This is a genomic window from Actinomadura sp. NTSP31, from assembly GCF_041951385.1.
GTDB classification, from domain to species: Bacteria; Actinomycetota; Actinomycetes; order Streptosporangiales; family Streptosporangiaceae; genus Spirillospora; species Spirillospora napierensis.
In genome coordinates, this window is the sequence record NZ_JBGNUT010000018.1 from 1 (window position 1) to 205,338 (window position 205,338).

Below are 205,338 nucleotides of genomic sequence, written 5' to 3' on the forward strand. Positions count from 1 at the left end.
ACGAGGCGGCGGTCGGGGCCTACCTCGTGCGACGGGTCGGCCGGGAGGCGGCCGAGGACCTGCTCGGTGAGGTGTGGGTGGCGGCGCTCGGGTCCCGCGCGAGCTACGACCGCTCGTTCCCCGACGCGCGCCCGTGGCTGTTCGGCGTGGCGCACAACATGCTCCGGCGGCACTGGCGGTCCCGCCCGGCCGAGGAGCCGCGGGCGGACGTGCCCGACATCTCGTCCGGGTGGGACCCGTGGGCCGCCGTGGACGACCGCGTCGACGTCGAGTCGGTGCTGCTGGAGGCCCTGGCGCTGCTCCGGCCGCAGCAGCGGGAGATCTTGGCCCTGGTCGCCTGGGAGGACCTGACCGTCGCCGACGCCGGGCGGGCGATCGGCGTACCGCCGGGAACGGCGCGCCGCTACCTGCACGAGGCGCGCATGGCGCTGCGGAACGCGCCGGGGATGGCCGCGCTCCTGACCGAGCACAACGCGATTACGGAGGCCCGCTGATGGTGGACGAGATGGACCTGCTGAGGGACCTGAAGGAAGTCGAGCCGATGCGGTCGGGCGCATTCGAGGAGGCCAGGGCCGCGCTGCGGACGGCGATGGCCGTGGACGAGGCGCCGGAGGCGAAGCCCGCTCCCCGCCGGCGGGCCCGGTGGAGCAGGCGCCGCACGGTGGGCGCCGGCGCCGCCGCCCTGGTCGCCGCCGCCGCGGCGGCGGGGGTGCTGGTCGTCACGTCCGGGTCGTCGCCCGGCAAGGCCCCCGTGAAGGCGGCGCCGCCGGCGACGGCGAACCCGATCCTGGCCGAGCTGGCCGCGGACATCACGCCCCTCCAGGCCAAGGCGACGGGCGACGCGACGCTGGAGATCCGCAACCAGTCGCCCACCAGCAGCAGGCTGCGCTTCAACGGCATCGGCCTGTACACCGACGACGGCACCTACTACTGGGGCAACGACAAGCGTTCCCTGCGGCGGGCCGTCCTGGAGAGCACGGGTGACGAGACGTTCAAACGCGGTGTAACGGTGGCCCTCTACGCCGCGAAGGGCGACATCGCGACCGCGCGCGCGCGGATGGAGAAGGCCAACCTCGCGCCGGGCACGGACCCCGCCGAGCCGAACCGGGCGATGATCGAGAAGCTCAAGGCCGTCGCCAAGGCGCGCGGCGAGAAGTACGTGCCGCCGAAGCCGCCGACCGTTGCGCGGCAGAAGGAGATCGCCGACAACCACATCTGGAGCAACTCCATCGGCGCGCTGCTGGCGTCGCCGGAGAACCCGCAGGTCCGGGCCGGTGTTCTCCGAATCCTGGCGACGATGCCGAAGGTCGGGGTCACCAAGACCACCACGGCGGGACAGCCCACGCTCACGCTGGTGGACAGCTGGTCCGACGGCAGGGAAACGCTGATCATCAAGGCCGCCACGGGCCAGCCCGTCGCGCTGCTCAGCGAGGCCGAGGGCACCAAGCCCGCGACGACCTATTACCACAACTCCCGGGTGAGGATCGCCGACGTCAAGGCCGGCAAGTTCTGAACCGGAGAGACGGTGCGGGCCGCCCGGTCGCCGGGCGGCCCGCACCCGTTCGCCCGTCCCCGTGGAGGCGTCATTTCGGGGCGGAACCCAGCATGTCGATCGCCGACGCGATCACTTCGGGCAGTGTGGACGATCGAGCATCCAGCAGCAGTGTCCTGGCGACCGCGCGCACCGCGCCCTGCCGGTCCGCGTCGAGGTACTCGACGGGGGACAGGCCGTCGACGCGGGCGAGGAGCAGTGCCGGCAGCAACGCGGCGGCCCTGGCGAGGGTCGAGCCGGCGGGCTCCCATGTCACCTGCCGCACGTAGGCGTCGACCAGGGCGCGGGCCGATGCGGTGAGGGCTTCGCGTCGTCCGGGTACGACGAGTGTCTTGAGCACCAGGTGGTTGACCACGAACGCCAGGTCGAACGCCGGGTCCCCGTACCAGGCGCACTCGGCGTCGAGCAGGACCGGGCCGGACGGGCCGATGAGGATGTTCTTGGGGCTGACGTCGCCGTGCACCACGGCCAGGCGGGTGGTCGTGGTGCGCTGGACGATCCGCTCGAACTCGCCGGACAGGTCGGGGTGCCGGGCGGCGGTGGCCACCAGGTAGGGGTCGATCCGCAGGCTCGCGAAGTTGCCGTCGGTGGCGAAGCGGCGCGCGAGGTCCGGGTCGCCGGCGCTCGCGGCGTGCAACCGGCCGATCAGCGAGCCGACCGCGGCGGCCTCGTCCCGATGGACGGCTCCGTCCAGCAGGCGCGCCTTCCAGACGGGATGGTCCCGCGCCGGGACGTAGCTCATCGCGAACAGGCCGCGGGCCTGGTCGTGGGCCAGCGGTTCGGGCACCCGGCCCGGCACGACGGTGGCGGCGAAGGTGAGCCAGTCCCACTCGACGGTGTTCCGGCTGACCGGGGCGCGCCAGTCCCCTTCGACCTTCAGCCTCTCCAGCGCGCCCTTGACGCAGATGGTCCGGTCGGCGAGATCGACGCGCCACAGCTCGGACGAGACGCCGCCGGTCAGCGGCGTCCAGACGGGCGTCTGGCCGGCGGCGACCAGCCCGTGCTCCAGCAGGAAGCTCCGCGCGACCTCCGGGACGGCCGCGCCGGCGGTCTCTCCCGCGGTCCCGCTCACGGGGTCGGCCCGGCGGTCGGCCCGGCGGTGAGGCGGGGGTAGCCGGTCATCCCGGCGAAGCCGAGCGCGGGGTCCTCGGCGATGCGGACGAGCTGGTTGTACTTGGCCATCCGGTCCGAGGTCCGGACGGACCCGATCTTGATCTGGCCGGCGCCGGTGCCGGCCGCGAGGTCGCTGATGAAGGAGTCCTCGGTCTCGCCCGACCGCGCCGACACCACGGGCACGTACCCGGCGGCGCGCGCCGCGGCGATCACGTCGAGCGTGCCGCTCAGGGTGCCGTTCTGGTTGACCTTGACCAGGACGCCGTTGGCCGCGCCGACCCGGACGCCCTGCTCCAGCCGCCGGCGGTTGGTGGTGAACAGGTCGTCGCCGATGAGGTTGAGCCGGTCGCCGAGCCGCTGGGTCAGCAGCGTCCAGCCCTGCCAGTCCTCCTCGTCGAGGGCGTCCTCGACCGAGGCGACCGGGAAGTCCTCGGCCCAGCCGGCGATCATCTCGATCATCTCCGCCCGGTCGGCGTATCTGCCCTCGCGCGCCAGGTGGTAGCGACCCTCGGCGGCGTCCCACAGCGAGTGCGCGGCGACGTCGATCGCCACCACGACGTCCCGTCCCGGGGTGAGCCCGGCGCGTTCGATCGCCTCGACCATCAGCTCCAGCGCGGCCCGGCCCGTCTCCAGGCCCGGGCTCAGCCCGCCCTCGTCGGCCAGCAGGGTCGGCAGGCCCCGCGCGGCGAGGGCCTCGGCGGCGGCCGAGCGGACGCGGCTGGCCATCTCGATGGCCTCGGCCATCGAGGCGGCGGAGGCCGGGACGGCCAGGAAGTCCTGGACGTCCATGCCGCGTCCGGCGTGCAGGCCGCCGCTGAGGATGTTGACCATGGGCATCGGGAGGCCTGGCGCGGTGCCCGCGAGTTCGGCCACCCACCGGTACAGCGGGGTGCGCAGGCTGTCCGCGGCGGCCCGGCACGCCGCGAGCGAGACCCCGAGGACCGCGTTGGCGCCGAGCCGCGACAGGTGCTCGGTCCCGTCCAGCTCGACGAGGAGCTTGTCGAGCGCGGCCTGCTCGCGGACGTCGTGGCCGGTCACCGCCCGCGCTATCTCGCCGTTGACGTGGCCGGCCGCCGTGCGCACGCCGAGCCCGCCGTACTCGCCGGTGCCGTCGCGCATCTCCCAGGCCTCGCTGCTGCCCGTCGACGCCCCCGAAGGCACCGCCGCGCGGCCCAGCACACCGTCGCCGGTCAGGACGTCGACCTCGACGGTGGGACGGCCGCGCGAGTCGAAGATCTGGCGGGCGTGCACTCGGGCTATCCGTGTCATCGGGCATGCTCCTCAGCGGTATGCGTGGGTGGTCAGCGGCGTGCGGCCGGCGGTGCGGTGCTTCCCCGCTCGCGCAGGTAGCCGCCCGTGCTCGAGATGAAGGGCGCCGGCCGGTCGCCGTCGCGCAGCCGCTGCAGCAGCCACAGGGAACAGGCCGTGGCGACCTCGTGCACGGGGAGCGCCATGGTCGTCAGCCCGGGGCCCCACCAGCCGAAGCCCGGCTCGTCGCCGAAGCCGACCACCGACAGATCCCTTGGCACCGCGACGCGGCGCGCGGCGAGCTCCTCCAGCACGCCTTCGGTGATGCGGACCGACGCGGCGACCACGGCGGACGGCGGACCGGGACCGTCCAGCAGCCGCGCCAGCTCCCTGCGCGTGTCCTCGACCGAACCGGGCGGCACGTGGACGACCAGCCCGTGGTCGCGGTCGCCGACCACGTCGAGGTAACCCGCGAGGCGCCGCTCACCGGTCGACAGCCCCGCGGGGCCGCCCAGGTAGGCGATCCGCGTGTGCCCGAGGTCGCGCAGGTGGCGCGTCGCGTCGCGCAGCACCTGGCGGTCGTCGATCCCGAACGACTGCCGGGCCAGGTCCGGATGCGTGCGCAGCAACTGCACGTGGGGCACCTGGCGCAGCAGCCGGACCGTCTCGCCGCGCGGGCTCGGCGTCGGCACCACGATCACGCCCGCGACCTGCCCGGCGATCATTCCCCGCACCTGGGCGAGCTCGTTGTCGCGATCGTCGCCGGTCTCGCAGAGCATCACCTGGTGGCCCTGCCGGCTCATGCACTGCGCCAGCGCGTGCGCCGCCGTGCTGTAGAACGTGTTGCCGACGTCCGGGACCATCAACCCGATCACCCTGCTGGACGCGCCCCGCATCATCCGGGCCGCCTGGTTGCCGACGTACCCGAGCTCGGCCGCCTTCCGCTCGACGCGGTGCCGCGTCCCGGTGCTGATCCGCGGGTCGCCGGCGAGCGCGCGGCCCACGGTCGAGACCGACAGGCCCAGCTGCTCGGCGATGTCCCGCGTGGTGACCCGCTTGCCCTCCTGCATGTGCTAACGATAGCACCAGTCGTTCCGGGTGGCCTGCCTCACAGTCGTCACGACGATCGCGAAGCGCGCGTATAGTTATCTGCATAGACAACTAGATTGCAGCTGGAAGGGGCTCTGACCATGGCACGGCTACTCCACATCGACTCGAGCGTCCAGGGCGACGGCTCGGTCAGCCGGCGGCTCACCGCGCGCGCCGCCGATGTCTGGCGCGCGGCCCACCCCGGAGGCGCCGTCGTGTACCGCGACCTCGGCGCCGACCCGGTTCCCCATCTCGACGCCGTCGCCGGCATCAGCAGGCTCGTGCCGCCCGACCGGCACACCGAGGCGCAGGCCGCGTCCTGGGCCCTGACCGAGGAGCTCGTCGGCGAGGTGGCCGAAGCCGACGCGATCCTGCTCGGGCTGCCGCTGTACAACTACGGCGTTCCCAGCTCCGTGAAGGCCTGGGTCGACCATCTCATCGCGCCCGGCCTTGCCTACCACCCGGAGAGCATGGAGGGCCTGCTCGGCGGCCGCGACTTCGTCGCGATCGTCTCGCGGGGCGGCGGCTACGGCGTCGGCACCCCGAAGGAGGGCTGGGACCACGCGACCGCCTGGCTGCCGCACGGTCTCTCGCTGACGGGACTGGAGCCGCGGTTCATCACCGCCGAGCTCACGCTCGCTTCGCAGAAGCCCGCGATGTCGCCCCTCGTCCCGCTGGCCGAGGAGAGCCGCCGCCAGGCCGAGGCCGCCATCGACAAGCTCTGGCCGCCCGCGGTGACCGGGATCTGATCCGGCGCGGGGAAGCGTCCCCGCCGCCGGAGCCGACCGTACCGGAATAGCTGCCTGCGCAGACAGGTTAGAGAACGGCGACGGGGACGCGCGAAGCCGCGGACCGGAAGAAAGGGGAACAGCATGCCATTCGAGATCGGCATCATGACATTCGGAGAGCGCACCGAGGACCCGGCCACCGGGGCCCTCCCGTCCCCGCGGCGGCGCGTCCGGGAGACGATCGAACAGGCGCGGGTCGCCGACCAGGCCGGCCTGGACGTCTTCGGCGTCGGCGAGCACCACCGCACCGACTTCGTCGGATCGGCGCCGGCCATCCTGCTGGCCGCCGCCGCGGAGAGGACCGAGAACATCAGGCTGACGAGCTCGGTCACCGTCCTCGGCTCGGAGGACCCCGTGCGCGTCTGGGAGCAGTTCGCCACGATCGACCTGCTGTCGGCCGGACGCGCCGAGATCATCGCCGGCCGCGGCTCCTACACCGAGTCCTTCCCGCTGTTCGGGTACGACCTGAAGGACTACGCCGAGCTGTTCCGCGAGAAGCTCGACCTGCTGCTGAAGATCCGCGACCAGAACCCGCTGACCTGGCAGGGCCGCTTCCGCGCCCCGCTGGTCGACGCCGACATCGCGCCCCGCGCCGACGGCGGCACGATCCCGGTCTGGGTCGGGGTCGGCGGATCGCCCGCGTCGGCCGTCAGCACCGGCCGCCTCGGCCTGCCCATGGCGCTGGCGCTGCTCCTCGGGCCGATGACCTTCCACGAGGAGACCGTCGAGCTGTACCGGGCGGCCGCGGCGGAGGCCGGGCACGACCCGGCCGCGCTGCCGGTCAGCATCAACGCGCACGGGTTCGTCGGACGCACCAGCCAGGGCGCGCGGGACGTCATGTACCCCTACTTCGCCAAGGGGATGATGGACAACAACCACCAGCGCGGCCGCGGCTTCCGGATGCCCCGGGCCGCGTTCGACGCGCAGTCCTCGCCGCGGGCCGGGCTGCTCGTCGGCAGCCCGCAGGAGATCATCGACAAGCTGCTCGGCTACCACGAGCTGTACGGCCTCGACCGCGCCGTCCTCCAGATGGGCTTCGGCGGGGTGCCGCAGAAGGAGCACCTCGAAGCGATCGAACTGCTCGCCACCGAGGTCGCGCCGGTCGTGCGCCGCGAGGTCGCGCTGCGCCAGAGGAGCGTGGCATGACCATCGTCGCGCAGAACCGCGGCACTGACCCGGACACGCGGACTCCCGCCCCGCGCCTGCGGGTCGTCGTCGTCAACGGCAGCCCCAGCCGACCGTCCAAGACCATGGGGCTGGTCGACGTCGTCCTCGACACCCTGAAGGACATGCTCCCCATCGAGGTGTCCCGGGTCGACGTCTACCGCCTGGGCGGGGGGTTCACCGGAGCGATCGAGCGCGAGGACGTCACACCGGAGGTCGAGGACGCGCTCCGGCTCGCCGAGAACGCGGACCTGCTCATCGCCGCCGCGCCCGTGTTCCGCGGCTCGTACCCCGGCATGTTCAAGCACTTCTTCGACCTCGTCGAGCAGTACGCGCTCGCGAACAAGCCCGTCCTGCTCGCCGCGACGGGCGGAGGCGACCACCACGCGCTCGTCCTGGAGCACGCCATGCGGCCGCTGTTCGCCTTCTTCCAGGCGCTGACGGTCCCGGTCGCGTTCTTCGCGTCCGCCGGGGACTTCGACGGCACGACCCTGCTCAACCCCCGCGTCCACGGACGCATCGAGGTCGGGCTCACCGACGTCGCGGACCTCCTCCGAGCCCGCGCGACGGGCTGCCCCGGCGCCGATCCGGCCGGCGCGGAAGAGGCCTTCCGCAAGGCCGTGAGCTGACACCCGCCACGGTGCGCCGGCGCCTGCTCCCAGGCGCCGGCCGCCTCTCTTTCTCGATTTCCCCTTGGAGGACTGCATGGGCGAGTTCGGCGTCGGCATCATCGGTGCCAGCCCCGACAGCGGCTGGGCGTTCGGCGCGCACGTCCCGGCGATCGCGGCGACCCCGGGGCTCCGGGTCGCCGCGGTGGCGACCACCCGGGAGGAGTCGGCCCGGCGGGCCGCCGACCTCCTCGGCGGCGCCGAGTGGTTCACCGACCCCGCCGCGCTGGCGGCGGGCGCGACGGTCGACCTGGTCGTGGTCTCGGTCCGGGTCCCGCGGCACCGGGAGCTGATCATGGCCGCGCTGCCGGCCGGCAAGCCGGTCCTGTCGGAATGGCCGCTCGGCGCGTCGACGGCCGAGGCGGAGGAGATCACCGAAGCCGCCCGGTTCGCGCGGGTGCGCGGATTCACCGTGCTGCAGGGCCGGTACGACCCGGTGATCGCCGAGGCCCGGAGCCTCGTCGCGTCCGGTGCGCTGGGCGAGCTGCAGGCGCTGTCGGTCCGCTCGTCCCGGACGCCGGGCACCGTCTTCCCGGCGGAACTGGCCTACACCCTCGACGCGGCCAACGCCGCCGGGACGCTCGAAGTCCACGGCGGGCACCTGCTCGACCTGCTCGATCACCTCGTCCCCGGCCTGGAGGTGATCGACGGGACGTCGTCGCCGGTCCGCACCGCCTACCCGGTCACCGGAAGCGACGAGCCGGCGGCCGTCACCGCACCGGACACCCTCTCCGCGACGCTGCGCGTCGGACGGTCGGGCATCGGCGCCCTCACCGCTTGGGACGGTGATCCGGCGGGATCGACGGTGATCGTCCTGCAGGGCCTGGACGGACGCCTCGAACTGCGGACGGCGGACCCCGGCACGCCGGCGCTGCGCCAGCCGCAGATGGCGCCGTTCCGGGGAACGCTGGTCACCGCCGGCGGTACCCGGGAGCTGGCCCCGGCCGCGAGCGACCTGCCGGTCGCGGCCCGGAACCCGGCCGCCCTCTACCGGCAGGTGGCCGAAGACCTGGCGAACGGGACCACCACCGCACCGACGTTCGAGGAGGCCGTCACCCTGCACAGGCGGCTCGACCGATTCCGCTAGGACCTCCCACCGTGCTCGTGCACCTCGAAAGGCTCACAACGGGACGTCCACCAGGACCTTGCCTACCGTGCCGTTCTCCACCGCCCGGTGCGCGTCGGCGGTGCGGTCGAGCGGGAAGCGGACGAGCGGCAGGCCGTGCTCCGCGCCGACCGGCAGGGCGCCGTCGCGGACCGCGGCGGCGACGTCCTCGACCGCCGCGGCGCGCGCCTCCGGGCCGGCCGTATAGAGCACCAGGAACTGGAAGCGCGTGTTCAGCACCATGTTCTGCGGCACGTTCAGTTCGACCGGGCGGCCGCCGTCGTTGGCGTAGGTCGAGATCGTGCCGCGCGGCCGCAGGACGGACAGGTCCAGGGCGAGGTTCGCGCCGAGCGCCACCTCGGCGACGATGTCGACACCGTCCGGGGCGACCGCGCGGATGGCGGCGGCCGGGTCGCCCTCGCGGTAGTTGATCACGTGGTGGGCGCCGGCGGCGGTGGCCAGCCGGGCCTTCTCCGGGCCGCTGACCGTGCCGATCACGGTGGCGCCAGCCCACCGGGCGAGCTGGACGACCGCGTGCCCGACCGCCCCGGCTCCGCCCGCCGCGAGCACCACCCTGCCGTCGAGCGCGCCGGGCCGAAGGCGGCGCGGCCCGTCCTCGGCGAGGGTGAGCGCGCGGTGCGCGGTGAGGGCGGGGACGCCGAGCGAGGCGCCGGCCTCGAAACCGACGTCGTCGGGCAGCGGCACGGCCCGCTCGGCGGGCACGACGGTGAACTCGGCGGCGGTGCCGGTGGGCCGCCCGGCGGCGGCCATGAACAGCCAGACCCGCTGGCCGGTCCGGTCCCGGTCGACCCCCTCGCCGACGGCGTCGATCACGCCGGCGCCGTCCAGGTGCGGGGTGACCTCGGGGAACGCCATGGCGGCGCCGGAGCGGGCCTGCCCGTCGGCCGGGTTGACGCCGGACACCGCGACCCGGACGCGGACCTCGCCGGGGCCGGGCGCGGGCAGGTCGCGGTCGGCGAGCTCGAGCACGTCGGGGCCGCCGTTGGCGCGGTAGATGATGGCCTTCATGATCCGTTCCTGTCGGTGCTGATGTGATGGCGGAGGCGTGCGTGCATCCCGGCTAGCCGATCGGGACCGCGCTGGAGCGGGACTCGACGGCGTCGAGGGCGGCCCGCGTCGCGGCGTCGAAGGCGATCTCGCCGACCGCCATGTTCGCCTCCAGGTGGGCGGCGTCGGCGGTGCCGGGGATGAGCAGCGCGTTCGGGGCGTGGTGTAGCAGCCAGGCGAGGCCGACCTGGGACGGCGTGACGCCCAGCGACGCCGCCGCGGCGTGGACGGCCGGCTCCTCGGTGACCTTGGGCAGGCCGGGGAAGGCGCCGCCGAGCGGGAAGAACGGCACCCAGGCGATGTCCTCGGCCGCGCACAGCCGCAGCATGTCCTCGTCGTCGCGGGAGACGAGGCTGTAGGCGTTCTGCACGCAGGCGATGCCGGCCGGCAGGGCGCGGCGCAGGCCGTCGAGGGTGACGCTGCTCAGCCCGATCGCGCCGATCTTGCCCTCGTCGCGCAGGGCGGTCATCACCGCGAGCTGGTCGTCGAGGTCGACCGCCTGGTCGCCCTCGGGACGCAGGCCGGGGCCGGAGTCGAGGCGGCGGAGGTTGACCACCGGCAGCTGGTCGACGCCGAGGCTGCGCAGGTTGTCCTCGACGCTGGCGCGCAGCTGCTCGGGCCGTTGCGCGGGACGCAGCGGCAGCCGCCCGCCCGGGTCGGGGTCGGCGCCGACCTTGGTGACGACCAGGACGCCGTCCTCGGGACGCAGCGCTTCGCGGATCACGGCGTTCGCGAAGCCGAAGCCGTAGAACTCGGCGGTGTCCACATGGTCGGCGCCCAGTTCGACCGCGCGGCGCAGCAGCGCGACGGCGTCGCCGCGGCGGTCGTCCAGGCGGGGGAGCTGGGCCGCGCCGTAGCCGATCCGGGCCACGGTGCGGCCGGCGAACGCGGCGGTTGAGGTGCTGATGGGGGTGCCTCCTCGGTCGGTGACGCGTCCTCGTCCGGGCGCGTCGACGGCCCCACCGTACAAGCGCTGGATGACAGATTTCAATATTTGTCAGTCGATATCCAGTCGGTGACCTGACATACTGGGGCGATGCGCGGGGAGCCGCTCGACGCGGAGATGATCGTGTCGGCCACCGAAGAGGTGCTGCGCCGGCACGGTCCGGAGAAGACCACGGTGCTCGATGTCGCGCGGCTGCTCGGAGTGAGCCACGGCAGCGTGTACCGGCATTTCCCGTCCAAGGCGGCGCTGCGCGAGGCCGTGATACGGCGCTGGCTCGACCGGGTGCGGGACGACTTCGCCGCGGCGGCCCAGGACTCCGGGCTCGCCCCGCCCGACCGGTTGCGCGGCCTGCTCACCACGATGTTCGCCGCGAAGTGGGCGAAGGCGCGGGAGGACCCGGAGCTGTTCGCGACCTTCCGGGTGCTGGCGGCCGAGCACAGCAGCGTGTCGTCCGCCCATGTGGCGTTCCTGCTCGCCCAGATTCGCGCCATCGTCGCCGACGGCATCGCCGGTGGCGACTTCGCGGCCGGCGAGCCGGACGTGATCGCGCGAGCCGTCTTCGACGCGACCAGCCGTTTCCACGATCCGATGCACGCGGCCGAGTGGAGTTCCCCCGCGGCCGCAGCGGAGGCCGAGGGCGTCATCTCGCTCATCCTCGACGGCATCCGGGCACGGTGACGACGGCCGGACGAAACCCTTCCCGGTCAGGGCCTCGCGGCCGCCGGGCCGCGCCGGCTCAGGGGAGGTCGTTCGGGGGCGGGCCCCACGGGGCTTCGAGGGCCGAGCGCAGTGCCTCGACCGTCTCCGCGCCGATCCGTTCGGCGAGCGTCCGTTCGAGGCGTTCCAGGACGTCCAGCGCGCGGCGATGGACGCGCTCGCCCTCGGCGGTGCGGCGGATCAGCCGCTGCCGCGCCGAGCCGGGGTCCGGGGTCTGCTCCAGGAGTCCCGCGCCGACCAGGCCGTGCACCGCCTGGTGGACGGTCTGCCGGGTCACCCCCATCCGGCGGGCCAGTTCCGAGACCGTCGTGCCGTCGTCGTCGAGCACGGCGAACAGGCCGAACTGCGTCGGGGACACGGGCTGCTCCCCGGTCTCCCGCATGGCCGCGGTCAGCCCTTCGTCGAACCAGCGGCGGGCGTTCCCGAGGAGCCGCGGCAGGTCATGGCCGGTGGACGTCATCGGCCGGAGCCTATCGGCGCCGCCCGAGACTCCGGGTAATGTCAGGTAACCTGACAATCGTGATGCTCTTCCGAGGACTTCCATGACCATCGAGTACTCCACGCCGTACCGCCGCACCTCCCGGATCCCGGCCGAACCGGGCACGCCCTACTTCATCGAGAAGGGCCTGGGCGACCGCGCGCACCTCTTCGGTGACCTGGTCACCGTGTACGCGGGCGGCGAGCAGACCGGGAACGCCTTCAACTTCTTCACCGTCGAGGGGCCCAAGGGCGACCTGATCCCGGCGCACCGCCACGACGACACCCACGAGGTCTTCTACGTCACCGAGGGGGCCGTCCGGGTGTTCGTCGAGGACGCCCAAGGCCGCCAGCAGGAGAGGCTGCTGACCTCCGGCGACTTCGGCTTCGTGCCCAGGGGCTGCGCGCACGCCTACCGGATCGAACGCCACCACAGCCGGATCGTCGGCGTCGCCGCCGGACCGGGCGGCACCTTCGAGCGGTTCTTCGAGAACCTCGGCACGCCCACCGACCAGGTCGGGCTTCCGCCCCGGCCGTACGTCCCGGCGCCGGAGAAGTTCGGCATCGTGCCGCAGCGGTTCGACGTCACGTTCCTGCCCGACCACCGGTGGCGGACGCGATGAGCGGCCTCCGGGACCTCATCGCCGCCCCGCACCCGGACGTCGCGCCCCTCCCGGCCCCCTCCCCGCCGGGCGTGCGCGTCATGCGCGGCATCCCGTACGCCGAACTCGACGGGGCCCGCCCGCTGGAACTGGACCTGTGGCTCCCCGACACCGCCGGCGCGCCGCTCGTGCTCTTCCTGCACGGCGGCGCCTGGCGGCGCGGGCGCCGCGACGACATGGGCCTGCGCACCCGCGCGTGGTCGCCCGGCCCGTTCGCGCGGCTCGCCGCCGCCGGGTTCGCGGTGGCCTGCGCCGACTACCGGCTCAGCGGCGAGGCGCCGTTCCCCGCCCAGCTCGACGACGTCCGCGCCGCCCTGCGCTGGCTCGCCCTCCGCTCCGCCGACCTCGGCGTCGACCCCGGCCGCGTCGTGGTGTGGGGCGAGTCGGCGGGCGGCCACCTGGCCTCCCTCCTCGCCCTCACCTCCGACCGGCCCCGCCTCGCCGCGGCCGTCGTCTGGTACGGGCCCGCCGACCTTTCCCTGTCGCCCGGACCGCCGGAATCGCTCCTGCTCGGCGCCGACCCCGCGGCCGACCCCGCGAAGGCCCGCGCAGCCAGCCCGGTCGCGCACGCCCACCCGGGGGCGCCGCCGTTCCTGCTCGTCCACGGCGAGGACGACACCCTGGTCCCCTGCGCGCACTCGCGGGCCCTCGCGGCCCGGCTGCGCGACGCGGGCGCCTCGGCCGACCTGCGCCTCGTCCCGTCCGCCGACCACGGCTGGCACGGCGTCCCCGACGGCGACGTCGAGTCGATCTTCGACGCCTCGCTGCGGTTCGCGCTGGACGCCGTCCGCCCCCTATCGCCGGGTCACTGAACGGATCCAGGCGAGTTCTTGCGCGACCTCCCCGGCCTGGGCGAACCTCTCCCGGTCGGAGCCGTCGAAGACGCCGAGAAGCGTCTCCGTGCCGCGCGGGCCGATGCTCATCACCGGGCCGCCGGAGTCGCCGCCGGCGGGAATCCCGGACACCTTCGGCATGCAGAAGTCCGAGCCGCCCGGTGCGGTGTAGCCGGCGCATCGCGGGTCGCCGGCCGCACGACCCGCAGGGTCGACTGCAGGGCCGGAAAGTTCTGGAGCACGTCGATCGCCGTACTGGAAGGAGTCTTGACAGTAAGGGTGCGATCCGGGAACTTGAGGACCGTAGACGTCTCTTCCTGATGCGCGCGTGTCACGGCAACGGCAACCGAACCGACCCCCGCAGGAGGGTTTCCGTTGGTCACCCGCAGATCGTTCCTCGCCGCGGCCGGAACGGCCGCGCTCGCCGTCCCGTTCGGACGCGGCCTGCTCGGCACGCCGGCGTCCGCGGCACCGTCGACGTGCGGGCTCACGCTCGCCAACCACGGCTCCGCTCCCGTGAACGCCTACATCACCGGCCGCGAGCAGGGCACCGACCGGCTGATGCTGCTCCGCGCCGACAGCACGCCGTACTATCCCCCGTCGCCCTCGGCGCCGCAGACCCCGCTGCCCGTGGACTGCGCGATCCCGGTCGGCGCCGGCGGCGAGGCGAACCTCGCCCTCGGGCAGATGTACGCCGCCCGCATCTACTTCGTGAAGAACGACCGGCTCGACTTCTTCGTCAATCCCGGGCCGGCGCTCGTCGAACCGGCGTTCGCCAATCCGTCCGACTCCAACTACCTGAAGACCTGGTCGTTCTGCGAATTCACCTTCAATCCGGCGCAGCTGTTCGCGAACATCTCCTACGTCGACCTGCTCACCGCGCTCCCGATCGGGCTCGACCTCGCCGGCGACGCCGCGCACACGGTCCCGCCCGCGCCCGCCGGAGCCGTCGAAGCGGTCGCGGACGCCCTCGTCGCCCAGAAGAACACGGACGGGCAGCCGTGGGACCAGCTCGTCATCCGCAACAACGGCGGCGTCCTGCGGGTCGTCGCACCGCAGGACCACATGGCGAGCAACCCCGGCGCCTTCTCCTCGTACTGGGACGGCTACGTCGGCCAGGTGTGGAACAAGTACGCCGGAACCGACCTCCGCGTGGACGTCCAGGGCGGACGCGGCGTCTACACCGGGCGCGTCACCAACGGCGTCCTGACCTTCAACGACGGGAGCACGTTCGCCCGGCCCGCCTCCAAGGACATCTTCACCTGCAACGACGGGCCGTTCGCCAACAACCCCGGTGACACCGACATCAAGAAGGGCCTGCTCGCGCGCATCGCCGCCGCGTTCGACCGCAGCACGATCCTGAGCAGCGCCGACCAGCCGAACGGCACCCGGGAATCGGACTACTACCAGGATCCGACCACCAACCACTGGGCGCGGATCCTGCACGCCCACACCCCGATCGGCTACGCCTTCCCGTACGACGACGTCTGCCCCGACGGGCAGCCGGACGTCTCCGGCGCGGCCAGCGACGCCAACCCGCGACACCTCACCGTCACCGTCGGCTAGGACCCGTCCCGGCCGGGCGCGCTCCTTGCGGGGCGCGCCCGGCCGGCGCCGGTCCGCTCAGCCGTTGACCGGGCGGTAGGTGAGGACGACGACCCCGCTCGGGAAGGTGACGGAGCCGGCCAGCTCGACGGTTCCGGCGCTCTCCGGGCGGAACAGCGGCTCGCCGGAGCCCTTGATGACCGGGTAGATCCAGATCTTGTACTCGTCGAGGAGCCCGGCGGCGGCCAGGCCGTCGGTCAGGCGGCCGTTGCCCCAGATGAGGATGTCGCCGCCGTCCTGCTTCTTGAGGTCGGTCACCGCCCCGGCGAGATCGGCCCCGTCGATGACCGTGGTCGGGTTCCAGGCGGAGGTGTCCACCGGCTGGGAGGCGACGACGTACTTGGCCATGGAGTTGACGTGGTCCGCGTACGGGTTGCCGCCCATGTTCGGCCAGGCCTGTGCCATGCCCTCGTAGGTGACGCGCCCGAGCAGGAGCGCGTCGGCGGCCGTGGTCATGGTGAAGGCGTGGGTCTGGGCCTTCTCCTCGTTGTACTGAAGCGACCATTCGTGCGGGTTGTCGATGAAGCCGTCGAGGGTGGCGTACGTCGAGGCGATGAGCTTGCGCATGGTTTCCTCCGATTCGAGTCCGTGGCGCCGGGGCCGGCGTGATTAGACTCGCAATCCGGAGAATTCGCCGGTAGTGGCCCTGTTCAGCACTTCGATGTGAAGGAATCACATGATCCGTGTGATGGTCGCCGAGGACGTCCGCATCCTGCGGGAGACGTTGGCCACCGTCCTCGGACTGGAGGACGACATCGAGGTGGTGGCCCTGGTGGAGCGCGGCGACCAGATCGTCGCCACGGCCGAGCGGACCCGTCCCGACGTGGCGGTGCTCGACATCGACCTGCCCGGCATGGACGGCCTGGACGCCGCCGCCGAACTCCGCGCGAAGCTCCCGGACTGCCGGACGGTCGTCCTGACCGGTCTGGGCAAACCCGGATACCTGCGCCGCGGCCTGGCCGCCGGGATCTCGGCGTTCCTTCTCAAGCACGCGCCGGCCGACGACCTCATCGACGCGATCCGCAAGGCCGTCGCGGGCGAACGGGTGGTCGACCCCCAGCTCGCCCTCGCCGAGCTCGAACGGGCGGACAACCCGCTCACCGCACGCGAGGCCGACGTGCTCCGGTTGTCGGCGACCGGCGCGGAGGCCGACGACATCGCCCGGTCCCTCGCGCTGAGCCGGGGCACCGTCCGCAACTACCTGTCATCGGCCGTCATGAAGCTGGACGCCAGGAACCGCATCGACGCGATCCGCATCGCGACCGACCAGGGCTGGCTGTAGCGGCACCTCCGCCGCCAGCCGGAAGCCGTCGCCGTCCCTGCCGGCGGTCAGCGTCCCGCCCTGCTCCCGCACCCTTCGCGCCAGGTTCTTCAGCCCCTGGCCCGAGGCGGCGGGCCGACCCGGGGCACCGTCGTTGACCAGGCGCAACCGGACGCTCCGCCCGACCACCTCGACGACCAGTTCACAGCGGCCGGCCTCGCTGTGCCGCAGCACATTGGTGACGCCTTCGCGCAGGACGGTGGCGAGGAGCGCGTCGGTCTCCGCGGGCAGCGGCACCCGCTGGACCGACCCGGACACCTCGATGCCGGCGGCCGAGAGCGCCGCGCGGGTGGACTCGGCCTCGGCCGCCAGCGCGATCTCGCCGCGCCCGGCCACGACGGCCTCCATGTCCGACAGGGCCCGGCGAGCCGCCGCCAGCCCCTCGGACAGCTCGGCGCGGGCCCGGTCGGGGTCCCTGTCCAGCAGCCGCAGCGCCAGCTCGCTCTTGAGCACGAGCACCGACAGGCCCAGACCGAGCAGATCGTGCAGATCGGTCGCGAACCGGAGCCGCTCCCGGGCCACCGCCGCCCGGGCCAGCTCCGCCCGCGCCTCCCTGAAGCGCACGGTCAGCTCGCCCATGCGGACCAAACCGCACACGACCAGCGTCCGCTCGCCGGACCACACGACCTCGTAGGCCATCCCCAGCGCGGTCGGGTCGCCGAGCTGCGCGTCCCAGATCATGAGCAGCGGATCCAGGCAGATCAACGGGACCGCCGCGACCCACCGCGCCCACCCGCGCACCACGACCAGCACGACGCCCGGCAGGAAGTAGACCACGTGCCACAGCGCCAGATCGAAGACGAACAGCGGAGCCAGCGCGGGCACGACGATGAGCAGCGTCCACCACGGACGGCTGGACGGGGCGCAAGCACGGAGGAACAGCAGGACGAACGTGATGAGCGCCGCGAAGAACACCGCCGTCTCCACGGCGCTCATGTCCACTTGCAGGAACCGCCGCAGCTCGACCGGCACGATCATGAGGCAGATCGTCGCGGCCCCGAGGACCGCCACCGACGTGGACGTCAGGTCGTCCGCCACCGGCGCGCCCGCGAGGTGCTCGCGCCCGTACCCGTGCGCCACCGACCGTGTCTCGTTCAGCGCCGCCCGCGCCACGTCCAGCCGCCGCCGGACCGCCGGCGCCGCCCCGGCCTCCCCGTCCCGGATGACCCGCCGGAGGCTCACGCCCACCCGTTCGTTCAGTTGCTGCGCGAACACCAGCCGTTCGCGCGACACCTCGGCCAGCGCGAGCCCGTCCCTGGTCCGCCGCAGGTCGCTGACCAGGTCGGCCAGCCGCGCGACCCCGTACAGCGCGATCCCGACGAACGCCGTGTGCCCGATCGCCAGGTAGGCCGCCTCCGCGACCGTCGGCCGGACCGGCAGCGCGGCGGCGAACTGCGCCGCGACCACCGCCGCGAACCCGCCCCATGCCGCCCACCGCCGCCGGATGAGCAGCAGGAACGCCGCCGCCAGGAACCCGGAGTTCCCGTACCAGGTGGTCGGGTACCAGACCATGCCGGCGGCCGTGAGGGCCGCCTGGGCGGCCAGCGTCCACGGCCAGCCCCGCACCCGCACGTCGTCCGACCAGCGGATGCAGTTCCGCAGGTGAAGGAGCAGCAGCAGGGTGAGCAGGGCGAACGCCGCCGGTTCGCCTCCCGGCTCCGCGTTGACGATCCCGACATACCCGCCGAAGGCGAACCCGCAGCTCACCCCCACCGCGACAAGGCGAGCCCAGCGAACCGCCGCCACCGGAGACGCGATGTCCATACAGGCCCCCGAAAATAGGGAATCCCGCGCATCGTATAGACGACCGGAAACATCGAGAGAGAGGTTCGGCTGGAAAACCGCCCGGACGGGGAGCGTGCCCGGTCCGTCCGGTTGGAATGGGTATGCGACGACCTCGGTCTTTCGGCAGGATGGCCGGGTGGCCGGAGAATCGTCCTACGTGGAGCGAGCGCCGACGCCGGCACTCGCGGCGGTGGCGTCGCTGGTATGGATCCAGCAGGTCGGGGACCGGCCCCTAGCGCAGCGGCACGTGCCACACGGTGGAGCCGAACTGCGGTGCGTACTCGGTGAGACGCCGCGATTGCTCGGACCCCTGACCACGGCGATGTACAAGGACATCCCGGCGGGAGGCACGGTCGTCGGAGTGCGCCTGCGGCCGGGTGTGCTCGGCGGCCTCGCCGGAATGCCGGCCGACGAACTGGTCGACGAGGACGTCGCCTGTACCGACATCTGGCGCGGTTCGAGCCGCCTGACGGATCTGCTCGGGGACGCCGCGACACCGCGGGCCGCGCTCGGTCATCTCCAGTCGTTCGTCGCGCGATCCGCCCCCGCGCACGACCCGCTGGTGGGCGATGCCGTCCGGCACCTCATGCCGTGGCACGGCGGAACGCCGGCCGCGCTGCCCGCGCTGCTGTCCATCTCCGAGCGCCAGTTGCGGCGCCGATGCCGGGCCGCGGTCGGCGTCGGCGCGAAGGAACTGCACCGCATCCTGCGCCTGCAGGGCTTCATCGCCCGCGTGCAGGCGTCGATCGACCAGCAGGACGCCCTGGGCGTCGACCTCGCGCGGTGGGCGGTCGAGACGGGCTACACCGACCAGGCGCACCTCGGCCGCGAGTGCCGCCGGCTCGTCGGCGTGACGCCCGGCGTCCTTCTCTCGCAGACGGGCGCCGCGTGCGGTTGCGGGCACGATCACGCCGCGTCCTACGTCCCGATGCTCCGGCCGGGGTATGGCCGTTCTGTACAAGAGCGGCGGCTGATCCCCGCCTAGCGTCGTATCCGTCGGGCGAGGCCCGCGAGGTGGTCCTCGTGCGGCCGCAGCACGTGCGCGTCCCGACTTCCGGATGAGCCAAGGAGCTATGGAAATGGCCAGAGTCATCATGCAGGCCGTGGTCTCGGTGGACGGTTACATCGCCTATCCCGACGACACGGTCGGGCCGCTGTTCGACTGGTACGGCAACGGCGACGTGACGGTCCGCGCCAACGACGAATGGCAGTTCAACGTCGGCCGCGCCTCCGCGGATTACGTCCAGCCCTTCTGGGACGCCGTCAAGGTCACGGTGATCGGCCGCCACCTGTTCGACACCACCGACGGCTGGTCGGGCGTGCCCGCCGCCGGCGAGGAACTCGTCGTCGTCACCCACCGGCCGCTGCCCGAGGAATGGCTCGCCAGGTTCCCCGACGCGCCCTTCCACACGGCCGACTCCGTCGAGGCCGCCATCACGCTCGCCAAGGAACTCGCCGGGGACGGCCTGGTCTGCGTGTGCGCGGGCGACGTCGGCGGGCAGGCGTTCTCGGCGGGACTCGTCGACGAGGTGGCGATGGACGTCGCCCCGGTCGTCCTCGGCGAAGGAGTGCGGTTCTTCGGCGGCCACACCGGAACCGTCCTCCTCGACGACCCGGACGCGGTGGTCCAGGGCGACCGCGTCCTGCACCTGCACTACACCGTCAAGCACTGACCGGCCCGACACGCAAAAGGAAGCACGAATGATCCTCGTCACCGGCGGCCTGGGCTCCATCGGGTCGCACACCGCACGGGCACTGCTCGACCTGGGCGAATCGGTCGTCCTCACCGCGCACCGGTCCACCCGGGTGCCGGACCACCTCGCCGGCGAGCCCGACGGCCGGGTCGTCGTCGAGCCGCTGGACACCACGGACGAGGCCGCGTTCCTCGCCATCGGGAAGCGGCACGAGATCACCGGCATCGTCCACCTCGCCGCGGGCCGGTACGACCTGCCCGACCCGGTCGAGTACCTCCGCGCCGAAACCCTCGCCCTGCTCAACGCGCTGAAGGCGGCGCGGGAATGGGGCGTGCGGCGGTTCTCCGTCGCCAGCTCCATCGGCGTGTACGCGGGAGTGGACGAGGTCCCGTGGCGCGAGGACGCCCCGCTGCCGGCGGTGGCGCCGCACCAGATCCATGCCTTCAAGAAGACCGCGGAGCTGTTCACCGCGCTGACCGGCGACAGCGCCGGGTTCGAGACGGTGAGCCTGCGGATCGGCACCATCTGGGGACCCCTCGGCCTGCCCGACTCGCCCTTCTTCGCGCTTCCGCGCCTGCTCAGCGCGGCGGTCCTGGGCGAGGACCCCGACCTCACCCCGCCCCGTCCGCCCGCGTACGCCGACGACGCCACGGACCTCTGCTACGTGAAGGACTGCGGCCGGGCCATCGCGCTGCTCATGCTCACCGACCGGCTGAACCACCGCGTCTACAACGTCTCGTCCGGACGCCTCGTGCGGTACGGCGAGGTGGTCACCGCGATCAACGCCGCCGTTCCGGGCGCGAACATCACCCTTCCCGAGGGCCGTAATCCCGACCGCCCCCCGGACAACTACCTCGACATCACCCGGCTCCAAGAGGACACCGGCTTCCAGCCGGAGTACGACGTCGAACGGGCCGTACCGGACTACGTCGACTGGTTGAGAAAACACACCGCGTAATGGGGCTCGGCCGTGTGGGCCGTCCCCCGTCCGAGCTACCCGTGAATGTCCACCGTGCGGTGATGATGCCCCGGGGGTCGAATCCATAGCGTTCTCCATGTGGCCGGGCCATTCCGGGCCGGCGCGAATTCCGCACTGGAGGACATCGTGATTCGCATGCTCAAGAAGACCGCTGTGATCGCCGCCTGCTTCGCGATGGCGGGCGCGGGACTCACCGGCTGCGACGACGACGACTCCGGCACCTTCCACGAGGGCCTGCTCGCGGGGACCAAGAAGATCGATGCCGCGGGGCAGCCGGTGAACGTGTCCTGCACGGGCGACGCGATGGACGGCAAGCCGGTCATCGTCCTGATGCCCGGCCTGGGCGACGGGATGGACAAGATGGCCGCCCTCCAGAAGACCCTGAGCGAGAACAACTGGGTCTGCCTCTACGACCGGCCGGGCGAGGGGAAGAGCGACAAGCCGGCGGGGCCGCAGGACTTCACCAGCGCGGGGAAGGTCCTGACCGCGGTGCTCGGCCGGGTCACCGGCGGACGTCCGGTCGTCCTGGCCGCCCACTCGCTCGGCGGGCTGATCGCCGCCCGGTACGCCCCCGACCACCAGGACAAGGTCAAGGGCCTGGTCCTGATGGACGCGACGTCCCCGACCTCGGTCGCCGACCTCACGAAGGCGATCCCCGCGTCCGCGACCGGCCCGGCGGCCCAGCTGCGCGCGCAGACGCTGGCGGTCAACGCGGGCAACAACCCGGAGAAGCTCGTCATCACCGACGGGAAGGTCCGCTCCGCCGGGAACATTCCGGTAGAGGTGATCGAGCATGGGAAGAAGTACCTCGCGGCCGTTCCCGGAGTCGGGCCGCGCCTGGAGCGCGACTGGGCGGCAGGGCAGCGCAAGTGGCTCGCGATCTCCAGCAACAGCAAGCTGAGCACCGCCGCGAACAGCCAGCACTACATCTACGTCGACCAGCCGGCCATCGCCGTCCAGGCCATCCAGAGCGTCGCCTCGCGCGTCGCCTCGGGCGCCAAGTGACCGGGAGGGCGGCGTGGGCCCACGGATCGGAGGACGGAATAACGCCGCCGCGCCGCCCGCTGTAGTGAAGGACGTAGGACACGAGGGGGAGAACATGGCAACCGAGAGGGCGCTGCTCGCGGGCGGCTGTTTCTGGGGAATGGAAGAGCTGTTCCGCAGGCAGCCCGGAGTGGTCTCCACGCGGGTCGGCTACAGCGGTGGCGACGTGCCCAACGCCACCTACCGGAACCACGGGTCCCACGCCGAGACCATCGAGGTCGTGTACGACCCCGACCAGACCGACTTCCGGGCGCTGCTGGAGTTCTTCTTCCAGATCCACGACCCCACGACCGTGGACCGGCAGGGCAACGACATCGGCATCAGCTACCGCTCCGCGATCTTCTACACCTCGGACGAGCAGCGGAAGGTCGCCGAGGACACCATCGCCGACGTCGACGCCTCCGGCCTGTGGCCGGGCAAGGTCGTCACCGAGGTGACCGCCGCCGGCGACTTCTGGGAAGCCGAGCCGGAGCACCAGGACTACCTGCAGAAGTACCCGAACGGCTACACGTGCCACTTCCCCCGCCCCGGGTGGAAGCTGCCCAAGCGGACCGCCTGAACCTGACATCGCAGGACGGCGTGGGCGCCGGCGTGCGCCGTTCCCGGCGATGCGCCGGGCGTCCTTCTGCGCCATGAAGGCGGATTGAGACCGGAAGCGAACGAGATCGTCTCCGCGTGCGTCAAAGCGGGTGCCGGGGCTCCCCTTGCGCGAAGGACACTCATGTCACAGCGGAGATCGAGCCCTGCCGGCGCCGTCGTCACGATCGCGGTCTGGCTCGCCGTCGCCCTCCTGCCCCTGCTCTACGGCCTCTCGGACGCCCGCCTGGCGTTCGGTCTCACCGGCGCGCCCGGCACGGCGACGGTGGAGAGCTGCGTCGACCACGGCTCGGGAGAGGACGCGGAGACCGAGTGCCGCGGACGCTTCGTCCCCGACGACCGCGGGACGGCCGCCCGCACCGTCGGGCTGCCTCCCGAGTCGGACGAAGGCGAGAGCTTCCGGGCCCGGCTCCAGCCCGATGGCGAGCGGGCGCGGCCCGCGGACCTCAAGGGCCGGCTGTCCGCGCTCGTCCTGCCCGCCCTGGGCCTGCTCTTGCTCGTCCCCCTGCCCCTGGGGCTGAACTACCTGCTCACCGACCGCCGGCCGGGGCGGATCCTGCGCTACCTGACGGCGGGCTCGGCGGCGGTGCTGGGCGCCGCCTGCCTCGCGGGCCTCGTCGCCGCCAACCTCTGAAGGCGAATATGTGACCATCCGATGGGATGGCACGCGTTTTCGTCATGATCGGACTTGCCTGTCGCCATAAGTAAGGCAATATGCGGCTTCCTGGGCGAATTCGTGATCATATGGCTGTGGCGAACGGCGGCGGGAACTCGCGCGGGGGAGTCGGCGATATGAGAAATGGGACGCTTCGCGTCGTCGCGGCGATCGCGGTCGCCGTGGCCACGACGGCCGCCGCGTCGCCCGGGGACGGCTCGGGGCCGCACCGGGAGCCGGGATCGCTGCTGCTGAGCGAGCCGTTCACCGGCGCGGCCGCCGGCTCGCGTTTCATCGGGTACGGGTCGGCCTGCCTGACGGGCGCGCCCCGCGGAGCGGGCCCGGCGGAGGCCACGAACCATCCCCTGGGTGGCTGCCGACGGGATCCGGTCGGCCCGGTGCCCCCGGGCAACGCGGCGATGCACGGGTATCTGCAGCTCACCGATGCCCATGTCGAAGAGACCGGCGCCGTGCTGCTCGACTCGCCGATCCCGGCCGGGGAAGGGCTGGAGGTGACCTTCGAGCAGTGGCAGTACGGGAACACCACGCCTGCGCCCGCGGACGGAATCTCCTTCTTCCTCACCGACGGCGCCGCGCGGCTCACGACGCCGGGCGCCTTCGGCGGAAGCCTCGGCTACGCCCAGAAACTGCCGGACGGCAGCACCGAAGGCCGGCTCATCCCGGGCGTCAGCGGTGGATATCTCGGTATCGGACTCGACGTGCTGGGAGACTACTTCGGCGACGGGGAAAGGCGCGGAAACGGCTGCGAGCGGGGTTCTCCGGCCGGAACGGTTCTCCGCCGGCCCGCTCCGGGACCCAATGTCGTGAGCGCCCGGGGCCCTGGCGACGGGAACGACGGCTACTGCCTGCTCGCCGCCACGACCGGGAACGCGACGACCAAGGGCCCCTGGCCGTCGACGCTTCCCGGCCGGCTGCACGGCGATGTGAAGAGGACGCCTTCCGACGCGACGCCCGAACGGGCCGAAGAATTGCTGGAACCGGCGAAGAGGACCGTCCGCGTCACGGTGACGTCACCGCCGAAGCCGATGGCGACGGTCGACATCGACTTCCAGGACGGACGCGGCTTCCGGCAGGTGCTCCGATTCCCCGCGCCCGAACCGGTCCCGGACACCGTCAAGCTCGGCTTCGCCGCGTCCACGGGAGCGCTCACCGACGTCCAGCTCGTCCGCCACCTCACCGTGCGGGCGGGCCGCCCGCACCCGCCGGGTCCGGGTGCGCTCCGGCAGCAACCCCGCACGAACTGACCAGCTGAGTTCAGGCCCGCTGCTCAGAAGGGCGGCGGGCCGCTTCCGACCAGCGTGATGACGTCGGACCAGGCTTCCGAACCGCCGAGCGTGACCTGCGCCTCGCGGCCGTCGGGAAGTCTCAACGTCTGGTCGTGCGGGTCGTCGGTGTCGAAGTCGGAGATGGTGGCGGTCCCCGACCACTCCCGCTGCTTGGAGCGCAGGTCGACATAGACCTCGACCTCGGCCCCGCCGCTGCTGATCAGGGTGGCGGGTCCCCGGTACCGGCTCACGCCCGGATCTTCTCATCGAGGCTGGTCTGGACTGTGTTCATAAGGACGCACCCTAGCGTCGAGGTCGGACGTTCCGTCCCGTGGCAGGTTGAGCCGCGGTTGTGGACGCCCCGCGCGCCGACCATGTCCGCGCAGGTGAGGGCTGGACGAAGGCCCCGGCCACCCACGAAAACGTCGGTGACCGGGGCCGTTTCGCGTCGATCAGGCCGTGTCAGCCGAGCCCGCGGAAGAAGGTGCGCACGTCCTCGACGAGGAGGGCGGGCTGTTCGAGCGACAGGAAGTTGCCGCCGCGTTCGACCTCGGTCCAGTGGGTGACGTTGTGGTCGCGGTCGGCGAAGCGGCGGATGGCGACGTCGGTGGTGGAGGTGGCGATGACGCCGGTGGGGACGGTCCCGCGGGGCTTGGGGGCGTAGGCGGTGGGGTCGTGCGCCATCTCGTAGTAGAGGTTGGCCGAGGAACCGGCGGTGCCGGTGAACCAGTAGAGGCTGACGTTGGTGAGCAGGTGGTCGCGATCGACGGCGTCCTCGGGCAGGTCGGCGGCCGCGTCGGTCCATTCCTTGAACTTCTCCACGATCCAGGCGAGTTGCCCGACGGGTGAGTCGTGCAGGCCGTGGGCGAGGGTCTGCGGCCGGGTGGACTGGATGTGGTTGAAGCCCATCTTGTCGTCGCGGAACTCCTGCAGCCGGGCGAGGCGCTGCTGCTCCAGTTCGGTCAGGTCGGCGAAGTCGGCGGGGTCGTCGGAGGGGAAGGTGATCAGGCCGTTGAGGTGGACGCCGATGATGCGGTCGGGCGCCTTGCGGCCCATCTCGGCGGCGATCCAGGCGCCGCCTCCGTTGCCCTGGACGCCGTAGCGTTCGTAGCCGAGGCGCGCCATCAGCTCGACGAACGCCGCGGCGATCTTGCCGGTGTCCCAGCCCGGTGCGGTCAGCGGCCCGGAGAACCCGACGCCCGGGGTGTCGGTGACCACCACGTGGAAGTCGGCCGCGAGCGGCTCGATGACGTCGACGAACTGGACGAACGACCCCGGCCAGTCGTGGATCAGCAGCAGCGGGGTGGCGTCGGGGTTCTCGGAGCGCACGTGGGCGAAGTGGACGTCCTGCCCGTCGATGCCGGTCAGGAACTGCGGGATCTCGTTCAGCCGGGCCTCGGCCTTCCGCCAGTCGTACGCGCCGGCCCAGTAGTCCGCCAGGCCCTTCAGATAGTCGACGGGGACGCCGCGGCTCCAGCCCTGGCCGGGGATCTCCGCGGACCAGCGGGTGCGCCGGAGCCGGTCGCGCAGGTCGTCCAGCTCGTCCTCGGAGATCTCGATGCGGAACGGCCTGATCTCGGTGCTGCCCATGGTTGCCTCCGACGATGAGTGGTGGATCGAACGCCCAGCGAGTCCCGTGCCCTCGGTGTTGACCTCAGCTTACCAGAACAGAGCATTCCGTTCCAAGTCGTACCCCGCGCTGAGGTAGAGCACAGCGATCCGGTGGCCGTCCTCGCGAAGCCTCAAGGACCGGTTGCCGTTCGCGGCCGGTAATGGGCGTGTCGTCCGGCCGGTCGGTGCGGTCACACCTGCGTAGGGTGTGTGTTCAGGGTGTGGCCACACCCTTGCAGCGAGAGGTACCGGCCCCATGAGGCTCGAACTCACCAACTACGAGGCCCTGCACGGTTGGGGCGTCGTCAACAACAGTGCCGCTTGGCATGCCCAGCACAACCGCAAGCCTCCTGTGACCGAACAGGCGGTCGGAGACATCCTCTTCAGGGCTTACGACTGCCGGACCAGCACCACGACCACGGTAGAGCTCAGCGACGACGAGCGTGCGAGCTTCGCCGAGCTGGTCAGCGAGCACATCGCGGCGTGGGTGAAGCGCGGCCAGGAGAACGCCGCGACACCTCACCTGCGTTCACTGGTCGTGAAGCTGGGCGGCTGACATGCCTACCCCGGGCAGCCCGCAACGAAAGTTCCGCCTCGCCGACGACGCCCTTTGGGCCGAGTACGACCAGGCATGCCGCGACGTCAACGGCAGCGCGGACCGCAGTGACGACATCCGCAAACACGTCGAGGCCGTCGTCGCCGAATGGAAGAAGCGGCGCGAGGCGAGCTGATCCTCCAAGGGGCAGAGCGGCCCCTCAACGAGGCTCGGCCTCGAATGCCTGGGCGACGGCAAGGCTGTCCTCGTAGACGTGGTGCCGTGTGACGAGGCCGCCTTCGACGGTGAGGTGCAGGGCGAATCGCGAGCGATACGCACGTCCGGTCGGCCGGGCGGTCTGGCGGATCTCACCGATTACCACGGCATCGTTTCCGTCGATGAGGATGCGCTCGACCTCGGTCGCCGCGTGTTCCGGGACGTGGTGTTCGGCGAGCTCCCGGTAGTGCGCGGCCGCGTCGGCCCGGGTGGACCGGTGACGGATCCAGGGTGTGGCGGTGCGGCCGTGCTCGGCCTCCGGCCAGTCCAGCTTCCAGTCTCCCTGCTCGGCGTACAGTTCGGCGATGCGCTCGGGTTCGCCCTCGCCGATCCTGCGCAGCAGCTCCTCGACCACGGTGCGGGTGTTCGCGGGCGTGGTTACGGACATGGCCGACCTCTTCCCCTCGGGCCGCGTCCCGTCAACGCGGAGAGATCACCAACCCTGCCAGCGCCGACAGGTCAAGCCGATTACCCCTGGGGTAATGCCGGATCATCAGCAAGATCTGCTGCTCAAGCACAGGTGTTACCGGTGGACGGAATTGAAGAAAGGGGGGCGCTCTGTGAAAGGGGGAAGGGCCGACGAGAGAACGTCGGCCCTTCCCATGCGGGCCGGAGCCCGCGAGCACGTCGAATCGGATCAGTGACCCGAGACCACCGAGCTGCCGGCGCAGGTGAAGGACGTGGTGGGGTTCTCGGAGCTGAGGCCCAGCGCGCCCACGAGCCCGCCCTGCGAGTGGTTGATGTTGCTCTGGCAGTTCGGGACGACCGCGGTGGTGCCGTCGTTGTGGCCGCCGCCGTCGTGGTTGAGGTTGAGGTTGTCGTTGTCGCTGTCGCCGCCGCCGACGAGAAGGGTGGACAGCACGGCGCGCTCCGGCAGAACCTCGCCGGCCAGCTTGTCCAGCTCGGTGTAGCTGAAGGAGTTCATGTGATTCCTTTTCTTCTTGTCACGCCCGGATCCCCCGATGAGGACACCGGATGTCCCCTCCCCACCTCGAATCAGGTGAGGTCGCTATACGTATAGCAGACGTGACTGAGAGTGGCCAAGCAGTGGGTGTGACGGCGATTCCGATCGAATTGTCCGGACGCATCATGCCGTTCCCGTGCTGGGCGGTACCGGGGTATCTCCGCCGACAAGGATGGGTTCATTTGGAGGAACGGGAATGGCCGACAAAAGCCTCAGCGGCGACGCAGTTGATATGACCCGGTTTCACCGACCCGGCTTGATCATCTAGCCGATCGCGGCGAAGTATGCGGCTTTGTCCCGCGCGCTCATCCCCACCTCAATGGCCATCGGCCACTATCCTCAATCTGGCAGTGGGATCCGATCCACTTGTCTGTCCCTTGTGGGTGCCCGGCACGGCTGCCGGGCACCCACACCCCATTTGTCGCCCCCGCCGGCCGGCGTCGACGCCGAGTACGCCGAGCTGATCGGCGTCGACCTGTACTGCCCCCGCCCCGCCACCCGGATGGAGTTCTCGATCAGTGCAGGTTGCACGTCCCGAAAGTTAGACTGTACTGTAAAGTCTAAGTTCGGGCCGGGGAGGGGACCTGCATGAACACCCACACGGGGAACCGGATAGGGCACGAGCTGTCCCGGGAGCTCGACCTGGACATCGCGCCGTGAACGAACAGTCGAGCGCGGGCGGGCCGTCGGCGCGGCGGAAGGAGCCCGGACGCCGCAGGTCGGCCTCCGATGAGAAGATCCTCGCAGCGGCGAAGGAACTCTTCCTGGCCGACCGCTACGACGGGGTCACCCTGGAGCGGATCGCCGAGCGCGCCGGAGTGTCACGGCAGACCGTCTACAACCGCTTCGGTTCAAAGGAGACGGTCTTCCGGGAGATGGTCCGCTACCACTGGTCGGCGTTCGCCGGCCCGGACCGGGGCCTCGTCGAGTGCGACGCCGGCGCGAGCGCCGAGGAGGTTCTTCGCGCCTTCGCCCGGTCGCTCCAACGCTTCGCCACCGAGATCGACCAGATCCGTTTCGCGCGGCTCGTGGTGGCCGAATCCGGGCGCCTGCCGTGGATCGCGGACGACTTCTACCGGGTGGGCAAGGGGCCGGTCGTGGCCGCGTTCGTCGGCTGCCTCGACGGCCTGGTCAGCAGCGGCCGTCTGCGATGCCCGGACACCTACCTCGCCGCGCGCCAGTTCATGGGCCTCGTCCAGGAGTTCCTCGTCTGGCCGGGGGTCATGGCCTTCGAGGAGGAGGTCGCCGGTCAGCCCTCCGCGGAGGTGGTGATCGAGGAAGCCGTGCTGACCTTCCTGGCCCGCTACGCCCCCGCGTCCCCCGGCCCGGCGCGGCGGCCTGCCTGATCCGCTCACCGCATCTGTATCCGATCCACCCTCGGCTCTCTCCGGAGTAACCGTCATGCCCGCAGACACGATTTCCCTCGGCGATGTCGAGATCACGCGCGTCGTCGAGTGGTCCGGCCCCATCCGTACCGCCCGCTTCATCGTCCCCGACAGCGATGAGAAGACCTGGCGGGACAACCAGGAGTGGCTGGCGCCGGACTTCTGGACCCCGTCCGATGACGCCTACCGCTGCCACATCCAGACCTGGGTCCTGCGCAGCGAGGGAAGAACGATCCTGGTGGACACCGGGGTCGGCAACGACCGGGAGCGCCCGCAGGTCCCGCAGTTCGCCGGGCTGAAGACCGGCTACCTCGCCCGCCTGCGCGAGGCCGGCGTCGCGCCCGAGGACGTCGACGTGGTCGTCAACACCCACATCCATTACGACCACGTCGGCTGGAACACCGAACTGCGCGACGGGCAATGGCTGCCCACCTTCCCCAACGCCACCTACCTGATCCCGCGCGCCGACAATCTCTACTTCGACCCGGAGAACCCCCGCCGCAGCCGGCCGCCGCGCGACGAGCACGAGCGCATCCGCTGGGAGGGCAGCAAGCTGGTGTTCAACGACAGCATCGCCCCCGTCCACCAAGCCGGACAGGTCGTCCTGTGGGAGGACGCCCACCGCATCGACGGCAACCTGCTGCTGGAAGCCGCACCGGGTCACACCCCCGGTTCGTCCGTCCTCACCCTCCGCTCGGGCACCGACCGCGCCGTCTTCGTCGGGGACATGGTGCACAGCCCCGTCCAGGTCCTCGAACCCGGATGGAACAGCTGCTTCTGCGACGACCTCCAGCTCGCGGCCAAGACCCGCCGCGCCTATCTCTCCCGCGCCGCCGAGCTGCGGGAGCTCGTCATCCCCGCCCACTGGCCGGGGCACGGAGCCGCCGAGATCCGCAAGGACGGTGATGGCTTCGGCATCACCGCATGGGCCGCCTTCCCCCGGGCAGCCTGACGCCGCTGCCCAAGGACGCGGGGAAACCTCAGTCAGCCTGCCGCCGGCTCCTTCACGTCTTCCCACAGGTCCCGGAGCAGGCCTTCGAGACGGAGTTCGCCTTCAGGCGTCTGGGCGCCGCGCTCCAGGCCGCCCTGGATGAGCTTTGCGGCCGCGGGGCGCGCGATCAGGCCCGCCCATGCGTCGTGTTCGCGCAGGAAGCCCTCGGCGAGATCCTTCGGCGGTACGGCCAGCTTGGCGGCCTCGATGACACCGTCCGGAAGTGCCGCGATGTTGCGGGAGACCCGGTCGACGAAGGCGTCGATCTCGGCGGCGGGCAGGGCCCGGTTGATCCAGCCGTAGCGTTCAGCGGTCGGTGCGTCGAGGAGGTCCGCGCCGAGCAGGACTTCGAGCGCGCGGTTCCGGCCCAGGCGGTGCGTGAGGTACTGCGTGCCGGAGCCACCGGGGGTCAAGCCCATCAGTGCTTCGCACTGGGCGAGTCCCGCCGTCTCGGTCGCCGCGAAGGTCATGTCGGCCGCCGTGACGAACTCGGCTCCGCCGCCGCGGGCGATGCCCGCGAGCTTCACGATGGTGACCTGAGGCTGGTTCCGCACGGCCTCGGAGACCGACTGGAAGACGTTGAGACCTTTCGGCGCAGCCTCCATCAGCTCGGCGAACGCCGCCGACTGCGGATCCAGCGTCATGTCGACATGGGCGATGAAGAAATCCGGGATGGCACTGCTGAATATGATGACCTTTACCGAAGGGACGTCGCGGACCGTTTTGAGGAAGTGCAGCACCTCGGTCATGAGTTCGACGCCGAGTACATTGACCGGCGGGTTGTCGATGACCACGTTCGCGACCCCCTGGTCGACCGAGACCCGCAGAGTCGAGTACTCCTCCGCCGGCAGAGAATATTCGGTCACGCCCACTCCTTGCTTGCATCGCACTCCCGCCCGCGCATGTCGAGGCAGGCGGTTGAGTGTCGCAGGTTCCTGATGTATACCTAAGCTATGGCGAGCCGAAATGCAGCGTCAATTACGCACTTTCACCATCCCAGGTATGCTCGGGGATACCACCATGAACGATGAGGTCGTCTTCCGGACCGACTGCCCGAGCCGCGCGATCATCGACCAGATCGCGAACAAGTGGTCGATCCTGATCCTGGCGGTGCTGCTCGACGAACCGCGCCGGTTCAACGACATCAAACGGCGTCTCGAAGGCATCACCCAGCGGGTGCTGACCCAGAACCTGCGCCGCCTCGAACGCAGCGGGATGATCACACGCCGGGTGCTGTCCGGGCGAACGCTCGGAGTGGAATACGCCCTGACGCCGTTGGGTCGTTCCCTGCAGGAGCCACTCGGCCAGTTCTACGAATGGACGGTCCGGAACATGGACGTCATCCAGTCGCGACAGCGCGCCTACGACGCGTCCTCGATGAGCGGGTGATCGGTCACCGTGCCGTCACCGGCTCCGGTGCGTGGTGGGCGCGGCGGTAGGCCAGTGGTGACAGGCCCAGGTACGTGTGGAAGTGCTTGCGCAGGGCGACGGGGTCGCCGAAGCCGCAGGCGGTGGCGATCCGTGCGACGGTCAGGTCGGTGGACTCCAGCAGCGTCCGCGCGTGCGCCAGCCGCCGCTGCGCCAGCCACTTCAGCGGGCTGCTGCCCACCTCGCTCCGGAACCGCCGGGTGAAGGTGCGCACGCTCATGTGCGCGTGCCGGGCCATGTCCTCCAGCGTGATCGGCTCGGCCAGCCGGTCCAGCGCCCACTGCCGGGTCGCCGATGTGGAACGGCCGGTGTCCTGCGGGACCGGGTGCTCGATGAACTGCGCCTGCCCGCCCTCGCGCCACGGCGCCACCACGCAGCGCCGCGCGGCGGCCGACGCCACCGCCGCCCCGTGGTCCAGGCGGACCAGGTGCAGGCACAGGTCGATGCCGGCCGCTCCGCCGGCGGACGTCAGGATGCGCCCGTTGTCGACGAACAGCACGTCCGGATCGACCTCGACGCCGGGGAACAGCCGCGCCATCGCGTCGCACAGCGCCCAGTGCGTGGTGGCCCGCAGACCGTCCAGCAGACCGGCCGCCGCGAGCAGGAAGGCCGAGGTGCACAGGCTGACGATCCGGGTCCGCGGCCCTATCCGGTCCAGCGCAGCGGCGAGTTCCTCGGGGAGCACGCCGGTCGCGAGCAGGTGCTCGCCGGGCTCCTGAGTGGCGAGCACGACGGTGTCCGCGGTGTCCAGCACCGACTCGTCGTGGTCGACGACGATCCGGTAGTCCTCGTGCGTGCGCACCGGCCGGCCGCCGAGGGAGCAGGTGCTGACGGAGTACAGGCGGGTCCCGTCCGGTTCGCAGGCCTCGTTGAACACCCGCGCCGGGATGCCCAGGTCCAGCGGCAGGACTCCGTCAAGGGCGAGAACGACGACACGATGCGGCATGGCCGGAATGGTACGACAGATGGCTCCCCGGCCACTCACCCGCCTCCACGCGCACGCGCCACTCTTTCTTCGGCCGGGCCACGGTCCCGGCCGAAGAAGGAATGAGACGGACATGAGCGAGGACGACATGAACGAGCACACCATGCGGGCCGTCACCATCAGGGAGTTCGGCGGACCGGAGGTGCTGACCGTCGAGGAGGTCGCGCGCCCCGAGCCGCTGCCGACCGAGGTGCTGGTGCGCGTGCACGCCGCCGGCGTCAACCCGGTGGACTGGAAGACCCGCGAGGGTCAGGGCATGGCGGGACTGCAGACGTTCCCGCTGATCCTGGGCTGGGACGTCTCCGGCGTCGTCGAAGAGGTCGGCTTCGGCGTCACCACGCTCGCGCCCGGCGACGAGGTGTACGGCATGCCCTGGTTTCCGCGCGCCGTCGGCGGCTACGCCGAATACGTGACCGCACCGGCCCGCCAGTGGGCCCGCAAGCCGGCCACCCTCGACCACGTGCACGCGGCCGCCGTGCCGCTGGCGGCGCTGACCGCCTGGCAGATCGTGGTCGACACCGCCCGCGTGCGGGCCGGGCAACGCGTCCTGATCACGGCCGCCGCCGGCGGGGTGGGCCACTTCGCGGTCCAGTTCGCCCGGTACCTGGGCGCCCACGTGGTCGCCACCGCCAGTGCCGCCCGCCATCTGTGGCTCAAGGAGCTCGGCGCCGACGAGGCCATCGACTACACCACCACCCGCTTCGAGGACGCCGCCGACGATGTCGACGTCGTCATCGACCTGGTGGGCGACGCGCACGACCGGACCAGCACCCGCTCGCTCGAGGTCCTGCGTCCCGGCGGCCTGCTGGTCGCCGTCCCGGCCGGGGTCTCCCCGGAACTGGCCCGGGCCGCCGCGGCGGCCGGCGTGCACACCACTCCGTACCTGGTCGAGCCGGACGGTGCCGCGCTGACCACGATCGCACGCCTGATCGACGCCGGTGACGTCGCCGTCGAGGTGCAGGAGACCTTCCCGCTCGACCAGGCCGGCGCGGCCCACGTCCGCGGCGAGGCCGGCCGCACCCGCGGCAAGCTCGTCCTCACCGTGACCGCCTGACCACCCCCGCGACCAGTTCGGAGGAGCACCGTCGTCACCCGCGTGACCCCCACCCCGGCCTCACCCTTGCGGTGACCCGGCTCCGGGCGGGGAGTCGTCACCGTCACGGCCTGCCTCTGAGGCATACGGTATTGCCCATGACGCAAGGAGACGGAGAGCTGGACGGCCTCGTACGCAAACGCATCCGCGCGTTGCGGGTGGCGCAGGGCTGGTCACTGGAGGAGTTGGCCACCCGCGCCCACCTCAGCCAGTCCTCGCTGAGCCGCATCGAGAACGGCCAGCGCCGTCTCGCACTGGACCAGCTGGTCACCCTCGCTCGCGCCCTGGACACCACGCTGGATCAGCTCGTGGAGACCGCCACCGACGACGTCGTCATCAGCCCGACGATCGACAGCGCCCGCGGTCAGATGCGCTGGACCGTCAAGGCCGACCCCGGGATGAGCGTGGTGCGCCAGCGCATGACCGAACCGCCCCCCGAGAACCCGGCGCGCATGCGCGCCCACCCGGGGCACGAATGGCTCGTCGTCCTGTCCGGCACGGCGATCCTCATGCTCGGCCACAACCGCATCCGTCTCGAGACCAACCAGGCGGCCGAGTTTCCCACGATGATGCCGCACGCCATCGGAGCGGACTCGGGCCCGTGCGAGGTCCTGGGCATCTTCGACCGCGACGCCCGCCGCAGCCACCAGCGCGACGGCGCTCAGGACGCCCCCGAATGATGGGGTAGGCCGCGCAACGGCGACCTCTTGCGCCTCGGGCAACGCCCCCGACCATCCTCTTGCGTAAACTGGAAGATCTTATGCCGTTCCGGCATAGCTGTCTTAGCGTGAAGAGCATGCACCAACCGCACACGCACACCACCCATCACGACGCTTCGTCCGGTCACCACCACGGTCAGGGACCCGCCAGCCAGGCGGACATCCTCGATCTGGACGCCGAGGTCCTCGCCGAACACACCGCCTCCATCACCGCATGGCTGCCGCTGCATACCGGCCCACGCCACATCGTGGACCTGGGGTGCGGCACGGGCGCGGGCACCTTCGCCCTCCTCGACCGCTTCCCCGACGCGCACGTCACCGCCGTCGACGCGTCCGCCGAACACCTACAGCGCCTGCGCACCAAGGCGTGCGCCCGCGGCGTCCAGGAGCGTGTGCGCACCGCGCAGGCCGACCTCGACGAAGCCGCCTGGCCCGACCTCGGCTCACCGGACCTCGTATGGGCGTCGGCCTCGATGCACCACATGGCCAACCCCGACCACGCACTGCGCAACGTCCACGACGCGCTCGCGCCCGGCGGCCTGTTCGCCGTCGTCGAACTGGCCGGCCACCCCCGCTTCCTGCCCGAAAACGCCCCCAAGGACCGGCCCGGCCTGGAAGGACGCGTCCACGCCGCTGCCGACCGCCTCCAGGCCGAACACATGCCCCACCGCGGCGCCGACTGGGGCCCGATGCTGACCGCCGCCGGCTTCACGGTCGAAGGCGAACGCACCATCGCCGTGAACATCGAAGGCTCGCGTAGCGAGGCGATCGGCCTCTACGCCCTCGGCGTCCTGCAGCGCATCCGCAGCGTCATCGCCGAAAGGATCTCCCCCGAGGACCTCACCGCGCTAGACCAGCTCCTCGACACCAGCGGCCCGCACAGCATCCTGCGCCGCGACGACCTGACGGTACGCACCGAGCGCACCGTCTGGGCAGCCCGCCGCACCGCCCCGCAACAAGGCTGAGAGCGGTAGACCACCGAGCAACCCCACCCACTACCCGCTCACCCACGTGCAGCCGTGACGCGCCACCAACCAGCAGGCACAACCTGTTGCGCGCCATCGAAGAGGTCACCTGGGCCAACGGCCGCCCCCCGAAGGTGCCTTTCCGTAGATGTTCAGCGCACGTCCACGTAGTCGGTGGGCTTGTTGGAGGCGAGGTAGGCGGAGCTTCCTTTGTAGGCGGCCATCCAGGTGCCGTCCTGGGAAGCCTTGAACGTCTTGCTGAACCACCCGCTGCTTGCGGTCTTCACCACGGCCACCTGCGTCCAGATGCTGGAGCCCTTCGGCTGGAAGTACAGGTAAACGGACGCGCCCGGCCCCGGCAGCTTCTTGTCCAAGTACCGGAACAGCTGCCCCTTGACCGTGATGGTCTTCCCCTTCGCCACCGGCTCCGGAGAAGCGTTGAAACTGGCGATGGACGTCCCGTACCGCACGTCGACATAAACCGGATTGCTGGTGAGCGCCATGTAGGCGGAGTTGCCCGCGTACCGGACCCGCCAGTACCCGTCCTGCTTGGCCGCGCCGGAGTTCAAACTGAAAAGTCCATTGGAAGTCGTCTTGCCGCTCCCTGCCGCGGCCCACCCGGTCTTTCCGTTCGTGGAGAACTCCGCGACAAGGGGTGCGCTCTCGATCGCCAGCGCGCCCGGAAGGGCGCCCAGCCTGCCGCTGATGGAGAGCGGCTGACCGTAACGGCCGGGGTTCGGCGTCAGTTTCAGGCCGGTGATGACGGTGGGACGCCGGACGTCCAGCGTGCCCGCCGCGGCCCGGGCGTCCTCAAGGAAGGGGTCGCCGCTCGCGACGACCGCGAGCGGCCCCGGCCTGTCGGCTGCGAACTGGGAGGTGAACGTCCCGTCCGCTGCCGTCGGTCCCAGGGGGATGTTCTCCATGGTGGCGCCCGAACCGACGACCGCCGTGAGTTGCACACCCGGTGCGGGTACGAGGCCCGTCGCGCCGTGCCTCAGCAACTTCCCCTGCACCTCCACGTCGGTGCCGGTCGCCACCGGTTGCGCCGTCGTCACGCGCGCGGACAGCTCCGTCGCCTGTTTCGCGACGGTGACTCCGGTGACCTGGCCGGTAGCGCAGTTGGGCCCGTCCGCCGTGTAAGAAGCGGTCACCGGGAACTGGCCTTGCGAAGTGAACGTGAAGGATCCGTCCGGGCCGGCCTGCGTGGTGGAGGTACCGCCGCCGTAGATCTTGGCGTTGGGCACCGGTTCGGGCGTGGCCTCGCGCGACTTCTGCGCCATGAGGCGACCGTGGACGGTGACGTCCGAGTGGTCCGCGTCGATGACCGAGGGTTGGGTGACGAGGTCGGTGATGCTGGTCTCGTAGCAGTCGTTGAACTTGGCCAACGTGCTCGCGGTCGCCCCGTCCGCCGTCTTGACCTGTGCGTTCACGTAGTTGGCGCGCGGATGCCGCACGATGTCGGTGCGGTATTCGGCCTGCCAGGTGCCGTCCTGGTCCGTCCCGGCGACCCGCGTGAACCGGACCGTGTCGTAGGTCGCGCTCGCGGTGTTCGGATAGTGCAGGCTCGCCGTGACATCGGTGACGCCGCTGGCCGACTTCGCGGTGAGGGTGAGCACGACGACCCGGTCAGGGGCGAGGCGATCGAGGGACGCGGTCAGCTTGATGTCCGTCGCGTCCGCGCGGGCGGCGGCCGGGACGAACGCGGTCGACGCCACCAGCACGGCGGCGACCAGGAAGGACGACTTTCGGCGCACGGAAGGTACCTCTCACCTGAGCGATCAAGAAATGACCGGCGAGGAGGAGACGCCCAAGATCCTCTACCGGTTGCCCGGCACGCCATCTACACCGACGTCACCGCCGAAGCTGTTGCTCCGCGCTCGCTGCCAAGACCCCGGCCGCCGTCATTGCTGACGAGACGAAGAGCCGCAGGTCAGACCCATACCTGCTGGATTTCGCCGATTGCTGCCGGGGCCTTGGCCGCGTCAGTGACTTGTGGTGTTCTCGTGGACGCGCGGGGCCGGGCTCGTCGAGCGTGACGATTCGGTGCTCTTGATCAGCCACAGGCCGGTGAGCAGGGCTGTGGCCAAGGTGACGATGCCGGCCACGACGAAGGCGCTGTTGAGCCCGTCCTCGAAGGAGGCGCCACCGGACTGCCGGGTGCGGACGACGGCTCCGAGCACGGCCACGCCGAGGACCGCGCCGATCTGCCGGGTGGTGCTGCTGACGCCCGACGCCAGGCCGCCCTCCTGCGGGCTGACCGACTGGATGGCGGCGCCGGTCAGCGGGGACATCGTCAGGGCGAAACCGATCCCGACGACGGCCAGCCGCCACCACACGTTGGTGTAGCCGGTGTCGGCGTGCACGAAGCCCAGGGCCAGCAGTCCCAGCCCGGCCAGCGTCAGGCCGATGGTGACCACGATCCGGAAGCCGTACCGGGCGGCCAGCCGGCCCGCGAACGGGCTGACGACGACCATCGCGAGCGTGGCGGGCAGGGTCTGCACCCCGGCTCGCAGGATCGAGCTGCCCTGGACGTAGACGAAGAACTGGGAGAAGAAGAACGACGAGCCCATGAGCGCGAAACCGACCACGATCATCGCCGTGTTGGAGACCGTGAACAGCCGTTGCCTGAAGAGCCGCAATGGCAGCATCGGTGCCGGAACCCGTCCTTCGACGACCACGAAGACGGCGAGGATCACGACCGCGGCGGCGAAGCTGCTCAGGATCAGCGGCGAGGTCCAGCCACGGGAGCCGCCCTCGATCAGCCCGTAGGTGAGCGTCCCCACGCCCAGGACGGACAGGACCGTTCCCGGGACGTCGATCGCCGGCGCGTTCGGGTTGCGGGATTCGTCCAGCGTGCGCAGGCCGGCGACCAGCAGGACCGCGCCGACGGGCACGTTGACGAGGAAGATCGCGGGCCAGCCGAAGGCCTCGACCAGAACGCCGCCGGCCAGTGGTCCGGCGGCCAGTCCGATTCCGCTGAACCCGGCCCACAGCCCGATCGCCCTGACCCGCTCCTGCGGGACCGGATACGCGGCGGCGAGCAGGGCCAGCGAGGCGGGGCTCAGCGCCGCGGCCCCGATGCCCTGCAGCACCCGCCCGGTGATCAGCCAGCCGATCGAGGGCGCGGCGGAGCACACGACGGACGCGGCGGTGAACACCACGACGCCGGCCAGGAACATCCTCTTGCGGCCGAAGCGGTCGGCGAAGACGCCGCCGGACAGCAGCAGCATGGCGACCAGCAGCACATACGCGTCGACGATCCACTGCAGCCCGGTCAACTGGGTGTGCAGCCGCTCCTGCATGTCGGGCAGCGCCGCGCCGACGATCGTGTTGTCGAGCAGCACCATGAACTGCCCCAGGCAGGTCACCGTGAGCAACGCCGTCCGGTTCGGCACGGCCACCGGCGGTGCAGACGCCATCGTTCCTCCTAAAGCAGTTGGCTACTGCTTTAGGAACCTAGACCATGGAACCCGTAAACGCAACTGCGAGCTGCGCTAAGGTGGGGGCATGGAGGAGCGAGGACCGGCCCGGCGGCCCGGCGGACGCAGCGCCCGCGTCCGGGCGGCGGTGCACCAGGCCGTCACGGACCTGGTCGGCGAGCGCGGCTACGGCGAATTCACGGTCGGTGACGTCGCGGCCCGCGCGGGCGTGGCCGATACCAGCATCTACCGCAGGTGGGGCACCCTGGAGGCCCTGCTCACCGACGTGGTGCTCACGCGCCTGAACGCGCAGTCGCCGATGCCCGACACCGGGAGCCTGGCCGGTGACCTGCACGCCTACGCGGCCCAGGTGGCGCGCGAGATCACCGGACCCGACGGCCTGGCGGTGCTGCGCCTGACCGTCGCCCTGTCGAACAAGGGCGAGCGGGGCCTGCGGGCGCGTGACGACTTTCTCGCCGAACGCACCAGGTTCGTGCAGGTCATGCTCGACCGCGCCGCCGAACGCGGCGAGCATCCACCGGACGTGCTGGGCGTGCTCGACCACATCATGGCCCCGATGTACATCCGCGTCCTGTTCGGTGCGGGCCCGCTCACCCCGGACTACATCGCCGGGCTGGTCGACCGGTTGCTGGGGCAGGCCTGACCGTCGCAGGGAACAGGCCGCGGCGAGGCGGCCGCCGCTTGACGATCTTCCGTCGCAGGAGGAGCGTGGTGCGGTGATCAGGGCCCTGCGGGCGGCGGACGCTGAAGAACTCCCTTACCGGATGGCGCGCGGCATGCTGTGGACCGCGCTGATCCTGCTGTTCGCCATGCGGGCCATACATGGGCTGGAACTCGACCAGTCGAGGGCGGCGTTGGTGCTGGCCGCGGCCTCCTATCCGCCGCTGGTCGCGATCTTGCTGCGGCGCTGGAGGGCGCGGCGGCGCGTCCGGTACGGCCTGCTGGGCGCGGTGACGGTGCTGGCCCTGCTGCCGTTCGCCGTGGTCGGGACGGACTGGGCCTGGTTGCCGTGGACGGTCGCCGCGGCGGTGCTGTGCGTGCTCCCCCAGCGGGTCGCGTGGCCGCTGTTCGCCCTGATCGTCGCAGCCGCCTTCGGCGGCAAGGCGCTCAGCGGGGCGCCCTTCCCCGACTGCCTCTGGCAGGCGACGGCCACCGCGACCGACGGGCTGATCGTCTTCAGCCTGTACGCGCTCGCCGAGATGGTCCACGACCTGCACGAGGCCCGCGGCGAACAGGCCCGGCTGGCGCTGGTCCGGGAGCGGCTGCGGCTGGACGGCGAGCTGCGCGGCGACCTCGACCGGGAGCTGGCGGCCATCGCCGGCCGACTGCGCGGCGCGGTCGGTGCGGCGCCCCGCGCCGCGCTCGCCGAGATCGCGGAGGCGACCGCGGCCGCGCGGCGCGCGCTGGCGGGCATGCGGGCCACGGCGAGCCGGTACCGCGCCCGCGAGGAGCCGGCCGCGGTGCCCATGATCGGCTCTCCCCGGCCGGCCCTCGGCGTCCTGCTGGCGGTGATCGTCCTGCAGATGACGAAGAACCTGGTGTACATGGTGAGCGAACCAGGCGGCGATGCGCGCTGGCTGGTCGCGGCGGTCCCGGTGCTGGCCTGCGTGGTGCCGCTGCTGATGCGGCGGACCCCGGCCCGGTGGGCGGCGGCCTGGGCGCTGCTCGTCCCGCCGGTGTGGGCGCTCTCCTTCTCCGCACCGTCGGTGGCCTATCTGACGTACCTCTGGGGTTTCGTCATGGGCGCGGCGCTGGTGACGTTCCGGCCGCCGCGCTCGTGGGCGGTCGCCGCGGGCCTCCTGGTGATGCGCGTCGTGTTGTTCCATGTCCCCCCACCCGTCCCGTCCTTGGTCGAACAGGTGGGCGACCTCGTCTCGGACGTCATCCTGGCGTGGCTGTTCGCCAGCCTGGTCCGGCTCGCCGACCTCGTCGTGGTGCTGGAGCGGGCGCGGCACGAGGTGGCGGGCGCCGTCTCCGCCGCCGAGCGCCTGCGCGTCGCGCGCGACCTGCACGACGTGCTCGGCTTCACCCTGTCGGCGGTCGCGCTGCGGGGCGAGCTGGCCGCACGGCTGCTGGAACGCGACCCGGACCGGGCCGGCGCCGAGCTGACCGCGCTCGTCGACATGGTGGAACGGTCCCGCACCGAACTCGGCTCGATCACCGGCGGACGGGTCCGGCTGCGGCTGGACCGGGAACTGGACGCTGCGGTGGACGTCCTGACCGCCGCGGGAATCGCCGCGCGGGCGCAGGGGGACGCCGGGCCGCTCGCGGAGGCCGTCGACACCGCGCTCGCGGCGGTGCTGCGCGAGTGCGTGACGAACGTGCTGCGCCACAGCAAGGCGCGCACCTGCACCATCACGATCACCCGCACCGGCGGCACGGTGCGGCTGCGGGTCGCCAACGACGGCGCCGGGCCCGCGCGCGGCGTGCCGGGCTCCGGACTGGCCGGCCTGGCCGAGCGGACCGGCGGCCGGTTGCGGGCCGGGCTGCGGCCGGGCGGACGGTTCGAGGTGACGGCCGAGTTCGCCGCGGGGACGCCCGAGCCGGCGGAGCAGCCCGAGCCGGCGGAGCAGCCCGAGCCGCGAGCGGCGCGCTCAGAGCCAGCCCGCCTCCCGGGCGATGCGGACGGCGTCGATGCGGTTGCGGGCGTTTAGCTTGGCGACCGCCGAGGTCAGGTAGTTCCGGACCGTTCCATAGGTGAGGAACAACCGCTCGGCGACCTCCAGGGGTTCCGCGCCGGTCGCGACGAGTTCCAGCACCTCGGTCTCGCGGCGGGTCAGCGGGTTCGGCGGCGACTGGAGCGCCGCGACCGCCAGCTCCGGGTCCACCGCCTGACCGCCCGCCGCCACCGTGCGGATGGCCGCGACCAGCTCGGCGGGCCGCAGGTCCTTCGGCACGAACCCGGCGACCCCGGCGGCCAGCGCCCGCCGCAGCTGGCCCGGCCGGCTCAGCGCGGTGAGGATCAGCACCCGGCACTCCGGCAGCCGGCCGCGCAACTCGGCGGCCGCCGCGACACCGTCCATCCCGGGCAGGTCGATGTCGAGCACCGCCACGTCCGGCCGGTGCCGCTCCGCCGCGGGCACGATCTCCGCGCCCGACGCCACCTGGGCCACCACCTCGACGCCGTCCTCCAGCGCGAGCAGCTCGACCAGCGCCTCGCGGAGCAGGTGCATGTCCTCGGCGATCAGAATCCGGATCATCGCAACCCCCCGGTGCCCATGATCGCCGATGACCGTGCCGTTCGCAGCGCGGTCGCCGTGCGAAATGCACACCGCCCCGGTGACGTCCGGCACTGTGCCGGGCCCGCCCCCTCGCCGGAGGATCGTCCCGGACGCCGCGGACCGCTCCCGAGCGGCGTCCTCCCACCATCGACCCCAACCCTCGGAAGGGAGGACTTCGTGCGGGATCGTTCCTTGTCCGCGGCGCTGCTCGCGCTCTCACTGGGCTACTTCGCCCTGGGCACCGCCTCGCTGGCGGTCGTCGGCCTGAGCAACCCGATCGGCCGGGACCTGCAGGTCCGGCCGGCCACGGTCGGCACTCTGGTCACCGTCTTCGCCCTGGTCTTCGCCCTGGCGGCGCCCGCCGCGACGATCGTGCTCGGGCGGATGTGCCGCAAGCGCGCGCTGCTGCTCGGCCTCGGCCTGCTGGTCGCCGGCGGGGTCGCCGCGGCCGCCGCGCCCGACTACCCGACGCTCTGCGCGGCGCGCGTGCTGGCGGGGCTCGGCGCCGCGGTGTTCGGCCCCGCCGCGTCCGCCGCGGGGTCGGCGATCGTGCCCGCCGAGCGGCGGGCCCGCGCTCTGGCCACGGTCTTCGCCGGGATGACCGCCGCCTCCGTGCTCGGCGTCCCGCTGGCCTCGTCTGCGGGGGACGCGCTCGGCTGGCGCGGCACGATGCTGAGCGTCGCGGCGCTCACCGCCGTCGCGTTCGTCCTGGTGGCGGGCTTCCTTCCCGCGGTGGAGCCGGAGCCGGCCCCCACCGTCCGGGCGTTCGGCGAGACGCTGCGCGCCCGCGGCGCGCTGCCGATGGTCGGCACCACGTTCATGGTCATGACCGCGCAGTTCACCGTGTACGGCGTCGCCGGGGCCTACCTCGCCGACCGGTTCGGGGCCGCGCAGGGCACCGTCGCGCTGGTGCTGTTCGGCTTCGGCGCGCTCGGGACGCTCGGCAACGTCCTCGGCTCCCGCCTGTACGCGAGGCTCGGGGGTTCGGGGACCGTCGGCGTCGCTCTCGGCTGCTTCGCGGCCGGCTTCGCCGCGCTGACCGGGATCCCGGGCTCGCTGCCGCTCGCCCTGCCGCCGCTGGCGGCGTGGGCGTTCGCGAGCGGGCTGTTCATGGCCCCGCAGCAGGCCCGGCTGGTCGAACTGCTCCCCGAGCGGCGCGGCATCCTGCTCGCGCTGAACGCCTCGGGCCTCTACCTGGGCATGAGCCTCGGCAGCCTCGCCGGCAGCGCCCTCCTGCCCGGTCTCGGCGCGCGTCCGCTCTCCGCCCTCGCGCTGCTCCCGCTCGCCCTGGCGGCGGCCGCCCACCTGGCGTCCGCACGCCGTACCCCGCACGTCCGGGCCGTCTCCGAGAGCCCGGTTCCCGTCCACCACTGAAAGGCCAGCCACATGTCCCAGTTCATTCGCGACTACATCGAGACCGTCTGGAACCAGGGCCGCACCGAGGAGTCCGAGCGCTTCCTCGCCGACGACCTCGTCCAGCACAACCCCCACCTGCCGAACGGGCGCAAGCCGCTCGCCGACTTCATCGACGGCCTGCGCGGGCAGCTGCCCGACCTGCGTTTCGACGTCCGCCGGACGGCCGCCGAGGGCGACCTCGTGTTCGTGCACAGCCTCTTCACCGCCGAGCCCGGCGCGCGCGGCACCGCCGTGATCGACGTGTTCCGCATCGCGGACGGGCTGATCGCCGAGCACTGGGACGTGCGCGAGGACGTCCCCGAGGCCACCGCCAGCGGCAACCCCGTCGCCTGACCCGCCAGGAGCACACCATGACGGACCCTCTGGAAAGACCCCTCGAAGGCAAGGCCGCCATCGTCACCGGCGCCGCCACCGGCCTCGGCGCGCGGATCTCGGTCGGCCTGGCGTCCCGCGGCGCCTCGGTCATCGTCAACCACCTCCCCGAGCAGGCCGCCGCGGCGGCCGAGGTCGTCGCGCAGGCGGCGCAGGAGGGCGGAAAGGCCGTCGCGATCCCGGCCGACATCGGCGACACCGAGCAGCTCGGCTCCCTTTTCAGGGCCGCGGCCGACCAGTTCGGCGGCACGGACATCCTGGTCAACAACGCCGTCCGCCCGATCCTGAAGCCGATGGACGAGGCCACCGAGGAGGAGTTCGACGCGTCCTTCCGGGTGAACGCCCGCGCGCCGTTCTTCGCGATGCAGCTCGCGGCGCGCCACATGCGCGACGGCGGGCGCGTCATCAACATCTCCTCGCATACGACCGGCCTGTTCTTCCCCCGCTACGGCCTGTACGACGGCGCGAAGGGAGCGCTGGAGCAGTTCTCGCGCGTCTTCTCCAAAGAGATCGGTCACCGCGGCATCACCGTGAACGTCGTGTCGCCCGGACCGACCGACACTCCCGAGTTCCGCAGCCGCCCGCCCGAATTCATCGCGAGCCTGGAGCGGATGACCGCCTTCGGGCGTATCGGCCGTCCGGACGAGATCGTGAGCGTCGTCGCCTTCCTCGCCTCACCCGAGGCCGGCTGGGTGACCGGCCAGAACATCCGCGTCAACGGTGGAGTCGTCTGACCACCACAGCACGCGGCAGCCATGGCGTCCCGGAGCATTCCGGGGCGCCATGGCGCACTTGCCGAGACCGCACCGACGGGGTCCGGTTGACATCGTTCACAGTCAGCATGCTACGTTCCTTGTATCATTCACTCTCTGAACGATTAGAAACGAGAACGATGATCGATCAACGCACCGTGCAGCTCGTCTTCGCCGACCTGCAGGACAGCATCGTGGCCCTGAGCAGGACCAACGCCCCGGAAACCATCAGGCGCTCGGCCGGGGTGCTCGGCGGGATCGCGCAGACGCTGGACATCCCCTTCACCGTGTCGGTCGCACCCCGGCCCGGCGGGCCCGGCGTGATCGCCGAACTTCCCGAAACGCCCCCCTTCGTGCGCAGCGGACCGTGCTGCTGGGACGACCCGGCATGGCGCGAAGCGATCGACGCCGAGGCCCGCAAAACGCTGGCCATATGCGGCGTGACCTCGGAGATCGTGGTCCTCCACACCGCGCTCGACGCCCTGGCCGACGGCTATGACGTCATCGTCCTGGTCGACGCGAGCGGCGGCCTGTCGGAGCGGACGGAGAACGCGGCACTCCGCCAGATCGAGGCGGCGGGCGGCACCGTGACATCGGTGGCGAGCTTCGTCACGAGCATGGTGCGCGACTTCAGCAACCCCACCGGTCGCAACGTCATCACGACACTGCACGACCTGATTGGCTAGCGATCACAATCGCGGCTCTAAGGCCTCGGAAAGGGATCCCATGAAACTCGCACCCGGTCTGCATCGCCTGGGCACCGATCTCGTGGCGAGTTACCTCGTCGACACCCCCGATGGCATCACCCTCATCGACGCGGGACTGCCCGGCCACTGGCGAGACCTGCAACGCGAACTCCGGTCCCTGGACAAAACCGTCGACGACATTCGCGGACTCGTGCTGACCCATGGCGACTCCGACCACATCGGCTTCGCCGAACGCCTGCGAAGCCGGCACGGCGTGCCGGTGTTCGTGCACGCAGCCGACGCGGCCCGCACCCGCACCGGAGAAAAGCCCAAGACCGCGATGGGCCCCATGCGCCTCGGCCCGACGCTCGGGTTCTTCGGCTACTCCCTCCGCAAGAACGGCCTGCGCACCCGCTACGTCACCGAAGTCACCGAAATCGGCGACGGCGACGTCCTCGACCTGCCCGGCAGCCCGGCCATCGTGGGCATGCCAGGGCACTCGCCCGGAAGCGTGGCGGTACACGTCCCCCTCGCCGACGCCGTCTTCGTCGGGGACGCACTGACCACACGACACGTCCTCACCGGACGCAAAGGCCCCCAGCCGGCGCCCTTCACCGACGACCCGGCCGAAGCACTCTCCTCCCTCGACCGGATCGCCGACCTGCCGGCGTCCTGGGTGCTCCCCGGCCACGGCGCCCCCTGGCGCACCTCGCCGGCCCAAGTGGGAGAAGCGGTGCGGTCGGCATCAGCCGATGCTCACCCATGAACCGGACGCCCACTCGTTGATCACCGCTTCCCGACAGGACGGTGATCCGAGCGTCGCGCTGCTCACCTTCATGTCGACCTTGCCGAGCAGGCTCAGCTTCGCCGCACCGTGGCGCAGGTCGTGGAACCTGAGCCGCAAGGCGGATCCGTCTTCGCGGGTGGACACTCGTCCTGGGGCCACCCCAGGCTTCCGGGCCTGCCGCATTTCGTGGCGATGATGGTCGGCACGGTCGCGGATCTGTTGAATGTCCGGGCCGTTTGCGTGAACGGCCGGGAGGTCTAGCGGCACGCGATTAATCCCGTGGCGAACCCCATCTCCGGTGTCCCCGAAAGGGGGGACTCGTCACCTCGGCGACGCCTGCCGCACACTCAGTGGATCTTCATATCCCCGCAGGAGTGCCCGTGAAATTCAAGAAGACCAAGATCGCCGCCGCCTCCGTCGCCGCCGGCGTCCTCGCGCTGTCGGTCGCCACGCCCGCGCTCGCCTACGACCAGAAGGTCAGCACCGATGACGGCGACCCGGGCGGCCGGGTCGAATGGACCGCGTACGGCGACGTCGTCAAGGTCTGCGACATCGAGGCGGACGGCTGGGCCGCCAAGGTGTTCGTCGGCTACTTCGTCTCCGGCTTCCCGCCCGTTCACGACTCCTACAGCCTTCAGGCCGGCGGAAACGGCACCTGCAAGACCGCGCGCGCCTCGGACGGCGGCTCGCACGACCTGCCGGAGGGCAAGCAACTCAGCATCACCGTCTGCCTGGCCGACTCCAGCCACCCGCAGGGGACCTACTGCGACTGGATCGAGCCCTACAACAACAACTGACGCGGACATCCGGGGAACCGGCGGCCGATCGTGCCGCCGGTTTCCTGCTGTCCCGCCTCAGCCGAGCGCGCCGTCGCCAACGGCATCGGGGGCTTCTACGGCAGCTGACCTCAGCCCCACCTCTCGCCGCCTGACAGGGCGGACCGCGACCGTCGCGGTCCGCCCTGTTCGCGTGCCCGGACGGCGCCTGGCGGCAGCACGGCGGGCGGACCCCGGAAGTCCCCACTTCGGGGGACATGTGCCCTCAGATTAGGGGACATGTCCGCGGGCGCCCGTCGCAGGATGATGGCTGCAGCCAGGCCGGCCGGCTCCCACGAATTCAGCTCCCGCTCCTTTGGCCGGCATGGCTGAAAGCACTTTCACGAGCATTCATCGCTGCAAGCCTTGTTGAGGGGAAGACTGTGGCGTGGAGTCAGCTGTTGCTGGTCGCCGTCGGGATTGTGGCGGGCATTGGATGTACGGTCGTGAGCATCGCTTCGCTGGTCTCCTATCCGGTTCTGCTCGCATTGGGGCTGCCGCCGATCATCGCCGATTCGACCAATACGGTCTCGCTCGTGTTCACCGGTGTGGGTTCGGCGATGGGCTCGAAGGTCGAGTTGAACGGTCAGTGGCGCCGCGTCGTCCAGCTGAGCCTGATCAACGCCGTGGGCGGATGCGTCGGCGCGTCGGCGCTCCTCGTGACCTCTCCCGAGGTGTTCAACTACGCGATCCCCGTGTTCGTCTGCGCGGCGTCGATCCTGCTGCTCATGCAGCCGAGGCTCCGCGAGAGGCGAAGGCCGGACCGCCGTGGTCCGGGTCCGCCCGCGCTGTTCGCCGGCATCTTCGGGGTGTCCGTCTACACCGGCTACTTCGGAGCCGCGGGCGGCATCATCGCCGTCGCGATCCTGGGCGCCATGATCAATGAACCGATGGTCAAGCTGAACGCCCTCAAGAACGTGACCAATGTCTTCGCCAACGGCATGGCATCGGTGATCTTCATCATGTTCGGTTCGGTCCACTTCGCGGCCGCCATTCCACTCGCCGCCGGGTTCTTCGTCGGCGGCCGGATCGGCCCGCGGCTGGCCCGCGGTATGTCCGAGGGCCTTCTCCGGAGCATGGCCGGCACCATCGGCCTGCTCTTCTCGGTGAAACTCGGCTCCGATTTCTACATGTGAACGGGGGTGGCGAATGCTCGGGAGAACGGCCGACGCGGTCCAGGTGCTGACCGATCGGGTCCGCGCGCGCGGCGACGCTCCGGCGGTGACCGTCGTGTCCCCGGACGGCGACCGCTCACGGTCGTACGCGGAGCTGGACGCGCACGCCCGCAGCGTCGCGCGCTGGCTCGGCCGGCGCGGCGCGGCCGGCGACCGGGTGCTGCTCCTCTACTCGGCCGGGCTGGAGTTCGCGGCCGGCCTGCTCGGATGCCTGTACGCGGGCATGGTGGCGGTTCCGGCGCCGCTTCCCGGCCATCGCGGCCAGGTGCGGCGCACCGGCGGCATCGCCGAGGACGCCGGCGTCTCGTTCGTCCTGACGGACGCGCGCTCTCTCCCGGAGGTCACGAGCTGGACGGAACGTGACCTGCCCGGCGTCCGGACGCTGGCGATCGACCTGGTGGACGCCGGCGACTGGGAGCCGGTACGGGCGGACGGGTCGACCCTCGCCGTCCTCCAGTACACCTCCGGCTCGACCGCGGCGCCCAAGGGCGTGATGATCAGCCACGGGAACCTGCTGCACAATGCCGGCGAGCTGGCTCGGGCGTTCCGGCTCGACGGCGACACACGGTTCGGCGGCTGGATTCCGCTCTACCACGACATGGGGCTGTTCGCCCATCTGGTCTTCCCGCTGCTGTACGGCGGTTCCACCGTGCTCATGGGCCAGGTCGCCTTTCTCAAGCGGCCGCACCTGTGGCTGGAGATGATCTCCCGGTTCGGCCTGACCTTCTCGGCGGCGCCGAACTTCGCCTTCGAGCTGTGCACCCGGCGGGTGACCGACGACCAGCTCGCCGGGATCGACCTCTCCGGCTGGCGCATCGCCGTCAACGGGTCGGAGCCGGTGCGGGCCTCCGTGCTGGCGGCGTTCGCGGAACGGTTCGCGCGGGCGGGACTGCGGCCGGAGACGCTGACACCGGCGTACGGGATGGCCGAGGCCACGGTCTTCGTGTCCGGTGCCCCCGAGCGGGCCCCCCTGGTCCGGCGCGCCGACCCGGCCGCGCTGGAGCGGTTCGAGCTCCGCGAGGCGAGCGGCGACGGCGACGGCGACCGTGACGGCGGCGGCGCCCGTGAACTCGTCAGTTGCGGTCGGGTCGCCGCCGGCCTGGAGGTGCTCGTCGTACACCCCGAAACCGGCGAGGCCCTGCCGGAGGGGAGGATCGGTGAGATCTGGCTGCGGGGCGGCAGCGTCACCTCCGGCTACTGGCGCGACGCGGCGGCCTCGGCCGAGATCTTCGCCGAGCCGGGATTCCTGCGGACCGGCGACCTCGGCGCGCTCGTCGACGGGGAGCTCTACGTGACCGGGCGGATCAAGGAGACGCTCGTGATCCGGGGCCGCAACCTCTACCCGCAGGACATCGAGCACGAGGTGCGCCGCCACCATGCGGAGCTGAGCTCGAGCGTCGGCGCGGCCTTCACCGTGCCGGGGGAGGGCAGCGACGAACTCGTCGTGACGCACGAGGTCCGCGGTCGCCGGGTGGACGTCGGCGAGCTGGCGGGCGCCGTCCGGGAGACCGTGGTGCGGGAGTTCGGCGTGTCGCCGGCCCGCGTGCTGCTGCTCCGGCCGGGAACCGTGCGCCGGACGACCAGCGGGAAGATCGAACGGGCGACGATGCGGGCGTTGTTCCTGGCCGGCCGGCTGAGCGACGCGCGCGGTGACGACCAGGCGCCGCCGCGATGACGGCGGTCGACCGGCTCGAGGCGTCGTTGCGGGACCTGGAGTCGCCGGGGCGCCCCTTCGCGGCCGAGGCACTCGCATCCCTCGACGCAGCCGAGGCGTTCCCGGAGCGGGCATGCCGCGCCCTGGACGGCCTCGGGCTCCACCACCACTACGTGCCCGCCGGGTACGGCGGCAGGCTCACCGACCTCGCCGAGCTGATGTCGCTGGTCCGCGTGGTCGCCCGCCGGGACCTGACCGTCGCCGTGGCGCACGCGAAGACGTTCCTGGGCGTGGCCTCGGTCTGGGTCGCGGGCTCGGACGAGCAGTGCGCGCGCGTCGCCGGCCGGGTGCTGGCCGGCGCGCCGGTGGCCTGGGCGCTGACGGAACCCGCGCACGGCAGCGACCTCCTCGCGGGCGAGGTGACCGCGACCGGGCAGGGCGATTCCTGGCGGCTCGACGGAACCAAATGGCCCATCAACAACGCGACCCGCGGTGAGCTCGCCTGCGTGCTCGCGCGAACGAGTCCCGCGGGCGGCCCGCGAGGCTTCGACGTGTTCCTGGTGGACAAGCGAGACCTCGCGCCGGGATCGGTCCGTCACCTGCCCAAGGCGAAGACGCACGGCATTCGCGGCGCCGACATCAGCGGCATCGCCTTCGACGGGGCCGTGGTGCCTTCGGCGGCCCGGGTGGGCCGTCACGGCGCCGGGTTGGAGACCACGCTGAAGGCGCTGCAGCTCACCCGGACGGTCTGCGTGGGTCTCTCGCTCGGCGCCGGCGACCACGCTTCGCGGCTCGTCCTGGCCTTCCTGCGCGAACGCCGGGTGTTCGGCCGCGTCCTGGGTGATCTGCCGCGGATCCGGCGGCTGCTCGGGGAGGCGCTGACCGGCCTGCGCCTGGCCGAGGTCACGGCGCTCGCGTGCGCACGGGGCGCGCACGCGCTGACCTCCGAGCTCAGCGTCGGATCGGCGATCGCGAAGGCGCTCGTGCCGTCGCTGGTGCAGCGGTCGATCGAGCGGCTCGCCGAGTTGCTGGGCGCGCGGGCGCTACTGACGGGGACCTACGCCTGCGGCATGTTCGCCAAGCTGGAGCGGGACCACCGGATCGTGGGCCTCTTCGACGGCAGCACGGCGGTCAACCGCCATTCGCTGATCACGCAGTTCCCCCGGCTGGCCCGGGGGCTCGGCGCGGGGGAGACCGCCGGGCTCGACGTCGCGCTGACCCGGTCCGCTCCCGTCGCCGACCTCGAGCCGCGGCGCCTGAGCCTGTTCTCCGCCGACGGTTGCAGCGTCGTGCGCGGCCTGCCCGCGGCGATCGACCGCGTGGCGGTCATGGCCGCCGAGGGCGAGGCCACGCCGGCCCTTCTCGGCCTGGTCCAGGAGCTCGGCAAGATCGCGGTGGACCTGCACGAGGCGCTTGCGGCCTGCGGGCCTGCGGGTACCGGGGCCGCGCCGTCCCACTTCGCCCTCGCCGAACGCTACGAGCTGTGCTTCGCCGCCGCGGCGGCGCTCGGCATGTGGTTGCGGGACGTCCCGCCCAGGGACGAACAGTCGCTGCGGGCGTGCCTCGCCCTCGTCCTGGACCGGCTGGAACCGGCGGGCGGCGCGCGGGATCCGCGGCTGTTCGACAACGTCGCCGAAGCGGCTCTGGAGCGCGCATGACGGCCCGGGACCGCGTGCGGACGCTCACGGCGATGCTCGGCGACCCGTGGGACGAGGACAACCCGACCGGATACGCCCAGGTGCTGAACGCCGACGAGCGGGCGGAGACGCTGGCGGCGGGGGAACGGGTGCTCGACCGGTTCGCCCTCAACGCCGAGCTGGTTCCGAGCGCCGCCGGCGGCAGGTTCGAGCGGCTGGACGACCTGGTCGAGCTCATGCGCGTGGTGTTCCGGCGCGACCCGTGCCTGGCCGTCGGTTACGGCGTCTCCAGTTTCCTGGCGAGCGTCAATGTCTGGGCCGCCGGGGACGAGCGGCAGCGAGGCTGGTTCGCCGACTTCCTGCTGGACAACCGCAAGGCGGCGTGCGCCTACCACGAACTGGCCCACGGGAACGACCTCGCGGCCGCGGAGTTCGAGGCCGCGCTCACCGGCGACCGCCTGATGCTCAACGGGCGCAAGGAGGTCGTCGCCAACGTCCGGCGCGCCGAGGCCATGGTCGTGTTCGCCAGAACCGACCCCGGCGGCGGGAACCGCGGGTTCTCCCAGCTCCTGGTCGACCGGTCGGCCCTGGATCGCGGCCGGATCGTGGATCTGCCGCGATACGGCACGGTGGGCCTTCGGGGCGTCCAGCTCGGCGGCATCGAGTTCCGGGACTGCCCGCTCGGCGTCGACAGCGTGATCGGGCGGACCGGGAGCGGCGTGCGGACCGCGCTGACGTCCTTCCAGGTCACCCGCGTCGCGCTGCCGGGCATGGCGACCGCGATCCTGGACTCCGCCCTGGGCGCCGCGCTGCGGCATCTCCGGCGCCGCATGCTCTACGGCCGCACGGCCGCCGACCTCCCGTACCAGCGCCGCGTCCTGGTCGACGCGTTCGCCGACCTGCTGATGTGCGAGATCGTCACGATGGCCGGCGCCCGGGCGGTCCATGCCCTGCCCGGCTCGGCCGGCGTGTACGCCGCGGCGGTCAAGTACGGGACGACCCGGACGCTCATGGCGGCGGTGAACCAGCTCTCCGTCGCGCTGGGGTCGTACTTCTATCTCCGCGAGGGCGAGTCGGGGATCTTCCAGAAGCTGCTGCGCGACCTCCAGCCGCTCGGCGTGCTGCACGCGTCCAGTGCCGCCTGCCAGCTGACGATCCTCCCGCAGCTTCCACGGATGGCCCAGCGGTCCTGGACGTCGCCGCCCACCGTGCCGGGCGAGCTGTTCGCCTCCGGCGGCGAGCTGCCACCGCTGTCGTTCGACGCGCTGCGGATCAGCGGCTCCGGGCAGGACCCCGTCCTGCCCCTGGCCGGTCTGGATCCCGGGATACCGGAGATCCGCCGGGACGTCGAGGCGCTGACGGACGAGCTGCGGGCGCTGACGGCCGACTGCGCCGGGCTGCCGACGACCGAGCTCTCCGTGGCGGCGAGCTCGGAGACCTACGACCTGACCACGCGGTACGTCCGCCTCCTGATGCTCGCCTGCTGCCAGGGGTTCTGGCACGAGCACCGCGACGACGGAACGTTCCTCGGCGACCCGGCCTGGCTGATCGCCGTCGTCACCAGGCTCACCGCGAGTGAGCTTCCGCCCGCCGTGGAGCAGCGCCTGTTCGCCGAGTTGCTGAGGCGCGCGGACGAGGACCTGGGCCTCGGCCTCCACCCGACCGGACCGAAGGAGTAGCGATGCGGAGCTCGGTTTCGCCCGAAGGCCTGCAGGCGTGGCTCGCGGAGCGTGTCGCGACGCACGCGCGCCTGCCCGTCGAACAGATATCGCCGGAGGTGGACCTCGGCCGGTACGGGCTGGACTCGGTGGAGGCGTTCGCGGTGTGCTGCGAGATCGAGGACCACCTCGATGTCAGCCTCGACCCGGCGCTCCTGTGGGACCACCCGACGATCGACGCCCTCAGCGAATATCTGCTCGGCACGGTGCTGAGGGGGACGGGTGAGCAGTGACCGGTGGCCGGCATCGCCGGCTCAGGCCGACATCTGGGTCGCTCAGCACCTGGACCCGGAGAACCCGCAGTACAACTGCGGGGTCGCCTTCGCGGTCGACGGCGTCCTCGACGATGAGGTCCTGCGCGCCGCGGTGGACTCGGCCGTCGCCGAGACCGAGCCGGTACGGCTGCGCTTCACCGGCGGGGACGACGGACTGCGGGCGCACGGAGATCCGGACGCCGCCTTCCCCCTGCGCGTCCTTGAGATGGACGAGGACGGCGCCCGAGCCTGGATGGACCGGGACCTCGGCCGACCCGTCGACCTCACCGGCGCCGACGCCGCGCTGACGCATGTGCTGTTCGTGCTCCCGGGCCGCAGGTCCCTGTTCTACCTCCGCTACCACCACATCCTCCTGGACGCCTACGGCGCCATGCTGTACTGCCGCCGGATCGCCGAGACCTACTCGGCGATGCGGGCCGGCACGGCTCCGGCTCCGGCCGCGTTCGCCTCCGCCGCGGAACTGGCCGCGGAGGCGCGGGCCTACCAGAGTTCCGCACGAAGGGAACGAGACCGGGCCTACTGGCTCGAGAGCTTCCACGAGCCCCCGCGTCCGGTCAGCCTCGCCGGCGGGGCGGCGAGCACGGCGGCGGGCACGCTGCGGAGCACCGTCCGGCTTCCCGCCCCCCTGTGCGAGGCGCTGCGCGGGGCGGCGGACGAACTCGGCACCCGCTGGTCGGTGGTCCTGATCGCCGGCGTCGCCGCCTACCTCCACCGGATGACCTCGAGCGCACAGGTGAGCCTCGGCGTCCCCGTGCTCGCCAGGACCAGCACGCCGGCGCTGGCGACGCCGACGATGCTCGCCAACGAACTGCCGCTGCGTCTCGAGGTCGCGCGGCCCGACCGGCTCACCGATCTGGTGGAGCAGGTCTCGGGCCGCCTCACGCAGTTGATCAAGCATCAGCGCTACCGCAGCGAGGACCTCCACCGCGACCTGGGCCTTTCCCGCCGGACGGCCAAGCTCAGCGGGCCTGTCGTCAACATCATGTCGTTCGGGATGGGCCTCGCGTTCGGAGAGCACCTCGCCACCGCCGAGGTGCTGTCGACCGGCCCCGTCCAGGATCTGTCCCTCAACGCCTACGCCGAGCCCGGGGATTCCGAGATCCGGCTGGAGTTCGAAGCCGAGGCCGCCCGCTACACCGAAGCGGAACTGGAACACCACGGGACCAGGCTGGTGGGGTTCCTGACGACCCTGCTGGGCAGCCCCGGCGAGCCGATACGCGAACTCGACCTGCTCACCGCGGCGGACCGGAGCGTTCTCGCGGCCGCCGACGGCCCGGCATGCGACGTACCGGAGCTGACACTGCCGGACCTGTTCGCCGCCGCGGCGGCCCGGCACCCCGACCACGTCGCGGTGATCGCCGACGGGGCGGAGCCGACCTACGCCGAGCTGGATTCGCGCGCCAACCGGCTCGCGCGGCTGCTCATCGACCGCGGCGCGGGACCCGAGCGGATCGTCGCACTGGCCATGCCCAGATCTCTGGACCTGGTCATCGCGGTGCTCGCGGTGTGGAAGTCGGGCGCGAGCTACGTGCCGATCGATCCGGACTACCCGGCCGACCGGATCGCGTTCATGATCAGCGACGCGCGTCCCGTACTGCGGCTGACGACGGCCGAGACCGCGGCCGCGGCCTCCTACTCGGACGCCGCCGTGACGGACGCCGACCGGATCGCGCCCCTCGCCGCGGACCACCCGGCCTACGTGATCTACACCTCCGGGTCCACCGGCCGGCCGAAGGGCGTCGTCATCACCCATGCCGGGCTGATGAACTTCACCCGCACCCAGGTGGAACGGCTCAGCGTCGGCGCCGGCAGCCGGGTGCTCCAGTTCGCCTCGCCGAGCTTCGACGCCTCGGTCTGGGAGCTGGCCGTCTCGCTTCTCTCCGGCGCGACGCTGGTGCTCGCGCACGAGGTCGGCGCACCCCTGCTCGACCTGCTGCGACGGCGCGAGGTCACGCACGCGCTGCTGCCGCCGAGCCTGCTGCCGAGCCTCAGCGCGGCGGACCTGCCCAGCCTCGGAGTGCTCGTCGTCGGGGGAGAGGCGACGTCGCCGGACGCGATCAAACGCTGGTCCGCGGGCCGGCGGATGTTCAACGCCTACGGCCAGACCGAGTCGACGGTCTACATGACGCTGAGCGAGCCGCTGAGCGGTGAGGCACTCCCGTCGGTGGGCCGGCCGATCGGGAACATGCGGGTGCACGTGCTCGACGACGAACTGCGACCGGTGCCGCCGGGCGTCGTGGGCGAGCTGTACGTCGGTGGTGTCGGCCTCGGGCGCGGATACCTGGACAGGCCGGGACTGACGGCTTCGCGCTTCGTCGCGGACCCGTTCGGTGAGCGGGGCGAGCGCCTGTACCGCAGCGGGGACCTGGGGCGCTGGGACTCCGAGGGCCGGCTCTGGTACGCCGGCCGGGTCGACGACCAGGTGAAGGTGCGCGGATTCCGGGTCGAGCCCGGTGAGATCGAGTCGGTGCTGGGCCGGCACGACTCGGTGGCCCAGGTCTGCGTGATCATCCGCGAGGACCAGCCCGGAGAGCGGCGCCTGGTGGCCTACGTGGTGCCCGCGGGCGGCTTCGACCCCGCCGTGCTGCGCGCACATGCGGCCGCCGCCCTTCCGGCCTACATGGTCCCCGCGGCGTTCGTGCGCCTGGAAGAGCTGCCGCTCACGGCCAACGGAAAGGTGGAACGCTCCGCCCTGCCGGCACCGGACTTCGCCGGCTCGGTCTCCTCCCGTCCGCCGCGCAACGCCGTCGAGGAGACGCTCTGCCGCCTGTTCGCCGAGGTCGCGGGCCTGGACCGCGTCGGGATCGACGACGGCTTCTTCGAGCTCGGCGGCGACAGCATCTCCTCGATCCAGCTGGTGAGCCGGGCGCGCGGCGCCGGTCTGACGATCACACCGAGGCTGGTGTTCGAGCACCCCACGGTGGCCGGCCTGGCCGCCGTGGTCCAGGCCGCTCTGGCCGCCCGGACCGGCCGGGCCGGTGAGGGCGACGGTGCGCTGCCGGGGGACGGCGTCGGCCCGGTCCCGCCGACGCCCATCATGCGGTGGCTGGACGAGCTCGGCGGCTCGATCGAGGGCTTCACCCAGTCGATGGTGGTCGACGTCCCCGCCGGCCTCGACGAGGCCGGCCTGCTGGCCGGGTTGCAGGCGCTGCTGGATCACCACGATGTGCTGCGGATGCGCCTCGTCGGCGATGCCCTGGTGATCGGCGAGCCGGGTTCGGTCTCGGCGGCCGAGTGCCTCGGCGACGACGACCCGGATCCCCGGACGGGCCCGGTGCTGCGCGCGGCGTGGCACGAGGCCGGTCGCCTGCGGTTGACCCTGCACCACCTGGCCGTCGACGGGGTGTCGTGGCGGATCCTGCTGCCCGACCTCCAGGAGGCGTGGGCGGCGATCGCGGCCGGCCGGACCGCCGTCCTGGCCCCCGTGGGCACGTCGTTCCGCCGGTGGGCGGGGCTGCTTGCGCAGGAGGCCCCGCGGCGCACGGGCGAGCTGGACCTGTGGGCCTCGATGCTGTCACCGGACCATGCGGGCCTGGTACCGAGCCGGGGCGGCACACCGCACCGGCGCTGGGAGAGCATCCCGGTGACCGTGCCCGCCGACCTCACCGAGGCCCTGCTGACGAGGACGCCGGCACGGTTCCACGCCGGAATGAACGAGATCCTGCTGGCTGGCCTGGCGCTCGGCGTGGCCGACTGGCGCCGGCGGCGAGGCGATGACGGCGCGGCCGTGCTGGTGGACCTGGAGGGGCACGGCCGGGAAGAGTTCACGGGCGGCGTCGATCTGTCGCGCACGGCCGGCTGGTTCACCTCCCTGTTCCCGGTGCGGCTCGAGGCGCATCCCCTGGAGCCCGGCAGAACGCTCAAGGACGTCAAGGAGCGGCTGCGCACGCTGCCGGACCACGGCCTCGGGTACGGGCTGCTGCGCTATCTGAACGCCGAGACCGCGCCGCTGCTCGCCGGCCTCGCCACCCCGCAGATCGGGTTCAACTATCTCGGGCGCTTCGACGAGGAGGCCGAGCTCGCGGGCGGAATCGGCCCGGACATGCCGCTGCCGCACCTGCTCGACGTCAACGTGATCCTGCGCGGTGGCTCGGTGCTCGAGGCCGCCTGGTCGTTCGCCACCGATGCCCTGTCCGAGGAGGACATCCGGCAGCTGGCGGAGGCGTGGGTGGCGGCGTTGGGCAGGCTGGCCTCCGCCACCGACTCCGGTGGGCACTCGCCGTCGGACTTCCCGCTGGTGCGGGTGGGCCAGGCGGAGATCGACGAGTGGGATCCCGAGAACGTCCTGCCGCTGACCCCGCTGCAGGAGGGCCTGCTGTTCCACGCGTTGTTCGACGACCGGGGGACCGACGTCTACAACGTGCAGCTGGTGATGAGCGCGAACGGCATCGACCCCGGCGTGCTGCGCGCCCGGGCCGAGCGGCTGGTGGCGCGCCATGCGGGACTGCGGGCCGGTTTCCGGCAGGCCGGGGCCGGTGCGGTGCAGGTGATCTCCCGGTCGGCGGAGGTGCCATGGCGCGAGGTGGAGGTGTCGTCGCAGGAGGAGTTCCGGGAGGTCCTGGCCGCCGAGCGCGCCGAACGGTTCGACATGGCGAGGCCGCCGTTGCTGCGGTTCCTGCTGGTGCGCCTCGGCGCGGGCCCGACCCGGCTGGTGCTGACCAACCACCACATCCTCCTCGACGGCTGGTCGATGCCGCTCGTGCTGGGTGAGCTGCTGGGTGAGACGCCCGCGGATCCGGTGTCGTGTCACGACTACCTCGCGTGGCTGGCGAACCGGGACCGGGCGGCGGCCGAACAGGTGTGGCGCGAGGCCTTGGCGGGCGTCGACGAGCCGACGCTCCTGCAGCCCGGCGCCGGAGCCGCCGATCAGCAGCTCACGGTGGAACTGCCTCGGGACCTGAGCGCCGCGATCTCGGCTCTGGCTCGTGGCCGTGGTCTGACGTTGAACAGCGTTTTCCAGGGTCTGTGGGGGGTGTTGGTGGCGCGGCTCACGGGTCGCGAGGACGTGGTGTTCGGGATGACGGTGTCGGGTCGTCCGCCGGAGGTTCCGGGTGTGGAGCGGATGGTCGGGCTGCTGATCAACACGGTTCCGGTGCGGGTCCGGCTGGCGCCGGCCGAGTCGTTGTCGGGGTTGCTGGCGCGGTTGCAGGAGGAGCAGTCGAGGCTTGGCGAGGCCCATTTCCTGGGGTTGACGGACATCCAGCGGCTGACCGGTCTCGGGGAGCTGTTCGACTCGCTCTACGTCTTCGAGAACTACCCGGTCGGACTCGGCGGGGTCCTGGAGGAGATCCACGACAACCCGCATTACCCGGTCAACCTCACCGTCGTTCCGGGCGACACGCATCGCCTGCGGATGGGCTACCGGTCCGACGTCATCGACGAGGACGCCGCCCGGTCGATTCTGGGCCGGTTGGGTCGTCTGGCCGAGGTGCTGGTCGCTGATCCGGATGCGCCGGTGGGCCGGATCGGTGTGCTGGACGAGGTTGAGCGTGGGTTGCTGGCGGGGTGGAACGAGACGGGCCGGGTGGTGTCTGAGGGCTCGTTGTCGGATTTGTTTGAGGCTCAGGTGGTGCGGTCGCCGGATGCGGTGGCGGTGGAGTGCGGTGATGTGTGTTTGTCGTATGGGGAGTTGGAGGAGTGGGCGGGGCGGTTTGCTCGGTGGTTGGTGGCTCAGGGGGTTGGGCCGGAGCAGTTGGTGGCTTTGGCGTTGCCGTCGTCGGTGGAGTTGGTCGTCGCGATTTTGGGGGTGCACAAGGCAGGAGCGGCGTATTTGCCGGTGGATCTGAGTTATCCGGCTGAGCGGGTGGCGTTCATGCTCGATGATGCCGCGCCGGTGTTGACGGTCACCGATCGTGCGACGGTCGTCGAGGCGGACGCTCAGGTGCCGGTCGGGCCGGTGGTGTCGCGGCCCGAGCAGGCCGCCTATGTGATCTACACGTCGGGATCGACGGGGACGCCGAAGGGCGTGGTGGTGTCGCACACCGGTGTGGCGAGCCTGGCCTTGTCACAGGCGGAGCACCTCGGTGTCGGGGTGGGCAGCCGCGTCCTGCAGTTCGCCTCACCCAGCTTCGACGCGTCGTTCTGGGAACTGGTCATGGCGCTGCTGTCCGGTGCGACCCTCGTCCTGCCCGGGCAAGAGGACGCGCTGTCGAGTGCGGCCACCCGCCGGGTGTCGCACGCGACCCTGCCGCCGTCGGCACTGGCCGCGTTGCCGCCGGAAGCGCTCCCCGCCGATGCGGTCCTGGTGGTGGCGGGTGAGGCCTGTCCTCCTGCGCTGGTGGAGCGGTGGTCGGCGGGGCGGCGGATGGTGAACGCCTATGGGCCGACCGAGGCGACGGTGTGCGTGAGTGTGAGTGATCCGTTGTCGGCGGGCGATGGGGTGGTGCCGGTCGGCCGGCCGATCGCGAATACGCGGGTGTTCGTGCTTGATGGCGGGTTGCGGTTGGTGCCGCCGGGTGTGGTGGGTGAGTTGTATGTGGCGGGCTCGGGTTTGGCGCGGGGGTATCTGGGTCGTCCTGGGTTGACGGCGTCGCGTTTTGTGGCGAGTCCGTTCGAGGCCGGTGGGCGGCTTTACCGGACGGGTGATCTGGTGCGGTGGGGCGCTGATGGCCAGTTGGTGTTCGTGGGGCGTGCCGACGATCAGGTGAAGGTGCGCGGTTTCCGGGTCGAGCCGGGCGAGGTCGAGACCGTACTGGCCCGGCATGACGCGGTCGCCCAGGTGGCGGTCGTGGCCCGGGACGGCGGACTGGTCGCCTACGTGGTGCCCCGCACCGCCGGACTCCCCGTCGCGGAACTGCGAGACCACGCCGCGTCCGTACTGCCGAGCCACATGGTGCCGTCCCTCTTCGTCGAGCTGGACGCACTGCCGCTGACGCCGAACGGCAAGGTGGACCGAACCGCGCTGCCCGCTCCGGACCTCCGCACGGAACGTTCGGGGCGAGCCGCTCGCGACCCGCGTGAGGAGATCCTGTGCGGGCTCTTCGCCGAGGTGCTCGGCGCGGACCGGGTGGGAATCGACGACGACTTCTTCGCGCTCGGCGGTCATTCGCTGTCGGCGACCAGGCTGGTGAGCCGGATCGGCGCGACGCTGGGCCTGGAACTGCCCGTCCGGGCCGTCTTCGAGCACCCGACGGTCGCGGACCTCGCGCGGCGGCTCGACGGCACGGCGAGCACGAACCACCTACCGCCGGTGGCGGGGACCGGAACCGGGGAGCTGTCGTTCGGGCAGCGCAGGCTGTGGTTCGTCAACCAGATCGAGGGGCGCCGCGCGACCTACAACCTGCCGGTGGTGCTGCGGCTCACCGGCGGAGTGGACCGGGCCGCGCTGGGCGCCGCCCTGGCCGACCTCGCCCTGCGGCATCCGGTGCTGCGCACGGTGTTCCCCTCCGTCGACGGGCAGCCCTGGGCCAAGGTGCTGCCGGTCGCCGAGGCGGTGGAGCTGGAGCTGGTCGAGGTCTCCGCCGGCCGGGTCGACGAGACGGCCGCCGCCATCGCGGGCGAGGGTTTCGACCTGACGGCCGACCCGCCGATGCGGGCACGGCTCGTGACGGACGGGCACACCGAGATGCTCGTCCTGGTCCTGCATCACATCGCGGCGGACGGCTGGTCGATGGGTCCGCTGGGCCGGGACCTGGCCGCCGCGTACGCGGCGCGCCGCGACGGAGACCGGCCGCGGTGGGCGCCACTGCCGGTGGACTACGCCGACTTCGCGGTCTGGCAGCGCGAGCTGCTGGGCGCCGACGACGATCCCGGCAGCGTGCTGGCCCGCGAGCTGGCGTTCTGGACCGGCGAACTGGCGGGCCTGCCGGACCAGCTGGCGCTGCCCGCGGACCGGCCCCGGCCCGCGCGGGCGACGCATCGCGGTGGACGGCTGTCTTTCGAGTGGGACCGGGAACTGCTGGCCGACCTGCGCGCGCTGGCGGCGTCCACGCAGGCGACCGTGTTCATGGTGCTCCAGGCGGGACTGGCCGCGGTGCTGACCAGGCTGGGCGCCGGCACCGACATTCCCATCGGCTCGCCGACGGCGGGCAGGCCCGACGCGGCACTGGACGAGCTGGTCGGGTTCTTCACCAACACGCTGGTGTTGCGCACCGACACCTCGGGCGACCCGAGCGCGCGTGACCTGGTCGGGCGGGTGCGGGATCGGGACCTGGCCGCGTTCGCGCACCAGAACGTGCCGTTCGAGCGGGTCGTGGACGCGGTCGGCCCGGCCCGATCGCTGGCGCGGCACCCGCTGTTCCAGGTGCTGCTGAGCCATGAGAACACCACGGGACAGCCCGGTGTGCGGCTCGCCGGGCTGGCGGTCGAACCGGTCACGGTCTCGATCGACGCGGCCAAGTTCGACCTGTCGCTGAGCGTCAGCGAGAGCGCCGACGGCCTCGCCGGGATGCTCGAGTACAACGCGGACCTGTTCGACCCCGGCACCGCCGCCGCCGTCATCGAGCGCCTGCGCCGCATGCTCGCCGCGATGGTCGCCGACCCCGACGCCCGGATCTCCCGCGCGGAACTGCTCGATCCGGACGAGCGGCAGCGGCTGCTGACCGCCGCGGTCGGAGACGTTCTCCCTCGGCCCTCGGCGACTCTGCCGGATCTGCTGGCGGCGCAGGCGGTGCGGTCGCCGGATGCGGTGGCGGTGGTGTGTGAGGGCGTTGAGCTGTCCTATCGGGAGTTGGACGAGCGTGCGAATCGTCTGGCGCGGTTGTTGATCGGGCGGGGTGTGGGTCCGGAACGGGTGGTCGCGGTCGCGATTCCCCGGTCGGTGGAGTTGGTAGTGGCGCTGCACGCGGTGGTGCGGGCAGGTGCGGCCTATCTGCCGGTGGATGTGGACTATCCGGCTGAGCGGGTGGAGTTCATGCTGCGGGACGCCGAGCCGGCGTTGCTGCTGACCACGGCAGGTCAGGCAGTAGTGGGCGAGGTGGACCGGGTGCTGGTCGACCAGGTGGACACCGCAGTGTTGCCGTCTGGTCCGGTGGTTGATGGTGAGCGGACGCGGCGGCTGTTGCCGGGGCATCCGGCTTATGTGATTTATACGTCGGGTTCGACGGGTGTGCCGAAGGGTGTGGTGATCAGCCAGTCCGGGGTTGTGAACCGGTTGTTGTGGATGCAGGACACCTATGCGTTGGGGTCGGACGATCGGGTTTTGCAGAAGACGTCGGCGAGTTTCGATGTGTCGGTGTGGGAGTTTTTCTGGCCGCATATCGCGGGTGCGGGGTTGGTGGTGGCTCGGCCGGGTGGGCATCGGGATGCGTTGTATTTGGCGGGGTTGATTCGGGGGGCGTCGGTGACCACGGCGCATTTTGTGCCGTCGATGCTGGCGGCGTTTTTGACCGAGCCGTTGGCGGGTGGCTGTCTGAGTTTGCGGCGGGTGATCTGTAGCGGGGAGGCGTTGGCCGCGGGCACGGTGCGGGACTTCGCCCGGGTATTGCCGGCGGAGTTGCACAACCTTTATGGGCCGACGGAGGCGTCGATCGATGTCACGTCGTGGGTGTGCCCGAGCGAGACCGATCGGGTGGCGATTGGTCGGCCGATCGCCAATACCCGGGTGTATGTGCTGGACGGTGGGATGCGGTTGGTGCCGCCGGGTGTGGTGGGGGAGTTGTATCTGGGTGGCGCGGGCCTGGCGCGGGGTTATCTGAACCGGCCTGGGTTGTCGGCGTCGCGGTTTGTGGCCGATCCGTTCCAGGCCGGTGAGCGGCTTTATCGGACGGGTGATCTGGTGCGGTGGGACGCCGACGGCGAGCTGGTGTTTGTGGGGCGTGCCGATGATCAGGTGAAGGTTCGGGGGTTCCGGGTCGAGCCGGGTGAGATCGAGACCGTGCTCGCCGGGCATGATGGCGTCGCCCAGGCGGCGGTCGTGGTGCGGGACGGGCGGCTGGTCGCCTACGTGGTCGCGGCCAGCGCCGACCTCGACTTGGCGGGTCTGCGTGGGTTCGTGGCGGCGCGGTTGCCGGAGTACATGGTCCCGGCGGCGTTCATGGTGCTCGATGCCCTCCCGCTGACCCCGAACGGGAAGCTGGATCGGGCCGGGTTGCCGGCGCCGGAGGTGTCGGTGTCGGGGCGTGCGCCTCGTGATGCGCGCGAGGAGGTCTTCTGCGGGCTGTTCGCCGACGTGCTCGGACTTGACCGGGTCGGGATCGACGACAACTTCTTCGAGCTGGGCGGCGACAGCATCTCCTCCATCCAGCTGGTCAGCCGAGCTCGCGAGGCGGGCTTCTCGGTGACCGCCGGTCAGGTGTTCGAGCATCAGACGGTGGCGGCGCTCGCGCCCGTCGCGGACGCCGACCTCGCCCCGCTGCCTCCCGAGTTCGAGTCCGGCGACGTGCTGCCGTTGTCGCCGTTGCAGGAAGGGCTGCTGTTCCACGCGCTCTTCGAGGACGGCGCCGACGAGGTGTACCACGACCAGGCCGTGCTGGCCCTCGACGGCGTGGACCTGTCGCCGGTGCGTGCGGCAGCCGAGCGGCTGGTGGCGCGGCACGCGAACCTGCGGGCGGGCTTCTGGCCGGACGACGGCGGGTTCGTCCAGCGCGTCGCCGGCGCGGTCGAGGTGCCCTGGCGCGAGGCGGTGGTGGCGGACGAGGAGGAACTGCGGCGGGTCCTCGCCGAGGAGCGCGCCGAACCCTTCGACATGGAGAAGCCGCCGCTGCTGCGCTTCCTGGTGGTGCGGGACGCCCGCGGCGGCTGCTGGCTCGCCATGACCAACCATCACATCCTTCTGGACGGCTGGTCGATGCCGCTGGTCCTGCGCGAGCTGTTCGGCGGGCCGCGGACCGACCCGGTGCCGTACCGGCGCTACCTGTCGTGGCTGACGGGCCGCGACCGGGACGCGGCCGAGGCCCGGTGGCGGGAGGCGCTCGCCGGGATCGAGCAGCCGACCCTGCTGGCACCGCCGGGCTCCGGCTCGATGCGGCGCGACCAGCGGATCGTCGACCTCGGGGCCGAGCTGCACGCCGCCGTCTCGGACCTGGCCGCCCGCTCCGGGCTGACGTTGAACAGCGTCGTCCAGGGCCTGTGGGGGCTTCTGCTGGCCCGGCTGACCGGCCGCACCGACGTGGTGTTCGGGATGACCGTGTCGGGCCGGCCACCGGAGATCCCCGATCTCGACCGGATGATCGGGCTGTTCATCAACACCGTCCCGGTACGGGTCCGGCTGGACCGGCACGAGCCGCTGCGCACCATGCTGACCCGGCTCCAGCGGGAGCAGGCGAGCCTGGTGGACGCGCACTTCCTCGGGCTGGCCGACATCCAGCGCACCAGCGGTCCCGGTGAACTGTTCGACACGCTCTACGTCTTCGAGAACTACCCGATGGGCGGAGCGGACACGCCGCCCGGCGTACGACTGTACGACGTGCACGACGGCGCGCACTACCCGGTCACCCTCACCGCCCTGCCCGGCGAGACGCTGCGGCTCCGGCTCGGCTACCAGGCCGGGCTCCTCGACGAGCGGACCGCCGAATCGATCCTGGCGCGGCTGCTCGGCCTGATCGAGACGGCGGTGACCGAGCCCGACCTGCCGGTGGGCCGGATCGGCGTCCTGCGGCCCGCGGAGCGCGATCGGCTGCTGCTGGAGTGGAACGACACGGGGCACCCGGTGCGGGAGGAGACCGTACCGGAGCTGTTCGCCGCCCAGGTGCGGCGGGCCCCGGACGCGACCGCCGTGGTGTTCGGTGACGACGAGCTGACCTACGGCGAGCTGGACGAGCGGGCCGACCGGCTCGCCCGATGGCTGATCGCCCGCGGCGCCGGCCCGGAGCGGCTCGTCGGCGTCGCCCTGCCGCGCTCCGCCGAGCTCGTGGTCGCGATCGTGGCGGTGCTCAAGTCGGGCGCCGGGTACGTGCCGATCGATCCCGGCTATCCGGCCGAGCGGATCGCGTTCATGCTGGACGACGCGCGCCCGCTCTGCGTGATCACGCCCGACACGTTCGCGGAGCTGCCCGGCACGGACCCCGGCGAGGTCACCGCTGCCGTCCGGTGCGGCGCGCTGCTGCCGGGCCATCCCGCGTACGTGATCTACACGTCGGGGTCCACCGGCCGGCCGAAGGGCGTCACGGTCACGCACCGGGGCCTGGTGAGCCTCGCCCTGATGCTGAACGAACGGCTCGGCGTCGGGCCGGGCGGCCGCGTCCTGCAGTTCGCCTCGCCCAGCTTCGACGTGGCCGCCTCGACCGTCGCCCGCACCCTGATCGGCGGCGCCGCGCTCGTGATGGCCGAGCCCGACGACCTGGTCCCCGGGGCGGCGCTGGCCGGCCTACTGGCGGCCCGGGGCGTGACCCAGGTGACGCTGCCGCCCTCGGCCCTCGCGGTGATGCCGGACGGCGGGGTGCCGGCGGGCGTCACGCTCGTGGTGGCGGGTGAGACGTGCCCGCCGGACCTGGTCCGGCGCTGGTCGGCGGGGCGCCGGATGGTCAACGGGTACGGTCCGACGGAGGCGACGGTCTGCGTCACCCTGAGCGATCCCCTGGACGGGTCGGGCGCGCCCCCGATCGGCCGTCCGGTGTGGAACACCAGAGTTCACGTCCTCGACGACGAGCTGCGCCTCGTGCCGCCCGGCGTGGTCGGCGAGCTCTACGTGGGCGGGGCCGGTCTGGCCCGCGGGTACCTGAACCGGCCGGCGCTGACGGCTTCGCGTTTCGTCGCGGATCCCTTCGGCGCACCGGGCGAGCGTCTGTACCGCACCGGCGACCTCGTGCGCCGGGATGCCGAAGGGCAGCTGTGGTTCGTGGGCCGCGCCGACGACCAGGTGAAGCTGCGCGGATTCCGGATCGAGCCCGGAGAGGTCGAGGCGGTGCTGGCCCGCCACCCCGCGGTGAACCAGGTCGCGGTCGCGGCCCGGGACGGCCGGCTGGTGGCCTACCTCGTTCCGAAGGCCGGCGGGCTCGACGTCGCCGAGGTGCGGGACCGCGCGGCCGCGGCCCTGCCCGCCCACCTGGTGCCCGCCGTGCTCACCGTGCTGGACGCGCTGCCCTTGACCCCGAACGGGAAGGTGGACCGGGCGGCCCTTCCCGCACCGGAGATCGCGGTGTCCGGGCGCGAGCCGCGCGACGCCCGCGAGAGCACGCTGTGCGCGCTGGCCGCCGAGGTGCTGGGGCTGGACCGCGTCGGCATCGACGACCGCTTCTTCGAGCTGGGCGGCGACAGCATCTCCTCGATCCAGCTCGTCAGCCGGGCCCGGGCGGCCGGGCTGGTGATCCGTCCGCGGCAGGTCTTCGAGCTGCAGACGGTGGCCGCCCTCGCCGCGGCCGCGACCGACGCCGTCGCCGAGCCGGCCGAGGACGGGGCGGGGCCGGCCGAGCTGACGCCGATCATGCGGTGGCTGGTCGGGCGCGGCGGCATCGACGGCTTCGACCAGGCGGTGGTCGTGCCGATACCGACCGGCCTCGACGAGGCCGGTCTGCTGGCCGGACTCCAGGCGCTGCTGGATCACCATGACGTGCTGCGGATGCGCCTGGACGGCGAGGGCCTGGTGATATCCGAACCGGGGTCGGTGCGCGCGGCCGACTGCCTGGGCGGGGGCAGCCCGGACCCGCGTTCGGGCGCGATGCTCCGCGCGGAGCGAACCGGCGGGGACCGCCTGCGGCTGACCGTGCATCACCTGGCCGTCGACGGGGTCTCGTGGCGGATCCTGGTCTCCGATCTGCAGGCGGCGTGGGCGGAGATCGAGGCCGGCCGGCCCGCGCGACCGGCCCCCGTGGGCACGTCCTTCCGCCGCTGGTCACGGCTGTTGACGGCGGAGGCGCCCCGGCGGGCCGGGGAACTGGGCCTGTGGACCTCGATGCTGACCGCGCCGGGCGGGGACGCCTTCGCCGAGGCCGGGTCCGGGCCGTGGCGCGGCCCCCTGCGGTCGGTACGCGTGACGGTGCCGGCGGAGCTGACCGGTGCCCTGCTGACCACGGTGCCGGCCCTGTACCACGCCGGAGTGCAGGACGTCCTGCTCGCCGGCCTGGCGCTCGCGGTGGCGGACCGTCGCCGCCGCCGGGGCGAGGACGGTGCCGCCGTTCTGGTGGCCGTGGAGGGGCACGGCCGCGAAGAGTTCACCGGCGGCCTCGACCTCTCGCGCACGGTGGGCTGGTTCACCAGCGTCTTCCCGGTCCGCATCGAGGCGGCCGGCGATGCCGGTGAGACGCTCCGGCAGGTCAAGGAGCGGCTGCGGAGCCTGCCCGACAACGGCCTCGGGTACGGGCTGCTGCGTTACCTGAACGCCGAGACCGCGCCGGAACTGGCGGGGCACGCCGGACCCCAGATCGGGTTCAACTACCTCGGCCGCATCGACGGCGCGGGCGAGGCGGCGCTGGGCGGACGGCCGGACCCGGAGCGGTCGCATCCGCACCTGCTCAGCGTCAACGCGTTCACGCTCGACTCCAGGCTGACCGCGTTCTGGTCGTTCCCCGAGGGCGCGCTGCCCGAGGACGACGTTCAGGAGCTCGCGGACGCGTGGCTGGCCGCCCTGGAGGCGCTGGCGGCGGATGCCGCCCGTCCGGACGCCGGTGGGCACTCGCCGTCGGACTTTCCCTTGGTGCCGGTCAGCCAGGCCGAGATCGACGAGTGGGACCCCGCGGACGTCTGGCCCCTGTCGCCGTTGCAGGAGGGCCTGCTGTTCCACGCGCTTTTCGACGACAGCGGGCCCGACGTCTACAACGTTCAGCTGGTGCTGGACCTGGAAGGGGTCGATCCGGCCGGTCTCCGGGCGCGGGTCGAACGCCTGCTGGCGCGGCATCCGAACCTGCGGGCCGGTTTCCGGCAGGCGGACGCCGGTGCGGTGCAGGTGGTCGCCGGACGCGTTCCGGTGCCATGGCGTGAGGCGGCGGTCTCCTCCCCGGAGGAGCTGCGGCGGGTCCTCGCCGAGGAGCGGGCACGGCGGTTCGACATGGCCCGCCCACCGCTGATGCGGTTCCTGCTGGTCCGGGTGGGGACGGACCGGTACCGGTTCGCGGTGACGAACCACCACATCCTGCTCGACGGCTGGTCGATGCCGCTGGTGCTGGGGGAGCTGTTCGGAGATCGCCCGGCGGACCCGGTGCCGTACCGCGACTATCTGGCGTGGCTGGCGGGCCGGGACCGGGCGGCGGCCGAACAGGTGTGGCGTGACGCCTTGGCGGGCGTCGACGAGCCGACGCTCGTGGCGCCCTCCCGCACGGGCTCCTCGCACCGGGGACAGCGAACCCTCGACCTGGGACCGGACCTGAGCGCCGCGATCTCGGCTCTGGCTCGTGGTCGTGGTCTGACGTTGAACAGTGTTTTCCAGGGTTTGTGGGGGGTGCTGCTGGCACGCTCGACCGGCCGGGACGACGTGGTGTTCGGGATGACGGTGTCGGGTCGTCCGCCGGAGGTTCCGGGTGTGGAGCGGATGGTGGGGCTGCTGATCAATACGGTTCCGGTGCGGGTGCGGCTGGCGCCGGCCGAGTCGTTGTCGGGGTTGCTGGCGCGGTTGCAGGAGGAGCAGTCGAGGCTGGCCGAGGCCCATTTCGTCGGGTTGACGGACATCCAGCGGCTGACCGGTCTCGGGGAGCTGTTCGACTCGCTCTACATCTTCGAGAACTACCCGGTCGTCCGCGACCTGCCGACCGGCGACGGACTCAAGATCACGGGAGCCGAGGGCAGCGATGGAGCCCACTATCCGCTCGGCCTGGCGGTCATTCCGGGCGACACCCTGCGCCTGCGGCTCGATCACGACCTCGCCGCCTTCGACGCGGAGGCCGCCCGGTCGGTCCTGGACCGGTTGCGTCGCCTGGTCGAGGCCGTGGTCGCTGATCCGGATGCGCCGGTAGGCGGGATCGAGGTCATCGGCGACGGCGAGCGTGGGTTGCTGGCGGCGTGGAACGAGACGGGCCGGGTGGCGCCTGAGGGCACGTTGTCGGATTTGTTTGAGGCTCAGGTGGTGCGGTCGCCGGATGCGGTGGCGGTGGAGTGCGGTGGCGTGCGTTTGTCGTATGGGGAGTTGGAGGAGTGGGCTGAGCGGTTTGCTCGCTGGTTGGTCGCTCAGGGGGTTGGGCCTGAGCAGTTGGTGGCTTTGGCGTTGCCGTCGTCGGTGGAGTTGGTCGTCGCGATTTTGGGGGTGCACAAGGCAGGAGCGGCGTACTTGCCGGTGGATTTGGGTTATCCGGCTGAGCGGGTGGCGTTCATGCTCGATGACGCCGCGCCGGTGCTGACGGTCACCGATCGTGCGACGGTTGTCGAGGCGGATGCTCGGGTGCCGGTCGGGCCGGTGGTGTCGCGGCCCGAGCAGGCCGCCTATGTGATCTACACGTCGGGATCGACCGGGACGCCGAAGGGCGTCGTCGTCTCGCACACCGGTCTGGCGAGCCTGGCCACAGCACAGATCGAGCGCTTCGCCGTGGACGGGAACAGCCGCGTCCTGCAGTTCGCCTCACCCAGCTTCGACGCGTCGGTAGCGGAGATCGCCGTGGCGCTCCTCGCCGGCGCGACGCTCGTCCTGGCCGACGGCGAGGACATCGTCCCCCGCAACATCACCCATGTGACGCTGCCTCCCTCGGTGCTGGCCGCGTTGCCGCCGGACGGTCTCAGCGACGACGCCGTGCTCATCGTCGCCGGTGAGGCCTGCCCCCCGGAGCTGCTGGGGCGGTGGTCGGCGGGGCGGCGGATGGTCAATGCCTATGGGCCGACCGAGGCGACGGTGTGCGTGAGCGTGAGTGATCCGTTGTCGGCGGGCGACGAGGTGGTGCCGATTGGTCGGCCGATCGCGAATACGCGGGTGTTCGTGCTCGATGGCGGGTTGCGGTTGGTTCCGCCAGGTGTGGTCGGTGAGCTGTATGTGGCGGGTTCTGGGCTGGCGCGGGGATACCTGGGTCGTCCCGGATTGACGGCGTCGCGCTTCGTGGCGAGTCCGTTCGAAGCCGGTGAACGGCTTTACCGGACGGGTGATCTGGTGCGGTGGGGCACCGATGGCCAGCTGGTGTTCGTGGGGCGTGCCGACGATCAGGTGAAGGTGCGCGGCTTCCGGGTCGAGCCGGGCGAGGTCGAGACCGTACTGGCCCGGCATGACGCGGTCGCCCAGGCAGTGGTCGTAGCCCGGGACGGCAGGCTGGTGGCCTACATCGTGCCCCGCACCGCCGGCGTGGACGACGAGGAGCTGAGGCGGCACGTCGCCGAGGTGCTGCCCGCGCATCTGGTGCCGGGCGTGTTCGTGAGCCTGGACGCACTGCCGCTGACGCCGAACGGCAAGGTGAACCGGTCCGCGCTGCCCGCGCCGTCGTTCACGGCGTCCGGCCGCGAACCGCGCGACCCGCGAGAGAAGGTCCTGTGCGGGATCTTCGCCGAGGTCCTCGGGCTCGACCGGGTCGGCATCGACGACGGCTTCTTCGAACTCGGCGGCGACAGCATCATCTCCATCCAGCTCGTGGGCAAGGCCCGCGCGGCGGGCCTGGTCATCACGCCCCGGCAGGTGTTCGAGCACCGGACGGTCGCCGCGCTCGCCGCGGCGGCCGGCGAGGGAGGGGCCCCCGCCGCCGACGGCGAGGGCGTCGGCCGGGCGGAGCTGACACCGGTCATGCGAACGATGATCGACGGCGGTGTCCTCGACGGCTTCGTGCAGTCGACGGTCGTCCCGGTCCCGCCGGGTCTGGACGAGGCCTGCGTGATCGCGGGTCTGCAGGCGCTGCTGGACCACCACGACGTGCTGCGGATGCGGCTGGACGGCGACGCGCTCGTGATCGGCGATCCCGGCTCGGTGCGCGCGGCGGACTGCTTCGGCGACGGCCCCGACCCGCGGTCGGGCCCGATACTCCGGGCGGCCTGGCGCGATCCCGGCGAACTGCGGCTGACGGCGCACCACCTCGCCGTCGACGCGGTCTCCTGGCGAATCCTGGTGCCGGACCTGCTGGAGGCGTGGACGGCCGTCGCGGCCGGGCGGGAGCCCGCGCTCCCACCGGTGATCACATCGTTCCGCCGCTGGACCCGGCTGCTCGCCGCGGAGGCGCCGCGCCGGACGGGCGAGCTCGACCTGTGGACCTCGATCCTGTCCGATCCCGACCCCGGCCCCGAACCGGCACCGGAACCGGGATCACCCGGCATCGGCGTCGGCCACCACGCCGTCGAGGTGCCCGAGGACGTGACCGGGGCACTGCTCACCACCGTCCCGGCGCTCTTCCGCATCGGGATCAACGAGGTGCTGCTGACCGGGCTCGCGCTGGCCGTGGCGGACTGGCGGCGACGGCTCGGCACCGGCGGCGACGGCGTCCTGGTAGACCTCGAAGGGCACGGCCGGGAGGAGTTCACCGGCGGCATCGACCTCTCCCGCACCGTCGGCTGGTTCACCAGCCAGTTCCCGGTGCGGCTGGACACCCGGATCGACGACTGGGACGAGGTGTGGGAGGCCGGCCCGGTCGTGGGCCGCCTCCTCAAGAGCACCAAGGAGACGCTGCGCTCCCTGCCGGACAACGGCATCGGATACGGGCTCCTGCGGCACCTCAACCCCGAGACCGGGCCGATCCTCGCCGCGCTGCCGGCCCCGCGGATCGGTTTCAACTACCTCGGCCGGGCCGACGCGGGCGCACGGCTGACCGGCGGCGCGGACCCCGCGCTGCCGTCTCCGCACCTGCTCGACGTCAACGCGGTGACGCGGGGTTCGCGGCTGCACGCGTCGTGGACGTTCACCGGCGCCTCCGCCGAGGAGCACGCCCGCGACCTGGCGCGGACCTGGGTACGCGCGCTCGGCGCGATCGCGGCCCACGCGACCGGGCCCGCGGCCGGCGGATCCACCCCGTCGGACTTCCCCTTGGTGTCCATCGCCCAGGCGGAGATCGAAAGCCTGGAAGCCGAGTTCGGCACGCACACAGGAGGCCGCGAGTGAACCGCACCGGCATCGAGGACATTCTGCCGCTGTCTCCGCTCCAGGAAGGGCTGCTGTTCCACGCGCTCTTCGACGACCAGGGCGCCGACGTCTACAACGTGCAGACCGCCCTGGGACTGGAGAGGATCGACCCGGCGGGGTTGCGGGAGGCCGCCCGCCGGCTGGTGGCGCGGCAGCCGAGCCTGCGCGCCTGCTTCCGGCAGGTCGACTCCGGCGCCACCCTCCAGATGATCCCCCGAACCGTCGAACCGCCCTGGCGCGAGGTGGACCTCTCGCATCTGAGCGGCGCGGCGCAGGAACGCGAGGCGGCTCGCCTGCTGGACGCGGACCGGCTCCGGCGGTTCGACATGGCCGCCCCTCCGCTGCTGCGGTTCCTGCTGATCAAGCTGGGCGCCGATCGCTTCCGGCTGGCGCTCACCAACCATCACATCCTGCTCGACGGCTGGTCGATGCCGCTGCTGCTGGGCGAACTGCTGGCGCTCTACCGGGACACCGAACCGCCGCCGCCCGTCCCGTACCGCGACTATCTGGCCTGGCTGGCCGCCCGGGACCGGCCGGCGGCCGAATCCGCCTGGCGCGAGGCGCTCGCGGGGCTGGACGAACCGACACTGCTCGCACCGTCCGGTGCGGTCTCGGCGTCGCGCGCCCAGGTGGTGGTGGACCTCGGTGAGGACCTGAGCTCGGCGCTGGCCGAGGCCGCCCGCGAACGGGACCTGACCCTCAACAACGTGATGCAGGGTCTGTGGGGGCTGCTGCTGTCCCGGCTGACCGGCCGCGACGACGTGGTCTTCGGCACCACCGTGTCCGGCCGGCCACCGGAGCTGCCCGGTGTGGAACGGATGATCGGCCTGCTCATCAACACCGTCCCGGTACGGGTCCGGATGGTGCCGGGCGAGTCGCTCACCGGCCTGCTCCGCCGGCAGCGCGACGAGCAGGCGAGGCTGATCGACCAGCAGTTCCTCGGCCTGCGCGACATCCAGCGGCTGGCGGGGCTGGGCGAGCTGTTCGACACGCTCTACGTCTTCGAGAACTACCCCGTCGCGGCGGCGCCCGAGGCGGCCGACGTGGCGATCACCGACGCGTCCGGCCGGGACGGCGGCCACTACCCGGTCATGCTGGCGATCGTCCCCGGGGACAGGATCCGGCTCCGGATCGACTTCGCCCGCGGCGTGGTCGATCGTGACGCCGTCGAATCCATGCTCGCGCGCCTGCGCGGTCTCGCGGAGAGCTTCGTGGCCGAGCCCACCCGGCCGGTGCAGTCGGTGGACGTGCTGACCGCCGCCGAGCGGGACCGCCTGCTGGTCGAGTGGAACAGGACCGCTCGGCACGTGCCGGCCACGACTCTGCCGGATCTGTTGGCGGCGCAGGCGGCGGTGTCGCCGGATGCGGTGGCGGTGGTGTGTGAGGGCGTTGAGCTGACTTACCGCGAGTTGGACGAGCGCGCGAATCGTCTGGCGCGGTTGTTGATCGGGCGGGGGGTGGGGCCGGAGCGGGTGGTCGCGGTGGCGATTGCGCGGTCGGTGGAGTTGGTGGTGGCGCTGCATGCGGTGGTGCGGGCGGGTGCGGCTTATCTGCCGGTGGATGTGGACTATCCGGCTGAGCGGGTGGAGTTCATGTTGCGGGACGCCGAGCCGGCGCTGCTGCTGACCACGGCAGGTCAGGCAGTGGTGGGCGAGGTGGAGCGGGTGCTCGTCGATGAGGTGGACACCTCGCTTCTGTCGTCTGGTCGGGTGGTTGATGGTGAGCGGACGCGGCGGCTGTTGCCGGGGCATCCGGCTTATGTGATTTATACGTCGGGTTCGACGGGTGTGCCGAAGGGTGTGGTGATCAGCCAGTCCGGGGTTGTGAACCGGTTGTTGTGGATGCAGGACGCCTATGGGTTGGGGTCGGACGATCGGGTTTTGCAGAAGACGTCGGCGAGTTTCGATGTGTCGGTGTGGGAGTTTTTCTGGCCGCATATCGCGGGCGCGGGGTTGGTGGTGGCTCGGCCGGGCGGGCATCGGGATCCGGGGTATTTGGCTGGGTTGATCCGGGAGGCGTCGGTGACCACGGCGCATTTTGTGCCGTCGATGCTGGCGGCGTTTTTGACCGAGCCGTTGGCGGGTGGCTGTCTGAGTTTGCGGCTGGTGATCTGTAGCGGGGAGGCGCTGGCCGCGGGCACGGTGCGGGACTTCGCCCGGGTGCTACCGGCGGAGTTGCACAACCTTTACGGGCCGACGGAGGCATCGATCGATGTCACGTCGTGGATCTGCCCGAGCGAAACCGACCGGGTGGCGATTGGCCGGCCGATCGCCAATACCCGGGTGTATGTGCTGGACGGTGGGATGCGGTTGGTGCCGCCGGGTGTGGTGGGGGAGTTGTATCTGGGTGGCGCGGGCCTGGCGCGGGGTTATTTGAATCGGCCTGGGTTGTCGGCGTCGCGGTTTGTGGCCGATCCGTTCCAGGCCGGTGAGCGGCTTTATCGGACGGGTGATCTGGTGCGGTGGGACGCCGACGGCGAGTTGGTGTTTGTGGGGCGTGTCGATGATCAGGTGAAGGTGCGGGGGTTCCGGGTCGAGCCGGGCGAGATCGAGACCGTCCTCGCCCGGCACGGTGCGGTCGCTCAGGTGGCGGTGGTGGTGCGGGACGGGCGACTGGTCGCCTACGTGGTCGCGGCCAGCGCCGACCTCGACTTGGCGGCTCTGCGTGGGTTCGTGGCGGCGCGGCTGCCGGAGTACATGGTCCCGGCGGCGTTCATGGTGCTCGATGCCCTCCCGCTGACCCCGAACGGGAAGCTGGATCGGGCGGCCCTGCCGGCGCCGGAGGTGAGGGTGTCGGGGCGTGCGCCTCGTGATGCGCGCGAGGAGGTCTTCTGCGGGCTGTTCGCCGACGTGCTCGGTCTGGACCGGGTCGGGATCGACGACAACTTCTTCGAGCTGGGCGGCGACAGCATCTCCTCCATCCAGCTGGTGAACCGGGCGCGGAAAGCGGGGTTGGTGATCACCGCGCGCCTGGTGTTCGAGAACCCCACCGTGGCCGGGCTGGCTTTGGTGGCCCGCGGGGCCGACGACGCGGCCGCGGCGGAGGAGGACGGTACCGGCCCGGTCGAGCCGACGCCGATCATGCGGCGCCTGATGGAACGCGGCACCCCCCGCGGGTTCGCCCAGTCGATGCTGGTGCGGGTACCGGCCGGAAGTGACGTGACCGCCGGGCTCCAGGCGGTGCTGGATCACCATGACGCCCTGCGGATCCGGCTGCTCGACGACGCCCTGACGATCGGCGCGCCCGGCACGGTGGCCGCCGGCTCCAGCGTGACCAGGGTGGACGCGACGGGCCTGGCCGATGACGAGGTCCGGCCGGTCCTGATCGCGGCGGGCCGCCGCGCCCACGCCGAGCTGGATCCACGATCGGGAGCGGTGGTGCGCGCCGTGTGGGCCGACGCCGGCCCGCACCGCGACGGCTGGTTGCTGCTGCTGGTGCATCACCTGGCGGTGGACGCCGTGTCATGGCGGATCCTCGTCCCGGACCTGCTCGACGCGTGGGCCGCGCTCGCCCGGGGCAGGCCGCCAGAGCTCGCCCCGGTCGGCACGTCCTTCCGGCGCTGGGCCGCGCTGCTGGCCGAGGAGGCGCCGCGCCGGACCGGCGAGATGGACCTGTGGACCTCGATGCTGGCGGTGCCCGGCCCGCTGTGGCCGGGGCTCGACGGCCGGCCGCCGGACGGGCCGGCCGGGAACGTGCGGATCGAGGTGCCGCCCGAGCTCGCCGAGCCGCTGCTGGCCACGGTACCGGCGATCTTCCATGCCGGCGTCGACGAGGTGCTGCTGTCCGGGCTGGTCTCTGCGGTCGCGGAATGGCGGCGGCGCGGCAACGGCAACGACACCGGTGCGGGGGCGGTCCTTGTGGACGTCGAGCGGCACGGGCGCGAGGAGTTCACCCGGGGAGTCGACCTGTCGCGCACCGTGGGCTGGTTCACGAGCCTGTTCCCGGTGCGGCTCGCGGCGGACACAGATCCCGGCCGGACCCTCAAGCAGGTGAAGGAACGGTTGCGCACGCTGCCCGACAACGGCATCGGATACGGGCTGCTGCGCCACCTCAACCCGGACACCGCCCCGCTGCTGGCCGAGCAACCCGTACCGCAGATCGGGTTCAACTACCTCGGCCGTGTCGACGGCCCGGACCTCGACGGCTCGGAGCAGCGGGCCGCGCTGTCGCACGCGCTCGACATCAACGTGATGACCCTGCCGGGGCCGCGCCTGGTCGCGCACTGGACCTTTCCGGAACCCGCGGTGCCCGCCGACGACGTCCGGGAGCTGGCCCAGGGGTGGCGGGACGCGCTGGCGGCGCTGGTCGCGCGGGCGGCCGAGCCGGACGCGGGCGGGCACAGCCCCTCGGACTTCCCGCTGATCGCGCTCGACCAGGACGAGATCGAGGACCTGGAAGACCTTTTCGACGGAGGCCGCGCGTGAACCGCTCCGCGATCGAGGACGTCCTGCCGCTCTCACCGCTGCAGGAGGGGCTGCTCTTCCACGCGGCGCTCGACGACCAGGACACCGGCGCGTACAACGTGCAACTCGTGCTGGGGCTGGACGGCGTGGACCCCGCGGCGCTGCGATCGGCGGCGGAACGGCTGCTGGCCCGGCACGCGAACCTGCGGGCCGGTTTCCGGCACACCCGGTCCGGCAAGGCCGTGCAGGTCATCGCCCGCACCGCCCGGTTGCCATGGCGCGAGGTCGATCTGTCCGCCCGGCCGGCCGCGGAGCGGGACGCCGAGCTGGCCCGGCTGCTGGCCGAGGAGCGGACCCGGCCGTTCGACATGGCGCGGCCACCGCTGGTGCGTTTCCTGCTCGTGCGCATGGGCGCCGGTCACCACCGGCTCGCTTTGACCAATCACCACATCCTGCTGGACGGCTGGTCGAAGCCGCTGCTGCTGCGCGAGCTCCTCGCGCTCTACGCGCGCCGCGACGACGCACTGCCCGCACCGGCGCCCTACCGGGACTATCTGGCCTGGCTCACCCGCCAGGACCGCACCGCGGCGGAGGAGGCCTGGCGGGCGGCGCTGGACGGGCTGCCCGAGCCGACCATGATCGCCTCGCCCGGCGGCGCGGGCCCGGTACGGCGCGAGGCGACCCTGGCGCTGGACACCGGGGCCACCGCCGCGGTCTCCGCCATGGCACGCGGGCTGGGGCTGACGCTCAACACCGTCGTGCAGGGGCTGTGGGGGCTGCTGCTGTCCCGGATGGTGGACCGCGACGACGTGGTCTTCGGCTGCACCGTATCGGGCCGGCCGGCCGAGATCCCCGAGGTCGAGCGCATGATCGGCCTGTTCGTCAACACCCTGCCGGTCAGGGTGCGGATCGACGCCGCCGAGCCGGTGGGGCGGCTGCTCACCCGCCTGCAGCGCCAGCAGGCGGAACTGGCCGATCTGCATTTCCTGGGGCTCGCCGACGTGCAACGCCTCAGCGGGCTCGGAAGGGACCTGTTCGACACGATCTACGTGTTCGAGAACTACCCGATCGGCGAGGGCCTGGCCGGGGCGGGCGCCGGGGCGGGCGCCGGGATCTCGGTGACCGGCGCGGAGAGCCACGAGGGCTCGCACTACCCACTCGGGATCGCCGTGATCCCCGGTGACCGGCTGGGGCTGCGGCTCGACTTCGACGCCGGCGCGTTCGAACCCGGTGTCGCCGAGGCCATGGTGACCAGACTGGGTCGCCTCCTGGAGACCGCCGCGGCCGACCCGGACCGCCCGGTGGGCCGGATGGACGTGCTCGGCGGGGACGAACGCAGGCTGCTGCTGACCGGCTGGAACTCGACCGCGCGGGCGGTGTCCGAACAGACCCTGCCGGAGCTCTTCGAGGCGCAGGCCGCCAGGACGCCGGACGCCACGGCCGTGGTCTGCGGCGACGTCGAGATGTCGTACGCGGACCTGGACGAGCGGGCGAACCGGCTGGCCCGGCTGCTGGTCGCCCGGGGCGCGGGCCCGGAGTCGTACGTGGGCCTGGCGCTGCCCCGTTCGCCCGACCTCGTCGTGGCGATCCTCGCGATCGTCAAGGCCGGCGCCGGCTACCTGCCGATCGACACCGGATATCCGGCCGAGCGGATCGCGTTCATGCTCGGCGACACCGCACCCCTCTGCGTGGTCACGACGACCGCCGAGGCGGCGGCGCTGCCCGGCGTCCCGCTGGTCCGCCTCGATGATCCCGCCGTCGCGGCGGAGCTGGCCGATGCGGGCCCGACGGGTGCGGGCCCGGCCGGGCCGTCCAGGACGCGGCCGGACCACCCCGCGTACGTGATCTACACCTCCGGCTCGACCGGCCGGCCCAAGGGCGTGGTCGCGACCCACCGCTGCGTCGCGGAACTGGCGCTGGACCGCAACTGGCACGGCGCCGGACACCGCGGCGTCCTGCTGCACTCGCCGGCCTCCTTCGACGCGGCCACCTACGAGACGTGGGTGCCGCTGGTGTCCGGCGGGACGGTGGTGATCTTCCCGGGCTCCGCCCTCGACGTCGCCTCGCTGCGGGACGTGCTCGACTCCGGCCGGGTGACCGCGGTGTTCCTGACCACCGCGATGTTCAACCTCATCGCCGAGGAACGGCCCGCCGTCCTCGGCCGGCTGGCGGAGGTGTGGACGGGCGGGGAGCAGGTCTCGGCGCCCGCGTTCCGCGCCGTGCTGGAGCGTTGCCCGGACACGCAGGTCGTGCACGTCTACGGGCCGACCGAGACGACGACGTTCTCACTCCGCCATCGCGTACCGGGCGCGGAGGCGCTGGACTCCGGCGTGCCGATCGGCGGCCCGCTCGACAACACCACCGCGTACGTCCTCGACAGCGGCCTGCGCCCGGTGCCGCCGGGCGTGGTCGGCGAGCTCTACCTCGGCGGCACGGGCCTGGCCCGCGGCTACCTGAACCGGGCCGCCCTCACCGCGGCGCGCTTCGTGGCCGATCCCTTCGGCGTTCCCGGCGGGCGGCTGTACCGCACCGGCGACCTGGTGCGCTGGACGGCCGGCGGCCGGATCGTGTTCGTGGGCCGCGGCGACGAACAGGTGAAGGTGCGCGGCTTCCGGGTCGAGCCCGGCGAGATCGAGTCCGTGCTGAGCGGGCACGACTCGGTGGCGCGGGTGACGGTGCTGGCCCGCGAGGACCAGCCCGGCGAACGCCGCCTGGTCGCGTACGTGGTTCCGGGCACCCGGCTGGACGAGCTGCGCGAGTACGCGGCGTCCGTGCTCCCCGCGTACATGGTCCCGGCGGTGTTCGTGCCGCTGGACGACCTGCCGCTGACGGTGAACGGGAAGGTGGACCGCGCCGCTCTGCCCGCGCCGGACTTCGCGAGCCGGGTCACCGGCCGCGGACCGCGCAACCCGCGCGAGGAGCTCCTGTGCGACCTCATGGCCGGTGTGCTGGGCCTCGAGCGGGTGGGGATCGACGACGGCTTCTTCGATCTCGGCGGAGACAGCATCGCCTCGATCCAGCTGGCGAGCCGGGCCAGGGCCGCGGGCCTGGCGCTCAGCGCCCGCCAGGTGCTCGAACGGCCCACCGCGGCCGCCCTCGCCGAGGTCGCGGGCGACGTGGTGGAGGCGCACGCCGAGGACCGGCCGGGACCGGCCGTCCTCACGCCGGTCATGCGGTGGTCGCGTGCGCGCGGCGGTGCGATGGGCGCCTTCCACCAGTCGATGGCCGTGCGGGTGCCGGCCGGCGCCGACGTCGTCGCCGGGCTCCAGGCCCTGCTCGACCACCACGACGCGCTACGGATGCGCCTGGACGGCGAGGAGCTGGTGATCGGGGAGCCGGGTTCGGTGGCCGCCGCCGGCTGCGTCCGGAAGGTGCCGGCCGTGGACCAGGCCGAGGTGGACCGCGCGCAGGCCGACCTGGACCCGGAGTCCGGTGTGCTGGTCCGGGCACTGTGGTGCGAGGCGGACGGCCTGCTGCTGGTGATGGTCCACCACCTGGCCGTGGACGGCGTGTCCTGGCGGATTCTGATCCCGGACCTGCGGGAGGCGTGGGCCGCGATCGCGGCCGGTCGCCGCCCCGCCCTCGCCCCGGTGGGGACCTCGTTCCGCCGCTGGACGCGGTTGCTCGCGGCGGAGGCTCCCCGGCGCACCGGCGAGCTCGACCTGTGGACCTCGATGCTGGCGGGACCCGACCCGCTGCTCGGTGCCCGGCCGCTGGATCCCGCGCGGGACCGGGTGAGCGGGGCCCGGACGGTCTCGGTCCAGGTTCCGGCCGAGGTGACCGAAGCGGTGCTGACGACGGTGCCGGCGGCCTTCAGGACCGGGGTGAACGAGGTCCTGCTCGCCGGGCTGGCCCTCGCCGTCACCCGCTGGCGGCGGGCCCGAGGCGTGGACTGCGGATCGGTCCTGGTCGACCTGGAGGGGCACGGCCGCGAGGAGTTCGCCGACGGGACCGACCTGGCGCGGACGGTCGGCTGGTTCACCAGCCTCTTCCCCGTGCGCCTCGCGGTCGACGGCGACGCGCCGGGCGTGCTGCTGAAGGGCGTCAGGGAGCGGCTGCGCACCCTCCCGGACCACGGCCTGGGCTACGGAGTGCTCCGGTACCTGAATCCGGAGACCCGGCCGGTCCTGGCCGGCTTCGCCGAGCCGCAGATCGGGTTCAACTACCTCGGCCGGTTCCAGGGCGAGGCCGAGACGAGCGTCTTCGGCGGCGGCGCCGGTCCCCATCTGCCGCTCGCGCACGTTCTGGACGTCACCGCGCTCGTTCGCGACGCCGCCGACGGCGCGCACCTGGCCGCGCGCCTGACCGCACCCGAGGACGTGCTGACCGAGGAGGACGTGCGGCAGCTGGCCGACGCGTGGGTGGCCGCCCTCCGGTCCCTGGCGGCCGAGGCCGCACACTCAGGTGCCGGTGGGCCCGCGCCGTCGGACTTCCCGCTGGTCACGGTGACCCAGGCGGAGGTCGACCGATGGCGGCCCGCCGACGTCCTGCCGCTCTCGCCGCTCCAGGAGGGCCTGCTGTTCCACGCGCTGCTGGACCGGCAGGGCACCGATTCCTACAACGTGCAACTGGTCCTCGCCCTGGAGGACGTGGACGTCGCGGCGCTTCGCACCGCCGTCGGACGGCTGCTCGAACGGCACCCCAACCTGCGGGCGGGCTTCCACCGGACCGAGTCCGGCGCGGTCCAGGTGATCCCGCGATCGGTGGACGTGCCCTGGCGCGAGACGGAGGCGGCGTCGGAGGAGGAGCTGCGCAAGATCCTCGACGGCGAGCTCGCCGAACGCCACGACATGACGCGGCCGCCCCTGATCCGCTTCCTGCTGGTGCGGCTGGGCGGCGACCGGTACCGGTTCGCGATGACCCACCACCACATCCTCTTCGACGGGTGGTCGCGCCCGCTGATCCTGCGTGACCTGTTCATGCTCTACCTGCACGGCGCGGACGCCGAGCTGCCGGATCCGGTGCCCTACTCCCGGTACCTGGAGTGGCTCGCCGGGCAGAGCAGGGAACGGGCCGAGGGCGTGTGGCGCCGGGCGCTGGCCGGCCTGGCGGAGCCCACCCGGGTCGCGCGGGGCGACGCCGCCGCGCGCACCACCGGCCGCCGGGAGACCGCGCTTCACCTCGAACCGGAGCTGCAGGCGGCGCTCGCCGAGACCGCGCGCGGGCTCGGCCTGACCCTGAACGGCGTCGTCCAGGGCCTGTGGGGCCTGCTGCTGGCCCGGTCGACCGGCCGGGACGACGTGGTGTTCGGGATGACGGTCTCGGGCCGGTCGCCGGAGGTCCCGGGCGTGGAGCGGATGGTCGGCCTCCTGGTCAACACCGTGCCGGTCCGGGTGCGCCTGGATCCCGCGGAATCGTTGTCGGCGTTCCTGATCAGGCTGCAGGAGGAGCAGACGCGCCTCGCCGAGGTGCATTTCCTCGGGCTGCCGGACATCCAGCGCTCCGCCGGGATGGGGGAGCTGTTCGACGCGGTCTACGTCTTCGAGAACTATCCGCTGGAGGCGGTCCGGGACGTACCGCAGGGCCTGCCGATCACCGGCGCGGAGGGGCGGGACGGTTCGCACTATCCGCTCGGGCTCGTCGTCGCGCCGGGGGAGAGGCTGCGGCTGCGCCTCGGCTACCATCCCGACGCCTTCGACGACGATGCCGCGCGGCTGATCCTGGTCCGGCTGCGCCGCCTGGCCGAGACGATCGTCGCGGACCCGGATCGGCCGACCCGCCGGGTCGAGGTGCTGGACGACGCGGAGCGCGCCTGGTTGGCGCGGTGCAACGACACGGCGCGGCCGATGCCCGCGGGCACCCTGGCGGAGCTGTTCGAAGCCCAGGCGGCGCGGACCCCGGACGCCACGGCCGTCGTGTGCGGCGACACCGAGCTGTCGTACGCGGAGCTGAACGAGCGGTCCAATCGGCTGGCGCGCCTGCTGATCGGGCGCGGCGCCGGCCCCGAGACGCTGGTCGCGGTGGCGCTGCCCCGATCGGCGGAGTTCGTCGTGGCGGCTCTGGGCGTCCTGAAGTCCGGCGCCGCCTACCTCCCGCTCGATCCCGGCTACCCGGCCCGCCGCGTCGAGGCCATGCTCCAGGACGCGGCCCCGCTGTGCGTCGTCACCGAGGAGACGCTCGCCGGCCTCCCGGACGGGCCCGCCGGCGACGTGACCGACGACGAGCGGAGCGCGCCGCTCGATCCGGCCCATCCGGCCTACGTGGTGTACACCTCGGGCTCCACGGGGCGGCCGAAGGGCGTCATCGCCTGCCACACCGGCCTCGTCAGGCTCGTCGCCGACCAGATCGAGCGGTTCGGCGTCGGACCGGGAAGCCGGGCCCTCCAGCTCACCTCGCCCAGCTTCGACGCCACCGCCGCGACGATGTTCCGGACCCTGCTGGCCGGTGCGACGCTCATCGTGGCGGGGGACGAGGAGGCGGTACCCGGGCCCGCGCTGGCCCGCCTGCTGGGCGCGCGGCCGGTCACCCACGTCACGCTGACCCCGTCGGCGCTCGCGCAGCTTCCCGAGGAAGGCCTGCTCGAGGGCGCCGTCATCGTGGTCGGCGGCGAGGCGTGCCCGCCGGATCTGGTCGAGAGGTGGTCTCCCGGGCGGCGGATGTTCAACGCCTACGGGCCGACCGAGGCGACGGTGTGCGTGAGCGTCAGCGATCCGCTGAGCGGCGCGGCGACGCCGGCGATCGGCAGGCCCATCGCGAACACGGCCGTGTTCGTCCTGGACGCCGGGCTGCGCCCGGTGCCGCCGGGCACCGTGGGGGAACTGTACGTGGCGGGTGCCGGGCTGGCTCGCGGTTACCTGAACCGGCCGGGGCTGACGGCGTCGCGGTTCGTCGCCGACCCGTCCGGCGCCGGTGACCGGCTGTACCGCACCGGGGACCTGGCGCGCTGGGGCCCGGACGGCCAGCTGGTGTTCGTGGGCCGCGCCGACGAGCAGCTGAAGGTGCGCGGCTTCCGGGTCGAGCCGGGCGAGGTCGAGGCCGCGCTGGCGAGCCATGCCGCGGTCCGCCGTGCGGTGGTGGACGCGCGGGACGGCCGGCTGGTGGCCTACGTCGTGTACCGGGACGGTGCCGTCGCCGCGGCGGAACTGCGCTCCCACGCGGCGTCGGTGCTGCCCGGCCACATGGTGCCTTCGCTGTACGTCGAGGTCGCCGCCGTGCCGCTGACGCCGAACGGGAAGGTGGACCGGGCCGCGCTGCCCGACCCGGACCCCGGCGCGGCCGTGTCCGGCCGTGCCGCCCGGGACGCGCGCGAGGAGGTCCTGTGCGGGCTGTTCGCGGAGGTGCTGGGGCTCGAGCGGATCGGCATCGATGACGACTTCTTCGCCCTGGGCGGCCACTCGCTGACGGCCGCCCGCCTGGTGAGCCGGATCGGAGCCGTGCTCGGGGCCGAGCCGCCGGTACGGGCGGTCTTCGAGCACCCGACGGTGGCGGGCCTGCTGCCGAGGCTGGACGCCGGCTCGGGGATCGAGCGCCCGCGACTCGTCGCGGGGCGAGGCGGCGAGCTGTCCTACGGCCAGCGCCGGCTGTGGTTCGTCAACCAGATCGAGGGACGCGCCGCGACCTACAACGTGCCGCTGGTCCTGCGCCTGCGGGGGGTCGACCGGCGCGCCCTGGCCGCGGCGCTCACCGATCTCGCCGAACGGCATCAGGTGCTGCGGACGGTCTTCCCGGCCGTGGACGGCGAGCCCACGCTGCGGGTGGTGCCGCCGCCCGAGGTGCTGCGGGTCGTCGAGGTCGAACCGGGGGGCGCGGACGAGGCCGTCGCGTCGATCGCCGGCGAGGGCTTCGACGTCTCCACCGAGCCGCCGCTGCGGGCCGCGCTGGTGGTGGACGGCCGGGCCGAGGTCCTGGTGCTGGTCCTGCACCACATCGCGGCGGACGGGTGGTCGATGGGGCCGCTCGGCCGGGACCTGGCCACGGCCTACGCGGCACGGTGCGCCGGGACGAGCCCCCAGTGGCCGGCCCTTCCAGTGCAGTACGCCGACTTCGCGGCATGGCAGCGCGAACTGCTGGGCGCCGCCGACGATCCGGACAGCCTGCTCGCGCGCGAGCTGCGGTACTGGGCCGGTGCGCTGGACGGCGTACCCGATCAGCTCGCGCTGCCCGCGGATCGGCCGCGACCGGCGCGCGCGGGCCATCGCGGGGGGCGCGTGCCGTTCCGCTGGGACGGGGACCTGCTCGCCGGTCTCCGCGCGCTCGGACGATCGGCGCAGGCCACCACGTTCATGGTGCTCCAGGCGGGTCTGGCGGCGGTGCTGACCAGGCTGGGAGCGGGCACCGACATCCCGATCGGCTCGCCGGTCGCCGGCCGGCCCGATCCGGTACTGGACGGTCTGGTCGGCTTCTTCACCAACACGCTGGTGCTGCGGACCGACACGTCGGGCGATCCGACCGGCCGCGAGCTGGTCACCCGGGTCCGGGAGACCGATCTGGCGGCGTTCGCGCACCAGGACGTGCCGTTCGAGCGGGTGGTGGAGGCCGTCAACCCGCCCCGGTCGCTGGCCAGGCATCCGCTCTTCCAGGTCCTGCTGGCGCACCAGAACACGGCGGGGCAGACGGCCGTGCGGCTGCCGGGCGTCGAGGTGGAGCCAGGCGCCGCCGAGGTCGACGCGGCCAAGTTCGACCTGTCGCTGAACATCAGCGAGGGCGACACGGGCCTGAGCGGTGCGCTCTACTACAACGCGGACCTGTTCGACCGCGCCACCGCGGCGTCCATCGTGGAGCGCCTGCACAGGCTGCTGACCGCGATCGCGGCCGATCCGGACGCCCCGCTGTCCCGCATCGAGTTGCTCGGCACCGGGGAGCGGCGGCGGCTCCTGGCCGCGGCGACCGGCGAGGTGCGCGAGCCGGTGGCCGGGACCCTTCCCGACCTGCTCGCCGCGTCGGCGAAGCGGAACCCGGACGCCCTCGCGGTCGCCGACCTCACTCATGCGCAGGTGCACGCGCGAGCCAACCGCCTCGCCAGGCTGCTCATCCAGCACGGTGCCCGGCCCGAAGGGCTCGTCGCGGTGGCGCTGCCCCGCAGCGCCGAGCTGATCACCACGCTGCTGGCGATCCTCGCCGCCGGAGCCGCCTACCTGCCCATCGACACCGACCTGCCGCGGCGCCGCGTCCAGTTCGTCATCGACGACGCCCGGCCGGGGCTCGCGGTCACCACGCGAGCGGCGGAGGGCGTGCTGCCGGACACGCTGCCCAGGATCCGCCTCGACGACCCGGACGTCCTCGCCCTGCTGGAGGCCGCGCCGAGCGGCGAGGTGACCGACGCCGACCGGCGCGCGCCGCTGCTCGCGGCCCATCCGGCATACGTCGTCCACACCTCCGGCTCCACCGGCAGGCCGAAGGGAGTGACGGTCACCCATGCAGGGCTGGTCAACTACGTGGCCCGGGCGGCGGCCGAGTACGAGGGGCTCGCCGGGGAGACGCTCGTGCACTCGTCGATGTCGTTCGACCTCGGGGTCACCGCGCTGTTCGGGACGCTGTGCGCGGGCGGGCGGCTCCGGCTCCTGCCGGACGGGAGCGGATGGCCGGCCGACGCGCTGGACCGGCCGGAGGAGATCACCTTCCTGAAGGTGACGCCGAGCCACCTGCGCGCACTCCAGGAGCGCGCCGAGTCGTACGCGGCCGGCGGCCAGCTGATGGCGGGCGGCGAGGGCTTCCCGGTGGAGCTGCTGGAACGGCTGCGCCGGGCCGACCCGGCTCTGACGGTCATCAACCACTACGGCCCGACCGAGACCACCGTCGGATGCACCGACCACCGGGTGCGGCCGGAACGGGTGCGGCCGGAAGGGGAGCCGGCCGGCGGGACGGTGCCGATCGGGCGCCCCATGTGGAACATGCGGACCTACGTGCTCGACGGGAGCCTGCGGCTCGTGCCGCCCGGCGTCGCGGGCGAGCTGTACGTGGGCGGCCCGGGGCTGGCACGGGGCTATCTCAACCGGCCGGCCCTGACCGCGGAGCGTTTCGTGGCCGATCCCTTCGCGGCGGGCGGCCGCCTCTACCGCACCGGCGACCTGGTCCGGTGGAACTCCGCCGGCGACCTGGTGTTCGTCGGCCGCACCGACGACCAGGTCAAAGTGCGAGGCTTCCGGGTCGAACCCGGCGAGGTCGAGGAGGCGCTCATCGGGCACGCCTCCGTCGTCCGTGCGGCCGTCACGGTGCGGGACGGCCGGCTGGTGGCGTACGTGGCTCCGGCGGGCGTCGACGTGCCCGCCCTGCGCGCGCACGCGGCGTCGTCTCTGCCGGGCCACCTGGTGCCGACGACGTTCGTGACCATGGACGGCCTTCCGCTGAACGCCAACGGAAAGCTGGACCACGGCGCGCTGCCGGACCCGGTCCCTGCCGCCGCGACCTCCGGCAGGCCGCCGCGGAACCGCCGCGAGGAGGTCCTGTGCGGCCTGTTCGCCGAGGTGCTCGGCCTCGACCGGGTGGGGATCGATGACGACTTCTTCGCCCTGGGCGGGCACTCGCTGCTGGCCGCCCGGTTGATCAGCCGGATTCGTTCGGCGCTGGAGCGGCCGGTCTCGCTGCGCGACCTGTTCGAGGCGCCGACCGTCGCCGGACTGGCCGAACTCGCCGGGCACGAGCACGGCGGAGGTGCGCTGGACGTCCTGGTCCCGCTGCGCCCGGGCGGGAGCTGGTCCCCGCTGTTCTGCGTCCATCCGACGAGCGGGCTCGGCTGGTGCTACACGGGCCTGATCGCCAGGACGGACGCCGACCTGCCTTTGTACGCACTTCAGGCGCGCGGGCTCGAACCAGGGGACGAACTGCCGCGCAGCCTCGAGGAGATGGCCGCCGACTACCTGGACCGGATCCGCGCGGTTCAGCCGGAGGGCCCGTACCGGCTGCTCGGCTGGTCCTTCGGGGGAGTGGTCGCGCATCACATCGCCGCGATGCTCCAGGACCGCGGGCAGCGAGTCGAGTTGCTCGCGCTGCTGGACTCCTATCCCGGCGGCCGCGCGAGCGGCCCCGCGAACGGCCGGCAGAGCGGCCCGGGTCCGGCGGCGGTGCGGCCGCGTCCCGGACACCTGTTCGGCGAACCGGACCTCGCGGACCTGGACGCGGCCACCCTCGGTGCGGTCGAAGCGGTGGCGCGGAACAACGGCAGATTGATCGGCGGCCACGTTCCCGCGACGTACCGGGGGACCGTGCTCTTCTTCGAATCCACCCGGCACCGGCGAAGCGCGGCCGAATGGGAGCCCTACGTCAAGGGCGATGTCCGGCGGTACGAAGTCGACGTCGAACACGAGCGGATGACCGGCCCGGAGGCGCTGGGCGAAATATGTCCGGTGCTCCGTGCCGAACTCTTCGAGCCAACGAAACCGTAGAGAGGACCGACCATGTCCACCAACCCTTTCGATGACGAGAACGGCACCTTTCTCGTGCTGGTGAACCACGAGGGCCAGTACTCCCTGTGGCCGGAATTCGTCGATGTTCCGGCCGGCTGGGAGGTCGCCCAGCCCCGGGCGAGTCGCGCGGACTCCCTTCGGTACATCGAGGAGAACTGGGTCGACATGCGGCCCAGGAGCCTGATCGAGGCCATGGCGGAAGAGGACAGCAAATAGCCGGCCGACCGTTCGACGCAGACCTGGAGCGCCATATGTCCGACACGGGGCCGCTGTTCCTCTGGAGCGCGCCGCGTTCATTGTCCTCGGCCTTCTGCCGCATGATGATCGAGCGGGGTGACTTCACCGTCTTTCACGAGCCCTTTTCCAGCCTGGTGGTCCTCGGGTACGTGATGATCGACGGCCGGAAGGTGTCCACGACCGATGACCTGGCGGCCGAACTGGAGGCGCTTTCCCGGCGGGGACCGGTCTTCGTCAAGGAGACGACCGAGTACCGCTACGACGCCGTCGACCATCCGACCCTGCTGGCCACCGGCACGCACACCTTCCTCATCCGCTCGCTCGGGGACTCCATCGCCTCGCACTACGCGATGAATCCGGAGGTCCGGTGCGAGGAGATCGGAATGCGGCATCTCTTCGAGATCTTCGAGCGGGTGGAGCAGGCCCGCGGCCGGCCTCCGGTCCTGATCGAGGCGGAGGACCTCGTCCGCGATCCGGGCGAGGCGGTGCGCCGCTACTGCAAGGCAACCGGCATCCCCTTCCTTCCCGAGGCGCTGACCTGGCAGCCGGGTGACCGCGAGGAGTGGTCCCGGACGAGGCGATGGCAGCAGGCCGTCGCGCGCACCAGCGGGTTCGAGCGCCAGGAAAGCCGCCACGCGGTGACGGTCGACAACAACGCGATGCTCGCCGGCTTCTACGCGGAGGAGCTCCCGTACTACGAGCGGCTCAGATCGCACAGCATCACCCGAGTCGCCCGGCCCGAATCCGGGGTGGCGCGGTGACCGGCACGACGCTGACCGGCCTCGGCACGACGCTGACCGGCCGGCGCGTCGACCGGTCGGTTCCGCACGGCCTGCCGGGGCTCGTCCGGGAGGCGGCGACGGCGGGCCCGTCCCGGATCGCACTGGTCGACCAGGACAGGACGATCTCCTACGCGGAACTCGAACGGCTGAGTGACGCCGTCGCCGAGGCCGTCGACGCGATCGGCGGCGAGCCCGGGCGGCCGGTCGCGGTGCGGCTGCCGCGCGGTGCCGACCTGGTCGTGGCGATGCTCGGCGTGCTCAAGTCGGGACGGCCGTACCTGCCGCTCGGCGAGGACCATCCGCCGGAGCGGATCGCCGCGATGGTGGCCGCGGCCGAGCCGGTGGCCTTCATCGGCGACGACGACGGCACCGGCGGCCTGGCTGAGGCCCGGCCCGGTCTCGCCCGGATCGAGCTGCCCCGCTCCGCGGGGACGGTGGAGCGGCCGTTGCCGCCGGTCAATTTCGCCCAGCCCGCGTACGTCATGTTCACCTCCGGGTCGACCGGCCGGCCCAAGGGAGTGCTGCAGCACAGCGGTGGCCTGTGCAACCGGCTGCTCTGGATGCGCGACGCCTACTCCGTCGGCCCGGACGACCGCGTGCTGCAGAAGACCCCGTGCACCTTCGACGTATCGGGCTGGGAGATCTGGCTCCCGCTGATCGTCGGCGCCCGGTGCGTGCTGCTGCCCCCCGGCGCGCACCGGGACCCGGCCGAGATCCGGAGCTGGATCGAGCGCCACCGCGTGACCCTCTGCCACTTCGTTCCTTCGTTGCTCGAGGAGTTCCTGCGCCGGCTGCCCACGGGAGCGTGCCGGTCCCTGCGGCATGTCGTGTGCAGCGGCGAGGCGCTGCCGGAGGCCGTGGCCGCCCGGGCGCACGAGCTGCTTCCGGCGCGTCTGCACAACCTGTACGGGCCGACCGAGGCGGCCATCGACGTGACCGCCTGGGAAGTGCCCAGGGAACCGGCCCGGATGCTCATCGGCGAGCCCATCGACAACGTGGACCTGCACGTGGTGGACGGGGAGCTGTGGATCGGCGGTGACGCCGTCGCGCTCGGTTACGTGAACGCTCCCGAGCTGACCGGGGAGGCGTTCACGGTACGGGACGGCGCGCGGCTCTACCGCACCGGCGACCGGGTCCGGGTCGTCCCCGGCGGCCTGGAGTACCTGGGGCGGCTGGACGACCAGGTGAAGATCCGCGGGGTGCGGATCGAGCCCGCCGAGGTCGAGCGGGTGCTGGAGGCCCATCCGGCGATCCGGCGCGCGGTCGTGGTGAAGCACGGCTCCGCGCTCGCCGCGCTGTTCGTCGCCGCGGCCGACGTGCCCGACCAGGAGCTCCTCCGCGAGTTCGCGGCCAGATCGCTGCCGGCCGGGTTCGTCCCCAGCGTCTTCGTCCCGGCGGACGGGATACCGCTCGGACCGACGGGAAAGGTCGATCGCGCCGCGGCGGCCCGGCTCGTCGCCGACCGGCCGGCCCCGGCACGGCAGGGCACGCCCGAGGGGAGCTGGCGGGCGCTGCTCCCGGCCTGGGCCGAGGCCCTCGACATCCCGGAGAGCGCGGTCGACCCCGACCTCGACTTCCTCAGCGCGGGTGGGCACAGCCTGGCCGCGGCCCGGATCATCGGCGCCGTCCGAGCCGGTTTCGGGGTGCGGCTGCCGTTCGCCACCCTGCTGGACGAGCGGGTGTCGCTGCGGGAACTGGCCGGACGGCTGCCCGGACGCGGCGCCGCGGAGACCGGCGCTCCGGTGCCGCCGGGCGGCGGCCGGGTCCCGATGCCGCCCGGTCTGCGGCGGCTCTGGCTCCTGGAGCGGTTGTACCCGTCGGCGGCGGCCGCCTACAACGTCGTCGACGTCAGCGAGATCGACGAAGATCTCGGACCCGATGCGTTCGCCTCGCTGGTGGACCGGCACGACGTCCTGCGCATGAGCGTCGTGGAGGAGGACGGCGACCCCTACCTCACCTTCGCCGAACCCGGCACGGTCACCGTGCCGTTGGCCGTCGCCGAGGCGGTGTCGCCCGCTGAGCTCGCCGCCGAACCGGTGCCCCGGCAGGCGCCGATGATGCGCGCCTGGCTGGTGCGCGACGGCGGACGGACCCTCCTCGTGCTCGTGCTCAGCCATCTGATCGGCGACCAGAGCACGCTCGACATCCTGCGGGAGGAACTGCTGGCCGGCGCGGACGCCGGTGCCGGCGACCGCCCGGCGCTGACGTTCGAGGAGTACACGCGCCGATCGCTGGCCGCGGTGGACGGGCCCGCCTGGCGGGCGGACCTCGATTTCTGGACCGAACGCCTCGGCGGCGCGCCCGTCCCGCTCGACCTGCCGACGGCACGCCGCCGCCCCGAGGTCCCGAGCTTCCGCTGCCACGAGAGCACCCTGACGATCCCGGCCGAGCGCTGGGCCGGGATCGTGGACGCGGCCGCGCGGTGCGGCGGCACGCCCGCCAATCTCATGCTCGCCTGTTTCGCGGCCCTGCTGCACTCGTGGACGGGGCAGCCGGACGTGCGGATCGGAGTGCCCGCCGACGCCCGGCGTACCCCCGCCGAACAGCGACTGGCCGGCATGCTGGTCGACACGCTGGTGCTGCGCACCAGAACCGATGACGCGACCACCCTGCGCGACCTGGCCGGGCAGGCGCGCACGGAGTACCTGGAGGCGGTCGAGCACTCCTCGGTGTCCTTCGACGCCGTGGTGGAGGCATTGCGGATTCCGGCCGTCCCGGGCCGCAACCCGGTGTTCCAGGCCTGGTTCAACGACCTGAGCCGATCCCGTGGCTCGGACGCGCCGCCGGTCACCGCCGCGCTCTTCGACGTGGGCGTCTACCTCCGCCGGCGCGGTGCCGAACGGACGGTCGCCGTCGTGGTCGCCGCGGACCTGTTCGACGAGGCGTTCGCGGCGGAGTTCGCCACCCAGCTGGGGCTTCTCGTGGATCGGGCGGTGACCGGCCCCGACCGGCCGCTGTCGGAGACCGCCCTTGGCGCCGCCCCGCCCGCCCCGCCCGCGCTCCCTGCCGCCGCGGCCCGCCGATCACTGCCGCGGATCGCGGACGTCCCGACGGACCGCCCGGCCATCGTCGGGCCGGGGACGACGATGACCTACGGGGAACTGGAGGACGCGGTCGACGCGCTGGCCGGGCGGCTGGAAGCGGGCGCCCTGGTGGCCGTGGAGGCCGTCCGCAGCCCGCTGCTCCCGGTGGCGATGCTCGGTGTCCGGCGGGCCGGAGGGACGCTCGCCCTGATCGCCGCCGACGCGCCCGCCGCCTACCGGAACACCTGCCTCGAGACGCTCGGCGCGGCCGTGCGGCTGACCCTGGACGGAGGCGAGATCCACCTTGAGGGCAAGGGCGATGCCGCACCGGACGGGGCGAGCCACGTGCTGTTCACCTCCGGGACGACGGGCGCTCCGCGCGCGGTACGGATCGGCCGCGGGGTGCTGGACCACTGCTTGGCCGAGTACGCGGAGGCGTTCGCCCTCGGCGCGGACGATCGGTTCGCCATGCTCTCCGGCGCCGCCCACGACCCGATCTTCCGGGACGTGCTGCCGGCCCTGGCGCTCGGCGCGTCGGTGCATGTGCCGCCCCCGGATCCGCACCGCGACCCGGGGGCGCTCGCGGATTGGATCGCGGAGCGGGAGATCACCGTCCTGCACGCGACGCCCGCGCTGCTGGGCCTGATCACCGCGACCGGACGCCGGCTCCCCGCGCTCCGGCTGGTGGTGTCCGGCGGCGACATCCTCACGGCCGGTCTCGCGCGGCGGCTGCGGCGGGCCACCGACGCGACCATCGTGAACGCCTACGGCGCCACCGAGACCCCGCAGCTGGCGTCCTGCGCCGTCGTCCCCGGCATCGGCCCGGACTGGCCCGACTCGCGCGAACTGCCGATCGGGACCGGGTTCGGCGGACGGCGGGTCCTCGTCGTCTCCCCGGACGGGCGGCCGCTGGAGAACGGCCGGCGCGGCGAGGTGCTGGTCACCGGTGACGACCTGGCCGACGGCCACGGCACGGCGTACCGGACCGGCGACGTCGGATACCGCTGGACGGACGGCGTCGTGATCACCGGCCGCCTCGACCGCCAGGTGATGGTCGACGGCCACCGGGTGGAACTCGGAAGCGTCGAGCACGCCGCCCGCGGCTTCGCCGGGGTCGACGCGGCCCGGGCCGCCCTCGTCGACACCCCCGCCGGGCGGGTGCTCGCGCTGACCGTGCTCGCCGGTGATCCCGATCTCGGCATGGCGGGCCTGCGGGCCCACCTCCGGACCGTGCTGCCGGGCCCCGCGGTTCCGAGCCGGATCACGCGGGCGGACCTGGCCGGGCTGGAGACCGGGCGCAAGCTCGCGCCCGCACCGCGAGCCGTCCTCGCGCCGGCAGACCCTGCGCGAGCCGACCACATGCCGGCCGACCCTGCGCGAGCCGACCCTGCGAGAGAGCTCGAGCAGATCGTGACGGAGGTGCTCGGTGCGCCGATCCGGCACGACGTCAGCTTCTTCGACGCCGGCCTCACCTCGGTGTCGCTGGTCCGGATCCACGAGGTGATCACCGAACGGTTCGCCGCCGACCTGCCGGTGACCGCGGTCTTCGCCCATCCGACGATCACCGCGCTCGCCGGCCACCTGGGGCGCGGAGCCCGGGGTGCCGCCCCGGCGAGGCACACGGACGGAGATGTGAACATGGACGCGATCGCGGTCGTCGGCCTGGCGGGCCGGTTCCCCGGAGCCTCGGACGTCACCGAGTTCTGGGCCAACCTCGCCGCGGGGCGCAGCGGGGTCACCTGGCAGGACGAGGAGACGCTGCGGGCGCTCGGGGTGCCGGCGCGGACCCTGGCCGACCCGGACTACGTCCGCGCGGTCCCGCTGCTGCCGCACGCCGAGGAGTTCGACGCGGAGCTGTTCGGGCTGACGCCCCGGGAGGCCATGCTGCGCGACCCGCAGCAGCGGGCGTTCCTGGAGACCGTGCACGCGGGGCTGGAGAACGCCGGGTACGCGCCGTTCGCGCCCGACACCAGGGTCGGGGTCTTCGGCGGCGCCGCCGCCAACCGCTACGCCGAGCACCACCTGCTGCACAATCCGGGGCTCGGCCAGCTCGACGGGCTCACCCTGGACACCACCAACAACGGCGACTATGTGGCCACGATCGCCTCCTACCGGCTGGACCTGCGCGGTCCCAGCGTGACCGTGGCGACGGCCTGTTCCACCTCGCTGGTCGCGCTGCACCTGGCCGGCAACGCGCTGCGCGCGGGCGAGTGCGATCTGGCGGTCGCGGGGGCCGCCGAGCTGGAGTTCCCCTACGCGCACGGGTACAAGTGGTACCCCGGCAGCATCTACTCGCGCGACGGGGTGTGCCGGCCGTTCGACGCGGACGCCAACGGGACGATCTTCGGCAGCGGCGTCGGGGTGGTGGTGCTCAAGCGGCTCCGGGACGCCCTCGCCGACGGCGACACCATCCGCGCGATCGTCCTGGGGTCGGCGGTCAACAACGACGGCGCCGACAAGGTGAGCTTCAGCGCGCCGAGCGTGTCGGGCCAGAAGTCCCTGGTCCTCGCGGCGATGAAGGCCGCCGGCGTCCATCCGCGCGACGTCGGGTACATCGAGGCGCACGGCACCGGGACGATGCTGGGCGACCCGATCGAGATCACCGGCCTCGCCGAGGCCTATGCCGAGGCGGGCGGGGCCGCGCCGGGATCGTGCCCGATCGGTTCGGTCAAGTCCAACATCGGGCACCTCGGTCCGGCCGCCGGGGTCGCCGGCCTGATCAAGACGATCCTGGCGATGGAGCACGGCAAGATCCCGGCCAGCATCAACTACCGCCGGCCGAACCCCAGGATCGGCTTCGAGGACACCCCGTTCTACGTCAACGACCAGCTGTCGGACTGGCCGGGCGGTGACCGGCCGCGGATCGCCGGGGTCAGCTCGTTCGGTGTCGGCGGCACCAACGCACATGTGATCATCCAGGAGCCGCCCGCGAGTCCGCCGCGTGCCGCCACCGGCCGGCTCCAGCTGGTGGTCTGGTCGGCGCGCGACCGCGCCCCCCTCGGACCCATGCGGGAACGTCTGGCCGCGTCCTTCGCCGAGCTCCCCGAAGGGGACTTCGAGGACGCCGCGCGCACCCTGCAACGCGGCCGCACGCACCACCGGGTCCGTGCCGCCGTCGTCGCCGCGTCGAGCGCCGAGGCCGCCGCCCTGCTCACCGGCGAGGACCGGAACGTGCTCACCGGCGGCGCCGGCCGGCCGCTGTGCTTCCTGTTCCCCGGCCAGGGAGCGCAGGACGTGCGGATGGCGGCCGGCCTGTACGGCGACGAGGCGCCCGCGTTCAGCGCGACGATGGACGCCTGCCTGGAGACCCTGCGCGAGTGCGATCTCGATCTCCGGCCGGTGTGGCTCGACCGGGACCCGGCGGCCGTCCGGCACACCGCGGCGGCCCAGCCGCTGCTCATGGCCGTGCAGTACGCCATGGCGCAGGAGCTCGGCGCCCGCGGCATCGTCCCGGACGTCGTGCTGGGGCACAGCATCGGCGAGCTGGTCGCCGCCACCATCGCGGGCGTCTTCGACATCAAGGACGCGCTGCACCTGGTCGCGGCCCGCAGCAGGCCGATGGGGGAGATGGCCGGTGGCGCGATGCTCGCCGTCGCGGCCGGCCGGGACGACCTCGACGGCCTGATCGAGGGGCCGCTCGCCATCGCCGCCGTCAACGCGCCGCGGCAGGTCGTGGTGTCCGGGCCGGTGGACGCGGTCGAGTCCCTCGCCCGCAGGTTGGCGGAGGAGGGCACGCCGAGCCAGTTGCTGCGCACCTCGCACGGCTTCCACAGCCCGATGATGGAGCAGGCCGCGCAGCGCTTCGAGAGCGCCTTCGACGCGACGCACCTGCGGCCGCCGCGCATACCGCTGGTCTCGGCCGCCACCGGCGTCGAGCTCACCGACGAGCAGGCCCGCAGCCCCCGGTTCTGGGCGCGGCAGATCGTGGAACCGGTGCTCTTCGGCGCGGCGCTGGACCGGCTGCTCGACCGCGGCCCCCACCTGATGCTGGAGATGGGCCCCGGCCAGACCCTGACGGCGCTGTGCCGGCAGCATCCGGCGGTCGTGCGCGGCGACAGCGCCGTCGTCGGGACCGCCCCGCGGCGGGCGAGCGAGCCCGACGAGCTCCGCCAGTTCCTCACCGCGGTCGGCGCCGTCCATGTCGAAGGCCATGACGTGCGCTGGCCCGACGGCCCGCATCGGCGGTTGCCCCTGCCCGGGTACGCCTATCAGCGCAAGCGTCACTGGGCCGACGCGAGCCCCGCGAAGTCCTCGGCCGAGGCGCCCGCACCGGCGCCCGCCGAACCGGAACCGGCGACGCCGTTCAGCGTGCTGAGCTGGCGGGAGGCCCCGGCCGCCACGGCCGTCCGGGAACGCGGGCGCCGTGCGCTGGCCCTCGTCCCGGCGGACCGGGAACCCCGGCTGGCCGTGCTCGGCGCCCTGCACGCCGGAGGGCACCGGGTCTTCCGGGTGAAGGTGGGCGACGAGCCGCGCATCGGCGAGGAGGAGTTCGTCGTCCGCCGCGGTGAAGCCGGCGATCTGCGCGAGGTCTTCGAGGAGCTCGCGCGCCGGCAGCTGCTTCCCCAGGTGCTGGTGCACGGGCTCGGGATGGCCGCCTGGGAGCCGCCGACGGCGGCGAACTGCGGCGACCAGGTCATGGAGGCCTTCGACAGCCTCGCCGCCCTGGCCCGGATCGGTGCCCGGTATCCGGTGGGCGGCGAGCGCTCGGAGCTCGTCGTGCTCAGCAGCTCGGCCCTGGACGTCACCGGCGGTGAGATCCGCCACCCGGTCAAGAGCATGGCGGTCGGATTCGTGCGATCCCTCGCCGAAGAGGGCGGCCGCGCCGCGTTCGTCGACGTCCTTCCGGGCACCGGGCAGGCGCACCTCGCCGACGAGCTGCTGCGACCGGGGGGCATCGTCGCACTGCGCGGCGCACGGCGGTGGGAGCCGTTCGAGCGTCCCCTCGAACCGGCGGCCGGGACCGAGGCCGTCCGGGACGAGGGGGTGTATCTCGTGACCGGTGGCCTCGGCGGACTCGGCCTCGAGGTCGCGACGGCGCTGGCCCGCACCGGGAAACGTCCCCGGCTGGTGCTGCTGGCGCGCCGCGGCCCCGACGACCTTCCGGCCCGGGCGGGCGCGCTCATCGAGGAGATGCGCGAGCTCGGCGCCGAGGTCAAGACCGTGCGGGCCGACCTCGCGGACGCGCGGCAGGTGCGCCGGGCCCTCGACATCGCCGAGGCGACCTTCGGCCCGGTCAACGGCGTGGTGCACTGCGCCGGCGTGCCCGGCGGCGGTGTGGTCGAGCTCCGCGATCCGGCCGACAGCGCGCGCGTGCTGCGGCCCAAGGTGCTGGGCACCCTGGTGCTGCAGGAGCAGCTGGCGCGGCGCGCCCGCCTGGACTTCTTCGCGGCGTTCTCCAGCCGGTCCGGCACCCACGGCCTGTTCGGCAGCGCCGACTACGCCGCCGCGAACTCCTTCCTCGACGCCCAGATGGCCGCGGGCGCCCTGGCGGGACGCATGGTGAGCATCGGCTGGCCGAGCTGGAGCGAGGTCGGCATGGCGGCCGGTCCGGCGCCCCTGCTGGCGGAGACGCTCAGCGACCGGACCCATTGGACGCTCGACGAGCACCGCATCGACGGGCGCCCGGTCCAGCCGGGGACCGCGCACATCGACATGTTCCTGCGGGCGCTGCGCTCCCGGGGCGAGGGGCCCGGGCTGCGCCTGGACGACATCACCTTCCTCGTACCGCTGATCGCCGATCGGCCGCGCGAGGTCCAGGTCGTCGAGGAGGGCGACCGGCTGGTCATCCGGTCGCGGGAGACGGCGGACGAGGAATGGACCAGCCATGCCATGGCCCGCGCCGTGGCGGCGGAACCGGATGCCGCGAACGCCGCCGACCTGGCCGCGCTGCGCGCCGGAATGGCGGACCCGCCGGTCCGCGCCGAGGACGAGGCCGCGGTGATGGTCCAGGTGGGGCCGCGGTGGCGCAACCGGGGGGAGATCCTGCGCGGACCGGACGCGGACCTCGTCGAGGTGGTGCTGCCGCCGGAGTTCGCGGCCGACCTCGCCGACCATGTGCTTCATCCCGCCCAGCTCGACTGGGCCACGGCCGCGGCCCAGCACCGTCCCGGTACCCGGCACCTGCCCTTCCTCTACGAGTCGCTGGTGGTCCACGGCTCGCTGCCGGAACGGTTCTGGTCCCACCTGCGGTACCGGAGCCGCACCGAGGACGCGATCGTCGCCGACATCGACCTGATCGCCGAGGACGGCACCGTCCTCGTACAGATCACCGCGTTCACGATGCGCCGTGTCGACCGCGCCGCGTTCGCCGCGGCCGCGCCCCCGCCACGTCCGCCGGGTCGCGCGGACGCGCGCGACGGTCTGGCACCGGCGACCGGCACGGAACTGTTCATGCGGCTGCTGCGCGGCCGGACGCCCGAGCACGTCCTGGTGCGTCCCTACCGCGACGGAGAGCCGACGCCGCTCGAGCCCGGCCGCGCGCCGGCCGCCACCGCGCCGGTCGCCGCGCCGGAGACCCTGCCCGCACCGACCACACCGACCCAACCGACCACGCCGGCCGCGCCGCCCGGGCCCGCTGCGGTGCCGCAGCCGCCGCAGGGCGGGGCGTCCGGCATCGCGGACACCCTGCGCGGATTCTGGACGGAGGCGCTGGGCGTGACGGAGATCGGTCCCGACGACGACTTCTTCGAGCTCGGCGGCAACTCGCTCGTCGCGGTCCAGGTCATGACGCGCATCCGCGAGCGGTTCGGGGTCGAGCTCAGTATCGGCCAGTTCTTCGAACATCCCACGATCAAGCTGTTCGCCGGCGCCCTGGAGAGGGGGGACGCGGCATGAGCCCGTTCGCGGAGGATCTGCTGAAGGGCCGCGTCGCGGTGGTCACCGGAGGATCGGCGGGCATCGGGCGCGAGATCGCGGGCGCGATGCTGGAGCACGGCGCGCAGGTGGCGATCGTCTCCCGCCAGCCCGACAACCTCGACGCCGCGGCGAGCCTGCTGGCCGAGCGGACCGGCCGGAGCCCGCTGACGGTTCCCTGCGACATCCGGGACACCGCCGCGGTCGAATCCATGGCCGACCGGGTGCGCGCGGAGTTCGGCACGCCGGACATCGTGGTGAACAACGCCGCCGCGAACTTCCGCATGGACGCCGAACGCATGACGCTGCGCGCCCTGCGGACCGTCGTCGACGTCGATCTGATCGGCACGTTCAACGTGACCAGGGCGCTGATCGGCGGCCTCCTCGACCGGGGCGGCGGGTGCGTGCTGTCGATCGTGGTGCCCGACGCCCCGCGCGGCTTCCCGCACTACTCGCACGCCGGCGCGGCGAAGGCGGGCATCGTGTCGCTGACCGCGAGCTGGAGCCGCGAATGGGGGCCGCGCGGGGTCCGGGTGAACGCGATCGCCCCGGGCCCGGTCGCCACCGAGGGCGCGACGGCCAACGTGTTCGGTGGCGGATCGCTGCTGCCCGAGGTCACCGAGCGGGTCCCGCTCGGCCGGCTCGGCGCGCCCTCCGACATCGCCAACGCGGCGCTCTACCTGTGCTCGGACGCGGCCGCCTGGGTGTCGGGCGTGACGCTCGCGGTCGACGGCGGCCTGGGCACGGCGATCGCGTGACCGGCCATCTGATCCCGCTCGACGACGAGTGGCGGCTGTGGCGGCTGGCCGCGCTCCGGGCGGCGGGAATGCCGTTCGCATGGCTCTCGGCCCCGCTGGCCGAGGTGGCGCGGCAGCCGAAGTTCTTCGAGGCACTGGTGTGGCACAACCCGGCACTCGTCGAGACCTGGCTCGGCGGCTACGTCCAGGCGCTGCGCGCCGGTGACGACCGGCTCACCAGGCGGGCGAAGCGGGAGACCGTCCTGGCCCGCTACGTGCAGCGGTTCTGCGCCAAGAACGACACGGTCGGATTCTTCGGGCCGGTCTCGTGGGCGACGCTGGATCCGTCGGCGGTGGGCGTGAACATCGCGGGCACCGGAGAGATCAGCGGCCGCTCGGTCCATTTCGACGCCTGGGCCGTCGACGAGATCGGGCGGTCCTGGGCGGCCGACCCGGAGGTGGGGCCCCACCTTCCGTTCAGCCTGAACCCCGCAGCGCGCCTCGACGACGGCGACGTACTGCACCTGCCCCACCGGCCCCCGGCCCGATGCTCGGACGTGGACGCCGCGATCCTGCGGGCGGCCGGCCGGGGCGGGCGCGCCGAGACGGTGGCCGCCGTCAGCCGGGCGTGCGGCGCCTCCGTGGACGACGTCCACGACAGGTTCGCGCGGCTGCGGCGGCAGGGCGTCATCCGGGTCGAGCCGCGCGTGCCGCCGGGCTCGGATCCGGAGCGGAGCCTGCGGTCGGTCGTGGAGGCCGTCGCGGACCCGGCCGTGCGCGCCCGCCTGTCCGGCCGGCTGACGCGCCTGGACGAGGAGCGCGGCGCGCTCGCCGCGTCGGCCGGGGACCCCGACGCGGTGCTCGCCGCCCTGCGGCGGCTCACCGCCACGTTCCAGAGCCTGACCGGGCACTCCGGAACGAGGACCAAGCAGGACGCCAAGGCGGGGCGGGCACTGGTCTACCACGACTGCCGCCGCGATCTCGACGTGACCCTGGGCGGTGATCTGCTCGACCTGGCCAGGGAACCGCTCGGCCTGATGCTGCGCAGCGCGCGGTGGCTCTGCTCCGAGGTCGCGGGCGCGGTGGACGAACGGCTGCGCGAGGAGTTCAAGGTGCTGAGCGCGGACCGCACCGAGGTGCCGCTTCTCGACCTACTCTTCGCCGTCGGCGAGGATCTGGCCGGCGGTCCCCGGTCGGTGGTCCACCCGGTCGCCGAGGACTTCCAGATGCGCTGGCAGGAGATCCTCGGCGCGGACGGTCCCGGTCCCCGCAGCCTGCGCGGCACCGACATCCGGCCCATGGTGGAGGCGCTGTTCCCGCGGCGGACGCCCCGCTGGCCCGCCGCTCGCCAGCACAGTCCCGACCTCATGCTGTGCGCACCGCCCGGCGCGCGCCCGTACTGGGTGCTCGGTGAGATCCACCTGGCGCTGAACACGCTGGAGAACCGCGCGCTGGCCAACCACGCGGACGATCGCGCGTGGTTGGGCCGGGCCACCGCGGAGGACTTCGCCGCGGGCAGGTTCGTGCCGGTCTTCCCGCGGTCCTGGCCCGACGTGAGCCCGCGGACCTACCCGCCGTTGGCCTTCTCGGTCCCCGGCAGCTACGTCTACTGGTCGTTCACCGACGACGACGGGGACCCGTCCGGCGCCCACGCGGTTCCGGGGTCCGCCCTCGTCGTCCGCGACGACGGGGACGAGCTGGTGGTGCGTTCGCCCGCCGGCGAATGGCAGGCCCCGGTCCTGGAGGTGCTGGGCGAGTTCCTGTCCATCCTCGTGGTCGACCGGTTCCGGCTCCGGCCGCCGGCACCGCATCTCCCGCGGGTGACCGTCGACGACATGGTCATCTGCCGCGAGACCTGGCACGTGCCCGCCGCGCCGTTGCTGGCGGGGCCGCTGGACGGGGACGAGGGCGGCCGGGCGATGGCGCGGCTCGTGGCCGAGCTCGGCGCGCCCGGGCGGTTCTTCGTGCGGACGCCGGTCGACACCAAGCCGTCCTACGTGGACGCCGATTCCCCGGCGCTGCTGCGCGGCATGGCCCGGGTCGTCCGCAACCTCGCGCGGGCGGAGGAGCCGGCGTGGCTGGAGCTGGTGGAGATGCTTCCGGCCGAACCCGACCTCTGGCTGACCGATCCGGAGGGCAACAGGTTCACCAGCGAGCTGCGCCTGGTGGCGGTGGACCGGACGAACCTTCAGCGAGAGGCAGGGCGATAGATGGTCTTCTCACCAGCGGCCCCGGTGATGCCGTTCGGCATCGAGTACCGCGACGACCGGATCGGCGCCGAAGAACGCGCCCGCCTGATGGCCGATCCCGGGTTCGGGCGGGTCCTGACCGAGCACATGGTGACGATCCGATGGACGGCTGAGCGCGGCTGGCACGGCGGCCGGGTCGGGCCGTACGGCGGTCTGAGCCTCGACCCGGCGACGATCGGCCTGCATTACGGGCAGATCGTCTTCGAGGGCCTGAAGGCCTATGCGCAGCCGAACGGCGAGGTGGGGGTCTTCCGCCCGGACGCCGCGGCGGAGCGGTTGCGGCAGTCCGCGCGGCGCCTGGCGATGCCCGAACTGCCGGAGCGGCTCTTCGTCCAGGCCATCGAGGAACTGGTGAGGGCCGACCGCGAGTGGGTTCCCGAGGAGGTCGGGAAGAGCCTCTACCTGCGGCCCGTCGTGCTGGCCACCGAGGCCGACCTCGGTCTCCACCCGGCGCGGGAGTACCTCTTCCTGCTGATCGCCTTCGTGACCGACAGGTTCTTCTCCGGGCCGGTACGGCCGCTGTCGGTGTGGCTCTGCGAGGACTACAGCAGGGCCGCACCCGGCGGTACCGGCATGGCGAAATGCCCGGGGAACTACGCGGCGAGCCTGCTCGCGCAGCAGCAGGCGCATGAACGCGGCTGCGACCAGGTCATCTGGCTGGACGCGGCCAGGCGGGAATGGGTCGAGGAAATGGGCGGCATGAACATCTTCTTCGTCATGGACCGCCCCGGAAAGCCGGAACTGGTCACGCCGGAACTGGGCGACACCATTCTGCCCGGAATCACCCGCGACTCCCTGCTGGTCATGGCCCGCGACCGGGGATACACGACGACCGAACGGCCCTTCAGCGTCGCGGAATGGCGGGCGGCATGCGCCGACGGAACCATGCTCGAGGCGTTCGCCTGCGGAACGGCCGCCGTTGTCGCGCCGATCGGCACGGTCCAGTCCGAGGCGGGGGACTGGACCGTCGGAAACGGAGGTCCCGGACCGTTGACGCTGGGCCTGCGAGAGGCACTCGTCGACATTCATCACGGCATCGCGCCGGATTCACACGGCTGGATTCATTCGATCCGATGACAAGGAGACCCGGTATGACCATCCAAGACGACACCGAGCAGTGGGAGAGGGCGGCCGACGCCGCGGGCGCGGCCGCCCTCCTGGAGATCGGCGACCGGCTCGGGCTGCTGCCGAGGTTCGACCAGGGCCAGCAGGTGCGGGTCGAGGAACTCGCCGAGGCCACCGGCCTGCCCGCGACCGGCGTCGCCGGGTACCTGGAGGCGCTGTGCTCGGCCGGGCTCATCGAGGAGGTGGCCGAGGGTTCGGGCGCCTTCCAGACGGTGGCGGGCTTCTCCCAGATCCGGTACGAGTCCGGCTACCTGTCGTGGGCGCTGAACGCCAACCGTCCCTTCGTCGACCACGCCGTCGACTTCTTCCACGACGCGCGCGGTGCCGGCGACCGGCACCGGCGGGACGGGCGCCAGGTGGCCGTCAGTTCCGAGTGGATGGGCTCGTTCGGCTTCTACCCGGTGGCGCTCAAGACGATCCTGGACGCCCGGCCGGCCCGCGTGGTGGACCTGGGCGCGGGCACGGGCCGGCTGGTCATCGAGATCCTGCTCAGCCTCACCGACTCGACCGGCGTCGCGCTCGACCTGGACACCGAGGCGTGCGCCGAGGCCCGTCTCGCCGGCGACCGGGCGGGGGTCGGGGACAGGCTGACCGTGGTGGAGCGGCCGATCCAGTCCGTGGCCACCGACCCCGGCCCCGTCGAAGGGACCGACGTCATCCATGCCGGGTTCGTGTTCCACGACATGATGCCCGAGGAGGAGGAGGTGGCCGACTCGGTCCTGGCCAACTGCCGCGAGGCCCTCGCGCCCGGCGGAATGATGGCGATCACCGAGGCCGTGCCCTACGTGCGCAACGCCAGGGAACGGCGGTTCAGCGCGATCGTCACCTACTACCACCAGCAGTTCATGCGGCGCCGCCTGCTCAACGAGCGGGAATGGCAGGAGAAGCTGTCGTCCGCGGGCTTCTCCGATGTGCAGTGCGTCTCGCACAGATTCCCCACCGGGCGCCTCTTCGTGGCCATCAAGTGAAATGAGACAGCGCCCGGTCCGCGTCGCCCCACGGCGAGGCGGACCGGGCCGGCACGTCACGGCACGCGATTCGGGCGCCCGCTCCCATCAATGTCCTCCCGCAATGACGAGCGTTTCAGGGGTTGCGAAGATGTCAAAGTCGAACGGCTCGGTGACCGTGGCGGGCGCGGCGTCCCAACGTGATCCCGGCGGCGCCTACGACCGGGCGCGACACGGAATCCATAATCTCCGCCGCCCCGAGGTCATCGCCGAACCCCGGCGCTACTGGGAGGCGATCTCGGAACTTCCGCCGCTCTTCTACGACGAGGTCGGAGCCGTATGGGTCTGCTCCGGCTATCAGGAATCGGTCGACATACTCGCCAATCACCGCACGTTCTCCTCCGCCCGCTACCACTCCGGTCGCGATCTGGAGGAACGCGGCATGGCCGGCCTCGTGCCGACCGCGGAGATGATGTCCGTCCAGATGCTCTTCAACGACCCGCCGGAGCACACCCGGCTCCGGAAGGCGCTCAAGGACGAGTTCGCGCCCGCCCGGGTCGCCCGCCGGGACGCGGCCATGCGGGAGATCGCCGACGGTGTGCTCGCCACGCTGCCCGAGTCCGGCACCCTCGACCTGGTCCAGGACTTCGCGGCGGAACTGCCGGCGCTGCTGAACGGCCACCTGCTCGGCATCCCGGACCGCACCGCGGACCTGACCCGCTGGGCGGAGGCCTACGACCAGCTGATCAGCAGCGTGTCCACCTTTCCGAGCCGCGCCGACCTGGCGACCGTGCCGGTCCTCGGCCAGGCGCTGGCCGCCCTGCGCGCGCTGGCGGGCGACCGCCGGGCCGCACCCGGCCAGGACCTGATCAGCACGCTGGTGACGGCGCTGCACGACGATCCCGACCCGCTCGCGCTGACCGCGGCCAACGCCCTGGTGCTCGTCGGCGGCGGATACCAGACCCTGACCCACCTGGTGTCCACCGCCCTGCTGCTGCTGCAGAGGCACCCGGACCAGATGCGGCGGCTGCGAGCGGACCACTCATTGATCGACTCGACGGTGAACGAGGTGATGCGGCTCGACGGTTCGAGCCAGTACGTGGGCAGGCACGCGCTCCGGGAGGCGCACGTCGGAGGCGTCCGGATCGCAGCGGGGGAGAACGTGCTCGTCCTCCTCGGCGCGGCCGGTCTGGACCCCAGAAAGTTCCCCCGTCCCACGGCCTTCGACATCGGCCGCAACCAGGGCCGGCATCTCGGTTTCGGCTCGGGTCCGCACTACTGCCTCGGCGCGCCGTTCGCCGAACGCCTCGCCGGTTGGGCGATCCTCGGGTTCCTTGAGCGCTACGAGTCCTATGCCCCCGCCGCAGGAGAGGCCCCGGTCTGGGGGCCGCACGCCAACACCCGATGCCTGCTGCATGCCAGGCTCACCGTGTCGAGGGGCACCCGCGGCGCGGGGGAACCCGCCGGCGACCGCGTCCGGCACCAGATTCTCGCCGAGTGGAACCAGCCCGACACCGGCCCCGCCACCCCCCAGTGCTGGCACCTGCTGTTCGAGCGCATGGCGCGCCTCGCACCCGGCGCCGTCGCCGTCGAGGACGAGGGCGTCCCGCACACCTACGGCGAGGTCGACGCCCAGGCCAACGCGCTCGCGCACCGGCTGCGCGAGCACGGCGTCGAACCCGAGGCGGTGGTGGCCGTCTGCATGCGGCGGTCGGCGGCACTGATCGTCGCGATGCTGGCCGTCGCCAAGGCGGGCGGCGCGTTCCTGCTGGTCGAGGACGCATGCCCGGGTGAGCGGTTGCGGGCGATGCTGGAAGAGGTGACGACCAGGCTGATCCTGGCCGACGGCACGACCGCGGACCGGCTCGCGGCGCTCGGCCTTCCCGCCAAGCTGCTCCGCCCGGAGGCCGGTCCCGGCGAGCCCGAACCGCCGATCACCGGCGTCACCCAGGGCAACACCGCCTATGTCGTGTTCACGAGCGGGACCACCGGGCGGCCGAAGGCCATCGCGACCGATCACCAGGGCCTGGCGAACGTGCACGTCGCCCAGCGGCGGGTCCTGCGGATCCGCCCCGACGACCGGGTGCTGCAGTTCCTCTCGCTCAACTTCGACGGCTGCGTCTCGGAGATCGTGCTGGCGCTGCTCTGCGGAGCGACCCTCGTCATGGCGGGTACGGCGCGGCGCACCCCCGGGCCGCCGCTCGCGCGGCTGCTGCGGGAGCGCGCGGTCACCGCGGCGATCATGACCCCCTCGGTGTGGTCCGTCCTGCCCGACGACGCGCTGCCCGCGTTGCGCATCGTCGCCTTCGCCGGTGAGCGGCTGAGCCCCCGCCTGGTGCGGCGATGGTCCGCGCCGGGTCGGCGGCTGCTCAACCTCTACGGCCCGGCCGAGGCCGCCATCTGGACCACCTGGCACGAGTGCTCCGCCGAGGACGGCGAGGACGGCGCCGACCCGCCGATCGGCCGTCCGATCGAGGGCAAGCGGGTCTACGTCCTGGACGAGCACCGCGAGCTGCTGGCGCCCGGGCACGAGGGCGAGCTCTACGTCGGCGGCATCGGCCTGGGCCGCTACCTCGGCCACCCCGACCGGATGACCGAGGCCTTCGTGCCGGATCCGTTCGCCGCGCATCCCGGCAGGCTGCTCTACCGCACCGGCGACATCTGCGCCTGGCGCCCGGACGGAACCCTCGAATATCGCGGCAGGCGCGATCGGCAGGTGAAGGTCCGCGGCCAGCGGGTCGAGCTCGACGAGGTCGAGCGGATCCTGGAGCGCGCGCCCGGCGTCCACGCCTGCCAGGTGTTCGAGCGCGACGGAAGGCTGGAGGCCAGCGTGATGGTGGAGCCGGAACGATGGCAGGAGACCGAGGTCCGCGCTCACCTCGCCGACCACCTGCACAGCGGAATGATCCCGGCCCGCTTCACGGTCACCGACCGGCTGGCCCTGACCGGGAACGGCAAGCGGGCCGCGGCCCCGCAGGCCGAGCCGCCCCCGCGGGTGACGACGGCCCCGCTCGCCGAGGAGGCGCCGTCCGCCGAGGTGGCACCGCGGGCCGACACGGCGTCGCGGGGTGATCGCGAGATCTCCCGCATCACCTGGCAGATCGCCCAGCTCTACAGCTCCTGCCTCCGCCTGCCGCCGAGCTCGGTGAAGCTGGAGACCGACTTCTTCTCCGTGGGGGCGGACTCGCTGGCCATGGCGGAGTTCCTGACCGCGCTGGAGGCCAGGTTCGACATCCGGCTCGACGTCGAGCAGCTGCTCGCCGATCCCACCCTGGCCGACCTGGCCCGGCTGGTCGGCGAGAGGGGACGATGATGGGGACGCCCGGGAGCCGCCCGGCGCTGTACCGGGCGCACCGTGACGGACCGACGTCGGGGGCCGTGGTGTTCGTCCACGGATCGCTGGACCGGGCGCGCAGCTTCCGCCGGGTCGCCGAGCTGCTGCCCGAATGGGACGTGGTCGGCTATGACCGGCGCGGGTGGGGCTCCTCCCGTTCACTCGGCGGCCCCGCGCTCCGGCTGGAGACCCACGTGGACGACCTGTGCGCCGTCCTCGCCGGGTTCCCCGCGCCGCCGGTCGTGGCCGGTCACAGCTACGGCGGGCTGGTGGCCCTGAGCGCCGCGGCGCGGCGGCCGTCACTGGTGTGCGGCCTGGTGGTCTACGAGCCTCCGGTGCGATGGCTGCCGTGGTGGCCCGCCCACGACCCCTGGGCGGCGGCCGTCCGGGAGGCCGGGACGGGAAGCCCCGACCAGGCGGCTCGCGCGTTGATGGAGAAGGCGCTCGGGCCCGCCGGCCGGCTGTGGCTCGCCCGGCGCCCGGCGGACGAGCTCGCGGCCGACGGCGCCGCGCTGGTCACCGAGATGACCGACCCGTCGGCCGGCGAGCCGCTGTTCGACCCGCTGACCCTGCCCGTGCCGGCGGTGGTCGCCGCCGGCACGGAGTCGGTCGCGCACCACCGCGAGGTCTCGCGCCGCCTTGCCGACCTCTTGCCCGGCGGCCGGTTCGCATCGATCGAAGGCGCGCGGCACGACGTGCAGGCGAGCCACCCCGGCGACCTCGCCGGACTCATCCGGGAAATGGGAGGGGACGGACATGATGCCGCCGGAGTTGGAGAACGCGATCTACGGGATGCTGGCCACGCCCGTGCTGCGGACGGCTGAGAAGCACGGCGTGTTCGCGCGCCTCATCGAGGGCGGACCGGCCGGATCGGAGAAGCTGGCCGGGGACCTCGGCCTCGACCGGGACACCCTGGAGCGGATGATGCTGCTGCTCACCGCGCTGCGGGTCCTGGACCTCGGCGATGCCGGGGACTTCCGGGTGCCCGCCGCCGTCCGCCCCTATCTGGACCGCCGGGAGCCGCTCTTCGTCGGTGGCTTCCTGGAACATCTCGCCGAGGAGACCAGCGCTCGGCTGGGCCGGTTGGACGGCTACCTCAAGGAGGGCAGGCCCGCCGAGGCCGCCGCCCCCTTCGGGGAGGTCTACCGGGACGAGGAGACGATGCGCGCCTTCATGACGGCGATGTGGGATCTCAGTTACGGCGCCTCCACCGAACTGGTGACGCTCGCGGGTCTCGACGGCACGGCCCGGCTCGTGGACGTCGGCGGCGCGACCGGGCCCTTCAGCGTCGCCGCTCTGCGGGCGGCCCCCCGGCTGCGTGCGGTCGTCTTCGACCTGCCGGCGATCCGGCCGCTGGCCGAGGAGACCGCGCACGCGCACGGCCTCGCGGACCGGCTGGAGTTCGCCGGCGGGGACTTCTTCACCGACGAGCTCCCCGCCGGGGACTGCCTGGCCTTCGGCTACATCCTCTCGGACTGGGACGACGAGACCTGCGTCGAACTGCTGGCCAAGGCCCACCGGGCCTGTACGGCTCCGGGCCGGGTGCTGATCATGGACCGGCTGTTCGCCGACGACCGGACCGGGCCGCCGGCCACCGCCGCGATGAACCTCGTGATGCACCTGGAGATGGCGGGGCGGCATCGCACCGCGGCCGAGTTCGCGGCGCTGCTGGAACGGGCCGGGTTCACGGACTGCGAGGTCCGGCGTTCCGGCGGTGAGAAGCATCTGATCGTGGGGCACAAGAACCGGCGCTGACCGCCGCGCCGCAGGGGAGGCGCCGTTGTCCCCTTAACGGGTCAATTGCGGCGTCCATCCCTTTCCGATCGAACACGGAGTGTGCTCTCCCGTGTTTCCACAGTGACATTCAGGTGAAGAAAATAACGCTGTTTATTCGCGCAGTCGACGACCGGCCGGGCGCTTTCGACGTCCAGTGCCGACCGGCGGTACGCCTTGCCGGTGTGATCTTGACTGGGTACAATGCGTATGAGATTTAGCAGGTGCATGAGTAGACCGGTGTGCGAGTATCGGGACACTGATGATTGCCATAAAAATCGTCTGCCCATACCCCCTCCACGCTTTTGGGCTGGTGCGGTTCTTCGATGGCGTGCCGGGCCTGTGCGCGGTCACCGCCGTCGACGGGTCGCCGGCGAACGGGGTGCCCTGCGACCTCACCGTCGTCGTCGTGGACGGCCCGGTGACCCCGGGAGACCTGATCGGGCGGGAGGTCGAGGCGAACCCCGTCCTGGTGTTCGGGAGCTCGGCGGACCACGCCATGATCGAGGAGTGCTTCACCTCGGGGGCCTCGGGATACGTGCACTGCTCGGTGCCCCTGCACACGCTCGTGGCGGCCGTCTACGCGGTGACCTCCCGCGTCGGCCGCTTCCTGTCCATCGGGGACGTCCCGGGCCTGCTGTCGGAGGCCGAGGAGAGCGACGAGGGCGCGGACTCGCTGATCCTGTCCGCCCGGGAGAGCGAGGTCCTGTCGCACATAGCGGCGGGCCGTACGCACGGCCAGGTGGCCAGAATTCTGGGCATCAGCCGCCACACCGTGGACACCTACGTAAAGCGCATCCGAAAGAAGCTCGGGCCCGGCAACAAGGCCGACCTCACCCGCGCCGCAATGGAGCGTAAAAGCCTCATGTCGCCCAGTGGAACGGTCTGAATTCTTGAGTTTCCGAAAGGGTTACGAAGCGTTCACCGACAACCGTGGTCCCTGATCCTCGATCAGCGGACCGAGGCCGGCGCGGAGCGGCGTCACATGGCGGCAGTGAAGGCGGTCACGACAGGGGGCCGGCGTGGGCAAGGGCTTCGTACGGGCCATGGGGGTGCCTGCCTCCCTGGGCTGTCGGCGCAAGGCGACTATGCGGTCTGGCGCGTCCCTGGTCACCGTTGTGTTCATTTCGTTCACGCCTCTCAGGTCCGACCGGGGCGGGCGGAGGCCGCGTGGGTGACACCGGAGGCGGCGGCCTCGGCCGTTTCCCGGCAGGCGCCCGGCGGTGGAGCGTCGCGCGGCAGCTGCTCGCGTTGCAGGCGGGGATCGTGGTCGCGCTCGTCGTGGCCGGCGCGGCCTTCGGCTACCTCGACGCACGGCGGGCGGCCGACGCCAGGGCGCGGGCGACCGTCATGGTCGTGGCGACCACCCTGGCGGACACCGCGGACGTGCGCGCGGCCCTGGCCAGGCCCGAGCCGAGCGCTTCGCTGCAGCCGCTCGCCGAACGGGTCAGGGCCGGGACCGGGGTCGACTTCATCACGATCATGAGTCCGGCGGGCGTCCGCTACACCCATCCCCACCCGGACGAGATCGGGCACCGGTTCCTCGGCAACACCCGGAGGGCGCTGGCGGGCCGTTCGTTCACCGAGACCTACACCGGGACGCTCGGCCCCTCGGTGCGCGCCGTCGTCCCGGTCTTCGACGGCGCGCACAGGGTGGTGGCACTGGTGGCGGTCGGGATCACCGCGCGCGCCATCTCGGCCGACCTGCGCGGCCGGATCCTGGTCCTGATCGCGATCACCGTGGCCGTGCTCGCCGCCGGATTCGCCGGCAGCTACCTGATCAGCCGCCGCCTGCGCCGGCAGACCCGCGGGGTCGCCCCGGACGAGCTGCGCGGCATGTTCGACTACTACCGGGCGATCCTGCACGCGGTGCGGGAAGGGCTGGTCCTCGTCGGCCGGGACGACCGGATCGTGCTGTGCAACGACGCGGCGTTCGAGCTGCTCGGCCTGGCGTCCGACCCGCGAGGCCGGGCGGCCGGCGCCCTGGGGCTGCCCGCCGAGTTGACCGAGGCGCTGGTGTCGGCCGGGGCGCGGTCCGACGAGATCCATGTCGGCGACTCCCGGGTCCTGGTGGTCAACACCTCGCCGGTGCTGTCGCGAGGCCGGCCCATGGGCCAGGTGGTCACGTTGCGCGACCACACCGAGCTCCAGGAACTGGCCGGACGGCTCGACACGGCCCAGGGGTTCGCCGAGGCGCTGCGGGCGCAGGCGCACGAGGCGTCCAACCGGCTGCACGCCGTGGTGTCGCTGGTCGAGATCGGCCGGGCCGAGCAGGCGGTGGAGTTCGCGACCGCGGAGCTGGCGACCGCCCAGCGGCTCACCGACCGCGTGGTCGGCGCGGTCACCGAGCCGCTGCTGGCGATGCTGCTCCTCGGCAAGCTGGCCACGGCCGCCGAGCGCGGTGTCGACCTGGTGGTGGCCGAGGGCACCGCCGTCGACGGGATCGAGGGCGCGGTCGAGCCGCGCGACCTGGCCACCGTCGTCGGGAACCTGATCGACAACGCGGTCGACGCGGCGCTGGACGGGTCCGGGCCGCCGCGGGTGGAGGTGAGCGCGCGGACCGAGGACGGCGAACTGGTGATCGAGGTGGCCGACACCGGGCGGGGCGTGCCTCCCGAGGACGTTCCGGAGATGTTCCGGCGCGGCTGGTCCACCAAGGCAGGCGGCCCGGGGGCCGGCCGCGGCCTCGGGCTCGCGCTCGTGGGCCAGGCCGTCCGCCGGCACGGAGGGACGATCGACGTGCGCCATGACGGCGGCGCGGTGTTCACCGTGCGGCTCCCCCTGAACGGGTCCGGACCGTGATCCGGATGCTGGCGGTAGAGGCCGCCGCGCAGACGCACCGCCAGCACCCCGAACGAGCCGTCGCCTCCCAGGCCACGGACGCCATGCACTCGCGCGCTGACCTGTGTGAGCGTGAATTCGCCGGGACGGCGAATCATCACAGGGAACGCCCGGGATGGTCCTGCTGAGGCGGTGGGGGGTTCAGTGCGCGGAGGACGTGGTCGATGAGTTTGTGGAGGTAGTGGGGGTCGGGCATGCCGAGGTGGAGGGCGAGGCGGTGGTAGATGGGGCCGAAGGTGAGGTCGAGGGCGACGTCGAAGTCGGTGTCGGGGGGTAGTTGTCCTTGTTGTTGTGCTTGGCGTAGTCGGTCGTTGAATTTGGTGATGCGGGGTTCGATCAGGCGTTGGCGTAGGTCGCGGGCGAGGTCGGGGTCGTATTGGGCTTCGGTGATGACTCCGGTGACCGGTGAGGTGGGTTGGGGGGTGAGCAGGGTGATGACTTCGGTGAGTTGGGTGTGCAGGTCGGCGGCCAGGTCGCCGGTGTCGGGCGGGTCGGCGGTGATGGCGGCGGCCTCGTCGATGAGGTCCAGGACGATGGCGCCTTTGGAGGGCCACCACCGGTAGATGGTCATTTTGCTGACTTTGGCGCGGGCGGCGATGGCCTCGATGGTCAGCCGGCCGTAGCCGTTCTCCTCGCAGAGTTCCCGGGTGGCGGTGAGGACCGCCACCCGGCTGCGCTCGTTGCGGCGTGGCGCGTTCGATGCCTTGACCATCTGCGCATCCTAAGGGATACGGAACGTACCGTATTGACAAGGTTCGAGACGGGCTGCCATTCTCGAAGCGGTACGGTACGTATCGTTCGTCTGGGCGCGGCGCGCTGCCGGAAATCCTGCGGACGTCGTGACCAGCACACAGTGAGGAAGCATCGTGGAGCCTCGTTTCAACCTGCTCGACAGCCCGACCGGCGCGAAGGTCGCCAAGCGGTTCTACGCCGCCGCGGCGGCCCTGGACGGGGCGACGCTGCCCAAGTCCCTGCGGGAACTCGTGGAGCTGCGGGTCGGCCAGATCAACGGCTGCGGCTTCTGCGTCGACGTCCACACCAAGGAGGCCACGGCCGCCGGGGAGACCGCGCTCCGGCTCCACCTCGTCGCCGCCTGGCGGCACACCACCGTGTTCACCGACGCCGAGCGGGCCGCACTGGCGCTCGCCGAGGAGGGCACCCTGCTCGGCGACCGCGGCGTCTCCGACGAGACCTGGGCCGAGGTGCGCAAGCACTACGACGATGACCAGGTCGGCGCGCTGGTCTGCGTGGTCTCTCTGATCAACGCCGCCACCCGGATGAACGTGATCGTGCACAACCCGGGCGGCTCGTACGAGCCCGGTATGTTCGCCGCCACGGTGAACTGACCGGCGGCCGAAACGCAGGGTCTGCTGACTCGCAGGGGGTGGTCGTGATGCCGCCCGTCTGCGCGTCGAGCGAGCGTGGTCACTGGTGCGGGTGCGGGCCTTTGCTCAGGCGCGCGGCCATCCGGTCGAGGGTGGCGTGGGCGACGTCGAGGCCCACGATGTTGAGATGGCCGTGGACGACTCCGGGCGAGGTGACGTGCGTGACGTCGGTTCCGGCGGCGTGCAGTTGGTCGGCGAAGCGTTCGCCGCTGCTGCGCAGGCTGTCGAACTCGTCGTTGTCGATGTAGGTGGGCGGGTAGCCGCGCAGGTCGTCGCAGAGCCCGGCGAAGGCGTACGGCGAGGCGGTCTCGGTGGGGCCGCCGAGGTAGCCGGCATTCAGTTGCCGGGTTTGCTCGGGGGCGAAGAGCAGGCCCGGCGGCATCGTCGCCAGGGCGTCGGCGAGTTCGGTGGACGGTTCGGGCAGTTCGGGGTGCAGTACCGGGTAGGCCAGCAGGACCTGCCAGAGGGTCTGGTGTTCGTCGCGTAGGCGCAGTGCGGCGCCGGCGGCGAGGTTGCCGCCCGCGCTGGCCCCGCCGAGGGCGATGCGGGCGGGATCGACGCCGAGGTCGCCGGCGTGGTCGCGCACCCAGCGGTAGGCCGCGACGACGTCGTCGTGCGGGGCCGGGAAGTGCACTCCGCCGACGCACAGGCGGTAGTCGACCGACACGACGACGGCGCCGGCGCGGCCGGCGATGCCGCGCGCGACCTCGTGCGCCTCGGGCATGTCCAGGTCGCCGAAGACGAAGGCTCCGCCGTGCATCCACACCAGGCACGGCCGCTCGGACGCATCGGCCGCCGGACGGTAGACGCGCACTGGGAGCGGCCCGCCCGGCCCGGGGATCGCGCGGTCGTCGAGGAGGAGGTCCCAGTCCTCCGGCGGTCCCGCGGGAGCGAACAGGCCGGCGAATGCCTCGGGTGTGACGGCCTGGGCCGGGTCGTCGGCGAGTGCCCGCAGGCGGGGGGCGAGCACGGGGTGGAATCGGTGATTCGTGTCCCGCGAGGCGGAGGAGGAGGTGAAGGGGCTGTTCATCGGGGTCTCCATCAGGGGGCGGCCGGGCAGGACGTGGTCATCTGCGATCCGCGAGGGTGGGGTTCACGGAACAGGCGGAGGTCGGTGCGGTAGGTGTGGATTCCAGGGCCGGTGGCGGTGCTGGTGCCGTCCGGCAGGCGGATTTCGGCTTCGGTGCCGGGCGGGACCTCCACGGTCAGGGTGAAGATGCCGTGGTCGAGTGTCCATTGGCTGCGGATGGGGCCGTGCAGGGAGTCGTGCCGGGCCGACATCGAGGTGAGGCCGCCGCCGGGCTGCGGGGCGATGACGAAGCGCCGATATCCGGCGGAGTCCTCGTCGGGAGCCTCGGGAAGGCGGATGCCGGCGACGTACTGGTGCAGGAAGGAGACGACGGCGCCCTTGCTGTAGTGGTTGTAGGACATCTGGGGACGTCCTTGCCCGTCGATCCCGTCCCAGTCCTCCCAGATGGTGGTCGCCCCCTTGTCGATCATGGCGAGCCAGGAGGGGGACGAGTCCTGCCGCAGCAGTGCGTAGGCGAGGTCGAGGTGGCCGTTGTCGGCGAGCACCGGAAGCAGGAGCCCGGTGGAGAGGAAGCCGGTGGTCAGGTGGGTTCCGGCGGCGTGGACCAGGGCGGCGAGCCGGTCCGCGGCGCGGCCGCGCAGGTGGTCGGGGATCAGCCCGAAGGCCAGGGCGCGGACGAGGGTGGCCTGCGTGTCGGGGGTGGTCGTGCCGTCGGCGGCGAGGTACTCGTTCCGCCAGGCGGCGCGGGCGCCGTCGGCGATGCGCCGATAGCGGGCCTGGTCGTCGCGGTGGCCGAGGAGCGCGGCGGTGCGCGCGAGCAGGTCGGCGGAACGGTGCAGGTAGGCGGTGGCCACGTCGCCGCGGTCGCGTGCCGGGTCGAGGTCGGGGGCGACGCCGGGTTCCAGCCACTCACCGAAGTGGAAGCCGGTGTCCCACAGGAACTCCTCGTGCGGCGCCGCGTCCGGGCGGGCGGCGGCCCGGTCGGGGTGGCGGCGGGTGCGGGCCTGCGCGGCGGCGAAGTCGACCCAGGCGCGCATCGACGGGTACTGCTCGCGCAGCAGGTCCAGGTCGCCGTAGGCGCGCCAGATCTCCCAGGGGACGATGACGGCCGCGTCCCCCCAGCCGGCCGAGCCGTTCAGGCCGCCTTCGGGTGAGGCGCGGCGGCCTTGCTCGCCGGCGGGGTCGGGGACGAAGTTGGGGACGATGCCGTCCGTCCACTGGTCGGCGGCGAGGTCCCGGAGCCATTTGGCGGTGAACCCGGCGACGTCGTAGAGAAAGGCGGCGGCGGGCACGAACACCTGCCAGTCGCCGGTCCAGGCGGCCCGTTCACGCTGCGGGCAGTCGGTGGGCACGTCGCAGGCGTTGCCACGCAGGCTCCACACGGCGGCCTGGTGCAGGCGGTCGATCCGTTCGTCGTCGCAGGAGAACCAGCCGGTCCGGGCCAGGTCGGTGTGGACGACGATGCCGGTGGCGTCATCGCAGGTGAGCGGGCCGGGGTGGCCTTCGACGCGGACGTACCGGAAACCGTGGGTGGTGTGGCGCGGCTCGAAGACCTCCCCGGGGCGGCCCGCGGAGACGACCGTGTCGATCTGCCCGGCGGGCAAGGGGCGGCGGGTCGTCCAGTCGAAGGCGCGGATGTTGTCGGTGGTGACGTCGCCGTGCTCGTCCAGGGCCTCGCCGTGCGTCAGGGTGAGGCGGGTTCCGGCGGGGCCGAGGTTGCGCAGCCGCATCCAGCCGTTGATGTTCTGGCCGAGGTCGATGACGTGCCGTCCGGGACGGAGTTCGGTCACCGAGACGGCCTGGATCTCTTCGACGCGCCGGACGGGCGGCGCGACGGTACCGGCGAGGCGCGCGAAATCGTCGTACAGCCCGCCTTCGACCGATGTGGAGTTCGTCCAGCCGGTGTCGTCGAAGCCGGGTGTCGCCCAGCGCGGGTCGTGCTCGCGCAGGTCGGTCTGCTGGCCGTCCATCAGGTCGGCCGCAGTGATCGCGCCGGTGGCGGTGCGCCAACCGGGACCGGTGCCCACGGTCGTCGTGGTGCCGTCGTGGTGGTCGACGACGAGTTGGGCGAGGAGGGCGGTGCGGGTGCCGAAGCCGTCGGCCTCGCGGGCGAAGCCGTGCCGTCCCCGGAACCAGCCGTCGGACAGGACGGCGCCCAGCGCGTTGCCGCCCACCGCGAGCAGGTCGGTGACGTCGTAGGTCTGCACCTGGAGGCGGGAGCGGTAGGCGGTGAAGCCCGGGGTGAGTTCCATGTCGCCGACACGGTGGCCGTTGAGGAACAACTCGTAGACGCCGTGTGCGGTGACATGGACGCGTCCGCGGCGGACGGGCTTGTCGAGGACGAACGTGTGGCGCAGCAGGTGGGCCGGGCGGTGGCCGGCGGGTGCGGGCGCCGCCTCGGCCGGTTCGATCCAGCGTGCCCGCCAGTCGCCGGAGTCCAGCAGGCCGGTCTCCCACCAGGAGGTTTCGGACCAGTCGCTTTCCCCTTGGTCGGTCCATACCTTGACCTGCCAGGCGATGCGGGTGGAGGAACCCGGGGCGGGTCCGCCGTAGCGGACGTAGGTGTTGACGGGGGAGTCGACCCGTCCCGAGTCCCAGCCGCCGGTCCTGATGCGGTAGGCGAGCTGCCTCTTGGAGCCGTGCGGGAGCCGCCAGGACAGGCGCGGGCGGCGCACGTCGATGCCCAGCGGCCGGTCCAGGTGCTCGACGCGCAGGTGGGTGGGGTTGGCGGGGGGCACGGTGTCTCCTGTCGGCGGTCGGTGATGTCGGGACGGACGGGCGATCAGGCGGTGCGGATGTCGCCGGCCGGACCGGAGGCGGCTTCGGTGGGACGCCGCAGCCGCGGGATGGCGAAGGAGATCAGCAGCCCCAGCGCGACGATCCCCGCCATCGTGAAGTAGGCGTTGGTGAAGGCCCGGTCGTGGTAGAAGGCGGTGCCCTTGAAGGACGTGGAGTCGGCGGCGAGCACGGCGTAGAGGATCTGCCCGCTCAGGGCCAGCGCCACCTGGGTCAGCAGCGCGGACATCCCGTTGGCGACGGCCTGCTCCTCCGGCCCGACGGCCGAGACGATCATGGCCTGCTGGGCGGCCATGAGCATGCCGCCGCCCAGCCCCATCACGAGGCCGGTGGCGATGATCTCGGTGACGTCGCGATGGTAGAGGCCCGCCAGCACCATCCCGGCGGCGAGGACGGCCAGGCTCGCGTACCACACCGCGCGCGGGCTGATCTTGCGGACCGCATGGCCCACGGCGACGCCCGCCATGAAGGTGATCAGCCCGGCCGGGATGCCGACGACCGCGTTGCGGGTCACCGACCAGCCGAGGCCGTCCGAGACGTGCGGGATCCGGGGGTAGAGCGCGAGGAAGATCAGGATGGAGGCCGAGGCGAAGTAGGCCGCCTGCGGGACGGCGGACCCGCAAAGGACGCTCGCCACGGCGCGGCGGCGCAGCATCCGCAGGTCCAGGACGGGATCGGCGACCCTGAGCTCCACGAGCGCGAACGCCGCCAGCACGACCGTCCCGCCGATGATCGAGCCGAGTACGCCGGCGGACGTCCAGCCCCAGTCCCGGCCTTGGCCGATCCCGAAGACCAGCAGGGCCATGCCGCCGCCGAGCAGGACCGCGCCGGCCCAGTCGAACCGTCCGGACGGGGCGCGCCGCGGCGTCTCGGGAACCGCCAGGAGCGCGAGGATCGCCAGCACCGTCGAGCCGACCAGGAACCACAGGGCGCCCTGCCATCCGAACGCGTCCAGCAGCCAGCCGGACATCAGCGGGGCGAGCAGGCTGAGCAGCCCGACCGAGCCGGCCACGGTGCCGAGCGCCACCGCCACCCGCCGGGGCGGGAAGACGTCGCGGATGGTCGCCAGCACCAGCGCGGCGACCGGTCCGTACAGGCCGCCGATCGCCCTGCCGGCGAGCATGACCGCGTAGTCGGGCGCCAGCACGGTGACGACGTCGCCGAGCAGGCCCGCCGCGGCCAGGATCAGCATGACGCGGCGCTTGCCGTGCACGTCGCCCAGGCGCACGGCGAACGGCATGGCCAGCAGCGTGACGAGGGTGAAGGTGAGACCGAACCAGGCGATCTGCGTGGTGTGGAAGTGCTGGGCGATCTGCGGCTGCGCGTTGGCGGCCATGATCCCGGCCACCACCAGGAGCTGGCCGGGCCAGACCAGCGCCGCCAGCGTCAGCAGCTCGCGGCGGCTCCAGCGATCCCGGACGGGGGCGGCGCCCTCCCCCTCACCGGGCGTTCGGGCAGGTCGAGAGGCAGGGGGTGGCGAAGTGCTCATGGTCGCTCCGGGGTGGGATGTCCGCAGGTGCGCGGCGTTGCGGTGACGATATGCAGCGAAAACATAGTGCGCTAGGTTTTCGGAGAGTGATCCAGGTCACAGTGACCGGCGAAGGCGTCCGGCCGCCCTGGCGCCTTCACGGCACCGCCTCGCTACGGTGAACCCCATGACCGGCAGGACCCGAGGACCGCGCGGCAGCTACGCGGTCGGCGTCGACCGCCGCCGCAAGATCGTGGAAGCGGCCGCGAAACGATTCGCCCGGGAGGGCTACCACCGCACCGCGCTGACCCGGATCGCCGAGGACGTCGGCATCACCGAAGGCGGCCTCCTCCACCATTTCCGCAGCAAGAAGCACCTGCTCCTGGCCGTGATGGAACACCGCTTCACCTCGGAGGCGCAGTGGTGGGCGCGGCTCCCGCCGGACGCGACCGGGCCCGAGGTGCTGCACGCCATGGTCGCGGCCACCGAGCGCCACCTGACCGAGCCGGGGCTCATCGAGCTGTTCGTCCTCACCTCCGCCGAGGCCGCGGACCCCACCAGCGCCGCCCACGCCGTCTTCGCCGAGCGGTACCAGGGCGCCGTCGACGAGCTCGCCCAGCTGCTGCGGCGCTGCGTCGAGCGGGGGACCCTGCGGGCCGACACCGACTGCACCGCCATCGCCCGCGAATGCATCGCCGTCAGCGACGGGCTGCAGCTCCAATGGGTCATCTCCGGCGGCGCCCTCGACCTCGCCGAGGCCGTCCGCGTCCACGCCGACCGCATCGCCCGCACCATCACCCCGGACGGGAACGGCCTGTGACCAGGCCATTCACGCTCACCCACGCGGAGCGGCGGCGGTAGAAACCGGCCCGGCGCCCGAAACGCTCGACATTATGTTGACGCTCGACAATGCGGCGTTTAATGTCCGCGTCTGTACGACCCGTTGCCCCCGGTCCACCGCCGTACGGAGCGTTTCGATGATCTCGCAGCTCACCGGCGGCCCGAGTCCCGCGATCGAGGAGCTCGTGGTCGGCGACGTCCTGCGCCGCGCCGCCCGGATCGGGCCCGCGGACACCGTCCTCACCGCGTTGCAGCCGCACAGCTCCCGGCGAACCTGGACGGCCGCACAGCTCCTGCGTGACGCGGAGGCCGTGGCCGCCGGACTGTTGCGCAATCACGGCCCGGGCACCGCGATCGCGACCCTGCTCTCGAACGGCGCCGAGGCGGTCTTGCTTCAACTGGGCGCCGCCCTTGCCGGGCTGGTGCTCGTACCGGTCAACCCGAGATCGCGTCCGGCGGAACTGGCTCACGCGCTGCGCCTGTCGGGCGCGACCCGGCTCTACGCGAGCGCGGGCCTGGGCCGCGAGGGGGCCGGAACAGCGGAGGTGATCGAGCTCAAGGCCGGCCCGGACTCGCTGCCTTCGGCGGATCCGGTCGAATTGCCGGACGTCACTCCCGATTCGCTCGCGCAGATCCAGTTCACCTCCGGCACCAGCGGCCGGCCCAAGGGCGTCCGGATCCGGCACAAGGGCATGGCGCTCACCGGACATGCCTTCGCGCACCGCATCGGCCTGCCCGAGGGCGGGGTCTGGGTGAATCCGATGCCGCTGTTCCACACCGCGGGCAACGTGCTCGGGGTCATGGGCGCGCTGTGGCAGCGAGCCGAGCACGTGGTGCTTCCCTTCGAACCCGCCGCAGTGCTACAGGCGGTACAGACCTGCCGGGCGACGCTGCTCTCGGCCGCCCCCACCCTGCTCGACCTGCTCATGACCCACCCCGATTTCGGCGCTTGCGACCTGGCGGGCCTCCGCGTGGTGTTCACAGGCGGATCGACGGTCACGCCGGCGCGGGTGGAGGCGGTCGAAGCCGCTTTCGGTGCACCGCTGGCGACCACCTTCGGCATGACCGAGACGTGCGGGAGCGCGCTGCTGACCGCCCCGCTCACCGACTCCGCCGAAGTGCGCCGGACGTCGGTCGGACGCCCGCTTCCCGGCACCGAGGTCCGCGTCGTCGATGCCGGTGGCGGGGTGCTGCCCGCCGGCGAGCCCGGTGAGCTGCTCGTCCGCGGCGCGCGGCTCACCGACGGTTACCACGATGACCCGGAGGCCACCGCGCGCGCCATCGACGCCGACGGCTGGCTGCACACCGGGGACCTGGCCGTGGTCGACGCCCGCGAGTGCGTGCGGATCGTCGGCCGGCTGAAGGACATGATCAAGTCCGGTGGCGAGAACGTCGCTCCGGACGAGGTGGAGGAGGTCATCGCCGGGCACCGGGAGGTCGCGCGCGCCGCCGTCGTCGGGGCGCCCGACGACCGATGGGGCGAGCTGGTCGTCGCCTTCGTGGTGCCCGCGCCGGGTGCGATCCCCGACCCCGTACGGCTTGAGGCGCACTGCCGCGCCCGCCTGAGCAACTTCAAAGTGCCCCGTCGCTGGCACATCGTCGATGACCTGCCCTTCACCGCGTCGTCCAAGGTCCAGCGCGCGGAGCTGCGGCGCCGAGCGGCCGATGGGGCGGCCTCACCGTCGGACACGGCCTGACCGCCGGCACCTCCAGGAAGAGCGGGCTCTGGCGCAGGACTTGATCAGCCGCAGGGGACAGGCTTCGGTTCAGCGGCGTAGTTCTGTGGTGGCGGATTGGAGTAGGTGAACGAGGCTGTCGCGTTGGGCGGGGGGCCAGGAGCTGAAGCGGGCGGTCAAGGTGGTGTTGATGGCCTGCTGGAACTGGCCGGTGACCGCCTCGCCTTCGGGAGTGAGGTGGACGCGGCTGATCCGGCGGTCGTCGGGGTCGGGCTGGCGGGTGAGCAGGCCGCGTCGCTGAAGCCGGTCGACCAGGCCGGTGATGTTGGTCTTGTCGCAGTGCAGCAGGGTCGCCAGCTCACCGAAGGACGGCCGCAGGTGCTGGGCGAAGCACAGCAACTGGGCCTGCTGGGGGGTCAGGCGCAGGCCGCGACTGGCCGTGCTGAACAAGCCGTCGATCTCCATGAAGACGCCGATCAGCGTCTCGACGAGTTCGTCATCGGATGCGGCGGCCATGCGAGACAGTCTACTGCCTGGACAGTTGACACCCTCGACCAAATTAGTCGATGCTATGGACTATCGATGGAATCGACTAATTGGAGGGGTCATGCGTGTCGAGGATCGGGTCGCGGTCGTCACCGGCGGATCGCGCGGCATCGGGCGGGCGATCAGCGAGCGGCTCGCGGCGGCGGGAATGCGCGTCGTCATCGGCTCCCGCGACCAGGAGGTGGCCGCTCGGGCGGTGGCGCAGATCAAGGACGCGGGAGGGCGGGCCACCGCGGTCCAGGCCGACATCACCCGCCCGCAGGCGGTCAGGGAACTGTTCGATGCGGCGGAGAGCCAATACGGCCGGGTGGATGTGTGGGTGAACAACGCGGCCACGGCAACCGCCGTGCCACTGGCCCGCGCCACCGATGACGACTTCGACCAGTACCTGCACGCCAACGTGCGGGCCACGTTCGTGGCGCTGCGCGAGGCCGCGCAGCACATCAGAGACCACGGCCGGATCATCCTGATCTCGTCCGCGCTGACCGCCGCGCCGCTGCCCGGCATGGCGCTGCTGGCCGCCAGCAAGGCCGCCGGCGACCAGCTCGCCCGCACGCTGGCCTGGGAGGTGGGCTCGAGATCCGTCACGGTCAACAGCGTCCTGCCCGGCCTGACCCGCACCGACGTCATCGCGACCGTGCCCCCGCAGGTCATCGACGACGCCAAGGCCCGCACACCGCTGGGCCGCCTGGGAGAACCCGCCGACATCGCCGACATCGTCGCCTTCCTGGCCTCCGACGCCGGCCGATGGATCACCGGCCAGACCATCAACGCCGCCGGAGGGATGATCTAAGGAGCCGGCGCCGGGTCAGGCCTGGAAGGCGCGCGAGAACCGGCCGATGTCCGGAGGATGGAGAAAACATGACGGAAGATGTCAGGTTTCAGGGCGACCATGGGTTCTCCGGTCGGCGCCGAAGTGGGCATAGACCGAGCCCTACGGATGAACAAGGAGCTCCATGCGCGAAACGCGAGAAGATCTCAAAGAGCTACAGGCACTGCTGGACGCCTCTCTGTCCCGCGCCTCCTCTCACCTCCGCTCGATCATCAGCGCCGAGAGGACACTGACCGCGGAGCAGCTCACCGGGGTCCTCACCGGCATGTGCACCCTGGCCCTGTCCACCGTGACCGCGAAGGGCGAACCGCGGATCAGCGGCGTGGACGGGCACTTCCTGCACGGCAAGTGGCACTTCGGCACAGCGCGCGGCGCCGTGAAGGCCCGGCACCTGGCCGTCCGCCCGGCCGTCAGCGCCGCGCACATGCGCGGTGAAGACCTGGGCGTGTTCACGCACGGGACGGTGGAGATCCTCAATCCGCAGCACGGCGAGCCGGCCGCGGACTGGCCGGATCTGCTCGCCTACTTCAAGGACTTCTACGGCGCCGACTCCTTCGACTGGAACAACGAGGTGGTCTACTACCGGCTGCATCCGCACTGGATGAGCGTCTACGCGTCCGATATCAGCAAGCTCACTGCGGTGTCCCGGTCCTGATCAGCGGCACGGGCCGTATCAGGCCGGCCACGTGCCGGCTCGCCGCCTTCACCGGAGTGAGCACCAGCGGCAAGACCTCGCCGGCCACCAACACCCTGCACAACGAGGGGCCCAGATGCGGTGTCTGGAAGGGGTCAAGCTTGTCGGCCGGGTCTGCTCCCGCAGGCCAGGCACGTGGGCCCAAGACGCTGTGCCATGGCCCGGACCGTACCGGCCGTCCCACCCCCGCACCGCGAACCAACGTGCGGCTGAACGCGCGGAAAGAACAAGTCGGCGCCGCGGGCGCCCTTGCCGCAACGGCGTGCCCTGCGCGCATCGGCGCACCCCTCCGCGTCCCCGCCGGGGCAAATGACAGCGGAGCGCCCGGTTCGCCTGTCCCGCGCGGAGAGCCGGTCCGCCGCGTCTCCCCGGCACGATCGACGGTGGGGTCTCTGCGTGAGCACCGATGGATTGGCGGCGCGGGCGGGGTTCAGTAAGGCCGGCTTGGGGGCGGTTGGATCGTGGCGAGGGCCGGGGCAGGCGGCGGAGTCCAGCCGACGAGTCGCCCGGCGAGGCCGCTGCCGGCGAACCGTCCGGTCGGCACGAGCCGGAGGAGGGCGTCACGTACGGGTTGGCGCCAGCCGCCACCGAGGTGTGAACCGATGCGCGCCATGGTGATCGCCTGACGGGCGACCTTCCGGCACCGGGGGCGGCGCGCCAGGTCGTAGGCGGCCAGCGTGGGGGCGAGGGCCGCGCCCGCCGCGACCGGCTGCGCGATCAGCCGCCCCACGCAGGCGGCGTCCTCCAAGGCGCCGGCCACTCCCTGACCCACGGTGGGAAGGATGGCGTGGGCCGCGTCACCGGCGGTGACGACCCGCCCGGACACGTAGGTCGGCAGCCCTCCGGGGAGGTGGTGGACGTCGTGGCGCATCAGGTCGTCCGCTCCGGTCGCAGCCAGGGTGGCGGTGACCGTCGCGGGCCAGCCCGCGAACATCTCGCGGGCGGCGGCCAGTTCGTCATCGAAGACCGTGTGGGCGGGTGCGAGGAAGTACCCGTACCAGTAGACCTCGGTGGCACTGATTCTCAGGGCGCCGAACTCCATGCCCGGTCCCCACACCGCGATGTACCGGTCGTCGACGATCTCGGTGTCCTCGATCACCGCGCGCCAGCTCGTCGCGCCCGCGTACTCGGCCCGGACGCCGGGGAACAAGCGCGCTCTGGCGGTGCTGTGCACGCCGTCGGCGGCCACCACGAGATCGGACTCGATGGTCTGTTCGCCCTCCGCCGAAGTCCAGGTGACCCTGGCGGGCGCGCCCCCCGCGGCGCCCGGCTCGACGGAGGTGACCCGGGCGCCGTTCACCAGGCGGGCGTCGCCGGCCGTCTGGAGCAGCGCGGCGTGCAGGCGCCGCCTGTGCACGGCGCACAGCCACGTCGCCGGGCTCTGCTCGACCGGCACGTCGGGAAAACGCAGAACCCAACGCCCCCGCCGGTTCTGCGACCCGGCCGTGCGGGTCAGGTGGCCGGCCGCCCAGACCGGTTCGTCGGCTCCGAGGGCCGCCAGGGCGGCCATGCCGTTGCGGGTGATCGCCACGCCCGCGCCGACCTCGGTGAAGTCGGCGGCCCGCTCCAGGACGGTGACCCGCCACCCCGCCCGTACCAGGGCGGTCGCGGACGCCAGCCCCGCGATCCCGCCGCCGATCACCGTCGCGGTCGACTGCTCGGTCATGGACACTCCCCAGCTCGCTTATCACTGCTTCAATAGTACTATTAGAGCAGTGGTGAAGTGCGACCACCCCTCCGCGGGCCTGCACGGCCCGGTTCTGGTAAGTCAGGACGGGTGACGCCTCCAGAGAACCTGCTCCGCCGACGAGCCCTCGCCGACGCGGCGATCGAGATCCTCGGCACACGCGGCATTCACCAGCTCAGCCACCGCGCCGTGGACGACGTGGCGGGCGTCCCGGCCGGCACCGCGTCGAACTACTTCCGCAACCGGGACGGTCTGCTGCAGGCCGCCGCCCGGCGCGCCGTGGAGCTGCATCTTCAGGAGATGCGGCAGGACGTGCAGGCGGGCGCGGGCTCCCTCCCGGCCGCGATCGACCGGGAGGGGCTCGCCGACCTCATCGGTCAGTCCCTGTACCGCGCCGCGACCCTCCGGCGGACGCGCTTCCAGGCCGTCTTCGAACTCGCCCTGGAGGCCACGCGCTCTCCCGCGCTCGGCGACGTGCTGTCCGGCCTCGCCGCCGCGGCGGTGGAGACCACCATCGGCCACCATCGCACCCTCGGCTTCGACACCGACCCCGAACAGGTGCAGGCTCTCATCACGCTCTACAGCGGCACCCTGTTCACCCTCGTGACCGGCCCCCCGCAGGCGGTCACCCCCGACACCGCACGCACTCTGGCCGGTTACATGGTCAACGGGGTCCTGGGCGGGGTGGACGTCTGATCAGTCGATGGTGTGGCCGCCGTTGACGGTGATGCGTTCTCCGGTGATGAAGGCGGCGGCGTCGGAGGCGAGGAAACAGACCGTGGCGGCGACGTCGTCGGGCGTGCCCATCCGGCCGAGGGGGACACCGGCCCGGTAGGCGGCCAAGTCCTCGGCGCCGGCTTCGGCATGCCGCTCGACCGGGATCCAGCCGGGGGCGACGAGGTTCACCGTGATGCCCGACGGACCCAGCTCCCGCGCCCACGAGCGGGTCAGGCCGATCTGGGCGCCCTTGGCCGCGACATAGGCGGACATGCCAGGCAGGGCGCGTTCGAAGATGTCAGAGCCGATCTGGATGACGCGACCGCCTCCAGCGGCCTTCATCCCAGGCAGGACGGCCTGCAACAGCAACGTCGGGCTCTTGACGAAGAATCGCAGCTGGTCCAGATGAGCCTCCCAGGTCAGATCCTCCACCGCGACCGCCGGCTGCGGGCCGGTCGCATTGACCACCAGGACGGTCACCGTGCCGAGCCGGTCCGTCACCTGCGCGACCAGGTCGGTCACGGCGGCCTCCTCGGTGACATCGGCGGCGAACGCCTCGGCGCGGCCGCCCGCGGCGCGAATGTCCTCGACCACTCGGCGGGCTTGATCGGCCCCGGAGCGGAATCCGACGGCCACAGCCCAGCCATCGGCGGCCAAACGCCGCGCAATGACGGCACCCAACCCTCGGGATGCCCCGGTGACGAGCGCGACTCCCTCTTCCATGACTGCGAACTCCAACTCAAATCATGCGTCGTAGCGCGGCCTCAACGGCATCGATCAGCGGATCACCTTCGGAGCGCGGGTGCCGTGCGAGGCCGAGTTCGACGTCCGGCAGGGTGGGCAGGGCGTCCGCGTCGTGGCAGATCATCGCCGGTTCGAGGTTCGTGGGCATGAGCGCCGCGACGCCGAGCCCTGCCCGTACCGCGGCGAGCACACCGACCAGGCTGTTGCTTTCGAACGCCACCCGCCAGGGCCGATCGGCACGTTCCAGGGCTTCCAGCGCCGACGTACGCCAGGAGCACGTGTTCGAGAACAGCACCACCTGCAGCGGATCGGCGGCCACGTCCACACCCTGGCCGATCGCCCAGACCAGCGGGCGGCGTACCGTCCAGCGCGGCGGTCCGGGAAGGGCCGGTACCTCGTTGAACACGAGTTGGACGCGGCCCGTGTCGTAGGCCTCCTGCATCGCGGCGTTGGACGAGCTGAGCACCTCCAGGGTCGCGCCGGGGTGCATTCGGGCGAGGTCGGCGAGGGCCTGCGGAAGCTGCGACGCAGCGAGGTCTTCGAGCAACCCGACACCGCAGCGGCCGGTAAGCGTGCGCCCGATTTCGGCGAGCGCCTGTGCGGAGAGCGACAGAATTCGTTCGGCGTACGGCAGAAGCTCCTCGCCCGTCCGGGTCAGCGAAACACCGGACGGTGATCGGTAGAGCAGCGGGCGGCCGAGGGCCCTCTCGAGTTTGCGCACTTGCTGGCTGAGCGCGGGCTGGCTTTGTCCGAGCGTGGTCGCGGCTCGGCTGATACTGCCGGCCCGCACGACGGTGACGAAGGACCGCAGCAACGCGGTCTCGAGATCCTGGGCCATAACTTTTCATTATGTCAGCCCCAGCAAATGAAGCACTACCTCTGACAAGACGGAGGATCTAGCGTCACTCGAGTGACCGGATACCGACGGATACTCGCCGTACCTGGGATGGCATCGCTATTGGGCGTTTCCCTTCTCGCCCGTACCGCGATCACGGCTGACGTGATGGCACTGACGATGTACGTCGTACTGGGCCTCGATATGAGCTATACGGCGGCCGGCGGTGTCGCGGCGGCTCTGACCACGGGGCTGGCGTTGGGCGGGCCGTTGCTCGGCCGCATGATCGATCGGCGGGGCCTGCGTACAGTGCTGCTGGTAACCGTCGTCGTGCAGGCCGTTTTCTGGCTGACCGTGCCGATCCTGCCGTACAGAGCCCTGCTGGGTGCCGCCTTCGCGGCGGGTCTGCTGATGGTGCCGGTACAGCCGGTGACCAGGCAGGCGATCGCCGCGACGACGACGGCGGGACAGCGCCGGGCCGCGTTCGCGCTGGAGTCGGTGCAGGGCGAGCTGTCGTACATGGTGGGCCCGGCGGTCGTGGTCCTGTGTGCCGCGAAGGTGTCCCCCCATGTGGTGGCGTGGGGGCTCGGCGCCGCGATCGTGGCCGGCGGGACCGGGATCGCCCTGCTCGACCCGCCGCTGCGTGCCGAGGACGAGGCGGATGCCGACGCGGCCGGACGGCCCCCGCGACGGGAGTGGCTGGGCGTCGGCATGGTCGCCGTCCTGACGATGGCGTTCGGTACCACGACGCTGCTCAGCGGCGTCGATCTCGCCATCGTCGCCGCACTCGAAGAAGCAGGTCAGGTGTCCTGGGCCGCCCTGGTCGTGGCCGTGCTCGGCGGGGCCTCCGTCGCCGGCGGGCTGATCTACGGCGCACTGTCCCGGTCGCTGCCCACATGGTCGCTGCTCGGCCTGCTCGGGCTCCTGACGATTCCCGCGGGGCTCGCCCACGACTGGCACTGGTTGTGCGTGGCCGTTGTCGGCACCGGGTTGCTCACCGCGCCGACCCTTTCAGCGGTGGCCGACGCGGTGAGCCGGCTCGCGCCGGCCGGCGTGCGGGGTGAGGCGACGGGTCTGCAATCCTCGGCGCAGAGTGCGGGTTTCGCGCTCGGGGCCCCGGTCGTCGGGATGGCGATCGACGTCTCCGTGCCGGCGGGCGGCTTCGCGGCGGCCGGGCTGGCCGGACTCGCCGCCGCGCTGACCGGGTTCCTGCTGTCCCTTCGCCGTCCGTCGTCGCGGCCGCCCGCTTCGGCTCATCGCGAGTCGGCGCGAAGAACGGATGCGACTCATGTGCACTGATCAGCCGCTTGAACGGGCCCAGCGGGCCCGGTGAGCGGCCCGCCGGGCGGACCAGGCGCCGGCGGCCGGCGGCGGTGAGCGCTCGGGAGAGCAGCGAACCATGCCGCTGCCATTTCGGTGATGAGGCGGGCTCAAATTCGGGGATCGAGGAGCACCCTGCCGAGAGGACGATCGTCGATGACGCGTCTCTGGGCCTCGGCGGCTTGTTCCAGCGGATAGATCCGGTCTATCGCGGGCTTGATGGTGCGGGCGGCGAGATGCTCCAGCAGGGTGCGGTAGGTGTCGGCGAGTTCCTGCTGGGTGAAAGCGGTGAACAGGAAGCCCTCCAGCCGCGCGGTCTTCCAGATGAGGTCGGTGACGTCGATGGCGGCCTTCGTTCCGGCGGTGTAGCCGATGCTGACCAGGACTCCTCCCCGCCGGAGCGTGCCGAGTGCCGGACCGGTGAGGTCGCCGCCGAGGCCGTCGAGGACGACGTCCACCCCCGCGCCGTCGGTCAACCGTGCGACTCCGGCACTCAGCGTTTCGTGCTCGAGGTCGATGACCGCGAGGTTGCCGACGGGTGGGACGGCGGCGAGGCGGTCGGCGCCGCGGGCGGTGGAGATGACCTGGGAGGCGCCGAGGAGCGGAGCCACCTGAGCGGCGGCGTAGGCGACCGCGCCGTAGACCCCGGGTGCGAGGACGACCTGGCCCGGCCGCATTCGGGCGGTCCTGGTCAGTGCCAGCCATGCGGTCAGATACCCCGCTCCGGCTACCAGGCCCGCGGCGTCGTCGTCGCTGACGCCGTCGGGAATGGGGACGAGGTGACTTGGCGGGACGGCCGCCAGTTCCCGCCAGGTGCCGTCGCGTGTCGTGCCGTAGCCCCAGCCGCATAGCAGGACGCGGGCACCGGGCGCATGCCCGGACGTGCCGGGATCCGCCACGCGGCCCACGGCGCCGGCTCCGGGCACCAGCGGCAGCGGTTTGTGCATCGACGGAGGCAGGACACCGGTGCGGACCTTGTCATCGAGGGGGCTGACGCTGGCACGGGCGATGCGGATCACCACGCTCTCGGCGTCCGGTCGCGGCTGTGGCAGCCGGTCGATCCGCAGGGCGTCTCGCTCGCCGAACTCGTGGAAGCGTACGGCGCGCATCAGGCCAGCCTTTGCGCGTTGAGCCAGACGGTGCCGGGGTTGAGCCGGTCCGGGTACCGATGAGTCATCTCGTCGAAGAACGTCTGCGCTGTGGGCTTTTCGGCGAGCACCCGGCGGGCGGTGTGCAGGTATTCGGCGGTCTCGTCGAGGATGCCTGGATGGTCGGTGCGGGTGAGGTCCTTGTGACCGGCGACCACGGCGGCCGGCCGCAGGGCTCGCACCGTGTCGATGGCGCGGAGCCAGGCGTCGATGCCGCCGTCGAGCCCGCCGTCGGCGAGATACTGGTGCACGTTGTTGTAGGCGACGTCACCGGCGACGACCAGTCCGAGCGCCGGCACGTGCAGCACCGTGGAATCGTCGCAGTCGCTGTGCCCGACCTCGATCGAATGCAGCAGGTGCCCCTCCAGGGTGAGGCCGTCGGCCGGGAGCACCTGTGCGGACACCTGTAGGTCGGGGAGCTGTCCGGGAAACAGGTTGTCCCAGAACGCCTTTCGCCGCCCGGTCGCCGACTGGTGCATGAGCCGGATGGTGCCCTCGGTGGCATGGACCGGCACCCCGGAAAAGCGTTCGGCCAGCAGTGACGCGCCGAACCAGTGATCGCCGTGGCCGTGGGTGATGTAGATGTGGGTCAGCCGCTTGCCGGAGTGTTCGACCCAGTCAGCGACCCGGCGGGTCTGCTCGACCGTGAACGGCGGGTCGACCAGGACCGCGTCGGCGCCGCCGGAGACGAGGGTGGTCGAGATCGGCGACCACTGCTGCCGCGCCCCGGTCGGCAGCGTGCCGGTGGTGGGAACCGGCTCGGACACGAACACCTCGTACGACAGCGCCGCCGTACTCGACTCGGGCATAGCCTGCTCCTTACTGGATCATCTTGTATCTTTGAGATGGAAGGTATCTTAAAGATAGAAGGCTGAGGGAGTGGATCATGTCACATCGCCGACTGGACGTCGAACACCTCCGGCCGTACTGCCCGTACTACGCCGCGGCGATGGACATGATCGGCCGCCGTTGGGCCGCGACCGTGCTGCGTGCGCTGCTCGGCGGCGCCAACCGGTTCAGCGACATCGCGGCGGCCGTCCCGGACATGACTCACAAGCTGCTGTCGCAGCGGTTGAAGGACCTCGAGGCCGACGGGCTCATCGAGCGCAGCGTGCACCCCACCACTCCGGTGCGGATCGACTACCGGCTGACCGAGAAGGGCGCCGCGCTCGGCCGGGTCCTGCTCGACCTCAATCAGTGGGCGCTGGAGTGGATCGAACTTCCGGCCGAGCCCTGACGTCATCAGCCTCAATCTCATCCGCCGGGCCAAGAAATGCATACCGGGGCATCTCTTGCTGCTCCATACCGCCGCGTGCCGATCCGTTTCGGACCGCCGAGCCGACGGGGCCGTTGGTGATCTTGTGGCTTCCTCGCCGGTGGCCTCACTTGACCTGCGCGGACGTAGCTTTCGGCAAGCACCGGATAGCCATGGAGGGGCCGCGAGTGCGCCGACCGGATGCTGATCTTCGGTAAACGCTATCGCCGGGCCGTGCAGGCCGTGCAGGCCGTGCTCATCACTCCATCGGCGACCACGGGATCCGGTGGCACCGGTAGGCGAGCCGGCGCGGCTCGGGTTGGACGACGCTCGTCCCTGGCGGATTGATCAGTAAATACTCGCAGGTCGCATGGCCTACATGCCGTACCGCCGTCGTCCTCCATCGCTGTCGGCCTTGACGAGACGAGACGACTTGTCTTGACCTTGTGGGGCCGATGTGCCAGCCTCTGAACCAAGACAAGACGAGTCGTCTCGCCTCGTTTGAGGCTCGCTGGTCGGCTCGCATGACGGGCTGCTCTTCTCCGGCGTGCAGTGATCGGGCGTGGTCGGTGCGGATGCCTCCTGTCTTTTCACTCTCCCCTTAGGAGGCCTTGTGCCTGATGCAGTGTCTCGACGATCGCTACCGAAGGCCGGTCTCGCCGCAGCGGTGCTCTTCGGCGCCTCGGCATGCGCCGGAGCGACCGGTGCCACGCCGGCGAACCATGCCGGGACGAGCCACGATTACTCCACGGTGATTTCAACTGAAGCCGGCGCCGTACGCGGCACGCTCGCCGCGAGCACGCGGCTGTTCCAGGGGGTCCCGTACGCGGCCCCACCGACCGGGTCGCTGCGCTGGGCATCCCCCCGGCGTGTCGCATCGTGGTCAGGAATCAGGGACGCGACCAAGCCCGGCAACCGGTGCGCGCAAGCGGAGGGCTTGATCGACAAGGCCAGCAATACCGAGGACTGCCTCTACCTCAACGTCACAACGCCCCGCCGCAGCAGCGCTCGCAAACTGCCGGTGATGGTGTGGATCCACGGCAACGGCTTCATCAACGGTGCCGGCAGCCTCTATGACGCGCAGCGTCTGGCGAGCACGGGCAACGTGATCGTGGTGTCACCCAATTACCGTCTGGGCATCTTCGGATTCCTTGCACATCCCGCCCTCGACCACGGCGCGGCCCGGCATCTTTCCGGCAACTTCGGGCTTGAGGACCAGCAGGCCGCGCTGCGATGGGTCCAGCGCAACGCCTCGGCATTCGGTGGTGATCGGGCAAACGTCACCATATTCGGCGAGTCGGCCGGCGGTACAAGTGTCTGCTCCCATCTGGCGGCCCCCAGCTCAGCGGGGCTCTTTCATAAGGCGATCGTGCAGAGCGCGGAATGCACCGGGAAGAAATGGTCGCCGGGTCCGCCGACCTGGTTCCCGCTACCGCGCACGGAGCGTGAACAGCACGGACTCGACGTCGCCTCCGAACTCGGCTGTTCCAATGTCCGTGCAGCCGCGGCCTGCCTGCGCGCCAAACCAGCGGAGGAACTCGCCAAGTGGTCCGACAACGGCCTCGGATCCGGGCCTACAACGGGGGGCGGCGTGCTTCCCCTCAGCCCGCAAAAGGCATTCGCCACAGGCCGCTTCAATCGCGTGTCGATCATCCAAGGAACCACGCGCGATGAACATCGCCTATTCACCGCCGCCATCGAGGCGGCGACCGGCAAGCAGACGACCGAGGCCGGCTACCAGGATGAAATCCACACGCTCTTCGGGCCGACCGACGCCGCGCGGATCCTGGCTCGATACCCCAGCGATCATTTTCACTCCGCCGGCGAGGCGCTGTCCGCCGTCGTGACGGACTGGGCGTGGGCCTGCCCCGTTCTTGATCGAAACCGCGCGCTGTCCGCATACGCCCCCGTCTACGCTTATGAATTCGGCGATGAGAACGTCCCGTGGTTCACCACCCTGCCGAAGCCGAACTTTCCCACCGGCGCGTTTCACGGTGGCGAACTGCAGTACCTCTTCGACGACGACCAGCTTCCCGGCCCGGCGACAACAGTGCAACGCCGGCTCTCCGACCAGATGATGCGCTACTGGAGCCAATTTGCACATACGGGAAACCCGAATGGTCGCAATCTGCCGAAATGGTCGCTATTTAAGGCGGGTGAACACGTCCAATCGCTGGCGCCGAGCGTGATCGGGTCAGTGGATCTCACCCAGGAACATCAGTGCATATTCTGGGCGTCAATCGATAACTGATCGCGTGACACGCCCCCGCCCACCCAGGGATGGCCCCGGCGAACCGCTAACCGCTCTCAGCGTCATGTGGCTGGTGCTCCTGCCGTTCGTCGGCTGGAACGGCCCCTGGCGGCTCTGGGCGGTGGCGGCCGTCGCCGTCCTGGGGTGGTGCTGGCGGTCATCGAGCACCACACCCGCCGCAAGGCAACGGCTGGGCGGAATCCTCAACGAGTACGAACATGCCGCTTGACCTGCCCGTACGAGGCTCTCGGCAGGGACAATCCCGCCGCCGGCCCGTCCGGCTCGGACGATCAAATGGCGGCCGGCGCCCGCCACTGCGCGGTGCCTATGATCGCCAGATGCCCCTAGGTCACCTTGGCGTCAATGTCCGGGACCTTGGCCGAGCCAAGGCGTACTACGACGAGTTCATGCCGCTGGTCGGCTTCGAAAGCTTCTTCGCTACCGACGACGAGTTCTCCTACCGTCCGGCCGGCGGGAAGCCAGGCACGTACCTGTTCTTCTATCCGGCGCTGGAGGACGGCGACTACTCGCGCCACCGTCCAGGTCTCCAGCATCTCGCTTTCATGCTGAAGACGCGGGAGGAGGTGGATCGACTGCACGAGTGGGCGGTCGAGCGGGGCGCGAACGTGCTCCACAAGCCCCAGGAGTTCCCGCAGTACGGCCCCGCCTACTACGCCGCGTTCTGGGAAGGCCCCGACGGCGTCACTCTGGAAGTCGTCTGCCACCGGTGACCGCGAAGAACCAGGCGCCGGGGATCGGAGCCGGGCCGTCCTGCGGCGCCCAGGTCAGCAGGATGCGGAGTGCGTCGTTGGACGGCGTCCTCGGTTCCGCGGTGAGGACCACGAGCCGTTGACCGCTGTCGTCCGGGCTGTTCCATCGGCAGAAAGAGACGATCGGCGAGCGTGCCGTATCACCGGCGAAGCTCACCGATTCCAGCGAGGGAATGTTGAGACTCCTTCGAGGCAGGAAAAAGAGATGGCACATCGACGATCAATGCACGTTCAGCCCGGCTAACAGCCTGCGGTCAGGGGCTCATGCGGGAACCGGTGGAGGAGCCGGTTCGCTGGCCGAGGCGGCGTCGCGCAGTGCCGTCTCGACTCGGCGGTTGCTGGTCATCGTGGCCGTGACGGCGGTCATGGCCAGGAGGAGGCCGCCGGCGGTGTAGAGCGGGGTGCGCAGGTCGTAGGTGGTGGCCAGCCAGCCACCGAGCACGGCGCCGAACGGGGCGGCGCACATGGCGAGCATGCGGGAAGTGGAGGTGACCCGGCCCATCAGGTGGGCCGGGACGACCGCCTGCCGCAGCGAGGGTGCGAGCACCATCGTGGCGCCCATGCCCGCCCCGCAGACGGCGAGGGCAAGCCCGGCCACGTAGGGGTTCGGGGCGGCGGCGAGCCCCAGGACGGCCACTCCTTCGACCATGGCCGTGCAGGTCAACGCGGTGCCGGTGCCGAGTCGCCGGCCGAGGAAGGAGGCGATGCCCGCGCCGAGCAGGCCACCGGTGGCCTCCGCGGTGAGGAGCAGGCCGAAACCGAAGGCGCCGATCCCGAGACGTTCGTGCGCGAAGAGCGCCAGGACGGTCTCCACAGCGACGAAGGCGATGTTCCCGACCGCCGGGCGGAGCGCGAGCCCGAGCAGCAGCCGGTCCCGGAAGACGTATGAGGCCCCGGCTCGGGCTTGGCGCAGCAGTGACTCGCTGGCGGCTGCCGCAGGCCGCGGCACGGTGGGCAGCGATCGTACGAGCAGGGCGGAGAGCGCGAACGACACCGCATCGGTGAGCAGCGGGACCGCCCGCCCGAGCGCCAGCAACGCACTGCCCGCAGGTGGTCCCGCGAAGCCGGACGCGGCGGTCTGGGCGCCGCGCAGGCGGGAGTTGGCGCGTTGCAGGAGTGCGGGGTCGCGGCCGAGCAGATCGGGCAGGTACGCCGTGGCGGCCGTATCAAAGAAGAGACCGCCGAGGGCGAGCAGGAAGGCGACGGCCGCGAGCAGCCCGGTGCTCAGCACGTCCAGCGCTGCCGCTGCCGCGGCCATCGCGAGCAGCGCCGCGCGCGCCACGTCCGCGACCCACATGGTGCGGTGGCGGTCCCAGCGGTCCACCAGCGCACCGCCGAGCGTTCCGAACAGCAGCCAGGGCAGCGTCCCGGCCGCCGTGACGGCGGCCAGCGCCATCGGATTCCGCGTCACGGTCAATGCCAGCAGCGGCAGCGCGGCATGCGTCACCCCGTCACCGAGCGAGGACACGGTCTGCGCGGTCCACAGTCGCCCGAACCCGGTCGGGGGCTTCGCCGTATCATCGGTCAGCTTCGGGATCAATTGGCATTCCCCTCGATCTGCTGGCCCAGGGCCGGCCGGAACGGCGCGATCCCGTTCACGGCGGCGGAGAGGGGCACGCGCTCGACGGCGCGCACCCCGTGCTCTCTGTGGTTCATGGCAGCAGGTGGGCGGCCTTGACCGAGTGGAAGTGGATCACCACGTCGAAGGACTTGCCGAGGGAGGCCTGGAATGCCTGCTCGGGTGTCCAAAAGCCGCCGCCGATCACCCGGGTGGGCCGTTGCCGGGCCAGCCACTGCTTCGCCGCCGGCGGCGTCGTGCGGGTGTCGAGGATGAAGTCGCGGTAGCGGACCTGGTCCAGGACGTACTCGTTGTAGCCGGAAGGTGCGGCCTCGACCGAGCCCTTACAGGTCATGGGCCGTTCGGCGGGCTTCGGGCAGTCGCCCTCGGCCGAGGTGTAGTTGTAGCCGCCGCGGTCGAAGCTGGTGCCGACGGTCACGAAACGGTCGCCGAGCCGCTTGCGCAGCAGCCCGCCCATCGGGCCGGGGACGTACGTGGTGTCGATCGGGGTGTAGCTGAGGTGTGCGTTCAGCCCCGACACCTGGATCTTGGCGCCGGTCGTCCTGTTCCACCACGCGACGTTGTCCGCCAGGACGGTGTCCCGGTAGAGCGCGGCCTCGCGCCGGCCCTCAGCGGTGCTCTGGTCGAAGGCGAAGTCGGTGAAGGTCTGCGACAACGCGCGGGCGTGCTGCACCACCCACCCGTCCGCGCCCTGCTTCTGCAGCGACTGGAGCGCCTGAGCGGCGCGCTTGGCGTAGTCCTGCCGTTTCTCCAGGGGGACGGCGAGCGCCTGCCCCATGTACTCGCCCGCGTTCTTGGTGGTGGGCCGGAGACCGTCGTACAGCTTGGTGAACTCGTCCAGTTGGTCGGGATGGTGCTGCTTGACGTAGCCGAGGACCTTGTCGAACAGGATGTCGCCCGGGTAGAGCAGGTCGGCGCCCATGAACTGGACCTTGCGGGCGTGGGTGGCGTTGTAGGAGCGCATCCACTGCACCAGGCCGAGGAACTCGCTGTTGTCGAACAGGTCGTAGGGTCCCTTGACCTCATCGCGGAAGATGGCGCGCGGATCGCCCTTGCCGTCCAGCACATAATCGTTGAGCCGCACGCCGGTGCTCCAGCTCAGCTCTCGCGCGAAGGTCGTGAACCCCTTCTCGGTCACCAGATAGCGCAGCAGCCGCTGGTTGAGCGTGTAGAACTCGGCGCTGCTGTGGGTGGCCTCGCCGACGCCGACCACCTGCGCGTCACCGACCATGGCGCCGAAGGCGTCCAGGTCACGCGTGAGCGGCTTGGCCGCGGTGTCGAGCGCGGCAATGACGTCGGTGCTGGTGTCGGTGTCGGCGAAGGCCGGGGTGGCGGTCGCGGCCAAGGCGAGACCAAGGGCGGCGATCACGGTTCTCATGAACGGGGTTCCTGTCAGTGACGTGTGACGAAGCGCGCCGGGCTGCGCTGGCAGCCCGGCGGTGAACGGTCGACAGCTCAGATCTTGGGGCCGAGGAAGCAGCCGCCGGAGGCGTCGATGACCTGGCCGGTCACCCACCGGCCCGCCGCCGAGGCCAGGAAGGCCACCACGTCGGCGACGTCCTCGGGCTGCCCGACGCGCGGGACGGCGTTGCCGGTGCCGACCATCTGCTGGACCTCGGGGTTGCCGAGCATCCACGGGTTCATGTCGGTCACCGTCGGTCCGGGCGCCACCGCGTTCACGGTGATGCCGCGGCCGCCGACCTGCTGGGCCAGCGAGCGGGCGAGCACCTCGACGCCCGCCTTGCTCATCGCGTACGGCGCCTCGGGCATCGCGATCCGGGTCGCCGCGGTGGTCACGTTGACGATGCGGCCGCCGTCGTTGAGCAGCGGCAGCGCCCGCTGGACGATGAACAGCGGCGCCTTGGTGTTGATCGCCAGCAGCCGGTCGAACGCCTCGGGGGTGATCGCGTCGATCGGGCCGCCGGTGTTGATGGCGGCGTTGTTGACCAGGATGTCCAGCCGTACCTGGCCGGTCCACGCGGAAAGGCCCGCCTCCAGCCCGGCGAACAGCGCGTCCACATCCCCGGGCACGCCCAGCTCGGCCCGGACCGGGAACGCGCGGCCGCCGTCCTTCTCGATCAGCCGCACGGTCTCCAGCGCGGCGGCCTCGTTGCTGCCGTAATGCACGGCGACCAGCGCGTCTTCGGCCGCCAGCCGCCGTGCGATGGCCCGGCCGATCCCTCGCGAAGCCCCGGTCACCAGTGCCGTCTTACTCATTGATTCCTCCGGAATGAGGCGGATTGCCTGACCGATAGGATCGACGAGTCCCGTCACCTGGAACAACGCCGAAGAACGCAAGGGTGGATTAACCCACGAGTTAACGCCGCGGGAGGGTCGTGGAGCTACGTGACATCGAGATCTTCCTGACGCTGGCCGAGGAGCTGCACTTCGGCCGGACCGCCGAACGGCTGTGCGTCTCCCCGGCCCGGGTCACCCAGGCGATCAAGAAGCAGGAGCGCCGGCTCGGTGTCCCGCTCTTCGAGCGGACCAGCCGCTCGGTACGGCTGACGGCAGCAGGACAGCAGCTGTATCGCGAGCTCAGCGCGGGATACCGGCAGATCATGGACGGCATCGAAGCCGTCTCCGCCACGGCCCGCGGCATCAGCGGCACGCTGCGGGTGGGTTCCATGGGCGGCGCCAACGCGTGGAAGATCGACCCCATCGTCATGTTGTTCCAGGCCAGGCATCCAGCCGTCCGGCTGCTCCACCGCGACATCAACACGGTCGATCCGCTGGCCTTGCTCCGCTCCGGCGAGATCGACGTGGGCACCCTCTGGCTCCCGCTGCGCGAGCCCGACCTGACCGTCGGCCCCGTCACCCACACCTCCTCGCAGGTGCTCATCGTCTCGGCCGGTCATCCCTACGCCGCCCGCGAGTCGGTGTGCCGGGAAGACTTCGGCGACCTGACCTTCCCCGCCCATGCCTCGCCGATCCCGGCGTACATGGAAGAGTTCTTCCAGCCCTTCCGCACCCCCGCAGGCCGGCCGATCGCGCGCGGGCCCCTGGTCACCAACTGGGACGACCTGCTCAAGACCGTCGGCGCAGGCCAGGCCGTGGCCGCGGGAGTCGCCGAGGCCGCGGCCTTCTATCCCTGGCCCAACCTCGTCTACCTGCCCATACTGGACGCCCCACCGGTCTCCTGGGTGCTCGCCTGGCGTACGGCGGCAGAGAACGACCTCATCCGCAGCTTCGTCCAGGCGGCCCGGGACGCTGAGCACGGAACCGCGTGACACCGGGATCTTCCTGACGTCGGCCGAGGAGCTGCACTTCGGCCGGCCCGGGACACAAGATCAAGGCAGGCTTCGGGCCGGTGAGCCGCGCGGGCCGAGCCGGAGACCACCCACGAACGCCCGGACCCCCACCTGACCTGCGCCTCGGACCCAGTGTCCACACAACTCCAACCAGCGCTGCGAGCAGAGCGGCGGTTGCGGCGGCGGTGACGGCGGTGGAGCGGAGGCGGGCCACTGTCGTGATCGACCGGTCCGCTGTCCAGGCCGGACACCTGCAGCTGAGAGGGCCGGGCGAACTCGTCGGGGTGGCGGCGTTCCAGCCCCCAGGCGGCCGTCGGCCAGTCCGGCGGCGCGACGTCCTCCTCCACGAGGTGGCCGGTGGCGGGGTCGCGGTAGCGCCGGGTCCGCCGGCGCACCACGTGCCCGCCCTCGGCGGCCCGGTCGACCCGCGTCACGTTGGCATGCCGCCCGTGCGCGCGCGTGACGGCCTCGCAGAACTCGCGGAAGAGCTCCTCGGCGGCCACGGGCTCCCGGGCGTCGAGGGCATCTTGGGCGGCGCGGCCGCGGGCCATCCAGCGGTAGAACGTCGCCTCGCGGATCCCGGCGTACACCGCAGCGGCGTGGTCCGGCCGCGCCGTGCTCCGCAGCGCGATCTGCCGGAACTCCCGTCCCTCCGCCAGCACCCATGGCCCCACCGCAGCGAACACCACGCTCACCTTGGAGACCGGCGTGAGGTGTCTGCAGTCGCAGTAACCTCACTTCGTCCCCTTAGCAGATGCTGCAATGAATACCTCTCTGCGCGGCGGCGAAGTTGTCCCTAGATCGGACGTTCGTGAGTTGGGACTGTGACTCTCGACTGTGCGGACAGTCCCCCGGGAGGGCTCCTATCGCGGTGCGCCGGGTCATCCGGCTTCAAGAATGGCGCAGAGGGCTGTGTTCGGTGGCTTTTGAACGTTGATGCCCATCATCCAACCGTCCTTGGAGGTGCGGATGATGTTGAACACGAGCGTGGAGCCGGCGGGTTGCTTGTCGGGATGGATCACGGCGACCGCCTTCGAACCTGAAGAGGCGGATTGGTCGATGAATCCGGGAGCGGGCACGATGTTGTCGTTGTCGCAGGGTTCGGCGCCGGACTTGGGAAAGTTCCGGACGAGTACGAGGTTGCGCACCCCGTAGTCGGAGAGCTTCTGCCGGAGCCCCCGCAGGTGGTCGATGTCGTTGAAGGTGAGGGTGATGGATCCGTCGGGGTGGCGCACCACCGCGTAGGCGGGTTCGCCTGTCACCGAGTCGATGGTCGCCGGGACCGCAGCGCAAAGGCTGGTCACCGCGACGGCGGCGACTGCGATTCGTGCCGGCCTGCGCCATCTGGCCGCCGCTCTCGGCTCGGTCGGCTGCGTCTGCTCGGCGATCAAGGGAGTGAGCTCTGTCAGGAGGCGTTCTTTGAACCCGGTGAGAGGTGGCGGTGCGGTGGGTGTGGGCATGAGTTTCTCCTCAGACCAGTGCGATGGGAGTGGTGGGATCGGCGTCGCAGGTCTGGACGGCCGCCTGCAGGGCGCGTCGGGCGCGGTACAGGCGTACCCGGGCCGTGACCGGCCGGATGCCCAATGCCGCGGCGGCCTCTGTCACTGTGAGGCCATCGACCGCGATCAACTCCAGCACGGCGCGTTCGCCGACGTGCAGGGCGGCCATCTCCATGTAAACGCGGCGGGCCCCTTCTGCCGCGTCGATGCGTTCTTCGAGATGGCCGATGTCGTCCGCGTCGAGTAGCCGTCGGCCGGCCACTTTGGCCTCGGTATCCCGTTGCCTGGAAGCCCGGCGAGCATGAGAGGCGATGACATTCCGCGCGATGCCATAAAGCCAGGCCCGTGGACCGCCGGCACCGCCGCGGTAGGAATCCGCGGACTCGATGACCGCGACGAAGACGTCAGCCGTCAGGTCCGCGGCTAGGTGCGGGTCGGCTACACGACGTACCACGAAATGCAGTACGTCATCCACATGTCGCAGGTAGAAGGCGGTGAAAGCGGTAGAGTCGGTGCCGCACAGCCTCGGGTCGGGATCGGCTGTATGACGTCCGTCCTGCGACCGCTCTGTGGCCGGTTCCCGTTTTATTCGTCTCACAACCATAAGTGGTCGCCGCCGCCGAAGACGTTACCGCCGCAGGTCACCTCACCTGTAAACACAGCCGGCGGGATACACCGTCAGCGCCGACCGACTTGCTGCCCTCTCGCCTTCAGTTGCGAACAGGCGGCGGCAAGGCGGTCACCACGGGATGATGGGCGGCTGCGTTCTTGCGACTGGCCTACTTGACCGCGGCGAGCGCCTTCGCGCCCACACGGCGACCACCTGAGCCGCTCGTCGGAAGTCACGGCTTGGGCAGCCAGGAGACCTTCCCCGCCAGCGCCACCGAACCGATGAACGCCACGATGTCGATCAGGGCGTGCGCGACCAGCAGCGGCATCACCCGGCCCCAGCGGCGGTACAGCCGGGCGAAGATCAAGCCCATCACCATGTTGCCCGCCAGGCCGCCCAGGCCCTGGTAGAGGTGATAGCTGCCGCGCACGACCGCACTCGCCGCATCGGCCTTCCACGGGGACCAGCCCAGCTGGTCGAGGCGATGCAGCAGGTAGCCCAGCACGATGACCTCTTCGAGCACCGCGTTCTGGACCGCCGACAGCACCAGCACCGGGATCCGCCACCACACGTCCCCCAGCGTCGAGGGGACGACGGTCAGGTTCGCCCCCACGCCCCGCGCGGCCAGGTAGAGGCCGAGCCCGGATCCGCCGATAACGGCCGCCACCCCGGCGCCGCGCAGCACATCCGTACCGCGGGGGACCCACCCGGCGCCCAGCGTCGGCCCCAGCGGTTCGCCGCCGCGGCCCATCAGATGGGCGACCAGCGCGACCGGCACCAGCGCGGTCGCCAGCGAGAACAGTTGCCAGGCCAGGCCCAGCCAGGGACGTCCGGGCGCGGCGTCGGTGACCAGCGACGCCGCCTGGTCGTTCAGGGCCTTGCCGGCGGTCACCGAGCCAAGGAAGGAGATGAGAGCCGACACCCCTGAGGCGCCCAGCGAGAGCGCGAACACCAGCCACACCTCACGGGTGAGCACCCGGCGTCCAGGAAGCGACGGAGGGACTGCTTCGGCCACGGCGACGATCGTCGCACGAGAAGAGGGGCCTGGTCGCAGCAGGGCCCGCCCCGGGATCCCGCACATCACCGCGAACCTCGAAAAGGCTAAGCCGGGCGACATCCTGCTGTGCCACGACGGCGGCGGCGACCGCTCCCAGACCGTCGCGGCCCTGCGCACCGTCATCCCCGCACTCAACCTGACCTTCGTCGTCCTCTGACAAGGAACGCGTGGCCGGCGACCAGCCGCGAACTTGGGCGTCCGGTAAACCGCCCGGTGAACGACGAAAGGAGCCCCACCCCATGAAGGAGTCGGCGTGGCCAACCAGCGAGTCTGGTCATGATGACCAGTGACTCAGAGCGAGCTGGATGAGCGCTGGGACACCGTGATCGGTCAGAACATTCCGTGCGGGTGGAGCACCTGTTCGGGGACCGGTTGAACGACGTCCCAGTGCTCGACGATCTTGCCCGCGTCGAGGCGGAAGAGGTCGACGGTGGCGAGGTCGCCCTGCGGGGTGGCCACATGGGTGTGCACGGCGACCAGGTCGTCGTCGGCGAGCACGTGCTTGGCCGCCACGGTCGCGTCCCGCAGGTGCGCGCTGCCGGGTCCGCTCAAGAAGTCCGCGAACGCTCGGCGCCCCGACTGGGTCGCGGGGTCATGCGCCACGCGCGGGTTATGCGATACGAAATCCTCGCCCAGCAGTTCAGTGAAGCCGGCAATGTCGCCCGCGCCGAATCGGGAGACGGCCTCCAGGACGAGCAGCCGGTTCTGGTCGGTGAGTACTGGCGATGTCATGTCGTGCCCTTCGGGTCCGGTGGTCGGTATCCACCTGGTGAGACGGATGCGGGTCCGCCGACGTCACGCGTGACGTCGGCGTCCCCTGGATCGTCTTGTTGATGAGGTCTTGTACGGGAGGTGCGATGGACGCGGCGGGCGAGCTATTCGAAAGGCACCGGGCCCCGCTTTCGGCAGCGGCGTACCGGATGCTCGGTAACCGGGCAGATGCCGACGATGTCCTGCAAGAGGCATGGCTTCGCTGGAGCCGAGTGGACCACCGCTCGGTCAACGACCCCGGCGCGTACCTGTTCCGGCTGGTGACCCGCCAGGCGATCGACGAGCTTCGCAGGATACGGGCGCGCCGGGAAGTACAAGCCGACCAGGATCGGCCGGACGAGCCACCGGCCGGCCCGTCCACCGGGCAGCGACCGGGCGACGAGGTGGCGGCGGGCTTGTTGGTCGTCATGGAAACCCTGGCTCCGACAGAGCGCGCGGTGTTCCTGCTGCACGACGTGTTCGGCTTCTCGCACGCGGAGATCGCGGTCATCGTCGGACGTACCGAAAGGGCGGTCCAGCAGATGGCGTACCGGGCCCGGCGGCATGTCCGAGCGCGCCGCCCGCGGTTCCGGCCCACGCCGGGCGATCACCGGGCGACCACCGAACGCTTCCTGGCCGCGGCCGCCCTCGGCGGTGACCTGGCCGGCTACGGCAGGGCATGCGCCTCAGCCTGAGCGCTGATCCGCACGGCTCCGGCCTGCATGCCAGAGCTCCAGGCTCTCGATAAGCGAGGTGCATGCCGTGCGGACGGGCTCGAACCACGAGCGACATCCTTGATCAACGACAGGTGTGGTGGTGACCCGAACGGGTGATCTCGCCGGCCTCGATGGCTCGCTGAGTTGGCAGGGGGGCAGCGGAGTAGCTGATGCAGGGCTGCGGATTCGCGTCCGCAGGAGTCCGGGGTTCCCTGCTCTGGTCCGCTCGGCTGCCGGTCGCTGCGGGCGATGTGCCCCGGCTTGTGGGGGCCTACAGGTAGCGCCTCTCGGGCTTGGGTGGGGTGGTTGGAGGCCCGGATCGAGCCGCCGAGCCATCAGGGGAACGAAGTGGGGCATCCCGGGCGGGGTCAGGGGTGGTGGGTCGCGTGGGACTCGAACCCACAACCTACGGATTAAAAGTCCGGAGCCCTCGTATCAGGTCGGCACCCCCTGTGTCGCTCTGTGTCGACCTGTCCGTATGAAGCCCCATCCTTGTGTTGCTCCATGCCGTCGTGTGCCGATCCGTTTCGGAACCGCCGAGCCGACAACGAGCCGACAGGGGCCGCCGTTGGCGATTGTGGCTTCCTCGTCGGTGGCCCCACTTGACCTGCGCGGACGTAGTTTTCGGCAAGCACAGTCTTGACCCCCGATTCGCCGCGACGGCCTTCATCGCCGACCACTCATTCGGGTAGTTCGGACGCACCTTGGTGACCATGCGCACCGCACGCTCACGAAGCTCAGGAGGGTAGGGGGACGGACGTGCCATGACTCGATCCGCTCAAGGAATCGAGCCTCCATCAGACCCGGCGCGGTTCAGAACGACGATGCGGTAATCGTGGACCGCGCCTGGTCAAGTTTTGGCGCGACGGCTGAGGGGGCGTCCCGGTCGTGGCCATCACCCGCCGACTGCGCTTCGGCGCCCGCGTCATGGAGCTGTGCCGCGAGATCGTCCTGCCCGCCGACCGCGTGGTCCTCGACTACCCCCATCGACCTGGACACCTGGCCCCGCGGGAGGCCGGCCGGCGGCATCGACGTCACCTACGACGTGCCGGTGCCGGTCACGTCGCCGGCCGGCGAGGTCGACCTCCCACGGGGAGATGCCCGGCGCGTGGCGCCGCGGGGTGTGGGGGCGCTGTTTGGGGTGCTCGCGCCGCTTGAGGCGCGGCGGGTTTTCCGCGCGGGCGGGAAACCCGGATGCTCGAGAGGTGGAGATTGCGCTAATTTGCACGGTTCCCCCTTTCGATGATGGAGAGCATGATGACCTCACGTCCGTCCCCCCGCCTGCCGCGGATCGCCGCGACCGTCGCGGTGTCCGCGCTGCTGCTGAGCGCCGCGGCCTGCGGGTCCGAGAAGGACCGGGGGGCGTCCAGGGGCGCCTCGGGGGCGCCCGCCGCGGCGTCGCCGAGTGCCGGCGCGTTCGCGGGCAAGAACCCGGACCAGATCCTGCAGGAGGCGCAGACCGCGCTGCGCGGCGCCAAGTCGCTTCGGGTCGCGGGGGTCATGTCCAGCGACGGCGAGACCACCAAGATCGACCTGGTCACCGACGGCACCCGGGCCAAGGGCGTGCTGACCATGCCGGTAAAGGGCAGCAGCGTGACGGTGCAGATCATCAAGATCGGGTCCCGGAGCTACTTCCGCGGCCGCGACCTGTGGCTGAAGGCCGGCGGTCCCGCGCTCGCCAACCGGGTCGGGAACCGGTGGGTGCTCGGCAACGCGCGGATGGCGCTGCGGTTCTCGGTCTTCGTCGCGCCCGCGGGGTGGGCGAAGATCCTCGACCCGGACGGGCCGGTCACCCGGGGGGCCGACGTCGCCCTCGACGGCAAGCCCGCGGTCACCCTGAAGGACGACTCCGAGGCCCTGCTGTGGATCTCCGCGCAGGAGCCGCACTATCCGCTGCGGCTCGGCGGGGGCGATTCCTCCGGCAGCGGCGAGATGAACTTCACCTACGACGTCCCCGTCCAGGTCGCGGCGCCCAGGAACGTAGTTGATCTGTCCAAGGGGGCCGTCGGGATCTGACGTCAGGTCCGGGGAGCGGTGGCGGCGCCAGGGCCGTGCCGCGGCGGTCATGGCGGCGTGTCGCCCACGTCGATGAGGTGATACGGCGTAAAGAGACGGATGTGCTCGTCGGCGGCCCTTTCTGGCCGGTATGGGTGGAGTTTTCGGTAAACGCACCGCCGTGAGCTCCTCGACCGCACTCTGATCTGGAACGATCGGCACCTGCTCCATGCACTCCGCGAGTTCGAGACCTTCTACAACCAGCATCGGCCTCACCAGGGCATCGCCATTGCCCGCCCGTTGAAGCCACTGCCTCCACCGATCACCGAACCCGACGAGATCGCCGACCTGAACGTCCGAAGAACCCACCATCTGGGCGAAACCCTCAACGGGTACGAACATGCCGCTTGACCTGTGCGGACGAGGTTTTCGGCAGGGTCAACCTCCCCCCGCGGTCCGGCTCAGCGGATAATGAGCCTTATCCGCTGAGCCGACCGTCGGACTCAGCGGATAACGTTCTCCCCGGCCCCGCCGCAGCGGGGAAGAAACTCAGCGGATAACAACGGGGAGCGAGCGATGGCCGGTAACAGCCCGGACGACGACCGGCGGACCGTCGTGCCGCTCCGCCCCGCCGGCGGCGGCCGCGCCGCCAGCCGGGGCACCATCCGGCATCCCGGCGGCGCACCGGCAGCGGCCGAGTCGGCGCCCGAGCCCAGGCTCGGCGCCGAGCTGGCTGCGACCGCCGAACGCGCCCTGGCCGACGTCGAGCGGCACCTGGACCGGGCCGCACTGTCCCCGCACACTGTGCGGGCCTACCGGCGCAACTGCCGGGCGTTCACGACGTGGCTGGCCGCGCACGCCGCCGACCATCCCGACGCCTTCGCCGACGTGGTCGGCCGGGGTGATGGAGTGTCCCGTGCGGGGCCTGGGATGAGGTCTGGGATGAGGTCTGGGCCCCGCACGGGACGGGGTTGTCAGCGCTTCATGAGGGCGAAGACTCCCCAGCCGAGGTACTCACGCGTGGAGCGCGCGTAGCGGGCGGGTTCGGTGGTGAGTTCTTCCCGTACTTCGGGGGCGAGTTCGTCGTCGGGGTTCTGGTCGAGCCAGCGGCGCATGGTGAGCCACTGGGCCGCGGCGTAGCGGTCCCAGCTGTTCTGGTCGGCCAGCATCATTTCCACCACGTCGTACCCGAGTTCCTGGAACTGCTCGATCAGTTCCGGGAGTTCCAGGAAGTCGGCGATGGCGGTGGCGTGGCACGCCTTGGCGGTCTCCTCGTCCGACGGGGTCTGCCGCCAGTACGGCTCGCCGATCAGCATCATTCCTGCGGGGCGGAGGCTGCGCTGGAGCAGCTCGGTCGTTCCGGCGACGCCGTTGCCGATCCAGGTGGCGCCGACACAGGCGGCCAGATCGACCGGCTGGTCGGCGACATGGCCGGCGGCGTCGCCGTGAAGGAACTCGACCCGGTCGGCGACGCCGAGTTCGGCGGCGCGGGCGCGGGCCTGGGTGGTGAAGAGCGTGCTGATGTCGACCCCGGTACCCGTGAAGCCCAGGTCACGTGCCCAGGTGCACAGCATCTCGCCCGAGCCGCTGGCCAGGTCGAGCACCCGGGTCCCAGCGGGAAGGCGGAGGGATTCGCCCAGGGCGGCGAACTTGTCCGCGGTCAGCGGGTTGTGGATTCGGTGGCTGCTCTCGCGGATGGTGAAGATGCGGGGAAGGTCCATGACCTGGTTCCTTTCCGTCATGCCTTGAAGTTCGGGGACTGCTTGAGGGCGCGCACCTGGCGCGCGATCTGCTTCTTCGGCCGCTCCAGCTCGGCGCGCAGCCGCGCGTCGGTGCGGGAGCCGGCGTGGGTGTTCTCGCGCTGCAGCCGGTGGTAGCTGTCCAGGCGCCGCCGGGTGAGGTGGCCGTCCTCGACGGCCGCCAGCACCGCGCAGCCCGGTTCGGTGGCGTGGGCGCAGTCGGCGAAGCGGCAGTCCCCGGACAGTTCGATGATTTCGGCGAAGGCCTGGTCCAGGCCCTCGTCGGCATCGTGCAGGCCCACGCCGCGCAGGCCTGGGGTGTCGAGCAGGACCCCGCCGTGGGGCAGCGGCACCAGCTCCCGCCAGGCGGTGGTGTGCCGGCCCTTGCCGTCCCCGTCGCGCACCGCGCCGGTGGCCAGGCGGTCCTCGCCCAGCAGGCGGTTGCCGAGGGTGGATTTGCCCGTTCCCGAGGGCCCGAGCAGGACGACCGTGCCCGACAGGACCGCAGTGAGGACGTCCAGGCCCTCGCCGGTGGCGGCACTGGTGACCAGCACCTGCGTGCCCGGGGCCACCGCGGCCACTTCGGCGGCCGCCCAGGTGGGGTCGGTGGACCGGTCGGCCTTGGTGAGCACCACCACGGGTGTGGCGCCGCTGTCCCAGGCCAGGGCGAGCATCCGCTCGATCCGCCCGAGCTTGAGCGGATCGGCGAGGGAGACGGCCACCGCCACGGTGTCGACGTTCGCGGCCAGCACCTGGGCTTGGGATGTGCGCGAGGCGGTGGAGCGGACCACGGCGGTCCGGCGCTCCAGTACCTCCACCACGGTGGCGGAGGCGGCCGCGGTGGCCGGCCGGACGGCCACCCAGTCACCGGTGCACGGCCTCAGCCGGTCACCGGTGTCCGGGACGGCCGCTGCGCGGACGGGCCCGGTCTCGGCGACGACGTCGCACGCGCCGCGCTCGGCCCGCACCACGCGGCCCGGAACCAGTCCGGCGGCCCGCGACGGGGCGAAGGAACGCTCACGTTCGGCGTCCCAGCCGTAGTCGGCCAGCGTCAGAACGCGCGCAGGAGAAGAGAGAGAAGATCCGTGTGAAGTGCGTTGATAAAACAACGTGGAGACCCTTGAAAGGGGGCCCCGCCGGACGGCAGGCGTGCCCAGAGCACTCCCTAGGAGGGAGGAAGGCAGGCGAAGGTCAGGACGAGACCCGGGAAGTGAGGATGGTCCGGGCACCGCGCACAGCGGTGGTCTCCACGACAGTCATCAACTCACCTCCTTCATCTCCATAAGCGAACCGAATTGTCGCTGCTGCAACTACCGTATCACCCGCCGTGAACGTCGATGCGGTCGTGGCCGACGACAAACGTGTCGTTTCACCAGGTTGGCGTGCCAGCGCAGCAGTGTGCCGGGCGTGATGAGCATCCCGATTCGTCCCGGCGAGGGGCAGCAGCCGGGCCAGAGTTGAGATCAGCGCACGGTCGGCCCATGAGAAACGAGGCTGGGAGGTCTGTCGCTGCACCGCCAACTGGTGGCGCAGCAGCAGGATCTCGATGTCCTTCGACCGGTCGGACCGGCCAAGGAGAACAAGCCACCCGGCGAGCCGGATGACGGCCAGATACAGGAACCGAAGAGCCACAACCCCGATGCTGAACGCTCCGGGTGATCGCGTCCGGCGAACCGTGAAACCCCAGCTCAACGGCTATGGCCGAGTTTCCGGCACGCACACGTGCTCGTTCGCCCAAGCACGGATATCGCCTGAACGCCCGTCCTGGTGTTGGCGCCACTGCTCCCGGACCTCTTGCCACCCCTGAGCGTCCTGAGGCGACGGCCGCTTCCCATGAAGGGATGCAGTGCGGCGCGAAGCCTGGCAGCGTTGGGCCCCACTGAGATTGATCTCGTATGGCGCCTCGTCGATGCGAACGGGGCCTCCGGCGCAGGAGCGAGCCTTCGGATTCGCTCCCGAGGAAGCGAGCTGCTGAAAGACCGGGCGGCACTGGCCGCGGGGTCTGCGGGCGACATGACCGGCTTGAGCGGGAGAAGAGTACGCGGTTTCGAGGCACTGCCAGGGCGGATGCAGGCCCCGGATCGAGCCGCCGAGCAGCCAGAGGAGCAAAGTGGGGCATGCCGGGCGGCGGGCAAACCGGACAAACTCGCGTTTGCCCTGGTCAGGGGTGGTGGGTCGCGTGGGACTCGAACCCACAACCTACGGATTAAAAGTCCGGAGCTCTGCCAATTGAGCTAGCGACCCGTCCAGCAAGCGTACCGAGAGGGGGGAGGGGTTCGCGACGGGGTTACCGGGTGGGGGTGAGTCGGACGGGGAGGTGTTTGAGGCCGTTCTGGAAGTTGGAGGCCAGGCGGGCGGGGGGACCGGTGCGGTCGATGCGGTGGGGGAGCAGTTCGCGGAAGATCGCGCGCATCTGGGTGCGGGCCAGGTGGGCGCCGAGGCAGAAGTGGGGGCCGAAGCCGAAGCTGACGTGGTCGTTGGGGCTGCGGGTGACGTCGAAGCGGTCCGGGTCGGGGAAGACGGTCTCGTCGCGGTTGGCGGACGCGTGGTAGACGACGACCTTCTGGCCGGCCTTGATGTCGCGGCCGGAGAGGGTGAGGTCGGTGGTGGCGGTGCGGCGGAAGTCCATGACGGGCGGCCAGTAGCGGAGCATCTCCTCGACGGCGGAGGGGAGCAGGGACGGGTCGGCGCGGAGGCGGGCGAGTTCGGCGGGGTGGTCGAGGAGGGTAAGGAGGCCGCCCGGGATGCCGTTGCGAAGCGTTTCGTTGCCCGCGACGGCGAACAGGAAGAACATGTTCTCGAACTCGTGCGGGGTGAGTCCGCCTTCGAGCATGCGGGACATGATGTCGTCCGACGGGTTCTGCTTCTTGACGGCCGCCAGTGCGTGGGCGTAGGCGAACATGTCCGCGAGGGCGGCGTAGGAGCGCGGGTTGACGGGGCGGCCGTCCGGGTGGACGAACGAGGTGGGGCGGTACTGCATGGCCTTCTGGGCCATCGCGCTCATGTTGGCGGTGTCGGCCGTGGAGAGACCGGCGTACTCGTCGTCTTGGTAGCCGATGACGCGGGACGCCCAGTCGTACAGGAGTCGGCGGTCGCTGTCGGGGACGCCCATGATGTGGGCGAGCGTCCACACGGGGAGGTCTGCGGCCAACTCGACGAAGTCGGTTTCCTTATGCAGGGCCGAGGCGATGAGGGCGCGTGCTCGTTGGTCGATGGTCTGCTCTAGAGCGCGTATTGCGCGGGGCGTAAAGGCCGCTGCGACGATGCGGCGCAGGCGGGAGTGGTCGGGTGGGTCCTGGTTGAGCATCATCGCGCGGACGAACGCCAGGTCTTCGGGCGTGTCGGGGTCGCGGATCTGGGTGGCGCCGAGGTTGGACGAGAAGAGGCCGGGGGAGCGCAGGACGTGCTTCACGTCGGCGTGGGAGAAGACCGCCCAGTAGCCGCTGCCTGCGGGCCAGGAGCCGACGGCGGGTTCCGGGACCCAGGCGACGGGTGATTCCGCGCGCAGTTTCCGGAAGGCGTCGTAGGGGACTCCGGCGGCATAGGTGGCGGGCTGGAAGATCTCCTCGTGCATGCCCACAGCGTGCATCATGGCGGTGTGACGGTGAAGCCTGAGGACGCTGCCGGGATCCTTCGTGACAACTTCGCGCCCTGGGTGCTGGACCTGGGGCTCGTTGTAGAGGAGGTGGGGGACGGCACCGCAGTGCTGCGGTTGCCGTGGTCGGAGCGGTTGGCGCGTGAGGGCGGCGCCATGTCGGGGCAGGCTTTGATGGCGGCCGCCGACACCGCCGTTGTCATCGCTGTGGCGGGCGCCAAGGGCGGGTTCGTTCCCATGACGACGGTTCAGCTGAGCACGTCGTTCATGCGTCCCGTTATGGGGACGGACGTGCTGGTGACGGTGACGCTGGGCAAGTTGGGGCGGACGCTGGCGTTCGCCGACATCGTGATGGCGGCCGGCGCCGCCACGGTCGCGCAGGCGAGCGCCGTGTACGCGATCATCGGGTGACATGACCCGAATCGAGATGGTGAAGGTGCCGGACGGGGAGTTCCGGCTGCACGTGTGGACGCCCGAGAGCGGGCGTGGGCCGGGGATCCTGCTCATCCAGGAGATCTTCGGTGTGGGCGAGTACATGGAGGCGGTCGCCGCGGACCTGACGGCGATGGGCTACGTGGTGGCCGCTCCGGACATGTTCTGGCGGATCCAACCGAACTGGACGACGAAGCACACCGAAGAGGCACTGCCCAAGGGGATGTCCATGGTGTCCCAGTTCGACTGGGACAAGGGCCAGGACGACGTGGAGGCGGCTCTGGGAGCCCTAAGGGGCCTGCCGGAGGTCGACGGCCGGGTGGGCGTCGTCGGGTTCTGCTTTGGCGGGACGCTGGCGTATCTGCTCGCTACTCGGGCTGAGGCGGATGCCGTGGTGTCGTTCTACGGCAGTGGTGTTCCGGGTGCGCTGGGGGCGCTCGACGCCGTACGGTCGCCGTTGCAGTTCCACTTCGGCGGGTCCGACGACTACATCTCGCGGGAGGACGTCGCGGCCGTCGAGCGCGCCGTCGAGGGGCGGGACCGGATGGAGATCCACGTCCAGGAGGACGGCGGGCACGCCTTCCACAACCGGAAGGCCCCGATGTTCTACCAGCCGGAGCCGGCGGACCGGGCGTGGCGCCTCACGGAGGAGTTCCTCGGCCGCCACCTACCCGCCTCATAGCGCGGCCTGTAGGCACCAGCCAGGGAGCGGCTCGGTTTCGGCGAGCCAGGCTGCGGGTGGATGTCCGATGATGCCGCCGACTATCGCGCAGGTGGTGTCGATGTCGCCGCCCGCAGCCGCCGTGGCCCAGAAGGCCCGCTCGTAGTCGCCGAGATGGCGGGCCGCTGACCAGAGGGTGAAAGGCACCGTGTCGTGCGCGGCGACCCGGCGGCCGTTGCCCAGGACGGCTGCGGCGGTCGCCACGTCGCCGATGGTCAGCAGCCGGCGCGCTTCGGCGATGCCCTGGCGAACGGTGCCCTGTGGCGTGTACTCCAAGACCTCGTCTAGGAAGCCGCCCGGTGACGGGTTGCCGGGCGCGATGGCCGTGGCCACGGCTACGGCGACCGCACCCGCAATGGCCTCGGGATGGGGGTGTGTTATCTCCGAGGCAAGGGCCGCTTGGCGGGCGGCCTCGGAGGGGTCGCCCGCGAACCAGGCGCCCAGTGGTGCCACACGCATTGCGGCGCCATTCCCCCAGGAGCCCATGCCATCGAAGGGCTCACGGGCGAGCGTCCGCCAGTCACCGCCTTCTCGTACGAGCCGCAAGAGGCGCCCGGTGGACGGCCCATAGCCGCGGTCGAAGTCGTGGTGTTCGGCAAAGCTCTCTGCGAGGGCGTCTTGGTCGACGGTGCCGCGCTTGCAGAGGACGAGGTGGATGGACGCGGCCATCTCCGTGTCGTCCGTCCACTGCCATGGGCCTGGCGGAAGGGTTTGGGCCTCGAAGGCGGGGCGGTTCTCGGGGACGAAGAACTGGGATCCGAGTGCGTCGCCTACGGAGAGGGCGAGGAGCGAGGCGTGTGAGCGTTTCGCGGCGGTTGCGGTCATGTGGAGGAGGGTTCCAGGGCCAGGCGGGAGAGTTCCTTGCGGGAGGAGATGCCGAGCTTGGGGTAGGCCTTGTAGAGGTGGTACTCGACCGTCCGGCGGCTGAGGAACAGTTGCGCGGCGATCTCGCGGCTGCTGATGCCCTCTGCGGCGAGGCGTACGACCTGGAGTTCCTGAGGGGTGAGGCGGTCGAGCAGCACCGGCGCGGTGGGGATCGATGTAGAGCCGGACTCACCGGTTGCGCGCAGTTCGGCGCGCGCGCGTTCCAGCCAGGGCTTGGCGTGTAGCCGCTCGAAGATTTCCATGGCGGAGCGAAGAGGCGTACGGGCGTCGGAGCGACGACGGGCCCGGCGTAGCCACTCTCCGTAGAGAAGCTCGGTCCGCGCTTTTTCGAATGGCCGCGTTGCCTTTTCGTGTAGGCGGACGGCTTGTTCGTAGGGTTCCTCGCTGTCGGCCAGGAGGGCTTCGGATCGCAGGGCGATCGCCAAGGCCCAGGGCTGCTGCACGGCGTCGGCCCAGGCGCGGAATCGGGCGAGTGGTGCGCGGGCGCGTTCGGGTTGTCCGGCGCGCATAGCGGCCTCTATCAGGTCCGCTGTAGCGAGCATGGTGTCCGCGCTGTACTGGTGGGGGATGGCCTCCAGGTGGCGGAGCGCGTCGTCATATCGTCCGAGCCCGAGTTCGAGGAGGCCCAGCGCACCTCCGGTCTCCTCCGGCATCTCACGCAGCCGGGACTCGTCGCCCTCGACCGCCGCCACGCGGGCGAACACGGCGGAGAGCCGCCAACCGTCGTTGGGCAGGCCGGTGTCGCAGGCGAGCGAGATCGCCTCGATCAGCGTGGCCTCCACGTCCGTGTGCCGGCCTGTCGCGACCTGGGCCTGCGCCTGCGTCCGCAGGACGCCCGGCAGCGCGCCGATCAGGCCGTTCAACCGGCAGCGCGCCGTCTCGACGGCGGCCAACTCCAGCGCCGCCTCGTCCTCGCCGAGGATCAGCGCGAGCCGCGCCGCCTCGTCGAGGCCTGCGGCGACGCCCGGTCCCGGAGTGATCGTGCGCGCCTGCGCGACCAGCCCGGTGAGCAGAGGGACTCCGCGTTCGAGGTCGTCACCGGCCAGTAGTGCGAGACCGCTGACCAACGCGTCGTCCGGCAGCGATTCGGCGGCGCGCAGCAGGGCCGGTGTCTCTCCGGAGGTCCACGCATAGGCGGCGCCTGCGCGCAGCATCGCCGCCCTGTCGTCGGGCGTCGCGTAGGCGGCGTGCTCGACCATCATGCGCGCGGCGGTAGGACGGTTACCGCGTTCGTACTCGACCACCGCGCGGACACGTCCGAGGCGGGCGAGTTCTGCGGGGTCGTCGGTGAGCGCGCCCGCCTTGGTGGCGAAATCCTCCGCCTCGTCCGGCCGACCGCCCTGAAGCGCCATGTTGGCTGCGGCGCGGAACCGTGCGGCCTGCGTGTCCTGGTCTGGGCTGAGGTAGGCCGCCTGCTCGTAAAGCCTTGCCGCCGTCGCGTACCCGGTGCGCTTCTGCGCGCGCTCTGCGGCGTTCTGCAAATCGACTGCGACGTCCTCGTCCGGCCCTAGAGCCGCAGACGCACGATGCCGCGCGCGGCAATCAGCGTCCTCAGAGGAGGACGCCAATGCCCGATGGACGGCGAGCCGGCAAGCCGCCACAGCGCCCTGATAGACGGCGGCCCTGATGAGTGGGTGGCGGAAGGCGATGGAGCGTCCGCTCACCTCCACCATCCCGGCCCGTTCGGCTTGCTCCAGGTCCTCTAGGCCGACGCCCAGTTCGTGCGCGGCGCCGAGCAGGCTCGGCATGTACCCGCGTCCCTCGGCGGCGGCTATGAGCAGCATCAGGCGGGTCTTGTCGGGAAGCTCGTCGATCTGACTCTGGAACCGCGCGACGACGCGGTCGGTGACGGGCAATGGCCGGGAACCGTCCGGCAACCGGCCCCCGGTCAAGCCGAACTCGCGTAGCGCCAGCGGATTCCCGCCCGACTCGCGCAGGACGCGATCCCGGATGGCCGGCGAAAGGCCATGCCCGGCGAGGAACCGTTCGGCGTCGTCGCGGCCCAGCCGTTCGAGGGGCAGTTCGGGGAGGCCGGCGCCGCTGAACGCGGCGTCCCGCGCGGCGAACAGCATCACCACGCCCTCGGCCGCCAGCCGCCGGGCCGCGAACAGGAGCGTCTCGGCGGTCGCGCCGTCGAGCCATTGGGCGTCATCGAGCAGGCACAGGACGGGCCCGTCCTCCGCGAGGTCGGCCAGCAGCGTCAGGACGGCGAGGCCGGTCGTGAACCGGTCCCGGGCGGGCGGGGCGTCACCCGACGGCCCAGAACCGCTGAGCGCGGCTCTCAGCGCCGCCGCCTGCGGTCCGGGCAGGCCGTCGAGCCGGTCGCGGACGGGCCACAGCAGCTGGTTGATCCCGGCGAACGCGATGCCGGACTCGGCGTCGATCCCGGTGACCCGCAGGACGCGCGCCCCTTCGTCGTCCGCCAGCAGGTCGGCGGCGTGGTCGAGGAGCGCCGACTTGCCGATGCCCGCCTCGCCGCGCAGCAGCAGCGCGCCGCTGCGCCCCTCGTCGCGCGCCCGCGCGAGCAACGCGGAGATCCGCGCTTGTTCGTCGTTCCGTCCGTAAAGCACGAATCCAAACTACGGGGCGTACTACCGAAACCTTACTGATTCGCCGTGTACCGGCCTGCTCGTAGCTTCTTCACCAGCGAGAACGCCACTAGGAGGACGTCATGGAGGAACTGTTCGAGCAGCTGTCGGCCGGGAAGCTGGAGCTGGCCAACCGGTTGGTGATGGCACCGATGACGCGGAGCAGAGCCGTCCACGACGGCAAGGTGACCGACCTGCAGGCCGGGTACTACGCCCAGCGGGCCGGCGCGGGCCTCATCATCACCGAGGGGACGCAGCCGAGCGTGCGGGGCCAGGGTTATGTCTGGACGCCAGGCCTGCACAGCGACGAGCAGGTGGAGGCGTGGCGGGCGGTCACCGATGCCGTCCACGCGGAGGGAAGCGTCATCTTCGCGCAGCTCATGCACACGGGACGCGTCGGACACCCCTCGCTCTACCCGGACGGCGGCCTGCCCATCGGGCCGTCCCCGATCCCTACGGGAGAGCAGATGTGGGCACCGGAGGGCATGCTCGACCACCCGGAACCCCGGGAGATGACCCTGGACGACATCGCCGAGGCGGTGGACGACTTCGCCGCTGCGGCGCGCAACGCCATCGCGGCCGGTTTCGACGGTGTGGAACTGCACGGCGCCAACGGCTACCTCATCCACCAGTTCCTAACGGACGGCAGTAACAAGCGGACCGACACGTACGGCGGGGCTATCGAGAACCGCATCCGGTTCGGCGTAGAGGTGGCGAAGGCCGTCGCGGAGGCGATCGGACCCGAGCGTGTGGGATTCCGTGTGTCGCCCGGTAGCAGCGCCAATGGCGTCAGCGAAAGCGACACCGACGAACTGTACGCCGCGCTGATGGAGGCACTGGCGCCGCTGGGACTCGCGTACCTCCACGTCTTGGAACTGGGCGACCGTGAGAGGACGCGGCGCGTGCGTGCCGCGTGGCCGGGCACGTTGATCCTCAACCCGCACCCGACGCCGGAGTCCTTCCCGGCGAAGCCGGAGTACGGAATGGACGCGCTGCGCGAGGGCGTCGCGGACGCGGTCGCCTTCGGCGAACTCTGGCTCGCCAACCCGGACCTGCCCGCCCGCATCAAGGCCGGCGGTCCCTACAACGAGGCGGACCGAGCCTCCTTCTACGGCGGCGACCACCGCGGCTACACCGACTACCCGTCCCTTTCCTAGCCAACTCGTGGTCAGGCCGAGGGCCCCGCACCGGTGTCGTCCGGTGCGGGGCCCTCGCATGTGCGTCCGGCTCAGTAACCGGGCCGTACGGCGCCGTTGAACTGGCTCTTGTAGTAGTGGGTCAGCTTGACCTTCTTCACATGCGAGCCCGAGTTGGGCGCGTGAATCATGTAGCCGTGCCCGACGTAGATGCCCACGTGCGTCCGGCCGCTGTAGAAGAAGAGCAGGTCGCCCGCCTTGGCGCCCTTCCAGGAGACCTTGTGCTTCACCGCGCGGTAGATCTGCTGCGTGGTGCGCGGCAGCTTGACACCGGCCTTGTGCCAGGATGCCTGCGCCAAGCCCGAGCAGTCCCACGAGCCTGGCCCGGTACCGCCGTACCGGTACGGGTCACCGATCTGCTTGTAGGCATACTTGACGGCCACGGCCGCGCGCTTGCTCTGCTTGGCGGCGCGTGACGTCGTGGACGTGGCCTTCGCGGGCGCCGCCTTGGTGCTCGCGGCCTTCGTCCCGGTGGCCTTGGTGGCCGATGCCGCGAGCGTGACGCGCTGCGGGACGTTGGTGGCGGCGTTCGCGGGGGCCGCGGCCAGGAGCGTCGCTCCGAGCGCCGTGGTCGTGGTGAGCACGAGGCCACCAGCGGTGATTCCGGTCTTCAGGGGGTTTCGGGGGGTATGCAGAATGACTCCAGACCTCACGGTTGGTGCCTACCGGGCAGCCGTCACCCCACGTGTGACCGGTGGGGTTCGGGATGCTTCGCGCCCGTTCGGGCGTCCGCGGCGCCATGGGAGGGTGCCGCGGCCTACGGGCCGCTTCCGGCTCCGTGCCTCTCGTCTGCACGGATTAGGCGGTCGACGCGGGCTCGCCCGATGTCATGGGGGCTTCCGATGGGACGGCGCCGGCCGCTCTCCCGAGTAGCCGGACACCTGCCGCCGCCGCGCGTCGGTGCGTGTTCTGTTGTCCGAGCGGCTGCCGTGCCGCATGAACCGAGCAGGAACGTAGCCAGCCTCCAGTGGGTCAAGCAAATCTCAGGTAGATCACAAAGCCTCTCGGGTGGCCGGTGCGGGAGTGGCGCCAGCGGCCCGGCCTGGGCAAATTAAGATCATTTTCCTGGCTTCTGTGAAGTGGGCCACATGCTGCGGAAATGCGTCGATCGAGGCCTGGCGGAGACCGCGCGGCGGGGTGGTTATCCACAGAACGTGATTCCAGTTCCGGTGCTCCGGCGGCGGGCGTTTGACTGGGCTGGTCGCTGGATGCGCGGGGGTCGCGGGTTTCGCCATCCGGAAAGGAGTCGGGCAAATGGTCGCGAAAGTGTTACTTCGGTCACGGCTCTCCAGTGCGTGGCGGATCGAGGACGCAGCGTTGCCGGAACCGGCCACGCCCCAGGGATTGACTCGGGGCTCGCGCGGACCTGTAGTCCGGGAGAGATTCATGTCCGGTGCCCGGAGGGAGTTCCGTGTTCCGCAGGTCCGGCAGAACGCGCCTCGTGCGCGTGCTCCCCGCTCTCGCCCTCGCGGTCGCCGTCACGGTGACCGCCTCGCCCGCCGCCCATGCCCGTACCGGGCCCGCCGCGTCCGCCTCGAAGACCGCCGCGTTCCCCCGTGGGTTCCTCTGGGGCGTCGCCACGTCCGGGTTCCAGGGCGAAGGCTCCTTCCCCGACAGCAACTGGACGCGTTACGTCAAGCGCAAGGCGACCGGGATCAGCGATCCGTACGGGAAGTCGGTCGACTTCCTGCACCGGTATCCGGGCGACATCAAGCTCGCGCGGAACCTGGGCGCGAACGTGTTCCGCTCCTCCGTCGAGTGGGCGCGGATCGAGCCCAGGCCGGGCGTCCGCGATCCCAAGGCCCTCGCCTACTACGACGACCTCATCCGCCGGATCCGCGCCGCCGGCATGCGGCCGATGATCACGCTGGACCACTGGGTGTATCCCGGATGGGTGGCCGACCAGGGCGCCTGGGACAACCCGAAGACCGGGGCGGACTGGCTGCGCAACGCCAGGTTCATCGTCGACCGCTACAAGCGCCAGGGGGTCATCTGGATCACGTTCAACGAGGCCAGTGCCTACATGTACAAAGAGCTGACGATGCGGCCGATGGACCTCGGACAGCTCGCCGCCATGCGGACCGAGATCGTCAGGACCCACCGTGCCGCCTACGACATGATCCACGAGATCGACCCGGGCGCCCCGGTCTCGACGAACGTCGCGTACGGGACGGCGCTGAACGGCATCTTCGACGCCGCCCTGTTCAACGAGGTGACCGACAAGCTCGACTTCATCGGCATCGACTACTACTACGGTGCGAACGCGGAGAACCTCACCGCCGGGTACGCGCTGACCGGCGAGTTCTGGAAGATCGACCCGGAGCCGGAAGGGCTGTACTACGTCCTCAGGAGCTACCAGCGGCGGCTGCCGGGGCTGCCGGTGTACGTGGTCGAGAACGGCATGTCGACCGACAACGGCAAGCCCCGCCCGGACGGCTACACCCGCAGCGATCACCTCCGCGACCACGTCTACTGGATCCAGCGGGCGATGGCCGACGGGGTGAAGGTGATCGGCTACAACTACTGGAGCCTCACCGACAACTACGAGTGGGGCAGTTACCGGCCGCGGTTCGGCCTCTACACGGTGGACGCGCTGACCGACCCGTCCCTGGCCCGCCGTCCGACCGACGCCGTCGCGACGTACCGATCGATCATCGCGAACCGCGGCGTCCCCTCCGGATACGTGCCGGTCCGGCGACCCGGCTGGTGCTCGGTCGAGGATCCGGTCGCGACCTGTTTCGGCACCACCCCGACCCCGCCCGCCGCCTACCGGATTCCGGCGCGCTGATGCTGGAATGAATATCGTTTTCATGTCACCCTGAATCCGTCCGCACAACGGAGGAAGGGAGCACGGCCATGTCCTTGACCGTCGACGACCGGCTGCTGGAGAAGGCGCTGCGGGACGAGGTGGACGACGCCTCGTTCATCGCGTGCGTCCGCGAGTCACTGCCCTACGCGTGGGAGGTCGTCAGCGGCGTCGCCGCCCGGATGCGGGACGGCGGCGCCGGGTTCGCCGACAACCAGACCCCGCCGCCGGACGAGCACGCTCGCGGCCAACTGCTGCGCGTCCTCGCCAGCGACGCGATGCGCGGCGCGCTCGAACGGCATTTCGGCGTCCGGCTCGCCTTCCAGAACTGCCACCGCGTGGCCGCCTTCGACCTCGCCGCCGACGGCGCCGCCGACCGCTACGCACGCTTCGTCTCGCCCCGAGCTCAGCTCCTCAACCAGTCCCCGGAACTCGTCGACTGCTGACCCGCCCCGGACCGAGGCCCCCAGGGATCGGTGGCCGCCAGTCACCGACTACCGCCGCCAACTACCGGCTACCGGCCACCGGCCAAAGGCCGCCAGCTTTCGGCCGCCTGCCGCCTGCCGCCTGCCGCCTGCTACCGGCTGTGCTGTGGTGGTTATCGGCTGCTGGCCACCGGCTACCGGCGGCTGTCGGCTGCCGGTGGAGTGTCGACGCCATCGACGTAACACCGGCCCGCGCCGCCCGGGTGCCCTCGGTGCGCGCTCGCCGAGCACCGGTGCGCCCACCGCAGGACGAGCCCGGCGCCCGTATCGGCCCGACACGGTCGCCCGTACAGGCAAGCGCCCGCTTAGCTTGCTTGCGACGCGGGAGCCCGGTCGGCCGAGCGAGCGGTGGAGCTTGGGCTGGGTGATCGCAGGTCGCTTGGGTCGGCCGCTGGCGGCGTTGGGCGATGTGCGTGGATGTCCGGACCGCCCCGGGCGTCCACGCCACCCAGTCGCCCCACGGCGTGTGGATCAGGTCGATGAGGTGCTCCCCGTCACAGACCTTGGCCAGCCAGTTCTCGGGGCTGTCCAGATGCCCCACGGTGGGACGGCGAGGTGTGGTGGGCGGGTGGCCGTGGTGCGCGCCGGTGTTGGGACGTGCGGCGGTGGTGCGCGCCGGTGTGGGGGCGGGTGGCCGTGGTGCGCGCCGGTGTGGGGGCGGGTGGCCGTGGTGCGCGCCGGTGTGGGGGCGGGTGGCCGTGGTGCGCGCCGGTGTGGGGGCGGGCGGCCGTTGTGAGTGCTGGTGAGCTGGGCGTCTTTGTCTGCGTCTATTCGGGCTAGCGGTGCGGTGTCTGGGCTGGGTGACCGCTGGGCGGGTGTGGTCGCCGCGCTGGTGGAGGGTGGGCGGCCCGCGTGGAGGCTGCGGCGCCCCGGCGTCCACGCCGCTGGTCGTTGGGAAGCGGGCGGGCGTGGTGGTTGGGCGGGCGTGGTGGTTGGGCGGCCGTGGTGCGTGGTGCGTGATGTGTGGCGGCGGGGGTGTCTGTGTCGGTCGTCGCGTGTGTTGGTCTTGGGCGTGGGGTCTGTGTGCGTGGACGGTTGCGGCGCGCCCTGGGGTGTCCACGCCATTCGGTCGTTGGTGGGTTGGTGTGGTGGTCGGGGGGCGGCTTTTGTGGGGGCGGGGGTCCTGCCAGTGGGTATGAGGTGGGGAAATGGGGGGTAGCTGCGCGGTGAGGGGTAGGAGTCACGTGTGGGGGATGTGCAGACCGGGACGCGGCGCGCGGGGGGCGTGCCGAATCTCGGTGTGGTGCGGGGCAGCGGGTCGCCGGGGCCGGGCGGGGCCGGGGACGGGCTGCTGCTCAGCCTGAAGCGGGCCGCCGCGGCGCTGCGGGACGCCGGAGTCGACTACGCGTTGGCGGGCGGGTTCGCGGCCTATGCGCACGGGGCGGCCGTGTCGACGCACGATGTGGACTTCGTGGTGCGGGAGCGCGACGTCGGGGACGCGCTGGAGGCGCTCGGCGCGGCGGGCATGGGGCATCTGGACAGCCCCGAGAACTGGCTGGCCAAGGTCTGTGACGGGGAGCACCTCATCGACCTGATCCACACGCCGTCGGGGCGTCCGGTGGACACCGAGCTGCTGGGGCGGGCCACGGAGATGGCGGTGGGCGCGGTGTACATGCCGGTGCTGCCGGCGACGGACCTGGTGGTCATGCGGGTGCTGGCGTTCAGCGAGACGGCGTGCGACTTCAGCGGGTTTCTGCATGTGAGCCGGGCACTGCGGGAGCAGGTGGACTGGCGGTACGTGGCCGCGGAGACGGCGGACTCGCCGTACGCGTACGCGTTCCTGGCCCTGCTGTCGCGGCTCGGCGTCATCGAGGGGGGCGTGCCGTGACCGAGTACCTGCCGGCGCACATCCAGGAGGCGCTCACGTCGCGGGCGCACGAGCTGGGCATCCGGGTCGACGTGCGGGGCAACGTGGTGCACCTGCGCGGGGAGGTGGCCAGCGAGGAGCGGCGGCGGGCGGTCGAGGACGCCGCGCGGGCCGCCGCGGAGGGCCACGAGATCTGCAACGAGCTGCACGTCGTCGCGGTGACGGAGCCGGACGGGGAGGAGAGGCTTTCATGATCCGTGTGGCGGCGGCCGGGGACCTGCACGTGGGGGCCGACATGGCCGGGGCGTACCGGGAGCGGCTCGGGCGGCTGGCCGGGCACGCGGACGTGTTCCTCGTCGCGGGGGACCTGACCCGGCACGGGACGGTGGAGGAGGGCCGGGTCGCGGCGGGCGAGCTGCGGGATCTCGGGGTGCCGGTGATCGCGGTGCTCGGCAACCACGACTACCACTCCGACCAGGAGGACGAGATCACCGGCGTCCTGACGGAGGCGGGGGTGACCGTGCTGGAGGGGGACGGGACGGTCGTGGACTGCGACGGGATGCGGCTCGGCGTCGCGGGCGGCAAGGGGTTCGGCGGCGGGTTCGAGGGCAGGTGCGCGAGCGATTTCGGCGAGCCGGAGATGAAGGCGTTCATCCGGCACACCAAGGCGTTCGCGGACCGGCTCGGGACCGCGCTGCTGGAGTTGGACGCGGACATGCGGGTGAGCCTGACGCACTACTCGCCCGCCGAGGACACGCTCGAGGGCGAGCCGCCGGAGATCTACCCGTTCCTCGGGAGCTACCTGATGGGCGAGGCGATCGACGCGGCGCGGCCGGCGCTGGCGATCCACGGGCACGCGCACAAGGGGACGGAGAAGGGGATGACGCAGGGCGGCGTCCGGGTGCGGAACGTCGCGCTGCCGGTGATCCAGCACGCCTACGCGCTGTACTGCCTGGACGTGGCGGAGGCGGCGGCGCCCGTCGCGGAGGAGCGGGTCTCCGCGTGGTGACCTTCCCGTGATGGCCGGTGGCCGCGAGATCGCCGGGGAGGGGCGGAGGTCTCGCGGCCACCGGACGCGGGATGCGGGGCGGCGAGGATCAGGTGCGTAGCAGGTCCAGGACGGCCTGCTCGACCGGGCCCTGGGTGGCGAGTTCGCCGGGGGAGGCGTCGACGCCGAGCTTGCCGAGGGCGGGGGAGATCGTCCTGCCCTCCTCGTAGAGGGTGATGATCCGCGGGTCGATGTAGGAGGCGCGCGCCACGGCCGGGGTGTTGCCGAGGTACTCGGCGACCTCCTTGACGACGCGGACGACGGCCTTGTGGCGGGCCGTCTCGCCGGTGCCGGCGCCGGTCGAGACGGCGAGCCCGACGGCGGCGAGGACGGTGGCGTGCCAGGTGCGGAAGTCCTTGGCGGTGAAGTCGCCGCCGGTCACCTCGCGGATGAAGTCGTTGATGTCGGTGGCGGTGACGTCGTGCCAGCCGGCGCGGGTCCGGTAGGCGAGGAGTTCGGGCGAGTCGTCCTTGCGGCGCATCAGGCCGACGACGACCTTGCAGACGTTCTCCTCCGCGACGGACTGGTAGCGGTCCTTCGCGCCCTTCGCCGGGTACTCGAACGTCACGTGTCCGCGCCGGCAGGTGACGTGCTCGCGCAGCACGGTGGCCAGCCCGAACGTGCCGTTCTCCGCCGCGTACTCCTCGCTGCCGATGCGGAAGAAGCCGAGGTCGATGAGGCGGACGGCGGCGGACAGCACCCGCTCGCGGCCGTAGCCGCGCCCGGCGAGGTGCCCGGCGAGCGCGTCGCGCACCTTGGGGAGCCGTTCGGCCAGGTCGAGGACGTGGTCGTGCTTCTCGCGGTCGCGCTGCTCGCGCCAGGCGCCGTGGTAGAGGTACTGGCGGCGGCCGGCGGCGTCGGTGCCCATCGCCTGGATGTGGCCGTCGGCGTCCGGGCATATCCACACGTCCTGCCAGGCGGGCGGGATGACGAGCGCGCGGATCCGCTCCTTCTCCGCCGCGTCGTCCAGCGGGCGGCCGTCCGGGCGGAGGTAGAGGAAGCCCCTGCCGCATCTGCGCCGCCCGAAGCCCGGTTCGGACGGGTCGCTGCGCTGTAACTCCATGGGCGCCTCAGCCCGGATGGATCTCGCCGCCGGCCGGGACGAGCGTCTGGCCCGTGTAATAGGACGACTGCCTGTTGGCGGCGAAGAAGACATAGGAGGGGGCAATCTCGTCGGGGTCGGCGGGGCGGCCCATCGGGGACTGACCGCCGAAGCCCTCGACCCGCTCGGCGTCGAACGTGGCGGGGATCAGCGGGGTCCAGACGGGGCCGGGGGCGACGCAGTTGACGCGGATCTCGCGGTCCATCAGGTTCTGCGCGAGGGAGGTGGCGAAGGTCATCGCGGCGGCCTTGCTGGCGGCGTAGTCGATCAGCGTCTTGTTGCCGCGCAGGCCGTTGATGGATCCGGTGAACACGATGGACGATCCGGGCCCGAGGTGGTTCAGGGCCTCCTGGACGGTCCAGAACAGCGCGTACACGTTGACGGCGAACGTCCGCTGGAGTTGCGCGTCGTCGATCTCGCGGACGTCCTTGACCGGGGTCTGCGTGCCGTGGTGCAGGACGAGGACGTCCAGGCCGCCGAGGTCGCGGACGGCGTGCTCGACGGTCTCGCGGCAGTGCCGCTCCTCGGCGAGGTCGCCGCCGAAGGTGAAGCAGCGGCGCCCTTCGGCCTCGACGAGTGACTTGGTGTGCCGGGCGTCGTCGTCCTCTTCGAGGTAGGTGAGGGCGACGTCGGCGCCCTCCTTGGCGAACGCGACGGACACCGCGCGGCCGATGCCCGAGTCGCCGCCGGTGATCAGGGCGCGCCTGCCGTCGAGGAGGCCGCTGCCGGTGTAGCCGCGCATCTCGTCGCGCGGTTCGGGCGTCATGTCCCCGGTGCGGCCTGGGTAGGACTGGCTCTGTGCCGGAGGTTCGGTCATGCGGGACGGGTGCCCGGGGCGTCCCCGGGCAAACGTTCGCCGTATTGTGACTCCCGAGTAACATCGCGCCCGGGCAATCCGCCGGGGTGTGAGCAGAACGTCGGGGTGACGTGTGGGTAACATCATCCCGAACCACATTCGGTCCCTCACGTAAGGTGCTGCTTATGGACCTGAACGGAGTTTCCGCCGTCGTATCCGGTGGCGCGAGCGGCCTCGGTGAGGCCACCGTCCGCGCGCTGGCCGCCGAAGGCGCCAAGGTCGTCGTCGCCGACATGAACGAGGACAAGGGCAAGAAGGTCGCCGACGAGGTCGGCGGCGTCTTCGTCAAGACGGACGTGTCGAGCGAGGAGCAGGTGCAGGCCGCCGTCCAGGCCGCCGTCGACACCGGCGCCCCGCTGCGCGTCATCGTCAACAGCGCCGGCATCGGCTGGGCCTCGCGCACCGTCGGCCGCGACGGCACCCCGCACGACCTGGCGTCCTACGAGACGGTCATCCGGGTCAACCTGATCGGCACCTTCAACCTGATGCGCATCGGCGCCGCGGCGATCTCCAAGACCGAGCCCGCCGACGCCGACGGCGCCCGCGGCGTGGTGATCAACACCGCGTCCATCGCCGGCATCGAGGGCCAGACCGGGCAGATCGCCTACTCGGCCTCCAAGGGCGGCATCATCGGCATGACGCTGCCGGCCGCGCGCGACCTCGCCGCGATCGGCGTCCGGGTCAACACCATCTGCCCCGGCATCATCGACACCCCGATCTACGGCGAGGGCGAGGCCGCCGACGCGTTCAAGGCCAAGCTCGCCGCGCCGGTGCCGTTCCCGAAGCGGATGGGCAAGGCGTCGGAGTTCGCGCACCTGGTCAAGTCCCTCATCGAGAACGACTACATGAACGGCGAGACCATCCGTTTCGACGGTGGCATCCGCTTTCAGCCGAAGTGAGGCACTGAATGACCGACGCTGTTCTGACGGAGGAGGACGGCGCCGTCCTCGTCATCACCATCAACCGCCCGGAGGCCCGCAACGCGGTCAACGGCGAGGTGGCGAAGGGGATCGCCGCGGCTCTGGACGAGCTGGACTCCCGCAAGGACCTGTCCATCGGCGTCCTGACCGGCGCCGGCGGCACGTTCTGCTCCGGCATGGACCTCAAGGGCTTCCTCACGGGCGACAACCCGACCGTGGAGGGCCGCGGGTTCGCGGGCATCACCGAGCGCCCGTCGGCCAAGCCGCTGATCGCCGCGGTCGAGGGCTACGCGCTGGCCGGCGGCTGCGAGGTCGCGCTGTCCTGCGACATGATCGTCGCGTCCCGGGACGCGCAGTTCGGGCTGCCCGAGCCGAAGCGCGGCCTGGTCGCCGCGGGCGGCGGGCTGCTGCGGCTGCCGCAGCGCATCCCGTTCCACATCGCCATGGAGATCGCCCTGACCGGCGACAAGTACCCGGCGGAGCGGATGGCCGAGCTCGGGTTCGTCAACCGGCTGGCCGAGCCGGGCGGCGCGCTCGCCGCGGCCAAGGAGCTGGCGCTGAAGGTCGCCGAGAACGCCCCGCTGGCGCTCGCCGCGACCAAGAAGATCATCGTCGAGTCCGCCGACTGGACGTCCGCCGAGGCGTGGAAGAAGCAGCAGGACATCACGCTGCCCGTCTTCACCTCCAAGGACGCGCAGGAGGGCCCGGCGGCCTTCGCCGAGAAGCGCAAGCCGAACTGGAAGGGCGAGTGACGGCCCTGCCGTAACGCCCGTCCGCGTCGGACGCCCGGAGCCGGTCCCGGCTCCGGGCGTCCGCCGTTCCGTCCGGTCCCCGTCGTGGCCGGGACGTCCTGTTCCGGCCGTGCGGCAAGATCCTCTTACCTGGAGGTAAGTCTTCCCGTACTCTTTTGCCGCACTGGGACTGATCTTGGGAGTGGCAGATGAGACGGAACGCGGTGCCGGCCTCGGCCGTGGCGGTCGCCTGTGCCGCCGGAACGCTCGCGCTGGCCGCCGCGCCCGCCCAGGCCGCGGCCGGGTGGAAGAACGTCGGCGGGGCCGGGCTGGCCTACGACGGCAGCCTCGACCGCGTCGACTTCGGCGCCGCGAACGCCGGCTGGGCCGTCGGGGCCGCCGGCTCGTTCTTCAGCCCGCAGACGAAGATCGCGAAGTGGAACGGCTCGGCCTGGGTCGCCCAGGCCGCCCCCGTCGGCTTCACCCCGACCGACGTCGCCGTGGCGAGCGCGTCCAAGGCGTGGATCGTCGGCTACAACCTCGGCGGCACCGTCGGCCTGTACTGGAATGGCACCAAGTGGAGCAAGGTGTCCTATCCGCTGGTCGGCCTGCCCAGCCAGGTGGCGGCGGCGCCGGACGGCACCGCCTACTCCGTCGCCGGGGTCGACCCGACCGCGGGCGGCCTCAGCGCCGTCCTGCGGTGGACGGGCACCGCGTGGGCGGACGCGAAGGTCCCGCTGCCCGCCTCGTCCGCGATCACCGCCGTGGACGTCAAGTCGAAGAGCGACGTCTGGCTCGCCGGGACCACGTCCGCCAACGGGACGTCCGTCACCGGCCTGGTGATGCACTACGACGGCAAGGCGTGGAAGAGGATCGCCGTCCCCGGCGCCATGGGCACGCCCGCCTACCAGGGCACGCTGTACAAGATCGTCGAGAACTCGCCGACGAACGTGTACGTGCTGCGCGTCCGGCAGAACGCGCAGATCACCAACGCGATCCTGCAGTACAACGGCTCGACCTGGAAGACGGTCAACACGCCGCTGAACACGGCCGGGATCGGGCTGTCCTCCGACGGCAAGGGCGGCGTGGTCATGCTGCCGGTCACCACCGGCACCAGAACCCAGTACATGCACTACAACGGCACGTCCTGGACGACGCTCAACGGGCCGGCGCGCAGCGGCACCGTCCAGGCGTCCGACGCCGACGCCCGTCCCGGCACCGCCGGGATCGTCAGCGCGGGTACCGCGTCGCAGACCGGCAAGAAGGTGCCGTTCATCGAGTACTTCGGGTAAAAGTGGCCTCTGACCTGTGTCGGAGCGGCGTGGCGGATCACTGTGAAACCGCCTGTTCTGCCTCTGTTCCGGTCGACTGTTGATCTTGGACGGGGCGGAGGCGGAACAGCGACCGATCGACGGCCGTGCGAGCGGCCTCGTACGTCTCCTCGGTCACATGGCTGTAGACACCGAGCGTCACTGGGAGCCCGGCCGCCTTCCGGCTGTGCCCCATGAAGTCCATGATCCCGGCGAGGCTCACGCCCGCGTCGCCGAGCGTGGTGGAGAACCAGTGCCGTAGCGCGTGCATCCCGTCCTCGCGCGCCTGCTCGTACGCCAGCGCGCCGCGGGCGTTCTTCGACGGCGGAGGGATGACCCCGGCCCGCGCCAGCGCCACCTTCCACACCAGCCCGTTGTAGGTCGACATCTGCAGGTTCTTGCCGTCCGCGGATGATTGCCGACCTCGGTCCGCCCGGGTGCGGACGCCCTCGGGGAGCGGCGGGGCGAGCAGCTGGTCACGCCAGACGAACAGCAGTTCGACCGTCACCGGGTCCTCGGCGATGCGCCCGTCCTCGTTCATCCACGGCAGCGTCACGGCCACCGGCGGGTGCGTGTCCTTGTGCGCCTGGACGGTCCGCGCGACCCCGGGCGACAGCGGCGCCGTCCGGGCCTTGCCGCCCTTGGGCAGCTTCAACACGATGCGGTTGCCGACGCGGACGAGCTGTCGCTCGATGCGCAGCCGCCCCGCGTCGAAGTCGAAGTCATCGACTGCCAGCGCGAAAGCCTCGGCCTGCCGGAGCCCGCACCCGGCCGCGACGAGCGGCACGGCCCGGTACGGCGCCGGGTGCTGGTCGACGACAGCCAACACGCGGTCGGTAGTCCAGGGCGCGCGCTCCTTCGGCTCGGCCACCACACGGGGGATGATCGGCGAGCGCGCCGGGTTGTCCTTACGGCGGCCGTCCGCGACCGCGAGGTCGAACGTCCCTTGGACAATGTGGAAGGCGAGCGCCTGCGTCGCCGGCCCGTGCGTCTTCTCCAGCTCGCGGAGCCACTCGAGGATCTCCGACGGCCGAGGCGACTTCACCTGACGATGCCCGAACGTCGGTTCGACGTGCAGCCGGAACACCGACTCGTATCGGACCCGGCTGCTACCGCCGAGGCCACGCAGCCGTATCCACTTCTTGGCCAGCGCGCCGAACTGCTCGCGGCCGGCCTTGGGATCGATGTACTCGCCGCGCTCAGCGTCCTCCTCTTGCTTGCGGGCGTAGCTCTTGGCGTTTTCCTTGGCGTGGAATGCCTTGGTGACCTCGGCGCCGTCCGGGCCAATCCAGATCGCTAGCCACCGCTTCGCCGTCTTCGAGCCGCCGCGGTCCGGGTGCCGCTTGGTCTTGACCTTGACCCGTCGGCCGGGGGCATCTGGGTCCGGTACTTCGGCGTGCCACAGGTCCTTTACGCGCGCCATGTCCTCACCTGCCGTCCAGTTCGGCGATGCGCCCCTGCAACGCGTCCACCAGTTCCCGGGTCACCAGGCCTCGCCTCGCCTGAACGCTGCGCGCCGGCGCGTCGTCAGGCAGGGCCGCCGCAACCCGCGCGTCGCGTTCTTCGGTGAGGCTCCGGCCCCAGAGATCCAAGGAGACCGCAACGACCACAAGCCGCGGCTCTCCGAGCTTGGCGGCTGCACGGTCCTCGGCAAGGCCCACCGTCGCCTCACGGAGAGAGGAAATCGCAGGCAGCCCCGTGGAGTAGCCGAGAGCCTTTAGGCGTTTGAAGATCGGTTCTAGCTGCTGCTGAGTGGCTGCGAGCTTCTCGAGGGAATCCTCGACCGCGCGGTCATACACCGTCAGCTCAGGGACGTACTCGTCATCAAAGATGCTGGCCCAACGACCTGCCAGGACCCTCAGCTTGGGCGTGAGGTAGAGAAGTTCGTCGTGGTCAGGGAACAGATCGCCGTACGTGATCTTCCTGTTCAGGGTCTCCTCGAGCAAGACCGGCAAGACTGCGAACTCCTCCAGGGTGACCGCCTTGTCGCCTAGCTCGAGGGCAGCCACCTTCGACCGGGACCACTTGAGCCCCATCACCTGAGCCGTCCGGGCAAGGTCTTCCTGGCGCATGCCACCGCCTTCACGGAGCCGCCGGACGGCATCGCCGATCACCTCTCGGAAGCTCTTAGGGTCTCTCACGCCGTTCAGCGTATTACGCCACGTGTATCAAAGCTAGGGCGCTTGACAACGAGTCGCAGCGTCCACGATCGTATTCCCATGCGTAACAAGATTGGGACGCTTGGTCTCGGCGATGCGCCGGTCAAGGCAGTGGGGCACGGCCGAGACATGCCGGACGCGCTCGAAGACGATCAGCTCTGGACGACCACCGAGACGGCCTCCTACCTGCGACGTCCCCCCGGAACGCTGCGGCAGTGGCGTCACCGCGGCTTCGGCCCCAAGGGGTTCCGCTGCGGAGGAATCGTGGTCTACCGCAGGAGTGAGGTCCTGCGCTGGATCGCCGAGCAGGAGAGGCTCGAGGCAGCCCGAACGGACGGAAATGACGCCGCTTGAGGGCGCCAGAGACCGAGCCCAGCAGCCCTCATCGTCGCAGAGCCTGAGCGTGAAGGCGCCGCGTGCGGTCGCCACGCCGTTGCCCCCGGCAGGCCGGCGCACTCAGACCTGGTTCACCTACGAGTGCCCGCACTGCGACGGGATCCACCTCGGCCGCACCCGCGACCCCGACGCGCTCCTCAGCGCGCGGCGCGGCAGCTGCGGCCGCCTCGTCGACGTGGTGATCAGCGATGCGCCCTGACAACGAAGCGGCTCCCAGGCCAGCACCCGGAAGCCGCTTGAACGCTCGGATCGCCGCCAGCGACCCCGACTCAGCCCCCACCAAGGAGCAAGTGATCCCGATGCTAGCCGAACCTCCAGGTCCGCACGGCGGACGTACGTGGAATCGCTACGGCGCCGCGCTCGCCCGCTTCGCCGTCGAGCTGACGGCCGTCATCCGGCAGACCGCCATCGCGGAAGTCGGCGGAGACCCGGCCGACACCGCCGAGCGCCTCGAGCTGCTCCGCGTCCACCTCCACCGGGAGATCGACGACGCGATCGATGCCGAGGCCGTTCGGCACCCGTCGCCGCGGCGGCTCATCTTCCGCGCGACCCGCTATCGGGAGCCCGCGTGACCCGCCTGCCGGGCGGAGTGCGGACCAGCCCGCGACCTTAGCGGGTCCGCCGGTCCACGATCTGACCAGCGGCATTCATCGCCGCGCAGCGCACGAACACGAGAGGCAACGTACGTGGAGGACAGGTACGGCGACGCACCGTGGGTCAGCGTGCCCGCGGTGGCCTGGGTGATCGACGACGCCCCCGTCCCTGCCGACCTCATGGCGACCCTTGTCGTGATCGCCCGGCGCTGCGACCTGTACGGGCGCGGCTCCTACCAGTCGATGTCGACGATCGCCGAGAAGACCGGCAAGTCCCCGGACCAGGCCCGGCGGGACGTCAAGCGGCTGCGTGATCTCGGCCTGGTGCTGCTCGGCGATCAGACGTTGCCCGCGCAGCGCGGAGTACCGGCCGGCCAGCGGCCGCCGGTGTATGACCTGCCGATGCACCTGAGGGGTCCGAAGCCGCGTAAGGGATCCAAGAACCCGTCGGGAAAGAAGTCGACCCCTGGCATGGATGCAAGGGGTGGCATGGATGCAAGGGGTGGCATGGAAGCCCCCTTGACCCCTGGCATGGATGCCGGGGGACCCCTTGCATGGATGCCACCCAAAGAAGACCTACAACCCAAGGAACAACACCACCCCCCTAAGCCCCCCGCGTCGCGGGGGGACGGTGCGAAGAAGCCGCGGCGCCGTCCGGGAGAGGAACACCCCGACTTCGCCGACTGGTACGCCGCCTACCCCCTGCACCAAGCCCGCGCTGACGCCGTGAAGGCGTACGCCAAGGCTGTACAGAAGACCGACCCGGCCACCCTCCTCGCCGCCGCCAAGCGCTACCGCGACGACCCCAAGGTCCTCCGCGGCTACGCCATGGACCCCGACAACTGGCTCGACCGAGAGCGCTGGCTCGACGAGCCCACGCCGCTGCGTCATGACCCGCGCTACGCGCCCGGCACCGGCTCCCAGGTGCCGCCGCGTGGTTCCTACCGAGAGGACGACCCGCTATGACCACGTTCGACGACGAAGCCGACCGGGAACACGAACGCGACCAGCGCGAGGCGCGCGTCGCCGTCGTCCGCCGCGCCCGCCCGGAGCGCCTGCGCACGCCCGGCGTCCTCCGCCCCGACATCGCGGCGTGGGTCGACCGGCTCGCCCAAGGCAGCGCCGAGAACCTGCTGCTGCGCGGCGAGGTCGGCACCGGCAAGACGTGGTCAGCGTGGGAAGCGCTCGAGCGCGCCGCCGCCATCTGGCGCGGCAAGTGGGCGTTCGTCGGCCCAGCCGACTGGCAGGACACCATCACTCCCCCGACCGACCAGGCCGACCGCGACAAGCTCCGGCTGTGGCGCGAGGTCCCACTGCTGATCCTGGACGACCTCGGGGCCGGCCAGGTCAACGAGTGGGAGCGCAAATGCCTGCACAACGTCGTCGATGAACGGTGGGCGCACGCCCGCCCGACGGTGGTCACCTACAACCTGCAGTCGCTCGAAGCAGCCTTCGGCGAGCGGATCGGCTCCCGCCTGACCGGCGGAGCGACCAGGATCGACTTCGACGGCCCGGACCGCAGGAGGGCCCAGTGACCGAGCAGCTGGTCGACGGCCTCAGCGACCCGTCCGACTTCCGGCCGCCTCGTCACGACCTGGCCGCAGAGAAGGGCGTTCTCGCAGGGATGATGCTGGCGCAGGACATGATCGCCGACGTCGTCGAGACCGGGCTGCGCACGAAGCACTTCTTCCGGCCCGGCCACCAGCTGATCTACAACGCGATCCTGGACCTGTACGGCCGCGGGGACCCCACCGACGTCATTACCGTCGCCGGTGAGCTCGACAAGCGCGGCGAGCTCATGAAGGTCGGCGAAGGCTCCGACCGGGGCGGCTCCTATCTGCACACCCTGGTGTCCACGGTGCCCGTCGGCCACAGCGCCAGCCACTACGCCCGCACCGTGGAGACCTGGGGAAGGCTCGCCCTGCTCGAGCAGGCCGGCACTCGGATCGTGCAGATCGCTCGCTCAGTAACCGACGCCGACGACGCCGCCGACCTGGCGAACAAGACGCTCGAGGAAGCGACCCGCGACACCACATCGACCACGGCCCGGCCCGTCTCCGAGCTGATCAGCGGCTACCTCGACCACCTCGAGAACGGGTCGGGCGACACCTGCCTCGCAACCGGCTGGAACGAACTGGACTCGCTGCTCGGCGGCGGGCTCCGGCCCGGGCAGATGGTCGTGATCGGCGCCCGTCCCGGCATCGGGAAGTCCGTGGTGATGCTGAACGCCGCCTACAACGCCGCCATTAGCAACGGGCTGCCCGTGCTGTTCGCGTCGCTGGAGATGAGCCACCAGGAACTCATGGACCGGATCGTGTCCCGCGCCGCGAAGATCAGCCTCCACCGGCTCCGCACCCGCAGCCTGGACAAAGACGACTGGGACCGCTTCGCCAAGGTCATGCCCGAACTGGGCATCGGCCGGACGCTGCTGCTCGACGACGACCCCGGCACGGGCATCACGCAGTTGCGGACCAAGCTGCGGGCCATGCGTCGGGCCGGCGCTCCGGCCGCGCTGCTGGTCGTGGACTACCTGCAGCTCATGACGGCCGGGAAGCGGACGGAGAACCGGCAGATCGAGGTGTCCATGCTCGCCCGGTCGCTGAAGCTGCTGGCCAAGGAGTTCGCCGTCCCTGTGGTCGTCGGATCGCAGCTCAACCGGGGCGTCGAGAACCGCAACGACAAGAAGCCGCTGCTGGCTGACCTGCGCGAAAGCGGCGCCGTGGAGCAGGACTCGGACATCGTGATCCTTCTGCACCGCGAAGACGCCTACGACAAGGAGTCACCGCGGTCCGGTGAGATCGACCTGATCGTGGCCAAGCACCGCAACGGCCCGACCGCGACCGTGACGCTGGCGTGGCAGGGCCACTATCAGCGCGCATCCAACCTCGGACACGAGCCCGGGCCCGCCTACACCCAGGGGGCTCTGTGATCACCGGCAAGGAGACGATGACCATGAAGATCGGCCTGTGCGGCGTCTGCGAGGGCGAACACCGCACCCTGCAAGACGGCACCCTCCGCAAGCACAACACTCCGGACGGCGCGCCCTGCCCGGGGTCGCGCCGCAACCCGGCCGCCATCCTCCCGCTGACGTTCCGCCGGTGGCTGACCACCCAGGCCAACCGCCACGGACACGGACGCGACCTCTACATCGGACGCCTCGCCCGCGCCGCCCAGCTCTACGGCGACGACTGGACCACCACCGAGGACCTCGCCGACGCCATGGGTGCCGCGGGCGTCAACCCCAACGCTGCCCTCGTGCGGTACCTCACCGAGGCAGCCGACGAGTACAAGACGGTGCTCGAAAGCGCCCGGCAGACCTGACCCCGAGCGGGCCTAGCCGTACGCCCTGGCCAGGCCCGCTCTCTCCGGCCACAACTTGTCTGAGGAGCAGAGGAGCTATGACCCCCGAAGAGATCGACGCCGACCTACGCGCCGCCGTCAACGACCGCCTCGCCGACCGCCTCGAGGCCAACCGGACCCGCCGCGATGGCCGCATAACGCGCCTCACCGAACTCCACCAGCGCCGCACGCACGGCCTACGGCAGCGCCACGCAGCCAAGCTCGCCCGCACCCAGGCCACCACCAATCCGGGCGAAGCGGGCCCACCCCATGCCACCACCCCACCCACAACCCCAGGGAGCCCTGTGGACACCGACGCCGCCCTGCGCCGCGCCATCGCCGACCTCACCGAACGCGAACGCGCCACCCTCCGCCAGCAGAGCCAGAACGCCGCCGGCCGCTGGACCGCGACCCTGCCCAGGGTCGGCGCCGTGTGGGCCGCGTTCGCCGCCGTCGTCGCCGAGATCGACCGCGCCGAACGCGCCCGGGTGGCTGCCCGGCAAGCCTCACGAGACCAGATGCACCCGGGCCTGTGACCGGCAACCCATGACGAGGAAACCCCGCGTCGCGGCAGCGCACCCATGACGTGCGGCCACGCAGCGGGACCCATCGAACCGTCCCCACCGGAGGGAGACCGAAGTGGCGCGAGAGAGGCAGTCGAAGCGGTGCACGGCACGCCGTACCAACGGGGAGCCGTGCAAGGCGTGGGCCATGGTCGGGGCGACGACGTGCCGGGCGCACGGCTCGAGTGCCCCGCAGGTCCGGGCCGTGGCCGAGCGGCGGGTGACCGAGACCGACGTGCGTCGGGCGATGAACGCGGCGGTCGATCGACTGGCGGCTGAGTATCAGAAGTGGCAGGTGGGGCGGCTCACGACGGCGTCCATGCTGCTCGACAAGCCGCCGAAAGAGCTGCTGTTCCCGGACGGCAGCCCGAACGAGTTGCTGCTCGCGTTCTGCCGCATGATCCACGGCGAGCCGGACGGCCCGGAGTCCGCACCGAAGATGCGGCTCGATCGCCGCTTCAAGGCCAACCGGCTCCCCTACCGAGGCAGCGAGACTCCGTGACGACCGGCCCCGTCCCTGACGCGCGGCGCCTCGCGGTCGCGTTGCTGCGCCTGGTCGAGACCGGCGACGCCACCGGCGCGCGGCTGCTGCTGGACGGCCTCGAGCCCGAGCAGTTGCGCGCCGTCCTGCTCGCGCAGACCCGCAACCTCGGACTGCTGTTCGAGGCCGCGTTCGCCGAGGTCGTCGAGCAGCGGCTTCCGGCCATCGCCGAGGCGTACGGGCGGACCCGCGCCGAGGTCATCGCGGACTACCTCGACCTCATCGCGCTGCGGTTCGCGCTCGGCGAGATGAGCAGCCGGCCGTGACCAGCCCCGCCACCGGCCGCGACACCGCGGCCGCGCCGGCGCGCCCGTCGCTGCTGGCCGCGCCGGTGTCCGGGTACCCGGCCGCTGAGATCGCCCAGATCCTCGGCGAGGTCCTCGAAGAGGTGATCGTGCGGAGGCAGCGCGCCGGGTTCAATCCCGCGCTGATCGCGGACCTGCGCACGCAGGTAGCGACGATCCGTCTCGCGGCGCAGCAGTGGCGGGAGTGGCGTGTTTCCGCTGGCGGAAGCACGGAAGTGGTCGCGGCGGGAACCGCGCCACGATCACCGCAGGAGATCACGCCTGAACAGGCGGGGGCCCTGCTGGGAGTCTCGCCCTCCCGGGTCCGGCAGCTGCTACGCGCCGGCGCGATCGAGGGCCGTAAGACCGGCCGGCAGTGGCTCACCACCCGGGGCGAGGTCGAGACGTACCGGTGCGGCCGCATGGCCGGGTCGGACTGACCGGAGGAGGCCCGGGATGCCGCGGACGCAGATCGAGGAGGTCGTGCGCGCCGCGCCTGCTGACCCGGGCATGGCGCTGGTGTACGAGGCGCGCCACCTGGCCGACGCCGAGCATGCGCGGCAGGAGCGGGTGAATGCCGAGGAAGCCGCCCGCGGCGCCGCACAGGTCCGCCACGGCCTCGAGGAGTCGTTCCGGCTGGCGGGTCTATCGCCGGAGGCGGCGCGCATCGCCGCGGCCGGACGCGATGGGATCCCCGGCGGGACGCCGGCGGCGGGACGGACGTTCGGGGACTTCGCCGCCGCCACCCCGGCCGAGGTCACCGTCGCCGAGGCGGACGCCGACACCGCGGCGGGCCTGACGGCCTCCTACGTGGCCGCGGGGATGACCCCGGAGGCCGCCCGCATCGCCGCCGGAGGCAGGCCGTGACCGAGGACCGCGGGCCCGCCAGCGGGCCGCTGAAGGCCGCGTGCGCCGAGCTGCAGGAAGCTCGGGACCGGGTCACCGAATGGACCGAGCGCCTCGCCGGTGAACGCCGCACCGTCAGCGGGATCGAGACCAGCATGGGCGAGGCCGCCCTCACCGCCGGAGACGCCGGCGAGATCGCGTCCCGGCTCGCCGAGGCCCGCGCCGCGGAGGACGTCACCGAGGCCGCCCTCGAGCAGGCCATGTACGAGGTCGTCCACGCGCGCGGCGCCGTGATCGCCGGCCGCATCGCCGAGCTGTATGCCGAAGCCGCCGCGCTGAACGCGGACGCCGACCAGCACCACGCCCGAACCCTCGAGCTGCTCGCGCAGCTGTCCGAGTGGGAGGACGGCGCGGTCTTCGTCGCGGTTGAGCCGTGGATGCTGGAACTCAAGGGGGCGTCGCTTGGGGGGTGCCGGATCCCCAAGACGACGCGGCTGCGGAACCAGGCGGCCGGGCTGCTCGCGCGCGCCGACAAGCTCGAGCGCCAGGCGGCCGCGGCCACCGACGACCAGCATGCGGCGCTCGCGGACCGGATCGCCGCCGAGGCCACGCGAGACACCTCCACCGACACCGCGACGGCTGCGGCGTAGGCGGTGCCATGAAGCTCGGGACGTCAACGTCACCCGCGGACGCCTGCTCGGGCGTGGCCGTGGGAGCCAAGGACGAACAGACGCACCTCCTCACCGGCGTCGGTGACGCGTCCTGCGTCCCTCCGACGGCCCGGCCTCCGCACCCCAACGGGCAGGCCGGAGGCCGGGCCGGGCCCCTCGCTCAGAACGTCGCAGCCGCTGCGCCGCGGCGCCCGATCCTGGGCGCCTCGGTGTCGGGGTTCAGCGCGCACTTCGTCCGGGCGCTGCTGGCCCCTCATCTGCCCGAGCAGCTGGACCGGCTGCGTGCCGAGATCGCCGCCGGCCGCGTCCACCCCGACTACCTCGAGCAGGCGAGCCGCGCCTGGTCGGCAATCCAGACCGCTGCAGACGAGTGGCTGACCTGGCGTTCTGCCGTTGACGGCAACACGGCAATCACTGGCCCTCACCCTCAGGCAGCCTCGGTGACGATCACAACGAAGGAGGCCGGGACCATGCTCGGACTCAAGGAACGACGGATACGGCAGATGCTCGCCGAGGGGCGCCTCGCAGGCACGCAGACCGGCCGGGTCTGGCTGGTCGACCAGGCCAGCGTCAGCGTCCTGGCCGCCACCCGGGGCGCCGCATGACCGCGCCGTTCTGGGAGGGCGCGCACGCCCGGCAGCACGCCGAGGCCGACGCGCGGCTCGAGCACGTCAGTGACGTACTCGCCGAGTCGGTCGACTGGCGCCGCGACCCCGCCGAGGTCGACGCCGAGGCCGAGCTCGCCGAGACGTTCCGCGCCCTCGGCCTGGACGACCAGCAGGCCCGCCTCGCTGCCCGCGGCCGTACCGCCGCGCCGGCCGCGAACGGATTCGACGCGCTCGCCGACACCTTCAAGGCGATCGGGCTGGACGAGTCGCAGGCCCGCGCCGCCGCGATCGGCCGCTCCGGTACCGAACAGCGCGCCCGGCAGGAGTTCACCGCCGCCGCCATCGCGCAGACCGCAGCGAGCCTCACAGAGGCGCAGGCGACGCAGGAAGCCGTCCGCGCGTTCCTGGAGTTCCAACCGTGGGCGGGCGCCGAGATCGCCCGCGAACAGGTGGCCGAACGGGCGCGCAGATGGGCGCTACTGCCCGAGGCAGCCCGGAAGGCGCGGCTGGTGGAGTACACGTGCGCGCTCCGGCAGGCCAAGGACCGCTGATGCGGACGCGTCAGGGGACGGGCGTCAAAGCCACCGCGTCGCACTGGAGACCTCGGCTTTGTGGGGTGCGGCGAGCACGGAGCCAAGGCAGCGAGGCGTTCTTCCTTTCAGCGCCTATGACCTGCCTGCGCCCTGGTGAAGGGCCGGGACCCTCTCGGACGGGCCCGGCCCTCCCCGCCCGGACGGACGCGCTATGAGCACCCCGGACGCGGCCCCTGACGTGGACATGGACGCGCTGCTGCTGGCACTGCCCGACATGGTGAAACACCAGGTGCTGCACATGCTCAACCAGCTGGCGCTACTGAACGAGGACAGCTTGGTCGAGTTGTACGCATGGTTCCGGCAGACCCGCGCTGACCTCGCCGACCGCGGTGTCCCGTACACCGATGCGCTCTACGGCTTCGGGGCGGTCGTGGCGGCCTGCTCGATGACGATCGGGGCTCCCGACGCCCCTGACGGCGGGAGGTAGCCCGATGGCTCAGGCCCGCTCGGTCAGCGTGTTCCTCCGCGCAAACGTCACCGGGTTCGTGTCCGGGATGCGGTCCGCGCAGGCCTCCGTGGGGCGCCTCAATCAACAGGTCCAGCAGACCGGCCGCAACGTCGGTAACCAGATGGCGTCGGCTGGACGGTCCGTGGGCGGCCTCGGCGGCCAGTTCGGGCGGGCCGGCAGCGCGGTCGGGCGGTTCGGCGGTCAGGTCCGATCGGGCATGGCCTCCGCCGGCCGGTCGGTGACCGAACTCGAACGGATCATGCAAGGGTCCTCGACCCGGCAGGTCCAGGCCCTCAACCGGGTGCGGGAAGCTGACCGGGCACGGCAGGCGGAGGTGACGCGGGCGACGCAGGCGTCGGTGGCGCGGCAGGAGCAGGCCCTCACCCGCACCGCGCAGGCCTACAACACCAGGCAGCGGGAAATCTCCCGGTCGGTGCAGCAGTCCGCCGCGAATCAGCGGCGCGCGATCCAGCGGCTGTCGCAGGACGATGCGGCGGGGAACGCGGCGCGGCGCGCGGAGATCACCCGGACGGGGCAGGCTGAGCGCGCCGCGCTGGCGAGGCAGGCGCAGGCGTCGCAGCGGCAACGCAGTACGGAAGAGACACAGATCCGCCGTGCCGGGCAGGTGGAGCGGGCGGAGCTGGCGCGGACGGGCCGCGCGTCGAGCGTGATGCGCCGCCGGCAGGAGGCGGAGCTCACGCGGAGCGCGCAGCGGCAGCGTGAGGCGTTCAGCAATCTCGGCCGCACCGGGACGGTGGTAGGGGTCGGGCTCGTCGCCGGGTTCGCCCTCGCGACCCGGGAGGTCATGAAGTTCGACGCGCAGATGTCGTCGGTCAAGTCGGTCGCCGGCGCCTCGACGACGCAGCTGAAGCAGCTTAGGCAGGCCGCGCTGGACGCAGGCACCACGACCTCCTACAGCGCGACGCAGGCCGCGGTGGCGGAGGAGGAGCTCGCCAAGGCGGGCGTCAGCGCGGCGGACGTGATCGGCGGCGGGTTGAAGGGCGCCCTGAACCTCGCGGCGGCCGGCACCATGGACGTGGGTGAGGCGGCGGAGATCGCGGCGACCGCGATGACGCAGTTCGGGCTGTCCGGGAAGGACGTCCCGCACATCGCGGACCTGCTGGCCGCCGGCGCGAACAAAGCCCAAGGCTCGGTGCACGACCTGGGGTACGCGCTGAAGATGGGCGGGCTGGTCGGGCACCAGTTCGGCCTGAGCGTGAACGACACGGTCGGAACGTTGACTGCCTTTGCTAGCGCGGGTCTGGTCGGCCGGGATGCCGGCACGTCGTTCAAGACGATGCTGCTGCATCTGGCCAATCCGACGGCGAAGACCCGGGACCTGATGAAGGAACTCGGGATCAATGTGTACGACGCGCAGGGCAAGTTCATCGGGATCACCGCGCTGGCCGAGCAGCTCCGGACGAAGCTCGGCGGGCTGACGCAGGCGCAGCGGAACCAGGCGCTCGCGCAGATCTTCGGGACGGACGCGATCCGCGGCGCGAACGTCCTGTACAAGCAAGGCGCTCAGGGTCTCCAGGGCTGGATCAACAAGGTCAACGACTCCGGGAACGCCGCCCGTACGGCCGGCTCCAAGCTGGACAACCTGGTCGGTGACCTTCACAAGCTCGGCGGGGCGCTGTCGACGGCGCTCATCGGCAGCGGCGAAGGCGCACAAGGCCCGCTGCGCGGACTGATCCATAACCTCACGGGCGTAGTCAACTGGTTCAACAAGATCCCCGGACCTGCGAAGACCGCGACCTACTGGATCGTTGGGTTGACCGGCGCGGCACTGCTAGGCACCCGGGCGCTGCTGTTCCTAGGAACAACCGTGAAGGACGCTAAGGTCGCGCTCGCCGCGCTCGGGGTCACCGGCGCGCGGGTGGGCGGCGCCGTCGGAGTGCTACGGGGAGCGATCTCCTCCGCGGCGTCCGTGCTGTCGGGGCCATGGGGCATCGCGATAGCTGCCGGGGTGACGGCGTTGACGCTGTGGGCCGTCACCAAGAAGAAGGCGGTCGGCGCGACCCAAGAGTTCGTCAACGCCATCAAGGCCGACTCTGGAGCTCTTGGTGAGAACACCCGCGCCGCCGTCGCCAACAAGCTGGAGAAGGAAGGCGCGCTGGAGTCCGCACAGAAGCTCGGGCTCAGCCTCCCGCTGGTCACCGACGCGGTGCTCGGCAACACCGCCGCCTACCAGCTGATCACTGACACCGTCGGGAAGTACAACTTTCAGGCCGGGCAGCAAGGCAAGGTCGACAAGGGCAAGGTCGAGGCTGCGGCCAAGCTGAAGCAGGCTCTGGACAACCAGAACGGTTCGGTGCACGCCTCGGCCGAGGCGGCCAAGCGTGAAGCGGCAGCCGGGCAGCTGAGCACCGGCGCGCAGAAACAGAACGCGGCGGCACAGCAGCAGGTCACTGTCGCCGCGACGCTGCACGCACAGGCTGAGACGAGCCTGAAGCAGACGCTGACCGACGCCGCAAAATCTGCCGAGGACCTGCAGAAGGCCCTGGACGCGCTGTCGAAGGCGAACATGGACGCCGACCAGGCCGCGATCAACCAGCGAAAGTCGGCGATGGAAGCGGCGAAGGCCGCCGACCACCGCGTCGCGGTCTCCGACAAGGAGAAGCAGGCCCTCCTCGACCTGGCGGAAGCGAACCAGAAGCAGCTGGTCGCGATGAAGGACGACGGCGCCTCCGCCGATCAGCTGACCGCCAAGCAGCGCTCGCTCGCGAACCAGTTCGTGAAGATCGCAATCGCGATGGGCAACTCCCGGTCGGCTGCGATCAAGCTGGCGGAGCGGTACGGGCTCATCGGGTCCGCCGCGGACCTGACGACGGTCCCGATGAGCGAGTACATCGCCCGGGTCAACCGTGCCGCGAACGCCGAGAAGAACCATGCGGCCAAGACGGGGTCGGCGAAGTCGGCGCAGAACAAGTACACCGGTGCGATCAAGGGTGCACTGCCGGTGCTGTACGCCCTCGCCGGCTCGAATCAGAAGGCCCGCGCGCAGGTCGACGCGCTCGCACAGTCCGCCGGCGTCGCCACCAGCAGAATGAACACCTCCAAGGCCGCGTTCTTGCGGGTCGCCGACTCGATGGGCATCGCCAGGGGCAAAGCCGAGTCGCTTTGGAAAGAGCTTCAGAAGATCAAGTCGAAGAAGGTCGGGCTCGAGGTCGACGCGCAGGGGAACTGGAAGACCTTCGGGCCCCCGAGCCAGGACCCGAGACGACCCGGCGCCGGCGGCGCCTACGCCTTGGGCGGCCGGGTGTTGTCGACGGCGCCGGGCGCGACCCGCGAGTACGACTCCGTCCCGGCGATGCTGCGGCTCGACGAGCACGTATGGACTCCCGAAGAGGTCGACGCCGCCGGCGGGCACGGCGCGATGTACCGGCTGCGTTCTGCCGCGCTGGCGGGGAAGCTGAAGGGCTATGCCAAGGGCGGCGCCGTCAACATCGCCGGGTCGGTGCCGACCGGCGATGCGGTCAAGTCGGTGTACGCCCCGATCTACGACGGGATGAACGATCTCATCGGGAAGATCGGCGCTGCGATGGCCTCGCAGTGGAAGAAGTACGTGGGGCAGGGCGGTCCCGTGGTCGCGGCGGCCCGCGCGATGATCGGCCTCCCGTACTCGTGGGGCGGCGGCGGCATGGGCGGCCCCTCCTACGGCATCGGCCGCGGCTCCGGGACGTACGGGTTCGACTGCTCGGGGCTGACGGAGTACGCGTGGGGCAAGGGCCGCGGCATCGACATCGGCGGCGTCACCGACACCCAGTGGAGCAACTCCACGCAGATCTCCGGGCAGCGGCCGGGCGCGCTCGCGTTCCCCAGCGGCCCGAGCGTGCACGTCATGCTCGGATCCAACCGGCCCGGGTATGTGATCCAGGCGCCACACACCGGGGCGTTCGTGGAGGAGGTGCCGCGGTCCGCGCCGATGTGGCGGTGGCCGAAGGGCGCCGGGTATGCGACCGGCGGGCCGGTGTCGCGGCTCGGCGACGACTACACCAACGGCCGCATCACCCGCGACGAAGCCGAACTGGCGCGGCGCCTCGGTGTCGCCGGCGACCCGGGCGGCAGTGTTCGGCCGGAGAAGCACTCGGCGCAGATCGCGCCGTCTGGCGGGTCGGTGCGGGTGTGGGCGGAGCCGGAGACCGGCGGCGAAGCGTACATTCCGCTCGCCGCGAGCAAGCGGCAGCGGTCCAAGCAGATCCTCGCGCAGGTCGCCAAGAAGTTCGGGATGACCGTGACGGGGATGGCTGATGGCGGCGTCTCCTACTTCGCTGACGGCACCGACAACACCGACGATCACCTCGACTTGTCCGGCATCCTCGGCGACTGGAACGACCTCAACCAGCCCGCGTCCCTGTCGGATGTGAACGCGGCGAAGAAGTCCCGCTCGACGCAGTCGAGCCAGCTCGCGGCGGCGAAGCGGGCGCTGAAGAAGGCCGAGCAGAGCAGGGCGGACCGGATCCGGTCTGCGACGCGGCAGTTGCAGCGCGCCTACGCCTCGCACGGTAAGGGGCGGGCATCGCGGATCGACGCCGCCAAGGACGCGCTGGCGAAAGCGCGCCGGACCGACGCGATCCGCAACGCCGAAGCCCGCCTGAAGAAGGAACGCAACGACCTCGCCGACGCGACGAAGAAGCTCACCGATGTTGAGAAGCGGTACCAGCTCGGCAGGCAGTCCCCCACCACGAAGCTCGGGTCGGCGCTGGCCGGGTCGATCAAAAGCAAGGGCGCGTTCATCGCGAACCTGACGAAGCTCGCGGACCGCGGGTTCGGGGTGCTGGCGAACGAGCTGCTGAACATGGGTGGGACCGAGGCGGAGAAGATCGCGGCGGACGCGGTGAAGCTGTCCGACGGGAAGCTGAAGAACTTGACGGGGCAGATCAACACCGCCAAGCAGCAGCAGGACACCCTCACCAACCTGCCGAACATCCTCACCGCGCGGGGTGTGTTGCACTCCGGGCAGGTGAAGACCTGGCAGGACCTCATCAAGGCAACCGGTCTCGCTCCCGATGACCTCGCCAAGGCCGTCCGGCTGATGAAAGACGAGCTGCTCAAGAACCAGTACGGGAAAACGATCTGGGCGCAGATGATCGCCGACGGGTACGCCGGCGGCGGGTGGATCACCGGGCGCGCCGGCCCCGACCGGGTACCGATCCGCGCGACGGCTGGGGAGTACATGGTGCGGGCCTCCGCCGCGAACCGGCGCGCCGCGCTCCTCGAGGCGATCAACTCCGGTGCGTCGGACGCCGTGCTGCGCAACCTCATTCCGGCGCCGAGGCAGCCGGTCGCCGTAGGCGTCGGCGGGGCCGGTGATGAGGGGCGGCTCTTCCGCGACGTCAACGTCCACCACGTGCCCGGCTACAGCACGCCGCAAGACGTAGTGCGCGCGATCCGGCATGTGGAGCTGAAGACCCGCTATACCCGCCGCCGCCCGTGAGACGAAGCCGCCGAATCGTCTCATCGCTGCTCTGGGCTGCGGCGGCCGGTCGGCGGGTGCCGCACTCCGTGCCCCCGGAGGAACGGCACTCGCCGGCGTTCGTCGTGCCTGCCGAGGGCGCCCGGAGCACCGTTGGCCGCTGCTCCGCCGATGTGCCATCCGTGAGTAACGGGCCTACGTCTACGCAGGTGATGAGGGTGGGCATCGCAGTGTCAAAGCGGTTCGGGTAGGGCTGCGAATCAGCCCGTTCGTTCGGTGTGCTCGCTCCACACGCCGAGCTTGGACCGCCAGGTGATCCGAACCTGAACCTGTTCCTCTCTCGCGTCCCGCTCGAGCGCGGCGTGCATCTCGCTGGCTCTGTCCTTGGCAGCCTTCGCGCGCTCCCAGTTGGCCAGGATTCCCTTCATCGCGCTGCTTCCGCGCACAATGTCGGGGAACTCCGGCGGCTCGTCGGAAACCTCATCGAACATGCTGTGCGGCAGATCGATCGGCGCGTACTCGCCGGCGGCTCGGCGGGGCAGCAGCACTGTGACCCGATCCCCCTGGTTGAGCTGCGCGGCGTCGGCCGACTCGACCTCGGTAACTGTCCACATCTCGACATGGACCTCGAAAGCTGGGTCCTGGCCGATGTTGATGGCGTCGAATACGCCTTCTTCTGCGCGGACGACCTGCCAGCGCACGTCGGAGCGCTCGCGGGCACGGCGATGCGCGAGCCAGGTGAGCCAGAGGGTAGGAGCGGCGAAGGCCGCTGCCGCGCACGAAGCGGCCAATGTGACCGCATCTGCCGAGTTCATGAGCGGGACCGTATCGGGACCGCCGACGGTCTGCACGCACGCCAAGGCTGGCCTGGGCAGAGCAGCGCAGGGGACCCGCGCGGACGGCTACGGCAGGTGGGGCCGGCGCCAATGATGCCGATGCCCGTCCCCCGGCAGGTCCGGGACGTCGACCTCGCCACCGGACGGCGCCGGTGACGCCGAGGGTTCGACGGTCGGGACCGGCGCCGGCGGAACCGACGTCCCGGGCGATGAGGATCGGCTCGAGCTCCACAGCGCGTACGCGAACACCAGGACCGTCACCAGGACCGCGGCGACCACGATGAGTACGAGGGCCCGTTGCCGCTGTTCGCGAGTCGGCGGGATGACCGGTTGCGGTGGTGGGATGTAGGGCGGCACGGCGGGTAGACGGACCGGCCCGGCCGCCGGTGCACACGGCGACCGGCACCGGCCACAACGAGGGGCGGGGCGGGCCGGTGACCCCGCCAAGAGCCTTCGGCCCGCCTCGCGTCTCGGGCCGCGGCCCCGGGAGTCACCCCGCCAAGAGCGCCTCCCCGGGGCCGCGGCGTCTGGTCCCGCGGCCCCGGGCCGCCGCGCTGGAACCCGGGGCCGCGGTGGACAACGCGACCGGCCTCGGGGGTACCCGGTCGCGCCGCCCAGCTCAGGGAGGCGCGGCGAGGGACGTCCCCAACGCCCACGCGATGGACTCGGCCGCCCGCACCGGGTCCTTGCCGAGCGGCTGGGGTGCGTCCGGCCCGGTGCTCCACCGGTAGGTGTCGAGGTCGTCGTCCCATACGACTTGCCGGGGACCGTTGCCCCGGTATCGGACGCGCAAGAATTGGCCGCCGTCCGCGCCCCGGTCGCAGCGGTTCGACTCCACTCGCGGCGCCCGCAGGCGGAGCACATCGAACACGGCATCGAGCGGCCCATACAGCAGCATCACCGGCCACCCCTCGCCTTCGCCTCAAGCACCCGGTACAGCCCGTCCGGCGTCGCAGCCTGGATAGCGCCGGCCAGGTCCTCGCGGACGAGGTTGCGCGCGGCCCACCACCGGCCGGACGCCCGCGCGATCTTCCAGCCCGGGAACACCTTGCGCAGCGAGGCTAGGTCGCCCTCGTCGTCGCCAGTGAAGTCCGGTGCGCTCATCGCCCCACCTGCGCGCAGGCCAGGCGGCTCCCGATCCGTAGGGTCGCGTCCACGATGTGGGTCGCGGGTTCGATCGGCTCGCCCGCCGAGTCGAAGAACCACAGGCTGCCGCCGTCGTCGGAGCGCGCCGCACAGGTGATGACCTCCGTGCGGCGGCGCTCGCCGTTGTAGGTCATGCATCCGTGCTCGTCCGGGCGGGAGGTCGCGGCGATGACGTCGATTAGGCGCGAACCCTCGCCAGCCACGCGCGGAGGCGCGATCACGAACAGGCGGCCCTTGATGATCCGGACCTCATGGCCCTGCCCGTCCAGGCGGGCCATGAGCTGCTGAAGCTGCGCAGCTGGCGACGTCATGATGGCGAGACCGCCGCGTGCTTGGCGTCGATGATCTGGACCTCGAGCAGCAGCTCGCGCAGCAGCTCGGCGGACGTCGCCTCGAGCGCCCAGATACCGCCCGTCCAGAACGCGCCGCGGGTTCGCTTGGCGTCCCATCCGACGTCCTTCTGAGAGCGCCCGAACCACCACCCGGGGAACTCTTCGCGCAGATGCTCGAGCGCGTTCATCTCCTCGGCACTCGCCCTCGGGTCGGGCGGCGGCTGGGGTACGTTCTCCATAGCCAGGACTACCTTCCTGGTCAGGCCCCGGACTTCCCGGCGTTCGCGCGTCGGGCCGGGGCCGAGTGATAAGGCCGTCTCCCACAGTGGCCACGCACCCGGCCAGATGGCTAGGAACTTGCTTCAGCTTGCTCGCAGCGCCCGGATTGCCCCTGCGATGAGATCCCGCGCCTCCGCGCCGTAGACCGCCGAAGAAGCGAGCGAGTCGAACTCCTGGACGTAAACCGCGATCTCGCGCGGCTGTGTGATCGCCAGCTCGGCCGCCGCGGTGTCGACGAGGACCAGGCGCTCGTCGAAGACCCAGAACCCGGTGTGCGGCGCGCGCCGGTGCCGGGCCCGGGTGGGGATGATGCCGAGGCTGAGCCGGGGCAGGATCGACAACGTCAGCAGGCGGTCTAGCTGCGCGGCCATGACGTCGTCGTCGGCGAGGCCGATCGTCAGCGCCACCTCGCACATCACCATGTGGAACCGGCGGTCACGGTCGCCGCGGCGTAGGACGTCCTGCCGGTCCATGCGGGCCTGGACGGCGGTGTCGACGTCGCCGCCGGTCCCGTGGAACGCAATGTTGTCCCGGAACCGCTGGGCGGCGTATTCGCGGGTCTGCAGCAGGCCGGGGATGACGAACGGCTCGAAGATCCGGAACAGCCTGGTCTCGGCCTCCTGCGTGGCGATGGTCTGCTGCCGCCGGTGCGCGCCGGCGCGCCACTCGCGGCGCCACTCCCGGTATGAGCTGGAGATGTTCCGGACGGTCGCGATCAGATCCGGGACGTGCTCGTCGGCGCCGACCAGGCGGCACCACGCCCGGATGTCTTCCTCGCTGGGTGTCTGCTTGCCGTGCTCGATCTTGGAGACCTTCGCCTCGTGCCAGCCGGCCAGCTCGGCGAGGCGCCGCTGCGCGAGCCGCGCGTCCTGCCGCAGCTCGCGCAACCGCACTCCGAGCGCCTCACGCGCCGCCTGATGAGACGTGGACATGACCGGAGGTTCACAGGCTCCGCAGGAACTCGTCCCGGCTGACGGACGCTTTCCAGGCGATGTCCCGCCATGCCCGGTGCTGCTCGACGGTGGTCGGGTCGTCGAGCAGCTCGGCGCCGAGCAGGTGGTCCTCGTCGTCGAAGCGCAGGACGCCGACGCGCTCGTCATCGAAGAGCCATGCGTCGTGCGGAGGCCGGACAGGGAGGCCGAGCGCGTCGGCCTGGTCCCGGTCGAGGTAGCGGATCTCTTCGCCCGCGGCGAGGTTGCCTTGCGCGGACCACAAGGCGTATCGGGAGTAGTCGCCGAGCGGCACCGTCACCACCCGGACGCGCCGGAACGGCCGCCCCTCGGCCGCCGCGGCCCGGGTCATCGCTCCCCAACCGTGCGCGGCGAGCAGATAGTCCTCGTCCGGGTCGCCGACCAGGAACCGCCGCACCCGCTCGTGCTCGGACGGCACGTCGTAGCGGTCCCTGGTCTCCAGCCGGAACGCCGAGCGGCGGACGGTCTGAAACATCGCGCCGAAGTCGTCGCCGGTCAGCAGGTCGGCCACGGTCACCCCTTCGCGTGGTGGTCGTTGTAGTGCTCGATCAGGTACCGGACGAGAGCGGGTTCGATCTCGACAACCGTCTCGTCGTCGGCGAGGTCGCGGACGTCGCCGATCGCCGCCGGGTCCGTGACGACCTTGCCCTGCACTACGTAAGTGCCGCGGTCGGTCGCGTACATCGCCGGGCACCCGCCCTGGTCGGAGTCCGTACCGAGAAACCGTAGCCGCATGGTCTCGCCCTCCCTAGGAGTTTGCGCGGACTTGCTCACTCCGGCGCAGCTTTCAGCGGGACGGTGGGGGCGTCAACTGCCCTGACCGCCACATACCGTTTCTGGCATCGGATCACCACGGCGCGCCCGTTCTCAGGGACGCGAACGGCCCGCACCCCATCGCCTCGGGGTGCGGGCCGTTCTGCTGGAGGGTTGTGAGGGCGCCGGCCGCTCCGCCACGGGGTAGCGCGGCGACCGGCACCCGGTCAGGGGGCGAACCGCGCACCCTCGCCGAGATCCGGGACGGCCCGCAGGTGCCGCACGGGCTCCGCGTCGGCGGCGGGCCGGTCGGCGAGCAGCAGCTCGGTTTGCAACCGCATGACGGCGACGACGTCTTTCAGGGTGAGGTGGATCTGCTCGAGCTGCTCGGCGATCGTCGACTCGCTCACGCGCCCGCCTCCGTCCCGGCGGGGACCGCCTGCAGGTGGCGGCGGCCGGCCCGCCCGGCCGGTCGCGCGGCGAGCACGTCGGCGAGCATGTCGCCGAGGATCTCGGTCACGCGGTTGAGCCGGGCGGACAGGTCGTCGACCCGCGCCTCGAGCTCGGCGACGGTGGCCTCGCGCGGCGCGGCCGCGGCGGTGTGCGCCTCGGTCGCCTCCCGCGACCTGGTGGCGTCCATAAGATCGGTCATGGGGCAGGACCTCCTCGTCCTGTTCAAGGGCCCGGCCAGCGCTGGTATCGCTGCGTCCGGGCCCGCCTGCTGTCAGCGGGGGGATGGTGGGTCAGGCCGCGAGGAGCGCGGCGCGGTGGTCGAGGATGTTGGCCGCGACCAGGTGATTGCACCGGCCGAGACGCTGACCTGCCTTGCAGGTGCACGACTGCTCGACGGTGTCGACGTAGTAGGTCGAGACGCCGTCGGAGCCGTTCGCGAGGTAAGCGCCTTCGTTCCGGAGCGGGATGATCGCGCCGTCGATGATGAGCTGTTCGGCCTTGTCCAGGACGCTGGCGGCGTCCTTGAACGCCGAGAGGTCGACGGCGGCGGTCGCGGTGGCGAGGGCCTGGCGCTCGGCGTCCTCGCGCTGCTTCTCGCGCCAGCAGCGGTCGCCGTGCTCGCGGGCGACGGAACGGGCGTTGGTGAGCAGGGCCCGGCACTTGCGGCAGTTCGCCGTCTTGGTGGCCGTCTGCTTCGCCATCGTTTCCGCTCCTTAGGTTCGGATGCGTGTTGCGGTATCTGTGAAGCTACACGACTGAACCCGGATAGCGCAACACATGTCCGCTACTATGTTCCGCATGAGTGCAGAGAAGAGCCCGCTCGATCTCCTCGCCGACGCGACCCGGCGCTACCGACGAACCGAGGCCGCACACGAAGAGGCGCGGCAGGCTGTCACGGCCGCCGTGCTGGACGCCTTGCGCGCCGGAGAGCGCCCCACAGACGTCGCCGAACGGTCACCGTTCACCGATGCCTACATCCGCCGATTCGCCCGCGAGAACGGCATCGAGCCGCGCCGCAAGGGGGGAGCGAAGACGCCATGAACCCGCAGAACAGGTCATGGAAGGCAGACGCGATCCGGAAGGCAATGGAAGACGCTCACCCCGACCGCGCCGCGGAGCAGGCCGCCGGGCACTTCGAGCGGGACGCCATCGTCGTTCCCGCCAGCCTCAAGCCAGACGAGTCGACACCGCACTGGCAGGCGCAAGTCCTCCGTGATGCCGCGGAGTTGTACCGCACGGTGGTGCTCGCCGGCGACGACGGAGTCCGCCTCTCAGCGCTACGTGGCGGCGAGCGATGGAACCAGGCCCTCAAGGCGTTGCGCTCCTCAGGCGAGGTCGCCGAGTCGACCGAGCATCTCCCGGACAGCGCTGGTCGTCATCGGGATCAGGTCGTCCTTCGCCCGAAGACGTCCTGAGCGCTCCTCGCCCACACCCAGAACGCCCCGCCACCTCGCAGGCCGAGGGGCGGGGCGTCTCCTTGCCTGGGGTCTCCGCTAGGACCCGGCCAGTGCGCAGTCGGGGGGCGTACATGGGATGTGGGTGATGCGGCCGCCCAGGTGCAGCTGAGCCGCCTTGAGCACCGTCGGGCCGGCGTTCACCGTCCAGTTCTGCCCCAGCAGCAGATCCCCGCCCGTGAGCTTCATCAGGTCCACTTGGTCCTGCACGCCCTCGCCGTTCTCGTGCACGCGCACCACGATGTTCTCGCCCGAGCAGGTGACCTGTGCTCGCGCGCCGACCGGGTTCGCGGTCTCCTTCAGGTCGGCGCACGGGATCGCCCCATCGGACTTGGCGACGATCTCGCGCGGCTCGGTGAAGTAGCCGCCATCGGCGGGCGGCCCCGTCGGCTTCGGAGTGGAGACGGTTGGCGCCGCCGCGCCGCTGGTCGAGCTGCAGCCGGCGAGCAGGGCGCAGGACAGGACGACGGACGTGATCGCGAACTTGGGCATCGGGTCTCCGGACGGCTCGAGGGATGCCCGTAGGACGAAGGATCATGGCCGCCCGGTTACCCCGGACGGGTGGCCGCTTCCGGAAGCCGCACACGCGTGTTGCACCCGGGCGGGGGCTGGGGGCGGGATACACAGGTCAACGGGGGTGCACGCCAGATGTTGCACCCAGGCGTGCACCCCCGTGTTGCGCCCCCGCGTGCACCCGTTGCAGCATGATCAACATGGGTGCGCGCGGAGCCCACGCGCAGCCGTGCGCGCTACGCGGGCACCGGCGCCGGGCGCTGCAACAGCGTGTGCCGCTGCGCCTCGTCGTCGTACCCGAGCACGCCCTCATCGCGGAGCTTGCGCAACAGCCGCTGCACGGCCTGCCGGGACGTGCCGGCCGCCGTCCACACCGGCGCCAGGTCCTTGGTGGCGAAGTCGGTGCGGCCCTCGTCCAGCCACGTCGCGAACTGGCTCAGGATCGCCGTACGGACCTCCGCAGCCGAGAGCCGCTCGGACTGCTGCCCGAACTCGAACTCCTGATCGTCGGGGTCGTCGGTGATCGGGTCGTCGATGCCGGCCGTGACGTCCGGGTCGGGGTCGTCGGTGTCGACGGCCGGGGCCCAGTCGTCGCGGTCGATGTCGTTGGGGTCCTCGTCGCTGCTGCTGTCCTTCACGGTCGGAGGTGATACCCACGTCGACACGATGGCCGCGGTGAACTCGTCGATGGTCTTGGCCGCCGCCGGCCACTGCTCGGCGTGCGCCCTCAGCGCGTCGGTGTCGGGCGTGACGCCGTCGGCCTTCAGCCACGCGAAGGTGCGCAGCGGCATCGCGATACGGGCCCTGTCGATGCTGGGAGCGTCCAGGTAGGCCATGCCGGGCTGGGAGGACCCCCACAGCTCCGGGCGGGCGCCCGCGTCCTCCTGAGCCTCCGACAGCCCGAATCCCGCGTCCTGGGAGCTGGCCACGCCGAAGCACAGGTTCGCCAGCTGCCCGCGCGCGATCGTCGGCATCTGCGTCCAGTCCGAGCGCTGCAAGGACAGGATGATGCTTCCGCCGGCGGACCGGATCGCCTTGAGCAGCTTCAAGAACGTCTCGATGTCCTTGTCGCCGAGCGCGTCGAAGATGTCGGGGGCCTCCTCGAACCAACCGACCTGATAGGTCAGACCGCACCCCGGCTCCCAGTTGGCGAACCCCCGCTTGGACAGCCAGTCCGTGCGCGGCTTGAGCTGGGAGTGCATGTCGTTGATCAGCGACCGCACCCCGCCCTTGGTCGTCTCGAACCGGTGCAGCGCGGGACGCAGCGGCCCGAGCGACTGGTCCCCCTTGGTGATGTCGGCAGCGAACACCGCGGCGTCGTAGCGGGTCACGATCTCCGCCAGATAGTTCCACGCCGCGCCGATCGACTTGCCCGCGCCGGTCTTGCCCATCGCCTGCACGTGGTGCCCGACGATGATGTGCTCGACGTCCTCGCCGTCCTGCCACACCGCCGGCCGCAGCGGCTCGGCGATCGAGGCGCCCGGCCGGGACGGGCCCGGCCACGGGATCGGCTCCCGCATGATCCGCGGGTCCGAGAACGTGACGTGCGCCAGGTCCGCGCGGTCCATGTTCGGCGCGACCGTCATCGTGCCCGGGGGCAGGCCCATCGCGCCCTCGATGTGCTCGGTCTTCTTCTGGATGTCGGCGACGACCTTCTCACCGGCGGGCAGCGCCATCGCCGCCTCGATCTTGCGTTCGCCGGCCTTCACCGTCGCCATCTGCGCACCGTCGAGGTTGGCCTTGTCCTTGTTGGCGTCGAACAGGAACGCCAGCGCATCGTTGATCCCGTGCGCGCCCTGCCTCGAGCGGATCACCGTGCGGATGTTCCACGCCGCGGCCGTGACCAGCCCACCGGCGACCCAGAACCACAAGATGACGGGCTGGGTGAACCCGGCGACCGAGCACGCCGTGACCCACATCGACACCGCCGCAGTGGTAGCGGTCGCCGACCCGCGGCCCAGGAACCCGCGTTCGTGCGCGACCAGCCACGTCACGCCGGTGAGCAGCACCGACCCGAGCGTGAGCCCGATCGCCGACCAGGCCACCGCCGAGCCGCGCCCGAACAGCACGTGCAGCGCGGTCCCGACTCCGGCGATCAGCGGCCACAGCAGCCACGGCGGAGCCAGCGTCAGCAGCTTGGACGCCTGCGCGGCCTTCACCCGCTCCCAAGAGGAGTCTTCGGTGAGCGCGATCTGCTTCGTCGCCATGATCAGTCTTCCTTGAAGTCGAAGATCCGGGTCGGCTTGCGCGGCGGGTTCAGCACGTCCGCGAACTCCTTGCGGAACTGCGCGTGGAACCGGACCATCTCGGCGCCGGCGGCCTTGGTGTGCTCCCCGGCGCGCTGGAGACGCTTCTTCACCCGCCGCGCCCGGAGCCGCACGTCGACCCCGAACAGCAGCGGGTTCCCCTTCTGCGACCCGACCAGCGCCGCGTACACCTCCTCGGAGGCGAGCTCGAACTCGATGGTCAGGTCACGGCAGATCGAGCGGCCCGCCTGCGAGTACTCGGTGATGGACTTGGAACCGGTGAACGGGATGTTCGCCAGTTCGGGGATGCGGTCCTTGCTCACCGGGCCTCCTCCGGGTCGATGACGGGTGCGTCCTTGGCGTCGTAGTAGCCGAGCCGGTACCGGTCGGCGATGCGCCGGCCGAGCCTGCGCAGCCACCCGGGCGGGGTGCCGAACCGCGCGGACAGCAGCACCGCCGGCGCCGCCGCGGCCGGCCGAATCACCGCGGCGAGCACGGCGCCCAGGCCGCGCAGCACGGCGCCCAGACGGCGCCACAGCGACGGGTCACGGCGGATCGGGCGGGGAGTCGTCGAGAGCGTCACCGGTGCCTCCGCCACGTGATCGGGGACCGGAACCGCGGCGTCCGCACCACGGCCCCGAGGTAGAAGCCGGCGCCGATGAACCCGGCCGCCGTCGCGACGGGTACGGGCGCGGCGAACAGCAGGTGCAGGATCAGGCACACCCCGCCGCCGACGATGCCCGCGACCATGAGCAGATCCAGCACGGTCGCGCGCCTGCGCGTCCGCCGGGTACGGGTACCTCGCCGGGTACCCCTGCGCTGAGACATGATGGTGATTCCTCCTTTGAGGGGAGCCCGGCCCCGGGCGGTTGTCTTGGTGGATTGGCGCCCGGGGCCAGGTCAGGGGGTTACTTCTCGGCGAGTACGGCCAGGTACGCCCGTACCTGCTGGGCGCGCGGCTGCCCGCACTTGAGGACTCGGCGGATGCGGCGGACGCCCGGCACGTCGCCGTGCTGCAGGTGCTCGGCGAACTCCTCCCGGGCCCGCGCGAGTACGTCGGCGGGTACCTCGGGTACCCCCTCCGCCGGGTCGTCCTCCGGGTCGTCGGCGGGGTCCCGGCGACTCTCGTCCTCGGGGTCGTCGGCGGGCGCCTGGTCGTCGTCCTCGGCCGTCCGGCCGTCCGGCTCGGGCACGGGGACAGGTACGGTCTCCAGGCCCGGCAGCGGCCACCACATCAGCGCCGCGGCGTCGGATCCTCCACTGCTGGAGGAACCGATTTCGTCGCGCTGAATCGTCGCTACCGCACCGTCCGGGATGTCGTCCACCGGCTCGGCGTCCTCGAGCGCGGCCACGGCGCCGGCGGTGTGCTCGGTGCCGCGGGCGACGAGCCGATGCAGCGTCCGCAGCAGCACCAGCAGGCCGAGCATGGACGCCACCGGCGGCACGGCAGCGGTCGCCCGGTCGCTGAACTCGTGGCCGGCCGCGCCCACGTTGAACACCAGGGACACACCCCACCCGGCGGTCGCGATGCCGAACGGCAGCGCGGCGTCCACCCACGCGAGCCCGTTCTTCTTCAGGCGGTGGCCCTCGAGCGCCAAGCTGAACAAGGCCAGCTCGCCGACCAGGACGAACAGGTCGACGAGCAGCGGGAAGCTCTGCGCCTTCCATTCTGTGAGGTGGTGCTCGAGCGCCCACCGGTACAGGCCCGCGTAGGACTGCGCGAAACCGTCGGTGGTCACGGCGATCACGGCGACCGCGATCAGGACGATGGACGCGCGGTGCGCGAGGAACGTCGGGCGGGTCATCGGCCCATCCCCTCGTTGGGCAGGTCCATGACGGTGCGGCGCAGGTCGCCGAGCGTCTTGGCGGCCAGGGCCTGCGCGAGCCGCTCCTCCATCTCGGCCTGATCCAGGCGGCCGACCGCGAAGTGCCCGTGGAGCGCGGACACCACGACGTCGCGCTCGGCGTCGCCGATCCGGCGGACGTCCATGTCGGAGTCGTACGGGCCGCGGTGCAGGATCAGCGTCACCGCCTGCTCGTCCCGCACCGGATGCAGCACCTCCTGCCGCTTCTGCTCGAGCAGCTCGCGCGCCTCGCGGCGCCGGCGGGCCCGCCAGTCCAGCTCCCGGTAGCCGAGGACGAGGACGCCCACGGAGGTCGCCAGCGGCCACAGCATCGGCACCGGGACGAACGTCGTCGCCGTCCGGTACAGGACGTAGCCCACGGCGCCGACAAGGACGAGGGCGAGGACACCACCGACGGCGTTCCAGAACGCGTCATCGCGGTCGTTCATCGTGCACCCCCGGCAGTCTCGTCCTGCGTGGCGTAGTCGAGCGGCTCGGCGAGGTCCTCGCGGAGCATCCGCACGGCCACCGCGACGTTCGGGTGGTCGACGCTCACGAGGGCGTTCAGGGTCCCGACGACGCGAGCGAGGTTGATCTGCAACTGCAAGTTCCGCTTCGGCCGGTCGCCGCGGTCGGCGGGCTCCGGCACGTTCAGCAGGTCGCGGAGCGCGGCGAGCAGCTCGCGGGTGTCGGTGGTCAGCTCGGTGTTCATCGGCCGGCCTCCCCGTCCTGCTCGGTACGCCCGTCGATGGCGCCGCGTCCAGCGCGGACGACCAGGCCGACGACGACCGCGACCGTCTCCGGCTCCCACCCCGCCAGCCACGCGAGGATCCGCCGGTCGTACGCGCCGAGCCGGACGCCGGCGGCCGCGCACGCCGCGGTGAGCCGGTTGTGGTTGAACCGCCCCATCGTGCCGAGGTCGGTCACGTTCCCGTACGCCTCGCGGACCGTCTCGGCCGCCTGCGCCTCGGTCTCGTAGGGGCCGAGGTCGGCGGGGAGTCCGGCCGGCGCCTGGTCGCCGCGGAGCCGCGCGGCCGCGAGCGTCAGCAGCTCGGCGAGCGCGTCGGCCTCGTCCGCGGCGGCGTCCATCCCGTCGACCATTCCGCCGTGCTCGCTGTAGGGGGCGGTGTGCGGCCAGCGGACCGCGACGTGAGCCGAGACGCCCGGCTCTCCGCCGAGGGTCTCCCGCGCCTCGAGGGACACCGTCAGGGGCTCGCCCTGCACGGTGGAGACGCCGACGTCCGCGCGGTGGCGGATGAACAGTCCCGTGTGTTCGTGCTCGCCGCTGCACCACGGAAGGTTGCAGCCGGTCTTACGATCGTTCATGGGTTCGGGGACCTCTCCCGGATCAAGGGCCTCGGCCGGTGCTTTGATCACCGCGTCCGGGGCCCGCCTGCTTTCGGGGCAGAGACGCTCGAGGGAGCGCCACGGACGGTCACCCGGAGGCCCGCGAGGGCGGCAGGTGCTCTGTTCCGTCCCTGTTCCGTCACATCGCCTGATGACCTTGAATGCGATGTAACACAGTGAACGCAGTTTTCCCAGGTCAGAGGCTATGTACAGAAGATCGCCGCAGGTCGTAGAGTTCTCCGGCAAGAAGGTGCCGTTCATCGAGTACTACGGCTGACCCCCGCGCTTCGGCGCGGGCCCGCCGGCTCCGGCGGACCGAGACCCGGACGCCCGTCCTGCCCACCCCCGGGACGGGCGTCCGCACCTTTCCGCGCCCGCCCGGCCGGCCGGCGCACGTTTCCGCGCGCCGTCAGGTGCGCCGCGGGGTGACGAGGCCGGACTCGTAGGCGAGCACCACCAGCTGGGCGCGGTCCCGGGCGCCGAGCTTGGTCAGCGCCCGGCTGACGTGCGTCTTCGCGGTGGTCGGGCTGATCACCATCTGCGCGGCGATCTCGTCGTTGGACAGCCCGCGGGCCACCAGCGCGGTCACCTCGCGCTCGCGGTTGGTCAGCACGCCGAGCGCCTCGGGCGCGGGCGCGGGGCGGCGGGTGACGTACTCGCCGATCAGCCGGCGGGTGATCGCGGGCGACAGCAGCGCGTCGCCGCGGGCCGCGACCCGGACGCCCTGCAGCAGGTCGGCGGGCTCGGTGTCCTTGACCATGAAGCCGCAGGCGCCGGCGCGCAGCGCGTTGAAGACGTACTCGTCGAGGCCGTAGTTGGTGAGGATGACGACGTGGACGCCGCTCAGCCGCTCGTCGGCGGCGATCAGCCGGGTCGCCTCGATGCCGTCCATCACCGGCATCTGGATGTCGACGAGGGCGACGTCGGGCCGGTGCTCGACGGCGAGCGCGACGGCCTGCTCGCCGTTCGCGGCCTCGGCGACCACCTCGATGTCGTCCTCGATCTCCAGCAGGGCGCGGAAGCCGCCGCGGATCAGCGCCTGGTCGTCCACGAGCAGCACGCGGATCACGCCGGCTCCCCGAGGGGGAGTTCGGCGCGCACGGTGAAGCCGCCCTCGGGGCGGGGCTCGGCCCGCAGCCGGCCGCCGAGCGCCGTGACGCGCTCGCGCATGCCGAGCAGGCCCTTGCCGGGCACCGGCGGGGCCTCGGGGTCGGCCTTTCCGTCGTCCTCGACCTGCACGACCAGCGCGTGGTCGCCGTAGTCGAGGCACACCGCCGCGGCCGCGCCGCCGGCGTGCCTGGAGACGTTGGTGAGCGCCTCCTGGACGATCCGGTACGCGGCCCGGTCGACCTCGACCGGCAGCTCGCGCCGCTCCCCGGAGATCGTCACCGTGGCCTGCAGGCCGGTCGAGCGGGCCCGCCCGACCAGGTCGTCGAGCCGGTCGAGGCCGCTCGCCTGGGCGTCGCCGTCGGCGGGGTCGGAGTCGCGCAGCACCTCCAGCGTGGCGCGCAACTCGCGCATGGCGTCGCCGCTGGCCTCCTGGATCGCCACCAGCGCGGGCGGCACGTCCTCGCCGCGCCGGCGTGCCAGGTGGACGGCCACCCCGGCCTGGACCTTGATGACCGAGATGCTGTGCGTGAGCGAGTCGTGCAGTTCCCGGGCGATGCGCAGCCGCTCCTCGCCCGCGCGGCGCAGGGCCGCCTCGTCGCGGGTGCGCTCGGCCTCGGCGGCCCGCTGCTCGGCCTCCTCCAGGTACGCCTGCCGGTGCCGGGTGACGGTCGCCGCCACGCCGGCCGCGACGAACCAGCCGACCAGCAGGGAGATGCTCTGGAAGTTCTGCCCCGCGCCGTCGGCGCCGGGCAGGTTCACCGCCAGGCCCGCCCCGAGGAAGACCGCGGTCACCAGCGCCGCGGGCACCTGACGGCCGGCCCGGACGGCGGCGAAGACCGCCACCATCACCGGATAGGCGACCGCCGGGCCCGGCTGGGTGCGCGCCGCGACGACGAGCATGAAGGCCGCGCAGACGAGCAGCGTCGCCAGGGGCGCCCGCCGCCAGCCGACGAGCGCGGCCGAGCCGGCGAGGACGGCCGCGAGGTCCAGCGCGTCCGCGCTCGGGGAGGAGAGCATGACGACCGACAGCAGGACGGCCATCGCCACGGCGAGCAGGCCGTCCTGGGCGAGCGGCCGCCGCGGGACGAGGAACATCATTTGTGCAGATTACGGGCTTTCCCAGCGGACGTCCTCGGCGCTGCGGCGGATCAATTCACTACTCCCGGGGAAGTAGCCGCGCCGATCCTGCGCCCCCGGTGCCACGCGCAGGAGACTTCCCCGGCACGATGACCGCCGGCCGCCCCGGAGAACACGATGTGCGGCATGCACACGATCCAAGAGAAACCGGTCATCGGGCCGGCGGCGCGGCCGGGGCTCACGCTCGCGGTGGTGGCCGTCGTGCAGTTCATGGTGTCGCTGGACCTGTCGGTCGTGAACGTCGGGCTCCCGCGGATCGCGAAGGGCCTCGGGTTCGGCGCGGTGGGCGTGACGTGGGTGATCCACGCCTACGCCCTCACCTTCGGCGGACTGCTGCTGCTGGGCGGCAAGGCCGCCGACCGGTACGGCCGCAAGGGCGTCCTGGTGGCGGGCCTCGGCCTGTTCGGCCTGGCCTCCCTCGCCGGCGGCCTCGCCCAGGAACCGGGGCACCTCGTCGCCGCGCGGGCCGCGCAGGGCGTCGGGGCCGCCGCCCTGGCCCCGGCCGCGCTGGCACTGCTGTCCGCGACGTTCCCGGCGGGCCGGGCGCGCGTCCGGGCGTTCGGCATCTGGAGCGCGGTGAACGCGATCGGCGGCGCCCTCGGCGTCCTGATCGGCGGCCTGCTCACCCAGTACGCCGGGTGGCGCTGGGTGATGTTCGTGAACGTGCCGATGGCCGCGGGCGCGCTGGTCCTGGCCTGGCGCGGCGTCGCCGCCGACCCGCCCCGGGCCCGCGCCGGCCGGCCGGACGTGCTCGGCGCCGTCCTGGCCACGGCGGGCATGACCCTGCTGGTGTTCGGCGTCGTCCGCACCGACCGGTACGCGTGGACCTCGCCGGTCACCCTGACGACCCTGGCGGCGGCCGCCCTGCTGCTGGTCGCGTTCGTCCTCGTCGAGCGGACCACCTCCCGCGAGCCGCTGCTGCGGCTCGGCCTGTTCGCCAACCGCTCGGTCGCCGGCGCGAACGCCTACAACCTGCTGGTCGGCGCGGCCATGGCCTCGTCCTTCTACTTCATGTCCCTCTACCTGCAGCGCGTCCTCGGGCACGGGCCCGCGCGGACGGGCATCGAGTTCGTGCCGTTCGCGCTCGGGGTGGTCGTCGGATCCGTGCTCGCCATCAGGCTCGGCTACCGGCTGTCGCCCCGCACGCTCCTGGTCTCCGGCGCGCTCGTGACCGCTGCCGGGTTCGCCCTGTTCGGGATGATTCGTCCGGACGGCGGCTACGCCGTCGACGTCCTCGGGCCCTCGATCGTCGCCAGCATCGGCTTCGGGCTGTGCCTCGGACCGGTCGTCTCCGTCGCCACCGCGGGCGTCGCGGCCGGCGAGAGCGGCACCGCCTCGGGGCTGCTCGCCAGCTCGCGCCAGATCGGCGGCTCGCTCGGGCTGGCCGCGCTCGGCACCGCGGCCCACGATCGCACCGGCCATACCGTCACCTTCCGGACCCTCAACGACGGGTACGCGCTCGGCCTGACCCTCGGCGCCGTGCTCCTGCTCGCCGCCGCCGTCATCGCCCTGACCGTCCTGCGCCGCAGCGGCCCGCCGCAGGCGGCCGAGCAGGCCGGCGACCTCCGCTCGGTCCCCGCCCGGAGCTGACCCCACACCGGCGGACCACCACACCGGCGGACCACCGCGCCGGCGGACCACCGCAGGAAAGGACGTCCCGCAATGACCCTCACCCCGATCGACCTCTTCACCTCCCCGCTCCGTCTCCGCCCCGGCGGCCGGATCGGCACGGAGAAGCGGACGGACGCCTCCGAACTGGACGGCTGGCAGGTGCGGACCTTCCACGCCAAGACCGGCGCCGACGTCCATGCCGACCACTGGGAGGTCCACCCCGACGCCGAGGAGGTCGTCTCCTGCCTCATCGGGATGATCCGCCTCTACCTGCGCCCGGAGGGTCCCGGACAGCCGGAGGAGGAGATCAGGCTGATGGCCGGGACCGCCGCGATCGTCCCGCGCGGGCGATGGCACCGCATCGAGCTGGACACCCCGAGCAACATCATGGTCGTGACCCTGCCGTGCGGCAGCCGGCTGGAGAAGCGGTGACCGCCGGCCTCGCCGAACGGTCCGCGCATCGGCCGGAGGCCGACACCGTGGCGGGACGGCCCCTCGCCGGGCTGCTGCGGCCCTACGGGTGGGCGTTCGCCGCCGTCGTCGTCCTCCAGGTCATCGGCGCCATCGCGGGGCTGGCGCCGTTGCTGGCAGTCGTCGAACTCGGGCGCGCCGTGCTGAAGCCGGGCCCGATCGACCACGGCCATGTCCGGAACGTCGTGATCGCGGGCGCGGCCGGCCTGCTCGCCCGGCTGGTGTTCACGGCCGCGTCGTCCGGGCTCGGGCACCTCCTCGACGGGGAGGTGCAGCTGGCGTTCCGGCGGCGGCTCGCCGCACGGCTGGGACGGGTGCCGATCGGCTGGTTCTCCCGGCGCCGCACCGGCGAGCTGGCGAAGATCGTGGGGGACGACGTCAGCGCCGTGCACCCGTTCATCGCCCACACCCCCGGCATGCTGGTCTCGGCCTTCGTCGTGCCGCTGGTGTCGCTGGTCTACCTGTTCACCGTCGACTGGCGGCTCACGCTGATCACGCTGATCCCGGTGGCGCTCGCCGTCGCGGCGGTCCCGCTGATGATGCGGCCGGTCCGGCAGCGCGAGCAGAAGGAGTTCGACGCGGCCATGGGACGGATCGCCGATTCCGCGGTCGAGTTCGTCCAGGGCATCTCGGTGGTCAAGGCGTTCGGCGGCGGACGGCGCGCGCACGGCGAGTTCCGCGCGGCCGTGGACGGATTCGTCGACACGTTCACCCGGTGGGCGCGCGGTCTCGCCCCGGTCGCCGCGGCGATGCAGCTGGCGCTGTCGCCGCCGTTCGTGATGCTGGTCGTGCTGATCGGCGGCACGGCCCTGGTCACGTCCGGTGGGATGGCCCCGGCGGACCTGCTGCCCTTCCTGCTGCTCGGGCTGGGGCTGACCGCCCCGGTGGCGGCCCTCGGCCACGGCTTCGACGACGTGCAGGCCGCCCGGAGCGCGCTCGGCCGGATCCGCGACGTGCTCGCCGTGCCGTCGCTGCCCGAGCCCGCGCACCCGGTCGCGCCGCGCGGGCACCGGGTGGAGCTGCGCGGCGTCCGGTTCGGCTACGAGCCCGGTCGCGAGGTGCTGCGCGGGATCGACCTGGTGCTCGAGCCGGGGACGGTCACCGCGGTCGTCGGGCCGTCGGGGAGCGGGAAGTCCACGCTGGTGCAGCTGCTGCCGCGGTTCTTCGACCCGGTCGGCGGCTCGGTCGCCCTCGGCGGCGTCGACCTGCGCGAGCTCGGCGGCCGGGAGCTGTACCGGATGGTCTCCTTCGTCTTCCAGGACGTCCGGCTGCTGCGCGCGTCCGTCGCGGACAACATCGCGCTGGCCGTGCCGCATGCCGGCCTGGACGACGTGGTCGGCGCCGCGCGGCGCGCGAACGTCCACGAGCGGATCCTGGAGCTGCCGCGCGGCTACGACACGGTGATCGGCGACGAGGTGGAGCTGTCGGGCGGCGAGGCCCAGCGGATCTCGATCGCCCGCGCGCTGCTCGCCGACGCGCCCGTCCTGGTCCTGGACGAGGCGACCGCCTTCGCCGACCCGCACACCGAGCAGGCGGTCCGCCGGACCCTCGCGACGCTGAGGGGCGACCGGACGGTCCTCGTCATCGCGCACCGCCTGGAGACGATCGCCGAGGCCGACACCGTCGTGGTGCTGGAGGACGGGGTGATCGCCGAGCGCGGGAGTCCCGCCGAGCTGCTGGCCCGGGACGGCAGGTTCGCCGCGCTCTGGCGGGCCCACCGGTCGGCGGTCCCGGACGACATCGAACGCGACGGCGGCCCACTGCGAGGAGACGAGCCCCGATGATCCGAGTGCTGCTGCGCGTGCTGGGGCACGAGTACGCCCGGCCGGTGCGCCGCACCGTGGCCCTGATGACGGCGACCGCGGTGGTCGAGGGCCTGTCCTACGCACTGCTGGTCCCGGTGCTCCGAGAGCTGTTCGGCGGCACTCCCGAGGACGCGCGGCCCTGGCTGATCGCCTTCGGGACGGTGGTCGCGGCCTACGCGGTGCTGCGCTACGTCAGCGACATGTCCGGTTTCCGTGCCGGGACCACGCTGCTGCGCGGCATGTACCACCGGCTCGGCGACCATCTGGCCCGGCTGCCCCTCGGCTGGTACGGCGGGGGCCGCGTCGGCGAGGTGTCCGTCCTGGCCAGCCGGGGCGTGCTGCAGGCCATGAGCGTGATCGTGCATCTGCTGGCGCCGCTCGTCTCCGCCTGCGTGACCCCGCTGACGATCGTCGGCGTGATGCTCGCCTTCGACTGGCGCATGGGACTCGCCGCGGCGGTCGCCGTGCCGGTCGTCGCGCTGATCCAGACCTGGACGGGACGGTCGATGGCCGCCGCCGACGCGGACCGCGTCGAGCGCGACCACGAGGCCGCCGGGCGGGTCATCGAATACCTCCAGGCCCAGCCGGTGCTGCGCGCGGGCGGCCGGACCACCGAACGCTTCGAGGCGCTCGACGGCTCGCTGCGCGGACTGCGGCGCGCGTCCCGCCGCTCCACGCTCTCGGCGCTGCCCGGCATCCTCGGCCTGTCGCTCACGGTGCAGGCGGTGTTCACCGTGCTGCTGGCCCTGGGCGCCGATCTCGTGCTCGGCGGGAAGGCCGGCGCGGCGGAGATCCTGACGATCCTGGTGCTGGCCGCCCGCTGCGCGGACCCGCTGCTGTCGCTGTCGGAGCTCGGCGGGCGGCTGCGCGGCGCGCGGACCGAGCTGGCCGGGCTCGACGCGGTGCTGCGCGCCGAGCCGCTGCCGGAACCGTCCGAGCCCGCCGAGCCGGAGCACCACGGCCTGGAGTTCGCGTCCGTCACCTTCCGGCACGGCGACCGCACGGTGATCGACGGCCTGTCGCTGACCGTGCCCGAGGGGCGGCGGCTCGCGGTCGTCGGGCCGTCGGGCGCGGGCAAGAGCACCCTGCTGCAACTGCTCGCGCGGTTCTACGACGTGGACGCGGGCGCGGTGCGCGTCGGGGGCGTGGACGTGCGGGCGATCGACACCGAGACGCTGATGTCGCGGATCGCCATCGTCTTCCAGGACGTCCACCTCTTCGACGGCACGATCGAGGAGAACGTGCGCCTCGGCCGTCCCGGCGCCGGCGCGGCCGAGGTGCGGGCGGCGGCCGCGGCGGCCCGGCTGGACGAGGTGGTCGAGCGGCTGCCCGGCGGATGGGACGCGAAGGTCGGCGAGCGCGGCGCGCTGCTGTCGGGCGGGGAGCGGCAGCGCGTCTCGATCGCGCGGGCGCTGCTGAAGGACGCGCCCATCGTGCTGCTGGACGAGGTGACCTCCGCGCTCGACCCGGTGAACGAGGCGGCCGTCCACGAGGGCATCGAGCGGCTGATGGCGGGCCGCACCGTGGTGATGGTCGCGCACCGGCTGCGGACGGTCCGGCGCGCCGACCGGATCGCCTTCCTGGACGGCGGCCGGGTCGTGGAGGAGGGCGGACACGACGAGCTGCTGCGCCGCGGTGGCCGCTACGCCGGCTTCTGGGACCTGTCCCTGGCGACGGCCACGGCGCCGGCGGAGTGAGCGGGGAGGTCAGTCCCAGCGGCGGGAGCGCAGCCGCTTGACGTCGGAGCGGCGCTTCTTGTTCTCCAGCCGGCGCTCGTTGATGCCGCGCGGGATCTTCTTGGGGACGCGCTTCTTCGGCGGCGGGGCGGTGGCCTCGGCCAGCAGCGCGCCGAGCCGGGCCCGGGCGGCGTCGCGGTTGCGCGTCTGGGAGCGGTACTCCTCGGCGCGGATCGTCAGGACGCCGCGGACGAGCCGTCCGGCGAGCCGGTCGAGCGCGCGGGCCTTGAGCGGCTCGGGCAGCGACGGGGACGCGGCGACGTCGAAGGACAGCTCGGCGGCGGTCGCGCTGGTGTTGACGTGCTGCCCGCCGGGTCCCGAGGAGCGGGAGAAGCGCCAGTTCAGCTCGGACTCCGGGATGGAGACCGAGCCGCGGACGCGGATGTCGTCGGGCATGCCCCGATTATCCCCGGCGTCGGGCGATCATGTCGTGCCGTTTTCCGGGCCCCGGGGATGCATGTCATGCAAGTACTTACTTACACTGATCGCCATGACCCAAGGACTGTTCCAGGACGGCGACCTGATCCGCCACATCACCCGGGAGGGCGCCCTGATCGCGGCGGGCGGGGCCGCGTCGCTGCTGCAGACCGCGCACCCCAAGGTCGCGCAGGGCGTGTACGACCACAGCTACACCGCCGAGGATCCGCTGCGGCGGCTGCGCAACACCATGGGCTGGCTCTACGCGGTTCAGTTCGGGACCCGGGAGGAGGCGGAGACCTTCAGCGCCCTGGTCACCCGGGGACACGCCCAGGTCACCGGCCCGGACTACGAGGCGAACGACCCCGAATTGCAGGTGTGGGTGGCGGCCACGCTCTTCGCCGTCGCCGCGCAGTTCTACCAGGCGCTGTTCCGCCGCACGTTCACCGAGGACGAGCTGGAGGAGTTCTACGGCCAGACGAAGGTCTACGCGACGATCCTGGGCTGCCCGGCGGACCGGCTGCCCGCGACCTACCGGGACTTCCGCGAGTACTACGCCGGCATGCTCCACACCCTGAAGATCAGCGACGCGTCCCGGGCGATCGCCGACCAGGTGCTGAACCCGAGGCTGCCGGGCGGCCCGCTGAACGCGCCGGGGCTGGCGGCGATCCGGCTGATCACCGCGGGCCTGATGCCGGCGCCGATCCGCGAGCAGTACGGCTGGAAGTGGAACCGGGCCCGGCGCCTGCGGTTCCGGCTGCTGATGGGCGCGCTGTCGCTGGTGTACCCGCGGCTGCCGGCGCGGGTCCGGACGCTGCCGCGCGAGTACTACCTGCACAGCACGCGGAAGATGCTGGCGAAGGCGACCGCCGGGCGCTGGCCGGCGATCCGCGTCCCGTCCAGCTGACCCTTCTCGCCGTTCGCCGTTCGTCACTCGGCGCGGTGGCCGGTGCATGGGGAACGGCCGCGCGACCCGCGAGC

General features: G+C 71.8%; 175 protein-coding genes and 2 tRNA genes. 104 read left to right on the top strand and 73 right to left on the bottom strand.

Going from position 1 to position 205,338, the window contains the following annotated elements; translation table 11 throughout:
• A partial coding sequence (locus tag ACA514_RS28010; protein ID WP_375044224.1) for an RNA polymerase sigma factor occupies positions 1-494 on the top strand: 494 nt, incomplete at its 5' end.
• Positions 494-1,513 (top strand): hypothetical protein, encoded by a 1,020-nt coding sequence (locus tag ACA514_RS28015; protein ID WP_375044225.1) that lies wholly within the window; start codon positions 494-496, stop codon positions 1,511-1,513. The genes ACA514_RS28010 and ACA514_RS28015, both read left to right, overlap by 1 nt.
• Positions 1,514-1,583: 70 nt before the next feature.
• On the opposite strand, the gene ACA514_RS28020 is transcribed toward ACA514_RS28015, so the two are convergent.
• The 3 genes from ACA514_RS28020 to ACA514_RS28030 are packed head-to-tail and all read right to left on the bottom strand — an operon-like array spanning position 1,584 to position 4,983.
• Positions 1,584-2,624 carry a phosphotransferase family protein gene (locus ACA514_RS28020; RefSeq protein WP_375044226.1) on the bottom strand — a complete coding sequence of 347 codons (1,041 nt, stop codon included), beginning with the start codon at positions 2,622-2,624 and terminating at the stop codon, positions 1,584-1,586.
• Positions 2,621-3,934, bottom strand: a complete 1,314-nt coding sequence (gene eno, locus ACA514_RS28025) for a phosphopyruvate hydratase (RefSeq protein WP_375044227.1) — start codon at positions 3,932-3,934, stop codon at positions 2,621-2,623. The genes ACA514_RS28020 and eno overlap by 4 nt, the downstream gene beginning before the upstream one ends.
• A gap of 32 nt (positions 3,935-3,966) precedes the next feature.
• Complete coding sequence (locus ACA514_RS28030) at positions 3,967-4,983, bottom strand: LacI family DNA-binding transcriptional regulator (RefSeq protein ID WP_375044228.1); 1,017 nt, start codon at positions 4,981-4,983, stop codon at positions 3,967-3,969.
• Between the two features lie 120 nt (positions 4,984-5,103).
• Here ACA514_RS28030 and ACA514_RS28035 point away from each other — a divergent pair, with 120 nt between their 5' ends.
• From ACA514_RS28035 to ACA514_RS28050, 4 genes are all read left to right on the top strand, one after another.
• Positions 5,104-5,751 (top strand): FMN-dependent NADH-azoreductase, encoded by a 648-nt coding sequence (locus tag ACA514_RS28035; protein ID WP_375044229.1) that lies wholly within the window; start codon positions 5,104-5,106, stop codon positions 5,749-5,751.
• 123 nt (positions 5,752-5,874) lie between these two features.
• Positions 5,875-6,936, top strand: a complete 1,062-nt coding sequence (locus ACA514_RS28040; RefSeq protein WP_375044230.1) for an LLM class flavin-dependent oxidoreductase — start codon at positions 5,875-5,877, stop codon at positions 6,934-6,936.
• Complete coding sequence (locus tag ACA514_RS28045) at positions 6,933-7,583, top strand: NAD(P)H-dependent oxidoreductase (RefSeq protein WP_375044231.1); 651 nt, start codon at positions 6,933-6,935, stop codon at positions 7,581-7,583. The genes ACA514_RS28040 and ACA514_RS28045 overlap by 4 nt, the downstream gene beginning before the upstream one ends.
• A 76-nt stretch (positions 7,584-7,659) precedes the next feature.
• Positions 7,660-8,709 carry a Gfo/Idh/MocA family protein gene (locus tag ACA514_RS28050; RefSeq protein WP_375044232.1) on the top strand — a complete coding sequence of 350 codons (1,050 nt, stop codon included), beginning with the start codon at positions 7,660-7,662 and terminating at the stop codon, positions 8,707-8,709.
• Between the two features lie 33 nt (positions 8,710-8,742).
• On the opposite strand, the gene ACA514_RS28055 is transcribed toward ACA514_RS28050, so the two are convergent.
• Entirely contained in the window at positions 8,743-9,756 is a 1,014-nt protein-coding gene (locus ACA514_RS28055) for an NADPH:quinone reductase (protein WP_375044233.1), read from the bottom strand.
• 52 nt (positions 9,757-9,808) lie between these two features.
• Positions 9,809-10,765 (bottom strand): aldo/keto reductase, encoded by a 957-nt coding sequence (locus ACA514_RS28060; RefSeq protein ID WP_375044234.1) that lies wholly within the window; start codon positions 10,763-10,765, stop codon positions 9,809-9,811.
• A gap of 66 nt (positions 10,766-10,831) precedes the next feature.
• Between ACA514_RS28060 and ACA514_RS28065 the strand changes: the two genes are divergently transcribed.
• Positions 10,832-11,419 carry a TetR family transcriptional regulator gene (locus ACA514_RS28065; RefSeq protein WP_375044235.1) on the top strand — a complete coding sequence of 196 codons (588 nt, stop codon included), beginning with the start codon at positions 10,832-10,834 and terminating at the stop codon, positions 11,417-11,419.
• Positions 11,420-11,477: 58 nt separating this feature from the next.
• On the opposite strand, the gene ACA514_RS28070 is transcribed toward ACA514_RS28065, so the two are convergent.
• Complete coding sequence (locus tag ACA514_RS28070) at positions 11,478-11,918, bottom strand: MarR family winged helix-turn-helix transcriptional regulator (protein WP_375044236.1); 441 nt, start codon at positions 11,916-11,918, stop codon at positions 11,478-11,480.
• A gap of 82 nt (positions 11,919-12,000) precedes the next feature.
• Here ACA514_RS28070 and ACA514_RS28075 point away from each other — a divergent pair, with 82 nt between their 5' ends.
• Together ACA514_RS28075 and ACA514_RS28080 are read left to right on the top strand one after the other, a co-directional pair.
• Positions 12,001-12,558 (top strand): quercetin 2,3-dioxygenase, encoded by a 558-nt coding sequence (locus ACA514_RS28075; RefSeq protein ID WP_375044237.1) that lies wholly within the window; start codon positions 12,001-12,003, stop codon positions 12,556-12,558.
• Positions 12,555-13,409 carry an alpha/beta hydrolase fold domain-containing protein gene (locus ACA514_RS28080; protein WP_375044238.1) on the top strand — a complete coding sequence of 285 codons (855 nt, stop codon included), beginning with the start codon at positions 12,555-12,557 and terminating at the stop codon, positions 13,407-13,409. Before ACA514_RS28075 ends, ACA514_RS28080 begins: the two co-directional genes overlap by 4 nt.
• Here the strand turns inward: ACA514_RS28080 and ACA514_RS28085 are convergent.
• Entirely contained in the window at positions 13,392-13,571 is a 180-nt protein-coding gene (locus ACA514_RS28085) for a hypothetical protein (protein WP_375044239.1), read from the bottom strand. The two genes, ACA514_RS28080 and ACA514_RS28085, sit on opposite strands and share 18 nt — an antisense overlap.
• A 234-nt stretch (positions 13,572-13,805) precedes the next feature.
• Here ACA514_RS28085 and ACA514_RS28090 point away from each other — a divergent pair, with 234 nt between their 5' ends.
• Positions 13,806-14,996, top strand: a complete 1,191-nt coding sequence (locus ACA514_RS28090) for a beta-1,3-glucanase family protein (RefSeq protein ID WP_375044240.1) — start codon at positions 13,806-13,808, stop codon at positions 14,994-14,996.
• Positions 14,997-15,053: 57 nt separating this feature from the next.
• Here ACA514_RS28090 and ACA514_RS28095 read toward each other — a convergent pair whose 3' ends face one another.
• The gene (locus ACA514_RS28095) at positions 15,054-15,602 is read right to left on the bottom strand and encodes a dihydrofolate reductase family protein (RefSeq protein ID WP_375044241.1); all 549 of its coding nucleotides are present in this window, start codon (positions 15,600-15,602) and stop codon (positions 15,054-15,056) included.
• Positions 15,603-15,711: 109 nt separating this feature from the next.
• Here ACA514_RS28095 and ACA514_RS28100 point away from each other — a divergent pair, with 109 nt between their 5' ends.
• Positions 15,712-16,317, top strand: a complete 606-nt coding sequence (locus ACA514_RS28100; protein WP_375044242.1) for a DNA-binding response regulator — start codon at positions 15,712-15,714, stop codon at positions 16,315-16,317.
• Here the strand turns inward: ACA514_RS28100 and ACA514_RS28105 are convergent.
• Positions 16,240-18,120, bottom strand: a complete 1,881-nt coding sequence (locus tag ACA514_RS28105; RefSeq protein WP_375044243.1) for a sensor histidine kinase — start codon at positions 18,118-18,120, stop codon at positions 16,240-16,242. The two genes, ACA514_RS28100 and ACA514_RS28105, sit on opposite strands and share 78 nt — an antisense overlap.
• On the opposite strand from ACA514_RS28105, the gene ACA514_RS28110 reads away from it, so the two are divergent.
• The 7 genes from ACA514_RS28110 (at position 18,113) to ACA514_RS28140 (ending at position 24,375) form a co-directional block, all read left to right on the top strand.
• The gene (locus ACA514_RS28110) at positions 18,113-19,126 is read left to right on the top strand and encodes a DUF6597 domain-containing transcriptional factor (protein ID WP_375044244.1); all 1,014 of its coding nucleotides are present in this window, start codon (positions 18,113-18,115) and stop codon (positions 19,124-19,126) included. The two genes, ACA514_RS28105 and ACA514_RS28110, sit on opposite strands and share 8 nt — an antisense overlap.
• A 94-nt stretch (positions 19,127-19,220) precedes the next feature.
• A complete protein-coding gene (locus tag ACA514_RS28115) occupies positions 19,221-19,814 on the top strand; it encodes a dihydrofolate reductase family protein (RefSeq protein ID WP_375044245.1) in 594 nt (197 codons plus the stop codon).
• 28 nt (positions 19,815-19,842) lie between these two features.
• Positions 19,843-20,793, top strand: a complete 951-nt coding sequence (locus ACA514_RS28120) for an NAD-dependent epimerase/dehydratase family protein (RefSeq protein ID WP_375044246.1) — start codon at positions 19,843-19,845, stop codon at positions 20,791-20,793.
• Between the two features lie 156 nt (positions 20,794-20,949).
• The gene (locus ACA514_RS28125; protein WP_375044247.1) at positions 20,950-21,819 is read left to right on the top strand and encodes an alpha/beta fold hydrolase; all 870 of its coding nucleotides are present in this window, start codon (positions 20,950-20,952) and stop codon (positions 21,817-21,819) included.
• 94 nt (positions 21,820-21,913) lie between these two features.
• On the top strand, positions 21,914-22,417 hold the full coding sequence (gene msrA / locus ACA514_RS28130) for a peptide-methionine (S)-S-oxide reductase MsrA (protein WP_375044248.1): 504 nt from the start codon (positions 21,914-21,916) through the stop codon (positions 22,415-22,417).
• Between the two features lie 162 nt (positions 22,418-22,579).
• Positions 22,580-23,089 carry a hypothetical protein gene (locus tag ACA514_RS28135; RefSeq protein ID WP_375044249.1) on the top strand — a complete coding sequence of 170 codons (510 nt, stop codon included), beginning with the start codon at positions 22,580-22,582 and terminating at the stop codon, positions 23,087-23,089.
• A gap of 158 nt (positions 23,090-23,247) precedes the next feature.
• A complete protein-coding gene (locus tag ACA514_RS28140) occupies positions 23,248-24,375 on the top strand; it encodes a hypothetical protein (protein WP_375044250.1) in 1,128 nt (375 codons plus the stop codon).
• Between the two features lie 23 nt (positions 24,376-24,398).
• Here the strand turns inward: ACA514_RS28140 and ACA514_RS28145 are convergent, their stop codons facing one another.
• Together ACA514_RS28145 and ACA514_RS28150 are read right to left on the bottom strand one after the other, a co-directional pair.
• Positions 24,399-24,647, bottom strand: a complete 249-nt coding sequence (locus tag ACA514_RS28145) for a DUF4873 domain-containing protein (protein ID WP_375044251.1) — start codon at positions 24,645-24,647, stop codon at positions 24,399-24,401.
• 211 nt (positions 24,648-24,858) lie between these two features.
• Positions 24,859-25,986 carry an epoxide hydrolase family protein gene (locus ACA514_RS28150; protein ID WP_375044252.1) on the bottom strand — a complete coding sequence of 376 codons (1,128 nt, stop codon included), beginning with the start codon at positions 25,984-25,986 and terminating at the stop codon, positions 24,859-24,861.
• A gap of 277 nt (positions 25,987-26,263) precedes the next feature.
• Here ACA514_RS28150 and ACA514_RS28155 point away from each other — a divergent pair, with 277 nt between their 5' ends.
• Both ACA514_RS28155 and ACA514_RS28160 read left to right on the top strand, forming a co-directional pair.
• Positions 26,264-26,563, top strand: coding sequence for a hypothetical protein (locus tag ACA514_RS28155; protein ID WP_375044253.1), 300 nt, complete (start codon positions 26,264-26,266; stop codon positions 26,561-26,563).
• A 1-nt stretch (position 26,564) separates the two neighbouring features.
• Positions 26,565-26,738 carry a hypothetical protein gene (locus tag ACA514_RS28160; protein ID WP_375044254.1) on the top strand — a complete coding sequence of 58 codons (174 nt, stop codon included), beginning with the start codon at positions 26,565-26,567 and terminating at the stop codon, positions 26,736-26,738.
• Positions 26,739-26,762: 24 nt separating this feature from the next.
• Here ACA514_RS28160 and ACA514_RS28165 read toward each other — a convergent pair whose 3' ends face one another.
• Both ACA514_RS28165 and ACA514_RS28170 read right to left on the bottom strand, forming a co-directional pair.
• Positions 26,763-27,206, bottom strand: coding sequence for a nuclear transport factor 2 family protein (locus ACA514_RS28165; protein ID WP_375044255.1), 444 nt, complete (start codon positions 27,204-27,206; stop codon positions 26,763-26,765).
• Positions 27,207-27,455: 249 nt separating this feature from the next.
• Positions 27,456-27,743 carry a hypothetical protein gene (locus ACA514_RS28170; RefSeq protein ID WP_375044256.1) on the bottom strand — a complete coding sequence of 96 codons (288 nt, stop codon included), beginning with the start codon at positions 27,741-27,743 and terminating at the stop codon, positions 27,456-27,458.
• Between the two features lie 695 nt (positions 27,744-28,438).
• Here ACA514_RS28170 and ACA514_RS28175 point away from each other — a divergent pair.
• Positions 28,439-29,128 carry a TetR/AcrR family transcriptional regulator gene (locus ACA514_RS28175; protein ID WP_375044257.1) on the top strand — a complete coding sequence of 230 codons (690 nt, stop codon included), beginning with the start codon at positions 28,439-28,441 and terminating at the stop codon, positions 29,126-29,128.
• Between the two features lie 55 nt (positions 29,129-29,183).
• Complete coding sequence (locus ACA514_RS28180) at positions 29,184-30,119, top strand: MBL fold metallo-hydrolase (protein WP_375044258.1); 936 nt, start codon at positions 29,184-29,186, stop codon at positions 30,117-30,119.
• A 32-nt stretch (positions 30,120-30,151) separates the two neighbouring features.
• On the opposite strand, the gene ACA514_RS28185 is transcribed toward ACA514_RS28180, so the two are convergent.
• Positions 30,152-31,024: an enoyl-CoA hydratase/isomerase family protein gene (locus ACA514_RS28185; protein ID WP_375044259.1), complete on the bottom strand. Its 873-nt coding sequence runs from the start codon at positions 31,022-31,024 to the stop codon at positions 30,152-30,154.
• Between the two features lie 154 nt (positions 31,025-31,178).
• On the opposite strand from ACA514_RS28185, the gene ACA514_RS28190 reads away from it, so the two are divergent.
• Positions 31,179-31,547, top strand: coding sequence for a winged helix-turn-helix transcriptional regulator (locus ACA514_RS28190; protein WP_375044260.1), 369 nt, complete (start codon positions 31,179-31,181; stop codon positions 31,545-31,547).
• Positions 31,548-31,551: 4 nt separating this feature from the next.
• Here the strand turns inward: ACA514_RS28190 and ACA514_RS28195 are convergent, their stop codons facing one another.
• Positions 31,552-32,532, bottom strand: coding sequence for a GlxA family transcriptional regulator (locus ACA514_RS28195; protein ID WP_375044261.1), 981 nt, complete (start codon positions 32,530-32,532; stop codon positions 31,552-31,554).
• Between the two features lie 112 nt (positions 32,533-32,644).
• Between ACA514_RS28195 and ACA514_RS28200 the strand changes: the two genes are divergently transcribed.
• The 3 genes from ACA514_RS28200 (at position 32,645) to ACA514_RS28210 (ending at position 35,348) form a co-directional block, all read left to right on the top strand.
• Positions 32,645-33,625: an NADP-dependent oxidoreductase gene (locus tag ACA514_RS28200; RefSeq protein ID WP_375044262.1), complete on the top strand. Its 981-nt coding sequence runs from the start codon at positions 32,645-32,647 to the stop codon at positions 33,623-33,625.
• A 137-nt stretch (positions 33,626-33,762) separates the two neighbouring features.
• Entirely contained in the window at positions 33,763-34,344 is a 582-nt protein-coding gene (locus tag ACA514_RS28205) for a helix-turn-helix domain-containing protein (protein WP_375044263.1), read from the top strand.
• A 116-nt stretch (positions 34,345-34,460) separates the two neighbouring features.
• Positions 34,461-35,348, top strand: a complete 888-nt coding sequence (locus ACA514_RS28210) for a class I SAM-dependent methyltransferase (protein ID WP_375044264.1) — start codon at positions 34,461-34,463, stop codon at positions 35,346-35,348.
• Positions 35,349-35,500: 152 nt separating this feature from the next.
• On the opposite strand, the gene ACA514_RS28215 is transcribed toward ACA514_RS28210, so the two are convergent.
• A complete protein-coding gene (locus ACA514_RS28215) occupies positions 35,501-37,102 on the bottom strand; it encodes a hypothetical protein (protein ID WP_375044265.1) in 1,602 nt (533 codons plus the stop codon).
• A gap of 228 nt (positions 37,103-37,330) precedes the next feature.
• Complete coding sequence (locus tag ACA514_RS28220) at positions 37,331-38,767, bottom strand: MFS transporter (protein WP_375044266.1); 1,437 nt, start codon at positions 38,765-38,767, stop codon at positions 37,331-37,333.
• 88 nt (positions 38,768-38,855) lie between these two features.
• Between ACA514_RS28220 and ACA514_RS28225 the strand changes: the two genes are divergently transcribed.
• Together ACA514_RS28225 and ACA514_RS28230 are read left to right on the top strand one after the other, a co-directional pair.
• Positions 38,856-39,431: a TetR/AcrR family transcriptional regulator gene (locus tag ACA514_RS28225; protein WP_375044267.1), complete on the top strand. Its 576-nt coding sequence runs from the start codon at positions 38,856-38,858 to the stop codon at positions 39,429-39,431.
• Between the two features lie 73 nt (positions 39,432-39,504).
• Complete coding sequence (locus tag ACA514_RS28230) at positions 39,505-41,442, top strand: sensor histidine kinase (RefSeq protein ID WP_375044268.1); 1,938 nt, start codon at positions 39,505-39,507, stop codon at positions 41,440-41,442.
• On the opposite strand, the gene ACA514_RS28235 is transcribed toward ACA514_RS28230, so the two are convergent.
• Positions 41,383-41,988, bottom strand: coding sequence for a response regulator (locus ACA514_RS28235; RefSeq protein ID WP_375044269.1), 606 nt, complete (start codon positions 41,986-41,988; stop codon positions 41,383-41,385). The two genes, ACA514_RS28230 and ACA514_RS28235, sit on opposite strands and share 60 nt — an antisense overlap.
• 198 nt (positions 41,989-42,186) lie before the next feature.
• Here ACA514_RS28235 and ACA514_RS28240 point away from each other — a divergent pair, with 198 nt between their 5' ends.
• The 5 genes from ACA514_RS28240 (at position 42,187) to ACA514_RS28260 (ending at position 46,001) form a co-directional block, all read left to right on the top strand.
• Complete coding sequence (locus ACA514_RS28240; RefSeq protein ID WP_375044270.1) at positions 42,187-43,383, top strand: MFS transporter; 1,197 nt, start codon at positions 42,187-42,189, stop codon at positions 43,381-43,383.
• Positions 43,384-43,395: 12 nt separating this feature from the next.
• Positions 43,396-43,758 (top strand): nuclear transport factor 2 family protein, encoded by a 363-nt coding sequence (locus ACA514_RS28245; RefSeq protein WP_375044271.1) that lies wholly within the window; start codon positions 43,396-43,398, stop codon positions 43,756-43,758.
• Positions 43,759-43,775: 17 nt separating this feature from the next.
• The gene (locus ACA514_RS28250; RefSeq protein WP_375044272.1) at positions 43,776-44,531 is read left to right on the top strand and encodes an SDR family oxidoreductase; all 756 of its coding nucleotides are present in this window, start codon (positions 43,776-43,778) and stop codon (positions 44,529-44,531) included.
• A gap of 158 nt (positions 44,532-44,689) precedes the next feature.
• Positions 44,690-45,235 (top strand): isochorismatase family protein, encoded by a 546-nt coding sequence (locus ACA514_RS28255; protein ID WP_375044273.1) that lies wholly within the window; start codon positions 44,690-44,692, stop codon positions 45,233-45,235.
• Between the two features lie 40 nt (positions 45,236-45,275).
• Entirely contained in the window at positions 45,276-46,001 is a 726-nt protein-coding gene (locus ACA514_RS28260; RefSeq protein WP_375044274.1) for an MBL fold metallo-hydrolase, read from the top strand.
• Here ACA514_RS28260 and ACA514_RS28265 read toward each other — a convergent pair.
• Positions 45,981-46,139 carry a hypothetical protein gene (locus ACA514_RS28265; RefSeq protein WP_375044275.1) on the bottom strand — a complete coding sequence of 53 codons (159 nt, stop codon included), beginning with the start codon at positions 46,137-46,139 and terminating at the stop codon, positions 45,981-45,983. The genes ACA514_RS28260 and ACA514_RS28265 overlap by 21 nt on opposite strands.
• Before the next feature lie 263 nt (positions 46,140-46,402).
• Here ACA514_RS28265 and ACA514_RS28270 point away from each other — a divergent pair, with 263 nt between their 5' ends.
• From ACA514_RS28270 to ACA514_RS28370, 21 genes are all read left to right on the top strand, one after another.
• Entirely contained in the window at positions 46,403-46,819 is a 417-nt protein-coding gene (locus ACA514_RS28270) for a hypothetical protein (RefSeq protein ID WP_375044276.1), read from the top strand.
• Positions 46,820-47,238: 419 nt separating this feature from the next.
• The gene (locus ACA514_RS28275; protein WP_375044277.1) at positions 47,239-47,973 is read left to right on the top strand and encodes a sulfite exporter TauE/SafE family protein; all 735 of its coding nucleotides are present in this window, start codon (positions 47,239-47,241) and stop codon (positions 47,971-47,973) included.
• A gap of 13 nt (positions 47,974-47,986) precedes the next feature.
• On the top strand, positions 47,987-49,687 hold the full coding sequence (locus ACA514_RS28280; protein ID WP_375044278.1) for a fatty acyl-AMP ligase: 1,701 nt from the start codon (positions 47,987-47,989) through the stop codon (positions 49,685-49,687).
• A complete protein-coding gene (locus ACA514_RS28285; protein WP_375044279.1) occupies positions 49,684-51,324 on the top strand; it encodes an acyl-CoA dehydrogenase family protein in 1,641 nt (546 codons plus the stop codon). The genes ACA514_RS28280 and ACA514_RS28285 overlap by 4 nt, the downstream gene beginning before the upstream one ends.
• Positions 51,321-52,982: an acyl-CoA dehydrogenase gene (locus tag ACA514_RS28290; RefSeq protein ID WP_375044280.1), complete on the top strand. Its 1,662-nt coding sequence runs from the start codon at positions 51,321-51,323 to the stop codon at positions 52,980-52,982. The genes ACA514_RS28285 and ACA514_RS28290 overlap by 4 nt, the downstream gene beginning before the upstream one ends.
• A gap of 2 nt (positions 52,983-52,984) precedes the next feature.
• Positions 52,985-53,254 (top strand): acyl carrier protein, encoded by a 270-nt coding sequence (locus ACA514_RS28295; protein ID WP_375044281.1) that lies wholly within the window; start codon positions 52,985-52,987, stop codon positions 53,252-53,254.
• The gene (locus ACA514_RS28300) at positions 53,244-72,098 is read left to right on the top strand and encodes a non-ribosomal peptide synthase/polyketide synthase (protein WP_375044282.1); all 18,855 of its coding nucleotides are present in this window, start codon (positions 53,244-53,246) and stop codon (positions 72,096-72,098) included. Before ACA514_RS28295 ends, ACA514_RS28300 begins: the two co-directional genes overlap by 11 nt.
• Positions 72,095-76,543: an amino acid adenylation domain-containing protein gene (locus ACA514_RS28305; protein ID WP_375044283.1), complete on the top strand. Its 4,449-nt coding sequence runs from the start codon at positions 72,095-72,097 to the stop codon at positions 76,541-76,543. Before ACA514_RS28300 ends, ACA514_RS28305 begins: the two co-directional genes overlap by 4 nt.
• Positions 76,540-87,843 (top strand): amino acid adenylation domain-containing protein, encoded by an 11,304-nt coding sequence (locus tag ACA514_RS28310; RefSeq protein ID WP_375044284.1) that lies wholly within the window; start codon positions 76,540-76,542, stop codon positions 87,841-87,843. The genes ACA514_RS28305 and ACA514_RS28310 overlap by 4 nt, the downstream gene beginning before the upstream one ends.
• Before the next feature lie 12 nt (positions 87,844-87,855).
• Positions 87,856-88,080, top strand: a complete 225-nt coding sequence (locus ACA514_RS28315) for an MbtH family protein (RefSeq protein WP_375044285.1) — start codon at positions 87,856-87,858, stop codon at positions 88,078-88,080.
• A gap of 35 nt (positions 88,081-88,115) precedes the next feature.
• Positions 88,116-88,862 (top strand): sulfotransferase family protein, encoded by a 747-nt coding sequence (locus ACA514_RS28320; protein WP_375044286.1) that lies wholly within the window; start codon positions 88,116-88,118, stop codon positions 88,860-88,862.
• A complete protein-coding gene (locus tag ACA514_RS28325) occupies positions 88,859-98,740 on the top strand; it encodes an amino acid adenylation domain-containing protein (protein WP_375044287.1) in 9,882 nt (3,293 codons plus the stop codon). Before ACA514_RS28320 ends, ACA514_RS28325 begins: the two co-directional genes overlap by 4 nt.
• Complete coding sequence (locus ACA514_RS28330; RefSeq protein ID WP_375044288.1) at positions 98,737-99,516, top strand: SDR family oxidoreductase; 780 nt, start codon at positions 98,737-98,739, stop codon at positions 99,514-99,516. The genes ACA514_RS28325 and ACA514_RS28330 overlap by 4 nt, the downstream gene beginning before the upstream one ends.
• Positions 99,513-101,705: a lantibiotic dehydratase gene (locus tag ACA514_RS28335; protein ID WP_375044289.1), complete on the top strand. Its 2,193-nt coding sequence runs from the start codon at positions 99,513-99,515 to the stop codon at positions 101,703-101,705. The genes ACA514_RS28330 and ACA514_RS28335 overlap by 4 nt, the downstream gene beginning before the upstream one ends.
• Positions 101,706-102,821, top strand: a complete 1,116-nt coding sequence (locus ACA514_RS28340) for a branched-chain amino acid aminotransferase (protein WP_375044290.1) — start codon at positions 101,706-101,708, stop codon at positions 102,819-102,821.
• Positions 102,822-102,835: 14 nt separating this feature from the next.
• A complete protein-coding gene (locus tag ACA514_RS28345) occupies positions 102,836-103,837 on the top strand; it encodes a class I SAM-dependent methyltransferase (RefSeq protein ID WP_375044291.1) in 1,002 nt (333 codons plus the stop codon).
• Positions 103,838-103,967: 130 nt separating this feature from the next.
• Positions 103,968-107,129, top strand: coding sequence for an amino acid adenylation domain-containing protein (locus ACA514_RS28350; protein ID WP_375044292.1), 3,162 nt, complete (start codon positions 103,968-103,970; stop codon positions 107,127-107,129).
• Entirely contained in the window at positions 107,129-107,974 is an 846-nt protein-coding gene (locus tag ACA514_RS28355) for an alpha/beta fold hydrolase (protein WP_375044293.1), read from the top strand. The genes ACA514_RS28350 and ACA514_RS28355 overlap by 1 nt, the downstream gene beginning before the upstream one ends.
• Positions 107,907-108,905 (top strand): methyltransferase, encoded by a 999-nt coding sequence (locus ACA514_RS28360; protein ID WP_375044294.1) that lies wholly within the window; start codon positions 107,907-107,909, stop codon positions 108,903-108,905. The genes ACA514_RS28355 and ACA514_RS28360 overlap by 68 nt, the downstream gene beginning before the upstream one ends.
• A 331-nt stretch (positions 108,906-109,236) precedes the next feature.
• On the top strand, positions 109,237-109,812 hold the full coding sequence (locus ACA514_RS28365; RefSeq protein ID WP_375044295.1) for a DNA-binding response regulator: 576 nt from the start codon (positions 109,237-109,239) through the stop codon (positions 109,810-109,812).
• Positions 109,813-110,093: 281 nt separating this feature from the next.
• On the top strand, positions 110,094-111,725 hold the full coding sequence (locus ACA514_RS28370) for an ATP-binding protein (protein WP_375044296.1): 1,632 nt from the start codon (positions 110,094-110,096) through the stop codon (positions 111,723-111,725).
• 136 nt (positions 111,726-111,861) lie between these two features.
• On the opposite strand, the gene ACA514_RS28375 is transcribed toward ACA514_RS28370, so the two are convergent.
• The gene (locus ACA514_RS28375) at positions 111,862-112,476 is read right to left on the bottom strand and encodes a TetR/AcrR family transcriptional regulator (protein WP_375044297.1); all 615 of its coding nucleotides are present in this window, start codon (positions 112,474-112,476) and stop codon (positions 111,862-111,864) included.
• 154 nt (positions 112,477-112,630) lie between these two features.
• Here ACA514_RS28375 and ACA514_RS28380 point away from each other — a divergent pair, with 154 nt between their 5' ends.
• Entirely contained in the window at positions 112,631-113,110 is a 480-nt protein-coding gene (locus ACA514_RS28380) for a carboxymuconolactone decarboxylase family protein (protein ID WP_375044298.1), read from the top strand.
• Between the two features lie 79 nt (positions 113,111-113,189).
• Here ACA514_RS28380 and ACA514_RS28385 read toward each other — a convergent pair whose 3' ends face one another.
• The 3 genes from ACA514_RS28385 to ACA514_RS28395 are packed head-to-tail and all read right to left on the bottom strand — an operon-like array spanning position 113,190 to position 118,464.
• Positions 113,190-114,179 (bottom strand): alpha/beta hydrolase, encoded by a 990-nt coding sequence (locus ACA514_RS28385; protein WP_375044299.1) that lies wholly within the window; start codon positions 114,177-114,179, stop codon positions 113,190-113,192.
• Between the two features lie 11 nt (positions 114,180-114,190).
• Entirely contained in the window at positions 114,191-116,917 is a 2,727-nt protein-coding gene (locus tag ACA514_RS28390; RefSeq protein ID WP_375044300.1) for a family 78 glycoside hydrolase catalytic domain, read from the bottom strand.
• A gap of 44 nt (positions 116,918-116,961) precedes the next feature.
• Positions 116,962-118,464, bottom strand: a complete 1,503-nt coding sequence (locus ACA514_RS28395) for an MFS transporter (protein WP_375044301.1) — start codon at positions 118,462-118,464, stop codon at positions 116,962-116,964.
• Between the two features lie 166 nt (positions 118,465-118,630).
• Here ACA514_RS28395 and ACA514_RS28400 point away from each other — a divergent pair, with 166 nt between their 5' ends.
• Both ACA514_RS28400 and ACA514_RS28405 read left to right on the top strand, forming a co-directional pair.
• Positions 118,631-119,263, top strand: coding sequence for a TetR/AcrR family transcriptional regulator (locus ACA514_RS28400; protein ID WP_375044302.1), 633 nt, complete (start codon positions 118,631-118,633; stop codon positions 119,261-119,263).
• 73 nt (positions 119,264-119,336) lie between these two features.
• Positions 119,337-120,980, top strand: a complete 1,644-nt coding sequence (locus ACA514_RS28405; protein WP_375044303.1) for a class I adenylate-forming enzyme family protein — start codon at positions 119,337-119,339, stop codon at positions 120,978-120,980.
• Between the two features lie 69 nt (positions 120,981-121,049).
• Here the strand turns inward: ACA514_RS28405 and ACA514_RS28410 are convergent, their stop codons facing one another.
• On the bottom strand, positions 121,050-121,475 hold the full coding sequence (locus ACA514_RS28410; protein WP_375044304.1) for a MarR family winged helix-turn-helix transcriptional regulator: 426 nt from the start codon (positions 121,473-121,475) through the stop codon (positions 121,050-121,052).
• Positions 121,476-121,566: 91 nt separating this feature from the next.
• Here ACA514_RS28410 and ACA514_RS28415 point away from each other — a divergent pair, with 91 nt between their 5' ends.
• Positions 121,567-122,298, top strand: coding sequence for an SDR family NAD(P)-dependent oxidoreductase (locus ACA514_RS28415; protein WP_375044305.1), 732 nt, complete (start codon positions 121,567-121,569; stop codon positions 122,296-122,298).
• 163 nt (positions 122,299-122,461) lie between these two features.
• Entirely contained in the window at positions 122,462-122,992 is a 531-nt protein-coding gene (locus tag ACA514_RS28420) for a pyridoxamine 5'-phosphate oxidase family protein (protein ID WP_375044306.1), read from the top strand.
• 469 nt (positions 122,993-123,461) lie between these two features.
• Here ACA514_RS28420 and ACA514_RS28425 read toward each other — a convergent pair whose 3' ends face one another.
• The gene (locus ACA514_RS28425; RefSeq protein ID WP_375044307.1) at positions 123,462-124,697 is read right to left on the bottom strand and encodes an FAD-dependent oxidoreductase; all 1,236 of its coding nucleotides are present in this window, start codon (positions 124,695-124,697) and stop codon (positions 123,462-123,464) included.
• Between the two features lie 111 nt (positions 124,698-124,808).
• Between ACA514_RS28425 and ACA514_RS28430 the strand changes: the two genes are divergently transcribed.
• The gene (locus ACA514_RS28430) at positions 124,809-125,414 is read left to right on the top strand and encodes a TetR/AcrR family transcriptional regulator (protein WP_375044308.1); all 606 of its coding nucleotides are present in this window, start codon (positions 124,809-124,811) and stop codon (positions 125,412-125,414) included.
• Here the strand turns inward: ACA514_RS28430 and ACA514_RS28435 are convergent, their stop codons facing one another.
• Positions 125,415-126,173 carry an SDR family NAD(P)-dependent oxidoreductase gene (locus tag ACA514_RS28435; RefSeq protein WP_375044309.1) on the bottom strand — a complete coding sequence of 253 codons (759 nt, stop codon included), beginning with the start codon at positions 126,171-126,173 and terminating at the stop codon, positions 125,415-125,417.
• A 1-nt stretch (position 126,174) separates the two neighbouring features.
• Entirely contained in the window at positions 126,175-127,017 is an 843-nt protein-coding gene (locus ACA514_RS28440; RefSeq protein ID WP_375044310.1) for a LysR family transcriptional regulator, read from the bottom strand.
• A 108-nt stretch (positions 127,018-127,125) separates the two neighbouring features.
• Here ACA514_RS28440 and ACA514_RS28445 point away from each other — a divergent pair, with 108 nt between their 5' ends.
• Positions 127,126-128,313: an MFS transporter gene (locus ACA514_RS28445; protein WP_375044311.1), complete on the top strand. Its 1,188-nt coding sequence runs from the start codon at positions 127,126-127,128 to the stop codon at positions 128,311-128,313.
• A 131-nt stretch (positions 128,314-128,444) separates the two neighbouring features.
• Here ACA514_RS28445 and ACA514_RS28450 read toward each other — a convergent pair whose 3' ends face one another.
• Positions 128,445-129,443 (bottom strand): zinc-binding alcohol dehydrogenase family protein, encoded by a 999-nt coding sequence (locus ACA514_RS28450; RefSeq protein ID WP_375044312.1) that lies wholly within the window; start codon positions 129,441-129,443, stop codon positions 128,445-128,447.
• On the bottom strand, positions 129,443-130,291 hold the full coding sequence (locus ACA514_RS28455) for an MBL fold metallo-hydrolase (protein ID WP_375044313.1): 849 nt from the start codon (positions 130,289-130,291) through the stop codon (positions 129,443-129,445). Before ACA514_RS28455 ends, ACA514_RS28450 begins: the two co-directional genes overlap by 1 nt.
• Before the next feature lie 77 nt (positions 130,292-130,368).
• Here ACA514_RS28455 and ACA514_RS28460 point away from each other — a divergent pair, with 77 nt between their 5' ends.
• From ACA514_RS28460 to ACA514_RS28475, 4 genes are all read left to right on the top strand, one after another.
• The gene (locus ACA514_RS28460) at positions 130,369-130,719 is read left to right on the top strand and encodes a winged helix-turn-helix transcriptional regulator (RefSeq protein ID WP_375044314.1); all 351 of its coding nucleotides are present in this window, start codon (positions 130,369-130,371) and stop codon (positions 130,717-130,719) included.
• A 631-nt stretch (positions 130,720-131,350) separates the two neighbouring features.
• The gene (locus ACA514_RS28465) at positions 131,351-132,988 is read left to right on the top strand and encodes a carboxylesterase/lipase family protein (RefSeq protein WP_375044315.1); all 1,638 of its coding nucleotides are present in this window, start codon (positions 131,351-131,353) and stop codon (positions 132,986-132,988) included.
• Between the two features lie 64 nt (positions 132,989-133,052).
• On the top strand, positions 133,053-133,217 hold the full coding sequence (locus ACA514_RS28470; RefSeq protein WP_375044316.1) for a hypothetical protein: 165 nt from the start codon (positions 133,053-133,055) through the stop codon (positions 133,215-133,217).
• Positions 133,218-133,326: 109 nt separating this feature from the next.
• On the top strand, positions 133,327-133,719 hold the full coding sequence (locus ACA514_RS28475) for a VOC family protein (protein WP_375044317.1): 393 nt from the start codon (positions 133,327-133,329) through the stop codon (positions 133,717-133,719).
• 301 nt (positions 133,720-134,020) lie between these two features.
• On the opposite strand, the gene ACA514_RS28480 is transcribed toward ACA514_RS28475, so the two are convergent.
• The 3 genes from ACA514_RS28480 to ACA514_RS28490 form a co-directional block, all read right to left on the bottom strand.
• Positions 134,021-135,298 (bottom strand): MFS transporter, encoded by a 1,278-nt coding sequence (locus tag ACA514_RS28480; RefSeq protein WP_375044318.1) that lies wholly within the window; start codon positions 135,296-135,298, stop codon positions 134,021-134,023.
• A gap of 112 nt (positions 135,299-135,410) precedes the next feature.
• Positions 135,411-136,715 carry an erythromycin esterase family protein gene (locus ACA514_RS28485; RefSeq protein ID WP_375044319.1) on the bottom strand — a complete coding sequence of 435 codons (1,305 nt, stop codon included), beginning with the start codon at positions 136,713-136,715 and terminating at the stop codon, positions 135,411-135,413.
• Between the two features lie 77 nt (positions 136,716-136,792).
• The gene (locus ACA514_RS28490; protein WP_375044320.1) at positions 136,793-137,554 is read right to left on the bottom strand and encodes an SDR family oxidoreductase; all 762 of its coding nucleotides are present in this window, start codon (positions 137,552-137,554) and stop codon (positions 136,793-136,795) included.
• A 119-nt stretch (positions 137,555-137,673) separates the two neighbouring features.
• Here ACA514_RS28490 and ACA514_RS28495 point away from each other — a divergent pair, with 119 nt between their 5' ends.
• Entirely contained in the window at positions 137,674-138,567 is an 894-nt protein-coding gene (locus ACA514_RS28495) for a LysR family transcriptional regulator (protein WP_375044321.1), read from the top strand.
• Positions 138,568-139,469: 902 nt separating this feature from the next.
• Here the strand turns inward: ACA514_RS28495 and ACA514_RS28500 are convergent.
• The 3 genes from ACA514_RS28500 to ACA514_RS28510 form a co-directional block, all read right to left on the bottom strand.
• The gene (locus ACA514_RS28500) at positions 139,470-140,048 is read right to left on the bottom strand and encodes a hypothetical protein (RefSeq protein WP_375044322.1); all 579 of its coding nucleotides are present in this window, start codon (positions 140,046-140,048) and stop codon (positions 139,470-139,472) included.
• A 10-nt stretch (positions 140,049-140,058) separates the two neighbouring features.
• Positions 140,059-140,676, bottom strand: a complete 618-nt coding sequence (locus ACA514_RS28505) for an RNA polymerase sigma factor (protein WP_375044397.1) — start codon at positions 140,674-140,676, stop codon at positions 140,059-140,061.
• A 253-nt stretch (positions 140,677-140,929) separates the two neighbouring features.
• Entirely contained in the window at positions 140,930-141,673 is a 744-nt protein-coding gene (locus ACA514_RS28510; protein WP_375044323.1) for a CPBP family intramembrane glutamic endopeptidase, read from the bottom strand.
• On the opposite strand from ACA514_RS28510, the gene ACA514_RS28515 reads away from it, so the two are divergent.
• Complete coding sequence (locus ACA514_RS28515; RefSeq protein ID WP_375044324.1) at positions 141,666-141,911, top strand: hypothetical protein; 246 nt, start codon at positions 141,666-141,668, stop codon at positions 141,909-141,911. The two genes, ACA514_RS28510 and ACA514_RS28515, sit on opposite strands and share 8 nt — an antisense overlap.
• Positions 141,912-142,084: 173 nt before the next feature.
• Here ACA514_RS28515 and ACA514_RS28520 read toward each other — a convergent pair whose 3' ends face one another.
• Positions 142,085-142,486, bottom strand: a complete 402-nt coding sequence (locus tag ACA514_RS28520; RefSeq protein ID WP_375044325.1) for a nuclear transport factor 2 family protein — start codon at positions 142,484-142,486, stop codon at positions 142,085-142,087.
• Between the two features lie 125 nt (positions 142,487-142,611).
• On the opposite strand from ACA514_RS28520, the gene ACA514_RS28525 reads away from it, so the two are divergent.
• Positions 142,612-143,199, top strand: coding sequence for a sigma-70 family RNA polymerase sigma factor (locus tag ACA514_RS28525; RefSeq protein WP_375044326.1), 588 nt, complete (start codon positions 142,612-142,614; stop codon positions 143,197-143,199).
• 396 nt (positions 143,200-143,595) lie between these two features.
• On the opposite strand, the gene ACA514_RS28530 is transcribed toward ACA514_RS28525, so the two are convergent.
• Together ACA514_RS28530 and ACA514_RS28535 are read right to left on the bottom strand one after the other, a co-directional pair.
• Positions 143,596-143,669 (bottom strand) — tRNA-Lys (locus ACA514_RS28530).
• Between the two features lie 364 nt (positions 143,670-144,033).
• Positions 144,034-144,207 carry a hypothetical protein gene (locus ACA514_RS28535; protein WP_375044327.1) on the bottom strand — a complete coding sequence of 58 codons (174 nt, stop codon included), beginning with the start codon at positions 144,205-144,207 and terminating at the stop codon, positions 144,034-144,036.
• 267 nt (positions 144,208-144,474) lie between these two features.
• On the opposite strand from ACA514_RS28535, the gene ACA514_RS28540 reads away from it, so the two are divergent.
• Positions 144,475-145,236, top strand: coding sequence for a hypothetical protein (locus tag ACA514_RS28540; protein WP_375044328.1), 762 nt, complete (start codon positions 144,475-144,477; stop codon positions 145,234-145,236).
• Positions 145,237-146,189: 953 nt separating this feature from the next.
• Here ACA514_RS28540 and ACA514_RS28545 read toward each other — a convergent pair.
• The 5 genes from ACA514_RS28545 to ACA514_RS28565 all read right to left on the bottom strand — a co-directional run bounded on the left by ACA514_RS28545 (position 146,190) and on the right by ACA514_RS28565 (position 150,528).
• On the bottom strand, positions 146,190-146,957 hold the full coding sequence (locus ACA514_RS28545; protein ID WP_375044329.1) for an SAM-dependent methyltransferase: 768 nt from the start codon (positions 146,955-146,957) through the stop codon (positions 146,190-146,192).
• Positions 146,954-147,925, bottom strand: coding sequence for a ribosome small subunit-dependent GTPase A (gene rsgA, locus ACA514_RS28550; protein WP_375044330.1), 972 nt, complete (start codon positions 147,923-147,925; stop codon positions 146,954-146,956). The genes ACA514_RS28545 and rsgA overlap by 4 nt, the downstream gene beginning before the upstream one ends.
• Before the next feature lie 220 nt (positions 147,926-148,145).
• Positions 148,146-148,586, bottom strand: coding sequence for a hypothetical protein (locus tag ACA514_RS28555; protein WP_375044331.1), 441 nt, complete (start codon positions 148,584-148,586; stop codon positions 148,146-148,148).
• A gap of 536 nt (positions 148,587-149,122) precedes the next feature.
• Positions 149,123-149,198 (bottom strand) — tRNA-Lys (locus tag ACA514_RS28560).
• A gap of 43 nt (positions 149,199-149,241) precedes the next feature.
• Positions 149,242-150,528: a cytochrome P450 gene (locus tag ACA514_RS28565; RefSeq protein WP_375044332.1), complete on the bottom strand. Its 1,287-nt coding sequence runs from the start codon at positions 150,526-150,528 to the stop codon at positions 149,242-149,244.
• A gap of 24 nt (positions 150,529-150,552) precedes the next feature.
• On the opposite strand from ACA514_RS28565, the gene ACA514_RS28570 reads away from it, so the two are divergent.
• Together ACA514_RS28570 and ACA514_RS28575 are read left to right on the top strand one after the other, a co-directional pair.
• The gene (locus ACA514_RS28570) at positions 150,553-150,960 is read left to right on the top strand and encodes a PaaI family thioesterase (RefSeq protein ID WP_375044333.1); all 408 of its coding nucleotides are present in this window, start codon (positions 150,553-150,555) and stop codon (positions 150,958-150,960) included.
• 1 nt (position 150,961) lies between these two features.
• Positions 150,962-151,663, top strand: a complete 702-nt coding sequence (locus tag ACA514_RS28575) for a dienelactone hydrolase family protein (RefSeq protein ID WP_375044334.1) — start codon at positions 150,962-150,964, stop codon at positions 151,661-151,663.
• On the opposite strand, the gene ACA514_RS28580 is transcribed toward ACA514_RS28575, so the two are convergent.
• Complete coding sequence (locus tag ACA514_RS28580; RefSeq protein ID WP_375044335.1) at positions 151,658-152,527, bottom strand: ADP-ribosylglycohydrolase family protein; 870 nt, start codon at positions 152,525-152,527, stop codon at positions 151,658-151,660. The two genes, ACA514_RS28575 and ACA514_RS28580, sit on opposite strands and share 6 nt — an antisense overlap.
• On the bottom strand, positions 152,524-155,157 hold the full coding sequence (locus ACA514_RS28585) for an AAA family ATPase (RefSeq protein WP_375044336.1): 2,634 nt from the start codon (positions 155,155-155,157) through the stop codon (positions 152,524-152,526). Before ACA514_RS28585 ends, ACA514_RS28580 begins: the two co-directional genes overlap by 4 nt.
• 101 nt (positions 155,158-155,258) lie before the next feature.
• Between ACA514_RS28585 and ACA514_RS28590 the strand changes: the two genes are divergently transcribed.
• The gene (locus ACA514_RS28590) at positions 155,259-156,332 is read left to right on the top strand and encodes an alkene reductase (RefSeq protein WP_375044337.1); all 1,074 of its coding nucleotides are present in this window, start codon (positions 155,259-155,261) and stop codon (positions 156,330-156,332) included.
• Between the two features lie 71 nt (positions 156,333-156,403).
• Here the strand turns inward: ACA514_RS28590 and ACA514_RS28595 are convergent, their stop codons facing one another.
• On the bottom strand, positions 156,404-156,955 hold the full coding sequence (locus ACA514_RS28595) for a C40 family peptidase (protein ID WP_375044338.1): 552 nt from the start codon (positions 156,953-156,955) through the stop codon (positions 156,404-156,406).
• Positions 156,956-157,812: 857 nt separating this feature from the next.
• Between ACA514_RS28595 and ACA514_RS28600 the strand changes: the two genes are divergently transcribed.
• The 5 genes from ACA514_RS28600 to ACA514_RS28620 all read left to right on the top strand — a co-directional run bounded on the left by ACA514_RS28600 (position 157,813) and on the right by ACA514_RS28620 (position 162,478).
• Positions 157,813-159,159, top strand: a complete 1,347-nt coding sequence (locus ACA514_RS28600; protein WP_375044339.1) for a glycoside hydrolase family 1 protein — start codon at positions 157,813-157,815, stop codon at positions 159,157-159,159.
• 68 nt (positions 159,160-159,227) lie between these two features.
• A complete protein-coding gene (locus tag ACA514_RS28605; protein ID WP_375044340.1) occupies positions 159,228-159,623 on the top strand; it encodes an SCO5389 family protein in 396 nt (131 codons plus the stop codon).
• Between the two features lie 1,225 nt (positions 159,624-160,848).
• Complete coding sequence (locus ACA514_RS28610; RefSeq protein ID WP_375044341.1) at positions 160,849-161,490, top strand: nucleotidyltransferase family protein; 642 nt, start codon at positions 160,849-160,851, stop codon at positions 161,488-161,490.
• Entirely contained in the window at positions 161,487-161,723 is a 237-nt protein-coding gene (locus tag ACA514_RS28615) for a BON domain-containing protein (protein WP_375044342.1), read from the top strand. The genes ACA514_RS28610 and ACA514_RS28615 overlap by 4 nt, the downstream gene beginning before the upstream one ends.
• Entirely contained in the window at positions 161,720-162,478 is a 759-nt protein-coding gene (locus ACA514_RS28620) for a metallophosphoesterase (RefSeq protein ID WP_375044343.1), read from the top strand. The genes ACA514_RS28615 and ACA514_RS28620 overlap by 4 nt, the downstream gene beginning before the upstream one ends.
• Before the next feature lie 88 nt (positions 162,479-162,566).
• On the opposite strand, the gene ACA514_RS28625 is transcribed toward ACA514_RS28620, so the two are convergent.
• Positions 162,567-163,580, bottom strand: coding sequence for a DNA topoisomerase IB (locus ACA514_RS28625; RefSeq protein WP_375044344.1), 1,014 nt, complete (start codon positions 163,578-163,580; stop codon positions 162,567-162,569).
• Positions 163,581-163,587: 7 nt separating this feature from the next.
• The gene (locus tag ACA514_RS28630; RefSeq protein WP_375044345.1) at positions 163,588-164,436 is read right to left on the bottom strand and encodes an SDR family oxidoreductase; all 849 of its coding nucleotides are present in this window, start codon (positions 164,434-164,436) and stop codon (positions 163,588-163,590) included.
• Between the two features lie 164 nt (positions 164,437-164,600).
• Here ACA514_RS28630 and ACA514_RS28635 point away from each other — a divergent pair, with 164 nt between their 5' ends.
• From ACA514_RS28635 to ACA514_RS28645, 3 genes are all read left to right on the top strand, one after another.
• Positions 164,601-165,374: an SDR family NAD(P)-dependent oxidoreductase gene (locus ACA514_RS28635; RefSeq protein ID WP_151539976.1), complete on the top strand. Its 774-nt coding sequence runs from the start codon at positions 164,601-164,603 to the stop codon at positions 165,372-165,374.
• 8 nt (positions 165,375-165,382) lie between these two features.
• Positions 165,383-166,147: a crotonase/enoyl-CoA hydratase family protein gene (locus ACA514_RS28640; protein ID WP_375044346.1), complete on the top strand. Its 765-nt coding sequence runs from the start codon at positions 165,383-165,385 to the stop codon at positions 166,145-166,147.
• A gap of 188 nt (positions 166,148-166,335) precedes the next feature.
• Complete coding sequence (locus ACA514_RS28645; RefSeq protein ID WP_375044347.1) at positions 166,336-167,418, top strand: hypothetical protein; 1,083 nt, start codon at positions 166,336-166,338, stop codon at positions 167,416-167,418.
• A 37-nt stretch (positions 167,419-167,455) separates the two neighbouring features.
• Here the strand turns inward: ACA514_RS28645 and ACA514_RS28650 are convergent, their stop codons facing one another.
• Positions 167,456-168,859, bottom strand: a complete 1,404-nt coding sequence (locus ACA514_RS28650; RefSeq protein ID WP_375044348.1) for a tyrosine-type recombinase/integrase — start codon at positions 168,857-168,859, stop codon at positions 167,456-167,458.
• A gap of 4 nt (positions 168,860-168,863) precedes the next feature.
• Positions 168,864-169,577 (bottom strand): hypothetical protein, encoded by a 714-nt coding sequence (locus ACA514_RS28655; protein WP_375044349.1) that lies wholly within the window; start codon positions 169,575-169,577, stop codon positions 168,864-168,866.
• Between the two features lie 78 nt (positions 169,578-169,655).
• Here ACA514_RS28655 and ACA514_RS28660 point away from each other — a divergent pair, with 78 nt between their 5' ends.
• The 17 genes from ACA514_RS28660 (at position 169,656) to ACA514_RS28740 (ending at position 183,917) form a co-directional block, all read left to right on the top strand.
• Positions 169,656-169,949 (top strand): helix-turn-helix transcriptional regulator, encoded by a 294-nt coding sequence (locus ACA514_RS28660; protein WP_375044350.1) that lies wholly within the window; start codon positions 169,656-169,658, stop codon positions 169,947-169,949.
• A gap of 49 nt (positions 169,950-169,998) precedes the next feature.
• Positions 169,999-170,190, top strand: a complete 192-nt coding sequence (locus ACA514_RS28665) for a hypothetical protein (RefSeq protein ID WP_375044351.1) — start codon at positions 169,999-170,001, stop codon at positions 170,188-170,190.
• A gap of 91 nt (positions 170,191-170,281) precedes the next feature.
• Complete coding sequence (locus ACA514_RS28670; protein WP_375044352.1) at positions 170,282-170,563, top strand: hypothetical protein; 282 nt, start codon at positions 170,282-170,284, stop codon at positions 170,561-170,563.
• Positions 170,564-170,722: 159 nt separating this feature from the next.
• Positions 170,723-171,550 (top strand): hypothetical protein, encoded by an 828-nt coding sequence (locus ACA514_RS28675; RefSeq protein ID WP_375044353.1) that lies wholly within the window; start codon positions 170,723-170,725, stop codon positions 171,548-171,550.
• Positions 171,547-172,119 carry an ATP-binding protein gene (locus ACA514_RS28680; protein WP_375044354.1) on the top strand — a complete coding sequence of 191 codons (573 nt, stop codon included), beginning with the start codon at positions 171,547-171,549 and terminating at the stop codon, positions 172,117-172,119. Before ACA514_RS28675 ends, ACA514_RS28680 begins: the two co-directional genes overlap by 4 nt.
• Positions 172,116-173,513 carry a replicative DNA helicase gene (locus ACA514_RS28685; RefSeq protein ID WP_375044355.1) on the top strand — a complete coding sequence of 466 codons (1,398 nt, stop codon included), beginning with the start codon at positions 172,116-172,118 and terminating at the stop codon, positions 173,511-173,513. Before ACA514_RS28680 ends, ACA514_RS28685 begins: the two co-directional genes overlap by 4 nt.
• Before the next feature lie 17 nt (positions 173,514-173,530).
• Positions 173,531-173,905 carry a hypothetical protein gene (locus ACA514_RS28690; RefSeq protein WP_375044356.1) on the top strand — a complete coding sequence of 125 codons (375 nt, stop codon included), beginning with the start codon at positions 173,531-173,533 and terminating at the stop codon, positions 173,903-173,905.
• Positions 173,906-173,982: 77 nt separating this feature from the next.
• Positions 173,983-174,459: a hypothetical protein gene (locus ACA514_RS28695; protein WP_375044357.1), complete on the top strand. Its 477-nt coding sequence runs from the start codon at positions 173,983-173,985 to the stop codon at positions 174,457-174,459.
• Positions 174,460-174,706: 247 nt separating this feature from the next.
• Positions 174,707-174,988 carry a hypothetical protein gene (locus ACA514_RS28700; protein ID WP_375044358.1) on the top strand — a complete coding sequence of 94 codons (282 nt, stop codon included), beginning with the start codon at positions 174,707-174,709 and terminating at the stop codon, positions 174,986-174,988.
• Complete coding sequence (locus ACA514_RS28705; RefSeq protein WP_375044359.1) at positions 174,985-175,293, top strand: hypothetical protein; 309 nt, start codon at positions 174,985-174,987, stop codon at positions 175,291-175,293. Before ACA514_RS28700 ends, ACA514_RS28705 begins: the two co-directional genes overlap by 4 nt.
• On the top strand, positions 175,290-175,751 hold the full coding sequence (locus ACA514_RS28710) for a helix-turn-helix domain-containing protein (RefSeq protein ID WP_375044360.1): 462 nt from the start codon (positions 175,290-175,292) through the stop codon (positions 175,749-175,751). The genes ACA514_RS28705 and ACA514_RS28710 overlap by 4 nt, the downstream gene beginning before the upstream one ends.
• Before the next feature lie 16 nt (positions 175,752-175,767).
• Positions 175,768-176,178: a hypothetical protein gene (locus ACA514_RS28715; protein ID WP_375044361.1), complete on the top strand. Its 411-nt coding sequence runs from the start codon at positions 175,768-175,770 to the stop codon at positions 176,176-176,178.
• Positions 176,175-176,807 (top strand): hypothetical protein, encoded by a 633-nt coding sequence (locus ACA514_RS28720; RefSeq protein WP_375044362.1) that lies wholly within the window; start codon positions 176,175-176,177, stop codon positions 176,805-176,807. Before ACA514_RS28715 ends, ACA514_RS28720 begins: the two co-directional genes overlap by 4 nt.
• 8 nt (positions 176,808-176,815) lie before the next feature.
• A complete protein-coding gene (locus tag ACA514_RS28725; RefSeq protein ID WP_375044363.1) occupies positions 176,816-177,433 on the top strand; it encodes a hypothetical protein in 618 nt (205 codons plus the stop codon).
• Positions 177,430-177,987: a hypothetical protein gene (locus ACA514_RS28730; RefSeq protein ID WP_375044364.1), complete on the top strand. Its 558-nt coding sequence runs from the start codon at positions 177,430-177,432 to the stop codon at positions 177,985-177,987. The genes ACA514_RS28725 and ACA514_RS28730 overlap by 4 nt, the downstream gene beginning before the upstream one ends.
• A 193-nt stretch (positions 177,988-178,180) precedes the next feature.
• Positions 178,181-178,456, top strand: coding sequence for a hypothetical protein (locus tag ACA514_RS28735; protein WP_375044365.1), 276 nt, complete (start codon positions 178,181-178,183; stop codon positions 178,454-178,456).
• Between the two features lie 4 nt (positions 178,457-178,460).
• Positions 178,461-183,917 carry a phage tail tape measure protein gene (locus tag ACA514_RS28740; RefSeq protein WP_375044366.1) on the top strand — a complete coding sequence of 1,819 codons (5,457 nt, stop codon included), beginning with the start codon at positions 178,461-178,463 and terminating at the stop codon, positions 183,915-183,917.
• A gap of 239 nt (positions 183,918-184,156) precedes the next feature.
• Here ACA514_RS28740 and ACA514_RS28745 read toward each other — a convergent pair whose 3' ends face one another.
• From ACA514_RS28745 to ACA514_RS28795, 11 genes are all read right to left on the bottom strand, one after another.
• Positions 184,157-184,711: a hypothetical protein gene (locus tag ACA514_RS28745; RefSeq protein ID WP_375044367.1), complete on the bottom strand. Its 555-nt coding sequence runs from the start codon at positions 184,709-184,711 to the stop codon at positions 184,157-184,159.
• Between the two features lie 640 nt (positions 184,712-185,351).
• Positions 185,352-185,630 carry a hypothetical protein gene (locus ACA514_RS28750; protein ID WP_375044368.1) on the bottom strand — a complete coding sequence of 93 codons (279 nt, stop codon included), beginning with the start codon at positions 185,628-185,630 and terminating at the stop codon, positions 185,352-185,354.
• A complete protein-coding gene (locus tag ACA514_RS28755; RefSeq protein ID WP_375044369.1) occupies positions 185,630-185,836 on the bottom strand; it encodes a hypothetical protein in 207 nt (68 codons plus the stop codon). The genes ACA514_RS28750 and ACA514_RS28755 overlap by 1 nt, the downstream gene beginning before the upstream one ends.
• Positions 185,833-186,189, bottom strand: coding sequence for a hypothetical protein (locus ACA514_RS28760; RefSeq protein WP_375044370.1), 357 nt, complete (start codon positions 186,187-186,189; stop codon positions 185,833-185,835). Before ACA514_RS28760 ends, ACA514_RS28755 begins: the two co-directional genes overlap by 4 nt.
• A complete protein-coding gene (locus ACA514_RS28765) occupies positions 186,186-186,449 on the bottom strand; it encodes a hypothetical protein (protein WP_375044371.1) in 264 nt (87 codons plus the stop codon). Before ACA514_RS28765 ends, ACA514_RS28760 begins: the two co-directional genes overlap by 4 nt.
• 123 nt (positions 186,450-186,572) lie before the next feature.
• Positions 186,573-187,421, bottom strand: a complete 849-nt coding sequence (locus tag ACA514_RS28770) for a helix-turn-helix domain-containing protein (RefSeq protein ID WP_375044372.1) — start codon at positions 187,419-187,421, stop codon at positions 186,573-186,575.
• Positions 187,422-187,431: 10 nt separating this feature from the next.
• Positions 187,432-187,971, bottom strand: a complete 540-nt coding sequence (locus ACA514_RS28775) for a DUF6879 family protein (protein WP_375044373.1) — start codon at positions 187,969-187,971, stop codon at positions 187,432-187,434.
• 2 nt (positions 187,972-187,973) lie between these two features.
• A complete protein-coding gene (locus tag ACA514_RS28780) occupies positions 187,974-188,195 on the bottom strand; it encodes a hypothetical protein (protein ID WP_375044374.1) in 222 nt (73 codons plus the stop codon).
• Between the two features lie 245 nt (positions 188,196-188,440).
• Complete coding sequence (locus tag ACA514_RS28785) at positions 188,441-188,623, bottom strand: hypothetical protein (RefSeq protein WP_375044375.1); 183 nt, start codon at positions 188,621-188,623, stop codon at positions 188,441-188,443.
• Positions 188,620-188,865: a hypothetical protein gene (locus tag ACA514_RS28790; RefSeq protein WP_375044376.1), complete on the bottom strand. Its 246-nt coding sequence runs from the start codon at positions 188,863-188,865 to the stop codon at positions 188,620-188,622. The genes ACA514_RS28785 and ACA514_RS28790 overlap by 4 nt, the downstream gene beginning before the upstream one ends.
• Positions 188,866-188,956: 91 nt before the next feature.
• A complete protein-coding gene (locus ACA514_RS28795; RefSeq protein ID WP_375044377.1) occupies positions 188,957-189,367 on the bottom strand; it encodes a hypothetical protein in 411 nt (136 codons plus the stop codon).
• 97 nt (positions 189,368-189,464) lie between these two features.
• Here ACA514_RS28795 and ACA514_RS28800 point away from each other — a divergent pair, with 97 nt between their 5' ends.
• The gene (locus tag ACA514_RS28800; RefSeq protein ID WP_375044378.1) at positions 189,465-189,707 is read left to right on the top strand and encodes a hypothetical protein; all 243 of its coding nucleotides are present in this window, start codon (positions 189,465-189,467) and stop codon (positions 189,705-189,707) included.
• Positions 189,704-190,081: a hypothetical protein gene (locus ACA514_RS28805; RefSeq protein WP_375044379.1), complete on the top strand. Its 378-nt coding sequence runs from the start codon at positions 189,704-189,706 to the stop codon at positions 190,079-190,081. The genes ACA514_RS28800 and ACA514_RS28805 overlap by 4 nt, the downstream gene beginning before the upstream one ends.
• Before the next feature lie 78 nt (positions 190,082-190,159).
• On the opposite strand, the gene ACA514_RS28810 is transcribed toward ACA514_RS28805, so the two are convergent.
• From ACA514_RS28810 to ACA514_RS28860, 11 genes are all read right to left on the bottom strand, one after another.
• A complete protein-coding gene (locus ACA514_RS28810; protein WP_375044380.1) occupies positions 190,160-190,612 on the bottom strand; it encodes a hypothetical protein in 453 nt (150 codons plus the stop codon).
• A 257-nt stretch (positions 190,613-190,869) separates the two neighbouring features.
• Positions 190,870-192,840: a hypothetical protein gene (locus ACA514_RS28815; RefSeq protein WP_375044381.1), complete on the bottom strand. Its 1,971-nt coding sequence runs from the start codon at positions 192,838-192,840 to the stop codon at positions 190,870-190,872.
• A 2-nt stretch (positions 192,841-192,842) separates the two neighbouring features.
• Positions 192,843-193,202, bottom strand: a complete 360-nt coding sequence (locus tag ACA514_RS28820; RefSeq protein WP_375044382.1) for a hypothetical protein — start codon at positions 193,200-193,202, stop codon at positions 192,843-192,845.
• The gene (locus ACA514_RS28825) at positions 193,199-193,462 is read right to left on the bottom strand and encodes a hypothetical protein (RefSeq protein ID WP_375044383.1); all 264 of its coding nucleotides are present in this window, start codon (positions 193,460-193,462) and stop codon (positions 193,199-193,201) included. The genes ACA514_RS28820 and ACA514_RS28825 overlap by 4 nt, the downstream gene beginning before the upstream one ends.
• The gene (locus tag ACA514_RS28830) at positions 193,459-193,644 is read right to left on the bottom strand and encodes a hypothetical protein (protein ID WP_375044384.1); all 186 of its coding nucleotides are present in this window, start codon (positions 193,642-193,644) and stop codon (positions 193,459-193,461) included. The genes ACA514_RS28825 and ACA514_RS28830 overlap by 4 nt, the downstream gene beginning before the upstream one ends.
• A 143-nt stretch (positions 193,645-193,787) precedes the next feature.
• A complete protein-coding gene (locus ACA514_RS28835; RefSeq protein WP_375044385.1) occupies positions 193,788-194,684 on the bottom strand; it encodes a DUF2637 domain-containing protein in 897 nt (298 codons plus the stop codon).
• A complete protein-coding gene (locus ACA514_RS28840) occupies positions 194,681-195,172 on the bottom strand; it encodes a DUF1707 domain-containing protein (protein WP_375044386.1) in 492 nt (163 codons plus the stop codon). Before ACA514_RS28840 ends, ACA514_RS28835 begins: the two co-directional genes overlap by 4 nt.
• Positions 195,169-195,435 carry a hypothetical protein gene (locus tag ACA514_RS28845; RefSeq protein ID WP_375044387.1) on the bottom strand — a complete coding sequence of 89 codons (267 nt, stop codon included), beginning with the start codon at positions 195,433-195,435 and terminating at the stop codon, positions 195,169-195,171. The genes ACA514_RS28840 and ACA514_RS28845 overlap by 4 nt, the downstream gene beginning before the upstream one ends.
• Positions 195,432-196,049, bottom strand: a complete 618-nt coding sequence (locus ACA514_RS28850) for a hypothetical protein (protein WP_375044388.1) — start codon at positions 196,047-196,049, stop codon at positions 195,432-195,434. The genes ACA514_RS28845 and ACA514_RS28850 overlap by 4 nt, the downstream gene beginning before the upstream one ends.
• Positions 196,050-196,479: 430 nt before the next feature.
• Positions 196,480-197,139: a response regulator gene (locus ACA514_RS28855; RefSeq protein WP_375044389.1), complete on the bottom strand. Its 660-nt coding sequence runs from the start codon at positions 197,137-197,139 to the stop codon at positions 196,480-196,482.
• Complete coding sequence (locus ACA514_RS28860) at positions 197,136-198,278, bottom strand: sensor histidine kinase (protein ID WP_375044390.1); 1,143 nt, start codon at positions 198,276-198,278, stop codon at positions 197,136-197,138. The genes ACA514_RS28855 and ACA514_RS28860 overlap by 4 nt, the downstream gene beginning before the upstream one ends.
• Before the next feature lie 165 nt (positions 198,279-198,443).
• Here ACA514_RS28860 and ACA514_RS28865 point away from each other — a divergent pair, with 165 nt between their 5' ends.
• The 4 genes from ACA514_RS28865 to ACA514_RS28880 all read left to right on the top strand — a co-directional run bounded on the left by ACA514_RS28865 (position 198,444) and on the right by ACA514_RS28880 (position 203,901).
• A complete protein-coding gene (locus ACA514_RS28865; protein WP_375044391.1) occupies positions 198,444-199,907 on the top strand; it encodes an MFS transporter in 1,464 nt (487 codons plus the stop codon).
• A 72-nt stretch (positions 199,908-199,979) separates the two neighbouring features.
• The gene (locus ACA514_RS28870) at positions 199,980-200,360 is read left to right on the top strand and encodes a cupin (RefSeq protein ID WP_375044392.1); all 381 of its coding nucleotides are present in this window, start codon (positions 199,980-199,982) and stop codon (positions 200,358-200,360) included.
• On the top strand, positions 200,357-202,183 hold the full coding sequence (locus ACA514_RS28875) for an ABC transporter ATP-binding protein (RefSeq protein WP_375044393.1): 1,827 nt from the start codon (positions 200,357-200,359) through the stop codon (positions 202,181-202,183). The genes ACA514_RS28870 and ACA514_RS28875 overlap by 4 nt, the downstream gene beginning before the upstream one ends.
• Positions 202,180-203,901: an ABC transporter ATP-binding protein gene (locus ACA514_RS28880; RefSeq protein ID WP_375044394.1), complete on the top strand. Its 1,722-nt coding sequence runs from the start codon at positions 202,180-202,182 to the stop codon at positions 203,899-203,901. Before ACA514_RS28875 ends, ACA514_RS28880 begins: the two co-directional genes overlap by 4 nt.
• Before the next feature lie 9 nt (positions 203,902-203,910).
• Here the strand turns inward: ACA514_RS28880 and arfB are convergent, their stop codons facing one another.
• Positions 203,911-204,336 (bottom strand): alternative ribosome rescue aminoacyl-tRNA hydrolase ArfB, encoded by a 426-nt coding sequence (arfB, locus tag ACA514_RS28885; protein WP_375044395.1) that lies wholly within the window; start codon positions 204,334-204,336, stop codon positions 203,911-203,913.
• 94 nt (positions 204,337-204,430) lie between these two features.
• On the opposite strand from arfB, the gene ACA514_RS28890 reads away from it, so the two are divergent.
• Positions 204,431-205,264 carry an oxygenase MpaB family protein gene (locus ACA514_RS28890; protein WP_375044396.1) on the top strand — a complete coding sequence of 278 codons (834 nt, stop codon included), beginning with the start codon at positions 204,431-204,433 and terminating at the stop codon, positions 205,262-205,264.
• The last annotated feature ends 74 nt before the right edge of the window (positions 205,265-205,338 follow it).

Coding starts and splice junctions, on each gene's coding strand:
- ACA514_RS28015 (WP_375044225.1), top strand. CDS start 494: ATGGTGGACGAGATGGACCTGCTGAGGGACCTGAAGGAAGTCGAGCCG.
- eno (WP_375044227.1), bottom strand. CDS start 3,934: ATGACACGGATAGCCCGAGTGCACGCCCGCCAGATCTTCGACTCGCGC.
- ACA514_RS28030 (WP_375044228.1), bottom strand. CDS start 4,983: ATGCAGGAGGGCAAGCGGGTCACCACGCGGGACATCGCCGAGCAGCTG.
- ACA514_RS28035 (WP_375044229.1), top strand. CDS start 5,104: ATGGCACGGCTACTCCACATCGACTCGAGCGTCCAGGGCGACGGCTCG.
- ACA514_RS28040 (WP_375044230.1), top strand. CDS start 5,875: ATGCCATTCGAGATCGGCATCATGACATTCGGAGAGCGCACCGAGGAC.
- ACA514_RS28045 (WP_375044231.1), top strand. CDS start 6,933: ATGACCATCGTCGCGCAGAACCGCGGCACTGACCCGGACACGCGGACT.
- ACA514_RS28050 (WP_375044232.1), top strand. CDS start 7,660: ATGGGCGAGTTCGGCGTCGGCATCATCGGTGCCAGCCCCGACAGCGGC.
- ACA514_RS28055 (WP_375044233.1), bottom strand. CDS start 9,756: ATGAAGGCCATCATCTACCGCGCCAACGGCGGCCCCGACGTGCTCGAG.
- ACA514_RS28065 (WP_375044235.1), top strand. CDS start 10,832: ATGCGCGGGGAGCCGCTCGACGCGGAGATGATCGTGTCGGCCACCGAA.
- ACA514_RS28070 (WP_375044236.1), bottom strand. CDS start 11,918: ATGACGTCCACCGGCCATGACCTGCCGCGGCTCCTCGGGAACGCCCGC.
- ACA514_RS28075 (WP_375044237.1), top strand. CDS start 12,001: ATGACCATCGAGTACTCCACGCCGTACCGCCGCACCTCCCGGATCCCG.
- ACA514_RS28080 (WP_375044238.1), top strand. CDS start 12,555: ATGAGCGGCCTCCGGGACCTCATCGCCGCCCCGCACCCGGACGTCGCG.
- ACA514_RS28085 (WP_375044239.1), bottom strand. CDS start 13,571: ATGCCGAAGGTGTCCGGGATTCCCGCCGGCGGCGACTCCGGCGGCCCG.
- ACA514_RS28095 (WP_375044241.1), bottom strand. CDS start 15,602: ATGCGCAAGCTCATCGCCTCGACGTACGCCACCCTCGACGGCTTCATC.
- ACA514_RS28100 (WP_375044242.1), top strand. CDS start 15,712: ATGATCCGTGTGATGGTCGCCGAGGACGTCCGCATCCTGCGGGAGACG.
- ACA514_RS28110 (WP_375044244.1), top strand. CDS start 18,113: ATGTCCATACAGGCCCCCGAAAATAGGGAATCCCGCGCATCGTATAGA.
- ACA514_RS28105 (WP_375044243.1), bottom strand. CDS start 18,120: ATGGACATCGCGTCTCCGGTGGCGGCGGTTCGCTGGGCTCGCCTTGTC.
- ACA514_RS28115 (WP_375044245.1), top strand. CDS start 19,221: ATGGCCAGAGTCATCATGCAGGCCGTGGTCTCGGTGGACGGTTACATC.
- ACA514_RS28120 (WP_375044246.1), top strand. CDS start 19,843: ATGATCCTCGTCACCGGCGGCCTGGGCTCCATCGGGTCGCACACCGCA.
- ACA514_RS28125 (WP_375044247.1), top strand. CDS start 20,950: ATGCTCAAGAAGACCGCTGTGATCGCCGCCTGCTTCGCGATGGCGGGC.
- msrA (WP_375044248.1), top strand. CDS start 21,914: ATGGCAACCGAGAGGGCGCTGCTCGCGGGCGGCTGTTTCTGGGGAATG.
- ACA514_RS28135 (WP_375044249.1), top strand. CDS start 22,580: ATGTCACAGCGGAGATCGAGCCCTGCCGGCGCCGTCGTCACGATCGCG.
- ACA514_RS28140 (WP_375044250.1), top strand. CDS start 23,248: ATGAGAAATGGGACGCTTCGCGTCGTCGCGGCGATCGCGGTCGCCGTG.
- ACA514_RS28150 (WP_375044252.1), bottom strand. CDS start 25,986: ATGGGCAGCACCGAGATCAGGCCGTTCCGCATCGAGATCTCCGAGGAC.
- ACA514_RS28155 (WP_375044253.1), top strand. CDS start 26,264: ATGAGGCTCGAACTCACCAACTACGAGGCCCTGCACGGTTGGGGCGTC.
- ACA514_RS28160 (WP_375044254.1), top strand. CDS start 26,565: ATGCCTACCCCGGGCAGCCCGCAACGAAAGTTCCGCCTCGCCGACGAC.
- ACA514_RS28165 (WP_375044255.1), bottom strand. CDS start 27,206: ATGTCCGTAACCACGCCCGCGAACACCCGCACCGTGGTCGAGGAGCTG.
- ACA514_RS28170 (WP_375044256.1), bottom strand. CDS start 27,743: ATGAACTCCTTCAGCTACACCGAGCTGGACAAGCTGGCCGGCGAGGTT.
- ACA514_RS28180 (WP_375044258.1), top strand. CDS start 29,184: ATGCCCGCAGACACGATTTCCCTCGGCGATGTCGAGATCACGCGCGTC.
- ACA514_RS28190 (WP_375044260.1), top strand. CDS start 31,179: ATGAACGATGAGGTCGTCTTCCGGACCGACTGCCCGAGCCGCGCGATC.
- ACA514_RS28195 (WP_375044261.1), bottom strand. CDS start 32,532: ATGCCGCATCGTGTCGTCGTTCTCGCCCTTGACGGAGTCCTGCCGCTG.
- ACA514_RS28200 (WP_375044262.1), top strand. CDS start 32,645: ATGAGCGAGGACGACATGAACGAGCACACCATGCGGGCCGTCACCATC.
- ACA514_RS28205 (WP_375044263.1), top strand. CDS start 33,763: ATGACGCAAGGAGACGGAGAGCTGGACGGCCTCGTACGCAAACGCATC.
- ACA514_RS28210 (WP_375044264.1), top strand. CDS start 34,461: ATGCACCAACCGCACACGCACACCACCCATCACGACGCTTCGTCCGGT.
- ACA514_RS28220 (WP_375044266.1), bottom strand. CDS start 38,767: ATGGCGTCTGCACCGCCGGTGGCCGTGCCGAACCGGACGGCGTTGCTC.
- ACA514_RS28225 (WP_375044267.1), top strand. CDS start 38,856: ATGGAGGAGCGAGGACCGGCCCGGCGGCCCGGCGGACGCAGCGCCCGC.
- ACA514_RS28235 (WP_375044269.1), bottom strand. CDS start 41,988: ATGATCCGGATTCTGATCGCCGAGGACATGCACCTGCTCCGCGAGGCG.
- ACA514_RS28245 (WP_375044271.1), top strand. CDS start 43,396: ATGTCCCAGTTCATTCGCGACTACATCGAGACCGTCTGGAACCAGGGC.
- ACA514_RS28250 (WP_375044272.1), top strand. CDS start 43,776: ATGACGGACCCTCTGGAAAGACCCCTCGAAGGCAAGGCCGCCATCGTC.
- ACA514_RS28255 (WP_375044273.1), top strand. CDS start 44,690: ATGATCGATCAACGCACCGTGCAGCTCGTCTTCGCCGACCTGCAGGAC.
- ACA514_RS28260 (WP_375044274.1), top strand. CDS start 45,276: ATGAAACTCGCACCCGGTCTGCATCGCCTGGGCACCGATCTCGTGGCG.
- ACA514_RS28280 (WP_375044278.1), top strand. CDS start 47,987: ATGCTCGGGAGAACGGCCGACGCGGTCCAGGTGCTGACCGATCGGGTC.
- ACA514_RS28285 (WP_375044279.1), top strand. CDS start 49,684: ATGACGGCGGTCGACCGGCTCGAGGCGTCGTTGCGGGACCTGGAGTCG.
- ACA514_RS28290 (WP_375044280.1), top strand. CDS start 51,321: ATGACGGCCCGGGACCGCGTGCGGACGCTCACGGCGATGCTCGGCGAC.
- ACA514_RS28295 (WP_375044281.1), top strand. CDS start 52,985: ATGCGGAGCTCGGTTTCGCCCGAAGGCCTGCAGGCGTGGCTCGCGGAG.
- ACA514_RS28315 (WP_375044285.1), top strand. CDS start 87,856: ATGTCCACCAACCCTTTCGATGACGAGAACGGCACCTTTCTCGTGCTG.
- ACA514_RS28320 (WP_375044286.1), top strand. CDS start 88,116: ATGTCCGACACGGGGCCGCTGTTCCTCTGGAGCGCGCCGCGTTCATTG.
- ACA514_RS28330 (WP_375044288.1), top strand. CDS start 98,737: ATGAGCCCGTTCGCGGAGGATCTGCTGAAGGGCCGCGTCGCGGTGGTC.
- ACA514_RS28340 (WP_375044290.1), top strand. CDS start 101,706: ATGGTCTTCTCACCAGCGGCCCCGGTGATGCCGTTCGGCATCGAGTAC.
- ACA514_RS28345 (WP_375044291.1), top strand. CDS start 102,836: ATGACCATCCAAGACGACACCGAGCAGTGGGAGAGGGCGGCCGACGCC.
- ACA514_RS28350 (WP_375044292.1), top strand. CDS start 103,968: ATGTCAAAGTCGAACGGCTCGGTGACCGTGGCGGGCGCGGCGTCCCAA.
- ACA514_RS28355 (WP_375044293.1), top strand. CDS start 107,129: ATGGGGACGCCCGGGAGCCGCCCGGCGCTGTACCGGGCGCACCGTGAC.
- ACA514_RS28360 (WP_375044294.1), top strand. CDS start 107,907: ATGATGCCGCCGGAGTTGGAGAACGCGATCTACGGGATGCTGGCCACG.
- ACA514_RS28375 (WP_375044297.1), bottom strand. CDS start 112,476: ATGGTCAAGGCATCGAACGCGCCACGCCGCAACGAGCGCAGCCGGGTG.
- ACA514_RS28385 (WP_375044299.1), bottom strand. CDS start 114,179: ATGAACAGCCCCTTCACCTCCTCCTCCGCCTCGCGGGACACGAATCAC.
- ACA514_RS28395 (WP_375044301.1), bottom strand. CDS start 118,464: ATGAGCACTTCGCCACCCCCTGCCTCTCGACCTGCCCGAACGCCCGGT.
- ACA514_RS28400 (WP_375044302.1), top strand. CDS start 118,631: ATGACCGGCAGGACCCGAGGACCGCGCGGCAGCTACGCGGTCGGCGTC.
- ACA514_RS28405 (WP_375044303.1), top strand. CDS start 119,337: ATGTTGACGCTCGACAATGCGGCGTTTAATGTCCGCGTCTGTACGACC.
- ACA514_RS28410 (WP_375044304.1), bottom strand. CDS start 121,475: ATGGCCGCCGCATCCGATGACGAACTCGTCGAGACGCTGATCGGCGTC.
- ACA514_RS28415 (WP_375044305.1), top strand. CDS start 121,567: ATGCGTGTCGAGGATCGGGTCGCGGTCGTCACCGGCGGATCGCGCGGC.
- ACA514_RS28420 (WP_375044306.1), top strand. CDS start 122,462: ATGCGCGAAACGCGAGAAGATCTCAAAGAGCTACAGGCACTGCTGGAC.
- ACA514_RS28425 (WP_375044307.1), bottom strand. CDS start 124,697: ATGACCGAGCAGTCGACCGCGACGGTGATCGGCGGCGGGATCGCGGGG.
- ACA514_RS28440 (WP_375044310.1), bottom strand. CDS start 127,017: ATGGCCCAGGATCTCGAGACCGCGTTGCTGCGGTCCTTCGTCACCGTC.
- ACA514_RS28445 (WP_375044311.1), top strand. CDS start 127,126: ATGGCATCGCTATTGGGCGTTTCCCTTCTCGCCCGTACCGCGATCACG.
- ACA514_RS28450 (WP_375044312.1), bottom strand. CDS start 129,443: ATGCGCGCCGTACGCTTCCACGAGTTCGGCGAGCGAGACGCCCTGCGG.
- ACA514_RS28455 (WP_375044313.1), bottom strand. CDS start 130,291: ATGCCCGAGTCGAGTACGGCGGCGCTGTCGTACGAGGTGTTCGTGTCC.
- ACA514_RS28460 (WP_375044314.1), top strand. CDS start 130,369: ATGTCACATCGCCGACTGGACGTCGAACACCTCCGGCCGTACTGCCCG.
- ACA514_RS28470 (WP_375044316.1), top strand. CDS start 133,053: ATGTGGCTGGTGCTCCTGCCGTTCGTCGGCTGGAACGGCCCCTGGCGG.
- ACA514_RS28475 (WP_375044317.1), top strand. CDS start 133,327: ATGCCCCTAGGTCACCTTGGCGTCAATGTCCGGGACCTTGGCCGAGCC.
- ACA514_RS28485 (WP_375044319.1), bottom strand. CDS start 136,715: ATGAGAACCGTGATCGCCGCCCTTGGTCTCGCCTTGGCCGCGACCGCC.
- ACA514_RS28490 (WP_375044320.1), bottom strand. CDS start 137,554: ATGAGTAAGACGGCACTGGTGACCGGGGCTTCGCGAGGGATCGGCCGG.
- ACA514_RS28500 (WP_375044322.1), bottom strand. CDS start 140,048: ATGCCCACACCCACCGCACCGCCACCTCTCACCGGGTTCAAAGAACGC.
- ACA514_RS28520 (WP_375044325.1), bottom strand. CDS start 142,486: ATGACATCGCCAGTACTCACCGACCAGAACCGGCTGCTCGTCCTGGAG.
- ACA514_RS28525 (WP_375044326.1), top strand. CDS start 142,612: ATGGACGCGGCGGGCGAGCTATTCGAAAGGCACCGGGCCCCGCTTTCG.
- ACA514_RS28535 (WP_375044327.1), bottom strand. CDS start 144,207: ATGGGGGTAGTCGAGGACCACGCGGTCGGCGGGCAGGACGATCTCGCG.
- ACA514_RS28540 (WP_375044328.1), top strand. CDS start 144,475: ATGATGACCTCACGTCCGTCCCCCCGCCTGCCGCGGATCGCCGCGACC.
- ACA514_RS28545 (WP_375044329.1), bottom strand. CDS start 146,957: ATGACGGAAAGGAACCAGGTCATGGACCTTCCCCGCATCTTCACCATC.
- ACA514_RS28565 (WP_375044332.1), bottom strand. CDS start 150,528: ATGCACGAGGAGATCTTCCAGCCCGCCACCTATGCCGCCGGAGTCCCC.
- ACA514_RS28575 (WP_375044334.1), top strand. CDS start 150,962: ATGACCCGAATCGAGATGGTGAAGGTGCCGGACGGGGAGTTCCGGCTG.
- ACA514_RS28580 (WP_375044335.1), bottom strand. CDS start 152,527: ATGACCGCAACCGCCGCGAAACGCTCACACGCCTCGCTCCTCGCCCTC.
- ACA514_RS28590 (WP_375044337.1), top strand. CDS start 155,259: ATGGAGGAACTGTTCGAGCAGCTGTCGGCCGGGAAGCTGGAGCTGGCC.
- ACA514_RS28605 (WP_375044340.1), top strand. CDS start 159,228: ATGTCCTTGACCGTCGACGACCGGCTGCTGGAGAAGGCGCTGCGGGAC.
- ACA514_RS28620 (WP_375044343.1), top strand. CDS start 161,720: ATGATCCGTGTGGCGGCGGCCGGGGACCTGCACGTGGGGGCCGACATG.
- ACA514_RS28625 (WP_375044344.1), bottom strand. CDS start 163,580: ATGGAGTTACAGCGCAGCGACCCGTCCGAACCGGGCTTCGGGCGGCGC.
- ACA514_RS28630 (WP_375044345.1), bottom strand. CDS start 164,436: ATGACCGAACCTCCGGCACAGAGCCAGTCCTACCCAGGCCGCACCGGG.
- ACA514_RS28635 (WP_151539976.1), top strand. CDS start 164,601: ATGGACCTGAACGGAGTTTCCGCCGTCGTATCCGGTGGCGCGAGCGGC.
- ACA514_RS28640 (WP_375044346.1), top strand. CDS start 165,383: ATGACCGACGCTGTTCTGACGGAGGAGGACGGCGCCGTCCTCGTCATC.
- ACA514_RS28645 (WP_375044347.1), top strand. CDS start 166,336: ATGAGACGGAACGCGGTGCCGGCCTCGGCCGTGGCGGTCGCCTGTGCC.
- ACA514_RS28650 (WP_375044348.1), bottom strand. CDS start 168,859: ATGGCGCGCGTAAAGGACCTGTGGCACGCCGAAGTACCGGACCCAGAT.
- ACA514_RS28660 (WP_375044350.1), top strand. CDS start 169,656: ATGCGTAACAAGATTGGGACGCTTGGTCTCGGCGATGCGCCGGTCAAG.
- ACA514_RS28680 (WP_375044354.1), top strand. CDS start 171,547: ATGACCACGTTCGACGACGAAGCCGACCGGGAACACGAACGCGACCAG.
- ACA514_RS28690 (WP_375044356.1), top strand. CDS start 173,531: ATGACCATGAAGATCGGCCTGTGCGGCGTCTGCGAGGGCGAACACCGC.
- ACA514_RS28695 (WP_375044357.1), top strand. CDS start 173,983: ATGACCCCCGAAGAGATCGACGCCGACCTACGCGCCGCCGTCAACGAC.
- ACA514_RS28715 (WP_375044361.1), top strand. CDS start 175,768: ATGCCGCGGACGCAGATCGAGGAGGTCGTGCGCGCCGCGCCTGCTGAC.
- ACA514_RS28725 (WP_375044363.1), top strand. CDS start 176,816: ATGAAGCTCGGGACGTCAACGTCACCCGCGGACGCCTGCTCGGGCGTG.
- ACA514_RS28730 (WP_375044364.1), top strand. CDS start 177,430: ATGACCGCGCCGTTCTGGGAGGGCGCGCACGCCCGGCAGCACGCCGAG.
- ACA514_RS28735 (WP_375044365.1), top strand. CDS start 178,181: ATGAGCACCCCGGACGCGGCCCCTGACGTGGACATGGACGCGCTGCTG.
- ACA514_RS28740 (WP_375044366.1), top strand. CDS start 178,461: ATGGCTCAGGCCCGCTCGGTCAGCGTGTTCCTCCGCGCAAACGTCACC.
- ACA514_RS28745 (WP_375044367.1), bottom strand. CDS start 184,711: ATGAACTCGGCAGATGCGGTCACATTGGCCGCTTCGTGCGCGGCAGCG.
- ACA514_RS28750 (WP_375044368.1), bottom strand. CDS start 185,630: ATGCTGCTGTATGGGCCGCTCGATGCCGTGTTCGATGTGCTCCGCCTG.
- ACA514_RS28755 (WP_375044369.1), bottom strand. CDS start 185,836: ATGAGCGCACCGGACTTCACTGGCGACGACGAGGGCGACCTAGCCTCG.
- ACA514_RS28760 (WP_375044370.1), bottom strand. CDS start 186,189: ATGACGTCGCCAGCTGCGCAGCTTCAGCAGCTCATGGCCCGCCTGGAC.
- ACA514_RS28765 (WP_375044371.1), bottom strand. CDS start 186,449: ATGGAGAACGTACCCCAGCCGCCGCCCGACCCGAGGGCGAGTGCCGAG.
- ACA514_RS28770 (WP_375044372.1), bottom strand. CDS start 187,421: ATGTCCACGTCTCATCAGGCGGCGCGTGAGGCGCTCGGAGTGCGGTTG.
- ACA514_RS28780 (WP_375044374.1), bottom strand. CDS start 188,195: ATGCGGCTACGGTTTCTCGGTACGGACTCCGACCAGGGCGGGTGCCCG.
- ACA514_RS28790 (WP_375044376.1), bottom strand. CDS start 188,865: ATGACCGATCTTATGGACGCCACCAGGTCGCGGGAGGCGACCGAGGCG.
- ACA514_RS28795 (WP_375044377.1), bottom strand. CDS start 189,367: ATGGCGAAGCAGACGGCCACCAAGACGGCGAACTGCCGCAAGTGCCGG.
- ACA514_RS28800 (WP_375044378.1), top strand. CDS start 189,465: ATGAGTGCAGAGAAGAGCCCGCTCGATCTCCTCGCCGACGCGACCCGG.
- ACA514_RS28805 (WP_375044379.1), top strand. CDS start 189,704: ATGAACCCGCAGAACAGGTCATGGAAGGCAGACGCGATCCGGAAGGCA.
- ACA514_RS28810 (WP_375044380.1), bottom strand. CDS start 190,612: ATGCCCAAGTTCGCGATCACGTCCGTCGTCCTGTCCTGCGCCCTGCTC.
- ACA514_RS28815 (WP_375044381.1), bottom strand. CDS start 192,840: ATGGCGACGAAGCAGATCGCGCTCACCGAAGACTCCTCTTGGGAGCGG.
- ACA514_RS28835 (WP_375044385.1), bottom strand. CDS start 194,684: ATGACCCGCCCGACGTTCCTCGCGCACCGCGCGTCCATCGTCCTGATC.
- ACA514_RS28840 (WP_375044386.1), bottom strand. CDS start 195,172: ATGAACGACCGCGATGACGCGTTCTGGAACGCCGTCGGTGGTGTCCTC.
- ACA514_RS28845 (WP_375044387.1), bottom strand. CDS start 195,435: ATGAACACCGAGCTGACCACCGACACCCGCGAGCTGCTCGCCGCGCTC.
- ACA514_RS28850 (WP_375044388.1), bottom strand. CDS start 196,049: ATGAACGATCGTAAGACCGGCTGCAACCTTCCGTGGTGCAGCGGCGAG.
- ACA514_RS28860 (WP_375044390.1), bottom strand. CDS start 198,278: ATGATGTTCCTCGTCCCGCGGCGGCCGCTCGCCCAGGACGGCCTGCTC.
- ACA514_RS28865 (WP_375044391.1), top strand. CDS start 198,444: ATGCACACGATCCAAGAGAAACCGGTCATCGGGCCGGCGGCGCGGCCG.
- ACA514_RS28870 (WP_375044392.1), top strand. CDS start 199,980: ATGACCCTCACCCCGATCGACCTCTTCACCTCCCCGCTCCGTCTCCGC.
- ACA514_RS28880 (WP_375044394.1), top strand. CDS start 202,180: ATGATCCGAGTGCTGCTGCGCGTGCTGGGGCACGAGTACGCCCGGCCG.
- arfB (WP_375044395.1), bottom strand. CDS start 204,336: ATGCCCGACGACATCCGCGTCCGCGGCTCGGTCTCCATCCCGGAGTCC.
- ACA514_RS28890 (WP_375044396.1), top strand. CDS start 204,431: ATGACCCAAGGACTGTTCCAGGACGGCGACCTGATCCGCCACATCACC.